Origin of the sequence: Streptomyces sp. T12, assembly GCF_028736035.1 — a bacterium.
GTDB lineage: Bacteria > Actinomycetota > Actinomycetes > Streptomycetales > Streptomycetaceae > Streptomyces.
The window spans coordinates 3,490,536-3,721,221 of record NZ_CP117866.1 but is presented as its reverse complement, the minus strand read 5'-3'; the positions used below and the strand labels follow the sequence as shown (position 1 = coordinate 3,721,221).

The 230,686-nt window shown below is 70.3% G+C and carries 199 protein-coding genes, 1 tRNA gene and 8 pseudogenes (2 of these 208 only partly in view); 96 read left to right on the top strand and 112 right to left on the bottom strand.

Annotated features, from left to right (window positions below):
• Positions 1 to 749 carry the 5' portion of an endonuclease I family protein gene (locus PBV52_RS16555; RefSeq protein WP_274239140.1) on the bottom strand. The gene continues 55 nt to the left of window position 1, outside the view, so 749 of the gene's 804 nt are visible here — the first part of the coding sequence; the start codon lies at positions 747 to 749; its stop codon lies off the left edge, out of view.
• A 196-nt stretch (positions 750 to 945) separates the two neighbouring features.
• Complete coding sequence (locus tag PBV52_RS16550; protein WP_274239139.1) at positions 946 to 3,285, bottom strand: glycosyltransferase family 39 protein; 2,340 nt, start codon at positions 3,283 to 3,285, stop codon at positions 946 to 948.
• A gap of 292 nt (positions 3,286 to 3,577) precedes the next feature.
• Here PBV52_RS16550 and PBV52_RS16545 point away from each other — a divergent pair, with 292 nt between their 5' ends.
• From PBV52_RS16545 to PBV52_RS16520, 6 genes are read left to right on the top strand one after another with little or no spacing between them, the layout of a single operon-like run.
• Positions 3,578 to 3,970 (top strand): hypothetical protein, encoded by a 393-nt coding sequence (locus PBV52_RS16545; protein ID WP_274239138.1) that lies wholly within the window; start codon positions 3,578 to 3,580, stop codon positions 3,968 to 3,970.
• A gap of 34 nt (positions 3,971 to 4,004) precedes the next feature.
• Complete coding sequence (locus tag PBV52_RS16540; protein ID WP_274239137.1) at positions 4,005 to 4,493, top strand: hypothetical protein; 489 nt, start codon at positions 4,005 to 4,007, stop codon at positions 4,491 to 4,493.
• Complete coding sequence (locus tag PBV52_RS16535; RefSeq protein WP_274239136.1) at positions 4,490 to 5,176, top strand: HlyD family secretion protein; 687 nt, start codon at positions 4,490 to 4,492, stop codon at positions 5,174 to 5,176. Before PBV52_RS16540 ends, PBV52_RS16535 begins: the two co-directional genes overlap by 4 nt.
• The gene (locus PBV52_RS16530) at positions 5,173 to 5,874 is read left to right on the top strand and encodes an ABC transporter ATP-binding protein (protein ID WP_274239135.1); all 702 of its coding nucleotides are present in this window, start codon (positions 5,173 to 5,175) and stop codon (positions 5,872 to 5,874) included. Before PBV52_RS16535 ends, PBV52_RS16530 begins: the two co-directional genes overlap by 4 nt.
• On the top strand, positions 5,871 to 7,064 hold the full coding sequence (locus tag PBV52_RS16525) for an ABC transporter permease (protein ID WP_274239134.1): 1,194 nt from the start codon (positions 5,871 to 5,873) through the stop codon (positions 7,062 to 7,064). Before PBV52_RS16530 ends, PBV52_RS16525 begins: the two co-directional genes overlap by 4 nt.
• A 36-nt stretch (positions 7,065 to 7,100) precedes the next feature.
• Complete coding sequence (locus PBV52_RS16520) at positions 7,101 to 7,505, top strand: hypothetical protein (protein ID WP_274239133.1); 405 nt, start codon at positions 7,101 to 7,103, stop codon at positions 7,503 to 7,505.
• Positions 7,506 to 7,770: 265 nt separating this feature from the next.
• On the opposite strand, the gene PBV52_RS16515 is transcribed toward PBV52_RS16520, so the two are convergent.
• Both PBV52_RS16515 and PBV52_RS16510 read right to left on the bottom strand, forming a co-directional pair.
• Positions 7,771 to 7,986: a DUF397 domain-containing protein gene (locus tag PBV52_RS16515; protein ID WP_274239132.1), complete on the bottom strand. Its 216-nt coding sequence runs from the start codon at positions 7,984 to 7,986 to the stop codon at positions 7,771 to 7,773.
• The gene (locus tag PBV52_RS16510) at positions 7,979 to 8,773 is read right to left on the bottom strand and encodes a helix-turn-helix transcriptional regulator (RefSeq protein WP_274239131.1); all 795 of its coding nucleotides are present in this window, start codon (positions 8,771 to 8,773) and stop codon (positions 7,979 to 7,981) included. Before PBV52_RS16510 ends, PBV52_RS16515 begins: the two co-directional genes overlap by 8 nt.
• A gap of 373 nt (positions 8,774 to 9,146) precedes the next feature.
• On the opposite strand from PBV52_RS16510, the gene PBV52_RS16505 reads away from it, so the two are divergent.
• A complete protein-coding gene (locus PBV52_RS16505) occupies positions 9,147 to 9,428 on the top strand; it encodes a hypothetical protein (protein WP_274249416.1) in 282 nt (93 codons plus the stop codon).
• A gap of 12 nt (positions 9,429 to 9,440) precedes the next feature.
• Here PBV52_RS16505 and PBV52_RS16500 read toward each other — a convergent pair whose 3' ends face one another.
• On the bottom strand, positions 9,441 to 9,932 hold the full coding sequence (locus PBV52_RS16500; protein WP_274239130.1) for a nucleotidyltransferase domain-containing protein: 492 nt from the start codon (positions 9,930 to 9,932) through the stop codon (positions 9,441 to 9,443).
• 60 nt (positions 9,933 to 9,992) lie between these two features.
• Between PBV52_RS16500 and PBV52_RS16495 the strand changes: the two genes are divergently transcribed.
• From PBV52_RS16495 to PBV52_RS16480, 4 genes are all read left to right on the top strand, one after another.
• Positions 9,993 to 10,874, top strand: coding sequence for a serine hydrolase (locus tag PBV52_RS16495; RefSeq protein WP_274239129.1), 882 nt, complete (start codon positions 9,993 to 9,995; stop codon positions 10,872 to 10,874).
• 53 nt (positions 10,875 to 10,927) lie between these two features.
• Positions 10,928 to 11,983 (top strand): esterase-like activity of phytase family protein, encoded by a 1,056-nt coding sequence (locus PBV52_RS16490; RefSeq protein WP_274239128.1) that lies wholly within the window; start codon positions 10,928 to 10,930, stop codon positions 11,981 to 11,983.
• 92 nt (positions 11,984 to 12,075) lie between these two features.
• Positions 12,076 to 15,795 carry an ABC transporter ATP-binding protein gene (locus tag PBV52_RS16485; RefSeq protein WP_274239127.1) on the top strand — a complete coding sequence of 1,240 codons (3,720 nt, stop codon included), beginning with the start codon at positions 12,076 to 12,078 and terminating at the stop codon, positions 15,793 to 15,795.
• 129 nt (positions 15,796 to 15,924) lie between these two features.
• On the top strand, positions 15,925 to 16,317 hold the full coding sequence (locus PBV52_RS16480) for a hypothetical protein (RefSeq protein WP_274239126.1): 393 nt from the start codon (positions 15,925 to 15,927) through the stop codon (positions 16,315 to 16,317).
• 48 nt (positions 16,318 to 16,365) lie between these two features.
• Here the strand turns inward: PBV52_RS16480 and PBV52_RS16475 are convergent, their stop codons facing one another.
• Positions 16,366 to 17,013 (bottom strand): hypothetical protein, encoded by a 648-nt coding sequence (locus PBV52_RS16475; RefSeq protein WP_274239125.1) that lies wholly within the window; start codon positions 17,011 to 17,013, stop codon positions 16,366 to 16,368.
• A gap of 140 nt (positions 17,014 to 17,153) precedes the next feature.
• On the bottom strand, positions 17,154 to 19,025 hold the full coding sequence (locus PBV52_RS16470) for a glycoside hydrolase family 3 protein (RefSeq protein WP_274239124.1): 1,872 nt from the start codon (positions 19,023 to 19,025) through the stop codon (positions 17,154 to 17,156).
• A 436-nt stretch (positions 19,026 to 19,461) separates the two neighbouring features.
• Here PBV52_RS16470 and aroA point away from each other — a divergent pair, with 436 nt between their 5' ends.
• The 3 genes from aroA to PBV52_RS16455 all read left to right on the top strand — a co-directional run bounded on the left by aroA (position 19,462) and on the right by PBV52_RS16455 (position 22,027).
• A complete protein-coding gene (aroA, locus tag PBV52_RS16465; RefSeq protein WP_274239123.1) occupies positions 19,462 to 20,691 on the top strand; it encodes a 3-phosphoshikimate 1-carboxyvinyltransferase in 1,230 nt (409 codons plus the stop codon).
• A 13-nt stretch (positions 20,692 to 20,704) separates the two neighbouring features.
• Positions 20,705 to 21,346, top strand: coding sequence for a GNAT family N-acetyltransferase (locus PBV52_RS16460; RefSeq protein WP_274239122.1), 642 nt, complete (start codon positions 20,705 to 20,707; stop codon positions 21,344 to 21,346).
• Between the two features lie 99 nt (positions 21,347 to 21,445).
• The gene (locus tag PBV52_RS16455; protein WP_274239121.1) at positions 21,446 to 22,027 is read left to right on the top strand and encodes an alpha/beta hydrolase; all 582 of its coding nucleotides are present in this window, start codon (positions 21,446 to 21,448) and stop codon (positions 22,025 to 22,027) included.
• On the opposite strand, the gene PBV52_RS16450 is transcribed toward PBV52_RS16455, so the two are convergent.
• Together PBV52_RS16450 and PBV52_RS16445 are read right to left on the bottom strand one after the other, a co-directional pair.
• The gene (locus PBV52_RS16450) at positions 22,008 to 23,246 is read right to left on the bottom strand and encodes an MFS transporter (protein WP_274239120.1); all 1,239 of its coding nucleotides are present in this window, start codon (positions 23,244 to 23,246) and stop codon (positions 22,008 to 22,010) included. The two genes, PBV52_RS16455 and PBV52_RS16450, sit on opposite strands and share 20 nt — an antisense overlap.
• 150 nt (positions 23,247 to 23,396) lie before the next feature.
• Complete coding sequence (locus tag PBV52_RS16445) at positions 23,397 to 24,197, bottom strand: sugar phosphate isomerase/epimerase (RefSeq protein WP_274239119.1); 801 nt, start codon at positions 24,195 to 24,197, stop codon at positions 23,397 to 23,399.
• 215 nt (positions 24,198 to 24,412) lie between these two features.
• Between PBV52_RS16445 and PBV52_RS16440 the strand changes: the two genes are divergently transcribed.
• A complete protein-coding gene (locus PBV52_RS16440; protein ID WP_274239118.1) occupies positions 24,413 to 24,808 on the top strand; it encodes a hypothetical protein in 396 nt (131 codons plus the stop codon).
• Entirely contained in the window at positions 24,805 to 26,949 is a 2,145-nt protein-coding gene (locus tag PBV52_RS16435; RefSeq protein WP_274239117.1) for an ABC transporter substrate-binding protein, read from the top strand. The genes PBV52_RS16440 and PBV52_RS16435 overlap by 4 nt, the downstream gene beginning before the upstream one ends.
• A gap of 9 nt (positions 26,950 to 26,958) precedes the next feature.
• Here PBV52_RS16435 and PBV52_RS16430 read toward each other — a convergent pair whose 3' ends face one another.
• The 3 genes from PBV52_RS16430 to PBV52_RS16420 all read right to left on the bottom strand — a co-directional run bounded on the left by PBV52_RS16430 (position 26,959) and on the right by PBV52_RS16420 (position 29,593).
• Positions 26,959 to 27,891, bottom strand: coding sequence for a bifunctional helix-turn-helix transcriptional regulator/GNAT family N-acetyltransferase (locus PBV52_RS16430; protein ID WP_274239116.1), 933 nt, complete (start codon positions 27,889 to 27,891; stop codon positions 26,959 to 26,961).
• A 74-nt stretch (positions 27,892 to 27,965) separates the two neighbouring features.
• Complete coding sequence (locus tag PBV52_RS16425; RefSeq protein WP_274239115.1) at positions 27,966 to 28,562, bottom strand: dihydrofolate reductase family protein; 597 nt, start codon at positions 28,560 to 28,562, stop codon at positions 27,966 to 27,968.
• Positions 28,563 to 28,729: 167 nt separating this feature from the next.
• Positions 28,730 to 29,593 (bottom strand): hypothetical protein, encoded by an 864-nt coding sequence (locus PBV52_RS16420; protein ID WP_274239114.1) that lies wholly within the window; start codon positions 29,591 to 29,593, stop codon positions 28,730 to 28,732.
• Positions 29,594 to 29,608: 15 nt separating this feature from the next.
• On the opposite strand from PBV52_RS16420, the gene PBV52_RS16415 reads away from it, so the two are divergent.
• A complete protein-coding gene (locus PBV52_RS16415; protein WP_274239113.1) occupies positions 29,609 to 30,211 on the top strand; it encodes a DinB family protein in 603 nt (200 codons plus the stop codon).
• Between the two features lie 48 nt (positions 30,212 to 30,259).
• Here the strand turns inward: PBV52_RS16415 and PBV52_RS16410 are convergent, their stop codons facing one another.
• The 3 genes from PBV52_RS16410 to PBV52_RS16400 are packed head-to-tail and all read right to left on the bottom strand — an operon-like array spanning position 30,260 to position 33,398.
• Positions 30,260 to 31,057: a sugar phosphate isomerase/epimerase gene (locus PBV52_RS16410; RefSeq protein ID WP_274249414.1), complete on the bottom strand. Its 798-nt coding sequence runs from the start codon at positions 31,055 to 31,057 to the stop codon at positions 30,260 to 30,262.
• A 32-nt stretch (positions 31,058 to 31,089) separates the two neighbouring features.
• Positions 31,090 to 32,244 (bottom strand): dihydrodipicolinate synthase family protein, encoded by a 1,155-nt coding sequence (locus tag PBV52_RS16405; protein WP_274239112.1) that lies wholly within the window; start codon positions 32,242 to 32,244, stop codon positions 31,090 to 31,092.
• On the bottom strand, positions 32,241 to 33,398 hold the full coding sequence (locus tag PBV52_RS16400; RefSeq protein ID WP_274239111.1) for a Gfo/Idh/MocA family protein: 1,158 nt from the start codon (positions 33,396 to 33,398) through the stop codon (positions 32,241 to 32,243). Before PBV52_RS16400 ends, PBV52_RS16405 begins: the two co-directional genes overlap by 4 nt.
• A 337-nt stretch (positions 33,399 to 33,735) precedes the next feature.
• Here PBV52_RS16400 and PBV52_RS16395 point away from each other — a divergent pair, with 337 nt between their 5' ends.
• A complete protein-coding gene (locus PBV52_RS16395) occupies positions 33,736 to 34,782 on the top strand; it encodes a LacI family DNA-binding transcriptional regulator (RefSeq protein ID WP_274239110.1) in 1,047 nt (348 codons plus the stop codon).
• Positions 34,783 to 34,862: 80 nt separating this feature from the next.
• Here PBV52_RS16395 and PBV52_RS16390 read toward each other — a convergent pair whose 3' ends face one another.
• From PBV52_RS16390 to PBV52_RS16340, 11 genes are all read right to left on the bottom strand, one after another.
• Complete coding sequence (locus tag PBV52_RS16390) at positions 34,863 to 35,726, bottom strand: maleylpyruvate isomerase family mycothiol-dependent enzyme (RefSeq protein ID WP_274239109.1); 864 nt, start codon at positions 35,724 to 35,726, stop codon at positions 34,863 to 34,865.
• 534 nt (positions 35,727 to 36,260) lie between these two features.
• Entirely contained in the window at positions 36,261 to 39,692 is a 3,432-nt protein-coding gene (locus tag PBV52_RS16385) for an SAV_2336 N-terminal domain-related protein (protein WP_274239108.1), read from the bottom strand.
• A gap of 3 nt (positions 39,693 to 39,695) precedes the next feature.
• Positions 39,696 to 40,646, bottom strand: coding sequence for a MoxR family ATPase (locus PBV52_RS16380; protein ID WP_274239107.1), 951 nt, complete (start codon positions 40,644 to 40,646; stop codon positions 39,696 to 39,698).
• Positions 40,643 to 42,823, bottom strand: a complete 2,181-nt coding sequence (locus PBV52_RS16375) for a trypsin-like peptidase domain-containing protein (protein WP_274239106.1) — start codon at positions 42,821 to 42,823, stop codon at positions 40,643 to 40,645. Before PBV52_RS16375 ends, PBV52_RS16380 begins: the two co-directional genes overlap by 4 nt.
• 3 nt (positions 42,824 to 42,826) lie before the next feature.
• On the bottom strand, positions 42,827 to 43,261 hold the full coding sequence (locus tag PBV52_RS16370) for a CU044_2847 family protein (protein ID WP_274239105.1): 435 nt from the start codon (positions 43,259 to 43,261) through the stop codon (positions 42,827 to 42,829).
• Between the two features lie 61 nt (positions 43,262 to 43,322).
• The gene (locus PBV52_RS16365) at positions 43,323 to 43,709 is read right to left on the bottom strand and encodes a DUF937 domain-containing protein (RefSeq protein ID WP_274239104.1); all 387 of its coding nucleotides are present in this window, start codon (positions 43,707 to 43,709) and stop codon (positions 43,323 to 43,325) included.
• Between the two features lie 261 nt (positions 43,710 to 43,970).
• Complete coding sequence (gene rbsD, locus PBV52_RS16360) at positions 43,971 to 44,360, bottom strand: D-ribose pyranase (protein ID WP_274239103.1); 390 nt, start codon at positions 44,358 to 44,360, stop codon at positions 43,971 to 43,973.
• The gene (locus PBV52_RS16355; protein ID WP_274239102.1) at positions 44,357 to 45,259 is read right to left on the bottom strand and encodes a ribokinase; all 903 of its coding nucleotides are present in this window, start codon (positions 45,257 to 45,259) and stop codon (positions 44,357 to 44,359) included. The genes rbsD and PBV52_RS16355 overlap by 4 nt, the downstream gene beginning before the upstream one ends.
• Positions 45,260 to 45,363: 104 nt before the next feature.
• Positions 45,364 to 47,313 carry a substrate-binding domain-containing protein gene (locus PBV52_RS16350; protein WP_274239101.1) on the bottom strand — a complete coding sequence of 650 codons (1,950 nt, stop codon included), beginning with the start codon at positions 47,311 to 47,313 and terminating at the stop codon, positions 45,364 to 45,366.
• The gene (locus tag PBV52_RS16345; protein ID WP_274239100.1) at positions 47,303 to 48,832 is read right to left on the bottom strand and encodes a sugar ABC transporter ATP-binding protein; all 1,530 of its coding nucleotides are present in this window, start codon (positions 48,830 to 48,832) and stop codon (positions 47,303 to 47,305) included. The genes PBV52_RS16350 and PBV52_RS16345 overlap by 11 nt, the downstream gene beginning before the upstream one ends.
• Positions 48,829 to 49,866: a LacI family DNA-binding transcriptional regulator gene (locus tag PBV52_RS16340; RefSeq protein WP_274239099.1), complete on the bottom strand. Its 1,038-nt coding sequence runs from the start codon at positions 49,864 to 49,866 to the stop codon at positions 48,829 to 48,831. Before PBV52_RS16340 ends, PBV52_RS16345 begins: the two co-directional genes overlap by 4 nt.
• A gap of 227 nt (positions 49,867 to 50,093) precedes the next feature.
• Here PBV52_RS16340 and PBV52_RS16335 point away from each other — a divergent pair, with 227 nt between their 5' ends.
• The 3 genes from PBV52_RS16335 (at position 50,094) to PBV52_RS16325 (ending at position 54,329) form a co-directional block, all read left to right on the top strand.
• A complete protein-coding gene (locus PBV52_RS16335; protein ID WP_274239098.1) occupies positions 50,094 to 50,459 on the top strand; it encodes a hypothetical protein in 366 nt (121 codons plus the stop codon).
• Positions 50,460 to 50,524: 65 nt separating this feature from the next.
• Positions 50,525 to 52,774, top strand: a complete 2,250-nt coding sequence (locus tag PBV52_RS16330) for an ATP-dependent RecD-like DNA helicase (RefSeq protein ID WP_274239097.1) — start codon at positions 50,525 to 50,527, stop codon at positions 52,772 to 52,774.
• A gap of 265 nt (positions 52,775 to 53,039) precedes the next feature.
• Positions 53,040 to 54,329: a citrate synthase gene (locus tag PBV52_RS16325; RefSeq protein ID WP_274239096.1), complete on the top strand. Its 1,290-nt coding sequence runs from the start codon at positions 53,040 to 53,042 to the stop codon at positions 54,327 to 54,329.
• Between the two features lie 791 nt (positions 54,330 to 55,120).
• On the opposite strand, the gene PBV52_RS16320 is transcribed toward PBV52_RS16325, so the two are convergent.
• From PBV52_RS16320 to PBV52_RS16310, 3 genes are all read right to left on the bottom strand, one after another.
• The gene (locus PBV52_RS16320) at positions 55,121 to 57,367 is read right to left on the bottom strand and encodes a cation-translocating P-type ATPase (protein ID WP_274239095.1); all 2,247 of its coding nucleotides are present in this window, start codon (positions 57,365 to 57,367) and stop codon (positions 55,121 to 55,123) included.
• A gap of 8 nt (positions 57,368 to 57,375) precedes the next feature.
• Positions 57,376 to 57,615: a heavy-metal-associated domain-containing protein gene (locus PBV52_RS16315; RefSeq protein ID WP_274239094.1), complete on the bottom strand. Its 240-nt coding sequence runs from the start codon at positions 57,613 to 57,615 to the stop codon at positions 57,376 to 57,378.
• 245 nt (positions 57,616 to 57,860) lie between these two features.
• Complete coding sequence (locus tag PBV52_RS16310; RefSeq protein WP_274239093.1) at positions 57,861 to 58,520, bottom strand: TetR/AcrR family transcriptional regulator; 660 nt, start codon at positions 58,518 to 58,520, stop codon at positions 57,861 to 57,863.
• A gap of 162 nt (positions 58,521 to 58,682) precedes the next feature.
• On the opposite strand from PBV52_RS16310, the gene PBV52_RS16305 reads away from it, so the two are divergent.
• Entirely contained in the window at positions 58,683 to 60,938 is a 2,256-nt protein-coding gene (locus PBV52_RS16305) for an MMPL family transporter (protein WP_274239092.1), read from the top strand.
• A 120-nt stretch (positions 60,939 to 61,058) separates the two neighbouring features.
• Positions 61,059 to 62,102: a zinc-dependent alcohol dehydrogenase family protein gene (locus tag PBV52_RS16300; RefSeq protein WP_274239091.1), complete on the top strand. Its 1,044-nt coding sequence runs from the start codon at positions 61,059 to 61,061 to the stop codon at positions 62,100 to 62,102.
• Between the two features lie 7 nt (positions 62,103 to 62,109).
• On the opposite strand, the gene PBV52_RS16295 is transcribed toward PBV52_RS16300, so the two are convergent.
• The 3 genes from PBV52_RS16295 to PBV52_RS16285 all read right to left on the bottom strand — a co-directional run bounded on the left by PBV52_RS16295 (position 62,110) and on the right by PBV52_RS16285 (position 64,273).
• A complete protein-coding gene (locus PBV52_RS16295) occupies positions 62,110 to 62,667 on the bottom strand; it encodes a GNAT family N-acetyltransferase (protein ID WP_274239090.1) in 558 nt (185 codons plus the stop codon).
• Between the two features lie 77 nt (positions 62,668 to 62,744).
• Complete coding sequence (locus PBV52_RS16290) at positions 62,745 to 62,945, bottom strand: AlpA family transcriptional regulator (RefSeq protein WP_274239089.1); 201 nt, start codon at positions 62,943 to 62,945, stop codon at positions 62,745 to 62,747.
• A 398-nt stretch (positions 62,946 to 63,343) separates the two neighbouring features.
• Positions 63,344 to 64,273 carry a sugar phosphate isomerase/epimerase gene (locus PBV52_RS16285; protein WP_274239088.1) on the bottom strand — a complete coding sequence of 310 codons (930 nt, stop codon included), beginning with the start codon at positions 64,271 to 64,273 and terminating at the stop codon, positions 63,344 to 63,346.
• A 124-nt stretch (positions 64,274 to 64,397) separates the two neighbouring features.
• Between PBV52_RS16285 and iolC the strand changes: the two genes are divergently transcribed.
• The 9 genes and pseudogenes from iolC (at position 64,398) to PBV52_RS16240 (ending at position 76,926) form a co-directional block, all read left to right on the top strand.
• Positions 64,398 to 65,348 (top strand): 5-dehydro-2-deoxygluconokinase, encoded by a 951-nt coding sequence (gene iolC, locus PBV52_RS16280; protein WP_274239086.1) that lies wholly within the window; start codon positions 64,398 to 64,400, stop codon positions 65,346 to 65,348.
• Positions 65,345 to 66,226, top strand: a complete 882-nt coding sequence (locus PBV52_RS16275; protein ID WP_274239085.1) for a deoxyribose-phosphate aldolase — start codon at positions 65,345 to 65,347, stop codon at positions 66,224 to 66,226. Before iolC ends, PBV52_RS16275 begins: the two co-directional genes overlap by 4 nt.
• Positions 66,227 to 66,245: 19 nt before the next feature.
• Positions 66,246 to 66,356, top strand: a pseudogene (locus PBV52_RS16270) (5-deoxy-glucuronate isomerase); the annotation flags it as partial.
• A gap of 107 nt (positions 66,357 to 66,463) precedes the next feature.
• Positions 66,464 to 68,347, top strand: a complete 1,884-nt coding sequence (gene iolD / locus PBV52_RS16265) for a 3D-(3,5/4)-trihydroxycyclohexane-1,2-dione acylhydrolase (decyclizing) (RefSeq protein ID WP_274239084.1) — start codon at positions 66,464 to 66,466, stop codon at positions 68,345 to 68,347.
• Between the two features lie 14 nt (positions 68,348 to 68,361).
• Positions 68,362 to 69,864 (top strand): CoA-acylating methylmalonate-semialdehyde dehydrogenase, encoded by a 1,503-nt coding sequence (gene mmsA, locus PBV52_RS16260; RefSeq protein WP_274239083.1) that lies wholly within the window; start codon positions 68,362 to 68,364, stop codon positions 69,862 to 69,864.
• A 206-nt stretch (positions 69,865 to 70,070) separates the two neighbouring features.
• The gene (locus tag PBV52_RS16255) at positions 70,071 to 71,459 is read left to right on the top strand and encodes an APC family permease (protein WP_274239082.1); all 1,389 of its coding nucleotides are present in this window, start codon (positions 70,071 to 70,073) and stop codon (positions 71,457 to 71,459) included.
• A gap of 224 nt (positions 71,460 to 71,683) precedes the next feature.
• Positions 71,684 to 74,335 (top strand): CocE/NonD family hydrolase, encoded by a 2,652-nt coding sequence (locus PBV52_RS16250; protein WP_274239081.1) that lies wholly within the window; start codon positions 71,684 to 71,686, stop codon positions 74,333 to 74,335.
• A complete protein-coding gene (locus PBV52_RS16245) occupies positions 74,332 to 75,207 on the top strand; it encodes an ABC transporter permease (RefSeq protein WP_274239080.1) in 876 nt (291 codons plus the stop codon). The genes PBV52_RS16250 and PBV52_RS16245 overlap by 4 nt, the downstream gene beginning before the upstream one ends.
• A 147-nt stretch (positions 75,208 to 75,354) precedes the next feature.
• Complete coding sequence (locus tag PBV52_RS16240; protein WP_274239079.1) at positions 75,355 to 76,926, top strand: VWA domain-containing protein; 1,572 nt, start codon at positions 75,355 to 75,357, stop codon at positions 76,924 to 76,926.
• 16 nt (positions 76,927 to 76,942) lie between these two features.
• Here the strand turns inward: PBV52_RS16240 and PBV52_RS16235 are convergent, their stop codons facing one another.
• The gene (locus PBV52_RS16235) at positions 76,943 to 77,548 is read right to left on the bottom strand and encodes a chorismate mutase (RefSeq protein ID WP_274249413.1); all 606 of its coding nucleotides are present in this window, start codon (positions 77,546 to 77,548) and stop codon (positions 76,943 to 76,945) included.
• A gap of 165 nt (positions 77,549 to 77,713) precedes the next feature.
• Here PBV52_RS16235 and PBV52_RS16230 point away from each other — a divergent pair, with 165 nt between their 5' ends.
• Together PBV52_RS16230 and PBV52_RS16225 are read left to right on the top strand one after the other, a co-directional pair.
• Complete coding sequence (locus PBV52_RS16230; RefSeq protein WP_274239078.1) at positions 77,714 to 79,633, top strand: long-chain fatty acid--CoA ligase; 1,920 nt, start codon at positions 77,714 to 77,716, stop codon at positions 79,631 to 79,633.
• Positions 79,634 to 79,775: 142 nt separating this feature from the next.
• The gene (locus tag PBV52_RS16225; RefSeq protein ID WP_274239077.1) at positions 79,776 to 81,056 is read left to right on the top strand and encodes a glycosyl hydrolase; all 1,281 of its coding nucleotides are present in this window, start codon (positions 79,776 to 79,778) and stop codon (positions 81,054 to 81,056) included.
• On the opposite strand, the gene PBV52_RS16220 is transcribed toward PBV52_RS16225, so the two are convergent.
• From PBV52_RS16220 to PBV52_RS16185, 8 genes are read right to left on the bottom strand one after another with little or no spacing between them, the layout of a single operon-like run.
• Positions 81,053 to 82,168, bottom strand: a complete 1,116-nt coding sequence (locus tag PBV52_RS16220) for a GNAT family N-acetyltransferase (protein ID WP_274239076.1) — start codon at positions 82,166 to 82,168, stop codon at positions 81,053 to 81,055. The two genes, PBV52_RS16225 and PBV52_RS16220, sit on opposite strands and share 4 nt — an antisense overlap.
• A complete protein-coding gene (locus PBV52_RS16215; protein WP_274239075.1) occupies positions 82,165 to 82,836 on the bottom strand; it encodes a lipopolysaccharide biosynthesis protein in 672 nt (223 codons plus the stop codon). Before PBV52_RS16215 ends, PBV52_RS16220 begins: the two co-directional genes overlap by 4 nt.
• Positions 82,836 to 83,975 carry a glycosyltransferase gene (locus PBV52_RS16210; RefSeq protein WP_274239074.1) on the bottom strand — a complete coding sequence of 380 codons (1,140 nt, stop codon included), beginning with the start codon at positions 83,973 to 83,975 and terminating at the stop codon, positions 82,836 to 82,838. Before PBV52_RS16210 ends, PBV52_RS16215 begins: the two co-directional genes overlap by 1 nt.
• Entirely contained in the window at positions 83,972 to 84,763 is a 792-nt protein-coding gene (locus tag PBV52_RS16205) for a polysaccharide deacetylase family protein (RefSeq protein ID WP_274239073.1), read from the bottom strand. Before PBV52_RS16205 ends, PBV52_RS16210 begins: the two co-directional genes overlap by 4 nt.
• Entirely contained in the window at positions 84,753 to 86,531 is a 1,779-nt protein-coding gene (murJ, locus tag PBV52_RS16200) for a murein biosynthesis integral membrane protein MurJ (protein ID WP_274239072.1), read from the bottom strand. Before murJ ends, PBV52_RS16205 begins: the two co-directional genes overlap by 11 nt.
• Positions 86,528 to 87,907, bottom strand: a complete 1,380-nt coding sequence (locus PBV52_RS16195; protein ID WP_373921874.1) for an O-antigen ligase family protein — start codon at positions 87,905 to 87,907, stop codon at positions 86,528 to 86,530. The genes murJ and PBV52_RS16195 overlap by 4 nt, the downstream gene beginning before the upstream one ends.
• A gap of 6 nt (positions 87,908 to 87,913) precedes the next feature.
• Entirely contained in the window at positions 87,914 to 89,383 is a 1,470-nt protein-coding gene (locus PBV52_RS16190; protein WP_274239071.1) for an exopolysaccharide biosynthesis polyprenyl glycosylphosphotransferase, read from the bottom strand.
• The gene (locus PBV52_RS16185; RefSeq protein ID WP_274239070.1) at positions 89,380 to 90,519 is read right to left on the bottom strand and encodes a glycosyltransferase; all 1,140 of its coding nucleotides are present in this window, start codon (positions 90,517 to 90,519) and stop codon (positions 89,380 to 89,382) included. The genes PBV52_RS16190 and PBV52_RS16185 overlap by 4 nt, the downstream gene beginning before the upstream one ends.
• Before the next feature lie 302 nt (positions 90,520 to 90,821).
• Between PBV52_RS16185 and PBV52_RS16180 the strand changes: the two genes are divergently transcribed.
• Entirely contained in the window at positions 90,822 to 91,124 is a 303-nt protein-coding gene (locus PBV52_RS16180; RefSeq protein WP_274249411.1) for a hypothetical protein, read from the top strand.
• A 370-nt stretch (positions 91,125 to 91,494) separates the two neighbouring features.
• Here PBV52_RS16180 and PBV52_RS16175 read toward each other — a convergent pair whose 3' ends face one another.
• The 4 genes from PBV52_RS16175 to PBV52_RS16160 form a co-directional block, all read right to left on the bottom strand.
• A complete protein-coding gene (locus PBV52_RS16175) occupies positions 91,495 to 91,815 on the bottom strand; it encodes a hypothetical protein (RefSeq protein ID WP_062714413.1) in 321 nt (106 codons plus the stop codon).
• Between the two features lie 60 nt (positions 91,816 to 91,875).
• A complete protein-coding gene (locus PBV52_RS16170) occupies positions 91,876 to 92,196 on the bottom strand; it encodes a hypothetical protein (protein WP_274239069.1) in 321 nt (106 codons plus the stop codon).
• Positions 92,197 to 92,258: 62 nt separating this feature from the next.
• Positions 92,259 to 92,594, bottom strand: a complete 336-nt coding sequence (locus PBV52_RS16165; protein WP_274239068.1) for a hypothetical protein — start codon at positions 92,592 to 92,594, stop codon at positions 92,259 to 92,261.
• A gap of 469 nt (positions 92,595 to 93,063) precedes the next feature.
• Positions 93,064 to 93,456, bottom strand: a complete 393-nt coding sequence (locus PBV52_RS16160; protein ID WP_274239067.1) for a hypothetical protein — start codon at positions 93,454 to 93,456, stop codon at positions 93,064 to 93,066.
• 233 nt (positions 93,457 to 93,689) lie between these two features.
• On the opposite strand from PBV52_RS16160, the gene PBV52_RS16155 reads away from it, so the two are divergent.
• From PBV52_RS16155 to PBV52_RS16135, 5 genes are all read left to right on the top strand, one after another.
• Entirely contained in the window at positions 93,690 to 94,427 is a 738-nt protein-coding gene (locus PBV52_RS16155; protein WP_274239066.1) for a beta-glucanase, read from the top strand.
• On the top strand, positions 94,421 to 95,026 hold the full coding sequence (locus PBV52_RS16150) for a vitamin K epoxide reductase family protein (protein ID WP_274239065.1): 606 nt from the start codon (positions 94,421 to 94,423) through the stop codon (positions 95,024 to 95,026). Before PBV52_RS16155 ends, PBV52_RS16150 begins: the two co-directional genes overlap by 7 nt.
• Before the next feature lie 101 nt (positions 95,027 to 95,127).
• The gene (locus PBV52_RS16145; RefSeq protein WP_274239064.1) at positions 95,128 to 95,625 is read left to right on the top strand and encodes a tyrosinase cofactor; all 498 of its coding nucleotides are present in this window, start codon (positions 95,128 to 95,130) and stop codon (positions 95,623 to 95,625) included.
• Complete coding sequence (locus PBV52_RS16140; RefSeq protein ID WP_274239063.1) at positions 95,609 to 96,469, top strand: tyrosinase family protein; 861 nt, start codon at positions 95,609 to 95,611, stop codon at positions 96,467 to 96,469. The genes PBV52_RS16145 and PBV52_RS16140 overlap by 17 nt, the downstream gene beginning before the upstream one ends.
• A 66-nt stretch (positions 96,470 to 96,535) precedes the next feature.
• Entirely contained in the window at positions 96,536 to 97,132 is a 597-nt protein-coding gene (locus PBV52_RS16135; protein WP_274239062.1) for a DUF2087 domain-containing protein, read from the top strand.
• A gap of 42 nt (positions 97,133 to 97,174) precedes the next feature.
• Here the strand turns inward: PBV52_RS16135 and PBV52_RS16130 are convergent, their stop codons facing one another.
• Entirely contained in the window at positions 97,175 to 98,134 is a 960-nt protein-coding gene (locus PBV52_RS16130; protein ID WP_274239061.1) for a D-2-hydroxyacid dehydrogenase family protein, read from the bottom strand.
• 105 nt (positions 98,135 to 98,239) lie between these two features.
• Between PBV52_RS16130 and PBV52_RS16125 the strand changes: the two genes are divergently transcribed.
• Complete coding sequence (locus tag PBV52_RS16125; protein ID WP_274239060.1) at positions 98,240 to 99,196, top strand: NAD(P)-dependent oxidoreductase; 957 nt, start codon at positions 98,240 to 98,242, stop codon at positions 99,194 to 99,196.
• A gap of 62 nt (positions 99,197 to 99,258) precedes the next feature.
• Positions 99,259 to 100,035 (top strand): SDR family oxidoreductase, encoded by a 777-nt coding sequence (locus PBV52_RS16120; protein WP_274239059.1) that lies wholly within the window; start codon positions 99,259 to 99,261, stop codon positions 100,033 to 100,035.
• A gap of 300 nt (positions 100,036 to 100,335) precedes the next feature.
• Here the strand turns inward: PBV52_RS16120 and PBV52_RS16115 are convergent, their stop codons facing one another.
• A complete protein-coding gene (locus tag PBV52_RS16115) occupies positions 100,336 to 101,595 on the bottom strand; it encodes an MFS transporter (RefSeq protein WP_274239057.1) in 1,260 nt (419 codons plus the stop codon).
• Positions 101,596 to 101,889: 294 nt separating this feature from the next.
• On the opposite strand from PBV52_RS16115, the gene PBV52_RS16110 reads away from it, so the two are divergent.
• Entirely contained in the window at positions 101,890 to 102,165 is a 276-nt protein-coding gene (locus tag PBV52_RS16110) for a hypothetical protein (protein WP_274239055.1), read from the top strand.
• Here PBV52_RS16110 and PBV52_RS16105 read toward each other — a convergent pair.
• Positions 102,130 to 103,077, bottom strand: a complete 948-nt coding sequence (locus PBV52_RS16105; RefSeq protein ID WP_274239053.1) for a hypothetical protein — start codon at positions 103,075 to 103,077, stop codon at positions 102,130 to 102,132. The two genes, PBV52_RS16110 and PBV52_RS16105, sit on opposite strands and share 36 nt — an antisense overlap.
• A 30-nt stretch (positions 103,078 to 103,107) precedes the next feature.
• On the bottom strand, positions 103,108 to 104,301 hold the full coding sequence (locus PBV52_RS16100) for an MFS transporter (protein ID WP_274249410.1): 1,194 nt from the start codon (positions 104,299 to 104,301) through the stop codon (positions 103,108 to 103,110).
• 379 nt (positions 104,302 to 104,680) lie between these two features.
• Between PBV52_RS16100 and PBV52_RS16095 the strand changes: the two are divergent.
• From PBV52_RS16095 to PBV52_RS51730, 9 genes and pseudogenes are all read left to right on the top strand, one after another.
• Positions 104,681 to 104,812: pseudogene (locus PBV52_RS16095) on the top strand (helix-turn-helix domain-containing protein); the annotation flags it as partial.
• 661 nt (positions 104,813 to 105,473) lie between these two features.
• Positions 105,474 to 108,533, top strand: coding sequence for an AMP-binding protein (locus PBV52_RS16090; RefSeq protein WP_274239052.1), 3,060 nt, complete (start codon positions 105,474 to 105,476; stop codon positions 108,531 to 108,533).
• Between the two features lie 206 nt (positions 108,534 to 108,739).
• Positions 108,740 to 108,988 (top strand): phosphopantetheine-binding protein, encoded by a 249-nt coding sequence (locus tag PBV52_RS16085; RefSeq protein ID WP_274239051.1) that lies wholly within the window; start codon positions 108,740 to 108,742, stop codon positions 108,986 to 108,988.
• A 135-nt stretch (positions 108,989 to 109,123) separates the two neighbouring features.
• Entirely contained in the window at positions 109,124 to 109,924 is an 801-nt protein-coding gene (locus PBV52_RS16080; RefSeq protein ID WP_274239050.1) for a hypothetical protein, read from the top strand.
• Positions 109,909 to 111,672, top strand: a complete 1,764-nt coding sequence (locus PBV52_RS16075; protein WP_274239049.1) for a non-ribosomal peptide synthetase — start codon at positions 109,909 to 109,911, stop codon at positions 111,670 to 111,672. Before PBV52_RS16080 ends, PBV52_RS16075 begins: the two co-directional genes overlap by 16 nt.
• A 440-nt stretch (positions 111,673 to 112,112) precedes the next feature.
• Positions 112,113 to 113,312 (top strand): hypothetical protein, encoded by a 1,200-nt coding sequence (locus PBV52_RS16070; protein ID WP_274239048.1) that lies wholly within the window; start codon positions 112,113 to 112,115, stop codon positions 113,310 to 113,312.
• A 199-nt stretch (positions 113,313 to 113,511) separates the two neighbouring features.
• Positions 113,512 to 114,735 carry a condensation domain-containing protein gene (locus PBV52_RS16065; RefSeq protein ID WP_274239047.1) on the top strand — a complete coding sequence of 408 codons (1,224 nt, stop codon included), beginning with the start codon at positions 113,512 to 113,514 and terminating at the stop codon, positions 114,733 to 114,735.
• 12 nt (positions 114,736 to 114,747) lie between these two features.
• Positions 114,748 to 114,978, top strand: a complete 231-nt coding sequence (locus PBV52_RS16060; RefSeq protein WP_373922010.1) for a Tn3 family transposase — start codon at positions 114,748 to 114,750, stop codon at positions 114,976 to 114,978.
• Positions 114,918 to 115,041 (top strand): annotated as a pseudogene (locus PBV52_RS51730) (Tn3 family transposase); the annotation flags it as partial. The gene PBV52_RS16060 and the pseudogene PBV52_RS51730, both read left to right, overlap by 61 nt.
• 272 nt (positions 115,042 to 115,313) lie before the next feature.
• Here the strand turns inward: PBV52_RS51730 and PBV52_RS16055 are convergent.
• The 5 genes from PBV52_RS16055 to PBV52_RS16035 all read right to left on the bottom strand — a co-directional run bounded on the left by PBV52_RS16055 (position 115,314) and on the right by PBV52_RS16035 (position 120,031).
• The gene (locus PBV52_RS16055) at positions 115,314 to 115,661 is read right to left on the bottom strand and encodes a tRNA-binding protein (RefSeq protein WP_274239046.1); all 348 of its coding nucleotides are present in this window, start codon (positions 115,659 to 115,661) and stop codon (positions 115,314 to 115,316) included.
• A gap of 70 nt (positions 115,662 to 115,731) precedes the next feature.
• Positions 115,732 to 115,929, bottom strand: coding sequence for an EamA family transporter (locus PBV52_RS16050; RefSeq protein ID WP_274239045.1), 198 nt, complete (start codon positions 115,927 to 115,929; stop codon positions 115,732 to 115,734).
• 334 nt (positions 115,930 to 116,263) lie between these two features.
• Complete coding sequence (locus tag PBV52_RS16045; protein ID WP_274239044.1) at positions 116,264 to 117,106, bottom strand: Rossmann-like domain-containing protein; 843 nt, start codon at positions 117,104 to 117,106, stop codon at positions 116,264 to 116,266.
• A gap of 28 nt (positions 117,107 to 117,134) precedes the next feature.
• On the bottom strand, positions 117,135 to 119,075 hold the full coding sequence (locus tag PBV52_RS16040; protein WP_274239043.1) for a radical SAM protein: 1,941 nt from the start codon (positions 119,073 to 119,075) through the stop codon (positions 117,135 to 117,137).
• Between the two features lie 629 nt (positions 119,076 to 119,704).
• Positions 119,705 to 120,031, bottom strand: a complete 327-nt coding sequence (locus tag PBV52_RS16035; protein WP_274250021.1) for a hypothetical protein — start codon at positions 120,029 to 120,031, stop codon at positions 119,705 to 119,707.
• A gap of 356 nt (positions 120,032 to 120,387) precedes the next feature.
• Between PBV52_RS16035 and PBV52_RS16030 the strand changes: the two genes are divergently transcribed.
• The 9 genes and pseudogenes from PBV52_RS16030 to PBV52_RS16000 form a co-directional block, all read left to right on the top strand.
• Positions 120,388 to 120,615 (top strand): acyl carrier protein, encoded by a 228-nt coding sequence (locus PBV52_RS16030; protein ID WP_274239042.1) that lies wholly within the window; start codon positions 120,388 to 120,390, stop codon positions 120,613 to 120,615.
• 114 nt (positions 120,616 to 120,729) lie between these two features.
• Entirely contained in the window at positions 120,730 to 121,830 is a 1,101-nt protein-coding gene (locus tag PBV52_RS16025; RefSeq protein ID WP_274249409.1) for a branched-chain amino acid aminotransferase, read from the top strand.
• A pseudogene (locus PBV52_RS51725) lies at positions 121,799 to 122,014 on the top strand (MbtH family protein); the annotation flags it as partial. The gene PBV52_RS16025 and the pseudogene PBV52_RS51725, both read left to right, overlap by 32 nt.
• Positions 122,015 to 122,086: 72 nt before the next feature.
• A complete protein-coding gene (locus PBV52_RS16020; protein ID WP_274239041.1) occupies positions 122,087 to 123,877 on the top strand; it encodes a non-ribosomal peptide synthetase in 1,791 nt (596 codons plus the stop codon).
• Between the two features lie 5 nt (positions 123,878 to 123,882).
• Entirely contained in the window at positions 123,883 to 125,142 is a 1,260-nt protein-coding gene (locus PBV52_RS16015) for a cytochrome P450 (RefSeq protein WP_274239040.1), read from the top strand.
• Positions 125,143 to 125,167: 25 nt separating this feature from the next.
• Positions 125,168 to 125,905 carry a thioesterase II family protein gene (locus PBV52_RS16010; RefSeq protein WP_274239039.1) on the top strand — a complete coding sequence of 246 codons (738 nt, stop codon included), beginning with the start codon at positions 125,168 to 125,170 and terminating at the stop codon, positions 125,903 to 125,905.
• Positions 125,902 to 126,651: a thioesterase II family protein gene (locus PBV52_RS16005; protein WP_274239038.1), complete on the top strand. Its 750-nt coding sequence runs from the start codon at positions 125,902 to 125,904 to the stop codon at positions 126,649 to 126,651. The genes PBV52_RS16010 and PBV52_RS16005 overlap by 4 nt, the downstream gene beginning before the upstream one ends.
• A 254-nt stretch (positions 126,652 to 126,905) precedes the next feature.
• Positions 126,906 to 127,019, top strand: a pseudogene (locus PBV52_RS51720) (hypothetical protein); the annotation flags it as partial.
• Between the two features lie 45 nt (positions 127,020 to 127,064).
• A pseudogene (locus PBV52_RS16000) lies at positions 127,065 to 127,329 on the top strand (IS5/IS1182 family transposase); the annotation flags it as partial.
• Here PBV52_RS16000 and PBV52_RS15995 read toward each other — a convergent pair.
• The 5 genes from PBV52_RS15995 to PBV52_RS15975 all read right to left on the bottom strand — a co-directional run bounded on the left by PBV52_RS15995 (position 127,268) and on the right by PBV52_RS15975 (position 131,100).
• On the bottom strand, positions 127,268 to 127,474 hold the full coding sequence (locus PBV52_RS15995) for an IS3 family transposase (RefSeq protein ID WP_274239037.1): 207 nt from the start codon (positions 127,472 to 127,474) through the stop codon (positions 127,268 to 127,270). The pseudogene PBV52_RS16000 and the gene PBV52_RS15995 overlap by 62 nt on opposite strands.
• A 448-nt stretch (positions 127,475 to 127,922) precedes the next feature.
• A complete protein-coding gene (locus PBV52_RS15990) occupies positions 127,923 to 128,747 on the bottom strand; it encodes a phenylalanine 4-monooxygenase (RefSeq protein ID WP_274239036.1) in 825 nt (274 codons plus the stop codon).
• 26 nt (positions 128,748 to 128,773) lie between these two features.
• The gene (locus PBV52_RS15985; protein ID WP_274239035.1) at positions 128,774 to 129,805 is read right to left on the bottom strand and encodes a class I SAM-dependent methyltransferase; all 1,032 of its coding nucleotides are present in this window, start codon (positions 129,803 to 129,805) and stop codon (positions 128,774 to 128,776) included.
• A 111-nt stretch (positions 129,806 to 129,916) separates the two neighbouring features.
• Entirely contained in the window at positions 129,917 to 130,306 is a 390-nt protein-coding gene (locus PBV52_RS15980; protein ID WP_274239034.1) for a hypothetical protein, read from the bottom strand.
• A gap of 11 nt (positions 130,307 to 130,317) precedes the next feature.
• Entirely contained in the window at positions 130,318 to 131,100 is a 783-nt protein-coding gene (locus PBV52_RS15975; protein ID WP_274239033.1) for a hypothetical protein, read from the bottom strand.
• Between the two features lie 803 nt (positions 131,101 to 131,903).
• Here PBV52_RS15975 and PBV52_RS15970 point away from each other — a divergent pair.
• Positions 131,904 to 132,287, top strand: a pseudogene (locus PBV52_RS15970) (IS5/IS1182 family transposase); the annotation flags it as partial.
• A 48-nt stretch (positions 132,288 to 132,335) separates the two neighbouring features.
• Here the strand turns inward: PBV52_RS15970 and PBV52_RS15965 are convergent.
• Both PBV52_RS15965 and PBV52_RS15960 read right to left on the bottom strand, forming a co-directional pair.
• Positions 132,336 to 133,196, bottom strand: coding sequence for an endonuclease/exonuclease/phosphatase family protein (locus PBV52_RS15965; RefSeq protein WP_274239032.1), 861 nt, complete (start codon positions 133,194 to 133,196; stop codon positions 132,336 to 132,338).
• A gap of 850 nt (positions 133,197 to 134,046) precedes the next feature.
• Positions 134,047 to 135,345: a hypothetical protein gene (locus PBV52_RS15960; protein ID WP_274239031.1), complete on the bottom strand. Its 1,299-nt coding sequence runs from the start codon at positions 135,343 to 135,345 to the stop codon at positions 134,047 to 134,049.
• A gap of 607 nt (positions 135,346 to 135,952) precedes the next feature.
• On the opposite strand from PBV52_RS15960, the gene PBV52_RS15955 reads away from it, so the two are divergent.
• Complete coding sequence (locus PBV52_RS15955) at positions 135,953 to 136,717, top strand: hypothetical protein (protein ID WP_274239030.1); 765 nt, start codon at positions 135,953 to 135,955, stop codon at positions 136,715 to 136,717.
• A gap of 255 nt (positions 136,718 to 136,972) precedes the next feature.
• Positions 136,973 to 137,230 (top strand): hypothetical protein, encoded by a 258-nt coding sequence (locus PBV52_RS15950; RefSeq protein WP_274239029.1) that lies wholly within the window; start codon positions 136,973 to 136,975, stop codon positions 137,228 to 137,230.
• Between the two features lie 126 nt (positions 137,231 to 137,356).
• Here the strand turns inward: PBV52_RS15950 and PBV52_RS15945 are convergent.
• Positions 137,357 to 137,432: transfer RNA gene (locus PBV52_RS15945), tRNA-Arg, on the bottom strand.
• A gap of 322 nt (positions 137,433 to 137,754) precedes the next feature.
• On the opposite strand from PBV52_RS15945, the gene PBV52_RS15940 reads away from it, so the two are divergent.
• The 4 genes from PBV52_RS15940 (at position 137,755) to PBV52_RS15925 (ending at position 144,278) form a co-directional block, all read left to right on the top strand.
• Positions 137,755 to 139,362, top strand: coding sequence for a dynamin family protein (locus PBV52_RS15940; protein WP_274239028.1), 1,608 nt, complete (start codon positions 137,755 to 137,757; stop codon positions 139,360 to 139,362).
• Positions 139,363 to 139,365: 3 nt separating this feature from the next.
• Complete coding sequence (locus PBV52_RS15935) at positions 139,366 to 141,804, top strand: YfjP family GTPase (protein ID WP_274239027.1); 2,439 nt, start codon at positions 139,366 to 139,368, stop codon at positions 141,802 to 141,804.
• 317 nt (positions 141,805 to 142,121) lie between these two features.
• On the top strand, positions 142,122 to 142,586 hold the full coding sequence (locus tag PBV52_RS15930) for a single-stranded DNA-binding protein (RefSeq protein WP_274239026.1): 465 nt from the start codon (positions 142,122 to 142,124) through the stop codon (positions 142,584 to 142,586).
• Positions 142,587 to 142,859: 273 nt separating this feature from the next.
• Positions 142,860 to 144,278: a Cys-Gln thioester bond-forming surface protein gene (locus PBV52_RS15925; RefSeq protein ID WP_274239024.1), complete on the top strand. Its 1,419-nt coding sequence runs from the start codon at positions 142,860 to 142,862 to the stop codon at positions 144,276 to 144,278.
• A gap of 165 nt (positions 144,279 to 144,443) precedes the next feature.
• Here the strand turns inward: PBV52_RS15925 and PBV52_RS15915 are convergent, their stop codons facing one another.
• Positions 144,444 to 144,956: an HAD domain-containing protein gene (locus tag PBV52_RS15915; RefSeq protein WP_274239023.1), complete on the bottom strand. Its 513-nt coding sequence runs from the start codon at positions 144,954 to 144,956 to the stop codon at positions 144,444 to 144,446.
• Between the two features lie 242 nt (positions 144,957 to 145,198).
• Here PBV52_RS15915 and ettA point away from each other — a divergent pair, with 242 nt between their 5' ends.
• The 3 genes from ettA to PBV52_RS15900 are packed head-to-tail and all read left to right on the top strand — an operon-like array spanning position 145,199 to position 147,954.
• Positions 145,199 to 146,863 carry an energy-dependent translational throttle protein EttA gene (gene ettA / locus PBV52_RS15910; RefSeq protein ID WP_274239022.1) on the top strand — a complete coding sequence of 555 codons (1,665 nt, stop codon included), beginning with the start codon at positions 145,199 to 145,201 and terminating at the stop codon, positions 146,861 to 146,863.
• Positions 146,864 to 146,869: 6 nt separating this feature from the next.
• Positions 146,870 to 147,289, top strand: a complete 420-nt coding sequence (locus PBV52_RS15905; protein ID WP_274239021.1) for a thioesterase family protein — start codon at positions 146,870 to 146,872, stop codon at positions 147,287 to 147,289.
• Positions 147,286 to 147,954 (top strand): hypothetical protein, encoded by a 669-nt coding sequence (locus PBV52_RS15900; RefSeq protein WP_274239020.1) that lies wholly within the window; start codon positions 147,286 to 147,288, stop codon positions 147,952 to 147,954. The genes PBV52_RS15905 and PBV52_RS15900 overlap by 4 nt, the downstream gene beginning before the upstream one ends.
• 6 nt (positions 147,955 to 147,960) lie before the next feature.
• On the opposite strand, the gene PBV52_RS15895 is transcribed toward PBV52_RS15900, so the two are convergent.
• The 6 genes from PBV52_RS15895 to PBV52_RS15870 form a co-directional block, all read right to left on the bottom strand.
• Positions 147,961 to 149,403, bottom strand: coding sequence for an SLC13 family permease (locus PBV52_RS15895; RefSeq protein WP_274239019.1), 1,443 nt, complete (start codon positions 149,401 to 149,403; stop codon positions 147,961 to 147,963).
• Positions 149,400 to 150,350, bottom strand: coding sequence for an NAD(P)-dependent oxidoreductase (locus PBV52_RS15890; RefSeq protein ID WP_274239018.1), 951 nt, complete (start codon positions 150,348 to 150,350; stop codon positions 149,400 to 149,402). The genes PBV52_RS15895 and PBV52_RS15890 overlap by 4 nt, the downstream gene beginning before the upstream one ends.
• Positions 150,351 to 150,434: 84 nt before the next feature.
• Positions 150,435 to 151,286 (bottom strand): class II fructose-bisphosphate aldolase, encoded by an 852-nt coding sequence (locus tag PBV52_RS15885; protein WP_274239017.1) that lies wholly within the window; start codon positions 151,284 to 151,286, stop codon positions 150,435 to 150,437.
• Positions 151,286 to 152,671: a four-carbon acid sugar kinase family protein gene (locus tag PBV52_RS15880; RefSeq protein ID WP_274239016.1), complete on the bottom strand. Its 1,386-nt coding sequence runs from the start codon at positions 152,669 to 152,671 to the stop codon at positions 151,286 to 151,288. The genes PBV52_RS15885 and PBV52_RS15880 overlap by 1 nt, the downstream gene beginning before the upstream one ends.
• A 242-nt stretch (positions 152,672 to 152,913) precedes the next feature.
• Complete coding sequence (locus PBV52_RS15875) at positions 152,914 to 153,609, bottom strand: FadR/GntR family transcriptional regulator (protein WP_274239014.1); 696 nt, start codon at positions 153,607 to 153,609, stop codon at positions 152,914 to 152,916.
• 207 nt (positions 153,610 to 153,816) lie between these two features.
• Positions 153,817 to 154,230, bottom strand: a complete 414-nt coding sequence (locus PBV52_RS15870) for a globin (RefSeq protein WP_274239013.1) — start codon at positions 154,228 to 154,230, stop codon at positions 153,817 to 153,819.
• 109 nt (positions 154,231 to 154,339) lie between these two features.
• Here PBV52_RS15870 and PBV52_RS15865 point away from each other — a divergent pair, with 109 nt between their 5' ends.
• On the top strand, positions 154,340 to 155,335 hold the full coding sequence (locus PBV52_RS15865; RefSeq protein ID WP_274239011.1) for a methyltransferase domain-containing protein: 996 nt from the start codon (positions 154,340 to 154,342) through the stop codon (positions 155,333 to 155,335).
• A gap of 169 nt (positions 155,336 to 155,504) precedes the next feature.
• On the opposite strand, the gene PBV52_RS15860 is transcribed toward PBV52_RS15865, so the two are convergent.
• The 13 genes from PBV52_RS15860 to PBV52_RS15800 all read right to left on the bottom strand — a co-directional run bounded on the left by PBV52_RS15860 (position 155,505) and on the right by PBV52_RS15800 (position 173,587).
• A complete protein-coding gene (locus PBV52_RS15860; RefSeq protein WP_274239010.1) occupies positions 155,505 to 157,067 on the bottom strand; it encodes an FHA domain-containing protein in 1,563 nt (520 codons plus the stop codon).
• 103 nt (positions 157,068 to 157,170) lie between these two features.
• Positions 157,171 to 158,517 carry a VWA domain-containing protein gene (locus PBV52_RS15855; protein ID WP_274239009.1) on the bottom strand — a complete coding sequence of 449 codons (1,347 nt, stop codon included), beginning with the start codon at positions 158,515 to 158,517 and terminating at the stop codon, positions 157,171 to 157,173.
• A gap of 97 nt (positions 158,518 to 158,614) precedes the next feature.
• A complete protein-coding gene (locus PBV52_RS15850; protein ID WP_274239008.1) occupies positions 158,615 to 160,120 on the bottom strand; it encodes a PP2C family serine/threonine-protein phosphatase in 1,506 nt (501 codons plus the stop codon).
• 3 nt (positions 160,121 to 160,123) lie between these two features.
• Positions 160,124 to 162,688, bottom strand: a complete 2,565-nt coding sequence (locus PBV52_RS15845) for a serine/threonine-protein kinase (protein WP_274239007.1) — start codon at positions 162,686 to 162,688, stop codon at positions 160,124 to 160,126.
• Positions 162,689 to 162,707: 19 nt separating this feature from the next.
• A complete protein-coding gene (locus PBV52_RS15840) occupies positions 162,708 to 164,039 on the bottom strand; it encodes a hypothetical protein (RefSeq protein WP_274239006.1) in 1,332 nt (443 codons plus the stop codon).
• A 90-nt stretch (positions 164,040 to 164,129) separates the two neighbouring features.
• Positions 164,130 to 165,206, bottom strand: a complete 1,077-nt coding sequence (locus PBV52_RS15835; RefSeq protein WP_274239005.1) for a glutamate ABC transporter substrate-binding protein — start codon at positions 165,204 to 165,206, stop codon at positions 164,130 to 164,132.
• A gap of 14 nt (positions 165,207 to 165,220) precedes the next feature.
• Positions 165,221 to 166,672, bottom strand: coding sequence for a hypothetical protein (locus PBV52_RS15830; RefSeq protein WP_274239004.1), 1,452 nt, complete (start codon positions 166,670 to 166,672; stop codon positions 165,221 to 165,223).
• 158 nt (positions 166,673 to 166,830) lie between these two features.
• Positions 166,831 to 167,829, bottom strand: a complete 999-nt coding sequence (locus PBV52_RS15825; protein ID WP_274239003.1) for an N-acetylglucosamine kinase — start codon at positions 167,827 to 167,829, stop codon at positions 166,831 to 166,833.
• Positions 167,820 to 169,085, bottom strand: a complete 1,266-nt coding sequence (locus PBV52_RS15820) for a 6-phospho-beta-glucosidase (protein WP_274239002.1) — start codon at positions 169,083 to 169,085, stop codon at positions 167,820 to 167,822. Before PBV52_RS15820 ends, PBV52_RS15825 begins: the two co-directional genes overlap by 10 nt.
• A 7-nt stretch (positions 169,086 to 169,092) precedes the next feature.
• A complete protein-coding gene (locus PBV52_RS15815) occupies positions 169,093 to 169,983 on the bottom strand; it encodes a carbohydrate ABC transporter permease (protein WP_274239001.1) in 891 nt (296 codons plus the stop codon).
• Positions 169,984 to 169,985: 2 nt separating this feature from the next.
• Positions 169,986 to 170,927, bottom strand: a complete 942-nt coding sequence (locus PBV52_RS15810; protein ID WP_274239000.1) for a carbohydrate ABC transporter permease — start codon at positions 170,925 to 170,927, stop codon at positions 169,986 to 169,988.
• 7 nt (positions 170,928 to 170,934) lie between these two features.
• Entirely contained in the window at positions 170,935 to 172,296 is a 1,362-nt protein-coding gene (locus tag PBV52_RS15805) for an ABC transporter substrate-binding protein (RefSeq protein ID WP_373921873.1), read from the bottom strand.
• A 79-nt stretch (positions 172,297 to 172,375) separates the two neighbouring features.
• The gene (locus PBV52_RS15800; protein WP_274238999.1) at positions 172,376 to 173,587 is read right to left on the bottom strand and encodes an ROK family transcriptional regulator; all 1,212 of its coding nucleotides are present in this window, start codon (positions 173,585 to 173,587) and stop codon (positions 172,376 to 172,378) included.
• A gap of 174 nt (positions 173,588 to 173,761) precedes the next feature.
• On the opposite strand from PBV52_RS15800, the gene PBV52_RS15795 reads away from it, so the two are divergent.
• The gene (locus PBV52_RS15795) at positions 173,762 to 173,929 is read left to right on the top strand and encodes a hypothetical protein (RefSeq protein WP_274238998.1); all 168 of its coding nucleotides are present in this window, start codon (positions 173,762 to 173,764) and stop codon (positions 173,927 to 173,929) included.
• An 11-nt stretch (positions 173,930 to 173,940) separates the two neighbouring features.
• Here the strand turns inward: PBV52_RS15795 and PBV52_RS15790 are convergent, their stop codons facing one another.
• Positions 173,941 to 175,035 (bottom strand): mechanosensitive ion channel family protein, encoded by a 1,095-nt coding sequence (locus tag PBV52_RS15790; RefSeq protein ID WP_274238997.1) that lies wholly within the window; start codon positions 175,033 to 175,035, stop codon positions 173,941 to 173,943.
• Positions 175,036 to 175,352: 317 nt separating this feature from the next.
• On the opposite strand from PBV52_RS15790, the gene PBV52_RS15785 reads away from it, so the two are divergent.
• Positions 175,353 to 175,889, top strand: a complete 537-nt coding sequence (locus PBV52_RS15785) for an HNH endonuclease (RefSeq protein WP_030049754.1) — start codon at positions 175,353 to 175,355, stop codon at positions 175,887 to 175,889.
• Between the two features lie 128 nt (positions 175,890 to 176,017).
• Here PBV52_RS15785 and PBV52_RS15780 read toward each other — a convergent pair whose 3' ends face one another.
• The 3 genes from PBV52_RS15780 to PBV52_RS15770 are packed head-to-tail and all read right to left on the bottom strand — an operon-like array spanning position 176,018 to position 178,601.
• Positions 176,018 to 177,376 carry an ABC transporter permease gene (locus PBV52_RS15780; RefSeq protein ID WP_274238996.1) on the bottom strand — a complete coding sequence of 453 codons (1,359 nt, stop codon included), beginning with the start codon at positions 177,374 to 177,376 and terminating at the stop codon, positions 176,018 to 176,020.
• The gene (locus PBV52_RS15775; protein ID WP_274238995.1) at positions 177,373 to 178,071 is read right to left on the bottom strand and encodes an ABC transporter ATP-binding protein; all 699 of its coding nucleotides are present in this window, start codon (positions 178,069 to 178,071) and stop codon (positions 177,373 to 177,375) included. Before PBV52_RS15775 ends, PBV52_RS15780 begins: the two co-directional genes overlap by 4 nt.
• Positions 178,068 to 178,601, bottom strand: a complete 534-nt coding sequence (locus PBV52_RS15770; RefSeq protein ID WP_274238994.1) for a PadR family transcriptional regulator — start codon at positions 178,599 to 178,601, stop codon at positions 178,068 to 178,070. The genes PBV52_RS15775 and PBV52_RS15770 overlap by 4 nt, the downstream gene beginning before the upstream one ends.
• Before the next feature lie 248 nt (positions 178,602 to 178,849).
• Here PBV52_RS15770 and PBV52_RS15765 point away from each other — a divergent pair, with 248 nt between their 5' ends.
• The 3 genes from PBV52_RS15765 (at position 178,850) to PBV52_RS15755 (ending at position 181,547) form a co-directional block, all read left to right on the top strand.
• Entirely contained in the window at positions 178,850 to 179,071 is a 222-nt protein-coding gene (locus PBV52_RS15765) for a hypothetical protein (RefSeq protein WP_274249406.1), read from the top strand.
• Positions 179,072 to 181,216, top strand: coding sequence for a 4-alpha-glucanotransferase (gene malQ / locus PBV52_RS15760; protein ID WP_274238993.1), 2,145 nt, complete (start codon positions 179,072 to 179,074; stop codon positions 181,214 to 181,216).
• A 73-nt stretch (positions 181,217 to 181,289) separates the two neighbouring features.
• A complete protein-coding gene (locus PBV52_RS15755) occupies positions 181,290 to 181,547 on the top strand; it encodes a hypothetical protein (protein WP_031476771.1) in 258 nt (85 codons plus the stop codon).
• Between the two features lie 204 nt (positions 181,548 to 181,751).
• Here PBV52_RS15755 and PBV52_RS15750 read toward each other — a convergent pair whose 3' ends face one another.
• Positions 181,752 to 182,333 (bottom strand): TetR family transcriptional regulator, encoded by a 582-nt coding sequence (locus PBV52_RS15750; protein ID WP_274238992.1) that lies wholly within the window; start codon positions 182,331 to 182,333, stop codon positions 181,752 to 181,754.
• Positions 182,334 to 182,498: 165 nt separating this feature from the next.
• Between PBV52_RS15750 and PBV52_RS15745 the strand changes: the two genes are divergently transcribed.
• Positions 182,499 to 183,950, top strand: a complete 1,452-nt coding sequence (locus PBV52_RS15745) for an FAD-dependent monooxygenase (RefSeq protein WP_274249404.1) — start codon at positions 182,499 to 182,501, stop codon at positions 183,948 to 183,950.
• Between the two features lie 53 nt (positions 183,951 to 184,003).
• Here PBV52_RS15745 and PBV52_RS15740 read toward each other — a convergent pair whose 3' ends face one another.
• Complete coding sequence (locus PBV52_RS15740) at positions 184,004 to 184,516, bottom strand: MarR family winged helix-turn-helix transcriptional regulator (RefSeq protein ID WP_274238991.1); 513 nt, start codon at positions 184,514 to 184,516, stop codon at positions 184,004 to 184,006.
• 121 nt (positions 184,517 to 184,637) lie between these two features.
• Here PBV52_RS15740 and PBV52_RS15735 point away from each other — a divergent pair, with 121 nt between their 5' ends.
• The 4 genes and pseudogenes from PBV52_RS15735 to PBV52_RS15720 all read left to right on the top strand — a co-directional run.
• Complete coding sequence (locus PBV52_RS15735; protein WP_274238990.1) at positions 184,638 to 185,624, top strand: EamA family transporter; 987 nt, start codon at positions 184,638 to 184,640, stop codon at positions 185,622 to 185,624.
• Positions 185,625 to 185,659: 35 nt separating this feature from the next.
• On the top strand, positions 185,660 to 186,586 hold the full coding sequence (locus PBV52_RS15730; RefSeq protein ID WP_373921872.1) for a DMT family transporter: 927 nt from the start codon (positions 185,660 to 185,662) through the stop codon (positions 186,584 to 186,586).
• 14 nt (positions 186,587 to 186,600) lie between these two features.
• Positions 186,601 to 187,521: a LysR family transcriptional regulator gene (locus PBV52_RS15725; protein WP_274238989.1), complete on the top strand. Its 921-nt coding sequence runs from the start codon at positions 186,601 to 186,603 to the stop codon at positions 187,519 to 187,521.
• 27 nt (positions 187,522 to 187,548) lie between these two features.
• Positions 187,549 to 188,196, top strand: a pseudogene (locus tag PBV52_RS15720) (maleylpyruvate isomerase N-terminal domain-containing protein); the annotation flags it as partial.
• A 15-nt stretch (positions 188,197 to 188,211) separates the two neighbouring features.
• On the opposite strand, the gene PBV52_RS15715 reads toward PBV52_RS15720, so the two are convergent.
• Complete coding sequence (locus tag PBV52_RS15715; protein WP_274238988.1) at positions 188,212 to 189,108, bottom strand: SDR family oxidoreductase; 897 nt, start codon at positions 189,106 to 189,108, stop codon at positions 188,212 to 188,214.
• A 165-nt stretch (positions 189,109 to 189,273) separates the two neighbouring features.
• Between PBV52_RS15715 and PBV52_RS15710 the strand changes: the two genes are divergently transcribed.
• Positions 189,274 to 190,182, top strand: a complete 909-nt coding sequence (locus PBV52_RS15710) for a LysR family transcriptional regulator (RefSeq protein ID WP_274238987.1) — start codon at positions 189,274 to 189,276, stop codon at positions 190,180 to 190,182.
• A 90-nt stretch (positions 190,183 to 190,272) separates the two neighbouring features.
• On the opposite strand, the gene pepN (PBV52_RS15705) is transcribed toward PBV52_RS15710, so the two are convergent.
• Positions 190,273 to 192,849: an aminopeptidase N gene (gene pepN, locus PBV52_RS15705; RefSeq protein ID WP_274238986.1), complete on the bottom strand. Its 2,577-nt coding sequence runs from the start codon at positions 192,847 to 192,849 to the stop codon at positions 190,273 to 190,275.
• Between the two features lie 112 nt (positions 192,850 to 192,961).
• Between pepN (PBV52_RS15705) and PBV52_RS15700 the strand changes: the two genes are divergently transcribed.
• Complete coding sequence (locus PBV52_RS15700) at positions 192,962 to 193,438, top strand: DUF1203 domain-containing protein (RefSeq protein ID WP_274238985.1); 477 nt, start codon at positions 192,962 to 192,964, stop codon at positions 193,436 to 193,438.
• On the opposite strand, the gene PBV52_RS15695 is transcribed toward PBV52_RS15700, so the two are convergent.
• Positions 193,435 to 194,451, bottom strand: a complete 1,017-nt coding sequence (locus PBV52_RS15695) for an aspartate-semialdehyde dehydrogenase (protein ID WP_274238984.1) — start codon at positions 194,449 to 194,451, stop codon at positions 193,435 to 193,437. The genes PBV52_RS15700 and PBV52_RS15695 overlap by 4 nt on opposite strands.
• A gap of 308 nt (positions 194,452 to 194,759) precedes the next feature.
• On the opposite strand from PBV52_RS15695, the gene PBV52_RS15690 reads away from it, so the two are divergent.
• Complete coding sequence (locus PBV52_RS15690) at positions 194,760 to 195,287, top strand: RNA polymerase sigma factor (protein ID WP_274238983.1); 528 nt, start codon at positions 194,760 to 194,762, stop codon at positions 195,285 to 195,287.
• 1 nt (position 195,288) lies between these two features.
• Positions 195,289 to 196,062, top strand: coding sequence for a hypothetical protein (locus tag PBV52_RS15685; RefSeq protein WP_274238982.1), 774 nt, complete (start codon positions 195,289 to 195,291; stop codon positions 196,060 to 196,062).
• A 102-nt stretch (positions 196,063 to 196,164) separates the two neighbouring features.
• Here PBV52_RS15685 and PBV52_RS15680 read toward each other — a convergent pair whose 3' ends face one another.
• The 3 genes from PBV52_RS15680 to PBV52_RS15670 form a co-directional block, all read right to left on the bottom strand.
• On the bottom strand, positions 196,165 to 196,440 hold the full coding sequence (locus tag PBV52_RS15680; protein WP_274238981.1) for a hypothetical protein: 276 nt from the start codon (positions 196,438 to 196,440) through the stop codon (positions 196,165 to 196,167).
• A 109-nt stretch (positions 196,441 to 196,549) separates the two neighbouring features.
• The gene (locus PBV52_RS15675; protein ID WP_274238980.1) at positions 196,550 to 196,723 is read right to left on the bottom strand and encodes a hypothetical protein; all 174 of its coding nucleotides are present in this window, start codon (positions 196,721 to 196,723) and stop codon (positions 196,550 to 196,552) included.
• Positions 196,724 to 196,974: 251 nt separating this feature from the next.
• Positions 196,975 to 197,955, bottom strand: a complete 981-nt coding sequence (locus PBV52_RS15670) for a helix-turn-helix transcriptional regulator (RefSeq protein ID WP_274238979.1) — start codon at positions 197,953 to 197,955, stop codon at positions 196,975 to 196,977.
• Positions 197,956 to 198,235: 280 nt separating this feature from the next.
• Here PBV52_RS15670 and PBV52_RS15665 point away from each other — a divergent pair, with 280 nt between their 5' ends.
• A complete protein-coding gene (locus PBV52_RS15665) occupies positions 198,236 to 199,039 on the top strand; it encodes a hypothetical protein (RefSeq protein ID WP_274238978.1) in 804 nt (267 codons plus the stop codon).
• Positions 199,040 to 199,051: 12 nt separating this feature from the next.
• On the top strand, positions 199,052 to 199,213 hold the full coding sequence (locus PBV52_RS15660) for a hypothetical protein (RefSeq protein WP_274238977.1): 162 nt from the start codon (positions 199,052 to 199,054) through the stop codon (positions 199,211 to 199,213).
• Between the two features lie 63 nt (positions 199,214 to 199,276).
• Here the strand turns inward: PBV52_RS15660 and PBV52_RS15655 are convergent, their stop codons facing one another.
• Positions 199,277 to 202,561 carry a S8 family serine peptidase gene (locus PBV52_RS15655; protein ID WP_274238976.1) on the bottom strand — a complete coding sequence of 1,095 codons (3,285 nt, stop codon included), beginning with the start codon at positions 202,559 to 202,561 and terminating at the stop codon, positions 199,277 to 199,279.
• 225 nt (positions 202,562 to 202,786) lie between these two features.
• On the opposite strand from PBV52_RS15655, the gene PBV52_RS15650 reads away from it, so the two are divergent.
• From PBV52_RS15650 to PBV52_RS15640, 3 genes are all read left to right on the top strand, one after another.
• Positions 202,787 to 203,248, top strand: a complete 462-nt coding sequence (locus tag PBV52_RS15650; protein ID WP_274238975.1) for an NUDIX hydrolase — start codon at positions 202,787 to 202,789, stop codon at positions 203,246 to 203,248.
• Between the two features lie 231 nt (positions 203,249 to 203,479).
• Positions 203,480 to 205,270 carry a TIGR03767 family metallophosphoesterase gene (locus PBV52_RS15645; protein ID WP_274238974.1) on the top strand — a complete coding sequence of 597 codons (1,791 nt, stop codon included), beginning with the start codon at positions 203,480 to 203,482 and terminating at the stop codon, positions 205,268 to 205,270.
• Positions 205,271 to 205,369: 99 nt separating this feature from the next.
• Positions 205,370 to 206,596, top strand: a complete 1,227-nt coding sequence (locus PBV52_RS15640; protein ID WP_274238973.1) for a serine hydrolase — start codon at positions 205,370 to 205,372, stop codon at positions 206,594 to 206,596.
• Positions 206,597 to 206,629: 33 nt separating this feature from the next.
• On the opposite strand, the gene PBV52_RS15635 is transcribed toward PBV52_RS15640, so the two are convergent.
• The 4 genes from PBV52_RS15635 to PBV52_RS15620 all read right to left on the bottom strand — a co-directional run bounded on the left by PBV52_RS15635 (position 206,630) and on the right by PBV52_RS15620 (position 209,835).
• Positions 206,630 to 207,427 (bottom strand): ABC transporter permease, encoded by a 798-nt coding sequence (locus tag PBV52_RS15635; protein ID WP_274238972.1) that lies wholly within the window; start codon positions 207,425 to 207,427, stop codon positions 206,630 to 206,632.
• 50 nt (positions 207,428 to 207,477) lie between these two features.
• Positions 207,478 to 208,206, bottom strand: a complete 729-nt coding sequence (locus tag PBV52_RS15630) for an ABC transporter permease (protein ID WP_274238971.1) — start codon at positions 208,204 to 208,206, stop codon at positions 207,478 to 207,480.
• A 76-nt stretch (positions 208,207 to 208,282) separates the two neighbouring features.
• Complete coding sequence (locus tag PBV52_RS15625; RefSeq protein WP_274238970.1) at positions 208,283 to 209,260, bottom strand: ABC transporter ATP-binding protein; 978 nt, start codon at positions 209,258 to 209,260, stop codon at positions 208,283 to 208,285.
• Positions 209,257 to 209,835 (bottom strand): GNAT family N-acetyltransferase, encoded by a 579-nt coding sequence (locus tag PBV52_RS15620; RefSeq protein ID WP_274238969.1) that lies wholly within the window; start codon positions 209,833 to 209,835, stop codon positions 209,257 to 209,259. Before PBV52_RS15620 ends, PBV52_RS15625 begins: the two co-directional genes overlap by 4 nt.
• Before the next feature lie 1,624 nt (positions 209,836 to 211,459).
• Between PBV52_RS15620 and PBV52_RS15615 the strand changes: the two genes are divergently transcribed.
• On the top strand, positions 211,460 to 213,394 hold the full coding sequence (locus PBV52_RS15615) for a DUF2599 domain-containing protein (RefSeq protein WP_274238967.1): 1,935 nt from the start codon (positions 211,460 to 211,462) through the stop codon (positions 213,392 to 213,394).
• 94 nt (positions 213,395 to 213,488) lie between these two features.
• Positions 213,489 to 213,794 carry a hypothetical protein gene (locus tag PBV52_RS15610; protein WP_274238966.1) on the top strand — a complete coding sequence of 102 codons (306 nt, stop codon included), beginning with the start codon at positions 213,489 to 213,491 and terminating at the stop codon, positions 213,792 to 213,794.
• A 22-nt stretch (positions 213,795 to 213,816) separates the two neighbouring features.
• Here PBV52_RS15610 and PBV52_RS15605 read toward each other — a convergent pair whose 3' ends face one another.
• Positions 213,817 to 215,229 (bottom strand): PLP-dependent aminotransferase family protein, encoded by a 1,413-nt coding sequence (locus PBV52_RS15605; protein ID WP_274238965.1) that lies wholly within the window; start codon positions 215,227 to 215,229, stop codon positions 213,817 to 213,819.
• 78 nt (positions 215,230 to 215,307) lie between these two features.
• Between PBV52_RS15605 and PBV52_RS15600 the strand changes: the two genes are divergently transcribed.
• Positions 215,308 to 215,535: a hypothetical protein gene (locus tag PBV52_RS15600; protein WP_274238964.1), complete on the top strand. Its 228-nt coding sequence runs from the start codon at positions 215,308 to 215,310 to the stop codon at positions 215,533 to 215,535.
• 80 nt (positions 215,536 to 215,615) lie between these two features.
• Here PBV52_RS15600 and PBV52_RS15595 read toward each other — a convergent pair whose 3' ends face one another.
• The gene (locus PBV52_RS15595) at positions 215,616 to 216,674 is read right to left on the bottom strand and encodes a hypothetical protein (RefSeq protein ID WP_274238963.1); all 1,059 of its coding nucleotides are present in this window, start codon (positions 216,672 to 216,674) and stop codon (positions 215,616 to 215,618) included.
• Between the two features lie 209 nt (positions 216,675 to 216,883).
• Positions 216,884 to 219,478, bottom strand: a complete 2,595-nt coding sequence (pepN, locus tag PBV52_RS15590) for an aminopeptidase N (RefSeq protein ID WP_274238962.1) — start codon at positions 219,476 to 219,478, stop codon at positions 216,884 to 216,886.
• A 137-nt stretch (positions 219,479 to 219,615) separates the two neighbouring features.
• On the opposite strand from pepN (PBV52_RS15590), the gene PBV52_RS15585 reads away from it, so the two are divergent.
• Positions 219,616 to 220,254 (top strand): DsbA family protein, encoded by a 639-nt coding sequence (locus PBV52_RS15585; RefSeq protein WP_274238961.1) that lies wholly within the window; start codon positions 219,616 to 219,618, stop codon positions 220,252 to 220,254.
• 3 nt (positions 220,255 to 220,257) lie between these two features.
• Here the strand turns inward: PBV52_RS15585 and PBV52_RS15580 are convergent, their stop codons facing one another.
• The 10 genes from PBV52_RS15580 to PBV52_RS15535 are packed head-to-tail and all read right to left on the bottom strand — an operon-like array spanning position 220,258 to position 230,208.
• Positions 220,258 to 220,482 (bottom strand): hypothetical protein, encoded by a 225-nt coding sequence (locus tag PBV52_RS15580; protein ID WP_274238960.1) that lies wholly within the window; start codon positions 220,480 to 220,482, stop codon positions 220,258 to 220,260.
• Entirely contained in the window at positions 220,482 to 221,561 is a 1,080-nt protein-coding gene (locus PBV52_RS15575) for a glycerophosphodiester phosphodiesterase family protein (RefSeq protein ID WP_274238959.1), read from the bottom strand. The genes PBV52_RS15580 and PBV52_RS15575 overlap by 1 nt, the downstream gene beginning before the upstream one ends.
• 50 nt (positions 221,562 to 221,611) lie before the next feature.
• Positions 221,612 to 223,036, bottom strand: a complete 1,425-nt coding sequence (locus PBV52_RS15570; RefSeq protein ID WP_274238958.1) for an FGGY-family carbohydrate kinase — start codon at positions 223,034 to 223,036, stop codon at positions 221,612 to 221,614.
• A gap of 13 nt (positions 223,037 to 223,049) precedes the next feature.
• Positions 223,050 to 224,078 (bottom strand): 2-hydroxyacid dehydrogenase, encoded by a 1,029-nt coding sequence (locus tag PBV52_RS15565; RefSeq protein ID WP_274238957.1) that lies wholly within the window; start codon positions 224,076 to 224,078, stop codon positions 223,050 to 223,052.
• A complete protein-coding gene (locus tag PBV52_RS15560) occupies positions 224,075 to 225,154 on the bottom strand; it encodes an ABC transporter ATP-binding protein (protein ID WP_274238956.1) in 1,080 nt (359 codons plus the stop codon). The genes PBV52_RS15565 and PBV52_RS15560 overlap by 4 nt, the downstream gene beginning before the upstream one ends.
• A complete protein-coding gene (locus PBV52_RS15555) occupies positions 225,132 to 225,986 on the bottom strand; it encodes a DeoR/GlpR family DNA-binding transcription regulator (RefSeq protein WP_274238955.1) in 855 nt (284 codons plus the stop codon). Before PBV52_RS15555 ends, PBV52_RS15560 begins: the two co-directional genes overlap by 23 nt.
• Positions 225,983 to 227,077 carry an ABC transporter ATP-binding protein gene (locus tag PBV52_RS15550; RefSeq protein ID WP_274238954.1) on the bottom strand — a complete coding sequence of 365 codons (1,095 nt, stop codon included), beginning with the start codon at positions 227,075 to 227,077 and terminating at the stop codon, positions 225,983 to 225,985. Before PBV52_RS15550 ends, PBV52_RS15555 begins: the two co-directional genes overlap by 4 nt.
• Positions 227,074 to 227,904 carry a carbohydrate ABC transporter permease gene (locus PBV52_RS15545; RefSeq protein WP_274238953.1) on the bottom strand — a complete coding sequence of 277 codons (831 nt, stop codon included), beginning with the start codon at positions 227,902 to 227,904 and terminating at the stop codon, positions 227,074 to 227,076. Before PBV52_RS15545 ends, PBV52_RS15550 begins: the two co-directional genes overlap by 4 nt.
• Complete coding sequence (locus PBV52_RS15540) at positions 227,901 to 228,782, bottom strand: carbohydrate ABC transporter permease (protein ID WP_274238952.1); 882 nt, start codon at positions 228,780 to 228,782, stop codon at positions 227,901 to 227,903. The genes PBV52_RS15545 and PBV52_RS15540 overlap by 4 nt, the downstream gene beginning before the upstream one ends.
• A gap of 4 nt (positions 228,783 to 228,786) precedes the next feature.
• Positions 228,787 to 230,208 carry a sugar ABC transporter substrate-binding protein gene (locus tag PBV52_RS15535; protein WP_274238951.1) on the bottom strand — a complete coding sequence of 474 codons (1,422 nt, stop codon included), beginning with the start codon at positions 230,206 to 230,208 and terminating at the stop codon, positions 228,787 to 228,789.
• Between the two features lie 276 nt (positions 230,209 to 230,484).
• Between PBV52_RS15535 and PBV52_RS15530 the strand changes: the two genes are divergently transcribed.
• Positions 230,485 to 230,686, top strand: partial view of an FGGY-family carbohydrate kinase gene (locus PBV52_RS15530; RefSeq protein ID WP_274238950.1) — the 5' end (the start) only. 1,259 nt of this gene lie beyond the right edge of the window; the window shows 202 of its 1,461 coding nt (coding positions 1-202); it begins with the start codon at positions 230,485 to 230,487; its stop codon lies off the right edge, out of view.

Below are 230,686 nucleotides of genomic sequence, written 5' to 3'. Positions count from 1 at the left end.
TGGTAGGTGTCGTAGATGACCTGGTTGCGGCGCTCCTCGAAGGCGCTCGGCGGGTCCGCCTCGTTCCACGCCTTGAGGACGGAGAGCTTGCCCATGTAGGGGGCGGAGCCGTTGCCGACCCTCTCGTTGGGCTCCAGGTCGGCGAAGCCGTCGTCGCCCTCGTAGCGCACGGCCATGTAGAGGATCATGCGGGCCACGTCGCCCCGGTCGGCGGCGCGCGGCGCGAAGGAGTCGGAGTCGACGGTGCTGCCGCCGCCGTTGGTGACGGCGCTGCCGCCGTTGTCGAAGTCCAGGTTGCCGCGGGTGCTGTTGATCGTCACGTCGCAGGCGCGCAGGTGGTGCAGGTCGGTGCCGGGGCCGGTCACCTCGCCGAAGTCGCCGTGGGACTTGGCCCAGGTGTGCTCGCGGTTCCAGTCGCCGACGTCGCCGCCGTTGAGGGACTTGCTGCGCGAGACACCGCTGTACAGCAGGAGCACGTTGCTGCTGTTGTTCGGGTCCTGGTCGGCGGTCTTCAGCGCGTTCCAGACGGCGGAGTACGAGATCTTCGTCTGGTCGCTGATGATCGTGTGCAGCGAGTCCTTCAGGGCCGTGCCGGACTTGCCGATCGCGTCGGCGTAGTACGTGTCGTCGTACGCCGTCGTTGTCGCCGCGGCCGGGGTCGCCGTCAGCGCCGGGGTGAGGCCGACCAGGACGGCGGCCGTCGTCAGCGCCACTGTCTTCCAGCGGGGGCGTATGCGTGTCGCCAGCATGTGGGGTGTCCCATCTACGCGGGTTGAATGGAGGCGGCAAACGGGAGAGTGGCATGGACATGCGGGCGTGTCGAGAGCTTGCACGTGTCTATTGGGTGACGGGAAACGGCAAAACGGGGCTTGTCTACGCGAGTTGACATGCCGAAACGGCCCCCGGCTGTGTGCCGGGGGCCGTTGAGCGTGGAGCGGGTCGGGGTCAGCTGACGTCCGACGGGTCGAGGCGGTAGACGGTCGACTGGTTGCTCTGGGACGAGGGGGAGGAGGACGAGGAGGAAGACGAGGAAGACGAGGAGGACGAGGAGGAAGACGAGGAGGACGAGGAGGACGAGGAGGAAGACGAGGAGGAGTTCGAGGAGGAATTCGAGTCGGAGGACTGCGAGGTGCTGCTGTACTCGCTCTCCTTCACCGCCGTCCCGTTCTTCTGCACCCACTCCGTGACCTCGGAGCTGACGCTGCTGCCGCCGCCGGGGCCGCCGCCCATGCCGCCGCCACCGATCTGGATGTAGTGCAGTTCGCCCTTCTTCACCAGCTCCTTGAGCTTGGCCAGTGTCATCGCCTTGTCGGATCCGGACCAGCCCCACATGGAGATGACGGGCTCGCCGCTGCTGAGGATCAGCTGCGCCGCGCTCTGCGAACTCGACACCGCCAGCAGCCACTTGGCGCCGTCCTGGTGCTTCTTGAGGTACGTGATGAGCTCGCTGCTCGCGCCGCCGCCCATACCGCCGCCTCCGCCGAAGCCTCCGCCGCCCATGCCGCCCGGCATCTGGCCGCCGTTGTCGGTGCCCGTCCCGCCGGGGGCGGTGCCGCCGGTGCCGTTGCCGGTGCCGTTCGGCGGCGTACCGCCCATCTCGCCGGTGCCGCCGGGAGGTTGGCCGTTCTGACCGCTCTGGCCGTTCTGCGCGCTCTGGCCGCCCGGCAGTTGGCCGTTCCCGCCGCCCGGCATCATCTGCCCGCCGCCGAAGCCACCCCGGCCGCCGCCACCGCCCCCACCGGGACCGCCGCCGAAGCCGCTCCCCGTCGAAGGCCCGGCCGTCGGGTTCGTACCGCCCATGCCGCCGCCCGAACCGGACGGCACCGACCAGGCGTACGCCGCCGGACCCGCCACCGCAGCGACGATCGCCGCCGTGATGGAAGCGGCCAGCAGCCGCAGCCGGTTCCCGGACGCGGAGCGGAAGACGAGCAGCCCCACGATCGCCAGCGCCATGACGACGGCGATCGCCGGCCACAGCCAGGTGTTCCAACCGGAGGCCCGCCGCAGCAGCACGACCGCCCAGACGGCCGTGACGGCCAGCCCCGCCGGCAGCACCCACGCCCACCGCTTGTCGGCGCGGAACGCGCGCAGCAGCATCACGCCGCCGCCTCCGCACAGCGCCGCGATGCCGGGGGCGAGCGCGGTCGTGTAGTACGGGTGCATCGTGCCCTCGGCCATGGCGAAGGTCAGGTAGTGCAGCGCGGTCCAGCCGCCCCACATCAGCAGCGCGGCACGGGTGAGGTCGGTGCGCGGGGCGCGCCCGCACAGCACCAGGCCGCCGACGCACGCGATCGCGGCGAAGGGGATCAGCCAGGAGATCTGGCCGCCGAGGATGTCGTTGAACAGGCGGCCGATCCCGGCGGTCCCGGAGAAGCCGCCGCCTCCGCCACCGCCGCCTCCGCCGTTGCCCTCGCCGCCGAGGACCCGGCCGAGGCCGTTGTAGCCCATGATCAGATCCCAGGCCGTACCGTCCGTCGAACCGCCGATGTATGGGCGGTCGTCGGCGGGCACGAGCGAGACCGCCGCGGCCCACCAGAAGCTGGAGACGGCGAGCGCGACACCGGCGATGAGCAGGTTGACGATCCGCTTCACGAGCTTCGGCTTCGCCGCGTAGAGGTAGACCGCGAAGACGGCGGGCAGCGCGATATAGCCCTGGAGCATCTTCGTGTTGAACGCGAGACCGAAGCACACCGCGGAACCGACCAGCGGCAGCAACTTGCCGTTGTGGACGGCCCGCAGGGCGAGCGCCGCGCCGCCGGCCATCAGGAACACCAGCAGTGTGTCGGGGTTGTTGTCACGGTTGATGGCGACCGTGATCGGAGTCAGGGCCAGCACCAGCGCGGCGACCGTCGCCGCGCCGTGGCCCCACACCCGCTTCACCGAGGCGTGCACGATCCAGATCGTCGCCAGCGCGACCAGGATCATCGGCAGCATCATCTGCCAGGTGCCGTAGCCGAAGACCCGGCACGACAGGCCCATCACCATCAGGGCGAAGGGAGGCTTGTCGACGGTGAGGAAGTTGCCCGCGTCCAACGAGCCGAAGAACCACGCCTTCCAGCTCTGCGTGCCGCTCAGTACGGCCGCGCTGTAGAAGCTGTTGAGGCTGGAGCCGGAGAGGTTCCAGGAGTACAGCACCGCCGCCAGGATCAGGATCGCGATCAGCGCGGGGAGGGACCAGCGGGGTGCCTTGTCCGGGGGTGCCGTGGGTGTGGCCGCCGGTGGGGCCTGCGGTGGCACGTCGGGGGTCGCGGGCGTGTGGGGGTGGGGATGGGTGGCTGATGTCACCAGCGCATCGTGTGCGGCGGGGGTGGGTGCGGGCTGTGCCATACCTGGCGACTGACTGTGAAATCTCAAAGGAGTCCGCAAAGGAAGTGCCCAGGCTGGACCTGCTGCTCCGCCTATTCCTCCTTGGCTGCGCCTCTCCAGGTGCAGCGTTCGCCATCGGAGTATGAGGCCGACTGCTGATGAAGAGGGCCGAGAAGATTGAGAGTTGAAGTAAAGATGCGGTCATGTCATGATCACGCCTGCATCAAGTGAGCCGACGTGACCAATCGGCTCCTTCACATCAGGGGGAATCATGCGCAAGCGCGCTACCTTCGCCATGGCCGCAGCCGGTGCGGCTTTCCTTGCCACGCTGACATTCGGCGCGGCCCCGGCCTCGGCCGTGATCGACGAGAAGATCTCGGGCACCGTGTACGACGACGGCTGGTCCCACTACAAGATCAAGCGGTGCGCACAGCGCGACGTCGTTCTCGATGTGCAGAGCTCGCCCGACGACGACGACATGTACCACTACGCGTCCAAGAGCCAGGGTGGTGGCGGGTCCTACGGCACCAAGCAGGTCGACGAGTTCACCGGGGCCAAGTACATGGGGCTCCGCTCCGGCTGCTTCTACTGGAACTCCCGCCAAGAGGAGGGCCTCATCGAAACGGACTGGGAGGACGTCTGGTACGGGGAGATCGACTACTGACGGCCCCGGCCCGAACGACCAGCGTGGAGCAAGAATGAAAACGCGCCAGTACGTACTCCTGTCCTGTCTCCTGGTGATGGGTCCCGCACTCTCCGCCTGCGGCGGCACGTCTGAGGCGTCCGACGGCTGGGAGAGCAAGCAGGAGGTGATCGCCGAGGTGAAGAAGCTTCGTGCGGACACCGAACTGCCTCCCGGCGGCAAGTGGAACGCGGAGGTGTCGGGCTCGGACGACGACCACTACCAGACGGGATCGGCCGATGCCCTCGTCCTGGACGAGGCACAGTGCGAGTGGTACGCGTACTGGCTCGATCGCACCGAAGCGTCCGACGACAAGGCCGCGGCGACGGCACTGAAGCACTTCGTCGTCCTGCATGACATGTCGGCCTACGAAGCCAACGACAAGTCGTACCGGGAAGTCGTGCGGTCCGTGGAGGACGCGGCGGAACTGGGTGACCCGAGCGGAATACAGGGATTCGTCCGGGACAACTGCGAGGGCATGCAGGAAGGCAGCGACTTCAAGTGAGGCTGCGGCGCATCGGCCTCGGCCCGGCCGCCGTGGCCACGCTCTTCGGTGTGATCGGAGGCGTGGCGTCCTGGGCCTTGTTGGGCACGGCCCAACAGGGCCGGGCGAGCGTACCGGTCCAGGAACAGAGCGAAAACCGAGTCGAGCCTGCCGTGGTGACGGCTCGTATGGCCGACGTCACCAGCGTGCTCACCATGGAGGGCCAGATCGCGAAGGAGTCCGGACGCCACGTCGCGCGGGCCACTGTCGCGCCGGCCCACCTGTACCGCTTCATCGACACCCCACGCACCGCCAAGGTGAAGATCGTAGATGGCCCCGAGGCATTCACCTGCGGTGACGTCACCGTCGGCGCCGACCCGTCGGACCCCTCCGGTGACGTCCTGCTCACCTGCACCGTGCCCACTTCCGTCAAGGTTTTCACTGGGCTCCCGCTCAAGGTGGCGGTGGCCACCGGGCATGCCGACGACGCGGTCACGGTTCCCGTCAGTGCGCTGTCCGGAACGGTGGGATCGGCCCACGTCACCGTCATTGACGACCAGGGCGGGCGCAAGCAGCGGCAGGTCGTCGTCGGTGTCGTCAACGGTGTCGTGGCTCAGGTGACCAAGGGACTCGAAGTCGGCGAGAAGGTGCAGGACCCAGTGGCGGACGCCTTGGTCGGCTCCGGTGTGGGGGAGACCGGGTGACGCTGTCTCTGCGGGGTGTCACCAAGACGATCCCCCTCGGCGACGGGCGGCACGTCGATCTCATCAGGGACCTGGACTTCGACCTGGCACCAGGTGACTCAGTGTCCGTCGTGGGCCGCTCCGGCAGTGGCAAGAGCAGCCTCCTGAACATCCTGGGACTGCTCGACCGGCCGACGAGTGGACGGGTGGAACTCGACGGCCAGAGCCTGCTCGGCCTGCCCGACCGCAAGCTCTCGACGATCCGAGGACGGCACATCTCGTTCATCTTCCAGCAGTTCCACCTGCTGCCCAGACGGACCGCGCTGGAGAACGTGTGGACGCCCCTCGCTCACATCCGGGACCGCGCACTGTGGCGGCAGCGCCGTGAACTGGCTGCCGAGGCGCTGGCCCGAGTCGGCCTGACAGGCAAGGAGGACGCGGTGCCGGAGACCCTCTCCGGTGGTGAGCAGCAGCGAGTGGCCATTGCTCGCGCGCTGGTCCACCGGCCGCGGTACGTCCTCGCCGACGAGCCCACCGGGGCGCTGGACGGTGAGACCGCCCGCAGCGTCATGGACCTGCTGCTCGACGTGACCCGTTCCCAGCGGACCGGGCTTGTCCTGGTGACCCACGATGCCCAGCACGCCACCGCAACCGAACGACAACTCAGGCTCACCGAAGGAACGTTGGCGCCCCTGGTGCCGGAGGGGAGGATGCGGTGAACAGTGCCCTTCCCCTGCTCTCCTCCGCCTGGCAGGAGTTGCGGGTGCACCGGGTGCGTTCGCTCCTCGCGGGGCTGAGCGTGGTGATCGGAGTGGCGGCCCTGGTGGCCGTCGTCGCCATGGGAGACCTCGGACGGGCTGCCGTCCAGGAGCAGGTGGAGCGCACGGTCGGCCGTCCCGCGACCCTCTCGGTCCATCTGACGGCGGACGGAGAGCAGACCGCGTCCCGGTCGTCGGTGGACGGCAACGCGGCGTGGATCAGGCAGCTGGGGGTGCGGGCGCTATCCCGTGTGGAGGCGCGCCAGGCGCAACTCGGTGCGGTGTCGTCCTCTCCGGTCCCACCGCTCGGCGTGACGGTCATGGGTGTCGACGCGGCCTACGGGGCCGTTAAGCGCATGGACCTCGTCGCCGGGCAGTGGCTCCCGGAAGGGAAGGCGGAGCCTTGGGCTCCGCCGCTCTACCTCAACGCCGAAGCGGCCGAACACTTCGGTGTCGACCACAAGGCTCTGGGCTCCCGCCTGTCGATCGAGGCGGACACCCAGACCCGGGGAATCGTCCTCGGCATTGTCGACGACTCCCGCAACGAGCCGGTCGCCTACACGGACATCCGGTCGCTGCGGAAGTGGTACTCGGAGTCCACGGCTCCCGAGACGGCTGAGATCCTCCTGACCATCGCGCCGTCGGAGGCCGAGTACGTGACCTCCGCTGTCCTGCACCACCTGGCATCGGCGGGCCTTACGGGCAGCGAACGCGTCCAGCGGGTGGACGATTTCTCCGCGTATGAGCGAATTCTCAAACTCCTGCAGGCTGTACTCGGAGCCATTGCGGGAATCTCGCTCGTCACGGGCGGAATCGGCCTGATGAACCTGACGCTGTCGCAAATACAGTCGCGCGTCCACGAGTTTGGAGTGCGCCGCGCGTTCGGTGCGTCCCAGTCCCACATCTTCGCCATCATCCTGTGGGAATCCGTCATCCTTACGGCGGTCTCGTCCCTGCTCGGCACGCTCCTGTCGGCAGGTGTATTCAACGCCGCCCTGTTCATGGTGCCGGACTTCTCCGGCGGAATTCAGTTCCCCGTCACGGCGGCCCTCATCGGAAGTACGGCCGCCATTTTCATCGGCGTCTTCTCGGCGTTGGTACCGGCCCTGCGTGCCGCACGGCTGGACATCATTCGCGCGATTCGCACGTGATGGCGAGTCGTGCCCGGAAGCGAGAGATTTGAATATATGCGAGCCAAGACAGTAACCGGCCGACTGGTCACAGGGGCCGTCTGCGCCCTCACTGCCGTTGTGCTGACCTCCTCCCCAGCGTCCGCGGCGCTGACCGTGGAGCGATTCTCCGGGCTGTTGTACGACGACGATTGGTCGCACTACAGCAACCGGCGGTGCGCTACGGATCCGGTGAGGTTCTACCTCGACAAGTGGCCTGACGGTGACGGCACGCGCCACATAGCCTCCGCCAACCAGGGCGGCGGCGGCGCCGAACGGGGTGAGAAGTACGTGGCCGGCAAGGACAGCGGCAAGAAGTCCATGGGCTTCTCCTCCGGCTGCTTCTACTGGAACACCCGTCAGTACGAGAGCACCTTCGAGGTGGACGGCGAAGACAACTTCATGGGGCAGATCGAGTACTGATTGCCGGCTGTTCGGGCGGTGGCGGGACTGGTGCGCTGGCGTGCGTCGACGCTGCTGGCGGGGACTGACCTCCTTGACACCTCGCCACCTCCCGACCCGTTCCGTGGATGTCCGACGCGATAAGCGACAGTCGGGCGATCACGAGGGCATGCTCGTGGTCGACATGCGCTACCGATCCAAACAGGCCGTAGCCGTTCGCATCCGCGAGGAGTTCGCGAAGGCCCTCGACATGCCCGCCGCAGCGGGGGTTGGCGATTTGCCGCGGTCAGGGCTGTGATTCCTTGACGGCAGCGACGAAAGCCGACCAGTTGGCGGCGGAGAAGATCAGTGCCGGGCCGTGGGGGACTTTGGAGTCGCGGACCGGGACGCCTGAGGGGTGGTTGTCGAGGACTTCGAGGCAGCTGCCAGCTTCGTTCCCGCTGTAAGACGACTTGCGCCAGCCGCTAAGCGTAGAAGCGTTCGAGATGGTTCGGTCAGTCATGGTGTCCGTAGTCCTTCGCTGTTGCCCTCAGCAGGGCCAGTGACTCCTTCAACGGCAGCGCGTCGCTGAGCGCAAGATCGTATCGGCTCTGCAACTCGCGGACCACGGACGGGGAGTCGTGCACCTTCCCCAACCGCTGTCCCTCCGTGTACGCCAGAGGTGGCTGGTCCTCGAACCACATCAGCGTGAGCATGCTCTGCATCATCGGATGCAGGCCCACACCGAACGGCATCACATGCGCGCGGATGCGTCCAGTCTCCGCGAGACGAACTACGTGCATGACCTGCTCCGCCATGACGTTCCAGCTGCCTACAGGGCGTCGCAACAGTGTCTCGTCCAGCAGCGCCCACACCACGGGCGTCACCGGGTCTTCGAGAATCTTCGCCCGCTCAAGGCGTGTGACAACGCGCCTGTCACACTCCTCCTGACTCACCGGAGGGAACGCCGAGCCCAGGACCGCAGTTGCGTACCCCTTCGTCTGGAGGATGCCCGGAAAGTACGTCAGGCCGAACTCCCGGATCGTCACTGCCTGCTGTTCGAGTACGAGCATCGCCTCGAAGTAGTCGGCGACCGCCTCGTCATCCTGCGGCAGAAAGCTGCTCAGCACATTCCCCGTACCCAGCGCCCTGTCCAGCCGCCGAGCATCCTCCTTCGACGGCACCCGCCGCCCCGCCTCGATGTGCGCGATGTGCGAACGCGTCATGATCGCCCGGTCGGCCAGTTGCTGCTGCGTCAGCCCCGCCGTCTCACGCTGCTGCCTGAGCCAGTCACCGTACGTGTTGCTCATGGCCAACTCCCTTGCGACGAATGCCTGGTCACACTGACCCCTCTGGCGAGCCTAGACCGCGACGTCTCACTCTGTGAGTGGATCGCTACACAACGCGATACATCGAGTGGATTGGACACGGAGTTCACGACATGCGCCAACGCATCGCCCGTCTCTTCATCGCCCGTCTCTTCGCATCACTGCTACGGCGTGATCGAGCGTGCAGGTGCCTCAATTCCGCATATGGCCAGACCCCGTACCCGGACGGGCCGACCGTCTTTCACGCCGGTTCTCGACCCCGGCAGGAGACACGTCCGGCCGTCGTACTCGGGATCGGCATCGGATCGTGCGGCATGCCGTCAGTGGTCGTGGGGGGCACCAAGTGACGGGAGAGATGAACGGCGTGGGCGGCGCGCGGCTGCTGCCCTGGACCGGGTCGGAGGGCAAGCCCTGTTACCTCGTCAGCGACGGTACCGGCCATGTCTCCCGCGTGGCCGACACCGTCGAGAGCGTGCAACTCGACATGGCCGACGACCTCCTCGATCACGTGGCCGACATGCTCACCGACCGCCGGGTGACGCCCGCGCAGCTCCGGTTCCTGCTCGCCCGGATGAGCGAGGCGCTGACCGATGTCCGCCGCATCGCGGAGAGCCGGGGCGCACGGCTTCCGGAGTAATGCAGCCAGGGATCAGAAGTGCGTGGCGATCCCGAAAGCGCGGCGCAGCTGTGCCATGTCGTGCCGGTCGCGGCCGGAAGGCTCGTACCCCTGATGGAAGTAGACCTGCTGCTCGGCGGACAGGCACGGGACCGGCCTCCCGCCGATCTCGCCCGTCACGAAGGCCGACGCGGGGTAGACGAACGGACGCGACGGCTCCAGTGACGCCTGCACCGCGGAGCCGTCCCCGGCGAAGGCCAGCGGGTGCAGGTCGATCTCCCGCCCGTCCGGCGCCGTGACCACGAAGCGGACGGGACGCCAATCCACGGTCTCCGCGAAACCCGCGTCCGCCAGGGCCCTCACCACCGCGGCCTCCTGATCCTGGCGGTGCATCAGGTCCAGGTCGCGATGGTCGCGGGTCCGCTCGCCGAGCAGGGCGTCGATGCCCCAGCCGCCGCCGATCCAGACGTCGGTCCTCGCCTCGCGCAGCAAGGCCAGGGCGGTCAACACGTCGTCGGCAGTCATCACTCTCACAACCTTTCAAGCGCGTACAACCTTTCGGTCGGCCTCGTGAGTCAAGAGGGCATGATTCACGGGACATCGAGCGAGAACTCACGAGGCGTTTCCAGGCGGGCGAGAGCGCTCGTCGCCGCAGGCGTCGGTGCCGGAGTGCTCATACCGGCCGTCGCCGCCGCAACGCCCGCCGCCGCGGCGACCACGCCCACCGTCAGCTGCACGTCCGCCAAGGCCGGCCTCGCCGACAAGCTGAAGAGGGACATCACCGCAGCCCTGGCCAACCGCAGGGGCACCATCGCGGTCGGCCTCTACGACCGTTCCACCAACACCACCTGCGCCCTGCGGGCCTCCAGTGCCTACGACTCCGCCAGCGTCGTCAAGGTCACCGTCCTCGCCGCGCTGCTGTGGGACGCGAAGAAGCACAACCGGTATCTGACCGACCGTGAGACGTCCCTCGCCAAGGCCATGATCACCAAGTCGGACAACGCGGCGACCAGCACGCTCTGGAGGCAGCTCGGCCTGACGAAGATCAAGGGGTTTCTCACCGCCGCCGGCATGACCCAGACCAAGCCCGGCGCGAACGGCTACTGGGGCCTGACCCAGATCACCGTCACCGACGAGCAGAAGCTGCTCAAGCTCATCACCGCCAAGAACACGGTGCTCAGCGACAACTCCCGTGCCTACATCCTGAAGCTGATGGGCCAGGTGGTCTCCTCGCAGCGCTGGGGGACGCCGTACGGAGTGCCGTCCGGTGTCTCGGTGGCGGTCAAGAACGGCTGGCTGCAGCGCGCCACCTACGGCTGGCGGGTGCACAGCGTCGGCGCGTTCAAGGGCGGCGGCCACGACTACATGATCACGGTGCTCACGCACGGCAACAGCACCATGAACTACGGCATCGCGACCATTCAGGGGGTCGCCAAGGTCATCCACAAGGACCTGGCGGCGAGCTGACCCTTAACGCGGCGGCCTACCTCGCGTCACCCACCCGCCCTACGGTGACCCCCATGCGCCTGAGAACCGTACTCGCCACCGCTACCGCGGGCCTGGCGGCGGCCACCTGCCTGACCGCCACGGCCACCGTCCCGGCGAACGCCCACGCCGACTCGCAGGACAGCCACGTCTGCTCGCCCTCCGTCTCCCTCGACCGCTTCTCCGACGCGCTCGACAAGACGACGTACGACGGCATCTTCGTCGGCAACTTCTCCGCGCTCGCGGTGGACCACCGCGACGGATCGCTCGCGGCCGTCTCCGACCGCTCCTCCCTGTTCGGCCTGGACTCGAAGACGCTCGCGCCGAAGGCCGTCGTCCCGCTCGCCGACGAGAGCGGCGCCGCCCTCGACTCCGAGGGCCTCGTCGTCGACCGGGACGGCACCCGGCTGATCTCCTCCGAGACCGAGCCCTCCGTGCGCCGCTACTCCCGCGACGGCAAGATCCTCGACCGCCTGCCCGTGCCGGACGCGCTGAGGGTCGCCCCGGCGGGCCGTGCCGTCGCCAACGGCACCTTCGAGGGGCTGACCCTGCTCCCCGGCGGCCGCACCCTGCTGGCGTCCATGGAGTACGCGCTGAACGGCGACAGCGCCGGCATCGTCCGCTTCCAGACCTGGCAGCGGACCCGGGCGGCGGGCAGCCACTTCGAGCTCGGCCGCCAATACGCCTACCGCACCGACACCGGCCTCGGCGTCCCCGAGGTCCAGGCGACCCCCGACGGCCGCCTCCTCGTCCTGGAGCGCGGCTTCACCTCCGGCGTCGGCAACACGGTCCGCCTCTACCTGGCCGACCCGCGCCGTGCGACGGACACGAGCGGCATCGAGAACCTCACGGACCCCACCGGCCAGGACGGCGTACGTCTGATCAAGAAGACGCTCCTCGCCGACCTCGTGAACTGCCCGTCACTGGGAGCGACCGCCAACCAGCCGCAGCCGAACCCGCTCCTCGACAACATCGAGGGCATGGAGGTCACGGGGTACTCGAAGGGGCGCTTGAAGGTGCTGCTGGTCAGCGACGACAACCAGAACGCCGTACAGACGACCCGGTTCTACTACCTGCGCGTACGCATCTGAGCCCACCGCCCCCGTTTGTTGCGGTGGGATGAAATCGGAGCTCGTCGGCGTTGGTGCCTTCCGGCAGGTCAGGACCGACGGAGGGCAGCGGCGTGGCAGCGCAACGGGGATGGGCACGACGACTGTGGGGCTACGCCTGGCGCTACCGCAGGGACGTGATCCTCGCCCTCGGCTCCTCGCTCGCCGGTATGGCCGTGATGGCGATCGTCCCGCTGATCACGAAGGTGATCATCGACGACGTCATCGGCGACCACACCCGCAGCATGGCCGTCTGGGCGGGCCTGCTCATCGCCGCCGCGCTCGCCGTCTACGTCCTCACCTACATCCGCCGCTACTACGGCGGCCGCCTCGCCCTCGACGTCCAGCACGATCTGCGCACGGAGATGTTCGGGACGATCACCCGGCTCGACGGACGGCGCCAGGACGAGCTGTCCACCGGGCAGGTCGTCGGGCGGGCCACCAGCGACCTCCAGCTGATCCAGGGCCTGCTCTTCATGCTCCCGATGACCATCGGGAACTTCGCGCTCTTCCTGATATCCCTGGTCGTCATGGCGTGGCTGTCGCTGCCGCTCACGCTCGTCGCCCTCGCGGTGGCGCCCGCCCTGTGGTGGATCGCGGGGCGCAGCCGCACCAAGCTGCACCCGGCCACCTGGTACGCCCAGGCCCAGGCCGCCGCCGTCGCGGGCGTGGTCGACGGGGCCGTCAGCGGCGTACGCGTGGTGAAGGGCTTCGGGCAGGAGGAGCAGGAGACCGGGAAGCTCAGGGAGGTCAGCCGGCGGCTCTTCGCGGGGCGGCTGCGCACCATCCGGTTCAACTCGAAGTACACCCCGGCGCTCCAGGCCGTCCCGGCGCTCGGGCAGGTCGCCATGCTCGCGGTCGGTGGCTGGCTGGCGGTGCGCGGGCACATCACGCTGGGTACGTTCGTCGCCTTCTCGACCTACCTCGCCCAGCTGGTCGGCCCGGTCCGGATGCTCGCCATGGTCCTCACGGTCGGGCAGCAGGCCCGCGCCGGCACCGAGCGCGTGCTGGAGCTGATCGACACCGAGCCGTCGATCAAGGACGGCGCCAAGACGCTGCCCGCCGACGCGCCCGCGACCGTCGAGTTCGACGACGTGTCCTTCGGCTACGACGACGAGCGCCCTGTCCTCGACGGGCTCAGCTTCGAGATCCGTCCCGGCGAGACCCTCGCCGTCGTCGGCTCCTCCGGCTCCGGCAAGTCCACGGTCTCCCTTCTCCTCCCGCGCTTCTACGACGTCACGCGCGGTGCCGTCCTCGTCGGCGGCCACGACGTCCGTGAGCTGACCTTCGACTCCCTGCGGGCCGCGATCGGGCTGGTCCCGGAGGACTCCTTCCTCTTCTCGGACACGGTCCGCAGCAACATCGCGTACGGCCGCCCGGACGCCTCCGACGAGGAGGTCGAGGCCGCCGCGCGCGCCGCCCAGGCGGACCGTTTCATCGCCGAGCTGCCCGAGGGCTACGACACCAAGGTCGGCGAACACGGCCTCACCCTCTCCGGCGGCCAGCGCCAGCGCATCGCGCTCGCCCGCGCGATCCTCACCGACCCCCGGCTGCTCGTCCTCGACGACGCGACCTCGGCGGTGGACGCCCGTGTCGAGCAGGAGATCCACGAGGCGCTCAAGCACGTCATGGAGGGCCGGACCACCCTCCTCATCGCCCACCGCCGCTCCACCCTGGGTCTCGCCGACCGCATCGCCGTCCTCGACGCCGGCCGCCTCGCCGACATCGGCACCCACGAGGAGCTCCAGGAGCGGTCCGCCCTCTACCGCCGCCTGCTCACCGACCCCGACGAACTCGGCGGCGTCTCACCCGGCCACGCCCAGCCCGCCTGCCCCCGGGAGGACACCTCCGTACGCGACGAGCTGGACGCCGAGTTCGACGCCGAGCGCGGGGTGACCCCGAGGCTGTGGACCGGGGACCGCGAGCGCAAGGACCTGGCGCTGTCGGAGTCCCCGGCCACCCCCGAGCTCCTCGCCCAGGTGGAGGCGCTGCCCCCGGCGGCCGACACCCCCGACATCGACGAGGCGCGTGCGGTGCGGCCGGAGGAGTCGTACGGCCTGAAAAGGCTGCTACGAGGCTTCGGGCGCCCCCTGCTGATCAGCCTCGGCCTCGTCGCCGTGGACGCCGGCATGGGACTGCTGCTCCCGGTCCTGATCCGGCACGGCATCGACTCGGGCGTCACGCAGGTCGCCCTCGGCGCCGTCTGGGCTGCCTCCCTCCTCGCCCTGCTCACCGTGATCGCCCAGTGGGCGGCGCAGATCGGCGAGACGCGGATGACCGGGCGCACCGGCGAACGCGTCCTGTACTCCCTGCGCCTGAAGATCTTCGCCCAGCTCCAGCGTCTCGGACTGGACTACTACGAACGCGAGTTGACCGGCCGGATCATGACGCGGATGACGACGGACGTCGACGCGCTGTCGACCTTCCTCCAGACGGGCCTGGTCACCGCCTTCGTCTCCGTCGTCACCTTCTTCGGCATCATGGTCGCCCTGCTGGTGCTCGACCTTCAGCTCGCGCTCGTCGTCTTCGCGACGCTGCCGCCGCTGGTCGTCGCGACGTTCTTCTTCCGCCGGGCGAGCGTGAAGGCGTACGAACTCGCCCGTGAGCGCGTGTCGTTGGTCAACGCAGACCTCCAGGAGTCGGTGTCCGGGCTGCGGATCGTGCAGGCCTTCCGGCGCGAGCGGGACAGCGGCGCGCGGTTCGCCGAGCGCAGCGACAGCTACCGCCAGGCCCGCATCCGGGGCCAGTGGCTGATCTCCATCTACTTCCCCTTCGTGCAGTTCCTGTCGTCGGCGGCCGCGGCGGCGGTGCTGATCGCGGGCGGGGCCCGGATCGACGACGCGACGCTGACGACCGGCGCGCTGGTGGCGTACCTGCTCTACATCGACCTGTTCTTCGCCCCGGTCCAGCAGCTCTCCCAGGTCTTCGACGGCTACCAGCAGGCCACGGTCTCGCTCGGCCGCATCCAGGAACTGCTCCAGGAACCGACGTCGACGAAGGCGGCGAAGGAGCCGCTGGAGGTGCTGTCGCTGCGGGGCGAGGTGGCTTTCGAGGACGTGCACTTCAAATACGGCGGTGCCGATGAGGCGGAGGAGGCTCTCGGCGGCATCGACCTCCGCATCCCCGCAGGGCAGACGGTCGCCTTCGTCGGCGAGACCGGCGCGGGCAAGTCGACCCTCGTCAAGCTGGTGGCCCGCTTCTACGACCCGACCGGTGGCCGGGTCACGGCCGACGGCACGGATCTGCGCTCCCTGGACATCACGTCGTACCGGCACCGTCTCGGCGTCGTCCCGCAGGAGGCCTACCTCTTCCAAGGCACCGTCCGCGACGCCATCGCCTACGGCCGCCCGGAGGCGACGGACGCCGAGGTCGAGGCCGCGGCCCGGGCGGTGGGCGCCCACGAGATGATCGCGACCCTCGACGGCGGCTACCTCCACGAGGTCGCCGAGCGCGGCCGCAACCTCTCCGCCGGGCAGCGCCAGCTGATCGCCCTAGCCCGCGCCGAGCTGGTCGACCCCGACATCCTGCTCCTCGACGAGGCGACGGCCGCGCTGGACCTGGCCACGGAGGCCCAGGTCAACCAGGCGACGGACCGGCTCGCGGGCCGCCGTACGACTCTGGTGGTCGCCCACCGCCTGACGACGGCCGCCCGCGCGGACCGGGTCGTGGTGATGGATCACGGCAGGGTCGCCGAGGACGGCACGCATGCGGAGTTGCTGGCGCGGGGCGGGCTGTATGCGGAGTTGTGGCGGACGTTCATCGGGGAGGCCGAGGCTGAGGCCGCTGTGGCGTGACTCCGGGGGAGCTGCTGGCGTGGGGCGGGCCGGTGACCGTGTTGGCGTGACGGTCGTGCAACCATCCGGCATACGCCGTGCGTCCGTACACCAGTACGCTCATTGCCGGTGTACGGGGAGGACAACACTGTGGACACAGGAGCGATACGCCGACGACTGGCGGTCGGCCTGGCGTTGCTGACCGCGTCCGGCCTGCTCGCGGTCGCGGCCCCGGCGGAGGCTCAGGCGGCCGCCCCCACGCGGTGCGAGGGGCGCAAGGTCAAGACGTACCCGTTCTCCACCGGCACGCTGTACGTCTACAAGCGGGCCGGCTACGTCTGCGCCATCACCAAGCCCAAGGATCCCGGCCGCAAGCAGTGGATGATGGTCAGCGTGCAGGCCCGCCGCGCCAACGCGGTCGTCGACGAGTGGTACTACAGCCACCGAGCGGGCCCGGTGACGGTGCACGCCGGGCAGCGGTGCGTGTGGGTGAAGGGGCGAGTGGGGCGGGGGTCGGTGAGCAAGGGGTGGATCCTGTGCTGACCGGCGCCGGCTGACCGGCACCGCCCCGGCCGGCCCCGAGGGCGGCGCTCACACCGGCCGCGCGCACCCCACCGGTTTCTCGCCGCCCAGTTGGACGTACAGGGCCGTCGACAGGGGGCAGTCGGCCCGTTTGCCGACGGACCTGGTCACCTTGTACTGCGGCTTCTGCCGGCCCTTGCCGTCGCACGACGTCTCGCGGACCTGGCCGTCGCCGGAGCCGTAGACGCAGTCGCCGACGATGGTGCGGGGGCCGCCTCCGCCGCCGGGGTCGCCCGGGTGGGGCGAAGTGAGGTTGCGCATGCAGGCGTAGCCCTGCGGGATCGCGCCGTCGCCGTCCTCGTCGGACGTGCGGCTCTGTTCGCTGATGTGGAGGACGAAGTCCGTGGTCCCGGGACACAGCGGTCCGTCGCCCACCTTGCCGTCGTGCCGCGCCACGACCCGCGCCGCCGCCCGCTCACTGGTGCAGGACACCTCGGTGAAGCTCGACGTACCGAAGGAACTGCACTCGTCGACGCCGAGGAACACCACGCCGTATCCCGCGGGCCAGGTCGGTGCCACCTGCTGCTCGCTCGCGGTCTTGTCGAGCCGCCCGTCCTCTTCCGCCGCCGCTCCCGACCCGGTCTGACACCCCGTCAATAGCGGGATGAGCAGCGCCAGAAACGCACAGACCACCCCAACGGCACATCTCCCACGCATTGCACTCCCCCCGGTACCCCCGTCCAGCGTGGCCCGCGACAACGGGCGCACGCCAGACGTGTGGGGTCCTTTGCGCCGGTTAGGGGTGAGTGGGATCGGTATATCGCGTACGGGTACTACGTACAAAGTGCTACGGGCCGCTAGCTGCTCCCGTACGTCAGCCCGTGGCCGACCGGATACAGCACCCGTGTCGGATCGTCCGCCCGCTGCACCGGCACCGGCAGCTTCCCGCGCGGTGCCACCCGCCCGGCGATCACCCGCGCGGCCGCCCGCAGCTCGACGTCGGTCCAGGAGTACGACGCCAAGCAGGCGGGGACGGCGGGCAGATGGGCCACGTCGTACGGGTTGCGGATCGCGACCGCCACCACCGGCCTCCCTGTCGCGAGGAGCTGCGCGACCAGGGTCTTCTGGGTGCTGCTCGCCGTGACGTTGTACGTCCCGACCACCACCGCGTCCGCCGTCCGGGCCGCCTCGACCGCCCCGGCGATGGTCGCGGCGGAGGGCGCCGTACCCGTCGACAGAGCGGTCGTCGTGAAGCCCAGTTCGGTGAGGGCGGCGGCCAGCACGCCGGTCGGCGGTCCCGTCGTGCCGGACGGGGAGGCCGGGTCGGCGCCGACGACGAGGACCTTGGGGTGGGCGCGGTGCGACAGGGGGAGCAGCGGCCCCTCGTTGACCAGCAAAGTCGTGGTCCGCTCGGCGATGTGGTCGGCGGTCCTGAGGTGGGATGGGGTGCCGACGTTCCGGTCGACCCCGCCCTGGCTGACGTACGGCTCCTCGAACAGCCGCAGCTTCGCCTTCAGCCGCAGGATCCGCAGGATCGACTCGTCGAGCCGCGCCTCGGTCAGCTCGCCGTTCTGGACGGCCTTGAGGACCGCGTTCCACGCGATGTCGAGGGACGGCGGATTGAGGAGCTGGTCCACGCCCGCCTTGAGCGCGAGGACGGGGACGCGGTCGTCGCCGTACTTGGTCCTTACGCCCTCCATGCCGAGGGAGTCCGTGACCACCACGCCGTCGTAGCCCAACTCCTCGCGCAGGATGCCGGTCAGGATCGGGCGGGAGAGAGTGGCCGGGTCGCCGGAGTCGTCGAGGGCCGGGACCATGATGTGCGCGGTCATGATGGAGTCGATGCCGGCGCGGACGGCGGCCCGGAAGGGCGGTGCGTCCAGGGAGTCCCACTGCTCGCGGGTGTGCGTGATGACCGGGAAGCCGTAGTGGCTGTCGACGGCCGTGTCGCCGTGGCCCGGGAAGTGCTTGGCGGTGGCCGCGATCTGCCGGGAGCGCTGGTATCCGGCCACCTCGGCGGCGACCATGCCGGCCACCGCGGCCGGTTCGGCGCCGAAGGAGCGGACGCCGATGACCGGGTTGGCCGGGTTGACGTTCACATCGGCCACGGGGGAGTAGTTCTGCCGGATGCCGAGCGCTCTGAGTTCCCGTCCGGCGATCCGGCCGAGGGTGCGGGCGTCGGCGTGTGAGCCGCCGGCCCCGATGGCCATGGCGCCCGGGAAGAGGGTGGCGGGCTCGCCGACGCGGCAGACGATGCCGTGCTCCTGGTCGGTGGAGACCAGGACGGGCAGGCCGCGGGGCTGGGTGAGGGACGCCTTCTGGACGCCGTTGGACAGGTCGGCGATCTGGTGCGGACTGCGGGTGTTGTGCGCCCAGGTGAAGTAGATGATGCCGCCCACCCGGTACGTGGCGATCAGCTCGGCGGCTGTCCGGACGCCGATCTCCTTGAGGTTGGCGTCGATGTCGGCCTGGTCGGGGGCGGTCGCGGAGTGGCCGTAGACCCGCATGACGAAGAGCTGGCCGACCTTCTCCGGCAGGGTCATCCGGGCGATGAGGGCGCACAGTTTCCGGTCGTCCGGGGCGCCGGCGTGGGCGGTGCCGCCGACGGCCAGGGCGGTGGTGACGCCGGCGGTGGCCGCGAGGACCGCACGTCTTGAAGGTGTGGCGGTGTTGCCGGTGCTTGCCGTGCTTCTCCCGTTTCGTCTGCTTCCCGTGCTGGTGTCGGGCACGTGCGCTCCTTCCGGAGGTGGTGCACTGAAGGAAACTTCCGAGAAGTCACCAATAACCGGGAAGTTTCTGCCAGTCAAGGGAGTGCACCGTAACCAAAGAGGGGCCGCCATCGGCGCAGTTGGAGGGGGGCGCGCCGATGACGGCGTGCTGCCGGCCGCGGTACGGCGGAGAGGGTGGTCAGCGATCGCAGCCAGCAGCGAGGGCCGACACCGGACCACGGTGACTCTCCGGCAGCGTGCGGGTTGGACGGGCGGGGGTGGGGCTGGGTTCCCGGGGATGGCCGGAATCCGCGAAGTCGGTGAGCCCGGGGCCGCCGGGTTCCCCGTGACGCGTGGGCAGCGGGCGAGAGGACGGGTGGGTGACGGGCGAGGGCCGTGCGGGTCCATCCCGTGGACGGCGCGGCGCCGGAGCCGACGCCCGGGCGATCATGACGGCATGCCCGCAGTCGACGTCCCCGGTTCCAAGTCCATCACCGCCCGCGCCCTCTTCCTGGCGGCCGCGGCCGACGGTGTCACCACCCTCCTGCGCCCGCTCCGCTCGGACGACACGGAGGGCTTCGCCGAGGGGCTGGTACGGCTCGGCTACCGGGTCGGCCGGACCCCGGGCACCTGGCAGGTCGACGGCCGTCCGCAGGGCCCTGCCGCCCCCGAGGCCGACGTCTACTGCCGGGACGGTGCGACGACGGCCCGCTTCCTGCCGACACTCGCCGCGACCGGCCACGGCACCTACCGCTTCGACGCCTCGCCCCAGATGCGCCGCCGCCCCCTGCTCCCGCTCACCCGCGCCCTGCGCGACCTGGGCGTGGACCTGCGGCACGCGGAGAAGGAGGGCCACCACCCGCTGACGGTGGCGGCGGCCGGCGTCGAGGGCGGGGAAGTGACGCTGGACGCGGGGCAGTCGTCGCAGTACCTGACGGCGCTGCTGCTGCTGGGGCCGATGACCCGCAAGGGCCTGCGCATCACCGTCACCGACCTCGTCTCGGTGCCGTACGTCGAGATCACGATCGCGATGATGCGGGCGTTCGGGGTGGAGGTACGGCGCGAGGGGGACGTCTTCGTCGTCCCGCCGGGCGGCTACCGCGCGACGACCTACGCGGTGGAGCCCGACGCGTCGACCGCGAGCTACTTCTTCGCGGCGGCGGCCGTCACGGGCGGCGAGGTGACGGTTCCGGGCCTGGGCGAGGGGGCGCTCCAGGGCGACCTGGGCTTCGTCGACGTACTGCGGCGGATGGGCGCGTGGGTGTCGGTGGGTGCGGAGTCGACGACGGTCCGGGGGACCGGCGAACTGCGGGGGGTCACCGTCAACATGCGGGACATCTCCGACACCATGCCGACCCTCGCGGCCATCGCGCCGTTCGCCTCCGGGCCGGTGCGGATCGAGGACGTGGCGAACACGCGGGTGAAGGAGTGCGACCGGCTGGAGGCGTGTGCGGAGAACCTGCGGCGGCTGGGGGTGGAGGTGACGACCGGTCCGGACTGGATCGAGATCCAGCCGGGTACGCCTGTGGGAACGCAGGTCAGGTCCTACGGCGACCATCGCATCGTGATGTCCTTCGCGGTGACCGGACTTCGGGTGCCCGGTATTTCGTTCGACGACCCCGGGTGCGTACGGAAGACTTTCCCGGATTTCCACGAGGAGTTCGGGGCGCTGCGCGCGCGGTGGTGACGGGAGTTGTCGGGTGGGCTTCAAGCTGGTCGGGCCGGTCCTGGAGGGCGCCCTGGTGCGCCTGGAGCCGCTGGAGCACCGGCACGCGGCGGATCTGGCCGTGGCGGCGGAGGAGGAGCGCGACACCTACGCGTTCACCTTGGTGCCGAGGGCCCACGAGGTCGGTGACTACATCGACGCGCAGCTCGCCCGCGCGGCGGCGGGGCGGCTGGCGCCGTACGCGCAGGTCTCCGTGGCCTCGGGCCGGGCGGTGGGCGCCACCTCCTACTGGGAGCCACGCTCCTGGCTCTCCGACGACCGACTCGACGCCATAGAGGTCGGCTTCACCTGGCTGGCCCGCACGGCCCAGGGCACGGGTGTGAACGCCGAGGCCAAGCTGCTGCTCTTCCGGCACGCCTTCGAGGAGTGGGGCGTGTCCCGGGTGGACCTGAAGACGGACGCCCGCAACGAGCGCTCCCGCGCGGCCATCGAGAGTGTGGGCGCCCGCTTCGAGGGCGTGCTGCGCAACTGGTCCCGTTCCTGGGCGGCGGGGGAGGAGGGGCGGTTGCGTGACTCCGCGTTCTTCTCGATCACGGCGGCGGAGTGGCCGCGGTGCCGGGGGCGGCTGGAGGAGCGGGTGGCCGGGTACTTGCCGCGGGTGCCGTCAACTCCCTAGCGGACAAGGGAAGTTGGCGGGACGGTTCTCGGCAACGGCCTGCATCTTCAGCCTGTCCGACGTTTGAGGACGAGGCCCGTTCAGGGAACCATCGAAGCCATGACCGCCTACCTCATCCTCCACGGCTGGCAGAACCACCGCCCCAAGGACCACTGGCAGCACTGGCTCGCCGACCGTCTCACCGAGCTCGGCCACCAGGTCGTCTACCCCCAGCTGCCCGACCCCGACGACCCCGAACTCGAGGTCTGGCTGGAGGAGTCGGCCCGGCATCTCGCCGACCTCGACGCGGCCTCGGAGCGGGTCGTGGTCGCGCACAGTCTGTCCGCCGTGCTGTGGCTGCACGCCGTCGCGCGCGGGCTGCCGGGGCTCGACGCCGTGGACCGGGTGCTGCTCGTCGCCCCGCCGTCCGGCGCCGTGCTCGCACGCCACCCGGAAGTGGCCCGATTCGCCCCGCCGTCCCTGGAGTTCACCCTCCCCGGCCCCACCCGCCTGGTCGCCGGCGACGACGACCCGTACTGCGAGGAGGGCGCCGACACCCTTTACGGCCGCCCCCTCGCCCTCCCGACCGACATCCTCCCCGGCGCCGCCCACCTCGACCTGGACGCCGGTTACGGCCCCTGGCCCGCCGTACTGGGGTGGTGCCTGGATCCCACCGCGGAGATCATCGCTCGTCCGGCATAGCCGCGCCGTCCCGCAGCTCCGGCGTGCTCGCACCGACGTAGGCCACCGCCAGCACGCACAGCAGCCCGCCCGTGACCAGGGCGGTCGCGCCGGACGACCAGCCCGCGACCAGGCCGCCGCGCAGATTGCCGAGGTGCGGACCCGCCTGGCCGACTATCTGCTCGGCGGCCGTCACCCGGCCGAGCAGGGCGTCCGGGGTGCGGGTCTGGACGATCGTGCTGCGCGAGACGACCGACAGGGCGTCCGCGGCACCCGCCACCACCAGCAGCCCGAGCCCCGCCCACGGACTGGTCGTCAGCCCGAACAACGCCAGCGCGGTGCCCCACGTCGCCGCCCCGCACAGCATCACCAGACCGGGGCGGCCCAGGCGGGTGAGCGAACCCGACAGGGCCGTCGCCGTGACACCGCCCACCGCGACGGCCGACATGAACAGACCGAGGGTGCGCGGGTTGCCGCCGAAGCGTTCGGCGTTGATCAGAGGGAAGAGGCTGACCGGCATGGAGAGGATCGTGGCGGCGAGGTCGGTGATCAGCGCGCCGCGCACCACCCGGTTGCCGGCCAGGAAGCGCAGGCCGTCCAGGACGCCGTGCAGCCCGGCCCGCGCCGGCTCGCCCTCGGGCGGCAGCGCGGGCAGGCCGAAGGCGCCGTAGAAGGCGAGGCCGAAGCTCAGGGCGTCGAGCAGATAGCAGACGCCGATGCCGAACCAGCCGAGGAGCAGCCCGCCCAGCGCCGGGCCGAGCAGCATCATCGCCTGGCCGGTGACCTGGTTGAGGGCCAGCCCGGCCGCCACCTGCTCCTTGGGCAGCAGCCGCGGCACGAACACGCCTGCCGCCGGTCCGCCGACCGCGCCGAAGCAGGAGCCGGCCGCCACCAGGGCGAGGATCCCGGCCACCGGCACCTGCCCCGTGAAGCCCTGCACCGCGAGGAGCAGCACACAGACCGCCTGCCCGACGGTGGCGACCAGGAAGATCCGCCGCCGGTCGCCCCGGTCCACCCACGACCCGGCGAGCAGGCCCACACCCACCATGGGCAGGGCCTGCGCGAGACCGACCGCACCGCTCCAGACCGCGCTGTGCGTCATGTCCCAGACCTGGTACATGACGGTCACCATGGTCATGAAGCTGCCGAGCACGGACACCGTCCGCCCGATCAGCAGCCGCCGGAACACGGGGGACGTGCGCAGCGGCCGTACGTCGATCAACGTACGGGCGAGGCTCATGAGGGCATGGCGGGGCACGGGGCGGATTCAGGCACGAGGGGGGACGCTATACGGCGGTCCTCGCGCCGGGCCACCGAATTACGGGCGCCGGGTGCGGGCGGACTCGGTCACGGACGGGGGCCCAGGCCGACGCGCTTACGGGCAGCGGGCCTAGGCCGACTCGTTCAGCAGCCGTGAAAGGTGCTCGCGGCCCGCGTCCAGCAGTCCGTCGAGCGGCGCGGCGGCCTCGTACCACCGCTTCTCGTACTCCCAGCACAGCCAGCCGTCCCAGCCGTGCCGGGAGAGCACCTCCACGCACTCGGCGAGCGGCAGCACCCCGGTGCCGAGCGGGAGCGGGGTCGTGTCGTCGGCGGAGGCGATGTCCTTGACCTGGACGTAGCCGAGGTACGGGGAGAGGGCCGCGTAGCTCTCCGAGGGCTGCTCGCCACCCAGCCAGGTGTGCATGACGTCCCACAGCGAGCCGACGTGGCGGTGACCGACCAGGCCGAGGACACGGATCGCGTCGGCGCCGGTGCGGTGCGAGTCGTGGGTCTCCAGCAGGATCCGTACGCCCAGGTCGGCGGCGTACTCCGCGGCCGTACCGAGCCGCCGCGCGGCGATCGCGTCCGCCGACTGCCGGCTCTGCTCGGGGTCGGCGCCGGGGAAGACGCGGACGAAGCCGGCGCCGAGGTCGTGGGCGAGGTCGAGGAGGGCGCGGATCTCCTCGATCACGGGCCCGTCGTCACCCGGCGCGGCCACGCGCGCGTACCCGGCGAGCCCCAGCAGCTCGACGCCGGCCGCCTTGAACTCGCCCGCCACGTCCGCCCGCTGGGCGGCATCCAGGCCGGTGTGCACCGGCTCTTCCGGGTGGGTGCGCAACTCGACGCCGTGATATCCGTGCGCGGTCGCGAGCCGCAGCACGTCGGGGAGGGGGAGACCGGGGACGCCGAGGGTGGAGAACGCCAGTTTCATGCATCCCACCTTGCCAGGGAAATGGGGGGAGGCACATCCGGCACGGGGTCCGGGGGAGCCCGGGGAGAGCCCGGGAAGGCCCGGGATGCTGCGTGCGGACTGTTCCGCACGAGGTTTTCCACAGTCGGCGCCGGGTGCTCGTGGCGTCGCTATGATGCCGAAAATCACCTGCATGATGCCGAAATCGGCGGCGTGCGAGCGTGCGAGGGGGAAGCATGCGGCTCGGTATCACCGTGCTCGACGACGACGGGGGACAGCTTCGCGCACTGCAGCGCTGGCTGCTGCGGGACCCCGACTCGGCAGGCGCGACTCTCACCCTGTGCGGCAGGAATGCGACACCGGGCGCCATGGGCCCCGGCCTGGATCTGATCGACGTCGTGCTCAGCAACGCGGTGGGCCTGGGTGGACTGCTCGTGGCCGTGGCGAGCTGGCGCCAGTCACGGGGGAACAGGCCGAGCGTCCAAGTGGAACGCGACGGCGTCACCGTCACCGTGAGCGGCACCGACGCCGAGCAGATCGAACGGCTGGTGAGGCAGCTGACCACGCGGACCGCCGAGCCGGACGACGGCACCCCGGCGACGACCGCCACGCTCGACCGCCCCGGGTCATGAGCGAACTCTCCGAACCGGCGCTCAGCAGAGCCTTGTTGATCGGCGCCCATTCCTTCGCCGACCCCGGCCTCGAACCGCTGCCCGCCGTGTCCCGCAACCTGACCCGGCTCGCGGAGCTCCTGCGCGACCCGAGCGTATGGGGCCTGGCCTCCGACCGGGTACGCGTGCTGCCGGAACCCGACCGCGACCAGGCGCTGGAAGAGGTCGCCCGCCTCGCCGACGAGGCCGAGGACACCCTCCTCGTCTACTACGCGGGGCACGGCTTCGTGCACGAGCTGTCCAACGAGCTCTATCTCGCCCTTCCGAGCACCAATCCCCGACGCCTCTACAGCGCCCTGCGCTACCAGGACATCCGCGAGCTCCTGCTGGCCCCGCAGACCCGGGCACGCCGCAAGGTGGTGATCCTGGACTGCTGCTGGAGCGGCCTCGCCCTGCACGGCGCGATGTCGTCCTCGGGACTCGGCGGGATGTCCGACATCAGCGGTACGTTCGTGCTGACCGCGACGTCGGAGACCAGGACGGCGCTGGCACCGCCGGGGGAGACGTACACCGCGTTCACCGGTGAGCTGATCGACGCCCTGGAACAGGGGATCCCGCAGGCGCCGCCACTGCTCACCATGATGACGCTGTACCAGCATCTGTACGGCTCCCTGGTGGCCAAGGGCAGGCCGACGCCCCAGCAGCGCAACGGCAACACAGCGGGTGCCATCGCCCTGGCCCGCAACCGCTACCGGTCGCCCGAGCCCATGCCGGTCCCGGAGGTGCCGCCCGAGGGCACGTCGACCAAGGACGAACCGACCGAGGACGAGCCGACCAGGGACGAACCCGCCGCCGACGCACCGGCTGACAGTGCCGCAGCGGCGGGAAGACGTCGGAGGCGGCTCAGTCGCCGGACGGTCGTGGTTGTGTCCACCGTGCTGGTCGCCGCGCTGGGGACACTTCCCCTGATGCTGGACTCCGTCTTCGAGGAGGGGGCGAAGGGCGGATCGTCGGACGGCGGCGGGTCCGGGAACTCCAGGAACGCTGCGGACACGAAGAACAACCTCACCGTCGGGATCGGTGTGAGCGTTCCCCTGAGCGGTGACCTCGCGGAGTTGGGCAAGGGCATCAAGAACTCCGCGGAGCTGGCCGTGGAAAAGGCGAACGAGGACGCCTTCGTCCCCGGTGTCACGTTCAAGATCCAGGCCTTGGACGACAAGGCCCAGCCCGCCACGGGGGGCGTGAACGCCACGAAGCTCGTCGGCGATCCCGACGTGGTCGGGGTCGTGGGGCCGCTCAACGCGTCCATCGCGAAGCCCATGCAGGAGGTCTTCGTCCAGGCACACCTGCCCCAGATCTCTCCTGCGAACTCCGCTCCCGAGCTCACTTTGGGTGCCGACTGGCTGGGCGGCACACGTTCCAGGCCGTACGACACGTATTTCCGCACGGTGGCCAACGACATGGCGCAGGCGCCCGCCGCGGCCGAATACCTGTACGGAAAGGACGGTCGTCGCAAGGCTTTCGTCATCGACAACAAGCTCGGCTACGGCCAGTCGATGGTGGAGATGTTCAAGGCGGCGTTCCGAAAGGAGGGCGGGACCATCGTGGGTCAGAGTCATGTGGACTACGAACAGCGTGACTTCACCGACGAGGCGGAGCGGGCTCGTGCCTCCGGTGCCGACGTCGTGTACTTCGGCGGCGAATACCCATCCGCAGCGCCGCTGAGCAAGCAGTTGCACGCCGCTGATCCCGACATCCGCGTCGCGGGCGGCGACGGTCTCCTCGACAACAGCTACGCCTCCCAGGCGGGCAGCGGCGCGGCAGGAGATATCTGCACCTTCGGCGGGGCCGTCACGGAGCGGCTCAAGTCCGCCAAGTCGTTCGTCGCGGACTACGAGAAGGCCGGCTACTCGGCCCCCTACGGCCCGTATGGCGGGTACGCCTACGACGCCACCTGGGCGCTGATCCGTGCCTTCAAGGAGGGCGTGCACATCAGCGGCGACGAGCTGCCGTCGACGGCCCGCGAGGACCTGCGGGACGCGGTGCAGGAAGTCGAATTCGGCGGAGTGATGGGGCGGGTCGGCTTCGACGGCTACGGCGACGCCGTCAGCCAGCGAGCCGAGGTCTACCAAGTGCGCGACGGTGCCTGGAAGCCCGTGTGACCGAGCGGCTCACTCCTGCGTGCCGTGCAGATCAAGCCGCCAGTCCTGACCGTTCAGGTCCTTCCCGAAGGAGCGGTGGGGCTTCTCGGTGGCGAGGACGAAGCCGTGGCGCTGGTAGATGCGGCGGGCGGCGGCCAGGACGTCGTTGGTCCACAGGACGAGGTCGCGGTAGCCGACGCCGCGGGCGAAGTCGACGACGGCCGCCACGAGCCGGTCGCCGATGCCCAGGCCGCGGGCGTCGGGCTCGACCAGCAGCAGCCGCAGCCGAGCCGTGGCGGGGGCCTCGTCCCGTACGACCATCACGCAGCCCACCGGCCGGCCGTCCAGCTCGGCGATCCACACCCGCTCCAGATGCGGATCGTGGTCCTCGGCGAAGTCCGCGACGATCCTCGCGACCAGCCCCTCGTAGTCGGCGTTGAAGCCGTACTCGGCGGCGTACAGCGCGGCGTTGCGCTGCACGATCCAGCCGAGGTCGCCGGGGCCGGGCTCGCGCAGCAGGACGTCCTCGCGGCGGGGCGGGCGGCCGCGGTCCAGGATCGTACGGACGGTCGTCATCGCCTCGGCGAGGCGCGGGCGTTCGTCGGCCGGCACCGTCGACAGAAGCGAGCCGACCGACTCGGTCGCCCGCTCCTCCAGCAGCTTGCCGGTCTCCCGGCCGCGCGCGGTGAGCGTGACGCGGCGGCGCCGGGGGTCCTCCAGGGAGGGCGTGCGCTCGATGAGCCCGTCCTGCTCGAACTTGTTCAGGATCCGGCTCAAGTACCCCGCGTCCAGGGAGAGTTCGGTCCGCAGATCGGCCGCGTCGGTACGCGGGGAGTGCGCGAGCTCGTACAGGACGCGGGACTCGGTGAGGGTGTACGGGGCGTAGAGGTGGCGGCTGTAGTCGAGGGCGCCGATGACGTTCGTGTAGAAGCGGTTGAAGGCGCGGATGTCATGGACGGTCATGATCGTCGACCCCCGGATGGTTGACTCAGTCAGAGATACCGTGGGTCGAGCGTAGGACGCCCGCGCCTTCGCTGCTAGTCCTCGGCGGCCGGCCGGTAGACGCACACCTGTACGCCCGTCTTCCCGGTGACCGTGGACACGAGCTCGAACGGCCGCTTCCCGCCGTCCTCGGGGAAGATCGACTTGCCGCCGCCCAGCAGCACCGGCATCACGACGAGCTGGAGCTCGTCGACCAGACCTTCCTGGATGAGGGTCCGCACGAGGGTGGGGCTGCCCATCATCGCCAGGTCGCCGCCCTCGCGCTCACGCAGCTCGCGGATCCGGGCGACGGCCTCGCCGCCCGGGATGCGGGTGCTGTTGTTCCAGGTCAGCTGGTCGTCGCCGAGGGTGTCGGTCACGACGTACTTCTTCAGGGAGTTCAGCCGGTCGGCGAAGGGGTCACCGGCCCGCTCGGGCCAGGCTGCGGCCATGGTCAGATACGTACGACGCCCGTACAGCAGCGCCTCGGCCTTCTCCAGCCCTTCGCTGAACGCGGAGCCGAGCACCTCCGGGTCGAAGTACGGGTGCGACCAGCCGCCGTGCGCGAAGCCACCGTCGGTGTCCTCCTCGGGGCCGCCGGGGGCCTGTACGACGCCGTCGAGGCTGATGAACTCGGTGATCACGATGCGCATGGAAGACACTCCTGGTTCTTGCGTTCGGGTGCTGCTCGGGTACTGCGGGGGTGTTGCTCGGGTGATTACGGCAATGGAGACCGGATCGGGGCCCGGAAATCATCGGTGGGGCCAGTGATAGACGCGGAACGGGGGATTCGGCAGGGGGTGCGGCCCTCAAGCGGCCCTCAAGCGGCCCTCGGGCAGGCGCTCAGTGGAACGCTGGTCACGTCGTCGCCGTATTCGCCGCCGAGGTCCCGGACGAACCGATAGCACTGCTTGGCCGGGGCGTCCGCCTTCGCCCCGTACATGTCCTGGATCAGGACGGTGACGGTGGCGGTACGCCCCCTGCGCTCGACGGTCCTGACGTCGAAGTGGCCGAGCTTGCCGGTGGGGTCGAGAGCGCGCTGCACTCCGGTGGGTGTCAGCTCCATGGTGCTCATCTCCGCGATGCGGCTCCGCGCGGTGCCGGCCCAGGTGCCGATCTGCGTGCCCGGCAGGCACTCCTCGTAGTCCCGCACGGCCACGGTGGACGTCCAGTCCGAATCCGAGCCCCGGGTGAAGGTGAAGCGCAGGCAGCGTGCGATCTGAACGGAGCCGCTCCCCAGAATCACCCCCTCGCTGTCGTAGAAGTCGGCCCTGCGCGCGGTGGCGGTGAACCGGTGATGTGCCGGGTCGTAGCTGATGAGCGGCGTTTCGCTGTGCCGCCAGATCACCCCGGTCAGCGTGTCGGCATCGGCGCCGGAACCGCTCGCGGTGAGCGCATGGCTGGTGTCGTCGGCCTGCTCATGGGCGCGCCGGAGAATGGAGTTCAGGGTGTCCTGCTGACGCTCGCTGTTCACCTGGTCGGCGTGCCAGACCGTGTACCAGAAGTACGCGACAAGGGCAGCCGGAATCATCAGCAGCACCAGACAGCAGTTGGCGGCACGCCGGGTTATGGGTCCGGCGCCCTGTGGTCTTCCCCCGTTGCTCATCCGGATGATGTACCAGCCGCCGGCGCCGGCGGGGAAGTCACCGGCCCCGAAAAGACGGTGACGGAAGATCACCTCCATGGCCAGACTGACCCGATGACGACCGGATCGGACCTCACGGCGGACCTCCGCCGCTGCCTCCAGGACGCGCGCGACGTCCTCCTCTGGAAGCTCGAAGGCCTGTCGGAGTACGACATCCGCCGCCCCATGACCCCCACCGGCACCAACCTGCTGGGCCTGGTCAAGCACGTGACCGGCGCGGAGGCGTTCTACTTCGGCGACACCTTCGGCCGCCCCTGCCCGGCACCCCCGCTATGGATCACCGGCGACGCCCCCGAGCCGAACGCCGACCTGTGGGCGACCGCCGACGAGACGCGCGAACAGATCGTCGACGACTACCGCCGGGTCTGCGCCCACGCCGACGAGACGATCGAGACCCTGCCTCTGGACGCGGTCGGCCGAATCCCCGGGGACCCGCCGATCGACCTCACGCTCCACCGCGCCCTCGTCCACATGATCGGCGAGACTCACCGGCACGCAGGTCACGCGGACATCGTGCGCGAACTCATCGACGGGGCAACGGGGTTGCGCACCGGGGACTCCAACATGGCGCCGGGGGACGTGGCGTGGTGGGAGAAGCACCGGGAGCGGGTGGAGGAGGCGGCTCTCGCGGCCGAGCGGGAGCGCATCGGTCGCTGAAGCACAGGGTGGTCCGCCCTCCCGGCGAGGGCGGACCACCCCGCCTCACTACGCGGCGTACTCCACGAAGCGCTGCGCGGTCTCGGCCAGCACTTCCCGTCCGTCCCGCGCCCACAGCCCGTCGTTGAACAGCTCGACCTCGATGGCCCCGCTGTAACCGGCCGCCTCGACGTACCCCTTCCACTCCCGCATGTCGATCGCCCCGTCCCCGATCTGGCCGCGCCCGGTGAGCACGCCCTCCGGCAGCGGTGTCGTCCAGTCGGCGAGCTGGAAGGTGTGGATACGGCCACCTGCCCCCGCCCGAGCGATCTGCTGCGGCGCCGTGTCGTCCCACCAGATGTGGTACGTGTCCACGGTGACGCCGACCTGGTGGGCCGGGAAGCGTTCCGCGAGGTCCAGGGCCTGGGCCAGGGTCGACACCACGCAGCGGTCGGAGGCGTACATCGGGTGCAGCGGCTCGATGGCCAGCTTCACGCCGCGCTCCTCGGCGTACGGGCCCAACTCGCCGAGCGCGTCTGCGATCCGCTCCCGCGCCCCGTGCAGGTCCTTGGAGCCGGCCGGCAGACCGCCGGACACCAGCACCAGGACGTCCGTGCCCAGCGTCGCCGCCTCGTCGACCGCCCGGCGGTTGTCGTCCAGCGCCTTCGCCCGCTCCTGCGGGTCGATCGCCGTGAAGAAGCCGCCGCGGCACAGGGTGGTGACCGTCAGGCCGGCGTCACGGACCAGCTTGGCCGTCGCCTCCAGGCCGTACGTCTGGACGGGTTCGCGCCACAGGCCGACGTTCGCCACGCCCAACTCGCCGCACGCCTCGACCAGTTCGGGCATGCTCAGCTGCTTCACCGTCATCTGGTTGATGGAGAAGCGTTCAAGTCCGGTGCTCACTGGGCCACTCCGTACAGGGCGAGCAGGTTCTTCATCCGCTCCTCGGCCAGCTTCGGGTCCGGGAAGAGGCCCAGTCCGTCGGCGAGTTCGTAGGCGCGGGCGAAGTGCGGGAGGGAACGGGCCGACTGCAGGCCGCCGACCATGGTGAAGTGCGACTGGTGGCCGGCCAGCCAGGCGAGGAAGACCACGCCCGTCTTGTAGAAGCGGGTCGGCGCCTGGAAGAGGTGGCGGGACAACTCGACCGTGGGGTCGAGCAGTTCACGGAAGCCGCCGACATTCCCCGTGTCCAGGACCCGGACCGCCTCGGCCGCCAGCGGGCCCAGCGGGTCGAAGATGCCGAGCAGGGCGTGGCTGAAGCCCTTCTCGTCGCCCGCGATCAGCTCGGGGTAGTTGAAGTCGTCGCCGGTGTAGCAGCGCACGCCCTGCGGGAGGCGGCGGCGGATGTCGATCTCCCGCTGGGCCTCCAGCAGCGACACCTTGATGCCGTCCACCTTGTCGGGGTGCGCGGCGATGACCTCCAGGAAGGTGTCGGTGGCCGCGTCGAGGTCGCTCGACCCCCAGTAGCCCTCCAGCGCCGGGTCGAACATCGGGCCCAGCCAGTGCAGGATCACCGGCTCGGCGGACTGGCGCAGGAGGTGGCCGTAGACCTGCAGGTAGTCCTCGGGGCCCTTCGCCGCGGCGGCCAGCGCCCGCGAGGCCATCAGGATGGCCTGCGCACCGGACTCCTCGACGAGGGCAAGCTGCTCCTCGTAGGCCGCCCGGACCTCGTCCAGGGACGCCGGGCCGGTGAGCTGGTCGGTGCCGACACCGCAGGCGATCAGCCCGCCGACCGCCTTCGCCTCGGCGGCGCTGCGGCGGATCAGCTCGGCCGCGCCCGCCCAGTCCAGGCCCATCCCGCGCTGGGCGGTGTCCATGGCCTCGGCGACGCCGAGCCCGTGGGACCACAGGTGCCGGCGGAAGGCGAGGGTGGCGTCCCAGTCGACGGCGGCGGCCGAGTCGGGCGACACATCGGCGTACGGGTCGGCGACGACGTGCGCCGCCGAGAAGACCGTACGGGAGGTGAGGGGCGCGCCCGGAGTGAGGGCGAGCGGCTCGCTGCGGGGCTCGTACGCCCTCAAGCCGCCCTTGAAGTCAGGGAGTCGGACGGTCACAGGGAGACCTCCGGGACGTCGATACGGCGGCCCTCGGCCGAGGACTTCAGGCCCAGCTCGGCGAGCTGGACGCCGCGGGCACCGGCGAGGAGGTCCCAGTGGTAGGGGGCGTCGGCGTAGACGTGCTTGAGGAACAGCTCCCACTGGGCCTTGAAGCCGTTGTCGAACTCGGCGTTGTCCGGGACCTCCTGCCACTGGTCGCGGAAGGAGTAGGTGGCCGGGATGTCCGGGTTCCAGACCGGCTTGGGGGTGAGGGAGCGGTGCTGGACGCGGCAGTTGCGCAGGCCCGCGACCGCGGAGCCCTCGGTGCCGTCCACCTGGAATTCCACCAGCTCGTCGCGGTTGACGCGCACGGCCCAGGAGGAGTTGATCTGGGCGATGGCGCCGCCGTCGAGCTCGAAGATGCCGTACGCGGCGTCGTCGGCCGTGGCGTCGTAGGGCTTGTCGTTCTCGTCCCAGCGCTGCGGGATGTGGGTGGTGGCGATGGCCTGGACGGACCTCACGCGGCCGAACAGCTCGTGCAGCACGTACTCCCAGTGCGGGAACATGTCGACAACGATGCCACCGCCGTCCTCGGCCCGGTAGTTCCACGACGGCCGCTGCGCGTCCTGCCAGTCGCCCTCGAAGACCCAGTAGCCGAACTCGCCGCGGATGGAGAGGATCCGCCCGAAGAAGCCCCCGTCGATGAGCCGCTTCAGCTTCAGCAGGCCCGGGAGGAAGAGCTTGTCCTGCACGACGCCGTGCTTGATGCCGGCGTCGGCGGCCAGCCGCGCGAGCTCCAGGGCGCCTTCCAGCCCCGTGGCGGTCGGCTTCTCGGTGTAGATGTGCTTGCCCGCGGCGATCGCCTTCCGGATCGCCTCCTCGCGGGCGGAGGTGACCTGGGCGTCGAAGTAGATGTCGACGGTCGGGTCGGCGAGGACCGCGTCGACGTCGGTCGAGACGTTCTCCAGGCCCAGGCCGTGCTGCTCGGCGAGCGCCTTCAGGGCGTGCTCGCGGCGGCCGACCAGGATCGGCTCCGGCCACAGCACGGTGCCGTCGCCGAGGTCGAGGCCGCCCTGCTCGCGGATGGCCAGGATGGAGCGGACCAGGTGCTGGCGGTAGCCCATGCGCCCGGTCACACCGTTCATGGCGATACGCACCGTCTTGCGTGTCACGTCGTTCCCTTCGTAGGTGTCTGCGCAGTGTTCGTGCGCGCTTCGTACGCGGTTGTGCGCGCCGCGTACGCCCCTACCCTGTTGAGCGTCACAGCAAGCGCTTTCTATCTGATGAGAAGCTAGCCTCTGAGCAGCGGTGTAGACAAGACCGTGACGGGGTTGAGTTGTTCGAGGGGACGAACGACGAGGGTTGTTGGCCGTAAGGTCTGCTCGACATACACGGAACCGTGGCCACGGGCGGCCTGTCTACGAGGAGGCAGGCCTCGTCCGTGAGCACGTGGTGAGCACGCACGAGGGGTTAGGGGTACGACGAGATGCGCGACCGGAGGACGACGAGATGACGGTGACCCTGGCGGACGTGGCGGCCCGCGCCCAGGTCTCCCCCGCGACGGTGTCGCGCGTGCTGAACGGGAACTACCCCGTCGCCGCCTCCACCCGCGAGCGGGTGCTGCGGGCGGTGGACGAGCTGGACTACGTACTGAACGGTCCCGCGAGCGCGCTGGCCGCGGCCACGTCCGACCTGGTCGGCATCCTGGTCAACGACATCGCCGACCCCTTCTTCGGGATCATGGCGAGCGCGATCCAGCTGGAGATCGGGGGTCCGGGCGGCCGGGCGGGCGGCGAGCGGCTGGCCGTGGTCTGCAACACCGGGGGCTCTCCGGAGCGCGAGCTGACGTATCTGACCCTGCTCCAGCGGCAGCGGGCGGCCGCGGTCGTGCTGACCGGCGGTGCCGTGGAGGACGCGCCGCACGCGGCGGCGGTCGCGGCGAAGCTGCGGAAGCTGGCGGACGCCGGGACACGGGTGGTGCTGTGCGGTCGGCCGCCGGCGCCGGACACGGGCGCGATCGCGCTGACCTTCGACAACCGCGGGGGCGGACGTGAGCTGACCGAGCACCTGATCGGGCTGGGGCATCGACGCCTCGGCTACATCGCGGGCCCGCAGGAGCGCACGACGACCCGGCATCGGCTGGAGGGCCACCGGGCCGCGCTCCAGGCGCACGGCATCGAGGAGGACCCGCGCTGGACGGTCTACGGCCGCTACGACCGGCAGTCGGGCTATGAGGCGACGCTGGAGCTGTTGCGCCGGGATCCGTCGCTGACGGCCGTGGTCGCGGCGAACGACTCCGTCGCGCTGGGGGCGTGTGCGGCGTTGCGGGATTCGGGGTTGCGGATTCCGGACGACGTGTCGGTGGCGGGCTTCGACGACCTTCCGTTCAGCATCGATGCGGTGCCTTCCCTTACGACGGTCAGGTTGCCGTTGTCGGACGCGGGGGCGCGGGCCGGGCGGATCGCGATGGGGCGGGAGGAGCCGCCGCCCGGGGGGATCGCGACGATTCGGGGGGAGCTGATGGTTCGGGGGTCTTCTGGGGGGCCTCGGGAGTAAGAGCTCCTGTGGGGTCCGACTTCGTGTGGGTCCGACCTCGTGTGGGTTCCGGCGGAGTGCGGTCCTGTGCGGCTGCCCTGTCATCGGACGATGGACACGATCTGGCAGGCGGCTTCCGCGAGTCGCAGGTCGCCGTCGGTGTGGGCACGGCTGAGCGCGTCGGCCGGTTCGATGCCGCGGACGCACAGGCGCCAGGCCGTCTCCGGGTCCAGGTGGACGAGGGCGGCGGGGCGGGCGAGGGGTGGCTCGGCCAGGGACCAGTTGCCCTCGGCAGTGGTGGCTGTCGCCGTCCAGGTTCCGCCGGCGGGGCCGTCCACGTGGACCTGGACCTGGGTGCCGACGGGCGCGGTGGTCTCGCGCAGGGTGTGCGGCAGGGCGCGCAGGAAGGTGTCCAGGACCACGGAGAGGGGCCTCGGGTCGGGGTCGGTGCCCTGGCCGGTGGCATGGCGGATCTGCTGGCGGTGGGTCCAGTACTCGGTGAACTCCCGTGCGGTGTCCAGCCACATCGGCGCCGGATCGACACCGGCCCAGGAGACCCCGATCGAGGGCGCCGCCGGGTCGGTGCCCTCGAAGAGGCGGGCCACCTGGGCGCCGACCAGCTCCAGGGTGTCGGTGAGCGCGGCGGGGCTGACCCTGGTGTGGGCGTCGACCCACTCCTGGTTGATGCGGTGGATGTACGCCGCCAAGTCCTCGCCGGGCGCGAAGCCGGGGCCCTCCCGGTGCCCGTCGCGGTGCCGGGCGAGGCGCCCGTAGCAGTCGCCCAGCACGTGCACGGCGACATCCCGCACGCCCCAGCCGGGCACCGCCTCCCGGGCCCAGTCGGCCGGGGCCAGTGCGCGCAGGGTGGCGATCAGGGCGGTGTGCTCGGGTGCGAAGAGGGGGCGGGCGTCGATCGGGGGGCCCAGCCAGGGGTGGTCGGGCGGTTCTGTGTGCTGCGGGTCCATGAACTCCAGGCTGGCGTCGCGGGGTTGGGTCGGCCACTGGATTTACCCGTCGACCGATTTATCCATCGCCGGAGTTGCCCGTCGTCGGGCCGGGTCGGAGTCAGCCGGAGTGGTGGGTGTGCTCATGCGGTCTGTGCCGGGCCGGTCATGGTGAGGGCCGCGAGTTCCGGGCGGGTGTCGGCGGTGCGGAGCTTGAGGGGGGTGAGGTCGATCGGGCGGGGTCGTGGTGTTGGGTCGGCCACCGGGTTTTGTGTGTTGCCGGGTTTGTTCGTGGTCGGAGTTGCCCGTCGTCGGGCCGGGTCGGAGTCAGCCGGAGTGGTGGGTGTGCTCATGCGGTCTGTGCCGGGCCGGTCATGGTGAGGGCCGCGAGTTCCGGGCGGGTGTCGGCGGTGCGGGGCTTGAGGGGGGTGAGGTCGATCGGGCGGGGTCGTGGTGTTGGGTCGGCCACCGGGTTTTGTGTGTTGCCGGGTTTGTTCGTGGTCGGAGTTGCCCGTCGTCGGGCCGGGTCGGAGTCAGCCGGAGTGGTGGGTGTGCTCATGCGGTCTGTGCCGGGCCGGTCATGGTGAGGGCCGCGAGTTCCAGGAAGGCGTTGGCGGTGCGGGGCTTGAGGCGGGTGAGGTCGATCGGGCGGGGGTCGGCCAGGTGGGGGTCGTAGGGGATGACGGTGGCGGCCGGAAAGTGGTCGAGGGCGCCGGAGCGGGCGATCTCGGCCGCGGACTGGTTGACCCCGGTGAGTGTCGCGGCGACGACGGCACGGTCGGCGAGGGTGCCCCAGCCGCGGTCGCGCAGGGTGTCGAGGATGTCCCCGGCGATGGCGAGCGTGTCCTCCCGGGCGGTGCAGCAGACGACGAGTTGGTCCGTGTGCTCCAGCACCACGTTCGCGGGGGCGTCGAGCCGGCTCGCCGCCCAGTCGGTGAGCACGACGGGGTAGTGCCGGGTCACCAGCGCCATGATGTGGCGGTACTCGTCGGCGTACGCCGGGCTCGGCGTGGCGCGCAGAGCGCGATGGGCGAGCACCTCCAGACCGGACGGCAGCAGGCTCGTGTGCCGGCGGATCTCCTCGTACGGGGCGTCCGCCGACAGCCGCGTCAGCTGGCGCGGGGTCGAGGACGCGTCCGGCGGCAGATGGACGTGCAGGTCACCGGCGGCCGGTGCGCCGTCCAGGGCCAGCACGGCCTGGTCGCGCAGCGCGACGAGGAGCGAACCCAGGACCACCGTCGTGGTCACCCGGCCGGAGTTGGACTGGGCGCCGACCAGGGCGACGCGCCTGCTGCGGGTGAGCGGACGCCGCACGGCCGCGAGTCTGGGGGCGCGCTCGCGGTTGCCGAAGCGGCCGAAGGACGGTTGCCGGGCGGCGGTCGCCCGTGACGGCACGCCGGGCCTTCGCGCGGGGAACCCGGCCTGCTCCGGCGGTGGTGCCGGGCTCGGCGTCAGCGGCGGCGCGCCCGCCGGTCCGCGTTCCGGCACCGGCGGTGCGGCCCCCGTCGCCGCCCCGCCTCGCATCGCCTGCGCGATCGCCACGTACTGCGCCAGCTTGTCGGCCACCTCGCTGGCCGCGGGGCGCGCCGTGGGATCGGGATCCAGGCACCTGAGCACGAGCTCTCGCAACGGCTGCCAGGTGTCGCCCGACCAGCGGTGCATGCCCTCGGGAGAGCCGGGGAACGGGGGCCGTGGACGGCTGCTGACCTGCCTCAGGAGCTCGCCGAGGTCCCTGATGTTGCCCTCTTTCGTGGGCGGGACGCCCGAGCCGTGGAACTCGCCGTCGACGGCACAGTCCGCCAGCCCCGTCAGCAGCACCGTCCGCTCCAGAACCACCACGGAGTCGGCCGAGAGGTCCGCGGGCACCAGTTCGTTGAGGTGGCAGACGCTCAGCGCGCTCGCCAGATGCCAGCCGAGCTGGAGGCTGGTGAGGATGTCGAAGGCGCCGGCCTGGTCGGGGCCGACGTACGCCAGAAGGTCGCTCAGGCGTGGCGGCTGGGCATGGGAGCCGCCCGCCGACGGGAACAGCCGCACGGCGATCCACCGGGTCCGGCCGTCCTGACCGGTGTCCAGCAGATCGGGCGCGTAGCGGCCGTCCAGCCGGGTCAGCGCCTTCGCCTCGGTGTCCAGCAACTGTGCGGTGGAGGCGGGCAGTTCGGGCCGTACGGTGCGCAGCGCCACCTCCGCGCCCCGCTGGTCCACGCCGAGGTAGACGACGGTACGGCGGCCCAGACGGCGCCCGCGCAGGTCGTAGTGGCCGAGACGGGTGGGGTCCTGCGGGGTGAGGGGGTTCCACACCGGGGGCCGTACCACCCGGGGTGGAGGTGCGGCCGCCGGGCCGGGGACGGTCACACCGAACCGGGCCATCAGCCGGCGTTCGACGGCGGTGAAGGACGGGAAGGCGGCCGGCAGCCGGTCCACGCCCTCGGGATGGGCGAGCCAGGCCGGGAAGTCCGGGGAGCGGCCCGCCAGTTGTTCCAGACGCCGCCCGATACGGCGTCCGGTGCGCAGCAGTTCGCCGCTCGGCACGGCGTCCAGCAGGGCCGTCTTGCTCTCCTCGGTGAAGTCGAAGACGCGGTGCTTGGCGGGCAGCGGCCCCGGTACGGGGGCGGGGTACGGGTGGATGAGACCGCCGAGGAAGACCTCCGCGAGATGCGTGGTGCGGGCCTCCCACGGCACCGCCGACTGCACCAGGCGCATCACCGGGACGGAGACCGGGGAGACCGCGGCCAGATGGGCGGCCAGCCGGTAGGCCTCGGGGGAGGCCGCGTCCCGGAAGTGCTGCAGGCTGCCCACCTCGCGGGGCGGCGCGACGGGACCGCGCTGCCAGGGGCGGGCCAGCAGCGGCAGCTCGACGGTCGTACCCGGTGACGTCAGGAGTTCGGCCCAGGTGCGCAGGGAGGCGGCCGTGGGCTGCAGGACCGGGATGGGGACGCCGGTGAACTCGGCGAGCTCCTTGGGCAGCACGCGGTCGGTGATGTGCCACGACGTGTTCGCGCCGCCCGGCCTTCGGGTGGTGGCCTGCCATCGGTCGGCCCGGATGCCGGAGCCGCCCCACAGGGCCGGCGGCAGGGTGTGCAGGACGGCCACCGGGCCACTGGCGGCCCACTCCAGCAGGATGTCGTGGACGGCACCGCCGCGCCATCCGGAGCCCATGCCGTCGCTCACCACGAGGACGAGGGTCTGGCCGGAGGGGTCGAGCAGCACCGAGGGGGACAGCACGGAGCTGTCCGGGTCGAAGGGGTGGCCGCGCAGCACGGGGGCGTCCACGGAGCGGGTGTCGATCCCGCGGACCTGGATCGACCGGAAGGCGCCGAGCCGTTGCAGGGTGGTCAGCAGCTCCGCCGTGAGCCGGTGCCACAGCAGCATCGACAGACCGTCGTCGACCACCACGACGAGGTTCAGCCAGCGCACCCGGGTGGGGCGCAGCACGACATCGGGCAACCGGGTCTCGGCCAGCTGGGCCGCCGTGGCCGCCTCGTCCAGTTCGCGCAGCCGGGGGCTCGGCCGCTTCCGTTTGAGGGGACGCAGCGCCCGCCCGATCACCAGCTCGTCGCGCAGGGCCTTCTCCTCCGGTACGAGCAGGGGGAGCGCCGGTTTGCCGCTGTCCGCAGCCGGGGGCAGCCGGGGCAGCTCGGGCAACTGCTGGGGCAGGGGTGCGGCGTGCAGCTCGGGCATCGTCAGGTCGGGCAGGTCCGAGCCGGGGGCCTCGCCGTCGGGCTCGGTGACGCGCTCGTCGGGGAGCGGCTGCTGCGGGGGCGGGGGCTGCGCGGGAATCCCGGCACCGCGCAGCAGGCGCCGCAGCGGCAGCTCACGGTCGTCCGGCGGCAGCCGACTGGCCAGCCACAGCACGTCCAGCACCTCATGGGCGTCGAGGTCGTACCCCGCACCCTTGAGCACGCCGAGCACCGCGCCCAGACGGTCGGCTCCGTCCGCCGGTGTCCGTCGACGTGGCCCCTCCCCGTCGGCCCCCCACCCCTCCCGCACCGGTCACACCGTCCCCGTCAGCTGGTGGAGCACCGCGTCGAGGAGGCCGTCGGCATCGAGGTCCACGCCGTTCGTGCGCAGGAAAACGGCGTTGAGGAGCTGGTCGGTGGCGAGTTCGCCGGGGGCGCGGCGGCGCAGGAAGGCCTGGAGGAGGTCGTCGACCTCGGGGAGGAGCTCGGGGCCGAGATGGGCGGCGACGATGGCCCGCAGGCGTTCCTCGTCCGGCATCGGCAGGTCCAGGCGGATGCAGCGGCGCAGGAACGCGGGCGGGAAGTCCCGCTCGCCGTTGCTGGTGATGACGACGATCGGGAACTCGGTGCACTGCACCCGGCCCTGATGGACCGTCACCCAGCCCTGGTGGTCGGCGGTGAGGACGTCCACGTCCGCCATCTCCTCGGGCAGCCGGGCCAGTTCGGGTATCTCGAAGACGCCCTCCTCGAACACCGTCAGCAGGTCGTTGGGCAGGTCCACGTCGCCCTTGTCCATCTCGTCGACCAGCAGCGCACGCGGCGTGGCCTGCGGCGCCAGCGCCGTGCCGAGCGGCCCGAGCCGGATGAAGCTGCCGATGCCGGGCTCCACGCCACCCCGGTCCCGGCTCAGCGTGGTCTCCCGCAGCCGCCCGATCGCGTCGTACTCGTACAGCGCCTCCTTCACGCCGGAGCGGCTGTTGACCGGCCAGCGCAGCAGCGCGCCGAGGCTCAGCTCATGCGCGACGGCTCGCGCCAGTGACGACTTGCCGGTGCCCGCGGGCCCCGTCACCAGCAGTGGCCGGCGCAGATGGAGCGCCGCGTTGACCACGTCCGCGTGCTCGCGGGCGATCAGATACGGCAGCGGCGCCCGATCCCCGTCCGACGCGCGGAAGCGGCGCCAGGGCGGGGCGGGCGGCATGGTGACCGAGCGCGGCACACCGTCCCCGCGGAAGATCCGCCAACTGCCGTTCGTCGAGGTGCTCATGGGTTCTCCTGAGGCTCTGCCAGATGCAGCCGGGGCACCGAACGGTCCGCGTCCGACCAGGCGACGACGGGACGACCGGAGAACTGCCGCGGACTGCCCAGGCTCATCGCCCGGTACGCCCGCGCCCCCTCCGGCAGGGTTCGTACGTGTACGGCGGACAGCCGGGCCACGGCATGCGAGCCCTGCCGCGTTCCGCGGTCCCAGATCACCACGGGCACCCCCATCATCAGACACGTCTGCACGATCTCGGCACGTGAGCGAGGGGGCACGTCGACGCAGACCCGGACGGCGTCCTTGTCCGCCAACAGGGCGCCGTACACCTCGTTCCGGCCTTGGGCGGGGTCGGCGAACGTCAGGGCGGCGTCCGAGTCGAGGCGTCTCCAGCGGTGGCGCCAGTCGGGATGGAAACGCTCGTGCCGGTGCAGGAGTTCCGGGCAGGTGACGACCACGGGGAACTCGGCGCCGAGCACGCCGGGCAGGTCGGCGGGTCCGAAGGCGCCGGGCCCGTCGTCGAAGCCGCCGCCCCACTCGTCGACGGGCAGGTCCAGCCCGTCCCGGTCGACGTGCACCTCCAGGACGGGCCGGCCGCGGTCGGGAGCGGCCCGGTACAGCGACTCCAGGGCCTTGAGCAGCTCGCGCGCCGCCTGCGCCCCGCTGCGCACCGTCTCGCCGTCCACGGAGGTCTGCCGCGGACCGGTGCCCTCGTCGCACCACACCCGCAGCCGGTACCGGTCCGCGCCGGCCCGCTCCACATGGGCCGACACCCACGCCGGAGCGGTCAGCTCGCGCTGCGCCCGGGCCCACTCCTCGGCGTCGGTGCGGCGCTCCGCGAGGGACGCGCGGGGAATGCTCAGCCGGTCGACGACGGCGTCCGTCCACAGGCGCAGGGACGCCTGCGGCCCGAGCGGACACAGCGCGGCGAGGTACTCGATCACCCGGAGCAGTCCAGGCACCCGCAGCCCGTCCGCATCGGTACGGCTGTCGCCCGACAGGCTCTCCAGGTGGTCGAGGAGGCCCTTGACCGTGTCGCCGCCGGGGAAGGTGGCGGCCAGGGGCAGGGCGGCCCGCACCACCTCGGGGAGCCGGGCCCGCAGCCCTGCGGACAGGCCGTCCAGCTGGTTCACCAGCCTGTGGTGCTCGCGCGGCGACAGCAGCTTCGGCACCCGGGACATCCGGCCGACGGCGATCAGGTCCGGTACGGCACCCGGTTCCTGCCGGTGCAGCACCTCGACGAGCGCGGCCAGCGCCCGGGGCTCGGTCAGCAGCAGGCTCGCGAACTCCTCCGGGGTGGGCGCGGTGAGGCCGCCACCGGGATGGTCGTAGCCGCAGCGCTCCGCCACGGCGCGGGCGTGGTCGCCGCGCAGTGTCGGCGACGGCATGAGGCGGTACAGGAGGTCGACCAGCACCGGCAGCGCCGGATCGTCCAGATCGGGCACTGGCGCCTCGAAGAGCTCGGCCGCGCCGGCGGCCCGTAACTCCGCCTCGACGCGCTGCCAGGGGATGCCCCAGCTGCGCCGGGCGATGTGCTGGGAGCTGAACGGCAGCGGCCGGCCGGTCGTCCGCTCGGCGGGCGGCATGACGTGGCCCGCCACGAGGCCCACCACGGCGTTGTCCCCGACCGACCACAGCGGACTGCCGCTGTAGGAGGGCCCGATGGCCATGCCGGTGGCGTCGCCGTCCAGGTAGCCGAAGGCCTCGTCGCAGGTCTTGACCCGCACGTCCGCGAAGGTGTGGCTCAACCCGGTGCCGTGCCAGGCGCGCAGGGACTGGCCGATCGTCATCGGCCGCCACTGCGGTGCCGGGACCTGCCGGCTCGGTACGGTCTCCAGCCGCAGGACGGCCAGGTCGCCGAGCCACTCGTGGTCCTCGGTCTCCGACACGCCCGGTGTGCCGTCGCGGCGGCGTGCGGGCACCCAGTAGGCGACGCGGGTGTCGTAGCGGACCGTCGTGGACGGACCGTGCAGCACGATCGGGACCTTGTCGTCGGCCGGGCGACGGGGATCGAACGGGGCCCGGCCCAGCGCGTCGTTGACGACGTGGGCGCAGGTCAGCAGCTGGTCCCGGGTGAGCAGGACGCCCGCCCCCACACTCCGTCCGCCGGCGGTCCCCAGTACGGAGACCACACAGTGCCGTGGATCGGCGGAGGCCGACCGGTCCGCCCTCACGAACCAGCCCATGCGTCAGTCCGTGGCCTGCGTGGCCTGCGTGGCCTGCGTGGCCTGCGTGGCCTGCGTGGCCTGCGTGGCCTGCGCGGGCTGCCAGGTGGCCGAGACGGTCAGATGGGCCTGCCCGCTGCCCCCGACGATGCCGAGCTTGAGATCGTGCCCCACCTGCACACCGAAGGTGACGCTCACCTCCTGCGGTGGACGTTCGGAGGCCACCACCGCCTCGTGCACCTCCTGCAGGAACGGTCCGAGCGGCCGCAGGGTGCTGCGCAGCGTGTCGACCGCGAGGGTGGCCGCCGTACGACCGCCACGGGACACGGGGACGGTGCTGCCCATGCCGTCCGGGAGGTCGTCGGCCGGTTCCTCGGGGGCGATCCATCCGTCCCCCGGAGCGAGCTGGAACCGCACGGATGTCCCGTCGGCGAGTTGGAGTTCGCTGAAGTCCGACACCCTTGCCATTGTGCCGATCACGGGTCGAAAGGAGACCCTGTTCGACGAGATCCGAGGGCCGCTACTTCTTCGCGGCCCTCTTCGTGAGCACCGCCAGCACCGCCGGAATCAACGTCTCCACGACCCGTGACACGGCGGCCGGCGGCAGCCCCGTCCGCCCGGCGACCGCGCGCGCGACCGACCCGGCCTCCTCCGCCAGCACCCCGGCCATCAGGCCGCCGGTGGCGAAGCCGCCCACGGTGGCCACGCCGGTGAGCGGGGCATCGTGCGGGGTGGCCACGGTCTCCGCCTCGCCGGACAGGGCCGACACCGTCGTACACACCATCTGCCGGGCACCGGGCTCGTCGGTGCCCAGGAGCACCGCGATGTCGCCGATCCGGTCGTCGCCGAGCTCGTCGAGCACGTCGTTCTGTAGGGATGTGAGGGGGTTTTCGTCTACCTCTGACATATCTGAAACGCTACGTCTGTCCAGATTTCCGGGCATTTCGAAGGCGTCGAGACGCGCCGGAAAAAAATCCGCGGAGACCGTACAACCCTTCCCCCACCTTGCGGGTCGTACTTGGCATCAGGACTTCTGGAGGGGGATCCGGGGGGATCGCGGGGGTTCTGATTGGGGAGGGAAACCCGAGGGGCTCGGTCGACGGACCGGGCCCCTCGAAACGTTCCTACGGTTTTCCTGACGCTCCTACGGCCTTCTGCGCTCGGCAGGTCAGAAGAAGACCCCGCAGCGCAGCAGCACATTCGCGTACGGCCGTGCCTCCCCGGTCCGTACGACCAGCCGCGCCCCGGCCGACAGCTCCTTGAGCCGCTCGTGCGTGACCAGCTCCAGCCCGGGAAACTCGCCCTCCAGCAGCGCGGCCGCCGCCGGATTGGCCTCGCGTATCTCCTGCGCCGCAGTCGCGCCCTCCACCGTCAGCTCGGCCAGCAGACCGTCCAGCACCTCGGCGAAGGACGGCACCCCGGCCCTAAAGGCCAGGTCGACGACCCGCGGGCCGTCGGGTATCGGCATGCCGGCGTCGCACACCAGCACACCGTCGCCGTGGCCCAGCTCGGCGAGGGCGCCGGAGAGGTGACGGTTCAGGATTCCGGCCTTCTTCACAGGACCCCGACCTCCGCCGCCGTCGGGAACGACTCCTGCGCGCCCTCCTTCGTGACCGCCGCCGCCCCGACCCGGGCCGCGTACGCCGCCGCGTCGGCCAGGGCCGAGCCCGTCCCGAGCTTCCAGGCCAGCGCGGCCGTGAACGCGTCGCCCGCGCCCGTCGTGTCCACCGCGTCCACCTTCACGGACGCAACCCGCGTCACCCCCTCCGCGGAGGCCACCAGGGCACCCTCGGCGCCCAGGGTCACGACCACCGAGCGGGGGCCCTTGGCGAGCAGGATCCGTGCCCAGTCCTCGGGGGTGTCGCCGACCGCGGAGTCGCCGAGGATCACCTTCGCCTCGTGCTCGTTCACGATCAGCGGGTCGCAGGCCGCCAGCACCTCGGCGGGCAGCGGGCGGGGCGGGGAGGGGTTGAGGACGAAGCGGCCGCCGTCCGCCAGGCTGCGCACGACCTCGACGACCGTCTCCAGCGGGATCTCCAGCTGGGCCGAGACCACCCGGGACGCCTGGAAGAGGCTCGCGGCGGCCCGTACGTCCTGCGGCGTGAGCCGTCCGTTGGCGCCGGGTGAGACCACGATGCTGTTGTCCCCGGACGGGTCCACCGTGATCAGCGCGACGCCGGTCGGTGCGTCGCCGACCAGGACGCCCACCGTGTCGACACCGGCCGCCCGCTGCGAGTCGAGCAGCAGCCGGCCGTGCGCGTCGTCGCCGACCCGGGCCAGCAGGGCCGTACGGGCCCCGAGCCGGGCGGCGGCGACCGCCTGGTTCGCGCCCTTGCCGCCCGGGTGGACGGCCAGATCGGAGCCGAGCACGGTCTCGCCGGCCCCCGGCCGACGCTCGACGCCGATCACCAGGTCGGCGTTGGCCGACCCTACGACCAGGAGGTCGTAGTCGTACATGAGTTGCTCCCCTGGTTGGTCCTCGTAATGAGTTGACCTGGTTGGTCCCCGTAGTGAAAGCCGAGGCGGGCGGATCCCGTCCAGGACCCGCCCGCCCGTCGTTCTCAGCCCGTGAAGCCGGCCGCGTTCTCCTTCGTGACCACCTTCACCGGCACCATCACCGCCTTCTCGACCTTGTCGCCCGCGGCGGCCTTCACCGCGTTCTGCACGGCGATCCTGCCGAGCTCCGTCGGCTGCTGCGCCACCGACGCGTACAGCGTGCCCGCTTCGACGGCCTTGAGACCGTCCGCGGTTCCGTCGAAGCCGATGACCTGGACGGACTTGCCGGCCTTGGCGCCCAGTGCCTTGATCGCGCCGAGGGCCATCTCGTCGTTCTCGGCGAAGACGCCGTCGATGTCGGGGTTGGCCTGGAGCAGGTTGGCCATGACGTCCAGGCCCTTGGTGCGGTCCCAGTCGGCGGGCTGCTTGGCGACGACCTCGATGCCCGGGTAGGCCTTCAGGCCCTCGGCGAAGCCCGAGCCGCGCTCACGGCTGGCGGAGGTGCCCGCCTGGCCCTGCAGGATCACGATCTTGCCCTTGCCGCCCAGCTTCTCGGCGAGTGCCTTGGCGGCGAGCTTGCCGCCGGTGACGTTGTCGGAGGCGACGAGCGCGGCGGTGGTGGCGTTGTTGACCGAGCGGTCGACGGCGACGAGCGGGATGTCCGCCTTGTTGACCGCTTTCGCCGCCGGGGTCACCGCGTCGGAGTCCACCGGGTTGACGATGATCGTGCCGAGGCCCTCACTGGTGAAGTTCTGCAGCTGGTTGGCCTGCTGCGAGGCGTCGTTCTGGGCGTCGGTGACGGTCAGGTCCACGCCCAGCTTCTTCGCCTCGGCCTGCGCACCGGAGCGGATCGACACGAAGAACGGGTTGTTGAGGGTCGACAGCGACAGACCGATCTTCTGCGTCTTCGACGCGTCCGCGGAGCCGCTGTGCAGGAAGGAGCCGGCCCCGACGATCGCCGCCGCGACCACGGCCGCGAGCACGTACGTCGTCGCCTGCTTGCCCTTGCTGCCACCGGTACCGGCCGCCACCGGGGTCTCCCCCGCCTTGCGCCGCACGGTGTCCAGGAGCACGGCGAGCGCGATCACGACACCGATGACGACCTGCTGCCAGAAGGCGGACACGGACAGCAGGTTGAGGCCGTTCCTGAGCACCGCCAGGATCAGCGCGCCGATCAGAGTGCCCGACGCCTTGCCCGTACCACCGGCCAGCGAGGCACCGCCGATGACGACCGCGGCGATCGCGTCCAGCTCGTAGCCCTGCGCGGCCTGCGGCTGCGCGGAGGACAACCGGGCGGCGAGCACGATGCCCGCGGCGGCCGCGAACAGACCGGAGAAGGCGTAGATCGCGAGCTTCTGCTTCTTCACCCGCAGACCGGAGAGGCGGGCCGCCTCCTCGTTGCCGCCGATCGCGTACATCGAGCGTCCGATGTACGTCCGGCCGAGCACGAACGCCGTGATCAGGCCCATGCCGACCATCACGAGCACCGGCACCGGCAGCCAGCCGCCGAGCGTGTCACCGAGGTGCGAGACCGAGTCGGGGAAGGCGATGGGGGAGCCCTGCGAGATCACCAGGGACAGGCCGCGGGCCACCGAGAGCATGGCGAGCGTCGCGATGAACGGCGGCAGTTTGCCGTACGAGATCAGGAAGCCGTTGACCAGGCCGCACGCTATGCCGGTCGCGATGGCGAGCAGGACCGCCAGGAAGACCGGCACGCCCTCCGAAGTCGCGCTCCAGGCGAGGACGGTGGCCGACAGGGCCGCCACCGAGCCGACCGACAGGTCGATGCCCGCCGAGACGATCACGAAGGTCACACCGAAGGCGAGGATGGCGGTCACGGCCGCCTGGACGCCGACGTTGAGGAGGTTGTCCGTCGTCATGAAGTCGCCGGACAGCGCCGACATCGCGATGACGAGGACGATCAGCGCGGTCAGCGCGCCGTTGTCGAGCAGGAGGCGGCGAAGCCCCGAGGCGCCACTCGCGCCCGGCTTGCTCTTGAGCGTGTCAGTGGCCACGGGAGGCCTCCGTTCCGGTCTTGTCGTTCGTGGGGTTGGAGACGGCGAGGGCCATCACGGCGTCCTGGGTGGCCTCGTCGGCGGGGAGTTCACCAGCGATCCGGCCCTGGGCCATGACCAGGACCCGGTCGCTCATGCCGAGCACCTCGGGCAGATCGCTGGAGATCATGAGTACGGCGGCACCGGCGGCCGTCAGTTCGTTGATGAGCTGGTAGATCTCGACCTTGGCGCCGACGTCGATCCCGCGCGTGGGCTCGTCGAGGATCAGCACCTTGGTGTCGGCGAGGAGCCACTTGCCGATGACGACCTTCTGCTGGTTGCCGCCGGACAAAGTCCTTACGTGCTGCTGGAGTCCGGCCATCCGTACGCCCAGCTGCTCGGCGATCCGGGCGGCGGCCTCCCGCTGGCCCTTGAGATCGACGAGCCCCGCGCGCGTGGCCGAGCGCAGCGTCACCAGACCGAGGTTCTCCTCGACGGACGCGTCCAGGACGAGACCCTGGCCCTTGCGGTCCTCGGGGATCAGCCCGATACCGGCCGACATGGCGGAGTTGACGTCGTGGCCCTTCAGGGGCGCCCCGGAGACCTTCACGCTGCCCTTGTCGTACGGGTCCGCGCCGAACACGGCCCGCACGACCTCGGTACGACCGGCGCCCACGAGCCCGGCGATCCCGACGACCTCACCGGCGTGCACCTCGAAGGAGACGTCGTGGAAGACGCCGTCGCGGGTGAGCCCCTCGACCGACAGCAACGCGGCGCCCTTCTCGGGCATTTCACGCGGGTACTGCTGTTCGATGGACCGCCCCACCATGAGGCGTACGAGCTCGTCCTCGGGCGTGGCGGCAGGCACCTGCCCGACGGACTTGCCGTCGCGGATGACGGTGACCCGGTCGCCGAGGGCGGCGATCTCTTCGAGGTGATGCGTGATGAAGACGACCCCGACGCCGTCCTCGCGCAGCTTGCGCACGATCGCGAAGAGCTTCTCCACCTCTTCCGAGGTGAGCACGGCCGTCGGCTCGTCCATGATCAGCACGCGCGCGTTCAGGCTGAGCGCCTTCGCGATCTCGACCATCTGCAGGCGGGCGATGCCGAGTTCACGGACACGCGCACGTGGCGACACGTTCACGCCCACGCGCGCGAGGAGGACCTCGGCGTCGGCCTCCATCCTCTTCCGGTCGATCATCCCGAAGCGGCGCGGCTGGCGTCCCAGGAAGATGTTCTCGGCGACCGTCAGATCGGGAACGAGGTTGAACTCCTGGTAGATGGTGGCGATCCCGAGGCGCTCGGAGTCCTGCGCACCGTGGATGCGCGTCTCCTCACCGCCGACCAGGATCCGCCCGGCGTCGGGCGTGTAGGCGCCGGAGAGCATCTTGATGAGGGTGCTCTTGCCCGCGCCATTCTCGCCGAGCAGCACATGCACCTCGCCCCGGCGCAGATCGAAGTCGACGCCGTCCAGCGCGACCACGCCCGGGAAGGCCTTCCGTATGCCCTCGATGCGCAGCAACTCGTCCGCGTTGCTCACGACTGGCTCCTGTTCGTTACGGGGGACGGCTCCGAGGGAGCCGGTGGTTCGCCGCACGAGCGGCGTACGACGAGACGGGCGGGGAGGGTGACGGACTCGCCGGGGCGGCCCTCGATGCGGTCGACCAGGGCCCGTACGGCGGCCCGGCCCAGCTCGCCCGTCGGCTGGGCGATCGCGGTGATCGGCGGATCGGTGTGCACGAACCACCGGATGTCGTCGAACGCCGCGAGCGCGAGGTCGTCCGGCACGCGCAGCCCACGCGCGCGTACGGCGTCCAGCGCGCCGAGCGCCATCAGGTTGTCGGCCGCGAACACGACCTCGGGCGGCTCGGGCAGGTCGAGGAAGCCCTCGGTGACCTGCCGCCCGCTCTCGGCCTGGAAGTCGCCCTGCCCTATGTAGGCGTCGGGGAGTTCGAGCCCGTACGCGCCGAGCGCCTCCCGGAAGGCCTCCACCCGCTCCCGCCCGGTCGTGGTCGCCGCCGGTCCCGCGATGATCGCGAGCCGCCGGTGCCCGAGCCCGTGCAGATGGGCCACGAGGTCCCGTACGGCGGCCCGCCCGTCCGATCGCACCACCGGCACGTCCACGCCCGGGATCCACCGGTCCACGAAGACCATCGGCGTCCCCGCGCGCGCGGCGTCCAGCATCAGCGGCGAGCCGCCGTCGGTGGGGGAGACCAGCAGTCCGTCGATACGGCGGTCCAGCAGGTTCCGCACGTGGTGGTCCTGGAGGTCGGGCCGCTCGTCGGCGTTGCCGATGATGACGCTGTAGCCGAGCGCGCGGGCTTCCTCCTCGACGGAGCGGGCCAGTTCGGTGAAGTAGGGGTTCAGCACGTCGCTGATGACCAGGCCGAGGGTGTGGGTCTGGTCGGTGCGCAGGGAGCGGGCGACGGCGTTCGGGCGGTAGCCCAGGGTCTCGACGGCGGCCAGCACGCGCGTGCGTGCCTCGGCGCTGACCGACGGATGGTCGTTCAGGACGCGCGAGACCGTGGCGACGGAGACGCCCGCCTCGGCAGCGACGTCCTTGATGCTCGCCATCGCCGCTCCACCTCCTCGTGGATCGTTCGTGGAGTCGATGGCCGGTCCTTGTGGAATCGATTACATCGACGTGTACGGAGGATTGGAATCGATTACACGGGGGTTAATCAAGCCCTCAACCACATCCCGAAACCGGATCGTGATGTCGCGGCGCACTCCGGGCCGGTCCAGGCTGGAGGTGCACGGGGCGTTTCCTCGAGGCCCGCGCGGGCCGGAGCGGAGGAGTCATGACGGCAGCGACTCGCGACGACGTACCCGTCGCCCTCGCGGGCGAGGGCGTGGAGGTGCGCACCAAGCCCATGGGCGGCGGCATGTCCGTCGGCTACATCCGTCTGCCCGAGGGCACGGACATGGGCCCCGCCCTCAAAGGCCTCGACGGCGACGCCTGCCAGTGCCCGCACTGGGGCTACCTGTTGAAGGGCCGGCTGCGGATGCTGACCCCCGAGGGCGAGGAGTACTACGAGGCGGGGCAGGCCTACTACTGGGCGCCCGGCCACGTACCCGTGGCCTTGGAGGACTGCGAGTTCGTGGAGTTCTCGCCGACCGAGGACTTCCAGCAGGTGATCGACCACGTGACGGCGCAGGCGGGGTGACCGGCGGGGCGCCGCCCTGTCCACAGGCCGTCCGCGTTGTCGGACCCGGGCGGTAGCGTCGGATCATGTCCAATCAGGCGGGGAGCGACGAGCGGCGAGCGGCGGTACTCGAAGGCGTCCTGGAGCGCATCACGTACGCCAACGAGGAGAACGGCTACACGGTCGCCCGGGTCGACACCGGCAGAGGGGCGGGCGACCTCCTCACGGTCGTCGGCGCGCTGCTCGGCGCCCAGGTCGGCGAGTCGCTGCGGATGGAGGGCCGTTGGGGCTCCCACCCCCAGTACGGCAAGCAGTTCACCGTCGAGAACTACACCACCGTCCTCCCGGCCACCGTCCAGGGCATCCGCCGCTATCTCGGCTCCGGCCTGGTCAAGGGCATCGGCCCGGTCTTCGCCGACCGCATCACCCAGCACTTCGGCCTGGACACCCTGAAGATCATCGAGGAGGAGCCCAAGCGGCTCATCGAGGTCCCCGGCCTCGGCCCCAAGCGGACCAAGAAGATCGCCGACGCCTGGGACGAGCAGAAGGCGATCAAGGAGGTCATGCTCTTCCTCCAGACGGTCGAGGTCTCGACGTCGATCGCCGTGCGCATCTACAAGAAGTACGGCGACGCCTCGATCTCCGTCGTGAAGAACCAGCCGTACCGGCTGGCGGCCGACGTCTGGGGCATCGGCTTCCTCACCGCCGACAAGATCGCCCAGTCCGTCGGCATCCCGCACGACAGCCCGGAGCGGGTGAAGGCAGGCCTGCAGTACGCGCTGTCGCAGGCCACCGACCAGGGCAACTGCTACCTCCCCGAGGAGCAGTTGATCGCGGACGCGGTGAAGCTGCTCCAGGTCGACACCGGGCTCGTCATCGAGTGCCTCGGGGAGCTGGCCCAGGTCCCCGAGGACGGCGGCGACCCCGGTGTCGTACGGGAGAAGGTGCCCGGTCCCGACGGCGACTCGGAGCCCGTGACCGCCGTCTACCTCGTCCCCTTCCATCGGGCCGAACTCTCCCTCTCCGCCCAGCTGTTGCGCCTGCTGCGCACCGACGAGGACCGGATGCCGGGCTTCCGTGACGTGACCTGGGACAAGGCCCTGGGCTGGCTGAAGAGCCGTACGGGCGCCGACCTCGCCCCCGAGCAGGAGCAGGCGGTGCGCCTCGCGCTCACCGAGAAGGTCGCCGTCCTCACCGGAGGCCCCGGCTGCGGAAAGTCCTTCACGGTCCGCTCGATCGTGGAGCTGGCCCGCGCCAAGAAGGCCAGGGTCGTGCTGGCCGCCCCCACGGGACGCGCCGCCAAGCGCCTCGCCGAGCTCACCGGCGCCGAGGCCTCCACCGTCCACCGCCTCCTGGAGCTCAAGCCGGGCGGCGACGCGGCGTACGACCGGGACCGCCCGCTCCAGGCCGACCTGGTGGTGGTCGACGAGGCGTCCATGCTGGACCTGCTGCTCGCCAACAAGCTGGTCAAAGCCGTACCGCCGGGCGCGCATCTGCTCTTCGTCGGGGACGTGGACCAGCTGCCCAGCGTCGGTGCGGGGGAGGTGCTCCGGGACCTCCTGGCGGACGGCGGCCCGATCCCCGCCGTACGCCTGACCCGCGTCTTCCGCCAGGCCCAGCAGTCCGGCGTGGTGACCAACGCGCACCGGATCAACGCCGGGCAGCACCCGGTCACGGACGGCATGAAGGACTTCTTCCTCTTCGTCGAGGACGACACGGAGGCGGCCGGACGGCTCACGGTGGACGTGGCGGCCCGCCGCATTCCGGCCAAGTTCGGTCTCGACCCGCGCCGGGACGTCCAGGTCCTGGCCCCCATGCACCGAGGGCCGGCCGGCGCGGGCAATCTGAACGGCCTGCTCCAGCAGGCCATCAGCCCCGGCCGCCCCGATCTGGCGGAGAAGCGGTTCGGCGGGCGGGTCTTCCGCGTCGGCGACAAGGTCACCCAGATTCGCAACAATTACGAGAAGGGGAAGAACGGCGTCTTCAACGGCACGGTGGGCGTGGTCACCTCGCTCGACCCGGTCGACCAGCGGCTCACGGTGCTGACGGACGAGGACGAGGAGGTTCCGTACGAATTCGATGAACTGGACGAACTGGCGCACGCGTACGCGGTGACGATCCACCGTTCACAGGGAAGTGAATATCCCGCTGTGGTGATCCCCGTCACCACCGGAGCATGGATGATGCTCCAGCGGAACCTGCTGTACACGGCGGTGACCCGCGCCAAGCGCCTGGTCGTCCTCGTGGGTTCACGCAAGGCGATCGGCCAGGCGGTGCGCACGGTGTCGGCGGGCCGGCGCTGCACGGCGCTCGACTTCCGGCTCGCGGGCTCCTGACCCTGTTTCCGCCCCTGTCGGCGTGCCCCCTCCTGACCTGGCGATTCGTGAGGCATCGAAAAAAATGATCGATCAAACGAGTCGTGAAGGTCACAGAGCACTTCCGGATGGGGAAAACAGGGGGCAGGATGGCAAGTTGGCGGCACTGAGTGCCGCCAATAGGCCCAATGGTCGACCCCGAGTGCACTCTCCTGAGCCGAATGGGGGAGGGTAGAGACAGTCAGGGCAACCTCGAAGATGAGGCACAACGTCGGTGAGGGAAGACGTGAGCGACAACTCTGTAGTACTGCGGTACGGCGACGGCGAGTACACCTACCCGGTGATTGACAGCACCGTCGGCGACAAGGGCTTCGACATCGGCAAGCTCCGCGCCCAGACCGGTCTGGTGACGCTGGACAGCGGCTACGGCAACACCGCCGCCTATAAATCCGCCGTCACGTACCTCGACGGCGAGGCGGGCATCCTCCGCTACCGCGGCTACCCGATCGAGCAGCTGGCCGAGCGCTCCACCTTCCTGGAGGTGGCCTACCTGCTGATCAACGGTGAGCTGCCGACCGTCGACGAGCTCTCGACCTTCAAGAACGAGATCACGCAGCACACCCTGCTGCACGAGGACGTCAAGAACTTCTACAAGGGCTTCCCGCGCGACGCCCACCCGATGGCCATGCTGTCGTCGGTCGTCTCCGCGCTGTCCACGTTCTACCAGGACAGCCACAACCCGTTCGACGAGACGCAGCGCAACCTCTCGACGATCCGTCTGCTCGCCAAGCTCCCGACGATCGCCGCGTACGCGTACAAGAAGTCGATCGGCCACCCGTTCGTCTACCCGCGCAACGACCTCGGTTACGTCGAGAACTTCCTGCGCATGACCTTCTCGGTGCCGGCGCAGGAGTACGAGCTCGACCCGGTCGTCGTCTCCGCCCTCGACAAGCTGCTGATCCTGCACGCGGACCACGAGCAGAACTGTTCGACGTCGACGGTCCGTCTGGTCGGTTCGTCGCAGGCGAACATGTTCGCGTCGATCTCGGCCGGCATCTCCGCCCTCTGGGGCCCGCTGCACGGCGGTGCCAACCAGTCCGTCCTGGAGATGCTCGAGGGCATCCAGGCCAACGGCGGCGATGTCGACTCCTTCATCCGCAAGGTGAAGAACAAGGAGGACGGCGTCCGCCTGATGGGCTTCGGCCACCGGGTGTACAAGTCCTTCGACCCGCGCGCCAAGATCATCAAGGCCGCCGCGCACGACGTCCTCTCCGCCCTCGGCAAGTCCGACGAGCTGCTGGACATCGCGCTCAAGCTGGAAGAGCACGCGCTCTCCGACGACTACTTCGTCTCGCGCAACCTCTACCCGAACGTCGACTTCTACACCGGCCTGATCTACCGGGCCATGGGCTTCCCGACCGAGATGTTCACGGTCCTGTTCGCCCTCGGCCGCCTCCCGGGCTGGATCGCCCAGTGGCACGAGATGATCAAGGAGCCGGGCTCCCGCATCGGCCGCCCGCGCCAGATCTACACGGGCGTCGTCGAGCGCGACTTCGTTCCGGTCGAGGAGCGCTGACACCTGCCGGTGAGGGGCGCCGGGTTGCCGGTGTCCCGTGGGTGGGGTCGGCCCCGCGTTTTCGGGAACCCCCGCCCCGCTTCTCGGTGTGGCGCGCGGTGGCTCGTGCATGCGGCCGGGGTCCGGCCGGCCTGTGGCGGAGCCGCCTTCGGGTGTCGCGCCCTCCGGGGGCGGCATGGGCACTCGGGTCTCGCGTACAGAGCCCTGCGCACGGCTTCGGCCGGGTGCGGGGCTCTTGTGTCTGTGCGGCCCGCGGATGTGCGCGGATAACAGAAGGCGCCCTGGCGGCGGTCCCCCCACGGGCCGACGTCCAGGGCGCCTTCCCATGTCCCGGTGCGGATTCCCCCCACGGGATCCGGCCGGGCGTCTGAGAAACCAGCGCCTGAATCGCTGTCTTTCGGTACTGCCGTTGAGCAGAACGAGCAAAACTCGCCGTACTCATGTGTGTGCGGTCTGCCGGGACAGCGCACACTCGGGAGGGCCGCTCAAAGCTTCCCGAAGTGCGTGCCCCGGCAACGCAACTCTGAGGAAGTCCCCCAAGACATCCCCAGATGCCAGTAAGCGCCCCCCAAGACGCTGCCTGACATCGTCAACTTAGACCTTCGAACCCCTTCGATGGTTACGTTCACATCACTGTGATCTGCGTCTCTTGCATATGTCCGTTAGATGCGCAAGAGCCCCGATATGGCGATCGGGACCCAAGCGTAAGGATGATGCGTGAGCCTTGTGAAGAGCTTATGTGAGCTGGGCGTCGGACTCCAGAGGGGCCCCGTGGGGTTCTTACTACGACTTCACCGGAACGTCCGCAGCCGCAGGCTGTTCGTCACCACGAACACCGAGGAGAAGGCCATCGCGGCCCCCGCGATCATCGGGTTCAACAACCCCGCCGCGGCCAGCGGCAACGCGGCGACGTTGTACCCGAAGGCCCACACGAGGTTGCCCTTGATCGTGGCGAGCGTCTTCCGGGACAGCCGGATGGCGTCCGCCGCCACCCGCAGATCCCCGCGCACCAGCGTCAGATCGCCGGCCTCGATCGCCGCGTCAGTTCCGGTGCCCATGGCGAGACCCAGATCGGCGGTGGCGAGCGCGGCCGCGTCGTTGACGCCGTCACCGACCATGGCGACGCACCGCCCCTCGTGCTGCAGTCGCCGTACGGCTTCGACCTTCTCCTCGGGCAGGACCTCCGCAATCACCTGATCGATACCGACCGCGTCCGCCACCGCTTCGGCGACCGTCCGGTTGTCCCCGGTCAGCAGCACCGGAGCGAGCCCCAGCGCGCGCAACTCGCGCACCGCCTCGGCGCTGGACTCCTTCACCGCGTCCGCGACGGCGACGACACCGCGTGCCACGCCGTCCCACCCGACCACGACGGCCGTACGACCGTCCCTCTCGGCCTCTTCCTTGGCACGGGCGAGCCCGCTGGGCAGCGCGTCGAAAAGGCGCCCCACGGCCACGTCACGGCCCTGCACGCGTGCGCGTACGCCCCGCCCGGGTACGTTCTCGAAGTCCGTGACCTCCGGCAGCCGCCCGACCCGCTCCTGCGCGCCCGCGGCCACCGCCCGGGCGACGGGATGCTCGGAGGCGTGCTCGACGGCGCCCGCGAGGCGCAGCACCTGTCCCTCGTCCTCGCCCTCGGCGGCGTACACCTTCTGGAGGGTCATACGGCCCGTGGTGACCGTGCCGGTCTTGTCCAGGACGACGGTGTCGACCCGGCGTGTGGACTCCAGCACCTCGGGACCCTTGATGAGGATGCCGAGCTGCGCCCCGCGTCCCGTGCCGACCATGAGGGCCGTGGGTGTGGCGAGTCCCAGGGCGCACGGGCAGGCGATGATCAGTACCGCTACGGCCGCGGTGAACGCGGCGACCGTGTCGTCGGTGATGCCGAGCCATGCCCCGAAGGTGGCGACCGCGAGGACGATGACCGTCGGTACGAAGACCGCGGAGATCCGGTCGGCGAGCCGCTGTACCTCGGCCTTGCCGTTCTGCGCCTCCTCCACCAGCTTCGCCATCCGCGCGAGCCGGGTGTCGGCGCCGATCCGGGTCGCCTCGACGACGAGCCGTCCGCCCGCGTTGACCGTCGCGCCGGTGACCGCGTCCCCGACCGTGACGTCCACCGGCACCGACTCGCCGGTCAGCATGGCGGCGTCCACCGCGGAGGTGCCTTCGACGACGGTGCCGTCGGTGGCGATCTTCTCGCCGGGCCGTACGACGAACCGGTCGCCGACGGCCAGCCGGTCCACGGGGACGCGCGTCTCGCGGCCGTCCCGCAGCACGGACACGTCCTTCGCGCCCAGTTCCATCAGCGCCCGCAGCGCGGCCCCCGCGCGGCGCTTGGCGCGAGCCTCCAGATAGCGGCCGAGGAGGATGAACGTGACGACCCCGGAAGCCACTTCGAGGTAGATCTGCGAGGAGCCGTCCACGCGCGCGACCGTGAACTCGAAGTCGTCGCGCATGCCGCTCATGCCCGCGTCGCCGAAGAACAGCGCCCACAGCGACCAGCCGAACGCGGCCAGCGTGCCCATCGAGATCAGCGTGTCCATGGTCGCCGCACCGTGCCGGGCGTTCGTGAACGCGGCCCGGTGGAAGGGCAGCCCGCCCCAGACCACGACCGGTGCCGCCAGGGTGAGCGCGAGCCACTGCCAGTCGGCGAACTGCAGGGACGGGATCATCGACAGCAGGATGACGGGCACGGCGAGCAGCGCGGAGACGGTGAAGCGCCGGCGGTAGCCGGTCAGCTCGGGGTCTTCCTCGGCGGCTTGCGGTGCGGGTTGCGCAGGGGCAGGCTCCGCGGCCGTGTAGCCCGTCCTCACCACGGTGGCGATCAGGTCGGCGACCTGGATGCCCGCGGGGTAGCTGACCTTCGCCTTCTCCGTCGCGTAGTTCACCGTGGCGCTCACGCCGTCCATGCGGTTGAGCTTCTTCTCGACACGGGCCGCGCAGGAGGCGCAGGTCATCCCGCCGATGAGCAGCTCCACTTCGGAGGTGCCGGGCGTGCGGGCCGTCTCGGCTATCGGCGGTTCGTCGGTGGTGCGCGTCATGGCCAGACTCAGACCTTGGCGACCAGTTCGAAGCCCGCCTCGTCGACGGCCGCGCGTACGGCTTCCTCGTCCAGCGGGGCCGCGGAGACGACGGTGACCTCGCCGGTCGCCGCGACGGCCTTCACCGAGCTGACACCGGGGAGCTCGGAGATCTCGCCGGAGACGGCGCCCTCGCAGTGCCCGCAGCTCATGCCGCTCACCTTGTAGACGGCGGTGACGGAACCCGGGGTGTCTGTCTGGGCGGTCATGGCGTTCTCCTCGTCGAGGCATGTGGGGCTGTCGGGACCCGCGGGGTCCCTCTATCACCACGCTATACCCCTACGGGGTATTTCTCCAAGAGGGGTGGGTACCTGCCAGGGCGCGGGTGAACCTCAGCGCGCCTCGGCTGCGCCGCCCCGGGATGCGGGGCCGTGGCGGGCGGTGGAGAGTGGATCACGGCGGGGTTTCCCCGAACCCGGGAGCTGATTTATGCGCACCTTGTATCAGATGTGCGTCATGGTGCGGTTCGCAGCGTGTCGCGGCGTCCGAGTCGGGTGCCCACCAGTGGGTCCAGGTAACGGATCAGGGCGTTCTTCAGCTCCTGGACGTAAGCCTCGCGCTCGGCCCCCTCGTGGGCGAGAACCAGCTCCAGGCCCGCCTTGTACAGGCCCAGGCACATGTGGGCGATCCGGGTGAGGTCGGCCGGGGTGACGTCGGGCAGGAGTGAGGCGAGCAGGCCGTCGATCCGGGACAGCAGGGTCGCGTGCAGGGCGTCGTGCTCCTCGGTGATGCGGCCGGGGATGTCGGGGCCGTGCATCAGCGCGAAGAACACCGGGTGCTCGCAGTTGAAGGCGATGAACCGGTCCACGGCCGCGCCGACGGCCTCCTCCAGGGGAGTCGTGGGGTCGACCGGGGCGAGCGCCTCGCCGTACGTCTCACGCATCTCCTGCATGAGCCGTTCGCCCAGCTCGATGGCGATCGCTTCCTTGTTCGGGAAGAACTGATACAGCGTGCCGGGCGAGACGCCCGCCTCGCGGGCGATGGCGTTGGTGCTGGCGGCCGTGTAGCCGGTGGTGGTGAAGACGGCGGCCGCCGCCTCGAGAAGCTGGGCGATACGACGCTCGCCGCGGGCCTGACGCCGGCGCGGCTGGTCCTTCTCCTGGTTGGCGGGCACGCGTTATCCCCAGTTCTCCGAACGCGATTGACAAACACGAGCGGTCGCTCGCATTCTGGAGAAACGCGAGCGATGTCTCGTGTTTGTCAGTCTATGGCAGTGACGGCTCCATGCTGCCCGGCTGCGCGCACACATGGATCAGGGTGAAGGGGACACCGCACAATGACCGAAGTCAACAAGCCGCCCCGAGCGGGAGGCTGGACCCGCTTCGTAACCGCCCGCCCCCGGTTGTCGCTGCTCACGGCCCTGGTGATCACCGCGCTCGCCGTGCTGGCCGGCAGCGGGGTCGCCGACCGCCTGGGCAGCGGCGGCTGGGAGGACCCGGACGCCGAGTCGACCTACGCGACCAAGGCGCTGGAGCGCGAGTTCCCCGCCTCCCAGCCCAACCTCCTGCTCCTCGTGGACGCGGGCAGTGCCTCTGTGGACGACCCCGCGGTCGCCGCCGAGGCCCGGCGGCTCGCGGAGCGCCTGGCCGGCGAGAAGGGGGTCACCGGGGTCGGTTCCTACTGGCAGGCGGGCGCCTCGGCGGCTCCCGCCCTGCGCGCCGAGGACGGCCATGAGGCGCTGATCGCGGCCCGCATCACCGGCGAAGAGAAGCAGATGGGGCGGACCCTGGACCGCATCGCCCCCGAGTTCCGGGGCGCGCACGGGCCGGTGGAGGTCAGCGTCGGCGGTCCGGTCGCCGTACGGCACGAGATGCAGACGACCATCCAGGAGGACCTGGTCCGCGCCGAGGTGATCGCCCTGCCGGTCACCCTGGTGCTGCTGGTGATGGTCTTCGGCAGCGCGGTCGCGGCCCTGCTGCCGCTCGGCATCGGCATCGTCGCGATCCTCGGCACGAACGCGGTGCTGCGCGGCCTGACCGAGGTCACCGACGTCTCCGTCTTCGCGATGAACCTCACCACGGCCCTGGGCCTCGGCCTCGCCGTCGACTACGCCCTGTTCATCGTCCGCCGCTTCCGCGAGGAACTCGCCACCGGCGCCGAACCATTGACGGCGGTCGGCACAACCCTGCGCACGGCCGGCCGTACAGTCCTGTTCTCGGCCCTCACGGTCGCGGTGTCCCTCGCGGCGATGCTGGTCTTCCCCCAGTACTTCCTGCGGTCCTTCGCCTACGCCGGAATCGCGGTCGTGCTGCTGGCCGCGGCGGCCGCGCTGATCCTGCTTCCGGCGGCACTGATCCTGCTCGGCCACCGGGTCAACTCCCTGGACCTGCGCCGCCTGTTCCGGCGCGGGCGGCCCGCGGGCGACCCGGAGGATCCGAAGACGCCCGCTCAGGCGTCCGGTACGACGGAGGGCAGGGCCTGGACCCGCACCGCGAACCTCGTGATGCGCCGCGCCCCCTTCTTCGCCCTGGGCACCACGGCCGTCCTGGTGCTGCTCGGACTGCCCTTCCTGGGCGTGAAGTTCGGCACCGCCGACGATCGCCAGCTGCCCTCGAGCGCCGAATCCCACGTCGTGCAGCAGCACATCCGCGACGGCTTCCCGGGCAGCCCCGGCGGCGGCCTGGAGGTGCTCGCCGAGGGCCGGGCCACGCCGGCGCAGTACGCCGCGTACAAGGAGCGGATCGCCGGGCTGCCGGATGTGCTGCGGGTCGACGGCCCGCTGGTGAAGGGCGAGTCGGCGTATTTCACGGTGCTGCCGAAGGGCGAGGCGGTGGACGGCCCGGCCCAGGGCTTGGTGGATGAACTGCGCGCCACACAGGCGCCGTTCGACACCAAGGTGACCGGCGCCGCGGCGGTCCTGGTCGACTCCAAGGACGCGATAGCCGAACGCCTGCCCCTGGCGGCCGCCTTCATAGCGATCGTCACCCTGCTGCTGGTGTTCCTGCTGACGGGCAGTGTGCTGATCCCGATCCAGGCGGTGGTGCTCAACGCGCTGAGCCTGACGGCGATGTTCGGTGCGGTGGTCTGGGTCTTCCAGGACGGCCATCTGTCCGGCCTGCTCGGCTTCACCAGCCCCGGCTCGATCGAGACGACCCTCCCGGTGCTGATGTTCTGCGTCGCCTTCGGCCTGTCGATGGACTACGGCGTGTTCCTGCTGTCCCGCATCAAGGAGGAGTACGACGCGACCGGCGACCACGACCAGGCGGTCCGGCACGGCCTTCAGCGCACCGGCGGCCTGATCACCGCGGCCGCCGTGATCCTCGCGGTGGTGATGGTCGCGATAGGCACCTCCCGGGTGACCAACACCAAGATGCTCGGCCTCGGTATCGCCCTGGCGGTGCTGATGGACGCGATGATCGTCCGCAGCCTTCTGGTCCCGGCGGTCATGCGTCTCACGGGCCGGGCGACCTGGTGGGCCCCGGGTCCGCTGCGCCGGTTCCACAGCCGCTTCGGGCTCAGTGAGGGGGAGGCGACGGCGGCCCCGGCAGCCGAGCCCGCACGGGAGCGGGACAAGGTGAGCGCGCACGGCTGACCTCGCTGGCGGAGGGCGGAGGGCGGGCCGCACAGGCGCAGGGCTGTTTCGACGTGCCGGCGGAGCGCCTAGCGTTCGCAATGATCTCCGTGCAAGGGGCGCGGCCGAAAGGAGACCGGGATGCGGGCTGTGGTGTTCGAGCGGTACGGGGAACAGGCCGAGGTACGTGAGGTGCCCGACCCCCGCCCCGCTCCCCACGGAGTGACCGTGCGCGTCGAGGCGACCGGGCTGTGCCGCAGCGACTGGCACGCCTGGCAGGGCCACGACCCGGACATCACGCTGCCGCATGTGCCGGGCCATGAACTCGCCGGTGTCGTCGAGGCGGTGGGCGACCGGGTGACGCGATGGAGCCCCGGCGACCGGGTCACCGTGCCCTTCGTGTGCGCCTGCGGCAGCTGCGGGGCGTGTGCGGCGGGCGACCAGCAGGTGTGCGAACGCCAGACCCAGCCCGGCTTCACCCACTGGGGCTCCTTCGCCCAGTACGTGGCGCTGGACCACGCCGATGTCAACCTCGTCGCGGTCCCTGAGGAGATGTCCTTCGCGACCGCCGCCTCCCTCGGCTGCCGGTTCGCCACCGCGTTCCGGGCGGTCGTGCAGCAGGGCCGGGTGGCGGCGGGGGAGTGGGTCGCGGTGCACGGCTGCGGCGGGGTGGGCCTGTCGGCGGTGATGATCGCGGCGGCGTCGGGTGCGCGGGTCGTCGCGGTGGACGTCTCACCGCAGGCCCTGGACCTGGCGCGGAAGTTCGGGGCGGCGGAGTGCGTGGACGCGTCCGGCACACCGGACACGGCGGCGGCGATCCACGCCCTGACCGGCGGCGGCGCCCAGCTCTCCCTGGACGCCCTCGGCTCACCCACCACCTGCGCCGCCTCCGTCAACGGCCTGCGCCGCCGGGGCCGGCACGTCCAGGTGGGCCTGGTGCCCTCGACGTCCGGCACGACCCCCGTCCCCATGGCCCGCGCGATCGCCCTCGAACTCGAACTCCTGGGCAGCCACGGCATGGCGGCCCACACCTACCCGCCGATGCTGGAGCTGGTCCGGGCGGGGGTGCTGCGGCCGGATCTGCTGGTGACGGCGACGATCCCGCTGGAGGCGGTGCCGCAGGCGCTGGGGGCGATCGGGACGGCGCCGGGGGCGGGGGTGACGGTGATCGAGCCGTGGAGCTGACGCGCCCTCACGGCCGGGACAGGGCCGCCCACTCGCGGTCGAGAATGGCCATGAACACCCAGTCGACCCACTCGCCGTCCCTCAGGTCGGCCTCCCGCCGAACCCCTTCCAACACGAAACCGACCTTCTCGTACACCCGCAGGGCACGGTGGTTGTGGCTGTACGCCTCCAACTGGATCCGATGCAGCCCGAGTTGCTCGAAGCCGTGGCCGACGATGAGACGGGTGGCCTCAGTGCCGAGTCCCCGGTCGCGTCCCTTGGGTCCGATGAGCGTGCGGAACGTACAACTGCGCGCCTGAGGATCCCACTCGTACAGGACGACCTCGCCGACGAGTTCGCCGGTGGCGCGGTCGGTGACGGCGAGGTCGAGGCGGTCGGGCTGGTCGGACCGGGAGCCGTACCAGGACCGCAGCTCATCCAGGGTGAGCTCACGGGAGGGCTCGCCGGTGAAGCGGATGACCTCGGGGTCCTCGGTGATCTCCCACATGACGCCGGCGTCGGCCTGCGTGAACGGCCGGAGGACGGTCTTGGCGCCGGTGAGCGTGGGTTTGGTGGAGAAGTCCATCGGGCGACTGTGCCCCACGCGGCTCGTGGGGCACAGCTCATTTTTCCGGGGGTCAGGGGGCAGTTGGGTCCGGGAAGTCAGTCCGACCTGCGCCCCCGGTTCCCCGGCCGGGACTCCACCCAGGCGCGCACAGTATCCGCGTACCAGAAGGGCTTGCCGCTCTCCACATGGTCCGGCGGCGGCAGCAACCCGTGCTTGCGGTACGAGCGCACGGTGTCCGGCTGCACATTGATGTGCGCAGCGATCTCCTTGTAGGACCAGAGCCTTCGGTCGGTCATCAGTTGCACCTCCCTGCGCGCGCCGCGGCGGCGACCAGGTGCGGTCGTCGGGGGGACCGTGCGCTGCGCTGGCGATCACAAAGCCTGTGCCCCGTGAACGACGTGGTTCGAGGTGGGGAAGGGCCTGTGCACCGGGTGTGACGCAAGGCCCGCGTACATGCGACATGCGTGACAGGAGAGGTGCGTTTGTGACACAGATGCCGCAAAGGCGTACGCGGCTGCACGGGCGCGGCGCGTTGACAGCCCGCACACGCACGGCACCAGTCATCCACCCATGCTGCAACGCCCTGAGGGGCGCGGGGAACTGCGCGACAAGCCCTCCACAACCCGCACTCGCCCAATGACCGGACTCGGCAGATCAGCAGGCGCCCCTCACGCCCCGAACGCCCCTCAGCTCCTCACGCCCCGCACGACCGCAAAAAGGCCCGAGTCCGCCGTGCAATCGGCAGCGGAGCGTCCGGCTCACACGGATACATGTCCTGCTCGACGATCGCGAACAGCTCCACATCCAGCTTCTGCGCGGCCTCCAGCACCGGCCCCAACGCAGGCACCCCACCCGGCGGCTCACACATCACACCCTGAGCCACGGCCGGCCCGAACGGTGTCCCCTTGGCGCGCACGTCGGCAAGGATCTCCGGATCCACCTGCTTCAGATGCAGGTACCCGATCCGCGAACCGTACGTCTCGATCAGCTTGACGCTGTCCCCGCCGCAGTACGCGTAGTGCCCCGTGTCCAGGCACAGCGACACCAGGTCGGAGTCCGTTCCGTCCAGGAAGCGGACGACGTTCTCCTCGCTGTCGATGTGCGTGTCGGCATGCGGATGGACGACGATCCGCAACCCGTACCGCTCACGCACCTCCCGCCCCAGCCGCTCGGTCAGCGAGGTCAGGTTCCGCCACTGCTCGGCCGTCAAAGAGCTCGGCTCCAGCACCTCACCGGTCTTGTCGTCCCGCCAGAAGGACGGGATGACGACCAGGTGCTTCGCCCCCATCGCCTGCGCGAGCACCGCGTTGTCCGCGACGTGCGCCCACGTCTTCTCCCACACGGCCTCACCGTGGTGCAGCCCCGTGAACACCGTCCCGGCCGACACCTTCAGGCCACGCTTCGCCGTCTCCTCGGTGAGGACGGCGGGATCGGTCGGCAGGTACCCGTAAGGGCCCAGCTCGATCCACTCGTAGCCGGACTGCGCGACCTCGTCGAGGAAGCGCTGCCAGGGGACCTGGGCCGGGTCGTCGGGGAACCAGACGCCCCACGAGTCGGGAGCCGACCCGATGCGGATGCGGGACAGTGAGGACTGAGGTGAGGACTGGGGTGACAACGACGTCATGGCGCTCAGCTTCGGCACGCATGGCAAGCGCTGTCAAGGTCTGGTCCGAATGTCTGGACAAAACATTGACAGGGCTGTGTGCCTCGGACTACAAAGCCGGGAGAGCCGATACGAAGGGAACGCGATGGCGTACGACCTGATCACCATGGGGCGCATCGGAGTGGACCTCTACCCGCTGCAGACCGGCGTCCCGCTGCCGCAGGTCACGTCCTTCGGCAAGTTCCTCGGCGGCTCGGCGACCAACGTCGCGGTCGCCGCGGCCCGCCTGGGACGCCGTACCGCGGTGATCACCCGCACCGGCGACGACCCCTTCGGCACCTACCTCCACGAGGCCCTCCAGGGCTTCGGCGTCGACGACCGCTGGGTGACCCCGGTCCCGGGCCTGCCCACCCCGGTCACCTTCTGCGAGGTCTTCCCGCCGGACGACTTCCCGCTGTACTTCTACCGCCGGCCCAAGGCCCCGGACCTGGAGATCGACGCCCACGAGCTCGACCTCGACGCCATCCGCGACGCCCGGATCTTCTGGATCACCGGCACCGGCCTGAGCGAGGAGCCCAGCCGTACGGCGACGCTGGCGGCCCTCGCCCACCGCGCCAAGGCCGGCACGACGGTCTTCGACCTCGACTGGCGTCCCATGTTCTGGCACGACCCGGACGCCGCCCGCCCCTTCTACGCGGAAGCGCTCAAGCACACCACCGTCGCCGTCGGAAACCTCGACGAGGTGGAGGTCGCCACCGGCGTGCGCGAGCCCCATGCCGCCGCCCGCGCGCTCCTCGACGCCGGCGTCGAGATCGCCGTCGTCAAGCAGGGCCCCAAGGGCGTCCTCGCCGTCAACAGCAAGGGCGACCAGGCCGAAGTCCCGCCCCTCCCGGTGAACGTCCTCAACGGGCTCGGCGCCGGTGACGCCTTCGGCGGCTCCCTCTGCCACGGTCTGCTCGAAGGCTGGGACCTGGAGAAGATCATGCGGCACGCCAACGCCGCCGGCGCCATCGTCGCCTCCCGCCTGGAGTGCTCCTCCGCGATGCCGACGCCGGACGAGATCGAGGCCGCGATCGCCGCGGGGGCCGTCAAGTGACCGTCGACGTCGCGGAACTCGTCCGCATCCGCACCCGGCATCCCGAGGCGATCGCGGAGGCCGCCGCCCGCCGCACCCGGCGGCCCCTCCTCGGCGACTCCGGCCGGCTGATGATCGTCGCCGCCGACCACCCGGCCCGCGGCGCCCTCGGCGTCGGCGACCGCAAGTTCGCCATGGCCAACCGCGCCGACCTGCTTCAGCGCCTCTGCCTGGCCCTCTCCCGCCCCGGCGTCGACGGCGTCCTCGCGACCGCCGACATCCTCGACGACCTGCTGCTGCTCGGCGCCCTCGACGGCAAGGTCGTCATGGGCTCCATGAACCGCGGCGGCCTCCAGGGCGCGAGCTTCGAACTCGACGACCGCTTCACCGGCCACCGCCCCGAGGACATCCAGCGCCTCGGCTTCGACGCCGGCAAGCTGCTCCTGCGCATCGACTACGACGACCCGGGCTCCCTCACCACCATGGAGTCCACCGCCCGCGCCATCGACGAGATGGCCGAACGCCGGCTCCCGGTCTTCGTCGAGCCGTTCATCAGCCGCCGCAGCGAAGAGGGCAGGCTGAAGAACGACCTCTCCGCCGAGGCCGTCACCAAGTCCATCGCCATCTCCTCGGGCCTGGGCGGCACGTCGGCCTACACCTGGCTCAAGCTGCCGGTCACCGACAACCCCGACGACATGGCCGAGGTCATGGCGACCTCGACACTGCCCGCCGTACTCCTGGGCGGCGAGGTCGGCGACGATCAGGACGGCGCGTACGAGAAGTGGCGCGGCGCCCTCCAACTGCCCACCGTGCGGGGCCTGGTGGTCGGCCGTTCGCTGCTCTACCCGGCGGACGGGGACGTTGCCGCCGCGGTGGACACTGCCGTAGGACTGCTGTGAGGTCCCCATGACCACGAGCCGTACCTTCCGCCCACAGATCGCCTCCGGCGCGGGTAGCCGCTTTGCTTTGGCAGGAGCGAAGTGCGAGCGAAGACTCCCCGCCCGCTACGGCCCCGCGCCGGAGGTCCCCGACATGGTCCGTCGAGTCGTACCGGGCGGCCGTCGAGTCGTACCGGGCGGCGGAGCCGTACGGGAGTGGCGGATCTGCTTCCGCCCGAACCACACGGAGGGTTCCCGATGACCTCAACGACGAGGCTCACGGTCGCACAGGCGCTCGTCCGCTTCCTGTCCGCCCAGTACACGGAGCGGGACGGTGTACGGCACCGTCTGATCGGCGCCACCTGGGGCATCTTCGGCCATGGAAACGTGGCCGGGATCGGCCAGGCGCTCGTCGAGTACGGCGATGTCATGCCGTACCACCAGGGCCGTAACGAACAGGCGATGGTGCACGCGGCGGTCGGCTACGCCCGGCAGTCCAACCGCCTCTCCACCCACGCGGTGACCACCTCGATCGGCCCCGGCGCGACCAACCTCGTCACCGGCGCCGCCCTCGCGACCATCAACCATCTCCCGGTCCTGCTCCTGCCCGGCGACATCTTCGCCACCCGCCCCGCCGACCCGGTCCTCCAGCAACTCGAAGTCCCGTACGCGGGCGATGTGTCGGTCAACGACTGTCTGCGCCCGGTGTCGAAGTACTTCGACCGGATCACCCGGCCGGAAGCCCTGATCCCCTCCGCGCTGAACGCCATGCGGGTGCTGACGGACCCCGTCGAGACCGGCGCCGTGACGCTGGCGCTCCCGCAGGACGTACAGGCCGAGGCGTACGACTGGCCCGACGACTTCTTCGCCGAGCGCACCTGGGTGGTCCGCCGGCCGGGGGCCGACCCGACCGAACTCGCCGAGGCCGTACGGGTGATCCGCGCGGCGCGGCGGCCCCTGGTCATCGCGGGCGGGGGAGTCCACCACAGCCGCGCCGAGGTGGCGCTCGCCGAGTTCGCGGAGGTCACCCGCATCCCGGTCGCCTCCACCCAGGCCGGCAAGGGCTCCCTGCGCTTCGACCACCCCCAGGACGTCGGCGGAGTCGGCCACACCGGCACCGCCACCGCGGACGAACTCGCCCGCACCGCCGACCTGGTGATCGGCGTCGGCACCCGCTACACCGACTTCACCACCGCCTCCGGCACCCTCTTCACCGGCGAGGGCGTCCGCTTCCTCAACCTCAACATCGCGCCCTTCGACGGCCACAAGCTCGCCGGAATGCCGCTGATCGCGGACGCCCGCACCGGCCTGGAGGAGCTGACCGAGCGGCTGGAGATGCACGACCACCGGGTCGCCGACTCCTACGTCACCGAGTACACCGAGGACAAGGACCGCTGGGAGCACCGCGTCGACGCCTGCTACGAGGCCGACGAGCCGGACGTACGGCCGACGCAGCCGCAGGTGCTGGGCGCGCTGGACGCGATCGTCGACGAGTCGGACGTGATCATCAACGCGGCCGGCTCCCTCCCCGGCGACCTGCACAAGCTGTGGCGGGCGCGCTCGCGCGACCAGTACCACCTGGAGTACGGCTACTCCTGCATGGGCTACGAGATCCCGGCCGCGATCGGCGTGAAGCTGGCCGCCCCGGACCGGCCCGTGTGGGCGCTGGTCGGCGACGGCACCTATCTGATGATGCCGACGGAGATCGTGACGGCCGTGCAGGAGGGCGTGGCGATCAAGGTGTTGCTCGTGCAGAACCACGGGTACGCGTCCATCGGCGGCCTGTCGCAGGAGACGGGTGCCGAGCGCTTCGGCACCGCGTACCGCTTCCGCGCGGCCGACGGCACCTTCACCGGCGCCCCGCTCCCCGTCGACCTGGCCGCCAACGCCGCGAGCCTGGGCATGCGGGTGCTGCGCGCGAAGACCGTAGGGGACCTGCGCGAGGCACTCGCCGAGGCCCGCGCGGCCGACACACCCACATGTGTCTACGTCGAGACCGAAACGGCAGACACTGTGTCGGGCCCGCCGCCCGCGCACGCCTGGTGGGATGTTCCTGTGGCCGAGACCGCGACCCGACCGTCGGCGGTCAAGGCACGCGAGCTGTACGAACGGCACGTCTCGACCCGACGCCGCCATCTGTGAAGGAGTATCTGGGCATGACGAAGATCGTCAACCACTGGATCGGCGGCAAGACCGCCGAAGGCGCGTCGGGCACGTTCGGGCCGGTCACCGACCCGGCTACCGGCGCGGTCACCACGAAGGTCGCGTTCGCCTCGGTCGACGAGGTGGACGCCGCGGTCGCCGCCGCCAAGGAGGCCTACCTGACCTGGGGCCAGTCGTCGCTGGCCCAGCGCACCTCGATCCTGTTCAAGTTCCGTGCGCTGCTGGACGCCAACCGGGACGCGATCGCCGAGCTGATCACCGCCGAGCACGGCAAGGTGCACTCCGACGCCCTCGGCGAGGTGGCGCGCGGCCTGGAGATCGTCGACCTCGCCTGCGGCATCAGCGTGCAGCTGAAAGGCGAGCTGTCGACGCAGGTCGCGAGCCGCGTGGACGTCTCGTCGATCCGGCAGCCGCTGGGTGTCGTCGCGGGCATCACGCCGTTCAACTTCCCGGCGATGGTCCCGATGTGGATGTTCCCGATGGCCATCGCGTGCGGCAACACCTTCGTGCTGAAGCCGAGCGAGAAGGACCCGTCGGCCTCGATCAAGATCGCCGAGCTGCTGGCGGAGGCCGGTCTGCCGGACGGCGTCTTCAACGTCGTCCACGGCGACAAGGTGGCCGTCGACCGCCTCCTGGAGCACCCGGACGTCAAGGCGGTGTCGTTCGTCGGCTCGACCCCGATCGCCCGCTACATCCACACCACCGCCTCCGCCAACCACAAGCGCGTCCAGGCGCTCGGCGGCGCCAAGAACCACATGCTGGTCCTGCCGGACGCCGACCTGGACGCGGCCGCCGACGCCGCCGTATCGGCCGCCTACGGCTCCGCGGGCGAGCGCTGCATGGCCATCTCCGCCGTCGTCGCGGTCGGCGCGATCGGCGACGAGCTGGTGGAGAAGATCCGCGAGCGCGCCGAGAAGATCAAGATCGGCCCCGGCAACGACCCGACCTCCGAGATGGGCCCGCTGATCACCGCCGCGCACCGCGACAAGGTGGCCTCCTACGTCGCGGGCGCGGCGGCCGAGGGCGCCGAGGTCGTCCTCGACGGCACCGGCTACACGGTCGACGGCTTCGAGGACGGCCACTGGATCGGCATCTCGCTCCTCGACAAGGTGCCGACCAGCGCGAAGGCGTACCAGGACGAGATCTTCGGCCCGGTGCTGTGCGTGCTGCGCGCCGAGACCTACGAGGACGGCGTGGCGCTGATCAACGCCTCGCCGTTCGGCAACGGCACCGCGATCTTCACCCGGGACGGCGGCGCCGCCCGCCGCTTCCAGCTGGAGATCGAGGCCGGCATGGTCGGCGTGAACGTCCCGATCCCGGTCCCCGTCGGCTACCACTCCTTCGGTGGCTGGAAGGACTCGCTCTTCGGCGACCACCACATCTACGGCAACGACGGCACGCACTTCTACACCCGCGGCAAGGTCGTCACCACCCGCTGGCCGGACCCGGCGGACGCCCCGTCCGGCGTCGACCTCGGGTTCCCGCGCAACCACTGACGCACCGACTTGAGCGTGTGGGGCCGTCCGGATCGCGGACGGCCCCACTTTTTTGCGGGCCCGGGCTGCGGTTCCCGCATGCTCGAAAGTCGTGCTGTACACGGCTTTGACGCAACGCTCACACGCGTCAAGATGCCTTTCGGCAACGAATTCCGTAGGTAATGAGCCATTGACGTGACGGTTTCCGTCAATGTTGCATCCCCCTCGTGACCGACACCCTCACCCCAGCCGAGGGCGCCGTCGTCGAGGCGTCGGACAGCCCTCGGAAGCTCAAGCGCTCGATCGGCGTCATCGGCGGCACCCTGCTCACGCTCTCCTGCGTGACCCCCGCCTCCACCCTCTTCGTGGTCGTCCCCGACCTGTTCGGCTCGCTCGGCACCGCCACCGCCCTCACGATCGCCATCGGCTCCCTCCTGTGCATCGCCGTGGCGTTCTGCTACTCGGAGCTGGGCACCCTCGTCCCCAGCGCGGGCGGCGAGTACGCGATGGTGTCCACGCTGGCCGGACGGCTGGCGGGCTGGCTGGTCTTCGTGCTCTCCCTGCTGGTCGTCATGATCGTCCCGCCGGTGATCGCGATGGGCACGGCCGACTACCTCGCCCCGATCGTCCATCTCGACCCGTCCATGGCCGGCGCCGGCGTCATGCTGCTCGCCACCCTCGCCGGCCTGCTCGACCTGCGCGCCAACGCCTGGATCACCGGCGTCTTCCTGGTCCTGGAGGTCATCGCCGCGGCCGTGGTGGCGGTGCTCGGGTTCGCGCACGCCGAGCGCGGCCCCGGCAGCCTGGTCTCGATGGAGGTGGCCGGCGCGGACGGCGGCACTGACACCGTGACGGCTCTGCTGATCGTCTCCGGACTCGCGATCGCCCTCTTCGTCACCCAGGGCTTCTCGACCGCCGTCTACCTCTCCGAGGAACTGGAGAACCCGCGCCGCAACGTCGCCCGCACGGTGCTCGCCACCCTCGCCATCTCCGCCGTGATCATCCTGGTCCCGGTCGCCGCCATCACCCTGGGCGCCTCGAACATCGACGAACTCACCGGCGGCGACATCAGCACCATGGTCACCGCCTGGTCCAACTCCGCGGTCGGCACCTTCGTCAGCCTCTGCGTGGCCCTCGCGATCATCAACGCGGGCATCGTCATGGTCATCCAGAACTCCCGCGTCCTGTTCGCCTCGGCCCGCGACAAGGCCTGGCCCCAGCCGGTCAACAACGTCCTCACCAAACTCGGCCGCTTCGGCTCCCCCTGGGTCGCCACCCTCGCGGTCGGCATCCCCGGCGCCGCCCTGTGCTTCGTCAACCTCGACACCCTGTACGGCATCACGGGCGTCTCGGTGACCGGCATGTACCTGCTCGTCGCGGTAGCCGCGCTACTGTCCCGCCGAGGCACCCACAAGCACGGCCCGGCATGGCGCATGCCGCTGTGGCCCGCGATGCCGGTCCTGCTGATCGCGGTCCTCCTGTACATCCTGAGCCAACAGGAGACGAGCTACCTGCTGTGGACGGGCGGCATAACGGCGGTCGCAACCTTGTACTGGGCCCTGTACCTCCGCCCCCGGAGAGAAACCCGCTGGCTGGTATCGATCCCGGAGGCGTGAACGCGCCCCAAAGGGGCGCGGGGCTGAATCGATATGCGGCTCCGCCGCGTGGGCGCGATCAACCCCCACGAACCCGCACCAGGCAGACCACAGGACGGATCGAGCTCCCACCCGCCCTACCACGAACGCGGTAGACAAATCCCCCTCCGTACCCCCACGGAAGGGGCCGGGATTCAGCCCTCGGTCGATAACTGACCGACAGGTTCACCCCGTACCGTTGAAACATGGATCTTCGACTGCCCGGCCTGCGAGGGCGCGTACGGAGGCCGCGACGGTGGCTCGCCGCCGCGGCCTCCGTCGTCGTCCTCGCCGGTGCCGGTACATGGACGGCCGTCGCCGACGACGACGCGCCGCCGGTGCGCAGCACCGACCGGGTCATGGACATGGGGGACGGGGTGCGCATCGACACCTCGTACTTCACCTCGGGCAGCTCGGGACGCCGCCCGGCCGTCCTGCTGGGACACGGCTTCGGCGGCAGCAAGGACGACGTACGGCAGCAGGCCGAGGACCTCGCCCGGGACGGGTACGCCGTCCTGACCTGGTCGGCCCGCGGTTTCGGCAAGTCGACCGGCAAGATCGGGCTGAACGACCCGAAGGGCGAGGTCGCCGACGTCTCCAAGCTGCTCGACTGGCTGGCGAAGCAGCCCCAGGTCGAGCTCGACAAGGCCGGCGACCCGCGGGTCGGCATGGCGGGCGGTTCCTACGGCGGCGCGATCGCGCTGCTGGCCGCCGGGCACGACGACCGGGTGGACGCCATCGCCCCGGCGATCACGTACTGGAACCTCGCGGACGCCCTGTTCCCGAACGGCGTCTTCAAGAAGCTCTGGGCCGGCATATTCGTCAACTCCGGCGGCGGCTGCGACAAGTTCGAGACGCAGATCTGCGAGATGTACGACCGGGTCGCCGAGTCCGGCACCCCGGACGCCGACGCCCGCACGATGTTGGAGGAGCGGTCGCCGTCCGCCGTGGGCGACCGCATCGACGTACCCACCCTGCTCATGCAGGGCCAGTCCGACTCCCTCTTCCCCCTGGGCCAGGCCGACGCCGCCGCGAAGGCGATCCGTGCCAACGGCGCCCCCGTCGACGTCGACTGGATCGCCGGCGGCCACGACGGCGGCGACATGGAGACGGGCCGGATCCAGGAGCGCGTGCGGTCCTGGTTCGACCGCTACCTCAAGGACGACAAGAGCGTCGACACCGGCCCGGCCTTCCGCGTCACCCGCACCGGAGGCGTCGACTCCACCGACGGCCAGGCCACGCTGAGGGGCGCGAGCGCCGACTCCTACCCCGGCCTGGAGAGCGGCCGCCGGTCCGTCTCCCTCACCGGCGGCGAGCAGAGCTTCGCCAACCCGGCCGGCGCCAACCCGCCCGCCGTCTCGGCCCTGCCCGGCCTCGGCGGCTCCGGCGGCCTCGCCCAGCTGTCCTCGCTCGGGGTCGGGGTGTCACTGGACTTCCCGGGCCAGTTCGCCCGGTTCGAGTCGGCGCCGGTCCGCGACGACCTGCGCATCACCGGCTCCCCGACGGCGACCGTCCACGTGAAGTCCACCAGCGAGGACGCCGTGCTCTTCGCCAAGGTCTACGACGTCGGCCCCGGCGGCACCCAGCAGGTGCTGCCGTCCCAGCTCGTCACGCCCCTGCGCGTCGCGGACGCCAAGGCGGGCAAGGACGTGACGATCACGCTCCCCGCCATCGACCACGACATCGACAGCGGCCACCGCCTGCGCCTGGTCCTGTCCTCCACGGACCTCGGCTACGCCTCCCCCCTCGCCCCGGCGACGTACACGGTCTCCCTCAAGGGCGACCTGTCGGTCCCGACGGCCCCCGGCGTGAGCACCGCCGCCGCCCCGCTGCCGTCCTGGGTGTGGTGGCTGCCGCTCACGGGCGCGGTGATCGCGCTGGCCCTGCTGCTGACGGCCCGCCGTCGCACCGCCACCCCCGCGCCCGACCCCGAGCTGGCCGAAGTACCGCTCCAGATCACCGATCTGAGCAAGCGGTACGCGGGTTCGCAGGACCGTTACGCGGTACGGGATCTGTCCTTCCGCGTCGAGAAGGGCCAGGTCCTCGGCCTGCTCGGCCCGAACGGCGCCGGCAAGACGACGACCCTGCGCATGCTGATGGGCCTGATCAAGCCGGACGCCGGTGAGACCCGCGTCTTCGGCCACGCGATCCGCCCGGGCGCGCCCGTCCTGTCCAGGGTCGGCGCCTTCGTGGAGGGTGCGGGCTTCCTGCCGCACCTGTCCGGCCGGGAGAACCTGGAGCTGTACTGGCAGGCCACCGGCCGCCCGCCGCAGGACGCGCACCTCGACGAGGCCCTGGAGATCGCGGGCCTCGGCGACGCGCTCGCCCGCGCGGTGCGCACCTACTCCCAGGGCATGCGCCAGCGCCTGGCCATCGCCCAGGCCATGCTTGGCCTGCCGGACCTGCTCATCCTCGACGAACCGACCAACGGCCTCGACCCGCCCCAGATCCGCGAGATGCGCCAGGTGATGATCCGCTACGCGGCCGCCGGCCGCACGGTGATCGTCTCCAGCCACCTGCTGGCGGAGGTCGAGCAGACCTGCACCCACCTCGTGGTGATGGACCGCGGCCGCCTCGTGCAGGCGGGCCCGGTCGGCGAGATCGTCGGCTCCGGCGACACGCTGCTCGTCGGCACCCCCACCGCCGTGGAGGAGCCGGTCGTCGACAAGGTCGCCGCCCTGCCCGGCGTGGCTTCGGCCGTGCGCACCGACGACGGACTCCTGGTCCGGCTCGACGCCGACGGCGACGCGACGCGCCTGGTCGCCGAACTCGTACGGCTGGAGGTGCCCGTCCAGTCGGTCGGCCCGCACCGCCGCCTGGAAGACGCCTTCCTCACCCTGATCGGAGGTTCCGCATGAGCACACTCGCCGAGAGCACTGCGCGCACCGAGGTCGCCTCCGGTTACCGGGCCGGCCGCACGCTGCCCCTCCGGGTCGAACTGGTCCGTCAGCTCAAGCGCCGCCGGACGCTGGTCATGGGCGGGATCCTGGCTCTGCTGCCGTTCGTGCTGGTCGTCGCCTTCGCGATCGGTGGCGACGCGGACGGCGGCTCCGGCAACCGCATCAACCTGATGGACACGGCCACGGCGTCCGGCGCGAACTTCGCCGCCGTCAACCTCTTCGTCTCCGCGGGCTTCCTGCTGGTCATTCCCGTCGCGCTGTTCTGCGGGGACACGGTGGCGTCGGAGGCCGGCTGGTCCTCCCTGCGCTACCTCCTCGCGGCGCCCGTGCCCCGGGCCCGCCTCCTGTGGTCCAAGCTCGTGGTCGGGCTGGGTCTCAGCCTGGCCGCGATGGTGCTGCTGCCGGTGGTGGCGTTGGCGGTCGGTACGGCCGCGTACGGCTGGGGTCCGTTGCAGATCCCCACCGGCGGTGCGCTCGACACGGGCACGGCGGCGCAGCGCCTGGTGGTGGTCGTGGCGTACATCTTCGTGTCCCAGCTGGTCACCGCGGGCCTGGCGTTCTGGCTCTCGACCAAGACGGACGCCCCGCTCGGCGCGGTCGGCGGCGCGGTCGGCCTGACCATCGTCGGCAACGTCCTCGACGCCGTGACCGCCCTCGGTGACTGGCGCCACTTCCTGCCCGCGCACTGGCAGTTCGCCTGGGCGGACGCCGTGCAGGCACGCCTCGAGTGGTCCGGCATGATCCAGGGCACAGCGATTTCCGTAACGTACGCCCTCGTGCTGTTCGCCCTGGCCTTCCGCGGTTTCGCCCGCAAGGACATCGTGTCGTAGGTCAACGGAAGATCACCTACCGGTCTCGACGGGCCGCTCCCGTGCCCTCTTCGATACTCATCCGCAACGCTCCGTAGCGCACGTTCCGGCCCCCTGGCCCGTCACAGTCACAGAAGTCGACGTCAACGGACCAAGGGGGCACGGAAGATGGAGCGGTACCGCGTACGAAGGCTGCGCGCCGCCCTGCTCGCACTCACCGCGGCAGGCGGCCTGCTGCTCACCGGCTGCGGCGCCGGAGACGGCAGCAACAGCGGGGGCTACAAGGCGGACGACGCAAGCAACGGCAACGCCTTGCCCGCCCCCGACTACCACAACAGCAGCGGCGGAACGGGCGAGCAGAAGGGCACCGACGACTCCGACGGCTCCGACGACCCGGATTCCCGCGAGTTCGCGCCCGCCCCCGACTACCTCTCCACCTTCGCCCTGGACGTCGACACCGCCTCCTACGGCTACGCCCGTCGCACCCTCGCCGAGGGCCGCCTGCCCGACCCGTCGACGGTCCGCCCCGAGGAGTTCGTCAACAGTTTCCGCCAGGACTACGACCGCCCCGACGGCAACGGCTTCACGGTCAGCGTCGACGGCGCCCGCACCGACCGCGAGGACTGGTCCCTGGTCCGCGTGGGCCTGGCCACCCGCCCTGCCGAGGACCCCGGCGAACGCCCGCCCGCCGCCCTCACCTTCGTCATCGACATCTCCGGCTCCATGGGCGAACCGGGCCGCCTCGACCTCGCCAAGGACTCCCTCGGCGTGATGACGAACCGGCTGCGCGACGACGACTCGGTCGCCCTCGTCACCTTCAGCGACGAGGCCGAGACGGTCCTGCCGATGACCCGCCTGGACGGAAACCGCGACGAGATCCACGACGCCATCGACAGCCTGGAGCCCACCGACTCCACCAACCTCGGCGCGGGCATGGAAACCGGCTACGAGACGGCCGAGGAGGGCCTGAGGGAAGGCGCCACGAACCGCGTGGTCCTCATCTCCGACGCCCTGGCCAACACCGGCGACACCGACGCGGACACCATCCTCGAACGCATCGCCTCCGAGCGCCGCGAACACGGCATCACCCTCTTCGGCGTGGGCGTCGGCAGCGACTACGGCGACGCCCTGATGGAACGCCTGGCCGACAAGGGCGACGGCCACACCGTCTACGTCTCCGACGAAGCCGACGCCCGCAAGGTCTTCTGCGACGACCTCCCCCGCAACATCGACCTGACCGCCCGCGACGCCAAGGCCCAGATCGCCTTCGACCAGGCAACCGTCTCCGACTTCCGTCTCATCGGCTACGACAACCGCCAGGTCGCCGACGAGGACTTCCGCGACGACAGCGTCGACGGCGGCGAGATCGGCCCCGGCCACACGGTCACCGCCCTCTACGCCGTCCACACCAGGCCCGGCACTTCGGGCCACCTCGCCACGGCGAGCGTGCGCTGGCTCGACCCGAAGACCCGCGCCCCGCACGAGGAGTCGGGCCGCCTGGAGACCGGCTCCCTGCACGACTCCCTGGGCGACGCCTCCCCGAGGTTCCAGGTGACCGCCACCGCCGCCTACTTCGCCGACGTCCTGCGCGACGGCGACGACACCCGAAGCTCCCTGCCCGGTACCCCGTCCCTGCGCGAGCTGGAGGAGACCGCCGAGGACCTGGCGAAGGAGACGGAGGACCGGGCGGTGCGGCAGCTCGCCGAGGCCATCGGCCAGGCGGGCTCGGCGATGGACTGAGGTACGGGCCGGTGGCTCAGTCCGCGCAGACCGAGGGCAGCGCCCGCACGAGCCCCTGCGCGTGCAGCGCGTCCAGCTCATGGCCGTACGCGGACCGGACGGCGGCGACGCCCAGCCGTGGCTCGCACGACGGCGACGTCCGCAGCCGCTGGGTGTCCTTCAGGGCGTCCAGCAGCTGGGTGGTGATGCGGTCGAGCACCGGCCGCACCTCCTTGACCAGGTCCGGACGCTCGGTGGGCCGCTCCTCGGGATGCGCGTCCCAGCGCGCGTACAGCCCGCGCTGCACCAGCTTGTTCGCCTCGATCTGGTCCCGGAAGACGGCCTGCACGGCCGCCGGGTCCAGTCCGAGCCCGGTCGCCCGCGCGGCGACGTCGTCCAGGATCTGCTGCTCGCGCACCGGGTCGTCGATCGGCTTGTCGGTGCCGTACTTGGCGGCGGCCACCTTGTCGGCGACCAGCAGCCGCTCGGCGAACAGGTCGGTCAGCGGGGTGAGCCCGGGGGCGACGGCGGCCGCGTGAACCGGAGGCGAGGTGTGCGCGGCGGCCGGTGCGGCGCCGGCGAGGGACACGGCCGCCAGGGCGCAGACGGCGACCAGGGCGGACCGGAGGCGGCGGGAGTGCATGGGGTAGTGCATCGGGGAGTGCACAGGGGGTTCCTTCCGTGGGGGGTGGTCAGACAGCAACCTACAGACCAGGCGCGCACGCCTTCACTGCGCGTGAACCATTGACCTTCTGTTACGCATGAGTAAGTTGACTCTCGGGTAAGTCCACTGGCACCGGGAGCCGACATGGGCGTACGCAAGGACCTGAAGCGGGCGAAGCAGCGCACCGACCTGATGGACCGCACCAGGGTCGAGGTCGTCAAGGACGCCGAGGGCGTGGTCCGCGAGGCCCGCACCCCCTCCCTCGCACCGCAGGTCACCACCGGCACCACCGCCGACCTCCCCTACGCCAACGCGTCCGAGGCCCCTCACGCCGTCGTCCTCCGCCGCAGACAGGGCACCGCCTGGCACCCCGTCACCGCCACCGCGTTCGCGCACGAAGTCACCGCCGTGGCCAAGGGGTTGATCGCGGCCGGCCTCGAACCGGGCGGCCGCGTCGCCGTGATGTCCCGCACCCGCTACGAGTGGACGGTCCTCGACTTCGCCATCTGGGCCGCCGGCGGCCAGAGTGTCCCCATCTATGCCACCTCGTCGGCCGAGCAGGTGGAGTGGATCGTCCGGGACTCGGGGGCCCGCCACGTCATCACGGAGACGGCGGAGAACACCGCGACGGTGACGACAGGCACGGCCTCCCACGAACAGCCCCCAGACATACGGGAGTTGGACTCAGGCGCCCTCGCCGCCCTCACCACCCTCGGCCAGAACCTCTCCGACGACGAGGTCACCAAGCGCCGCGCCGCCCTCACCCCCGACACCATCGCCACCGTCTGCTACACCTCCGGCACCACCGGCCGGCCGAAGGGCTGCGTCCTCACCCACGCCAACCTGCACGCCGAGGCGGCCAACACGGTCGAGCTGCTGCACCCCATCTTCAAAGAGGTCACGAACCAGGACGCCTCCACCCTCCTCTTCCTCCCCCTCGCCCACATCCTCGGCCGCACCCTCCAGATCGCCTGCCTGATGGCCCGCATAGAGATCGGCCACTGCCCGAGCATCAAGCCCGACGAACTCCGCCCGGCCCTCAAGGAGTTCCGCCCCACGTTCCTCGTCGGCGTCCCCTACCTGTTCGAGAAGATCCATGACACCGGCCGCGCGACGGCCGAGAAGATGGGCCGCGGCTCCTCCTTCGACCGCGCCGGCCGCATCGCCGTCCGCTTCGGAGAGGCGTACCTGAACAAGTTCCTCGGCACGGGCAAGGGCCCCGGCGCCGGCCTCTACGCCGCGTGGGCCCTGTACGACCTGCTGGTCTACCGCCGCGTCCGCAAGGAGCTGGGCGGCCGCATGCGCTACGCCATCAGCGGCGGCTCGCCGCTCGACCGCAACCTCAACCTGTTCTTCTACGCCGCCGGAATCATCGTCTACGAGGGCTACGGACTGACGGAGACGACGGCCGCCGCCACCATCGTCCCGCCCCTGAAACCCCGCCCGGGCACGGTCGGCCAACCCGTCCCCGGTACCGCCGTCCGCATCGCCGACGACGGCGAGGTGCTCATCAAGGGCGGCATCGTCTTCGGCTCGTACTGGAACAACCCGGCCGCCACCGACGCCGTCCTGAACGACGACTGGTTCGCCACCGGCGACCTCGGCTCCCTCGACGAGGACGGCTACCTCACCATCACCGGCCGCAAGAAGGACATCCTCGTCACCTCCGGCGGCAAGAACGTCTCCCCGGCCGTCCTGGAGGACCGCCTGCGCAGCCGCCCGCCCGTCGGCCAGTGCGTCGTCGTCGGCGACAACCGTCCCTTCGTCGCAGCCCTGATCACCCTCGACCCGGACGCGGTGGCCCACTGGCTCGCCGTACGCAAACTGCCCGCCGACACCCCGATGGCGGACGTGATCCAGGACCCCCGGATGCGCGCCGACGTCCAGAAGGCCGTCGACCACGCCAACGCGGCCGTCTCCCGGGCCGAGTCCATCCGTGCGTTCACCCTGGTCGAGGGCGAGTTCAACGAGGAGAACGGCATGCTCACCCCGTCCCTGAAGGTCAAGCGGCACGCGGTGACGGCGGCGTATGCCGATGAGATCGAGACGCTGTACGGCAACTGAGGACTTTTCAGCGGCACGCTCGCGGTCGCCGGGTCACTCACTCTTGCGGGCGATCCCTGCCGTGACGCCGCACTCAATCGGTGCAATAAGCGTATATATGCCCATGCCTGACTGTGAGGGAGGAGCCACCGAGGGAGGACGCATGGCCCCTGAACACCGCCGGTCCGCCGTCAGGCGGCTGGCGTTCATCACCGCCGGAGTGGTCGTGTCAGCGGCTCTCGCGCCGGGCCCCAGCTCCCCGGCCCAGGCCGCATCCCACCCCGACCCGCCGCGCCCCGCGCCCGTGACGCACTCCGCGCCGCCGGCCGAGCCCCCTGAAGGAAGGATCGCGCGCCTGCCCGCGTTCGGCGCCTACCTCCACTACGGGCCCGCCGGGCTGGAGCGCATGAAGGAGCTCGGCCGCTGGCTGGGCGGCCACGAACCGCGCGTGGGGCACACGTATCTGCCGGGGGACCTGTGGCGCAACATCGAGGGCGGGCGCGGCTTCCTCGACAGCTGGGCCGAGTGGCGGCAGGACAAGGCCGACCGGATGCTCGTGCTCAACGTTCCGATGATGGAACGCAACGAGGAGAACGTCCCCGACGCCGAGGTCAGGCAGTTGCTGCGGCGCGCCGCGGACGGCGAGTTCGACGACCACTTCGAGGCGCTGGCGGAGCGGCTGGTCGAGCTGGGGGCGGAGGACACGGTCATCGTGCTCGGCTGGGAGATGAACGGCGTCACCTACACCCACCGCTGCGCCCCCGACCCGGAGCGCTGGAAGCGGTACTGGAGGCGCATCGTCACCGTCATGCGCTCGGTTCCCGGGCAGGACTTCAGGTTCGACTTCGCCCCGAGCCGCGGCAGGGACGCGATTCCCTGGACGCAGTGCTACCCCGGCGACGACTACGTCGACATCGTCGGCATGGACGCGTACGACCAGCCGCGCGGACTCACCTTCGACCAGCAGGTGTCCGAGCCCTACGGGCTCCAGCACCACGTGGAGTTCGCGCGGGCCCACGACAAGCCGATCTCGTATCCCGAATGGGGCCTGTTCCGCAACGGCGACAACATCACGTGGATGCTGCGCATGCTCGCGTGGATGGACGAGCACAAGCCGCTGTACAACACCATCACCGACTACTGCCCGCACGGCGTGTGGCTGTGTTCCGACAATCCCCGCGCCTCCGCCCTGTACCGCCTGCTGCTGTCCAGCCCCTCAGTCCCGCAGCCGCACCCGCAGCCGGAACCGGGGCCGTCCGCCACCGTCCCGACCGCGCCCACGACTCCCGCCGAGCCGGACCCGAAACCGGCGCCGGACGGGCCGGCGACGCCCACGCCCATGCCCTCCAAGCTGCCGTACTGCGCGCCGCTGGACCTCGCGAAGTGGTTCGAGCAGCAGGTCGGCGGAAAGCTCACCGTCTGCCTGCAGTGGGCGGAGCACTAACGGGGATCCGGCGGACCGGCGTGCGGGCGCAGGACCTGCTTGGCCCGGTGTCGCGCGGCCGCCTCCCCGGCCGCGGCCGCCAGCAGCGGGACGGTACGGCGCCGGGCCAGCAGGAAACGCTGGTTGGGGACGGTCTCGGGGTGCCAGCGGTACTTGTACGGTTCGGCGCCGCGCAGCAGGCTCAGCACCCGGGGCCCGCCGTAGGACGCGAGGTGCTCGGTGGACGCGTGCAGCAGCATCGCCGTCACGTCCACCTTCCGCTCTTCGCGCAACCGCGGGTGAAAGCCGTACAGGTACGTGCCCGCCAGCCCTCCTGACATTACGTTCAGATTGACCGCCACCACCTCCCCGTCGAGCACGAACCGCGTCACCGCCGCCTCGCCGGACCGGGCCATGGGGACCACCGAGCGGACCAGGTGCTCCAGGAACCGCGGTCGCGCGTGCTCCGGCGACATCCCCCTGCCCTGCCACTGCAGCCGGTGCAGTTCGAGGAGCCGGCGCAGCGCGTCCCCGGCCTCGTCGGGGCGCACGTCGTGCCACTCGACGCCGAGCCGGGTGAGCCGGTTCACCTTGTTGCGGACCCGCTGGGCGTGCCTCGACGACAGCCGCTCGACCAACTCGCCCATGGGTACGGCCGGCAACTCCAGGCACACCGAGTCGCGAACCCGGTGACGCGGGCCGCGCCAGCAGAGGTAGACCCGCTCCATCGCGCCGCCCGGCCGCACCTCACGGAAGTCGATCAGGGCGGTGCGGGCCAGGTCGGCCAGGGCGTCCGCCAGCGCACCGGCGCCCTGCGGGCCCGCCGCCCGGTCGAGGAGCACATCGCAGAAGTCGGTGATGGCACCGCCGACCGGCACCAGCGCGGGCAGCGGGTGATGCACCCTCATCAGCGGTGCCGCCGCCACCAGTTCACCGCCCCTGCGCACCAGGACGAGCCGCAGCCGGCCGGGGCTGCCGTACGACAGCCACCACGAGTGCAGCCAGGCATGGCTCTGGAACGGCGTCGCCGACGGGCACGCCCGGTACAGGCGTTCCCACTGACCGGCCAGCTCCGCGAAGGCGCGCTCCTCGGTGCACACCTCCACCGACAGCGCGCGGCCGGACGCGGTCATCCAAGCGTCCCGCGGGCGTCGGCGGCGCCTGCCGGGCCGGGTACCGACGCCACGCTCCGGTCGTCGTCCTCGGCGGACCGCCGCGGCCGGGCCAGCAGCGCGAGACCGCCCAGCAGACCTCCGGCGCTCGCGCCGACGAGCGCGGTCAGCGCCGGTGACGCGGACGACGGCTCGGTGGGTTTCAGGGCACGGGCGAGGCGCTCCAGCTTGATGCCGGTGTCGCCCTTGGTGTGGTCCGCCTGCGTCACCAGCGCGCGGGACACGGCGTCGGCCATGTCGACGGCCTGACGGGGGCTCGACGAGGTCGCCGAGACCGCGACCATCGGCGCGTCCGGCGACGTCGCGACCTGCACGCTCTCGCGCAGCGTCGTCACCGGCACGCCCGCCCACATCTGGGCGTCCCCGAGCACCGCGAGCTGGGGGGCCACCCGGCCGTACGCCTGCGCGAAGCCGAGCGCATCGGTGCAGTCGGCGTCGGTCTCGCCGGTCGACACGGCGACGACGGAGCTCGTCGCCGTGTACTGCGGAGGCCTCAGCTGGCCGTACGCGCCGCCGGCCACGGCACCGAGCAGCGCGCCGGCGGGCAGCAGCCACCACGAGGGCAGTCGCTTCGCACGTGCCCCCGCACGGTCGGACAGCGGGCCACGCCGATCGGGGTTGTCGGTCATCAGGAGCTCACTTCCAGGGTCGAGCCGGACAGAGCGGCCGTGTACAGATCCATCAGCTGCCGGGCGGTGCAGGCGATGTCGTAGCGGCGTACGACGTCCGGGGCGGCCCGCTCGCCCGGTCCTGCCGCCCGCAGCCGCAGCACTTCCCGTGCGAACGCCCCCGCGCCGCCCCGGACGTGCCGGGCGCCGGGTACCGCCTCGGGCGGCAGGTCCTCCACGGCGGGGCAGCTCGCGTACAGCACGGGCAGCCCGGCCGCCAGCGCCTCCACCACGGCCAGGCCGAAGGACTCCTCCGGCGACGGCGAGGCGAGCACGTCCATCGCGGACAGCAGGGCGACCAGGTCGGGTGCGTGGTCGCCGGGGTCGGGCAGATACGGCCGCTCGCCCGTCATCACCACCCGGTTCGCGACGCCCAGATCCCGGGCGGTGCGCCGCAGCACCTCCGCCTCGGGGCCGCCGCCGACCAACAGCAGCCATACGTTGCCGGGCAGCAGGGCCAGTGCCTGCAGGAGCAGGACGAAGCGCTTGCCCGGGGCGAGACGCCCCACGCCCCCGACGACGAACGCGTTGTCGGGCAGCCCGTGGAACGCCCGTGCCTCCTTGCGGCGCACCTCGTCGTAGCGGAACCGGGGCGCCTCGATGCCGTTCGGGATGACCCGGATGCGCGGCCCGGGCACGCCCCAGTGCCGCAGCCGTTCGGCCACCGTCGGCGAGACGGCGACCGTGGTGTGGCCGAGGCGCTCGCCGGCCAGGTAGAGCGCACGGACGCCCCGGGTCATCGGCCGGCCCTCCAGCCGGGTGTCGCCGATCGAGTGCTCGGTGGCCACGACGGTCCGCACTCCCGCGAGCCGCGCCGCGATACGGCCGTAGAAGCAGGCCCGGTACAGGTGGGTGTGGACGAGGTCGTAGCCGCCGTCGCGGATCAGCCGGGACAGACGTGGCAGCGCGCGCAGGTCGCGGTTGCCGTCCATCCCGAGGTGGGTGACCTGGACGCCGTCGGCGGTCAGGCCCGCGGCGACCGGGCCGGGATTGGTCAGCGCCACCACGTCGCACTGCGCCGGGAGATGACGCAGCAGCAGCCGCAGCTGCTGTTCCGCCCCGCCCACGCCGAGGCCCGTGATGATGTGCAGGGCCTTCACACGGCCTCCAGGGCACGGCCGTAGAACCGGGCCAGGCGCCGCTTCAGCTCCAGCCGCACCGAGGTGTCCGCCTGCCCCACGTGGATGCGGGGCAGCGCGAACTCGCCGGAGCCGGCCGGGCCGGGGTCGATCGCGCAGGCGTAGCGGTAACCGGCCCGGCGTACGGCGTCGGCGGCACGCTCGTCGAGACGGCCGTACGGGTAGCAGAAGCCCTCGATGTCGCCGCCGGTGATCCCGGCGAGCCGGTGACGGCTGTCGTGGACCTCGGCGTGCAGCACCTGGTCCGTGGCCGTGGTCAGATCGAGGTGGGTCAGACCGTGCGAGGCGACCTCCATGCCCGCGGCCACGGCACGGCGGATGCCGTCCACGTCGAGCAGCGGCTTGCGCGGGCCGGTCGGCTCCCACGCGTTGTCGCCGCCGAGCCGCCCGGGCAGCACGAACACGGTCGCCGTGAAACCCCGGCGGCGCAGCACGGGCAGCGCGGTGGTGACGAAGTCGGTGTACCCGTCGTCGAAGGTGAGCCCCACCAGCCCGCCCTCGGCGCCACGGGCGCGCGCCGCGAGCAGCTCACGCACGCTCACCCCGCGCAGGCCGCGGCCGGCCATCCAGGCGAGCTGCCGATCGAGGCGCGCGGGCGTGACGGTGACGTTGTACGGGTCGTCCCGGCAGTCCGAGACGGAGTGGTACATGGCCACCCAGGCGAGGGGGCGCCGCTTCGGGCGCCTCCCCGCGATCGGTGGGGGATCGGGCGCGTCCGCGCGGGGCGCGGCGGAGATGTCAGCGACCATGGCGAGGCTTTCGTGTGACGGAGCGACGGAATGTATGCGCGACGGAACGTGCGACGGACAGGAGCAGGGACCGGGCGTCCGCCGCGTCGAGGACCCAGGTCAGCAGCAGGAAGACGGCGGTCACACAGGTGCAGCAGGCGGCGACGGCCGCCACGGGCGAGGCGAACAGCCCCGCGCAGACCAGCCCGGCCGCGGTGGCGCACACGGCCGCGTACACCGGTCCGGCCAGTCCGGCGACGACCCGGCGGACGCGCACGGGCACGGTGCGCGGACCCAGGCCGTGCAACAGGAGCAGCGCGGTGAGGGTGATGCCGGCCGCGTTGGCCCCGGCGATGCCGCGCGCCCCCCAGGGACCCACGGCCCAGACGCTGATGACGACGGTGGCGAACGTGCCCACGCCCATCGCGCCCAGCGGGTACCAGGTGGTACGGCCGGCCGAGAAGTACGACTGCACGAGCGCCCCCACCAGCGTGTGCCCGAGCAGTCCGACCGCGTACACCCGCATGACGGCGGCGGTCGCGGCGGTGTCCTCGGCCGTGAACGCGCCGCGCTGGAACAGGAGCTGGACGATCTGCGGCGCGCAGGCCACGACCACGGCGGCGCCGAGCAGGACCAGGCAGGCCGTCAGCACCAGGTCCCGCTCGACCCGGTCCCTGGCCCGCCGCGTGTCGCCCTCGGCGATGGCCCGCGCCACCACCGGGAAGGTGACGACGCACACCATCAGCGACAGCGACATCGGCAACTGGGCGACCTTCTGGGCGTAGTTGAGGTGCGAGATGGCACCGGAGGGCAGCCCGGACGCGAAGTAGCGCTCGATGAGGACCTGCGACTGCCGGCACAGGGCGAAGAGCAGGACCGCGCAGACGAGGCCGACCGCGAGCGGCCGGCCACCGCCCTCGACGTACGGCGCCCCGGACTCGGACGCGGACTCGGACGCCGACCGGCCGGGCCGCCCGGCGATCCGCCGCCACAGGGACGGTGCCTGTACGGCGGCCATGAGGCACCCGCCGAGCGCGACGCCGAGAGCGGCGGACCGCACGCCCCAGCGTGCGGCGAGAACGAACATCGCGGCGATGATCGCCGCGTTGTACGCGATGTAGATCGAGCCCGGGGCGAAATAGCTGCGGTGGGCGCGCAGTGCGGCGCTGCAGTACCCGGCCAGCCCGAAACTCAGCACGCAGGTCGCGGTCAGCCGGGTGCAGGACACGGCCAGGGACGGGTCGGGCAGCCCGGGCGCGAGCACGGAGACCAGCAGCGGAGCCCCGGCCGCGAGCAGGGCGGCCGCGCCGGCGAGCGCGAGGCACAGCCGCGGCAGCGTGGCGGCGACCAGGGCGTGCACGGGGTCGGGGATGCCGGTCCCGCTCGCCCGCCGCGCCAGCGCCACGCTGAACGCGGGCACGAGCACGAACGCCATACCGTCCTCGATCAACAGCGTCGACGCCATCTCGGGCAACGTCCAGGCCACCAGGAACGCGTCGGTCTCCACACCGGCACCGAAGAGATGCGCCAGCGCCTGGTCCCGCCCCAGCCCTAGCAGCGCCCCCGCCATGGACAGCGCGGCGGAGAGCAACGTGGCCCTGGCGAGAAACCGGCCCGAGGGACCGACGGTCCGCCGGGCGGCGGGCGGCGGGCCGGGGCGGTGGTCGGTGGGGAGCGGGGTCGTCACGGCGGTCGGGTGGTCGGGGCGGATACCCTCGGCGAGGGGCGGGCCGGCCGTGCCGGGGCCGTGTTCGAAAGCGTCCCCGGGGGGCGCCGGGCGGAGCCTCATCGCGGGCCTGCTTCCGCGGCCGGGGCCGTCGCTCCGTCGCGTGCCAGCGCCCACCAGGCGGCGAGGCCGAAGCAGACCGCCGTCAGGACGGTGGAGGGGCCGCCGATGTCGGCGTACAGGAAGTTGACGAGCTGCCACAGCAGCAGCCCGCAGGCCGGGAGCGCGCAGTCCCGGGCGTGCCCGCTCCGCCGCAGCCGCCGCAGTGCGCACACCAGCAGGGCCAGCCAGCTGCCCGCCACCGTGAGCAGCCCCAGCAGGCCCTGCTCGCTGAGCAGCAGCAGGTACATGTTGTGCGGGGACAGCAGGGGCTGGCGCCGGAAGGCCTGGCCCGCTCCCTGGGTGTCGCTGCCCGACGACAGCGCCAGCGAGGCATGGCCGTCCCGGTGTGCGGGAAAGGCCTTCAGCCCCACGCCCGTCACCGGGTGCCCGTGCCACATGTCGGTCGCCGCCGCCCACATGGTGTACCGGTCGACGACCGACTGGTCCGGCGCCTCGGCGACCTGGGTGATGCTGGTCAGCCGCTCCTGCAACGCCGCGGCGCCCACGCCCAGCCCGCCCACCAGCACCACCGAGGCCGCAGCCGCCGCCGCGAACACCTTCACCGCCCGCCGCATCCCGGCCAGCAACAGCTGCACCCCGCAGGCGACCGCCGTGGCGATCCAGGCACCCCGGCTGAAGGACAGCGCGAGCGGCACGAGCAGCACCAGCGCACATCCGACCGCCAGGACCTTCCCCCACCCTTCGGGCGGGGGTACCCCCAGCCGCCGCGCCCGCGTCCCGAGGGCGAGACCGGTCGCGGCCACCACGCCGTACGCGACGACGCTCGCCATCCCCATCACGTCGGATGGCCCGAAGGTGCCCACCGCCCGGATGCCGGCACCTTGGTACAGGGCCCCGGTCCCGGTGAGGTACTGGTGCACTCCGACCGAGCCCTGCCACAGCGCGAGGCCGACCAGGGACCACAGCACCAGCCGCGCGCCCCGCCGGTCACGCACCAACAGCACCACCGCGACCGGGACGAGCACGAACACCTGCAGGTAGCGGGCCAGTCCCGTGACCGCGTCGCCGGCCGACACCGCCCCCGCCGCGGCGACCGCGATGCCCACCACGGGCAGCCCCAGCACGAGGGCCGCCGTCCGCGTCAGCGGGCGCCGCGCCCGCCGTACGGTGTCCACGGCGGCCCACAGCACGACCAGCCCCGAGGCCGCGTCGGCGGGAGTGGCGGTGCTGTCGGGTGCGACCGGCAGCCCCAGCAGGACGACGACCGCCACGACCGGCAGGACGGGCAGGACGGAGCGGGCCCGGCGCAGCGGCGACGGCGGCGGCGCCGGCAGCGGCGGTGCCAGCGGGGGAGAGGCCGCCGAGGAAGTGCTCACCGGCGCTCAGCTCCCCGTCGGCCGTACGAACTGTGCCGCCGTGCGCAGCAGGATGCAGACGTCCTGCCACAGCGACCAGTTGTCGATGTAGGCGTTGTCGTAGCGGCACCGGTCCTCGATCGAGGTGTCACCGCGCAGCCCGTGGATCTGGGCGAGCCCGGTCATCCCGGTCCGCATCCGGTGGCGGGCCGGATAGCCCGGATGGGCCTGGCTGAACTTGGCGACGAAGTACGGCCGTTCGGGCCTCGGGCCGACCAGGCTCATGTCACCGCGGAAGACGTTCCACAGCTGCAGCAGCTCGTCCAGCGAGGTGCGGCGCAGGAAGTGGCAGAAGCGGCTCATGTCCTGCTCGTTCGCTACGCTCCAGCGCGTCGCCGCCTCGTGTGCGCTGGCGGGCCGGTGAGTGCGCAGCTTCAGCATCGTGAACGGCCGCCCGTCCTTGCCGATCCGCTCCTGCCGGAACACCACGCCCGGCCCGTCCATGACCCGCAGTACGACCGCGCACACCAGCAGCACCGGGCCGGCCAGCACCAGCAGCGAGCCCGAGAGCACCACGTCGAGCGCCCGCTTGCCCGCGCTGCCGCGCCGCCGCCCGCCCCTCGGCCAAAGCAACCTGCGCGAGAAACCGGCCAGCTGTCCCGCCCCCTCGCGGTACCCGCCGGGCCCGTACCAGGGGGAGTCGGCGTCCAGCTCCCACAGCACGCATCCGTACGCGGCCAGCCCCCGCAGCACCACCGCCTTCTCCACCCGGGTCGCGGCACCTACGACGAGCACCGTCTCCACACCGTTCTGAACGAGCGCCCGAAGCGCGTCCTGCGCCGTGGTGAGTACCGGCAGACCGGACTCGTCGTCGATGCCACCGCGGACTTCCCGTTCGTCGGCGACGACACCCACCGGCCGTACTCCGCAGCCCGGTTGGCGCAGCAACGCGGCCGCGACCCGCCGGGCCGCCGCGACCGGCCCGACCACCAGGGCGGGACAGGGCCGGCGCCGCAGCGCCCGGCGCCGACCGCCGTGCACCGCCGCACGGCCCGCACAGGCCGCCCCGCAGTGCACGGCGACGGCGACGATCAGCACGGTCAGCGACAGCGACCGCAGCGGGGAAAGCGCCACGACGGCCGCCCAGCCGACGGCGATCCGGCCACAGACGGCCGGGAGTTCGTCGAACACGCCGGGGACGAGGGAGGTGTCGTACAACGAGGCCCGCCGGTTCAGACCGATCACACCGAGGGCCAGCAGCGCGAGGACCAGCGGATACCTGTGCGGCGCGGGTACGGCCAGGGCGCCCAGCAGGGCGGCGCCGACGTCGGCGAGCCCCAGGAACGCCCCGGAGATCCGCCGCGGACGGCGCCGGGCACCCCGGCCGGCGGGCGCCCGGCGACCGGCAGCGAGGCCGCGCGGGCTGAGAACGGAGCCGGCGCCCTCGGGCGCCGACTGCTGCCCCGCGGGCGAGGCGACGGTGCTGTCCGCGGTCATGTGGTGATGCACTTCCTGCCCTCGTTGGGTACGACCGGCGCGGTGGCGACGCCGAGCAACTCGCGGTACACGTCGGTCACCGCGTCCGTGGCGTGCCGCAGGTCGTGGGCGACGAGCACATGTGCCCGGCCCTGTGCGCCCAGCGCCGTGCGCAGCGGCTCGTCCTGCAGCAGCTCCGTGAGCGCCCGGGCCAGCGCGCCGGGGTCCTCCGGCGGTACCAGGCAGGACGGCGGGCGGCCGGCCGGAAGACTCTCGCGCGCCCCGTCCACGTCCGTGACGACGACCGGCCGACCGCACGCCATGGCCTCCAGCGGGGCGAGCGCCATGCCCTCCCAGCGGGACGGCAGGACCACGACGTCGGCGGCCCGGTACCAGGGGGCGGGGTCGGACGTCGCGCCGGCGAACTCCACCGACGCGGGCGCACCCGAGCGCAGCCGGTCCGCGTCCGGGCCGTCGCCGACCAGCACCAGCCGCGCGCCGGGCACCCGCCGCACCACTTCGGGCCAGGCCGTCAGGAGCACGTCCTGCCCCTTCTGGCGGCACAGCCGGCCCACGCACACGACCAGCGGCCCCGCCCCGGACCGCGCGCTGTCACCCTGCGGCCGGAACCTGCGGGTGTCCACACCGTTGGGGACCACCCGCCACGCGGCGGCGATCCCGCACCGCTCCCCGGTATGCCGCTCGGCCTCGCTCACGCACAGAACGCGCGTCGCCCACCGCGCCCCGAACCGTTCCCAGCCCCGCGCCAGGTGCGCCACGACGCCGTCCGCGGCCTCGAACGACCAGGCGTGCGGCTGGAAGACGGTAGGAAGGCGGCCGCGCACCGCGAGCCGGGCCGCGAGCCCAGCCTTCGCGCTGTGCGCGTGCACCAGGTCCGGCCGCACCTCGCGCACCAGCCGCGCCAACCGCCGTACCTCACCCGGGAGTCGACGCCCCGGCGATCGGGTCGCGTCCCAGCGCAGCACCGTGCAGGCGGGCCCGCGCAGGGCGTCCGCCGACGCGCCGCCCTCCGGACAGGCCACCGTCACCCGCAGCCCGGCGGCGAGCTGTGCCGCCACCAGGTCCGCGACGACCCGCGCGACTCCGCCCTCGACGGGCTGTGCGACATGCAGAATGTGCGGCACGGAACTGCGCATGACCGAGGCCGCCCTTCCGAAGAAAAGAGTCCGAACCAGCAACACGATGTGTGGCTCGCGTTCGGCTTCCTGGAGTCATGGGACGAGCAGCACCAGCCACTTATCCATATTTATCTCCCAACCGGTCAACGGTGTTGTAATGGTCACGTTTTCTGAGTGGTTTCTCGCGCGGGATCACCCAGTCGGGGTACAGCGGGTCTTTTCGTATGAGTTCCTGGAACTTGTCGGCAGCAGAGTTTCCACAGGGATCCCCTCTCGTTAGCCCGGGAGAACCGAAGTCGAGTCCCCACGAAAGGAACATGATGAAGAACCTGAAGGCTGCTGCCGTCGTCGCCGGCTCCCTCGCTGTCGCCGGAGTCGCCGGCCCCGCCGCCGCGGTGGACATGCCGGCGCAGGGCCTCGTCGACAACGGCAAGACGGTTGCCCGCAGCCTCCCCAACGCCGCCAAGCTGCCGACGGGCTACGTGGGCAACAACGTGAAGCGCACTGCGGACGGCGTGAAGCAGGGCGTGAAGAAGTCGTCCGTGGTGAAGACCCCCGTCTTCGGCGGCACGCTGCCGAACCCCGTCGACGGCCAGCTGCTCGGCGGGCTCCCGATCAGGTAGGCGATCAGGTAGGCGATTCGTTCCTCGACTTCGTCGCCCATCGGCTCGACGTTCCGGGCCGGCTCCGTATCTCGCGGAGTCGGCCCTTCGTCATGTTCGAGGGGAGTGCGACCGGCATGGCGGGGAGTGCAATTGCCTTTGCTCTTTGCCGCGTTGGGCCAAACGAAGGAATCAGGGTGACCACGGACGGCCCAGCTCCGTTGTTCCCATCGAATGGGCGCTCATTCCTCCTTGTTGGCGCTCCCTCATTTGGGCCCTGTCTGCGCACCGATGCAGACAGGGCCCACGAGTTTGGTACCGAAATCTCCGTGCGCAAAAGCCGATGGCGGCCTGCCGGAAACCGGCAGGCCGCCATCGGGTGAAGCACTGCTCAGAACAGAAGGCCACCCACGTACGGGGCGTTCTGCGCCTGGTCGACCTTGGCCGTGTTGCAGGCAGCGTAGTGCGAGTTCGGAGCAGCGACGCCGCCGAGAACGGCTCCGTTGGACCACGGGGCGAGGCAGCGAGCGTCGAGGAGGGCGCCGTTGACGACGGCGATCCCCTGCTGGGGTTCGTTCACGACGACCGGGGACGTCGAGAAGCCGCTACCGCCCTTGACCGTGGTGGTGTCACCGTCGGCCGCGGCGGTGCCGCCAGTCGCGAGGACGATGCCCGCGGCGATGGCCGAGATGGCCGTAACCTTCTTACGCATAAGTTGAGCCTTTCCGGGCTGCGTTCGGGATTTACCTGCTCCGAATGCTCGGAGCAGGAGTCAGAACAGCAGGCCGCCCTTGTACAGGGCGTTCTGCGACTGGTCGATCTTGGCCGTGTTGCACGAGGCGTAGTGCGAGTTCGGGGCGACGACGCCGCCGAGGACGGCTCCGTTGGACCACGGCACGGCACAGCGGAGGTCGACGGCCGTGCCGTTCACGATGATGGCGCCCTGCTGGGGCTCGTTCACGACGACCGGGGACGTCGAGAAGCCGCTACCGCCCTTGACGGTGGTGGTGTCAGCGTCGGCCGCGGCGGTGCCGCCGGTCGCGAGGGCGATGCCTGCCGCGAGCGCGGAGATGGCCGTAACCTTCTTACGCATGAGTTGCGCCTTTCGGGCTGCGTTGGGGTGATTCACGTCCTGCGAATGGTTCGGAGCAGAGGTCAGAACAGCAGGCCGCCCGCGTACGGGGCGTTCTGCGACTGGTTGACCGCGGCCGTGTTGCAGGCGGCGTAGTGCGAGTTCGGTGGGACGACGCCGCCGAGAACGGCTCCGTTGGACCACGGGGCGAGGCAGCGACCGTCGACGACGGTGCCGTTGACGACGAGAATGCCCTGCTGGGGGGCGTTCACGACGACGGGGGCCGACGAGAAGCCGTCACCGCCCTTGACCGTGGTGGTCTTGCCGTTGCCGTCGTATTCGCCAGCAGAGGCAAGGCCGGCAGTTCCGACGACGGTGCTGAGGGCGAGGGCCGTGATGACCGCGAACTTCTTGGACAACTCGGTTCCTTCCTGAATTCACGGTTGCGCACGCTTACGAAAAGGAAACCCGTATATGCACGCCTAAGTCACGGCGGGAACATTCAAACGTGGCCAGATTCCTTCGGATGGCGCAACGCGGCGTGCCCGCCGTGACAACCCGCATTGCGTTCATTCCCGGGGAACGTCCCGGACGGGAACCGAGGGGGAATCCGCGTGGTGTTCCTGGGAAATCAGGGTGCGTTGCGCCGAATGGAGTCGGCCGGAACGGCGGCCGCATGCGTCCGGCCCACCGGCAGGGGGAGGGCCGGTGGGCCGGACAGTTGGTTCGCGGGTGCCGTGGGCTTCGGGCCCGCCGTGTGCGGAGGGGGAGCTGCGGGTCCGGATCCAGCGCCTGGGCCTGCTGTCGGTCTCCGGCTCCCGGGAACCGGATCAGAGTCTCAGAATTCCGGGCCCAGCTCTGTCCCGCGAAAAGACGGAACCAAGGTCTTCACTTGTTGCGGAGCAAGGTGCCGAGCCCCGCGGCGGTCGGCGCGTGCAGCGGGTGCACCTGAACCTCGCCGCTTCCGGCCGGGTTCTTCACCGGAATCGTGGGCTTCTTGGCGGCCTGCGGGTCCATTCCGTCCAGGTAAATGCCGGACATTCCCCCCGACTTGTTCTTGTCGAACGCGCTGCCCTTCGCAACACCGCCTTCGCGGGCCAGCCGCGTCACGGCATCGGCCGCAGGCAGGACCGCCGGGCTCACCTTGGTCGGGGACATGAGCCCCGCGAGCGGGCTGGTGGAGATTCCCGATCCCCCGGCGGCCGACGCCGCAGCGGCGGAGCCACCCACAAGACCCGCACCGATGGCCAACGCAGCAGTGGTGAAAACTGCCTTCTTCATGATTCACCTCGCTTGAAAGTACCTCTGATCCGACGGTTGGAGAACATAGCAGTCCAAGGCCCCTGCAAAAGCGACGCGTTGCTCCATACGCGTGAAATTCGCAGGGGTGAAGAATGGAATGCACAGAGGCATTCGGAGGGATGGGCAGCTGGTCGGCGAATCGATTGATCGTATGGTGCGTCCAGCTCGGCCGACTGCCTGCGCGATACGGATGAGGAATTACCCTCGCCGCCATGACCACCGACAGCGTCACGCCCACATCGACCGCGACCGCCGACAGGTCGCTCATCTGGTCGGAGGAGTTCAGCACGCCGATCGACTGGGGCGCCAAATGGGTCGGCGACAGAACGAGCGCCTACCGCTACTGCGATCACAACCCCGACGACAACAAGCTCGACTGGCTCACCCCCGGCTGCGTGACCGTCTCGGGCGGCATGGCCACCTTCACCGCCACACCGTCCGACCGCACCCTGGAGAACGGCCGACAGGCCTGGCACACCGGCCTGCTCACCACCGAGTACTCCGACGAGGGCTTCCGGGTGAGGACCGGCGACTACGTCGAGACCCGCGTCGAACTGCCCTCCCGGACCGGGGCCTGGCCGGCGCTGTGGACCTGGAAGGACGGCGCGAACGAGGTCGACTCCTTCGAGTACCACCCGGACAACCCGCACCTGCTGGAGCTGTCCAACCACGTCAACTGCGGTTCGGCGTACTACACCGACGCGGACGCGATCGCCCCGGACAGGTGGGTGACCCTCGGCACCTGCTACGGCGCGTGTTCGGTCGAGTGGTACGTCAACGGCGCGTGCGTCCACTCCGACGGCACCGGCGTCGGCGCCGACTGGTCGGCGTATCTGATCCTGAACCTGTCGGTGTGCGCCGGCGAGTACCATCCAGCGCCCTGCGGCCCCGCTCCGATCACCTTCGGCGTCGACTACCTCCGCGTCCACCGCGAGGCAGCGCGGTGGTGACCCCGGACCCGGGCGCGCGGCGGACCGTGGGCGGCGGCCGGGCGTTCGCCCTGCTGCTGGTGCTGACCGGGGCGGCCGGACTGCTGGCCTCCTGGGTCATCACCCTCGACAAGTTCAAGCTGCTGGAGGACCCGGACTTCACCCCGGGCTGCAGCCTGAACCCGGTGGTGTCCTGCGGCAGCGTGCTGGAGAGCGACCAGGCCGAGGCCTTCGGGTTCCCCAACCCGATGCTGGGCCTGGTGGCCTACGGCATCGTGATCTGCGTCGGCATGAGCCTGCTGGCCGGGGCCGCCTTCCCGCGCTGGTACTGGCTGACCTTCGAGGCCGGATGCCTCTTCGGGATCGGGTTCGTCTCCTGGCTGCAGTTCGAGTCCCTGTACCGGATCAACGCGCTGTGCCTGTGGTGCTGCCTGGCCTGGCTCGCCACGATCCTGCTGTTCTGGTACGTCACTTCCCTCCTCGTGCGCAACGCCTTCCTGCCCGCGCCGGGTTTCGTGAAGGCCTTCTTCGCGGAGTTCACCTGGGTGCTTCCACTGCTGCACACCGGGATCGTCGGGATGCTGATCCTGACCCGTTGGTGGGACTTCTGGACGAGTTGACGCCGACCGGGTGACACCGCCGTATGGGCGTTCCGGCGGTGACCGTGGGGCGTCCTGGACGGTTACTCGTACGAACAGCCGAACCGTACGAGGAGTGAGCGATGGCCGTCAGTGCAGACGGAGTGTCGGTGGGTGCGGTACAGGGGGCGGACACCCCGCTCAGCAGCGAGCCGGAGCGGCGGACACGGCGGGAGGCGACGCGGATGCTGCTCGCCTCCGCCGCCGTGGCGCTCACACCGGTGCTCGCCGCATCCCGGCCCTCGCAGTCCGCGGATGGGCAGCAGGAGACCGACATCCCCTTCGACGAGACCTACCGCGGCCGCCGTATCCAGGGCACCCCGCTTCCCTTCGAGGGCCTCAGCGTCCTCGGCGCCGAATGGCGCGTCACCGTGGACGGCCGCCCGCTGCACCTGATGCGCCGCGCCGACGGCACCTGGCTGAGCATGCTCGACCACTACAGCTGGTACCGGACCCCGCTGGAGGCGACCCGCGCGGCCGTCGACGAACTCGGGCCCCGCAGGCGGCTGCTCGACCTGGCTCCCGGGCCGTTCCACGGCGGGCACCTGCACATGGAGGCGGAGCATGGTGTACGTGCGTAAGAACGTCAGCAAGCTGACGCGCACCGAGAGGCGGCGGTTCGTCGAGGCGCTGCTCGAAATCAAACGCAGTGGTGAGTACGACGAGTTCGTACGGCTGCACATCGAGCACTTCGTCGGCGACGGCGACCGAGGCCTGCGCGCCGCGCACATGACGCCCTCCTTCCTGCCCTGGCACCGCCAGTTCGTGCTGGACCTGGAGGGTGCCCTGCAGCGTGTCGACTCCTCGGTGACGGTGCCGTACTGGGACTGGACCCGGGACCGTTCGACCACCTCGGTGCCGTGGACCGACGATCTGCTCGGCGGCACCGGGCGGCCCGTGGACCGGCAGGTGATGACCGGGCCGTTCGCCTACCGGACGGGCAACTGGACCATCAGGGAGAGCATCACCAACGTCGAGTTCCTCACCCGGAACCTGGGCCGCCCCCGCGATCCGATCGACCTGCCCACCAGGGACGACCTGAGCTGGGCGCTGAAGGACCCTGTCTACGACGTCGCCCCGTGGGACTCGACGGTCACCAAGGGCTTCCGCAACAAGATGGAGGGGTGGGGCAACGGCAGGGTCGTCTGGCGCAACCACAACCGGGTGCATCGCTGGGTCGGGGGTGTCATGCTCGGCGGCGCGTCCGTCAACGACCCCGTCTTCTGGCTGGTCCACGCCTTCGTGGACATGCAGTGGCAACGCTGGCAGCGGCGCCACCGCAAACACCGCTACCTGCCGGCGAAGCCGCCCGGACGCGGCAGCGCGCAGTACGGCCGGATCGTCGCCCGGCACGAGCGGCTGCCGCCGTGGGACATGACTCCGGACGAGCTGGAGGACATGTCCACGATCTACCGGTACGCCTGAGGCCTGCCTGCCCCGCCCGACGGAAAATCGCTTATCTCCGCGGCCGACGTCCACTAGCCTCCGGGCATGGCTACCGATCCGACGGAACAACTGGTCCGGCTGTTCGCCGAGGAGAGCCGGGTGCGTGCCTTCGCCGCCGTGGCGCTGGGCGCGGGGAGCAGCGAGCAGGTCGCCCGGGCGGCGGGGCTGTCCCCGAAGGAGACGGCCGTGGCGTTGCTCCGGCTGCGGGAGCAGGGCGTGGTGGTGGCGGGCGGCGACGGGGAGCTGGGCGTCGCGTACGGCCTGTTCAAGGAGTACGCGCGGGAGGCGGCCCAGCGGGAGAACGACTCCGCGGCCGCCGGGAACCCCGCCTCCGGGGACGAGCCGACCGACCTGGTCCTGCGGACCTTCGTCCAGGACGGGCGGCTGGTCCGGCTGCCCGCGCGGTGGACCCGCAAGAAGCTGGTGCTGCGCCACATCGCCGAGCAGACCTTCGAGCCGGGCGTCGAGTACCCGGAGCGGACCGTCAACGAGAAGCTGCGCGCCTGGTGCGAGGACAGCGACGACATCGACCATGTGGCGCTCCGGCGCTATCTGGTGGACCTGCACCATCTGCACCGGAGCGAGGGGATCTACCGGCGGCCGGCCGAGGCCGCGCACACCGGGGACGCCGAGATCGCCTGACCGCTGCCTGACCGCCGCCTGGCGGCCGCCGGATCGCCGGTTTCAGGGCAGCTGTCGTACCGGTGAACCCGCCAGGTACGCCTGGATGTCCTCGACCGCCTGGCCGTAGTACGTCGCGTAGTTGGCCTGCGAGACATAGCCCAGGTGGGGTGTGGCGAGCAGGCGGGGGGCCGTGCGCATCGGGTGGTCGGCGGGGAGGGGCTCGATGTCGAAGACGTCGACGCCGGCGCCGGCGATGCGGCCCTCGTGCAGGGCGGTGAGCAGGGCGTCCTGGTCGACGATCGCCGCGCGTGAGGTGTTGATCAGGTACGCCGTCGGCTTGAGCAGGGCGAGTTCCGGCGCCCCGAGCAGGCCTCGGGTGCGGTCGCTCAGGGCCAGGTGGACGGAGACGAAGTCGCTGTCGGCGAGCAACTCCTCCTTGGACGCGGCCAGATGGACGCCCACCTCGTCGGCGTACTCCTTGGTGAGGTTCTGGCTCCAGGCGCTGACGTGCATGCCGAAGGCGAGGCCGACCTGGGCCACCCGGCTGCCGATCTTGCCCAGGCCGAGCAGCCCGAGGCGGCGACCGTGCAGGTCGGCGCCGACCGTCTGCTGCCAGGGGCCGCCGGAGCGCAGGGCATTGCTCTCCTCGACGATGCCGCGGGCGAGGCCGAGCAGCAGGGCCCAGGTGAGTTCGACGGGCGGGGTCGAGGAGCTTGCCGTACCGCAGACGGTGACGCCGTGCGCCTCGGCGGCGGCGTAATCGATGACCGAGTTGCGCATGCCGGAGGCGATCAGCAGCTTCAGCCGGGGCAGACGGCCGATCAGGGAGGCGGGGAAGGGGACGCGTTCCCGCAGCGTGACGACGATGTCGAAGTCGGCGAGGGCCGCGGCGAGGGCGTCCTCGTCGGGGAAGTGGGTCGTGAAGGGGACGACCTCCACGTCGTCCGCGAGGGGCGAGAAGTCGGCGACCTCGGTCGCCACGTTCTGGAAGTCGTCGAGCACAGCACAGCGCAGCCGCACGGTGGTTCCTTTCCATGGCCAGGTGGAATGACTGTACGGAACGCGCAGTACCGTGAAGGACCTGGCCGCCGAGACGGTCCGTCGGCCGGCAGGGAGGAACTCACCTTGTCACCACGCTTACTCGTCACCGGTGCCGGCGGCTTCATCGGAGGTCATGTCGTCGCGGCCCTCCGGGAGTCGCAGGCCGTGACGCCGTCCCGGATCCGCCTCCTGCTGCGCGACCCCAGGAGCCTGCCACCGGCCGGCGGCCCCGTCGCAGGCGCCCCGGCGGCGGATGTCGTACGCGCGGACCTCGCCGACCCGGCGTCTTTGCGCGGTGTCTGCGACGGCATCGACGTCGTACTGCACTGCGCCTCCCACATCGGCGACGACGAACGTCTGACCCGGACCGTCAACGACCACGGCACCCACGCCCTCGTCGAGGAGGCGATGCGCGCCGGCGCGACCCGTGTCGTCTACGTGAGTACGGCCGCCGTATACGGCCGGGGGCCCTTCACCGGAGCGCTCCCCGGCGAGTTGCCGCTCGCGCCGGTCTCGCCGACCAGCCGTTCCCGCGCCGCCGCCGAGCGGCATGTGCTGGACGCCGGCGGGGTCGTGCTGCGCCCGCACCTCGTGCTCGGGGCCGGCGACCGATGGGTGGTGCCCGGGCTGGCCGGCCTGCTGGGGCTGCTGTCGGCCGGCCTGAAGGGCTGCACCGCACGGCACTCCGTCGTCGACGTACGGGCGTTGGGGCGTGCGGTGGTCGCAGCCGGGCTGTCGGACCGGGATCTGGCGGGCGCGCATCACGTCAACCACCCGGAACCGGTGGACTGTTCGGAACTGCTGGACACGCTGGCCGACCGGCTCGGCCTGCGCCTGCCGGGCGCGCGCCTGGACATCGACGAGGCCCGGACCCGGCTCGCCGGGAAGCCGCGCGCGCTGCACCACCTCGGCATACTCGCCGTGGACCACTGGTTCGCGGACGACGGGTTCTGGAGCGGTGCCGGGGCCGATCCCGGAGCGGGGTTCGCACGGAGCCTTGCCGAACACGCCTCTTGGTACCGGGAGTTCGTGGCCGGCTGACGGGGCACGTTCTCCTTTCCGCTGGTTCTTCCTTCTCTACACATGGTCTTCGTGAGGTCTTCGTGGATACCCAACGCGCACTGACGGGCAAGATCGCACTGGTCACCGGGGCCGGCCGGGGCATCGGCAGAGCCATCGCCGGGCGGCTCGCCCACGACGGGGCGCTCGTCGGCGTCCATTACGGGCACAGCGCGGCCGCCGCCCAGGAGGTCGTGGCGGAGATACGCAAGAACGGCGGGCGAGCCTTCCCGGTCGAGGCGGAGCTCGGGGTGCCGGGCGATGCCGACGCCGTCTTCGCGGCCTTCGACGCCGGGCTGCGCGCGGAGAGCGGCGTCGGGGGCGCGCTCGACATCCTGGTGAACAACGCGGGGGTGAGCGGTTCGGGGCCGGTGGGGCAGGCGGTACCCGAGGTCTTCGACCGCATGATCGCCGTCAACGCCAAGGCGCCGTTCTTCCTCGTGCAGGGCGCGTTGCCGCGGATGCGTGACGGTGGGCGCATCATCAACATCTCCTCGCTCGCCACCCGGCGGGCCTTCCCCGAGTCCGTCGCGTACGCCATGTCCAAGGGTGCGCTGGACACCATGACCCTGTGCCTGGCGAAGGAGCTCGGCGGTCGCGGCATCACCGTCAACACGGTCGGTCCGGGGTTCATCGAGACGGACATGAACGCCCGGCGCAGAGCGACGCCCGAGGCACGGGCCGCCCTGGCCGCGCGGTCCGTCTTCGACCGCATCGGCAGGCCCTCCGACGTGGCGGACGTGGTGGCGTTCCTCGCCTCGGACGACTCCCGCTGGATCACCGGTCAGTACCTCGACGTCAGCGGGGGCACCGACCTGTGACGGTGACCCGGACCTGCGGCCAAGCGCTTAGAAGGACGACATGTCCCTCCAGCCTCGCCCCGGAGCCGGGATCCCGCCGCTGACCATGCGGGTCGCCCGGGCCAGCAACCCCGACGGAACCACCGCGATGTGGATCCGTGACCGCCCCGCCGCCTGCACGAACTCCAGGCCAAGAACCGCGCCGACCAGCAGGATCCGGACTGGCGCAGGCTCTACGGGCTGGCCATTGCGCCGCCGGTGTCCTGCGCACGCGGCCTGCCTCGACCTCTGTGGTGGCGACAGGGAAAATGACTCTGGATCTCAAGATTCCCGACAGAGTCGATCATTGCTGGATGCGGTTCCGGCAACCGCCGTGCCAAGCGAGCGTTCGGCGGCGTGGGCCACGGACGGGGTGAGGACGGCTGCAAGGGCGACGATGGCAGCGATGGTCAGCCAGCCCGTCATGTGCCAGTTCATGGCCAGATAGGTGTAAGCGGCCGGCGCCCACACGTTACCGATCGTGTGGCCGACCTGCTGTACGCCCTGGTATTCGCCGCGCCGAGCGGGATCGGACAAGAGCGCCGTGAATCCCCAGCCCGCCGCTGCCTGGAAGAGTTCGGCACCGGTCAATACGATGTGCGCCAACCAAACCAGAGCGATGGTCAGCCACTCGACGCTGCCGTCAGTGAACGCGGTGATCACGCAGGAGGCGACAAAGCAGGCGGCGCTCCGGTATGTCGCCCGAATCGCGCCTGACAGTGTGTCGGTGCCGCGGGCAGTCATGGTCTGCAGAGCTACCGTCATTAGGGTGTTGGTCGCGAGCAGTCCTGCTAGGAGCGCCCGAGGCGCGTTGGTGTCCTCCACCAGCCAGAGTGGAATGACCACGAAGAGGATTACCTGGTTCGTAGACACCACACCGCTCAGGACGGAGATGGCGAGAAACGGACGATTGCTCAGCGCGCCACCCCACTTCCGACGCTCGCGCCGTTCCGACTGGGTGGGATCCTGGACGGGGCTGACCGCCTTGGGCAGTCGGTAGATCACCGCTGAGTTGATCAGCATCACCACTCCGACGAACAAGGGGAGCATCCGGATGGCCGTCTCGCTTCCAGTTGCCAGGGCCAGGCCGCCAAGTCCCGCGCCGATGGTGAACCCGGCGTTCACTGCACTTCGGTTGTAGGCGACAGCCGCGATCCGCTCCTTGTCGGGGTAGAGGTTGAGCACATACGCGCCATAACCTGCAGTCCCAGCGGCGTTGGTCACCCCGAGGGCTATGACGATCACCAGGTAGGCGGAGAACCCGCGAACCGCCGGGTAGGCCAGGTAGCAGGCCGCCTCCGCGAGAGACGCTGCAGCCCACGCAGCCTTCGGGCCGACCCGGTCAGCGGCCCGGCCCAACGGCACAGCGGCGAAGAACGCGCCGATTCCGGCAATCGTCAGGCCCAGGCCGACCTCGGCAGCGGAGAGGCCTACAACTTTGGTGAAAAAGACTGCGTTGGTGGTGAAGTAGCTGCCGGTGCCCAGCCCGTAGAGCAGCGCCTGAGCACTGACTCGCCCCGCAGTCCGCGACGGCGGGGCCATTCGCCGGAGCAGGCCAGGGAACGGGCTGCGAGGGGTAGGCGGCGGTACATCTAGGGTGGATCTAGGCATGCGCGGACGGTAACGGAGGGGTTGGCGCGCGTCTCCTGACATGGGACAGGTCTCCGGCGCTGCGAGTGGGCGTTAAGTCCCGTTTCCTAGGGTTCGGTATCGGGCGTGTGTGATTGCCCATACTTCCGTGGGGGGTGCTGTCCCCTACTGGGCATCCACCGCGATCCTGGTCCGCCGGCTCACCGCACCCACCCCGCGCTGGCGCGATGACGTCCGGGCGATGGCATGAACGTCACCGAGCTCCTGGCCGCGCTACAGGTCCAACACGACGCCGCCACCGAGACCGTTACCGACCTGCGCAAACAGATGGCCCGCTTGGCCGAGGAGCTGACCGAGGCCGACTCGCCCACCGCCTACCAGCACATCCTGTCAACGTCACCCGCGCCCGCCTCGGACGTCTTCTACGCCAAGGTCACCTCACCCGGCCAGGACGCGGCCTCTACCAGAAACGGACTTGACGCCCTCTCAGCGCACCGCCGCCTTGTCGGCTGCCGCCAGTGACAATGACTCAACATCGGAGCCAAACGCACTCAACTGGAATGGCGTGTTCGTGTTGGGGTGTACAACGGCCCGAAGCCGGACGTCCAACAGGTCGGCTTGCTCCGGCGGCCAGGTCGGATACGCGAAGAACACCACCGGTGGAGCCAGCCCCTCGTCATGCACCACACGTGTGAGCACGTCTTCGGAACCGTCGGCTCGCAGCGCAGCTCGAGGTACTGGACGGAACCCCAACGACCGCTTGTATGCCGCCAGGCCGGCCTTGGCGATGTGCCCATACAGGTTGGGCTCCCACCCCGCGCTGACCACTGGCATCCCGTGGGCCCGGGTGACATTTATCAAGGCGAGATAGAGCACCCGGGAGAGGTTGTGGCTTCGCAGGCCGCTCCGTTCGCCGTACAGCCCGGCCGTGTAGACACCGCGGCGGTGATCGTTGAGCGCAACCATGCCGGCACACATGTTTCCGTGGGCGTCTCGGATCACCAGCATTTCCACGTCCGGCCCGATGCCCACCACCTCTTCCGGCGAGTTCACAACGGGGGTTGCGAAGGCCATGCCGTCCAGGGACTCTCGGTAGAGTGGCAGCCATTCCACGGCCAGCGCATGCGTGATTTTCTCGACATGCTCAAGCGTCATCGTGGAGGCCTGGAAATCCCTGAGTGCCTTTCGCACGGCGTACCGCGGGTTATGCCCCAGCCCCTCGATGTATTCCTCTTCGGATCCCTTCGGATCCGCGAGCCAGAGGACGTTGGTAGGTCGGAAGCGGAATCCCTCGGTCAGCCACTCGCCGCCGGATGCCGGCGGCGGCGCCACGTTGACGACGTGCAGGTCTTTGCGGCACTCGAGTGCCTTCCACGCCAAGTGGTCGTTCGCTGCAAGGGTGGCCGTGACCAGTCCCTCATCATGCTGCAGCATCCGTAGCCCTCCAGTATCTCATCGCATACATCAGGCCGCCTTTACCGTCGCCCGTTCGCCGCCGAGTGCACGCGCGATCGTCAGAGCCGCGCCGACCATCAGTACACCCGCGATGACCAGGGTTGCGCGAGGAGTCAGTTCAGCACTGACAGGACCCACCAACACCTGCCCCAGCGGTACGCCGATGAAGGACCCGAGGGCGTCATACGAATACACTCGCCCCAGCTTGTCCGGCTCGATCCGGTCCTGGAGGGTCGTCTCCCAGACGGTGCCGAAGACCTCCATCGACAGGCCTCCGACGAACGCGGCCAGTAGCAACAGCGCGAATGTCGGATAAACGCCCAGGGCGAGCGGCAGCGCGGCGCCGAGGGGAAGCGCCAGGAGTCCGGCGCGCAGCGAGATTCGCCGGCCGCTTCTCATGATCAGAACGGCCGCTACTGTCAAGCCGCCGACTTGGGCGCCGAGTACGAGGCCCCAGAGGTTACTGCCGAAGGTTTCCTCGGCCAAGATCGGCCCCAGCACTGGAATGGTGCCGGAGAAGCACAAGTTCATCAACGTTGAGCCGACGATGGCCTGCCACAACCACTTTTGCTCCGAGAAGGCCGCCCAGCCCCCCCGGACCTGACTCATCAGCGATTCCTTCTTTGACGCAGTGCCGCCTGCGACCCGGACCCGTGAAAACAGGACTCCGGCGACGGCAAAGCAGAGCGCGTCGAAGGCGATTAGCCAGCCAGGGGCGGCTACGAGCAGGAATAGCGCCGCGAGTGCTCCGGAGGCCACGGAGCATAGATTCAGGGTCAGCCGCATGGCCGCGTTGGCCTGGGGTCGCATGTTGGACGGGACGGTCTGCGGCAGTAGCGCCGACGAGGCCGGGGACGCGAACGCCGCACAGATCCCGTTTATCAGGGCCAGTAGAGTCAGCGGGGCCAAGGAGCTGCCACCGGACAAGACGTACCACGCCACGACGCCTTGTGTGACCGCGCTGGCTGCACTCGACCCCTCGAGGACCACGGACCGTGGGAACCGGTCGGCGAAGATTCCTCCAGCCAGAACAAACAGCAGGTTGCCGGCGGACCTCGCGCCGACAACGATGCCTATCGTGGCGGCGCTCCCGCCGGCATCGATGATGGCGAGTGCGAGTCCGATGGGTGCAACGGTGTTGCCCAAGATCGACAGCGTACGGCCCGCGAGGAGCCACCGGAAGGCGGGGGGGAGCCCGGTCAAGGTACGGAACGTCAAGCGCCTTCTCCGTCTCGGTGCCCATCAATGACCAACAACACCGCTCCTATGCCGATCATCGAATGGCACTCCGATGCATATAAGGCTCGCTCAGAGTGCACACTCATGCGGCGCCATTTTTCTGCCGGCCCCGAGGTTTTACCTGCGCCAAATGCCCCGTTTGGTAAAAGGGTCATGAACTGGAGGGTAGTTTGGCGCGACGAAATGAGTTCACCACTGAAAGCCCTCCGAAGGGTGTGCCCCGATTTTCCGTGACCCGGTCACGATCTTGAAGTCGTCTGGGATGCTAATCACAGCCTCCCTTAGCCGTCAATCGCCGGCCAGGCGCTGGTGATGCGGTCGAAGACCGTGCTGGCGCGCCCGGTTCGCCGCCGACCGGCTTGAGGGGCTGGTGGACAAGTCGCGCTCGGGCGCCCCGCGGAAGATCACCGATGAGCAGGCCGAGGGCCTGATCGCCAAAAAGCTGGGGCAGAAGCCGCCGTCGGGCGATTCGTGACCAAGGTCCGCGATGTGGTGGGCATCTGAAACCCTCACTGCATACTGCATACGAATCAACGACTCAGGGCAGTAGGCGACTTCGGCACGCTCCCCGAAGTCACACAGACCCCCCATCAGGGAAGCTCCAGACCGGCACCCTCCACCTTGTAGTTGCCGTGTCGCGCGGAGGCTGACCAGGCTCGCCCCGAGGGCGAGCGGATCGTGTCCGGCCGGCGCAGCGGGAGTCGGAGGCTGTGGTCGGTCACTGCCATATGTCAGGGGCGACGCAGGACGGCCCAGCATTAGACTCAGGGGGCCCGTCGATGAATTAGTGGTGCATGTCGCACCATATCGCTGCATGCCGGAGCAGCACGCCATTAGTTTCTCGACGAGCCCAGGATCCCGGCCTCCTAACGAATTGTCTGCTTTGCATCGGGCGCCTGCAGCCCACTCCGTCGTGCTCGCAGCAACGACCGGACGAGCTTGGCTACCGCAGGATGACGAAAAAGCGGGCAAACGAAAGGACGCCGCGGCCCTGGTGGCTTACTTAGGCTGCGTCTGGATTCGTCACTCAGTGGCGTAAGGGAAGCATCCTTGCTCCAGCCATGTGGCCAACCGTTCACATTTGCTGCTTCAGTGCACGAACTGTCTTCACTTTGACGAAGGAAGCTGGCTGAGTCATGAGCGCCGTGTCCATCCATATGGTTCTGCATGACCTTGCTCAGGCGGATCCTGCGCGTCCCGCACTGATCCACGGCGATGAGGTCGTCAGTCGGGGTCAGCTCGATGCCTGGTCCGACGCCGTCGCCGAGTGGCTGGCAGCGGAGGGGGTCCGAGCCGGCAGCATCGTCCCCCTTCAGCTGGAGACATCATCTGAACTGATCGCCGCAGCCCTCGGTGTGCTGAAGCTCGGCGCCGCTTACACGGTCATGGATCTGGCGTGGAACGAACGGCGCCTGCGGCGGATCGACGAGATTCTCGGCGGCGCCCTCGCGGTCGCCGCGCCGGGCGGGTCCAGCGGCTGCTTCCGGCGTGAGATCGAGTTGCCCGGCTTCGACACGCCCTCCGAGGACTCTGCGGACCGCGCCTGGAAATCGATCCCCGTTGCAGGCACCGATATCGCGACGGTCTTCTTCACCTCGGGCAGCACCGGCGAGCCGAAGGCAGTGCTCTCGACGCACGAAGCGACCCTGCGCATGTTCACCGGGGAAGGCATCGCCTCCATCGACGAGGAGACCGTGCTGGCGCACCTGGGCTCCTCGAACTGGGACGCGTTTCCGTTCGAGGTGTGGGGCCCGCTCCTGCGCGGCGGCGCCTCCCTCCTCCGGAAGCATCGGGCACTCACGCCCGACGAGCTACGTCACGAGATCGTGGACCACGGCCTCAACACCCTCTTCGTCACCTCTTCGCTGTTCAACGTTCTGGTCGACGAGGACGTGTCCGCGTTCGAAGGCCTGCGCGTCGCCATGGCCGGCGGCGAAGCGCTCTCCCCCGCGCATGTTGCGCGCTTCCTGGCCGCGCATCCGGACATCCCCTTCATCAACGGCTACGGCCCCGCCGAGTCGACGTGCATCGCTTTGATGCACCGAGTGACACTCGACGACACCCGCGGCGCCATCCCGCTGGGCCGACCAATACCCCGCACCGGCGTGCATGTGTTGGACGGCGAGCGGGAGTGCGGCCCGGACGAGATCGGGGAGCTGTGCATCTCAGGCGACGGAGTGTCTCCCGGATATCTCGGTGACGAGGCGTTGACCGCGGCCAAGTTCACCGAGGTGCTCGTCGGAGGCCGACGTCTGCGGGTGTACCGCACCGGGGACTACGGCAGCAGAACCGCCAGTGGCGTGTTCACGTACGCGGGGCGTCGCGACCGCGAGCTGAAGATCCGTGGACACCGGATCGACGCGGGCCAGATCGAGCGGACGGCAGCCGCTTTCGACGGAGTCGCGCGGTGCGCCGTGGTCCCGCTGCTCGGCCTCTCCGGCCGGCCGGAGTCACTCGCCCTCGCCGTGGTCTCGGCCAGTGACCACTTCGACGAGGAGAGCCTGAGGACTGCGCTGGCGGCCGACCTGCCTCCGGGGTGGGCTCCGGATGCGGTCGTCCGGTTGGCGGCGCTGCCGCTGACCAGCAACGCGAAGCTCGACACGGTCGCGCTGCACTCCGCCATCGTGGAGCTGACCGCAGCTCGCGCAGCGGCCAACCCCAGCGATCCGATCGAGGCTGCGTTCAGCCGGGCTCTCGGTGGCACATCGGTGGATCCCGACGCCTCGCTGTTCGACCTGGGCGGCACGTCGCTGGGCGCGGTTCGTCTGTGCACGGCCCTGAGCCAGGTGACCGGTCTCAGCATTCCGGTATCGGTTGTGCGCAGCCACCCGTCGGTCAACGAGATGCGGGTCTGGATCGCCAAGCAGTCCGCAGCGACGCCGGACGGTGCAAACGGGACAGACGCAGCGGACAGCGCGGACCGGGCGGACGCAGCCGCGCCGGCACCGCTGACCGGGATGCAGTCCGGATTCCTCTTGCAGCACCTCGACGGCAACGACACAGACAATCACCTCTACTTGGCCTGGCGCATCGCGGGCGCGCTCGACATCGACCGTTTCGTCGAGGCGCTGCAAGACGTCCACCGCCGCCACCTGTTCCTCCAGGGCCGTTACGCCTTCGAGGACCTGGCTACGTGGAATCGCTCCGACCGCCCGGTCACGGTCGAGCACATCGACGCCCCGGACGAGGAGACGGCCCTCCCGCAGTTGAGGGCCGTACTCGACAGGAGCTTTTCCCTGTTCGAGGGAGAAGTCTGGCGCGCGGTGCTCTGCAAGCTCGGGGAGCCCGAGCGATGGATCTTCGGCATGTCCGTTCACCACATCGCGTTCGACGGATGGTCCAAGCGGATCTTCGTGGAGGATCTGGCCGAGGCGTACCGCGCGCGGTGCGATGGGCGCGAACCACGGTTCGCGCATCCGGTCGCCGCACCGTCGGAGATCTACGCGGAGACGGAGCGGATCCGTGGCTTGGCGGATCTCGAGGCGCAACGGGACTACTGGGCGAAGGAACTGGCTGAGCTTCCGGTCGACCCTGCACCGTGGGTCACGCCCGCGCTGTGCACGGAAGCCGGCGTGACGAAGATCGACGTGCCCCTGATGCCGGAGCAGGCGGACTCCCTGGGTCGGCGCTCCATCGGCGGCGGCCTCCTCCCGCTGTTCATCGCCGCGCTTGGCGGAACGCTGTCCGAGGTCACCGGCGCCGAGGATGTCACGATCGGCATTCCGATATCCCAGCGTTCCACTCCGGTTCTGCAGGACACCATCGCATGCCTGATCAACATGATGGGCGTCAGACTGCGGACGACCACGGCTCACGATGCCGCCGCCCGGGCCGAGAGCGCAGTTCTCACCGCCCTGCGCAACAACGATCTGTCCATCGCCGAGGCGGCCCGGATCGCCGGGCAGGCAGGGCAGCAGCTGTATCACGTCATCGGCGCGGTGCAGGACTCGCCCAGCGCTGAGCTCCAGCTCGACGGCTGCGCGGTGCACGGGATCGAGCTGCCGTACATCCGCCTCCAGGCTCCACTGCTCGTCGAACTGCTCGCGGACGACGGCATCGCGTCGACGGTGCGGGTCACCTACGAAACCGCGCTGGTGACCGAGAGTACGGCCCGGAACATCAGCGCGCGTCTGGTCGCCCGGCTCACGGAAGAGAGCGGCAGCCGAAGCGGAAGCGGAGGGCCGGGTGGCGCATGAGCAGGGGCAGCTGACGGAGCGCTTCGCCGAGACGGTGCGAGCCTCGCAGTAAACGAGGAGTTGGGCAACGCGAATGCCCAAGGTCTGCACCCGCCCGGACGCCGTCGCACTCACATCAGGATCCGCGACGCCGGCCTACGCCGAACTCTCCGCGCAAGCATGTGCCCAGACCTCTTCGGTAATGACGATCAAAGGAGCTGCCAAGTATGAAGACCGAATACCAGAACGTCTCGGACCGCACAGCCGCACTCACGGAGATCTGGCGCGAAGTCCTTGGGAAGGAGGAACTCGACGAGACCTCGGACCTCCTCGACAGCGGCGGCACGTCCCTGCACCTCCTTCAGATCGTCGGCAAGGTCTACGACGTCCTCGGTGTGGACGTCCGGCTGCGCGACCTCTTCGCGCACGCCTCGCCGCAGAGTCTGTCGGCATTCATCGACAGCTCCCAGGCTTAGCAAGGTGTATGAGTCTCCCAGTCACTGGGTCCGCCGGCAGGGCGGTTTCAAAGTCTTGATGATCAAGTGAGTGTGCTGGTCACGGCCGCATGACGATGCGCTGGCGAATTCACCAGCAGAGAAAGGAACTCGCCCATGGACCAGAGCGAACGCCCTGTGGTTCTCGCACTCGACTATCCCGGATACCGGAAGGAGGCCCGGATCGACGAACTGTCCCTGGAGCGGCACGGGGTGCGAGTCCAGGACCTGCTGAGCGCCCACCTGCCGAGGGCGGTGAGCGGCGCGGCCTACGCGGCCCGCCTGTTGGCGAACGTGCCGGCCGGGACGGGCCCGGTCGCGGCGGTCGCCGCATACTGCGCCTCGGCGCCGCTTGCCTTCGAGGTGGCCGCCGCCCTGGGTGGGGAGCCACCGGTGATCATGCTGTTCGACCCCGAGGGCACGTCGCTGGAATCGATCACGGCGGAATACCGCGCGCGGCTCGCCGGACTCGGCGTCCAGCTGGACGAACAGGAGTTGAGCGAGCTCGTCGACGCCGACACACTGGCCGAGGCCCCGGAGCGCTTCGTCGCCGACCTCACCGGCGAACTGGCCCGCCAGGCCCATGCGGCGCTACGTGCGGCAGGCGCCAACGAGACGGAGATCGCGGCAAGCGCCACGCAGATGGTCAGTGCGTACACGGACTGGCTGAGCCATCTGGTGGCGGCCCACCACTCCCGTACTCCGACCTGGGAGGGGCATGTGCTGCGCGTCGACTCCGCGGACGCCGACCCGGCCGGTTACGCCTGCACTGCCGGGCACCAGCGCGCACTGCGCTTGAGCTGCGACCGGTTTGAACTGCTCAGGGCCGAGGAGACGCGTGCCGCGGTCCTCGAGGCGCTGGGCCTTCCGCTTGCGTCGGACACGAAGGAGAGGACAGAGCGTTGCCCAGCCGAGTAGTTGAGTTGATCGCCTCCCAGGCACAGCGCCACCCTCTGGCAGCCGCGCTGGTCGCACCCGACGGCAGGCTCAACTATGCCGAACTCGACCGCAGGTCCGCCGACTTGGCCGGTCGCCTGACGCGACACGGGGTGCGCCCCGGCGACGTCGTGCTTGTCCAGGCTTCCCGCGGAATTGCACTCGGCGTAGCTGTCCTTGCCGTGCTCCGGGCGGGCGGGGCCTTCTGCGTGGTGGATCCGCATTATCCGGCGGAGCGCATCCAGCACATGTGGGAGCGTTGCGGTGCCCGGTTCGCGTTGGTCGAGCCGGGTCTGCGGCTCCCGGACGTGCCGGACGGGCCTGTCGTGCTCCCTCTCCAGGAGGACCCCGCTGCCGGCTCCGCGCACGATGCCCCGGCACCTGGCCGGACGGAGCCGGGCGGCGAGGATCCCGCTTACGTGGTGTTCACGTCCGGGTCCACCGGAGGGCCCAAGGCGGTTTCCTTGCCGCACCGGTGCCTGAACAATCTGATCGAGTGGACGCTGGCAAGTACGTCCCCCGAACCACTGCGCACGCTGATGTTCGCCCCGCTCGGCTTCGACATATTCGTCCAGGAGGTGTTCACAGCCTGGTGCAGTGGGGGCTGCCTGTACATACCGTCAGACGCCGAACGCGTCGACTTGCAGCGTGTGTGGGAGCTGTGCCGTGCATGGGAGATCCAGCGGATCTTCCTGCCGCCCGTGGCGCTGCGTCGACTGGCGGAACTGACCGTCGAGTTCGGCATAGTGCCCGGCGCGTTGCGCGAAGTGGCAGTGGCGGGAGAGGCGCTGCAGATCACGCCTGCCGTCCGGGAACTGTTCCGACGGCTGCCCGCGGCGCGTCTGCACAACCACTACGGGCCGGTGGAGACCCATGTCGCCCTCGCCCATACCCTCACCGGTCCTTCGCACTCCTGGCCCGACCTTCCCCCCATCGGGCGGCCGCTGCCTGGCATGACGGCCCATGTCATCCCGCAGGAGGAGGGCGGCGAGCTGTGGGTGACAGGGGTCGGTCTCGCCCGCGGGTATGTGGGTGATCCACAGCAGACGGAGGCGCGGTTCCGTACCGTACAGATCGAGGGACGGACCGTACGCGCGTACCGCACCGGTGACCTCGTGCGCGAGCGGCCCGACGGAGCCCTGGAGTATCTGGGCCGGGCCGACGGCCAGCTCAAGATCCGCGGATTCCGGGTCGAGCCCGGTGACGTCGAGGCAGCGCTGCTCCGCCACCCCGCCGTCCGGGAGTGTGCCGTGGTGGCCTGGACGCCGCCCGACAGCGAGGAACGCAGGCTGGTCGCTCATGTAGTGCCTGAGCCGGGCAGCAGCCCACTGGAGACCAGCGAACTACGCGCACATGCAGCACAGTTGCTGCCCGACTACATGGTTCCTCACCACGTGGTTCACGCGTCCGAACTGCCGCTCTCCCCACACGGGAAGATCGATCGCCGCCGCCTGCCGGCCCCCGGCGATGCTCGTGACGGCGCCGGGCCGCTCCCGGAAGCCGCCGATATGCAGTCGGCCGTCGCCGGTATCTTGTCGACGGTGCTTGGCGTTGCCGACATACCACCCGACCGGCACTTCATGGACCTGGGCGGCACCTCGCTCTCCGCCGCGCTGGCTGTCACCCGCATCCATCAGCGCTTCCAAGTCCAGGTGTCCGTGCAGGAGTTCCTGTCCGAGCCTACGGTGGAATCGGTCATCGCGCTGATCAGGGGACGAACTGCCGCATGACCCTTCCCACCGCACATGACGGAGCGCGCGAACGCGCCGCCTGGCAAGCGAGGAGGCCGCCCTCCTGGAGGCACTGCTGAGCCTCGGCGGAACGGACCCGGCGGCGCGCGCCTGGGCCCAGCACACCACCGCGTCGTTCCAAACCCGGGATTTCGCTGGGGGCCACTTATGTACCGCGGTCGCTCGCCTGACCGGCTCGATCGCCAACACAAAGTCCTCATCGGCACCGACGTGTTCGTCATCGCGGGCATGCTGCCCCAGATCGGCGATTCGCTGCACGTTCCTGCGGATGCTCAAGTACCTCGCCGCGGAGCCACCGCCTCCCGGCCGCATCCCTCCTCCTGTTAGCTGTTAGGACTTCAGAGGCTCCTGCGTCAGTAATCTGAACCAGATTCTTCATGCGGTCGGCAGGGCCGTTGTCGTGGCCGAAAGGGGCACACATGGCGGACAGGCTCCCGTTGCTGAGCACGCAACTTGGCTTCGCGCTAACGACGGAACGCACCGGTCAGCGAATCTCTATACACAGGCTCTTTCGTATGCCGCCCTCTGTCCTGTCAGCCGTCGATCTGAATCGGGTCCTGCACTCGATCATGCTCCGGAATCCTACGCTGTCCTATCGCATGGGGTTTTCCCGTGGCGAGGCGTACCAGGAACGGTATTCGGCTACGTATGACTTCGCCGAAGTGCAGGCGGAGGACGAAGAGGCCGTCATCAGACTTTCCGTGACGGTGGTCGATGAATTCGAAGCCTCTCTGGACGGTGCCGCGATGGCGGCACATCTCGTACGCTCCCACGACGCCGACTATCTGCTGCTGGTCTTCGACCACGCACTGGTCGACGGCACGTCGCAGGACATCATGATCCAGCAGTTGGCTGCCCCGGGGCCTGCCGATGACGGGCAATGGGAGCGCTTCGAGGCCGCTGTCCGGGACAGAGCCGAGTCCGAGAGCGCCGCGGCAGGCGGGCGCGGAGTCGCCTTCTGGGCGGACCGCCTGAAGAACTTCCACGGAGAGCTTCCCGAGAGGGCGGCGAAGGTGCCCTCTGAGGTCGTCCCCATCATCGACCTCCCGGCCGTCGCCAGCCCGAGCACCATCCGTGGCTCCTACTTCCCGTACGCCCTCTTCTCGCTCCACCGCGCTCTGCGCGACGTCACGGGGGCCGAGGCAACCGCCGTCGCTTACCCGTGGGGACGGCGGAACGAAGCGTTCTCCGATGTCACCGGGTGTTTCCTGAACACCGCCATCTCGCTCGACCTGACCGGACCACGCAGCCTGCTCGAGGCGATGGACGACTTCCTCGACGACTGGTATCTGGAGATCGACCATGCGGATGTGCCGTTCGTCTCGCTCGCAGGGCTCGGATCTGCCTTCTCCGGCTCGGTCGCGGGGATGTTCGTCTACACGATCGCGACCGAGGGCAGCGTGAACATCGCGGGGATCGAGGCTGTCGAGGTCTCGCTGCGGTGTGGCCACAACCTGCCGATGTCGGCGTTCACCGCTGGTGCGGCGGTCCGTGAGCACGAGATCGGGCTCGATCTCATGGTGGACGAGGGGACCGGCTACGGGGCCCAGGACCTCGGTACCCGCTGGCACCATCGGCTCACGGAAGCGTTCTCGTGCTTTCCCGCACGGCAATCCTGACAACCTGATCCATGGAGGGTGGAGACATGACCCGATCAGCTTCTCCGGGTGTGCTCTGGCAGCCGTGGGGGCCGATCACCCAGCCGACCCCCGCGCTGCGTATTTCGGTACCGTTGTCGCCCTTCTCGGCTCATACGGAGGTAAAGAAATGACTGTGGGCCGGACTGAGGTCACGCGGGGTCCGACATCACTCGCCGAGATGGCCCGGCTGTCGGGGGAGTTCGCGGACAGGCACAATCTTGTCTATTGCGTGCTGTGGCTCACCGGGGAGCTGGACATCGCCGCCGTTCGTGAGGCGTGGCGGGGCGTCTGTCTGAGTCATGACGTGCTGCGCCGGGCCTACGTCTCGCCGGACGAAGCATGCACGTACGAAGACGTGTTGGGGGAGGTGGAGTTCTACACCGCCGATACGGACACGGAGGCGCTCAAGACGGTACGCCGGATCACGACCCCCTTCGACCTCGCCGGCGTGGGGTTGTCGCGCATCGCGATCGTGCAGCGCGACGAGCGCAGGCACCTCCTCGCGATAGTGCTGGACCACATCATCGTCGATGAGAAGACGTGGAAGCGTCTCATGGCAGATTTCGGCGAGTTCTATGAGCGCGCCACTCAAGGGGCGAGCGTCCCCGAGAAGGTCGAGAAGAACGCGTATCACGACTTTACGTTGCTTGAGCGCCGCGAGCTGTCCAGTGCATGGGGTGAGGAGCGTAGAGCGTTCTGGCGCTCCCAGACCGAGCGCTTCGGAACGTTTCCGCCCGCCTTTCCGATCGCATGTGAAGCGAAAGGCAAATCCAGGCTCACGGCGGTGCATCACGCGTTGCCGGCGGACGCGAAGGCGAGAGTACTCGACATCGCGAAACGTGCCCGGGCGACATCGTTCGTAACGGTGGCCTCCGCTGTGCTGGCAGGTTTGCAAGAGGTGAGCGGCGCGCCGACCGTGGGGGCCACGACCCCTTTTCACGGGCGCGTGCTGCCGGGTACAGCCGATATCGCCGGCCTGTTCGTCCAGATGGTTCCCCTGCAGCTGGCCGCGGGGTCGCGCAGTCCGCTGGAAACGGTTCGCGAAGTCTTTTCTCATACCCTCGACGTGTTCGAGTACATGCTCCCGCTCCGGCCCGCCGGAAGGCTCTGGAATGAGGAACTGGCGTCCGTGGACCGGCAAGCCGGGGTGAACGTGGTCCTCGACAAGCGGACGGTGACCTTCGGGGAGTCAGAGTCACTTCTTGTCGGAACGAAGGCGGAAATCGTGCCGCTTTATGTGCCGGGCGAGGTGACTTGGCCGCAAACCGTTCAATTCAGGTGGGAACTGGATGGAGCGGACCCGCAGATCGTTGTTTATTACAACGAGAACTATTTTCCGGAAGAGGTCGTCGAGTCGCTGATTCAGGCAGCTGAGAGCTTCGTGCTTTCGGCGGACAGCTGACCTGATTGGTTCATCCCTGTTTGTCCCGGTGGGTGCCGGGCGGGATCTTCGCGTGTCGCTGCGGCTGCGCCGGGGCACGCCCGCCTGGACATCTCGCAGGCGTGGGGCGACGGTTCCACGACCGCCGCGGACGGCACTCACATGGATACGTACCTCAACAACCTGCTGTCCGAGACCAGCGTGATACCCAGGGCCAGAGCTTCCCCGTGTTCGCCCTGGCCCATCTGCTGGGCTTCGATCTGATGCCCAGGATCCGGAAACTGGCGGGACCTCACCTTCTACCGGCCCACGGCGCAGGCGCAGTACGTGCACAACGACCCCGTCGTGCAGGAGAAGACCGCGCTGGTGACTTCAGCCGGCTGTGCGGCGAGAGCGCCGGCGGCGACGGCTACGACCAGGCGGCCTGACCTGCCGCCGTACAGTCCGTCGATACATCGACGACGAACTTGGGTAAGGGGGCGCAGCGGAACGGCCGCGCCCGCCTGACGGCCTGCGCGGCCCCGAAGCCGCCCGTCCGGTGCGACTGCTGGAGCTGTCCGACCCGCCCACGTGCAGGACATCGTCAAGCCGATGCCGTCTCAACCCACAATGTCGCCGAGCATCGCCCCATCTGCCGGAACGAGGAGCTGAGCCCGACCCTCGGCATCGTACGACCCGAGCAGCAGGAACTCGCTCCGGAAACCCGCGATCCGTTTGGGCTTGAGGTTGACCACGCCAACGACCAGTCGGTCCTTGAGGGCCTCCCGGTCGTAGTGGGTGACCTGGGCGCTCGTGTGCAAGACGCCCGCGGGACCGAAATCGACGGCCACCTTGTACGCCGGCTTCCTGGCCTCGGGGAAGTCCTCGACCTCGACCACCCGCCCCACCCGCAGCTCACAGGCGAAGAATTGTTCGGCGTCGATCTTCTCCGACTCGGTGGCCGTCATCGCGCTCCTCGTCCTTGTCTCATGTTGGTCCAGGGGACTGCCTGTTGGGATCGATCAGGCATGGCCGACGTTACTTACGGTCGTCGAGGATGAGTAATCCGATACCGACCAAGACGATCCCGCCCCAGCCGATCGGAGTGAGACCCTCGTCCGCCACCACCACGCTCATTACCGCGGCCGTCACCGGCTCGACCAGGATCAGCGTGGCCGCCGTGCTAGCCGCCACAAGGAGCAAGCCCCGGCCGAAGAGGCAGTACGCCGGTGTCATCGGCGCCAAAGAGTAGCACCGGGACGAGCATCAACCCGCCCAGACCGAACACCGCTCCCATCACGGAACGCGACAGGGTCCCACGGCGGATGAGGCGTCCGGCGCTGTAGGAGTAAATGGCGTACGCCGCACCGGCGATGAGCCCGCGACGACGAGCGCGACGCCGACTGTGCACACTGCGCTGGCCCCCACCCGACGGGCATGGGGCAGCGCCCGTTCGCCGATCCCCTCGCACAGCACGGTGCGCCACACACGGGCCCCGCCACGCAGCACCGGGAGCACCGACCGGCCCGCGACGGCAAGGAGCACGACGCCGCCAATGCCCATGCGAGGTTCAGAGCCGGCCGTGGGGGGTGCGCCCGAGGGCGTCCTTCCGATAGATCTCCAGGGTCGAGGGGCCCTGGAAGAGGTACTGGGGCTGAGGTTCGGCCATGACCGTGTCGATGCCGAACGTCCCGCAGTACTCCTGCGCGAAGTGGCATCCGGTCACGGCGAAGACCACCAGGCGGGTGTTGTGCTCCGCGGCGGTCTCCACCAGTTCCTCCAGGGTGTGGCTGGCCAACGTCTCGCCACACACCAGCGCCACGTCGCTCTCCGCGACCAGCCGTGCGCTCTCGTCACCCGAGTACACCGGGACGCCGAGGATGCCGTTCTCGATGAGGTGGGGGTCGAAGTCGCTGGCAGTGAGGTCGACGTCCTCACGCTGGAGGTGGTGGATCAGATTTCCCATGACCCCGATCTGGGCGACCTTACGGCCTGGCGAGCGGTTCAGCAGCCGCATCGTCTCACCGACCACGGTCCGCGCCCTGGCCAGCGCCTTCTCCTCCGGCGGCCCGTCAACGGTGAGGACCTCGGCCGGGGTGCGGGGCAGCGCGCCGAACGCGGCGTCCAGGATGGCGATGTCCTCTTCTCGGGTGCTGCCACGCACCAGGCGCGCGTCCTTTCCTATGAGCCCGTCACTGCCCTCGCCGATCCTCACAGAGCCGAAGTCGGCGTAACAACAGCCCTGCCGGACGGTCTGCGCCAGTACGAAGCTGTAGACCATGAACCGTTCGTAGTCGGAGGGTTGAGACCGGTAGTCCACGCTCCACAGGCTGCGCAGCCGGAAGTCGTCGTCGGGTAGATCGCGGCTGCGCTCGGCGAGGACGGCGCGCAAGGTCCCCAGGATGTCGTCCATGTCTGTGGTGACTCTTTCGGTCGGCGGGTTACGGGAGTGCGAGCTCGGCGGAGTTGCGGGTGGTGCCCCAGCGTTTGTCGGTCGCGTCATGGATGAACCAGATGTCGTCCTCGGACAGACGGCGTGAGACGACGCCGGGGAAGGCTTCCTCGAAGTAGATGTACGGCGGCCGGTTGTCGACGTCCGGGGAGTGGTAGTCGAGCTGGTCCTGCATGCCGTGGTCTCGCGTGATCCGGGTGGCCGGGTGGTAGGTGAGGATATTGGGACTGGCCAGCATGACGAGGCCGTCGTCGACGAGCTGCCCCACCTCCTCGACGGTCTCCTCGATCGTCCGGCGGTTCTCGCCCTCCAGACCGAACAGCACGGAGGTACCGACGGGTATGCCGGCCTCCCGTATCCGCTCCAGGGCAGTGCGGACCTTCTTCTTCCACGGCAGGTCGATGGTGCGGCGGAGGTTCTTGTGGACGTGCTCCATGACTTCGCTCGACATGCTCTCGATGCCCATGTAGAGGTAAGTGCAGCCCGCCTCGCGCAGGGTGGACAGCAGCGCGCGCACCTCGCTCTCGCCGTGCAGCGTGGTGAGCAGATCGGCGGTCACCTGGCAGCCGAACTGCAGGTCACGCAGACGCTGCCAGTCGTCGTCCCCGGTGATCCACCGGCGGCAGCGCTCGGGTAGCTGCTCAGGCGACGGCGCGGTACGGGCCGCGCGCAGCACCTCGCAGAACTCGTGGATGGCCCGGAACGTGCCGGCCCAGAAGATGGAGTCGTCGAAGAAGACCGCCGCGGCGCCGTAGCTGACGTACTCGCACACCCGCTCAAGGGCGGCCTCGGCCGGTGAGGCACCGAAGCGCTTGAGTCCGCCGACCACGAGGGCCGACTCGGAGCAGAAGTCGCAGTGGTAGGGGCAGGCGTTGGTCACGGTCATGTGAGCCGTGCGGGCGGGGCTGCCGTCGGGCAGCGGGAAGACGGGGAAACGGGCGCGGACGGCGAAACCCTGGTACGGGGACGGAAGTTGGGCCAGATCGTACTTCTCACCTCTGACAGGGAAGGCGTGCAGAGCGTCCTCGTCCCGCGCGCACAGCAGCGAGCTGCCCGGCAGGCGCAGCCCCGCGGCACCGAGCAGGGACAGCATCTCGACAACGTCGCGGACGCGAGCCCGGGTACGGTCAAGGTCCATCGCCAGGGCGACCGCCTTCATCAACAGGTCGAGCGCGAAGTAACCCTCGCCCCCGACGCAGAAGTCCACGACCGGCTCGGCACGGCCCTCGTCGATAGCGCGCAGCGTGCTGCTGTACTCCAGGCTGAGGGACCGGTCCGCAGGGGCATAGCGCATGGTCTCGTCCATGTGCCGTCCCCCGAACACTACGAGACAGTCGGGCGCCTCCTCCTTGACCAGACGGGCCATCTCCAAGGCGTAGCGGTGTCCCGGAGAGACCGTGCTGACAAGGAAGACCTTCGGGCGTAACCGCCGAGTAACCGCCCGCAGGTCGTTGCGGGCCTGCTCGTCCCACACCCGGGGGTCGAAGACGGCACTGTCGGGGGTGCTCTCCATATCCCGCTCGGCGCGTAGCCCGTGCCGCGCGGACAGCCGCCGCTCTTTACTCGGGCGACATTGCCAGTCAGGACACAAGTCCGTGAACGGCAAGTCCTCGTTGCCGTCTGCCGCGTTCCGGGCCGACTTCAGGGCGCTGTCGACGACGACGCTGAGCGCCGCGTACAGGCACATCGGGTCGCCGGGGTACGTGATCTCACCCACGGGCGACGTCATCACCGGCGCGAGCGCGGCGAGCACCGGGAAGGCACGAGTGCTCCACGGCACCTGGCCCAGGTGCTCGCACCGAGCCCGTTCGAGCAGAGCGTCGCGTCGGGACCGGCGCAACGCGGCGAGCGCGTCGGCTGAGGCCTCATCCACGTGCATGGGGCGGTGGAAGACGTCATGGACGACGGTCTTAAGTGCTGCTGTGGGCAAGGCGGTACCTCTCGTTGCTGTTGGTTGCGATGAGCGGCATGGGCGGGACGGAACAAGAGCGGCACCGATCGGTATCGCTGGTGGTTGTGGAGGCGGGGAAGCGTGGGTGTCCGTGGCATTCGTTTCCGCACCGCAGCCGATCGCCAGTTGAGTGGCGGGTCGACCGTGGGTGTTCTCATATGCGGCAGCGGCCGAATGCGTGGCGGCTCCGGAGTCGAGGGCAGAGCTTGTGCGAGGTCGGAGCACGGCAACCAGATACCGTTCACAGCGCGGCCATACGATGCGAGTCCCCCCGGATGCTCAGCACTTGGGGCTACCCACATGCAGATAGCCCCAAGTGCTGGGCATCGGGGGGGACTTCAGCACGGCCATCCTGAATAGCTGGCGGATACACTGTCAAGATCGCCCTTCGGTTTCGATCTCCGCCTACGTGGCTCTTGGTGACGGGCACGCTCTGTCGGCGGATCTCGAATAGAGCGAACGGGCCGCGAACCGAGAGGGGCTGGAGACCGCGGCTGCTCCTGGCATGCCTGTCGTCAATCGATCGAATGAAGAAAGATGCGGCAAAGATCCAATCGACCGTGGATTTTCGGGGCTCGCGCCACCGCCGATCCAATCGGATCCGATGGTCATTGGTGACAGGGTTTGACGACGGGTAGGTTCTGGTCCGTGAGCCGCATGCCGTCCGCGTCGGTGAGCCTCAACTGGGCTCCTGGGTGCGGTCGTTCCTTCCGGACGATGAGCCGCATCCCCGGCGGCCGGCCGTCCAGGATCACCATGCCGACCGAATAGGACGAATCGGTGCGGATCAGCGTCCGCCGTCCGCGCCGGTGACGGCCGTAGGTCCGCTTCCAGGTCGGGGCGGCGTCCTGCTTGTGCGAGTGTGCGATCACCAGCACCCCATCCAGATCGACGGTCACCGTCCCGCCTGCATCGGGCGCATCGCGGCCGGCCAACTGCCAGACCCAGGAGTGGAGGGTTCCCCTGGTCGGCTCAAGAGTCTTAGGTCCGTCTCGCCCGGAGTAAACCGGCCGGGGAACTCCGTCCGGGATCCGGTGCGGCCCGTTGCCAGGAGTTCAGCACTCGGAGGAGACCCTGACTGGTGCCAGTACGTACGCGTCCGGTCGGTGCCATAGCCTCAACCTTCAGTCCTGGTGACTGACTGCTAAAGCGTCGTTCCAGACTGCTCCACCATCCCCTCCGACCACCTTTCGAAATGCCTGATCGGCATCGTTCGCATTACCTGGGGGACCTCTTGTTCACACCTGGCACGCCACAGCCTGACAGTGGAGAATCTTCCGACTCGGCCTGGTTGCAAGCATTTCGTGAGGTTCTTGAGTCCGCCGACATCGACGAGGACACCAACTTCTTCCAGGCGGGTGGCCATTCGCTGCTGATCCCGAAGCTGTTGCGGCGCTACGAGGCGCTTTCGGGTTGGCGGCCGCCAGCGAGTCTCGTGTTCAAGTTCTCGTCCCCGCGCGAGCTCGAGGCGGAGTCGGCCGTGCTCTACGAGCGGACCGCAGAGCAGGGCAGCCGGTAGCGCGATTCCGGCGCATCGGCGGTCAGGGCTGTGCCAGGGCGCGGGCCTGCGCGACTGTCGAGTCGGAAGAAGCGTTTCACACGAACCACTGGAAGAGGGAAGAGGGCAGTAGCCATAGTCGACTTCGAGATCAGGCCGAACCGGAAGCCGGCGCCCGAGGCGGAGCGCCGCGCGGCTCTCGACACTGCTGCGTTCGGCCAGGTGTTCACCGATCACATGATCACTCTGCGCTGGGATGAGGAGCGCGGGTGGCACGACGGACGGGTCGAGGCCTTTCAGCCCATCTCCCTGCCGCCGTCGGCGTCGGTCTTCCACTATGGGCAGGAGATCTTCGAGGGGATGAAGGCGTACCGTCAGGAAGGTGGGTCCATCGCCCTCTTCCGGCCGGAGCGCAACGCCGCCCGTTTCAACGCCTCCGCCCGTCGGCTCGCGATGCCGGAGATCCCGGTGGAGACGTTCGTCCACGCCGTTGAACTGCTCGTCCGGCAGGATCGCCAATGGGTGCCGGACGGCGAGGGCAACAGCCTGTATCTGCGGCCGATGATGATCGCGACCCAGCCGACGCTGGGATTCACCCTTCCGTCGAACAGCTATCTGTTCTGTGTGATCGCCAGCCCGGCGCCCGGGTACTTTCGCGGGCGCACCGGGCCGTCGGCGCTGTCCGTCTGGCTGTCCGAGGAATACAGCCGCGCCGCGCCCGGTGGGACCGGATTCGCGAAGGCCGGCGGCAATTACGCCGCGGCGTTCCTGGCCCAGCGGAACGCCGTGGACAACGGTTGCGACCAGGTCGTCTGGCTGGACGCGGTCGAGCGCACGTGGGTCGAGGAGATGGGCGGGATGAACCTTTGCTTCGTCCAACGCTCCGGTGACTCTCAGACGCTGATGACACCTGCGTTGACTGGAACGCTGCTGCCGGGGGTGACGCGGAGCTCGCTGCTCCAGCTCGCCGGAAGGCTCGGCCTCGACTGCGAGGAGGGACGCATCTCGGTGGATCAGTGGCGCAAGCAGTGTGAAACGGGCCAGATCACCGAGGTCTTCGCCTGCGGGACCGCGGCGGTCATCGCACCGGTCGGACAGGTGCGCGGTGCCGACGGCGGATGGACGATCGGCGACGGCCGCCCCGGCCCGGTCACCATGCGGCTTCGCGAGGAGTTGCTCGGTATCCAATACGGCCGCATCCCAGATGAGTTCGGTTGGACGCACCCCGTGTGCTGACCATGTTTGGCCGTATCGGACTGACAGAGAAAGATCTCCCGACTTGAATGAGTTTGATAACCCCAACGGCACGTTTGTGGTCCTGGTCAACGATGAGGAACAGTACTCACTGTGGCCGTCGAAGCTAGAGCGCCCATCCGGCTGGCGGGTGGCGCGGGAGGACGGCTCTCGCGACGAGTGCCATGCGTTCATCGAATCGACGTGGTCCGACATCCGGCCGGCGAGTTCCCGGGGCGCCGCACCTGAGCACGACCCGGTGCCGCTTATCCACAACCTGGTTGCCGAGCAGGCCAGGCGTACGCCCCACGACGTGGCGGTCAGCCACGCAGGCACCGCACTGACCTACGAGGAACTGGACGCGCAGGCCGAGTTGCTGGCCGCTCGACTGCGTTCGGCGGGCGTCGGTGGCGGATCCGTCGTCGCCGTCGTCCTCGGCCGGTCGCTACCGCTCATCACGACGCTGCTGGCCGTCCTCAAGGCCGGTGGGGCGTACCTGTATCTCGACCCGACCGAGTCGGCCGACCTGCGGCGCCGGATCGTGGCGGACTCCGCCGCCCGGTTCGCGGTCGTCACCCGCGAGACGGCGGACGCGGTCCCGGAGATCGGCCAGATCCTGTGCGTCGACGACGAGACCGCCGACCGGTTCTCGCCGGAGCCGGCCGACGAGACGCCGATCACGGCGGACACTCCTATGTACGTCTGCTACACCTCGGGGTCCACCGGCGAGCCCAAGGGCGTCGTGGTGCCGCACCGCGCGGTCTTCCGGCTGATCGACAAGCCCGATTGGATCGATGTCCAGCCTGAGGACGTCTTCCTGCAGCTCACCCGTGTCGGGTTCGACGTCTCCACCTTCGAGATCTGGACCCCGCTGGTGCGCGGCAACCGGCTCGCGCTGGCCAGCACCGGCCACGCCGATTTCAGCGAGCTCATCGCCACGGTACAGAACGAGGGCATCACCGTCCTGTGGCTCACCACAGGACTCTTCCACAAGATCGTCGACCACCATCTCGACGGCCTCGGTGGGGTCCGTCACCTCCTGGCCGGCGGAGACGTCCTGTCGCCGACGCACGTCCGGCAGCTCCTGGAAGCACACCCGCACCTGATCTTCACCAACGGGTACGGCCCGACCGAGAACACGACGTACACGACCTGCTGGACGTCGCGCACGGCGCCCAGCGGTTCCCGGGTGCCGATCGGACGGGCCATCGAAGGCACTACGACCATGATCCTCGACGACACGCTCCGGCCGGTGAAGCCGGGCGAGGTCGGCGAGCTCTGGGTCGGCGGGCCCGGAGTCGCCACCGGCTACCTGCGCAGGCCGGTGGCCACCGCGGAGAAGTTCGTCGCCGACATCGATCCCTCCAGGCCCGGCGCCCGGATGTACCGTACCGGCGATCTCGTGGTCGCCACCGACTCCGGCGACCTCGACTTCCTGGGCCGTGCCGACCGGCAGCTCAAGATCCGCGGCTACCGCGTCGAGCCGAGCACGGTGGAGATGGAACTGATGTCCCATCCGAAGGTGCAGCGGGCCGTGGTGCTCGCCCACACCGACGGCGCAGGCGACGCCCGGCTCATCGCCACCGTCGCCGTCGGCGAGCTCCTGGCGGACGAAGCGACCACCCTGGGCAACGAGTTGCGCGACTACCTGCACAAGACATTGCCCGCGCACCTCGTCCCGTGGGGGATCTTCCCGGTCGAGGACATCCCGCTGAACCCGAATGGCAAGGTCGATCGCTCGGCCCTGCCCGCGGCCAAGATGCCGCGCAACGTCTGGAATGAATACGTCGAGCCCTCCACCGATCTCCAGCGGCAGCTGGCGGAGGTCTGGAGCGACGCCCTGGAGATCGAGCCGATCGGCATCACCGACGACTTCTTCGAGCTGGGCGGGCATTCGCTGCTCGCGGCCGAGCTGTTGGCCGCGCTGGAGAGTCGGTTCAAGGTGGCCATGTCCGCCCGTACTTTGTTCCTGAATCCCACGATCGAGGCTTTGGCCGAAGAGGTCTCGCGGCGGCTGGACAGTGCTGCGGTCGAGGCCGGACAAGGGTGATGAAGATGACCGATGTCGACGAGACGCCCGTCCGCCTGGTGGGCAAGTGCCCGGTGAGCCACACGGCGGCGTACGGCGTCGCCGACCCCATGCTGTTCAGCGACGGCGACTACCGCGCCACCTGGGCCCACTTGCGCGAGCTGGATCGGCTCACCTGGCAGCAGGTGGACGACCGGCGCGGCTTCTGGTCCGTGGTCAAGTACGAGGACGCCGACCGGGTCCTGCGCGACCACGAGACGTTCACGTCCGAGCGCGGAACGATGCTCGACACCCTGGGCACCCAGGACCCCGCGGGCGGCCGTCAGATTCCGGTGACCGACCCTCCGCGGCACACCGGGATGCGCGCGCGGTTGCAGAAGGCGCTGACGCCCAAGTCGCTGGAGGCGCAGCACGCGGCGATCCGGGGTCTGGTGCGCGAGCTGTTCGCGCCGCTGGGTGACGGCGGTACCTTCGACTTCGCCCAGGCCATGCTCATGCTCCCCGTAGCGGTGGCCGGGGTCCAGATGGACCTGCCCCGGGAGGACTGGCCGCGGCTGTGCCACCTGCTCAACGCCTCGATCGCGGGCCACGATCCCGACTATCTGGACACCGCCTCCGGCGATGCCGTGGCGACGGTGGACGGCGCGCACCGGGAGCTGTTCGCGTACTTCCAGGAGATCTACCGCGAGCGGAAGCGCAAGCTCGGCGACGACCTCATCAGTGTTCTGATGACCACCCAGGTGGACGGTCGGCCGATGGCGCCCGGCGAGGTCATGTCCAACTGCTACAGCGTGCTGCTCGGCGCGTCGGTGACGACTCCGCACTCGCCCAACTACGTGATGGCTGAGCAGATCGGGACCGGACTGCTCGACGAGTGGGCCGCCGACATCAGCGTCACCGCGTCGGCGGTCGAGGAGGCCTTGCGGCTCGCGGCGCCCGTGAACTACTTCATGCGCCATGCCACCAGGGACGTCGAGGTGCGGGGCACCACCGTCAAGGAGGGCGACCCGCTCGTCGTCTGGTTCGGATCGGCGAACCGAGACGGGGATGCGTTCCCCGATCCCGACGAGTTCCAACTGCGTCGCAAGCCGAACCGGCACCTCTCGTTCGGCATGGGCCCGCACTACTGCGTCGGTCACACACTCGCCCGCGCCACCCTGAAGATCCTCTTCGAAGAGCTGCTGACCTCGTATCACCGGTTCGAGTCCGCTGGCACTCCGGTACGGATGCGCTCGACGTTCGTGTCCGGTTACAAGCACCTGCCGATCACGGCACGCCCCATCTGACGAACACCGGAAGGTAAGAAGCTCCATGTCCGACGGACATCGCTGGTTCAAGCGTTTTCGAAGCCCGGCAGCCGGGGCGACCACGCTGCTGTGCCTGCACCACGCGGGCGGCAACGCGGCGATGTTCCGCGAGTGGCCGCGGCTGCTGCCGCCGTCGATCGATCCGATCGCGGTGCAGCTGCCCGGCCGTGCCGACCGGATGGACGAACCGCCGTTCCTCGCCATGGATGACTTGGTCGACGACCTCGTCAATGCCGTCGAGCCACTGCTGGACCGGCCCGTCGCCTTGTTCGGAGCGAGCATGGGTGCGCGGGTCGGGTGGTCGCTCGCACATGCCCTGCGCGAGAGGGGGATGCCGATGCTGCGCGCGCTGTACGTCTCGGCGAGCTCGGCGCCGAGCCTTGATCGCGAGGTGCGCGGCTGGAACGGCCCGGACGAGGGCTTGGTGCAGTATATGAAGACGCTGGGAGGCACCCCGGCCCAGTTCCTCGACGACCCTGAGCTGTTGGAGGGAATCGTGGCCACCTTGCGCGCTGACCTGACCGTGCTCAGTACGCACACGTATCAGCCCGACGTGCTGCTCGACATCCCGATCACAGCCTTCGCCGGTGCGGCCGACGAAGAATCCTCACCGCAGCAGCAGGAGCCGTGGGGCAAGGAGACCACCGGTCCGTTCGTCATGAACGTCATCGACGGCGGGCACTTCCTCGACGCGAATGCGACGCGGTTCGTGATCGACGCTATCTCGGAGGACCTGCGATGAGCGATGTCACCGCAGGCCTGGCTCCGAACAAGTGGTTTCCGCGTGCGCCGTTGGCCGAGGCGTCGGCGCGCCTGTTCTGCATCCCCTACTCCGGCTGCGGGGCGATGATGTACCGGCAGTGGCCGGATTCCTATCGGGGGATCGACTTCTGCCGCCTGCAACCGCCGGGCCGGGAGAACCGGTTCAACGAGCCGATCTTCGCCACCTACCAGGAGATGGCGGCGGCGCTGGCGGACGCCGTCGAGCCCTACCTCGACGTCCCCTACGGCTTTTTCGGCCACTGCGGTTCCGCGCTCGCGGCGTATGAGGTATCTGCGGAGATCGAGCGGCGCGGATGGCCGACGCCGAGCGGCCTGTTCATCTCGTCGCAGGTCGCACCGCAGGACGGACCGACCGGGCGATGGCTCGTGATGAACCGGTCCGAGCTGAACGACGAGCTGGACAAGATGACCATCGCGATGGGCGGCACGCCCATCCCCGACCTCAGCGACGTCTATCTGGACATCCTCGAAGAGGACATCGCCGCCAACAAGCGGTACGTCATGCCGAACCCGCAGCGGCTGGCGACGCCGATCACCACGATCGGATGGAGCGAGGACATCGAGGTCGACCATCGGCACATGGGCGGATGGACGGCCTGCGGGGACACGCAGTTCGTGCTCCTCAACGGCCCGCACCAGCGCTTCCTCAGTGCGCCGCCGGAACTCTTCGAGACCTTCGCCGCGGGTCTGACGACCCTTGCATGAGAGAGCTTGCAGGGCTGGGTGCAGCAGGCGAAGACCGACCGGGGCGAGGGGCCGGCGGGTGCGTTGACCACCCGTCGAGCGTGAAGAACTCCGGCAGCTGCGCAAGCGGGGCCGTGAACAGCAGCAGACCATAGAGATCCTGAAAAGAGGTCTCGCCTACTTCGCGAAGGAGATGAAGTGGGCGAGACCTGCCGCTTCATCGACGTGGAGAAGGCCACCGAACACAACCCCGGCGGCTTCACTGTCGCTGCCCTGTGTCGCGTCCTGGACGTCGCCGGGCGAGGACGAGCTCGCCGAGGCGATACGGGATACGGAAGGTCCACGCCGAGCCCCGGGGTGCCCACGGCGCCCCGCGCGTGCCCGCCACGCTGCGGCGGAAGGGCTGGCGGATCAACCGCAAGAAGGTCGAGCGGATCATGGTTCTGCGCGAGACCGATGCGGACTTCGTCCTGCGGGACGGCACCCCCGCCGAGTGCGACCGGGCCGGAGACGGACGAGCCCGAGCGCCAGGGCGTCCCCATCCCGGCCGGCCTCGCCTGCCAGGACGGCGGCCCCTGGGTGACCACAGGCATCAAATGCAGGCCCCTGCAGGAACCCACCCGCACCCAGAAGACCGTCAACCGGGCCCCGGCCACGGCACGGACACCGGTCGAACGCGGCCTCGCACACCTGAAGTCCTAGGCGGGGCGAGACGGTCCGCGATGGTGGTCCGCTTCTTCTTGCGCAGATACCGGCCGACGATGTCGTTCTTGCCCATCAGCCGGGGGACCCGCTTGCGAGTGACGGTGTGGCCGAAGCCCCGCAGATCGGCGTGGACGCTCAACGCGCCGTAGTTCCCACGGTGTTCGGCATGGATCTCGGCGACCAGGGCGTCCTCCCTGGCCTGCCGCTCGGCGCGCGCGTCCGCGCCGGCGATCCACCGCCGAAGGACTCGGTTTTCTCGGAGGTGAAGTGAAGTCGCAGCGGCGGGCCTTCACTTCATCTCCTACGCGAAATATTGCGCCGCCCGGCGCAGGATCTCGCATTCCAGCTGCCATTCCTTCTCGGCCTTCACGAGCCGGGCGTTCTCCGCCCGCAACCGGGCGACCTCGCTCTGCACGCCTTCTTCGTCCTGGCCGCCGCTGCCGGCCGGGCGGCTATCGGCGACGCGCGCCCAGCTACGGAGCGTTTCGGGGTTGACGTTCAGATCAGCCGCAACGACCCTGAAGGGCGATGAAAGCAGCCGGGATAGGCCTGCTGCGCTACCGCAACCCAGCCCTACCAGTTCAATCTCAACAGACGGATTCGGCTAGCAGAGCCTCAATAGTATTGTCGTCGCAGGTCTCCCAGAAGCTACCCACAATGTCTTCGAGCTGGTTCATCGAGTCCGCTTCGAACAGAATTTTCTGGTACGTCGATATGTCGTATGCGACGTCGGCCAGGCTCTTCAGCTCTAGCGGGCGGATGTCAGCGTTACGGAAATGGTTCAGCTCTCCGTACGAGGAAACGATCGTCGCGCCGTATGCCTTTAGCTCTCCCCGCTCCCGGATCAGGCCGCACTCGAGCGTGAACCAGAACACCTTGGCAATGAACTGCAACGCCGCCTCACTTTCGGCTCGCGCGGCAGCCTCACCAGCCAGGCGGTACAAACGGGCGAACCGCTTGCTCGCCAGAGCGTTCCCGTGCCCGATAACATCGTGCAACATGTCCGGATCTGCGGTGTAGAAGGGGGTGTTCGGGTGCCTCAAATACTGTGTGGAGTGGAAGGCTGAATCTGCCAGACCGCTGCAGAACTGCCGGAAGGGAACGAGCGCAGGCGCTGACTTGAAACGAAAGCCGGAAAGCGATTCAATACGCCCGCTGACATCCCGGAGCTGCGGAACCCGTTCCTGGGGGATTGCGAGGCATTCCGCCGCGTCAAGGTACTCGATCGCGGCGTCCGAGCGGTGGTGTACGGCAAGCTTTCCGCACACCAGCCGCCAGACCTCGTGTTCCTGTTCCGTGTACTCGACCGTTGGGATCGGATCGTCCGGACCACAGCGATCCGCCAAGGCCGCTATTTCGGCACGTCGCGCCTCGTAGTACGGGTCGGAGGCCTCTGCTGATTGTTCCTGCACGTGCTTCTCAGCTCCTTGTCCAGGTGTTATTCGAGTTCGAATATGAATCCGTTTGTCAACCCGTCCACCTGGTGAGTCCGCAGAAGTCGCCAGCCCGTCTCGGGAAAGACGTCTTCCCAATCCTCCATGGTCGGCAGATAAACGCCCATGAGGTCGTGTCCGACTTCGTAACCCAGGTTGAACATCGGGAATCGGTGGTCGGGCAGATCGGTCAGTCGAGCGGTGTCCGCCAGCAGGAGTCGGCGCGCGTTCGGAAACACCTCGCGAAGCTTCCGGAAAGAGGCGATGCACTCCTCTCGGGGCCAGAAGTCGTGCGCCATCATGAAGCTAGTGACGAGGTCGACGTCAGCGAGTTCGGGACGTGGTTCGAGCGCGCGGGCGTCCGCGACACCGAACGATATGCGGTCTCCGAGCCCAGCCTCCGCTGTGGCGGCCTTGGCGGCCTCCAGCGCATCGGGCGCGATATCGAGCCCGACCCCCTGGACTCCGGGATGACGCCGGGCGATCTGCCGCAGTCGTTCACCGCTGCCGCATCCGAGGTCGGCAACCTTGGTGAAGGGGAGATCCAGGCTGTCCATCGCCGCCCAGAAGGCAGGGTCAAAGACCTCCGCATTGATCTCCCGGCAGGCGTAACTGATCGCCGGCGCGTCCCGGGTGTAGAACTTGCCGACTCGGTTGGCGTTCTGCATCACCGTGGGCATCGCCGTGAACAAGGGCGCACTGCCGCGGGAGAGCCAATGGAAGAAGGACTTGGTCCGGAACACGTCGTCGAACAACGGGCCGGGGAGGATGGTGTCGCCTTCACGCTCGACGACGCCGACGCTGGCCAGCGCGGTGAACATGCCCCTTGTCGACTGGATGTGCAGGTCGTGCTCCTCGGCGAAGTCGCGCGCCTCGAGCTTGCCTTTCCCGCTCAGCTCGTCAAGTGCGCCGATCTCCCATCCTGCAGCGATCGCCCAAGCCGCGACTGCCGAGTTGAAGAGATCAGCCGCTGACTGCGAGGCGGCCAGGTGTGGTAGATCGGCTACGTGACCTGTTTCCCGTTCAGGAGCATTCATTGTACGGCCTTTCCGTCATGCGGATAGGGGGAGCTTTCAAAATTACGGTTCCCCCAAGGATCTTCTCTGCCACTGCCTGAGTTCAGCTTTATCCAGGCCGGGCGGCGGCCTTCAGGGGCGGGGAGTGTTCGGAATCTGGTTCTTTTCCAGAATCCTAATGTGGCGTTCGTTCGCTTCGTCCCACGCTGGAGAGACAGTGAGCAGCAGCTCCATGGTTCCGAAATAGTAAATACGTGTCTCCGGTGGAACGACAATTAGATCCGTGGCGTTCACCTCCACGGCTTCGTCGTTGAGGTAGAAGGTGCCATGGCCACCGATGACGTAAATCGTATAGGTGCTCTTAAGGTTGCAGAACTCCTGAAAGTGACCTTCCGCGACACTGATGTGGACGGTGGTCACAGACGGATCCGCTTGCCCGTACACGGTCAGGTCGACACCGTGCTTGTTGAAGCGTGCCGCAGCCTCAGCCGTGTATTTGTATTGAGTCACGATTCTGTGCACCGGGCCCGGGGTCACAACCAGCCGTGGAGCTGAATCAGCTCCGCGCGCAGTTGGTCGATGGAAGGCCGTTCGACATAGATCTCCCTGCCTCCGCCCTTCTCGATCTGCCTGCCTCCGCCCTTCTCGATCTTCCTATCTCCGCCCTCCTCGCTGACCGGGGTCGTGCGATAGACATTCGTCGAATTCCGCACGGTGGGCCCTTGCAGGACGAGCGTGGCCGTAGGCCCGTCGTGGGAACGCGCGATGCTGTGGAGGACGCGGTGGTCAAGGTGGTAGACCGTGCCGGCCTGAAGGTTGGATTCGAATACTTGGGCTAGCTGATTGGTCCCCATGGCCTCCAGCGAGAAGAACTGGTCCGCCCGAACTGGGGTGTACTTGTAGTGGTGGTACTCGTTGCCGGGGGCGATCATGTACTCGCGGGCGTTGTACTCGCCGAGCAGCAGGGCGGTTGTGAAGTCCCAGCGATGCGAGTGGATGTCCTCCCTCGGCGGGCGATCCTCCTCCGACTGCGGATGCCATACATGGAGGCGAAGCTTCCAGGCGTTCTCGCTGCCGACCGCCAAAACGAGTTTGAGAAAGCTGTTCGCGTGGTAATACGACCGCGCAGCGATCTCGGCGAGTTGAACGTCGTCCGACAGTACGTGATCTATCAGGGACCGCATCTCGTCGCGCCTGGCCAGGCTGCGGACCACCGCCCCGGCTCGTTCGGAGAGTGTGCCGTCACCAAGGTGGCCCGTCATTTCCAGGTGGTCGCGCACTTCAGGCAGTAGCGTCTTTGCGAAAAGTTGTGCCATGAATCGGATCCTTTGTGCGAGCGTTGGTTCCCCATACACCGGGTGTGTCTAGTGACTGCCGCTCCCTACCTGGCGGCCCCCCGCGGGAGACCGCGAAACGGAGCGCATTTGGGATGAGCCGAGCGGCGCGTCGGCCTCGCCCCGGCCAGGGACGCTATGTAGCCAGACGGCCATCTTGGTAAGCAATTCTGAGTTTCACTCACGGGCTGCTTTGGCCACGTGAGAAGAAGCTGCAAGACTGGATTTGCTCCGACGGGGGCCAGGTCGGATTGAACGTCTCCATACGTGGCATCCAATCTCTATTGCGGCTCGGTCATCTCCTGCGAGGTGGTGCAAATTCCTGAGCCGGGGCAGCTCATTGACCATACGAAACCGGATACTAGCGATCCGCTGGCGGCACGCGTACTGACATCAGCCAGGGCCGCCTAACGAGCTTGTGCATGATTGGCGGTGGCACGGCAGGTGCGCTCATCCGGCCCCGGGTCCCGGCCAGCGGGGACGTCGCCTCGGACGTCGCCGCACGTACTGTTGTTGGGCGTCTTTGGTTCTGGGGACGTATCGGGTGGACGCGTCGTTCATCGTGGGGATCTGCGCTCGGATGTCTCGGGTCGGCAACCGGCCCGTGTGCGACGGCAGGATGAACATGAACGACGGACTGCCAGCTCAGGGGCCGGACGTTGCTCGTTATTGAGCTTCTTCGAGTTGGTCACCGATCAGGTGAGGGTTCCGGAGCGCAAGGAGCGAGGCCTCCGAGCTATTGATCGAGATGTCTATCGTCTCAACCACGCTGCTCGGGGGCCTCGTTGGTCATCCATCCTGCCGCACCCGACCTGCCGCATGCGCTCGTGGAGCGGGTGACGATGCCCGTCCTCACCCGCGAGGGCGACCGGCGCTGCAAGCTCCGCCCCGATGCGGACTTCGTCACACACACCGCCGGCACGGAGTGAACGTGGAGGTGGCCACCGATCCGAACAGCCCGGCCGCTGCGGCTGTCCCCCGCCCTGCCGGGCCGGGCTCACGACCCGACCGCGTCCCGCACCCACCAGATCATCCGCATCTACGAGCGCCAGGGCGTCCCCATCCCGGTCGGCCTCGCCTGCCAGGACGGCGGCCCCTGGGTGACCACAGGCATCAAACGCAGGCCCCCGCAGGAACCCACCCGCACCGAGAACGCCGCCAACCGGGCCCCGGAGCAGCAACGCCAAAGAAGCTCAATTATGGATTTGGGAGGTAGATCATTCGACGAAAAGGCTCACCTGACGGTACGCGTGATCGGATTCGGTGGCCGTCACAGTAGCCGACAGTAGGCGCATCCCCTGCTCGTAGAGGATATGGTCCCGCTTGGCGCCCTTGACGGCCGTGACGGTATTCGCGAACGCGTTGATGTACCTGTCTTGCCTGAGGACCTCATTCAGCACGTCCTCGATCGGGTCATGGTTCAGGTCGACGGCGACCACGGCCGGACCGGACTCCTTGAGGGTCAGCATGTCCCGTGTGAGCATGTCCCATACTTCAGTAAATGCTGGGTCTGTGGCACGTGCGCCGAAGTACCGCAGCGGAAAGCAGTGGCCGTTAATCAGCCCGACCTGACGGCCACCCAGGTCGACCTTTGTGATCATGTATCCCTTGTCTGCCAGCGACCATGCCTCTCCGTCTGGGCCGGTGCCAGTCAGGCCGGGGTTTGGGAATTGTCTGTACACCGCGTTCCCGAGCGGGAACCGGGACAGGACCGCCAGCGTGAGGTTGGCGTCTCCTGCTAGGTGCGAGGCGCTGGTGGGGAACGACACCACGTGCGGATACCCCGCTCGGCGCGCCAGGTAGTGCGGCTGGCTCTCGCAACGCCCGAGGTAGTCGTGAGCCTCCTGGAGGCAGACCACATCGGGCGCATGCTGCCGCAGCACCGAAGCATAGTAGTCCGGCGAGGGGATTCCGCCGCGCTGATGGGATGCGCCGAGAATCCCGCCTCCTATGTTCCAGGTTGCGAGCTTGATGAGGGATGTGGGTTCCACAGTGTCGCCCATTCGTAGGGAGGAAGTGAGACCTGTTCCGTATACCAATCTCGAATCGTCGGCGATCCGTGTGTCGAACTCTTCCACGCTAGGTGCGGACAGTGTGATTGCGGCCTGCATGCTGGTCGTGTCGGTCGCGCCCGCAGTCCGGGTTGTCCCAATCGGCCATTCCATTGCCGGTCGCCCATCGACCAACACCCGGGGCACCTCAGCCTGCCCACCACCGTGATTCATTTTCGGATGAGGACATCACGCTCCATCCCCCAGCTCCCTGTTGCCCTTCTTCAACGCCGCGTTCTCCGCCATCAGACGTGCGATCACCGCATCCTTGTCCTCCGGCGTGCTCTTCGCGTCCCTCTTCGCACCGCCCCCCTTCTAAGAAGCTCACTCGTTGACCGCCGCGAAGCTCTTCGCCCCGCAGACCACGGCGGAACAGGCAGTCAGCAGTACCGCCGCGAAGGGGCGACGTTTGCCGCGCCGACACCGCGGATCAGCCAGCGTGGCCGGCCGCTCGGCCATCGAGCCCACCGCGCGGTGCTGACGGGTGGGCGACTCGACCAGGCAGACGGTGGCAGACGGGCGGCACAGCGAAGCTCCGTTGCGCGAAGGGGACTTGGGAAGGTCACCTCCGCAACGGAGCTTCGTTGTATCTGGTCGAGCGCTCACCCAGCATGGTCACACTGTCGTGACCTGCGCACTCGCAAGGTCACCGGGACCTTGCAACCGCCCTGCCTGGCCACCGCGTTGACCGGCGGCCGGTGGATGCCACCAGCTCGACCGCGTCCCGCCTGAACTCCTCCGCATACCGCCATGCAGCCACCCGGACACCTCCTCCTCGGACCCCACGATCCGATCCTCAAGGAATGTCCATAAACGGGGGCAATCCCCCAAGGTCACATGATCTGAGGCTGTAGTACGTGGTTCCGGGCGCCGACGCCTACTCCGTGTCAGCGAAGAAGTAGGGACTCTCGAACGACTGCCGCGCCTGTGAGCGGTTCTTGGCAGCACGGTCGACTGCACCATCCCGAGCCGCCGCGAATGCCTCGGCAATTAGGGCCATGGACGTCTCGGTAGCACCTTCGAACGTCACCTCGTTGGTGCCCAGTCGGAACACAGCACCTGAGACGTTCGGCATTTCATTCTCAGTCTGGACGTTGGCCCGGATCCCAGCCTCGGCCAGGGCCCCAGCGAGCTTGTTGGTTGCGGCGGGGTCCCCGACATTGACCCAGAGCATGTGGTTATCGGTGAACCCGTCCGTGCAGCGGTGAACATCAAAGCCCCGCTCCGTCAACTCGGCACCCAACCGCTTGGCATTGGCAACGACCTGTCGCGCGTAAGCTGGGCCGAAGTGCTGGAACTCGCGTGCGGCCAGACCCAGCGCAAGGGTCGAGGCGAAGTGGTGACTGCTTACCAAGATACGCTGCGCGTCCTTGATGAGCCGACTCACATGCGGCAGCCGGGTGAACAGGACGCCCTTGTGCGGCCCGGGAAAGGTCTTGTGCGTAGAGCCACCGAAGCTGGTTGCGCCGAGATCAAGTGGGTTGGGCGCCTGGCCGCCGAGAATGAGCCCGAGGGTGTGACTGGCGTCGATGTGCAGCAAGGTGTGCGGGCTGTGCTCAGCGAGGCATGCGGCGACTGCGGCAACGTCCAGCAGATGCAGGCTGTTCGCCAGGTCAAGGTAAAGCAGGGATACGTTCTGCGAAGAAAGGATCTTCCGCAGGCCGTCGATGTCCACGGCGCCTGCCTCAACAGAGACGGTGGCAGGAACAAAGCCAAAGCGCTCGATCACTCCCGCGGAGGCGTGGTGGCCTCCGCTCGCGGGGTCGATGCAGACGACCGTGCTGCCCGGGTCGCCACCCAGGCCCGAGATCGCGACGATCATCGCGCTGAGCCCGGAAACCGGGCGGAGGTTGACGAACGGCGCATCGGACAGCGCGCTCAAGCTGCTATGCGCCACATCCGTTTCGATGTCTGCGACGCTTTCCCCGCCCCTGAATTGCCAAAAATCCGGGTCGTGGTCTTCATTAAAGAAGTAACGGTTGTGAAAATCAAGCTGCAGAGGCAACTGCGCCAAAGGGGAAAGGCGGTTTTCGCTCGGGACCAGACTCAGTGCATCTCGACTTCGGTTATGGCCATCGCGAAGTCGCCGTGCGAATTCATGGAGTTGACGCCCATGCTGTTCTCGTAAAACCGCGCTGGATATAGCGCTTTCGTCTGTTGACACCTTACCCCGCATATCAGAGTGTACTAGGACGGATGGCAGGACAGGCATTTTCATGCCTGCTCAACCTGTACTGCATTGCATAAGCGCCAGAGAATGAACAGATCGTTCAGTTCGCGCCGATTGCCGGAGTGGCCACCGAGTGGCCGACCCGTCAAATCAACAGGGGCAGAAACAGTATCCAAAGGCCAGTCGAGCGTCAAGAGCCAAGATCAACACGCCCCTTGCACGCAGAACACATCAGACCATTGCAAAACGGATCCACTAGTGGCAACGACGCAAGCGAGCTCTTGAAGCTCCCCTGCAGTACCGGCCTGACAGCAACCGAGATCACTCCATGAGCCCCAACTTTTTACTTTGCTAGGGTAGTTGTGCGCGTTGTACGGTCTCATGATCAAGCAAGTCAGATATGAGGCGCGGGAGTCTCGGCCGGCTCTGTGGCCACCGAACCTCATGCTGGCGGGCTCCGATGCCAACATCCCTCTTGTCATGTCAATGAAACTTGCCGATGCGATACTCGTGTCACCTTAAGATGCGGTGATAGTCGAGGCGACGGAAAGGTGTTCAATCCGACAAGGTGTGACAATGGCGAGAGGTCAACAAAAACGGGGAAGTGCTGTTCATGCCTACCAAAATCGAATCCGACGTAGAAGTGATCGTGACCTGGCGCGGAAATGCTCGCGACCTTAGCGGGGTGAATTCAGAGGGGGGACGTAGTAATCTAAAAGTCGGCGATCGGCTAGAATTCAAAATATCGAGCCGCACCGGAGTATTTCAACCCAAAGCCGTGCCAGGAATTGGCGCGTTTGAGGTTTCCAGCAATCACCTCCTCCTCTCGAATTTCACCACGTCCTCCACTTTTGTCATCGAGAACCTAGAGGGGGGTACGGAGCTGATCAAGGCGCGCCCTCGTCGATTGGGTATGGTAATTCCTTTTGAAATGTCTCGCATTCTGATTCCGTCCGGTTTGGACATAGTCGAACTCACTGTTTTCAGTCCGCCGCCGGTCATGCTCGGACCTGAGCGGGCCGCTAGCGTGGCCGAGTCGGATATGTTCAAATTGGATACGGCGAGCAAGTACTTTGCTGTTCTCGTTACGCTCTGTGAGCCGCGATTGCGCGGTTCATCTATGGCGGCAGTGCCCTCCGTTCAAGAGGTGGTTGAGAGGTTGAGGGTTACCGATCAGTTCAAAGGTGCAAACCGCAGCAGTATCAATTACCACATCGACTACCTGGCCGATCAGAAGCTACCGGTCAGCCATTGGGCCAAGTATGTGGACGGAGGCCGTATGCACTCAAAGCGTGAGGCCTTAGTCGCATTCGCCCTCAGGTTCGACCTGGTCCGCGAGGAACACCTTGCCCTGCTTCCTGACCTCGATCTTTCGTGATGATCCGCCGACGGATTCGGCGGATGATTTCGCGTTCTGCGGCTGAGGGTGGGCAGTCCTGTGGCCCGAGAGTCGGCTCGGGTGGTCGCCGGATTCCAATTGACTATATGGAACCGCATATTAGCGATCCACTGGCGGCACGCGTACTGACATCAGCCAGGGCCGCCTAGGCGGGCCAGCGGCTCGGCAGGTGCGCTCATCCGGCTGAAGTGACCCCTTGAGGTCCGACACTTCCGTTTCATGCCGTGAGGTGAATTGATCGGGCATGTGGGGGCGGTGCTGCTGCGCCGCTGCGCGGACCGTACGGGGCTGACGTCCGCACTGGGCGGGGTGTTACCGCGCGGGCCGGGCGCCTGGCGGGAACGGGCCGAGGTGCTCATCTCGCTGGCGGTGGCGATCGTGATGGGCGCGAAGAACCTGTCGGACGCGGAGGGGCTACTGGCCCGGCTGACGGCCACCGGGCACCTTCGAGGCGGGGAGGCTGGGGGACGCATGGGGGGCAGGCGCCCGTAGGGGCCCGGTTTAAGCCGGTTCCAGCCGGACGCCTGCGCCGCTCTCCGAATCGGCGCACGCTGGGTGCAAGCGCAGGCTGGGCATGGTCTGACCTGCGAAAACGTCGCCAACCTGACAGGGCGTCAGTGGCGCCCCCGGCAGGACTCGAACCTGCGGCCAAGCGCTTAGAAGGCGCCTGCTCTATCCACTGAGCTACGGGGGCCGGTTGTGGTGGCCTCGGTCGTGGTGCCCGGGGTGTGGGCTGGTCCGTGACGATGCCGGGGACAAGGATAGGGCTCCCGCGTCCATGTCCCAGTTGCTTCGCCTCCGTGGCTCGATGTGGAGGTTCGGTGAAGCGGTCCTGATAATCGCAGGCAGGTGCGAATCGTGCACCGCTTTTGGGCTCTTGCGCCCCGGGTGTTGTGCACTCGTTATGCCTGGACTGTGCCTGTGTCCCAGTCGCCCCTTCCATCCCTTGTGTCCCGTCGGCGCGCAGACATGCTCATATGCTTCAGAATTCCCCTAAAATTGGGCATTCTTCGCATGTGGTGACCTTGGACGTACGGCCTCAGCTGCTCGACGCACTCTCCGCCCTGCGCGACCGTGTCGCTGCCGCACGCTTCCCGCTGCCCCTGGAGGGGGCCCCACGCGCGCGTGCCAACCGCGACGAACTGCTCGCGCAGCTCGACGACTATTTGGTGCCCCGCCTGAGAGAGCCCGAAGCGCCCTTGCTGGCCGTGGTGGGAGGATCCACCGGGGCCGGGAAGTCGACGCTCGTCAACTCCATCGTGGGAAGACGCGTGACCGAGGCGGGCGTGCTGCGGCCGACGACGCGAAACCCGGTGCTGGTCTGCCATCCGGAGGATCATCATTGGTTCAGCGGGATGCGCGTACTGCCCGATCTCACACGTGTGTGGGTGCCCGAGCACGATCCGGCGGACGAACTGATGCTGCCGGGCGAGGACGGCGCGCGCGTGCTGCGCGTCGAGACCGCCGACACCATGCCCGCCGGGCTCGCCCTCCTCGACGCGCCCGACATCGACTCCCTGCTCGCCGACAACCGTGCCCTCGCCGCCGAACTGATCTGCGCCGCCGACATCTGGGTCATGGTCACCACGGCCGCGCGGTACGCCGACGCCGTCCCCTGGCACCTGCTGCGCACCGCCAAGGAGTACGACGCCACCCTGGTGACCGTTCTCGACAGGGTTCCCCATCAGGTCGTGTCCGAGGTGTCGCGGCAGTACGGGGCGCTCCTCACCAAGGCCGGCCTCGGCGAAGTACCCCGCTTCACCGTGCCCGAGCTGCCCGAGTCGGCCTGGGGTGGCGGACTGCTGCCGGCCAGCGCCGTTGCGGCGCTGCGCACCTGGCTCGTCCAGCAGGCCCAGGACCCGGCGGCACGGGAGCACGTCGTGGCCCGTACGGCACACGGGCTTCTCGACTCCCTCAAGGCCCGCATGCCCGAGCTCGCCAGTGCCGCCGCCGCCCAGTACGCGGCCGCGCTGCGGCTCACGGCCGCCGTGGACAGCGCGTACGACAGCGAGTACGCGCGCGTGCGGAGCCGGCTGCAGGCCGGCGCCGTACTCGCCGGCGACGCCCTGAAGCGCTGGCGCGCCTTCCCGCTCGACTGCTCCGCCGGGGAGCTCCTCGACTCGCTGGTGGACAGTCTGAGCACCCTCCTGCTGTGCGCTGTCACCGCCGCCGACGAGCGCGTCGATGACGCCTGGCGGCGCGAACCGGCCGCCGCGGCTCCCGAGCTGACGGACCGTGACCCGAGGCCGGCGAGTGTCGAGCACCGCATCGGGCTGGCCGTACGGCGATGGCGGCGGGAGCTCGAGGAGTACGCCGAGGACGAGGTGAGCGTCCACGACCGCAGCGTCGTCCCCGATTCCGAGGTCGTCACCGCCCTTGTCGCCACCGCGCTGCTGGGCGCCCGCCGGGCGCGGTCCGCGGGGGAGGGGCTCGCCGAGCGGATCGGGGCGCACGGGGCGCTGCGGCTGCGTGACCGGGCCGGGCGGCTGCTTGCCGAGCACCTGGACCGGGTCATGCACAACGAACGCGAGCGCCGGCTCGCCCCACTCGACGCCCTGGAGATCCATCCGGACCCCCAGGCCGAACTCATCGCCGCGCTGTCCGTACTGCTGAAGGAGAGGTGACCGGTGACTGCCGTCACTGACCAGGACCACACGGAGCACGCCGATCAGCGGGAGGACGTCGTCACGATGGACGACGAACGCGAAGCCGGTATCCCTGCGGACGTCCACGGGGACGTCCCCGTGAACGTCCCTGTGAGCGTCTCTGGGGATGGCGCTCCCGATACCGCGGGCGCACGCGGCGCGGCGGACGCCCGCGGTGCGCAGAAGCCTTCCGAAAGCTCCCTCCCCGCAGAGGGCCGCGCGGAGGGAGGCCCCGGCGACGGCGAGAGCCCCGCTGTGGCCGAGGAGCCGGACAAGCGGGCTCTCTGGAGGACGCCGACGAAGCGGGAGGGGCGGCCCAACGACGACCACGCGCGCGTGGGGGACGCCGACACCGACGCGCGCGGGGGCCGCTCCGAGGCCGGCGGCAAGGAGGGCGGCGGCCACGAGAGCGGCGACACCTCACGTCGTACGCAGTCCTCGCCTCGTACGCAGTCGGCGTCTCGTACGGAGCCGTCCTCGTCCCGTACGGAGTCCTCCTCGCGTCCGCAGCCGCCCTCGTCCCGTACCGAATCCTCCTCGCGTCCGCAGCCACCCTCGTCCCGTACGGAATCCTCCTCACGTCCGGAGCCCTCTTCGCGCAAGGAGCCCTCCTCACGTCCGGAGTCCTCGTCCCGCGCGGAGCCCGCCTCCCGCAAGGAGTCCCCTTCGCGCACGGAACCCCCCTCACGCGCGGACTCCCCCTCCGGTACGGAATCCGCGCCCCCCTGGGACGACGGGCTCATCGCACGGCGGGTGAATGAGACCGCCGCCTCCGAGCAGCCCGCCGTCGTGGAGCCCAGGGCCGTCGGCTCGCCGGTCGTGACGCCGCTCGCGTACGACGGGGCGCTACGGTCCCGGCTCGACGCGCTGCGTGAACTGGTCGGGCTCTCCCGCACCCGGCTCGACAGCAAGACGCTCGCCGAGGCGGGCAAGGTGCTCGACGAGGCGGCGTCGCGGCGCAGGCTCTCCGGGCAGCACACCGTCGTCGCGATCGCCGGCGCCACCGGCAGCGGCAAGTCGCAGCTCTTCAACGCGCTCGCCGGAGTGACCATCTCGGAGACGGGCGTACGGCGTCCGACGACCGCCGCGCCCCTCGCGTGCAGTTGGAGCGACGGCGCGGCCGGCCTCATCGACCGGCTCGGCATCCCGCCACGCCTGCGGCGGCGCCCGGCGCAGAACGCGACCGCGGACGGGCAGCTGCGCGGGCTCGTCCTGGTCGATCTGCCCGACCACGACTCGGCGGCCGTACAGCACCGCGAGCAGGTCGACCGCGTCCTGGCGCTCGTCGACGCGGTCATCTGGGTGGTCGACCCCGAGAAGTACGCCGACGCCATGCTGCACGAGCGCTATCTGCGGCCCATGGCGGGGCACGCCGAGATCATGTTCGTCGTCCTCAACCAGATCGACCGGCTGCCCGGGGAGGCCACCGACCAGGTCCTCGACGACCTGCGGCGGCTGCTCGACGAGGACGGCATCGCGCTGGGCGAGCACGGCGAACCGGGCGCGACCGTGCTCGCGCTGTCCGCGCTCACCGGGGACGGCGTCGGTGACCTGCGCGAGGCGCTCGGCCAGTTCGTGGCGGAGCGCGGCGCCGCGGCGCGCCGGATCTCGGCCGACGTGGACGCCGCCGGGTGGCGGCTGCGGCCCGTATACGCCGCGCGCCGGCGGACCGGGCTCACTGAGGAGGCGCGGGACGAGTTCTCCGCCCGGCTCGCGGACGCGATCGGCGCCACGGCCGCGGGCGAGGCCGCCGAGCGGGCCTGGCTGCGCAACGCCAACCGCGCGTGCGGGACGCCCTGGCTGCGGCTGTGGCGCTGGTACCAGGACCGCGGCGAACCCCCGACGGGACGCCTGACTCTGCGCGGCCAGACGGACGAGGAGGCCACCGCGCGCCAGCGCGTCGAACAGGCGGTGCGGACGGTCGCCGACCATGCGTCGGCCGGGCTGCCCACGGCCTGGGCGCAGGCGGTGCGCGAGGCGGCCGTACGGGGGGCCCAGGGGCTGCCCGAGGCGCTGGACGACCTGGCCGCGCGGGCCGGACTGCCGCCGGGGCGACCGCCGCGGCCGGGCTGGTGGCCGGCGGCGGTCCTGGTGCAGGCCGCCATGACGATCCTTCAGGTCATCGGCGGGCTCTGGCTGGTGGGGCAGATCATCGGGGTCATGGCACCCAACCTGGGCGTGCCGGTGCTGTTGATGGTGGCCGGCATCGTCGGCGGTCCGTTCGTCGAGTGGGGATGCCGGATCGCAGCACGGGGGCCGGCACGGCGGTACGGCCTGGAGGCGGAACGGCGGTTGCGGGAGGCGGCGGCCGGGTGCGGGCGGGCCCGGGTGCTGGATCCGGTGGCGGCGGAGCTGCTGCGCTATCGGGAGGTTCGGGAGCAGTACGGGCGGGTGATGGGGGCGGGGGTCGCGGCGAGGTGAACTGAGGGCCCGGGGGGGGCGACCTTGGGCAGAGGGCCGGTGGCTCACTCGTTCGGGTGGCGGAGATATCCACAGATCGGCGGTGATCCACAGGGCTCAGCGGGCTCGGCCCGGCGGAGGCAGTCTGGCTTCGCGGCGATCGCGACGGACGCGGTCGATCGCGGTGACGGCGGCGGCAAAGGGACGTACCGGGGACGTACGAGAGACGTACCGGGACGTGCCAACGCGCGCCGCCGTCATGTCGGACGCAGCCGTACGGGACGGGCCCGTAGGCGTATCCGCCCGGCTGGAGCGGCCGGGTGAGGGAGGGGTTCGAGATGAACGAGACGACCATCTGCGCGGTGGGCAACGTGGCGACGCAGCCCGTGTACCGGGAACTGGCGACGGGACCGTCCGCGCGCTTCCGGCTGGCGGTGACCGCGCGCTACCTGGACCGCGGGAAGAACGAGTGGACCGACGGGCACACCAACTTCTTCACCGTGTGGGCCAATCGGCAGCTCGCCACGAACGCCGCCGGGTCGCTGAACGTGGGCGATCCCGTCGTGGTGCAGGGTCGGCTGAAGGTGCGTTCGGACGTGCGCGAGGGCCAGAGCTGGACCTCGGCCGACATCGACGCGGTGGCTATCGGCCACGACCTCGCCCGCGGCACGTCGGCCTTCCGGCGCACCCCGAGGCCGGAGGCGGGAGCCACCGCCGCACCGGACCGCCCCGAGCCCAACTGGGAGACGCAACCCGCGGAGAGCGAAGCCCAACAGGCCCCGGAACCAGCGGCGGTGACGTGACGTCAGTCACTCGCCGCCGCCGACACCGGAGCTGACCGAACTGCGGCTTATCGACGAATGCGTTCCGAACCACCCCGGTGGATTTGTCGATAAGCCCTGCTCGCAACGGATCTTGGCGATAACGATTCCGAGTCGGATCGGCCCTCCGACGGGATCACAGGGAAGCGTGGTGCGGCGCGTCCCTAGGATGCCGGACATAGCTCTCGGGGCTTCTGATTCTGCTGGTGGGACCTCATCCCCCACGTCAACGGGTCCTGCTCGAAGGGGAATTCTGTGTTTTCTGCGTTCTCCGCGCTGTCGGTGCGCGGACGAGGGGCAGCCCGCCTCGCCGCGGCGACCCTGGTGTCCGGGCTCGTCGCCGCCTCGGTGATGGCCGGCGCGGGCACGGCCGCGGCCGACGGGACGGAGCGGAGCCAGGGCGGGGCGACCGCCACCATAGGCGGCCTGAAGACATACGGCGCGGCGGTCGTCCACGCCGACTCCGGCGACCAGGAGATCTCGGCCGGCCTGTTCGAGATGTCCGTCGACGGCGGCGGCACCCTGCAGACGTACTGCGTCGACATCCACAACCCCACGCAGCGCGACGCCAAGTACCACGAGACGCCCTGGAACGGCACCTCGCTGGGCGCCAACAAGGACGCGGGCAAGATCCGCTGGATCCTGCAGAACTCCTACCCGCAGGTGAACGACCTCGCGGCACTCGCCGGCAAGGCGGGCGTCGAGGGCGGCCTCACCGAGCAGGACGCGGCGGCCGGCACCCAGGTGGCCATCTGGCGCTACTCGGACGGCGTGGCCGTCGACGCCGTCGACCCGCAGGCCGAGAAGCTCGCGGACTACCTGGAGCACAGCGCACGCTCGGTGGCCGAACCCCAGGCGTCGCTGACGCTCGACCCGCCCGCGGTCTCCGGCCACCCCGGTGAGCGGCTCGGTCCGGTGACGGTGCACACCAACGCCGGCAGCGTGACGGTGACGCCGCCCGCGGACGCCGCCACCAGCGGGGTGCGGATCGTGGACAAGGACGGCAAGGCCGTCACCTCCGCGGCCGACGGCGCTCAGGTGTTCTTCGAGGTGCCCGAGAAGGCCGCGGCCGGCCAGGCCGAGCTGTCCGTGCAGGCCTCGACGACCGTGCCGGTGGGGCGGGCCTTCGCCGCCGAGAGCCGCAGCCAGACGCAGATCCTGGCCGGCTCCAGCGAGTCGACCGTCTCGGCGACGGCGAGCGCGACCTGGGCGGGGACCGGTGCCATACCCGCACTGTCGGCGGCGGAGAACTGCGACAAGGGCGGTGTCGACATCACCGCGGCCAACAAGGGCGACGCGGCCTTCACCTTCGAGCTGCTCGGGATCGAGTACAGCATCCCGGCGGGCGAGTCGCGGACGGTGACGATCCCGCTCCAGGAGGACCAGGCCTACGACTTCACCATCCAGGGCCCGGCCCGCTTCGAGCAGCGCTTCACCGGCGTGCTGGACTGCATGACGCAGGCGACCGAGGCCGACCAGGCAGGCGCCGTCACCCAGACCGTCAGCGAGCCGAGCCCCGCCACGGTCGGCACCACATCCGACGACACCAACCTCGCCGCGACCGGCGGCTCCGCCATGACCCCCCTGATCACGGGCCTCGCCATCGGCCTGGTCCTGATCGGCGGCGCGGCCCTGGTCTTCGTACGGAAGAAGGAAGCGCGGACGCAGGACTGAGCGCCCGACGCAAGCGCGAGCGCCTGCCGACATTCGCTTCGTGCCGAGCGGCAGGCGCCCGCGGACACCGCGACGCGGCTCGGGATCACCGAGGGCGAGCTGTGCGCGCGGACGACGTGCGAGTTCCTGGCGGATGGCAGGGCGGTGAATGCTCGCGTCTCGGTCCTACGGAACTGTGCAGAGCCAAGTGGCGAGCGTTGTGAAGTCGGCTTCGGTGAGGCCCTTGACCGGGTCGACGCGGTGGAGAAGTGACGGCCCTGGGTGGCTGCCGGCGACCCACTGACGATCCGTGCCGCTGATCTCGTCGTCGACCCAGATGAATGGCCGGCCGTTGGCCCACTCGACCAGGGAGCGGGTCTTCCAGTGCAGGCCCCGCGGGCCTTCCGCGGCACCGGTGTCCAGCCACTCCACCACGGGCAGTGGCGGTAGGCCGATGCGTGGGGCCACGGCCTCGTTCGCCTCGTCCATCCAGGTGGTCGCCCATACGAGAGGGCAGCCCAAGGCCATGAGGCGCGCCCCGATCCCTGGGTCAAGCCGGGTCAGCAGTGGGTTCCCTTGATCGGCAGGCGCCGCCGCGGCGGCAGTGGCGACCTGCGGGTGACCGGACGGTGACCCGAACGGGATCAGTGGGCCATCGACGTCGAGGAAGAGGAGAGGGCGCTCCGGTGCGCTGGTCACGGCGGCACGATAGCCCGGCGCGGTGGGGGAGCGGCACCCTCGGGCTGGGCCGTCCGTGGGCGGTGCGAGGGTGCCCGTGCCCGACCGGCGGCGACCGGCAGTGACAGGCGAGTCTCCGGCGCCATCCGCGAAACGCCAGGTCAGAGCCCCTGCGGTATACGCGTTTCCCCCCAGGGGTGGCGGTCGGGCAAGATGGGGTGTATCTGCCCACTGCCTGATTTCAAGCTGCCGGACGGTTTCTCTTGGCTGAGTACATCTACACCATGCGCAAGACGCGCAAGGCAATCGGCGACAAGGTCATCCTTGACGACGTCTCGCTGAACTTCCTGCCCGGCGCAAAGATCGGTGTGGTCGGCCCGAACGGTGCCGGTAAGTCGACCATCCTGAAGATCATGGCGGGGCTGGAGCAGCCGTCGAACGGCGATGCCTTCCTGTCGCCGGGGTACACCGTCGGCATCCTCCTGCAGGAGCCGCCGCTGAGCGAGGACAAGACCGTCCTGGAGAACGTCCAGGAGGGTGTTGCCGAGGTCAAGGGCAAGCTCGACCGGTTCAACGAGATCGCCGAGCTGATGGCGACCGACTACTCCGACGCGCTGCTCGACGAGATGGGCAAGCTGCAGGAGGAGCTCGACCACGCCAACGCGTGGGACCTGGACGCCCAGCTGGAGCAGGCCATGGACGCGCTCGGGTGCCCGCCCGGCGACTGGGCCGTCACCAACCTCTCCGGTGGTGAGAAGCGGCGTGTGGCGCTGTGCAAGCTGCTGCTCGAAGCCCCCGACCTGCTGCTCCTCGACGAGCCCACCAACCACCTCGACGCCGAGTCGGTGAACTGGCTGGAGCAGCACCTCGCCAAGTACGAGGGCACCATCGTGGCCGTGACCCACGACCGGTACTTCCTCGACAACGTCGCCGGCTGGATCTGCGAGGTCGACCGCGGCCGTCTGCACGGCTACGAGGGCAACTACTCCAAGTACCTCGAGACCAAGCAGACCCGTCTCAAGGTCGAGGGGCAGAAGGACGCCAAGCGCGCCAAGCGGCTCAAGGAAGAGCTGGAGTGGGTGCGGTCCAACGCCAAGGGGCGTCAGGCCAAGTCCAAGGCCCGTCTCGCCCGCTACGAGGAGATGGCCGCCGAGGCCGACAAGATGCGGAAGCTGGACTTCGAGGAGATCCAGATCCCGCCGGGCCCGCGGCTCGGCAGCATCGTCGTCGAGGTCTCCAACCTCACCAAGGGCTTCGGCGACAAGGTCCTCATCGACGACCTCAGCTTCACGCTGCCGCGCAACGGCATCGTGGGCGTCATCGGCCCCAACGGCGCCGGCAAGACCACCCTCTTCAAGATGATCCAGGGTCTGGAGACCCCGGACTCCGGCAACATCAAGGTCGGCGAGACCGTCAAGATCTCGTACGTCGACCAGAGCCGCGCGAACATCGACCCGAAGAAGACCCTCTGGGCCGTGGTCAGCGACGAGCTCGACTACATCAACGTGGGACAGGTGGAGATGCCCTCGCGGGCCTATGTCTCCGCCTTCGGGTTCAAGGGCCCGGACCAGCAGAAGCCGGCCGGTGTCCTCTCCGGCGGTGAGCGCAACCGTCTCAACCTGGCGCTCACCCTCAAGCAGGGCGGCAACCTGCTGCTCCTCGACGAACCGACGAACGACCTCGACGTCGAGACGCTGGGCTCCCTGGAGAACGCGCTGCTGGAGTTCCCGGGCGCGGCTGTGGTCGTCTCCCACGACCGGTGGTTCCTCGACCGTGTCGCCACCCACATCCTCGCCTACGAGGGCGAGTCCAAGTGGTTCTGGTTCGAGGGCAACTTCGAGTCGTACGAGAAGAACAAGGTCGAGCGGCTCGGACCGGACGCCGCGCGTCCGCACCGTGCCACCTACAAGAAGCTGACCCGGGGCTGATCGATCTTGCGCCACATCTACCGCTGCCCCCTGCGCTGGTCCGACATGGACGCGTACGGACACGTCAACAACGCGGTCTTCGTCCGCTACCTGGAGGAAGCCCGTATCGACTTCCTGTTCCGTCCGGAGAAGGACTTCAAGCAGGGGTCGGTGGTGGCGCGCCACGAGATCGACTACAAGCGGCAGCTCGTGCACCGGCACCACCCGGTGGACATAGAGCTGTGGATCACCGAGATCAGGGCGGCGTCCTTCACCATCACCTGCGAGGTGAAGGACGACGACGTGGTCTACGTCCGGGCCTCGACGGTGGTCGTGCCGTTCGACTTCGAGGCGGAACGGCCGCGCCGGATCACCGCGGAGGAGAAGGAGTTCCTCCGGGAGTACATGGATGACGCGGCCGACGAGGCGGAGGCCGTCGCCGCATGACGGTGCTCCACCTCGCCGACGAGGGGGAGGCGGCGGACCTCGCGGCCTTCCTCTCCCGGCTGCTCCACTACGACCGTTCAGCCGCGGTGCGCCTGCAGGCGGCCGGCACCGCGCTCGCCGTCTTCGGGCGGCCGCCGTCCTTCGAGGTACTGGCGATCCGTGCGGTACGGCTGGCGAAGCCGTACGAGAACGGGCTCGACGTCACGCTGGACGTGACCGTGTCCGCGGGCGAGCTGCTGGAGTCCGTCGACGAGGCGGCTGCCACGGCTGTCGTTCCGGCGGCCGTCACCGGTCCGCCCTGGGCCGGGGTGCTTCCGCCGCGCGGAGGCTGGCTGCCGGTGCCGGGGCTGCCCGCGCCGGACGAGCTGCTGGCGATGGTCGGCGCAGGCATCACCGAATTCCGGTCCCGTACCCAGGAGTTGGAGTCCGAGCGGCGTACGCGCGGCGAACTCGACCGGATCGGGCGGGAGATCTGGTCCCGGACCGTCGGAGACACGCAGCTGCCGGTGCGGGCGGTGCACGCCGCCCAGTCGCTGGGGTTCCTGCGGGGCACCGGGGATCTGGCGTTGCTCTCGTCCGGTGCGTGGCTACGGCTGCGCACGCCGTACGGGTCGATTGCCGTACGGCGTGCGGGACTTGGGGCGTTGGACGTCAGCGTGCGCTGACGCCGGTCACACCAGGGGCCACAGCGCGGCCGTCAGGCCGAAGCCGATGACACCCATCGTGGTCGTCAGGACCGTCCAGGTGCGCAGGCCGCTCGCCACGTCGAGGCCGGCCAGCTTGGTGAACATCCAGTAGCCCGCGTCGTTGATGTGCGACACGGCCAGCCCGCCCGCGCCCATCGCCAGCGCGACCAGGGAGAGCTGGGCGGTCGACAGGTCCGCGCGCTGGAGCAGCGGCGTGAGGATGCCCGCCGTCGTGATCAGGGCCACCGTCGTCGAGCCCTGGGCGGCGCGCAGGGCCAGCGCCGTCAGAAAGGCCAGGAGGAGCGCCGGGAGACCGGTCCTGTCCAGTACGTCGGCGATCGCGTCGCCGATGCCGCTCGCCACCAGCACCTTGCCGAAGACGCCGCCCGCGCCCGCCACGAGGATCACCATCGCGACGGAGGGGAGGGCCGAGCCCATCACGTTCGCGATGTGCGTGCGGTCCCAGCCGCGGCGGGCACCGAGGAGCCAGGCGCACAGCGCCACGTCGATGAGCAGGGCGACCATCGGGGCGCCGAGAACGGTGAGGACGGCGCGGAAGGTCGAGCCTTCGGTGAGGAGGTTCTGACTGAGGGTGCCGGCCAGGATCAGCAGGATCGGGGTGACGATCAGGGCGAGGACCATGCCGAAGGAGGGCGGGCGCAGCGCCGGGTCCGTGGTCGTCGTCCGCGCGGGCTTGGTGAGTACGGCGGTGCCGTGGCCGTCGTCTGCCGCAGGAACGGAGGGAGCCGAGGACGCCTCGGGGGCGGCGGGCTCCTCGCCGTAGACCTCCGCGCACACGGCCGGGTCCATCGGGTACTCGCGGCGGGTCATACGGCGGGAGATCAGGTAGCCGAGCAGGACCACGAGCGCGGTGACCGGGATGCCCAGGAGGAGGACCAGGCCCTGGTCGGCGCCGATGGCCTGGGTGACGGCGACCGCGCCGGGGTGCGGCGGCAGGAAGGCGTGCACGGTGAGCATGGCCGCGCCCATCGGGAGGGCGTAGACGAGGAGCGGCTTGCGGGAGGCGCGCGCGACGCCGTACGCGATCGGCATCAGGATGATCAGGCCGACCTCGAAGAAGACCGGGATGCCGAGGACGAAGCCGGCGACGGTGAGCGCGAGCGGGGTGCGCTTGGAGCCGAAGCGGTCGATGAGGGAGTGCGCGAACGACGCGGCGCCGCCGGAGAGTTCGATGATCCGGCCGATCATGGCGCCCAGGGCGATGATCGTGGCGATGTGGCCGAGGGTGGAGCCCATGCCCTCCTCGATGGTCTTCACCAGGTCGGCGGCCGGGACGCCGGCGGCGAGGGCGACGCCGATGGACACGACGACCAGGGCGACGAACGGCTGGACCTTGGCGCGCAGGATGAGGAGCAGGAGGGTGGCGACGCCTGCCGCGGCTATGAGGAGCAGGGTGGAGTGGCTCATCGGGGGCCTCCCGCCGAGGAGTTGACGGTGGTGGACTTCGGGGACAGGGCAGTGGTGGGCTTCGGGGACAGGACGGTCACGACCGAGGAGTCGTCCTGGGCGGCCAGTCCGGCGGCCTCGCCGAGGAGGTAGAGCTGCTGGGCGGCGGAGGCGAGGGGGACGGGGACGTGGGCGTCCTTCGCGATGGCGGTGACGATGCCCATGTCCTTCACGAAGATGTCCAGGCGGGACTTCACCTCGGGGGCGACGTCACTCTCGTACGTCTCGACCATGCGCGGGCCGCGGTCGCCGAACATGAAGGACCCCGCGGCCCCGTGGCGCAGGCTGTCCACGACCGTTCGCGGGTCGAGGCCGAGGCCCCGGGCCAGCGCTACGGCCTCCGCCGCGGCGGCGATGTGGACGCCGGCGAGGAGCTGGTTGATCGCCTTGAGGGACTGGCCGTCGCCGGGGTTCTCCCCTACGACCGTGAGGGTGGAGGCCAGCAGGTCCAGGACCGGGCGGGCCAGGTCGAGCGCCTTGTCGTCCGCGCCCACGACGATCAGCAGGTCGCCGTTGCCGGCCCGGACGGGGCCGCCGCTGACGGGGGCGTCGACGGTGAGGACACCCTGCTCCGCGAGGCGGGCGGCCGTGGCGCGGGCTGCGTCCGGGCCGACGGTGCTGGTGAGGATGACCGTGCTGCCGGGGCGGAGGGTTTCGGCGGCGCCGCCCTTGCTGAAGAGGGCGGCGTCCACCTGTGCCTGGTCGCGTACGGCGAGCAGGACGACGTCGGCGTCGCGGGCGGCGTCGGCCGGGGTGGGGGCCGTGGCGCCGCCGACGGCGGTGAGCCGGGCGAGGCGGTCCTCGGCCACGTCGAAGGCGGTGACGGGGAGGTGGGTGGCCAGGCGGGTGGCCATGGGGAGGCCCATGGCGCCCAGACCGATCACTGCGGTGCGGGGACGGGGGTGCATGGGGTGGAGGCCTTTCTGGGGAGCGGTGGAGTGTGTCCGGTGTCCGGTGGGGAGGCCGGAGTCGGGAGGGGGGCTCTTCGGGGGCTAGGTGAGTTGCCCGATGATTCGGGAGGCCGCGGCTGCGACCGCGTTCCGGCCTGCCGACCAGAGGCTCACCACGTCCGAACCGGGGAGTGCCGTGGGGAGTTCGGCGCTCACCGCCTGCAGATAGGCGCGGCGCAGTTCGGCGTTGACGTTGATCTTGGCGACGCCTCGGGTCAGGGCACCGAGGAGCTGGTGTTCGGGGAGGCCGCTGGCGCCGTGGAGGACCAGAGGGACGGGGACGGCGAGGTGGATGGCCGACAGGCGGTCCAGGTCGAGGCGTACTGGCGTGGCCGTGAAGCCATGGACGTTGCCCACCGCCACTGCCAGTGCGTCCACGCCCGTTTCCGTCACGAACTCGGCGGCCTGAGCCGGGTCCGTCATCGCCGCCGTGGCCGCGTCGGCGTCGGTCGACACGTCCTCGTCTCCCGCGAGGGCGCCCAGCTCGGCCTCCACCCAGGCGCCATGGTCGCGAGCTCGACGGACCGCCTCCCTGGTCAGGGCGATGTTCTCGGCGAAGGGGAGGTGGGAGCCGTCGACCATGACGGACGTATAGCCGGCCTTCAGACAGGCCGTGATCTCGTCCAGGTCGCGGCTGTGGTCCAGGTGGACGCCCAGGGCGGCGTGGGAGTCGGCCGCCGCGTCCAGGGCCAGGCGCATGAGCGGTTCGCGGCCCGCGTGTTTGAAGGGGCTTGAGCCTGCCTGGAGCACTACGGGGTGGGCGGGGTTCGCCTCCGCCGCCGCGACTATGCCCTGGACGGTCTCCAGGTTGTACGCCACGAATCCGGGAAGGGCGCGGCCGGTTTCGTAGGCCGTGGTCAGGGCCTTCAGGCCCTCGGGTCCGGTGAGCAGCATCAGGCGGCGCTCCTCAGCAGGGCCAGGGCGTCGGCGAGGGCCGCCTCGCCGCCGACGTTGCCGGCGAACACGATGTAGGGGACGCCGGCTGCGGGACCGTCGACGGGCTGCCAGAGGGAGACGATGCCGGGGAGGAGGGTGCCGCGGGCCCAGGCTCGGCGGATCTCCAGGCCGTGGGTCGCGGTGTCGCTGGAGGTGATGCCGCCCTTCGCGACGACGAACGCGGGGCGACGGGCCGACGTGATCAGGCGGACCGTCTCGACGAGGGCCGCGGAGACGCTGCGGGAGATGGCCAGGCTCTCGTCCGGGTCGGTGGCCGTGACGACCGTGCGGGTGGTGCGGATGACGGTGTCGGCCGTCGCGAGGGAGGCCGCCGCCTTGTCGGCGATCTCGTGGATGTGCCTGCCCCGGGCCGCGGGGTCGAGGAGCTGGGCGACGTCGAGTTCGTGTTCGGCCAGGTCGCCGGTGGAGTCGCGGAGGTGGTTCAGCTGGCGGGTGGTGAGCGAGACGTGGGAGCCGACGACGATCAGGCCGTGCGGGGCGTCGGGGGCGCGCAGGGGGTGGAGTTCGGCGGCGGTGAGCGGGGGATGGGCGGGCTGTCCCGCACGGGCGCGGACGAAGGAAGGGCCCACTCGGTACAGGAGACGGGTGCCGTTCTCCTCGGCCTCGGCCAGGGCGAGGGTCAGGACGCGTAGGTCGTCGTCGCAGACCGCGTCCACGACGGCCGTGGCCCCGTCGCGGAGGGTGGCCAGGCGGGCGGCGACGTGGGCGGGGCCGCCGGTGCGCAGGTCGGTGAGCGTGATGCGCAGGACCTTGTCGGCGGGCGTGCGGCCCTTGGTCTTCTCCTCGACCCAGTCGGGGAGGGCGGAGGAGGTGTAGCCGAAGGTGGCGTCCCTCGCGAACTCGCTCTCGCCGACGGGGAGCAGGCCTTGCGGCGTGCGCATCCAGTGGGTCGAGTCGACCGTCAGGCGTCCGGCCTCGATGTAGGCGGGGACCAGGACGACGCCGTCGGGGGCGGCGCCTGCTGCCGTCAACTCCTCGGTGAGGACGTCGGTTTCGAGGGGGAAGTGACCGCGCAGGGTGGAGTCGCCGCGGGAGGCGATGACGTACGGGATCTCCTCGGCCCGGGAGGCCTCGTTCAGGGCGCGGGCCACTTCGCGGTTGCGGGTGGCGGCGTCCTGGGGGGAGAGGCTGCGGGTGTTGGTGAGGACGAAGAAGGCGGGGCTGTTCTGGCGGAGGGCCCAGCGGAGGTCCTCGACGGTCCAGGTGGTGAGGACCGGGATGTCCTTGACGGTCTGGGTGCCGGTGGGGTCGTCGTCGAGGACGGCCAGGCGGGGGGCCGTTCGCAGACGGGCGGCCACCTCGGCGGGGCTGACATTCCTCACGGGTGGGGCATTGTGGAGCACTTCGGGCTCCGGGAGGGCATGGCGGGGTAGGGACATGGCGGTTCCTGGGATGAGGGTGCGTGAGGGTAGGGGTGGGTGGTGAAGGGAACGAGGGAGCGAAGGGTGCGCCGGGTGGGCGCGGCTACACCGACTACCGGGCTGCCGCTGCCCGATGTGCCTTGTTGCTCGGCAGACTTCGCTGCTGCTCGGTCGGCTCCGCTGCTGCTCGGCCGGCTTCGCCGCTACTCGGCCGGCTTCGCCACGTGCGTCCGATAGTCGTCGGCAGTCTGGTTCATATGGGCGTTCATCGCCTCGCGGGCCTTGTCGGGGTCGCCGGATTCCAGGGCCGCAAGGACCGCCTCGTGGTGGGCGATGGCGTTGACGCGGATCTGGGGGACCGCGGAGGTCTCGCGGCGGCCCTTGGCCAGGAGGGGACCGAAGGGTTCGAAGAGGAGGGGGACGAAGAGGTTGCCCGTCGCCCGCATCACCGTGGCGTGGAAGTCGATGTCGGCCTGCACGAACTTCTCCGTGTCGGCCTCGTCCGCGGCCTCCCGCATCGTGGCGAGGTGTTCCCGCAGCTCCGCGAGGTCGGTTTCGTCGCGGCGCAGCGCGGCCAGTTCCGTCGCACCGTTCTCGATGAGGCGCCGGGCCTCGATGAGCCGCTCGGAGAGCGAGGCCTGGGAGGAGCGGGACGCGGCACGCACCACCGGCTCCAGTGCCGTCCAGCGGTCCGGCGGGTTCACATAGGTACCGCGCCCGCGGACCACCCGGACGACGTTCTGTGCCCGTAGCTGCTTGACCGCCTCGCGCACCGTCAGGCGGCTCACGGCGGACTGCTCGGCGAGCTCGCCCTCCGGGGGGAGGGCGGCGTCCGGCAGGTAGACGCCGTCGATGATCTCGCTGAGCAGGCGTTCGGCGAGTTCTTCGGAGAGCGACATCTTCGGGCCTCCGGCGGGCGGATGAGGATACGGCGGGTGCCGGAGCCACCGTACGGGGTGTGTGCGGCGGCCTCGACAGGAACCTCAGATATCTGACGTCAGACATCTGATGTCTCGATGTGCGTAACCATGGCACCAGGGCGAAGGCGCGTCAATACCCGTACGGCATTTCCGTTCGGTTACACCAGGGAGGCGGGGGCCGCAGGCTCAGCCCGCCGTGTTCACCATCGACGCCGCCGCATACGTCAGGTAGTTCCACAGCGTCCGCTCGTGCTCCTCGGAGAGGCCGAGCTCGTCGACGGCGACCCGCATGTGCTTCAGCCAGGCGTCGTGGGCCGCGCGGTCGACGGTGAAGGGGGCGTGGCGCATCCGCAGCCGGGGGTGGCCGCGGTTCTCGCTGTACGTCGTCGGGCCGCCCCAGTACTGGATCAGGAAGAAGGTCAGGCGCTCCGCTGCCGGACCCAGGTCCTCCTCGGGGTACATGGGCCGCAGGAGCGGGTCCTCGGCGACACCCTCGTAGAAACGGTGGACGAGCCGGCGGAAGGTCTCCTCCCCGCCGACCTGCTCGTAGAAGGTCTGCTCCTGAAGCGTGCCGCGCCGAATCTCATTCACATCACCCATGGTCTCAGACGGGGCGGCCCAGGACTCAAGGCCTAGGACCACCCGCATCGAGCCACTGATTCCGGCCGCGGCACTCGCCTCGTGCCGCCCGCCGCAGCACAGTGGACGTATGAGCGCGCAGGATCTCGGCAGGGACGCCGAGGAGCTCGCCGACGTCGCCGCCGCGGCGCGGGCCGCACTGGTCAGCGAGATCGACGCGAGCGGGGCATGGGCCGACGACCCGGTGTGGCGGGAGGCCTTCGCCGCCGTTCCGCGGCATCTGTTCGTGCCGTACTACTACGTCGGCGTCGTCGGCGGCTACGAGCGCCGCTGGGGTCAGAGTCCCGACCCGGCCGCACGCGAGCGCTGGGTGCGCGGTGCGTACGCGGACATCCCGCTGGCCACCCGGCTGCGCGACGGCGAGCTGCTCTCCTCCAGCAGCCAGCCGTCCCTGATGGCGATGATGCTGGTCGCGCTGGAGGTGGAGGACGGCAACAGGGTCCTGGAGATCGGCGCGGGCACGGGCTACAACGCCGCCCTCCTCGCCCACCGGCTCGGCGACGACGACCTCGTCACCACCGTCGACCTGGAGCCGGACATCACCGAGTCGGCCCGCCAGCACCTGGCCGCCGCCGGATACCACCCCGTCGTCGTCACCGGCGACGGCGCACGCGGCGTGCCCGAACGCGCCCCCTTCGACCGGATCATCGCGACCTGCACCCTGCGGTCGATCCCCCGCGCCTGGCTCGCCCAGTGCCGCCCCGGCGCCCGCATCCTGGCACCGCTCGCCACCGGCCTGATCGCCCTCGCCGTACGCGACGCCGAGCACGCCGAGGGGCGCTTCCTGCACACGCCCGCCTACTTCGTGCCGCTGCGCGGCGCGACCCGCTCCGAGCCGGAGCGCGCGCAACTGGGCGGACTGCCGCGCCGGGCCCGTGACGACGAGCTGTTCCGCTTCCTGCTGGCCCTGACCCGCGGCAGCCTCGATCCGCAGGAGGCGTACGTGCTGTGGGAGCGCGAGGGACAGCCACAGCGGGAGCGGTACGGGATCACCGTGAGCGGCGAGCACGAGTGGGCGTGGCTGGACGATCCCGAGGGGGCGTACGCCTGGGCGCTGCCCGGCTGAAACGCCGGGAGGGGGCGGTCGTACGGCGAGAAAGTGCCGTACGACCGTCCCCTCCCGGTATCGAGAGACCTAGGGCCTGCCGTTTGGATCATGCCGGCGTCGCGGGGCCTGGCACGGGTCGGTTGAGAGGCGCAGTCTCTCTCAGCCGGCCTGATCCAAACGACAGGCCCTAGCCGCGCCGGATCGTGATCGTCGTCCACGCGCCCACGTGCACCCGGTCGCCGTCCTGCAGCGGTACCGGCACGAAGGGCTGGATCGGGTCCTCGGAGCCGTTCACCGTCGTGCCGTTCGTCGAGTTCTGGTCGACGACCGCCCAGGTGCCGTCCGGCTGCTGGACCAGGACCGCGTGCTGGTGCGAGACGCCCGGGTCCTCCGGCGGCACCGACAGGTCGATGTCGGGGGTGTCGCCGGTGGAGTGGCGGCGGCGGCCGATGGTGACCTGGTTGCCGGTGAGGGCGCGCTGCTGCTCGGGCGAGTACGCGGGCAGGTTCAGGCCCGCGGCCTCGGGGCCGGAGCGCTGCATCATCGCCATGAAGTACTCGCGGTCCGGCCCGATGGTCGCAGACCAGGTCGTCGGCTGCTGCGGGTAGCCGGGACCGGGGGGCGGCGGGGCCTGGTTCGAGCCGGGCTGCGGGTAGCCGTACCCGCCCTGAGCGGGGCCGGGGCCACCGGGAGCGCCGGGACCCGACGACGGCGGCGAGATCACCCAGTCGTCACCGCCGCCGAAGGACGGGCCGCCCTGCTGCGGAGGACGGTGAGTCTCCTGCGGGAACCCGGGCGGGGCCGGCGGGCTGCCGGGGCCGGCCTGCTGGAACGCCTGCGGAGCACCACTGGTCGCGCCCGGACCGCCGGGCGGAGTGGGGCCGGGCGGCGGCGGAACCGACCGCGACGGGTCGCCGCCGAAGCCGGAGGGGCCGTTGCCTCCCGGACCACCGGGACCGCCGGGGCCCGGGCCGAAGCCGCCGGGGCCGCCAGGGGCACCGGGGCCACCGGGGTTGGGGTTGCCAGGACCGCCAGGGCCTGCGCCGAAGCCGCCCGGGCCGCCGGGTCCACCATGGCTACCGGGACCACCGGGGTTCGGGTTGCCAGGACCGCCGGGACCCGCGCCGAAACCGCCCGGGCCGGGACCGGGTCCACCGGGACCGCCGGGTCCACCAGGACCCATGCCGCCGGGACCGCCGGACCCACCGGGACCAGGACCGCCAGCGCCACCGGGCCCCGGCGGCTCCGCGCCGAACGGCGGGATCGGCTCCGCCGGGCGGTTCACCTGGGACGGGCGCGAGCCCTGGTACTCGTACGAGTCACCGCCGCCGAACGACGGCGGTGGGGCCGACTGCTGCTGGAAGTGGGAGGGCAGGCCCGGGCCGCCGGGCGCCTGGGTGCGCGGGGCGGCAGGGGTGTACGACGTCGCCGTGTTGGTCAGGAAGTTCCACCGGCACTCCTCGCAGAACGGCGCACCGCCCTCACGCGGCGTACGGCACTGCGGGCAGAGCTCCGGCTCCGGAACGGCGGACATGGGCGGCGGGCCACCCGGCTGACCGGTGTTCGGGCCACCGAACGGACCGCCGGGGCCACCAGGGCCACCGGGACCGCCGGGGGGCGGGAAGCCGTAGCCACCGCCGGGCGGGGGCGGCGGCGGAGGGGGTGGAGGTACGGCACCGGCCATGCGGTGACCGCAGACCTCGCACCAGTCGTCGGAACCCGACTGGTGTCCGTTCGGGCAGGTCGGCATGTCGGCGCTTCCCCCTCTCCTTTCCGGCCGGTTCGACCGGATTTCTCCAACCCCAAGGGGTCAGGCTCGCTGCTTTCCAGGGTCCTGCTCAGTCAGTTCTCAGTCACTTCTTTACACGAACAGTCTTTGTCGACCGTGTTTCGAGAGTCATCTCATCGGCCTCCGCGACCTTCGCCTTCAGTCGCACAGTACCTGCCGCGGCATCGACCACGTCCACCACCTTCGCAAGGAGTTTCGCCGTATCCGCGTTTCCGGAGGCGCTGGCGAGCTGAACGGCCCGGCCCAGTTTGGCCGTTGCTCCATCCATATCCCCCGCTTTGCGCAGATCCAGACCTTGCTGGATGGCTTGTGCCAGTTCGGCTTGGCCCGTGTAGTGGGCAACCTGGGGGTTGATCGACGTCGAGGCGACCATGTCGTCCGTCCACACGGCCCGTACGAGGCCCTGGGCGCCCAGGTTCTGCGCGGTGCCGTCAGGCTGCGGGACGACCAGGGAGACCCGGGCGGCGAGCATCTCCCGGCCGAGGTCGGCGGCGGGGACCTCCACGCAGACGTGGTAGTCACGGGACTCGTCTCCCCAGGAGCCGGTGGGGTAGTCCCCGGCGCGCGGGCCGGCTTCGGTGCGACGCTCGGTCAACTCCTCGACCGTCGGCGCGACCTGCTTGACGAACTTGATGGTCGTGCCGACCGGCGTCCACACGCGCAGGGCGACGTCCGCGACCTCCTTGCCCATCGCCGTCTCCATCATCTGCGTGAAGTCGGCGGCCAGGCCGGCCGGGTCGGCGACGATGTCGGCGCTGCCGAGCAGGGCCGAGGCGATTGCTGTGACTTCTTTCACTTCCCAGTCCGTACCCACGCCGCGGGCGTCACAGGTGAAGCGTCCGGCACAGGCGTCGAGCGCGGCTTTGAGGTCTTGCGGCGACTCGTGTTCGTTGCGGCCGTCGGTGAGCAGGATGCCGTGCCGGATGGCGACGTCGGCCGAGGACAGCAGGTGGTCGGCGAGGCGCAGCCAGGTGCCGATGGCCGTGCCGCCGCCCGCGCTGAGCCTGCGCAGAGCCTGCTTGGCCTGGTCGCGGGTGGTGGCGTCGGCCACGGCCAGGCGGCCGCCCCCCGGATAGACCTCCTTGGCCACGTGCGTGCCGCCGACCACCGCGAAGTGCACGCCGTCGCGCAGGGTGTCGATCGCGGCGGCCGTGGCGTCGCGGGCGTTGCGCATCTTGGTCGGCGGGTAGTCCATCGAGCCCGAGCAGTCGACCATGATCGCCACGGCCGCGGACGGGCCCTGCCCCGGCGAGTAGAGGTGAGGCGCCGCGACCGCGCTTCCGACCGTGCCACCACCGGTCGCGGTCACCGTGACGATCGCGTTGACCTCGCGACCGCCCTCCGGCAGGTACTCGTTCTGGTACACGTCCACCGAGAACTGCGGCACGTTCGACTTCGAGAAATTGGCCATGTGTTCTCAAATCCCCCTAAAGAACCCCGTGGTGGGGCCATGGCTGTAGGCGGACCGGTCCCCTCCGGTCCGATGAGGCCGTCCCCGCGGTGCGGCCTCAGGCCGATCCTGCCCCCATCGGCGGCGCCGGGAACGGCAGGACGGCCACTGTTACGTTGTCGTGGCCCCCGCCGTCGAGGGCGTGACCGACGAGCACCTGGGCGCTGTGCAGAGGGCGCGAGGCGGCGTCGAGGGGTACGGCCTCGGCCATTTCGTCGGCCGCCTCCGCGTAGTTCCACAGCCCGTCCGTGCACACCACCACTACACCCGGACGGTCCGGCTTGAAGGAAGCGGTGTGCGGCTCCAACTCGTAGGCGTCCGCGCCGAGCCAGCCCGTGATCGCGTGGGCGCGCTCGTCGGCGTACGCCTCGGCCTCGTTCATCAGGCCGGCGGCGACCATCTGCGCGGCCCAGGAGTCGTCCTCGGTGAGCCGGGCCGGGGGAGTGCTGCGGTCCACCGGGACCCAGTAGACGCGGCTGTCGCCGACCCAGCCGACGATCAGCAGCTCGGGCGTCACCACGGAGCCGACGATCGTGCAGGCGGGGGCGTTCTGGTGGGGGCCCTGCTCGCGGGCGGTGGCCGGCTCGGCGGCCAGCGCGTTGACCGCGTTCGCGGCGGCGACGATCGCGTCGTGCATGGCCTGCTGCGGGTGTGTGCCGCGCGGCAGGGCGGCCAGCAGCGACTCGCTCGCCGCCCGGGACGCGGCCATCGAGGCGTCGTCGGGGCGGGTCGCCGAGGACACACCGTCGCAGACGATCGCCAGGACCGCGGGCCGGCCGTCGGGCAGCGCGGTGCAGGCGACGGCGAACGCGTCCTCGTTGCGGTGGTGGCGCAGACCGCGGTCGCTGACGGCGGCGACGAGGCCGGCGTCCAGCTCCATGTGGTCGCGCTCACGCGGCTGGGCGTGCCCGCAGTTCTCGCAGTACCCGTCGTGGTCGACGCGGCCCGCACGGCAGGCCACGCACACCTTGGTGCCCTCGGGCGGGGTGGGCAGGTCGGTGACGACGCGCGGATCGGGCGCCTGCAAGGGGTACTCCTCGGGCTCGGGAGGATGGTCGAAACGGACTCCGGAGGCCGGGGAGACGGGGGAGCCGGTCGGGGCGGGGGGACCCGCGGTGGCGGGCGGCGTCTGCGGTCCGGCCGGCGCGCCGGGGCCGCCCGGGGCCGGGACGGTGGGGAAAACGGGCGGGGCGGGGTGGCCGGGGGCCGGGACGCCACCCGGGAGGCCGGGGGCGGCGGAGGCCGGGGAGCCCGGCGACACGTCGGGACCGCTCGCGGTCGGTGACACCGGTGCGGCGGGCGGCGGTGACGGGGGGAGCGGGGGCGTGCCCGGGGGCAGTTCGTGGCCGCCGGGGCCGTCCGGTGCGGCGGCGCCGGGCCAGTCCATGCCGGGCGCACCCGTGGCAGGGGGTGGCGCCGAGCCGTTCATGACGATGGTCGGGTTGTCGTCCGGCCGTACGGGCACGGCGGACAGGTCGTATCCGCACGCACCGCAGAAACGGTCACCCGACTCGAGCGGCCATTCGCAGCTCGGGCAGGCGGACAGCTGGGGCATCTGCGACATCAACTACACCCACGTCCGGGGGCGGTAACGGTTGGCACGTTCCACCAGGTCGATCCTCTCCTCGCCGCCCCGCGCGAGCCTGGCCAGCATCCGGTACGAACGCTCCAGGCCGAAACGCAGTCCCCGCTCGTCCAGGCCGCTGCCGAGCAGCGTCCGTCCTCCGGTGGCGGCGGGAGGGGCGGAACCCTGGCCACCGGAGAGTATCCAGTCCAGCGCGCAGCCGAGGACTTCCGTCGACAACTGCTCCCGGCGCGCCGGGTCCAGACCGTACGCGTCCAGCGCCTCGACCTGGCCCGCGGCCGCGGTCAGGTCGTCCAGGAACGGTACGTCAGCGGCGACCGCCGTGCGCCCACGCAACCGGGCGCGGACGGCCGCCACGCGTGCGGCCGTGTAGTGAATGGAGCTTTCCGGAACCGACTCCAGGGTCCCCACGGCGCTGCGGCGGTCGCCGGCCGCGAGCTGGACGCGGGCGAGACCGAAGGCGGCGCTCACATAGCTCGGGTCGGTCGACCACACCAGACGGTAGTACTCGGCGGCGTTGTCCAGCTGGCCCAGCACCTCCGCGCACAGGCCGAGGGCCAGCTTGGGGGCGGGCTCGCCGGGGAAGGCGTCGTAGATCGCGTCGAAGGCGAGCGCGGCGCCCTCGCGGTCGCCGGTGCCGAGCGCCGCCACGCCCCGGTACCAGACGACCCGCCAGTCGTCGGGCCGCTCGTCCTCCAGCTTCAGCAGGGCCTCGTGCGCGGTGCCGGCGTCGCCGTTCTCCAGCCAGGCCCGCACCTGTCGCAGCCGCGTCTCGGTCGACGGCGCGGAAGCGGCGGCGAGGGCACCGAGCAACTCGGCCGGCGCGGTGGTCATCAGGCCCGCGAGGAAACCGGCGTTGGGGTCGGAGGGGTCGACCCGGGGGACCGGAAGCGCGAGGGCGGCGACGGCGGCGTCGACGACCTTGACGATGCCGCCGGAGACGGCAGGCAGGTTGGCGGCGGAGACGGCAGGCAGGTTGGCGGCGGAGACGGCAGGCAGGTGGGCGGCGGGGAGGGAGAGCTGCTGCTTCCGGGTGCGCACGACCCGCGCCCCCAACCGCGACACCTCGCCGGCCTGCTTCGGGAACAGCTCCGTGTCCGTGACCCGTACCTCGGGGCCGAACAGGGTCGACAGCGCCGGCCTGGCCCGGCCCGTCTGCAGGGACACCACCTCGCGCAGGACGCCGGTCAGTTGCTCCGTCATCTCCTGCGCGGAGGCGAAGCGGCGGGCCGGGTCGGGGTCGGTGGCGCGGACCAGGAGGCGGTAGAAGGACTCGTACTGGCGGAAGACCTCGATGTGGTCGGGGTCGGGCAGGGAGTCGACGTAGACGTTCGTGTAGCCCTGGAAGTCGAAGGTCAGCACGGCCAGGGTGCGCGCCACGGTGTAGAGGTCGGACGACACCGACGGGCCGACCTCCGCGACCTCCGGCGCCTGGTAGCCCACCGTGCCGTAGATGGCCGACTCGTCGTCGTCCATCCTGCGCACCGCGCCCATGTCGATCAGCTTGAGCTGGTCCTCGGTCTGGATGGCGTTGTCGACCTTGAAGTCGCAGTAGAGGAGGTTCCGGCTGTGCAGGTGGCCGAGGGCCTCCAGCGCCTCGATGCCGTACGCGCACGCCTGCTCGACGGGGAGCGGGTCACGCTTTCCGGTCTGCGTACGGCGCGAATTCGCGAGTTCCTTCAGGGACTTGCCGCCCACGTACTCCATGACGATGTAGCCGTCGAGCGAGCCCGTGCGCTGGTCGAGGTGCTCGACGAAGTTGTAGATCCGCACGATGTTGGCGTGCTCGATCTCCGCGAGGAAGCGCCGCTCGGAGATCGCCGCCGCCATCGCGTCCTGGTCGCCGGTGTCGAGCAGGCCCTTGAGCACCACCCAGCGGTCGGAGACCGCGCGGTCCACGGCGAGGTAGATCCAGCCGAGGCCGCCGTGCGCCAGACAGCCCACGACCTCGTACTGGCCGTGCACGATGTCGCCGGCCCTCAGCTTCGGGACGAAGGAGTACGGGTGGCCGCACTTCGTGCAGAAGCCCTCGGTGCGGCCCGGGCGGTCGCCGCGGGCCCGGCCGACGGGCGCGCCGCAGTCCGAGCGGGAGCAGAACCGCTTGCGCTCGGGCACCTCCGGGTTCTCCAGCACCATCGCGCGCGGGTCGGGCCGCGGCACGTCCGGGACCTGGACCAGGCCGACGCCGAGCCGGCCGCGGCCGCTGGAGCCGGCGGTCGAGCCGGAGCTGCGCACCGACACCGAGCGGCCCGTGGAACGGCCCGACAGCGCGCGTGACAGCCGTCCCGACACCGAGCGCCGGGACTTCGACGACTGCGACGACGTACGCGAACTGCCGCGGCTGGTGGAGCGGGAGCTGCCGCTGCCCGCCGAGCCGCGTGAGTCCTTGCCGCCGGCCGTCACCCCGGTGGGCGGCGAGCCGACCGTGCCGGTCGCCGAGACGACCGGGGCGAGGCCGCAGGTGTCGCAGTACAGCTCGCCGCCGCCCACGTCCTCGTACGCCCCGCCGCAGTCCGGTCGCTGGCAGGTCTGCTGTGGCTGACTCACGACGACTCCCCCCTGTCCCTCATGACCCCGGCCCCCTCCGGTCCTCGGGCCCGCGGGGACCCGGCACGCGCGGGCCGCCGAGCAGTTCGGCGGCCGCATGCTGGTAGCGCAGGACCGCCTGTTCGGCGACGCGCAGGTCGCAGGGGGCGCTCCACAGCATGCGGCGGGCCGCGTCGTACCGCTCGATGAGGAACGGGTCCTCCGCCAGGCCGTGCCGGGCCACCTTCGCCTTGTACGCGTCGAGGCGGCCGCGCAGCTCGGCACGGACCGCCAGGGGCGCGGTGACCGCGGTCAACGACTCGCGGGCGCGCAGCAGTTCGTCCTCCGCCCTCTGCTCCAGGGACTCCAGGAGCGGGGACAGGCGGTGCCACTGGGCGTGTCTGCGGTACTCGGCGGCCGTCGCCAGCTGCTCCTGCAGCGCGGTCGGCGGGCCGCTGACGACGGGCACCTCCGTGGCGGCGATCTTCGCCAGCACCTCGCCGCGCGCGGTGCGGGCCTCGGCGAGCGTACGGTCCGCGCGGGACAGCACGTCACGCAGCCTGACCAGACGCTGCTCTGCGTCCTGACGGACCGTCAGCACAGCGTCGATCTCCCGGCGTACGTCCTCCAGGGCGCGCGCCTCCCGGTCGTAGACCGTGGTGTCCGGCTTGCCGCCGCCGGGTGCCGAACTCCCTTGTGTGGGAACCCAGTACGCGAGCGGGTCGGACACCACCTGGGCGCGCAGGTTGGTGAGCGTGCGCGTGATGCGCTCCAGGTCGTCACCCGCCGGGTGCTCGCCGGGGCGTACGCCGACGGAGTGTGCGAGCCGGCGGGTGCGCTGGAGTTCCGCGGCCAGTAAATCGATGCGGGCGGGCAGCGCCGACCAGACCGCGTCGGCGGCGACGACCATGTCCAGCGACGTCGCGTACAGCTCGTTCATCCGGTCGACCAGGGTGACGAGCGTGAACTGCTCGCTGAGCTTGCCCGAACCGCCGTGCAGCGTCGGGGCGTTGGCCGCGGCGGCCGCCGATCCCGCCACGGTGACGGACTCGCCGCGCAGCAGTTCCGTGAGCTCCACCAGGTCGTCGCGGCTGGACCAGCGGCGGCGGGAGCGGATCTCGCGGGCGGAGCGCAACGTGTCCGTGTACGCGTCGAAGTACGCCCACAGCAGCGTGATCGACGCCTCCGCGGCCGTCCAGCGCTCCTTGGTGACGCCCGTGAGCTCGGCGCCTTCGAGAAGTCTGCGGCCCGCGTGGTCCTGCAGGGCGAGGAGCGAGGTCTCGATCGCCTCGTGCTCCGCGCCGAGCCGCGCCAGCGCACGGTCCACCTCGTCCCGGTCCATCACCGGCCCGGCGGGGTCCGTGACGCCCATCGATCACCTCTCGCTGCGTTGTGTTCCGTCAGTGGTCTTCGTCAGTGTTCGTCAGTCTTCGTCGGCGGTCGATCGTCAGTCGATGGTCGGTCACTTGTACTGGGCTTCGGGCGGGGTCGCCGAGGCCGACTTCTTGTCGCCCTGGTCCATGGTCGGATGCAGCCACTTCTCGTACGACGTCTCCCAGCCGCCGTCCTTGACGTAGTTCTCCAGGGTCCGGTTGACCTGGCGTACCAGATCGTCGGAGCCCAGTTTCATCGCCACGCCGTAGTACTCGTCCGTGAACAGGCCGCCCTTGAGTTCCACCGCGGGGTCCTGCGCGGCCTGACTCGCGGCGAGCGCGCCGTCGGTCACGACCGCGTCGACCTCGCCGAGCTGCAACTTCACCAGGCAGTCGAGCTGGTTGGGGACGATTATCCTGATGTCGGTGGAGCCGGGGAGCTCGCCGCTCTTCCTGCCCGCCTTCAGGTTGTCGTACGCGGTGGAGCCCTTCGCCGAGCACACCTTCTTGTCGGCCAGGGTCTTGTCGTATCCGGTGATCGTCGAGGTCTTGGGCGCCAGGACCTGCTGACCGGTCACGAAGTAGGGGGCGGAGAAGGCGACTTGCCCGATGCGGTCGCAGTTGATCGTCATGGTGCGGACCACCATGTCGACCTCGCCCTTCTGGATCGCCTCGATACGCCGGCTGGTCGGGATGGCCTTGAACTGCACCGCGTCGCGGTCGCCGAGGATGTCCTGGGCGATCCGGTGGACCAGGTCGATGTCGAATCCCTCCAGCTCACCGGAGGGGTTGTTCGGGTCGAGGTAGCCCCAGCGGTAGCTGTTGGTGTCGACGCCGACGATCAGGCGCCGGTCCTTGCGGGCCTTGATGGCGTCGACGGCCGGGGTCTTCCCGTCGCCGCCGGACGGCGACAGGCTCTGGTCCTGCGGGTTCTCGCAGTCCTCGGCCCGCACCTGGCTGCCGTGGGCGACGCCTTGGCCGCCGATGACCGCACCGTCGTCCCCGCCGTACGGCTGGGACAGGGGCAGCAGCAGCGCGAAGGCCACCGCCAGGGCGCAGACGAGCGCCATCGCGCCCACCCCGCCCCAGCCGCGCAGGCCGGTCCGCAGACGCCGCCACCGGCGGCCCGCGCCCCGGAGGCGAACCGAGTCGTCGCGTGCGTGCATCGTCCTGCCCCCTTTCACCGGTACTCCGACAGCCTGCGACCGATGCCGAGCACCGCGCCGGCCGCGCCCAGGACCGCGAGGACCGCGGCCCCGGTCGGGAGGCCGGCCAGCGAGTCACGGCCGTCGCTCGCGGCCTGCTTGAACTCGTTCTGCTCGTGCTTGAGCGCCGCCGCCAGGGCCTTGTCGATGTTGTCGAAGCACACGCTCGTCGGCTCCTTCGCGGCGCCGATGACGCGGTCGCGGGCGGCCTGGTAGTTGCCCGAGTCGTTGTCGGCGCGGGCGAGGCCGTGGCGGTCCTTCCAGACCTTCATGAAGCCGTTCGCGTCCTGCACGGGCTTCTTTCCCGCCGTGTCGTCGGCGAGGCCCTCGGCCCGGACCAGTGCCTTGCCGAGCTGTTCGATCTCCTGGTCGTAGCCCCACTCGTACGCGTCCACCACGGTGTCGTCGTCGAGCGTCCTGGTGTCCGCGCCGCGGCGGACCAGGTTCAGGTTCTCGTCGCTGCGGGCGGTCAGGGAGGCGATGCGGGCCTCGTGCAGCACGTTCAGCGAGCGGACGCCGTGGTCGTAGGAGTCGGTCAGGCCCGCGCGCGCGACGGTGTGGCCCACGGCCAGCCACAGCAGGACCACGGTGGATGCGGCCGTGGCGGTGACGAGGCCGTGGTTCAGGACCCGGTTCGTGCGCTGGTAGTTGCGGTGCTGGGCCCAGGCGAGGGCGGCCAGGGCGAGGATGCCGAGGCCGGCCGCGGCCCAGGGGAACGACTTCGCGTCCGCGTAGTCGTCGCGCAGGCGCTGGTTCTCCGTCTGGTGGAGCTTCTCGGCGGCCGGCAGCATCTTCTGCTGCATCATCTCGTTCGCCGCGCGCAGATAGGCGCCGCCCACGGGGTAGCCCTGGCGGTTGTTGGCCCTCGCCGTCTCGACCAGGCCCTTGTACTGCGGCAGCAGCCTGCTGAGTTCGGCGATGGTGTTCGCCGAGGTGGAGCCCGGTTCGGAGTTGGCGGCGGCGGTGACGAGTTTCGAGGCCGCCGTGCGGATGTCTCGCTCGTAGCCCTCGCGCATGGCGTGCTTTTCCTGCAGTCCTGCGAGATAGCCGCTGGTCGCCGCGGTGTTGGCGTCCGCCAGGGAGCCGTAGATGTCGGCCGCGGCCGAGGGCAGGGGCTGGCTGCGGTGGAGGACGTCGTCGGCGGCCGTCGCCCGCTCGGTCATCTGCCAGGCGGCCACGGCACCGAAGGCCACGACGAAGAGGGCGAGGAGGGCGCCGATGATCCGCAGGCGGCCGGGCTCGGTGGTGGCGGCCGCGCGGAGCTGGTCGAAGCCCTCGGCGAAGGCGGTGCGGCGGGGGCCCGCGGCAGGCGGGGTGGGCGTGGCGGGCCGGACGGGCTGGGGCGGTACGGACGGCATGGTGGGTGCGCCGGGTGCCGGGTCGTGTCCCGGTGGTGGTGCCGTGCTGCTCTTCGGCGTCTGTGTCACTGCTGACCTCCCCCGTGGTCATCCGTCGCCGCAAGTATCGCTGCCGGGACTGACATCCGCACCGGGCTTCGCTGGATCTTGATCGGATCGCAGCGGAATGCCTGTCAGCGGCTGGGCAGGACCCCGCACCACCCCTGCCCATGAACACGCGGCGGGAATCAGTTCGGTTCCCCCTGGGGGCCTGCGGCCGATTCGAAATGGGTGCGTACCCGCTCATGCACCTCCGCTCCCGCCCCCACCCGGTCCAGCCCCAGCAGCGCCGCCCCCAGCACCGGACTCGCCGTGACCACGCCCGGTACCGCCTTGGGGGCGCGGGATGTGAGCAAGTCGCGGATACCGTCGATGAGTTGGGGGTGGCGCGCCGCCAGGACGCCCCCGCCCAACAGCACCGGCGTCTCCTCCTCCAGCAGCTCCAGTCGGGTCAGGGCGACCGTCACCATCGTCACCACCTCGTCGGCCAGGCGGTCGACGATCTCGCGGGCGATCGGGTCGCCGGTCATGGCCGTCGCGAAGAGGACCGGGGTCAGTTCGTGGCGGCGGACAGGGGCGATGCGTTCGAGGTGCAGGGCCTCGATCAGGGCGTACATGGTCGGCAGGCCGAAGTGGGCGGGGAGGGTGTGCGCCAACGCCGTAGGCACTCCGCGGCCGTCCTCGGCCCGGGCCGCGTGCCACAGGGCCTCCTCCGACAGACCCCAGCCGCCACCCCAGTCGCCGGAGATACGGCCCAGCGCGGGGAAGCGGGCCGTACGGCCGTCGGGGCGCATGCCCACGCAGTTGATGCCGGCGCCGCAGACGACGGCCACACCGCGGGGCTCCGTCACGCCCGCCCGGAGGATGGCGAAGGTGTCGTTGCGGACGTCGACGGTCGTGCCCCACGCGCGTGCGTGCAGCGCCGTCGCCAGTTGCTCCTCCTCCACCGGGAAGTCGGCGTTGGCCAGGCAGGCCGAGACGTGGTCGGCGCGGGTGACGCCTGCCGAGGTGAAGGCCTCCTTCACCGCTTCGGCAAGGGTGTCCATCGCCGGCTCCACGCCTACCGCCGGCGGGCGGAATCCGCCTCCGCGGGCCGTGGCCAGGACGGTTCCGTCGGCGGCCACGACCGCCACGTCGGTTTTGCTGTTGCCCGCGTCTACGGCGAGGACACGTGCGGTCATGCCCACGCGAGGTGCTCCCGGTTGTGTGCGATCAGCTGGTCGGTGAGTTGCTCCGCGTACGCGTACTGGCCGATCAGGGGGTGGGAGAGCAGAGCCTTGAAGACCCGGGTGCGGCCGCCGTGCAGGGCCGCGTCCAGGGCCAGGTCCTCGTAGGCCGTCACCTGGGCCATCAGGCCCGCGTACAGGGGGTCCGGGGGCGCCATCGGGAGAGGGGTCGCGCCCTTCGTTCCCACCCCGGCCTGTACCTCGATCACCGCGTCGTCGGGGAGGAAGGGAAGCGTGCCCTTGTTGGAGGTGTTGACCACTTGGTACGGGCTGCCGGCGCCGTTCAGCAGCGCGGCCGCCAGGTCCACCGCGGCCTCCGAGTAGTACGCGCCGCCTCTCTTGGAGAGCAGTTCCGGCTTCTCGTCGAGGGAAGGGTCGGCGTAGAGGGTGAGCAACCTCCTTTCCATTTTCGCCACTTCCGCGGCGCGCGACGGTTTGGTGCGCAGTTCTCGCACCACCTCGTCGTGGGCGTAGTAGTAGCGCAGGTAGTACGACGGCACCACGCCCAGACGGTCCAGGAGGGGGCGGGGGAGGTGCAGGTCGGCGGCGAGGGTGTCGCCGTGGTCGGCCAGCAGTGTCGGCAGGACGTCCTCGCCCTCGGGGCCGCCCAGGCGTACCCCGGTCTCCCAGGTGAGGTGGTTGAGGCCCACGTGGTCGAGGTGGACGTCGGCGGGGGTCACGCCGAGCATGGCCGCGAACTTGCGCTGGAAGCCGATCGCCACGTTGCACAGGCCGACCGCCTTGTGGCCCGCCTGGAGCAGGGCCCGGGTCACGATGCCGACCGGGTTGGTGAAGTCGATGATCCAGGCGGTGGGGTTGGTACGGCGGACGCGGTCCGCGATGTCCAGGACCACGGGGACCGTGCGGAGTGCCTTTGCCAGGCCGCCGGCGCCCGTCGTCTCCTGGCCCACGCAGCCGCATTCCAGGGGCCAGGTCTCGTCCTGCTCGCGGGCCGCCTGACCGCCCACGCGGAGCTGGAGGAGGACCGCGTCCGCACCTTCCACCGCCGCGTCCAGGTCTGTCGTCGTGGTGATCGTGCCGTGGTGACCCTGGCGCTCGAAGATGCGGCGGGCCAGGCCACCCACCAGTTCCAGACGGTCCGTCGCCGGGTCCATCAGGACCAGTTCCGCTATCGGCAGGGTGTCCCGGAGGCGGGCGAAGCCGTCGATGAGTTCGGGGGTGTAGGTCGAGCCTCCGCCGACCACGGTGAGTTTCACAGGTGGTTCAACCCTTCACTCCGGTGAGCGTGACGCCCTCGACGAACGCCTTCTGCGCGAAGAAGAACACGAGGATCACAGGGGCCATGACCAGTACGGTCGCGGCCATGGTCAGGTTCCAGTCGGTGTGGTGTGCGCCCTTGAACGACTCCAGGCCGTAGGAGAGCGTCCAGGCGCCCGGGTTCTCGGACGCGTAGATCTGGGGGCCGAAGTAGTCGTTCCACGCGTAGAAGAACTGGAAGAGGGCCACAGCGGCTATCCCCGGCTTCGCCATGGGGAGGACGACCCGCAGGAGTGTGCGGAATTCGCCGCAGCCGTCCACCCTCGCCGCGTCCAGGTACTCGTTCGGGATCGTCATCAGGAACTGGCGCAGGAGAAAGATCGAGAACGCGTCTCCGAACGCCATCGGGATGATCAGGGGCCACAGGGTGCCCGAGAGGTCCAGCTGCTTCGCCCAGAACAGGTACATCGGGATGATGACCACCTGGGGCGGCAGCATCATCATCGAGATGACCAGCATCAGAGACAAATTCCGGCCACGGAAGCGGAACTTGGCGAGCGCGTACGCCACCGGGACGGACGACACGACGGTGAGGACGGTGCCCAGACCCGCGTAGATCAGGGTGTTCTTCCACCAGGTCAGAAAGCCGGGCGTGTCGAAGACCTTGGTGTAGTTGCCCCACTCCCAGGTGTCCGGGACCAGGTCGCGGGTGAGCGCCTGCTGGTCGCTCATCAGCGAGGTCAGGACGACGAACACGAAGGGCAGGGTGAAGAAGAGCGCGGCCGCGACGCCGAGCGAGTGGACGGCGATCCACTCCAGCAGCGCCCTGCGCCGGGCCGTGCGCTCGGCGATGCTCGGAGCGCTCAACTCCACCGGCTTGTCCAGCACTTGGGTCATGGTCAGTCACCTGCCTGCATCAGTCCGCCCCGACGCCGCATCAGCAGCGCGGTGAACGCCATGGCCAGCGCGAACAGCACCAGCGCGACCACGCACGCCGAGCCGTAGTCGAAGCGCTGGAAGCCGAGGTTGTAGACGAGCTGGGGGAGGGTCAGCGTCGACTTGTCCGGATAGCCCGGCTCGAACTGCTGGCCGGAGCCGCCGATGATGCCGGAGGCGACCTTCCCGGCCACCAGTGGCTGCGTGTAGTACTGCATGGTCTGGATCACGCCCGTGACGACGGCGAACATCACGATCGGCGAGATGTTCGGCAGGGTCACGAACCGGAACCGCTGCCAGGCCGACGTCCCGTCCAGCTCCGCGGCCTCGTACTGCTCCTTCGGTACGTCGAGCAGCGCGGCCATGAAGATGACCATGAGGTCGCCCACGCCCCACAGCGCCAGCGCGGTGAGGGCCGGCTTGGACCAGGCGGGGTCCGTGAACCAGCCGGGCGTCGGCAGCCCCAGGCCGTCGAGGACCGAGTTGACCGGGCCGGTGCCGGGGTTGAGGAGGAAGACGAAGGCCAGCGTCGCGGCGACCGGCGGGGCGAGGTACGGCAGGTAGAAGAGGGTGCGGAAGACACCCGTGCCGGTCTTGATCTTCGTGATCAGCAGACCGATGCCGAGCCCGAACACCACCCGGCAGGTCACCATCACCAGCACCAGCCAGAGCGTGTTGCGCAGTGCCGGCCAGAACAGCGGGTAGTCGTTGAAGACGTAGGCCCAGTTGCCCAGGCCGCGGAAGACCGGTGTGCCGAAGCCGTCGTACTTCATCAGTGAGAAGTACACGGTGGACACCAGCGGATAGGCGAAGAAGACGCCGAAACCGATGAGCCACGGTGACAGGAAGGCCACCGTTCGAAGCGCCGACCTGCGGCGCTTCGCGCGGAGAGTGTGCGTCGGCATCGGGACGCTACTTCGCCTGCTCGATGTCGGTGTCGATCTGCCGGGCGGTCTTCTCCAGACCGGCCTTCAGGTCCTTCACCTTGCCCGACTCGTACTGGTAGCCGAAGTCCTGCAGCGTCGTCTGGTACGTCGAGCCGTTGACGGAGGCCGGCGGCGTGTTCGACTCCGGGTTCCGGGCGATGTCCAGGAACGTCTTGAAGCCGGGGTCCACCTTCAGGTCGGGCGACTTCAGCGCGGCGAACGTGGAGGGCACGTTGTGGATGGCGTTGGCGAAGGACACGACGGCCTCCGTGTCGGTCGTCAGGTACTTCACCAGCTCCCAGGCCGCGTTCTGCTTCTCGCTCTGCGGGGCGATGCCGATGATCGTGCCGGAGAGGAAGCCCTTGCCGTACTGGTCGACCTCGTCGTCCGCGACGGGCATCGGGGCGGTGCCGACCTCGAAGTCGACGCCGGAGTCCTTCGCCATGCCGAGGCGCCACTCGCCGTCGAGCTGCATGGCCACCTGGCCGGTCTGGAACGGGTGCTTGGCGCCCCACTCGTCACCGAAGGTGTTTCGGTACTTCTCCAGCTTCGCGAAGCCGCCGAGGTCGTCGACGAGCTTCTTCTGGTACGTGAACATGTCGGCGAAGGCCGGGTCCTTGGCGATGTTGGACTTGCCGTCCTTGTCGAAGTAGGCGTGGTCCCACTGGGACATGTAGTGGTCCACGACCGTCTCGTAGCCGTGGTACGTCGGCATGAAGCCGAGCTGCTCGTAGCTGTCGCCCTTGGTCCTCGTCAGCTTCTTCGCGACCTTCGCGAACTGCGACCAGGTCTTCGGCGGGGACGTGATGCCCGCCTTCTCGAAGGCGTCCTTGTTGTAGTAGAGGCCGTAGGCGTCGCCCAGCAGCGGCAGGGCGCAGCGGGTGCCCTCGAACTGGGTGTAGTCCAGCATCGGCTTCGGGATGATCTTGTCGAGGTCGAGCTTCGACTTCTCGATGAACGGCTTCAGGTCGAGGAAGGCGCCGGAGGAACAGAACTTGCCGATGTTGGAGGTCGTGAACGACGACACCACGTCCGGACCGCTCGAACCGCCCGCTCGCAGCGCCTGGTTGAGCTTGTCGTCGTTGATGTTGCCGACGACCTTCACCGTGATGTTCGGGTGGGCCTTCTCGAAGCGGTCCACGTTCGCCTGGATCGCCTTGGCCTCGGCGGGCGCGCTCCAGCCGTGCCAGAAGGTGATCGTCGTCTTGGCGTTGGGGTCGTCGGTGGCACCGGACTCCGACTGGCCGGTGCAGGCCGTGGCGAAGAGGGCCAGGGAGGCGGTGGCGGCGAGGGCGGCGGCCGCCTTGCGGGACGGTGAGGGTATGACGTTCCAGGACTTTCCGGGCATGGCAGGGTCTCCCAAGGGCGGGACGGGGTGAGTGAGGGAAGGCGGGGGGTGGGTTAAAGGGCTGAGCTCAGGGGGGGGCTCAGCGTGCGGTGTCGAAGACCTCGTCGCGCGTGGTCGCGAGGGCGCTCTCCAACGCGCCCCGCAACACGGGGTGTTCACGCACGTCCCCGACGACGAGCCGGGGCCGGGCCGCGGCCAGTTCCTCCAGCTCGGCCTGGACGAGGGCGCGCAGCGCCTCGCCGCCGGAGGTGAGGGAGGCGCCGCTGAGGACGACCAGTTCGGGGTCGAGGACCGAGACGAGGGAGGCGAGACCGGTCGCGAGCCGGGTCGCGTAGGTCTCCAGGAGGAGCCGGTTGAGGACGGTGTCCTCCGCGGCGGCCCGTTCGACGAGGGCGGCGGCCGCCTCGGGGTACGGCCCCGACGGGATGTTCGCGATACCGAGTTCGCTCGCGAGATGGGGGATCGCCTGCGAACCGGCCAGCTCCTGGTAGCCACCACTGTTGGCTTTGGTTACCTGGCGGACCAGGGGGGCGCCCGGAACCGGCAGGAAACCTACCTCTCCCGCGCCGCCGGTCCAGCCGCGATGCAGCCGGCCGCCGAGGACCAGGGCGGCGCCCAGGCCCCCTTCGTTCCACAGCAGCACGAAGTCCTCGTGACCGCGGGCCGCGCCGAGCCGCTGCTCGGCCACCGCCACGAGGTTGACGTCGTTCTCGTACTCGACCGGCATCGGCAGGGCCGCGGCGAGTTCGTCGAGCAGCGCCGGGGTGTGCCAGCCGGGGAGGTGGGAGGCGTAGCGCAGCCGGCCCGTGTTGGGGTCGAAGGCGCCGGGGGTGCCGATGACGAGCCGGTGGATGTCGTCGTGGGCGAGGCCTGCCGCCTTCACCGCGCCGTCGAGGGCGTCGGTGACCTGCCGGACGACGGGTCGGGCCGGCCGCCTGCCGGGGGTGGGCAGTTCGTACGACCCCACCGTGCGGCCCGTGATGTCGGCGACGGCGGCGAGGATGCGTTCGGGGGTGACATCGAGCCCCGCGGCGTACGCGGCGGCCGGATTGACCTCGTACAGCTGGGCGCCCGGGCCGGGGCGGCCCTCCGTCGTGCCGGTGGCCAGGACGAGGCCGGCGGCTTCGAGGCGGGCGAGCAACTGGGAGGCGGTCGGCTTGGAGAGGCCGGTCAGCTTGCCGATCCGCGTGCGGGACAGCGGCCCGTGCTCCAGGAGGAGGTCCAGGGCGGCACGGTCGTTCATGGCGCGCAGGACGCGCGGGGTGCCCGGCGTACCGGCGGTTCCTGCCATGGGGATCGACACCTGCCTCTCGGCTGACCAGCTTCTCAGCGATCTACGACGGAAGTCCATCCAGGATCACTGTTAGGAAAGTTTCCTATCGGGTTGCCAGGAAGGTAGACCCGAGGGGGAGGTGTCGTCAAGAGAGGTCTATACCAGGCAACCGTGCGGTGACCGGTTCCGGCGATGCCGCACGGCGAGTGCCTGATCGCCTTCTCGCGGGTCAGGACCATCGGCAGCAAGCCGCTGACCGGGCGTGAGCTGGACGAACTCGCCCAGCGGGAGTACGAGAAGGTGATCGCCGAGGGACGGTGCGAGGCGCCGTGGCCGCGGTGGCGGGGGTGGGTCGGCTGAGGGAGGCGCGGCTACTTCGTCACGCTGGGCGGCGTCAGCGGGGTGGCCGCCTGGGCCTGCGGAGAGGACGTGTTGGAGTACGCCGACGGAGCCGCCATCCCCGCCGTCGGGTCGGTGGCGGCCGCCTCCTCCGTCGTGAGGGGAGCGCGGCCGACGATCCGGATGTCGGCGGCGTCGAAGGCGCGCTTGATGCGCCAGCGCAGCTCGCGTTCCACCGTCAGGGACTTGCCGGGCATGGTCTTCGCGGACACCCGTACGACCATCGAGTCCAGCAGCACGCTGTCCAGGCCGAGGACCTCGATCGGGCCCCAGAGGAGCTCGTTCCAGGGCTCCTCCTTGCTCATCTTCTCGGCGACCTCGTCGATGGTGCGCTTGACCTTGTCCAGGTCCTCCGAGGAGCGGACGGTGACGTCCACGCCGGACGTCGACCAGCCCTGCGAGAGGTTGCCGATGCGCTTGACCTCGCCGTTGCGGACGTACCAGATCTCGCCGTTGTCGCCGCGCAGCTTGGTCACGCGCAGGCCGACCTCGATGACCTCGCCGGAGGCGACGCCGGCGTCGATGGAGTCGCCGACGCCGTACTGGTCCTCCAGGATCATGAAGACGCCGGAGAGGAAGTCGGTGACCAGGTTGCGGGCGCCGAAGCCGATCGCCACGCCCGCCACGCCGGCGGAGGCCAGCAGCGGGGCCAGGTTGATGTCGAAGGTGGCGAGGATCATCAGGGCCGCGGTGCCCATGATCAGGAAGCTCGCCACCGAGCGCAGGACCGAGCCGATCGCCTGCGAGCGCTGACGGCGCCGCTCGACATTGACCAGCAGGCCGCCGAGGGCCGTGCCGTCCACCGCCTGGGCGGTGCGGTTCATCCGGTCTATGAGCTTGGTGATCGCCCGCCGGATCGCCACTCTCAGCACTGCCCCGATGACCAGGATCAGCAGGACCTTCAGGCCTATCGCGAGCCAGGTCGACCAGTTCTGCTCGACCCAGCTCGCGGCCTGGGTCGCGCTCTCGTGGGCGTCCTGGATCGAGGGCACCGCCGGGGTCGTCGTCTCCGACGGGGACGGTGACGGGGTCGAACCGGCGGCCAGTAGGTCGGCGGGCAAGGACACGGCTGGTACCTCCAGTGCAGCGGCCCGCCCCACCGGCAGATGGTCAAGGTCACGAAAAGGTCACCGGCAGGGCAGGTCCACCACACTATCGGGGCATCGTGTGTGGATCGTCGCCGTGTTCGAGGGAGGAACCGTGCCCACCCGGGGATGAACTGGTGGGATGAACAGTTCGTCATCCTGGGGATGAATCAGATGTGGTCGAAAACACTCCCAGCCCGTTACCGGGACATGGTGGCGCTTTCACCAGGCAAGAGGGGAGACTGAGTCCAGATCGTCCCGGCGCGAGCCACGCGCCGCCGACGCCCAAGGAGGCATCCGTGCCGCATGTCCTGGTCCTCAACGCGTCGTACGAGCCACTCGGCGTCGTACCGCTCCGCCGCGCGCTCGTCCTCGTCCTCGAGAACAAGGCCGTATGCCTCGAGGAGTCCGGCGCCTTTATGCACAGCGCAACCGTCACAGTCCCCGCACCCAGCGTGGTCCGGCTCAAGCGATTCGTCCGGGTTCCCTATCGGGGGCCCGTTCCTCTTACCCGCAGGGCGCTCTTCGCGCGCGACGGGGGCCGGTGCATGTACTGCGGTGGCGTCGCAACCAGCGTCGACCACGTCATCCCGCGCAGCCGCGGGGGCAAGCACGTCTGGGACAACGTGGTGGCCTCGTGCCGCCGCTGCAACCACGTGAAGGCCGACCGACACCTGTTCGAGATCGGCTGGCGGCTGCGCCACAAACCTGCTCCACCCACCGGCCTCGCCTGGCGCATCATCGGCACCGGGCATAGGGACCCGCGCTGGCTGCCGTACTTGCAGCCGTTCGGCGCGGAGGACGCCATGGCCCGGATCGACGGCATTTCCGCCTGACGATCCGGGCCTTCGCATACCCGGCGTGCCGTGCGTGTGACCGTCCGGCCCCGAGGGTCCCCCGTGCCCCCGGGGCCGGACGGTCACGTGGCCGCCGGGCCGTCCTCACCCGCAGCGCGGCTCCGCTCTCACACGTACCGCAGCTCCGCCGGCCGCACCGAGCGGTGCAGCAGGGGCAGTGAGGTGGCCGCCGCCAGCAGGCAGCAGGCGTACACCGCGAGGGGGACCAGCAGCGAGACGTACGGCACGTCCGGCAACACGTACTCCGTGGTGATCGACGCGTACCAGACGCCGATCGCCATGCCGCCGGCGCCCGCCGCCACGACCGCCGGGATCAGCGGGAGCGCGGTCTCCAGGAACAGCGCCCGGGCCAGCACCCCGCGCGGCACCCCGGCAGCGTTCTGCACCGCCAGGCCCCGGCGCCGGGTGGCCAGGGACTCGGCGGTACCGACAGCGAGAGCCGACAGGACGATCCCGAGGGCGACGAGGATCGCGGCCGCCGTCAGATCGAGGCCCGTCGTATAGAACTCCATGCGCATGCCGAGGTGGCCCTCGCGCCTCATGGCGTGCAGATCGGCGAGCATTACCTGCCGCACTCCCACGAAGCCGGTGCCGACCACGGTCACCAGCAGCACGGCCCCGTGGGTTCGGGCCGCCGCCCACGGGTCGTCGCGCAGCCGTTCCGCAGCGATCAGCAGGGCCGGGCGCTGAGCCCGGACCGCGAGGGTGCGGCCCAGCAGGCCGGAGGACCAGCCCGTCAGCCACACCGCCGCGGCACCGACCAGCAGGGTCAGGGCCAGGATGATCACCGGAAGGGGGGAGACCACGTGGGGCCTGTCGAACACCGAGGTGCGCAAGGTCAGTACCGCCGACACCGCGAGCAGCCCGGTCCCCACCAGGAACACCCGGCCCGGACGCTGGGCGGTCCGCACCCGGCGCACCCAGCCGAGCGGTGACGCCACCACCCGGCGCAACGCCAGCGCGGCCACCGCCGCTCCCAGCGCCGGTACCGCCAGGGTGACCAGGGTCATCCCCGCCCAGGCGAGGGCGGTCGGACTGGTCCACAGGGACAGCAGCACCGGAACCGCGACCGCGGTGGCGAGCGCCGAGCCCAGCAGACAGGCGATCCCCGTCTCCAGCGCGGCGATCCGGCGCACCTGCCAGGGAGCGGCCCCGGCCAGTCGCAGCCCGGCGAGCCGCCGGTCGCGGTGGACGGCACCGATCCGCGCGGTCTGGCCGAGGAAGCCGAGCACCGGGATGAGAAGGAGCGCCAGGCTGAAGATCACCCCGGAGCGCTGTCCCGGGTCGTTCAGCAGGCCGTGCGCGAGCGGCACGCTGTTGTAGCCGTCGAGCGAGGCCAGCGCGACGCCCGCCTGCACGAACCCGGTCGCGAGCGCCGCCCCGACCGCCGTGAGGGCGACCCGCCACCACTCGCGCCGGTCGGATCCCTGGGTGAGCAGCCAGGCCAGCCGGAGGTCGGCCCTCATGCCGCCACCTCCAGCGGCGTCACGGTCCCGTCGGCCAGCCGCACCTCGCGGTCCGCGTACGCCGCCACCTGGGCGTCGTGCGTGATCAGCAGCACCGCCGTGCCCGACTCGCGGGCCGTGTGCGTCAGGGCCGTCATCACCTGCTCGCTCGCCAGCGAGTCCAGCGCCCCGGTCGGCTCGTCCGCGAAGACCACCTTCGGGCCGGTGACCAGGGCCCGGGCCAGGGCCGCCCGCTGGGCCTGGCCGCCGCTCATCTCGCCGGGCCGCAGCTCCTCCTGCCCGCGCACCCCGAACCGCTCCAGCCATTCACCGGCCTTCGCCTGTGCCTCCTGCCTGCGCGCACCGGCGAGCAGCAGCGGCAGCGCCACATTGTCCAGGGCCGTCAGCTCCGGGATCAGCTGCCCGAACTGGAAGACCACGCCGAACTCCGTACGCCGCAGCTCGCTCAGCCGCCGCTCGGGCAGCCGGTCCAGCCGCTCCCCGGCATACGTCACCGAGCCGCTGTCCGGGCGGACGATGCCGGACAGGCAGTGCAGCAGCGTGGACTTTCCGCTGCCGCTGGCGCCGGTGACGGCGAGGATCTCGCCGGCCCGCAGCTCGACGGAGGCGCCGCGCAGGGCCTCGGTCCTGCCGTGTGCCTTGACGAGGTCACGGGCCGCCAGCAGCGGCACCGCGCCTCCCCCTGTGTTGCTCATGCTGCGTCGACCTCCGCGGTCAGGGTGGTGAGCCGGGCCGCCGTGGTCGTCATCCAGCGGAGGTCGGCATCGAGGTGGTTGAGGGCGTAGTCCGCCGAGAGCACGGTCGCGAGATCGGTGCCCGACGCGGTCTTGACCGCCGTGAGCTCCCGCATCCGTGCCATGTGGGCGGTGCGCTGGGCGCGCAGATAGGCCTCGGGGTCGCCGCCCGACAGGATCGACACGACGACCTTGGCGAAGATCTCGTTCGTCACGAACGGCGCGGGTGGCGCGATCTCGCCGGCCCACCTGGCCAGTTCGCGCGCTCCGGCGTCCGTCGAGCGGTACGTGGTGCGCTCCGGGCCGCCGTCCGCATCGGTGCCCTCGACCTCGGCGAGCCCGTCGCGGACCAGTCGCTGCAGGGTCGTGTAGACCTGCCCGTAGGCCAGTGGGCGGGCCTGCGGGAAGCGTTCGTCATGGCGTCGCTTGAGGTCGTAGCCATGGCTCGGCCCCGTGGCGAGCAGCCCCAGCAGGATGTGGCGGGTGCTCATGCCGATCATTATGTACTGCGTACATGTACTGAGTGAATAGTGATCAGAAAAATAGTTCGAGAAGGGCGGCCTGTGGAGCAGAATGTGCGGAACAGAATGTGACACGAGGCACGTTGTTCGTTTCTGGACGTCTGTCCCCGCGCCCGGTGGGTAGGGCTGCGGTAACCCGCACGCCGTACTAGCAGAGGAGGGCACCCGTGCCCACAGCATCGGCCCTGTCCAAACCCGAGGCGCCCAGCGAGCCCGTGATGTACGAAGGCGTCTTCACCGAACCGGAGATGCACGCCTGCGTCTTCAGCGCCGAGGGCGCCTCCGCCGAAACCCCCCTCACCAGCGAACCTCCCCTCCCCGACGTCGAGCCCCTCACCAGCGAGCCGCCGCTCGCCGACGCCGCGCCGCTGACGAGTGAGGCAGCCGTCTGGGATGCGGGTATGGACACCGGTATGGACATGGATTTCCCGAGGCCGTAGATGACAGCAGAGCGGTCGGCCGAAGCCCTTGCCGAGGGTTCTGAGGGCCCTGAGGGTCCCGAGAGCCCCGAGGATCTCCCCTCCGACGACCTGGCCCGGCTCGCCGAGTTGCACGGCGTCGCCACCTCCTACCAGCCGTCCGCCGACCGTACGGTCACGGCCTCCGCCGCCGCGCTCACCCTCGCCCTGGCCGCCCTCGACGTCGACACGAGCACACCCGGGGCCGTCGGTGCCGCGCTCGGCGCGCGGGAGCGGGAGCTGCGCGAGCGGCTGCTGCCGCCGACGGTCGTGTGCTGGAGCGGGGCCGAGCCCGAGGCGCTGGCCGGGCTGCCGTCCGGCACCCGGCTGCACATCGAGACCGAACAGGGCGAGGCCCGCGCCGCCGCCGACCACCTCCCGCCCGGCGTCCACCGCTTGACGGCGACCGCCCCCGACGGCCGTACGGCGACCAGCCACCTGGTCGTCGCCCCGCCCCGCCTGCCCACGCCCCCCGGACGCTCGTACGGCCTCCTCGTCCAGCTCTACTCCCTCCTCTCCCGCCGCTCCTGGGGCATGGGCGACCTCGGCGACCTCGCCGAACTCGCCGCCTGGGCCGGCCGGGCGCTGGGCGCCGGATTCGTGCAGGTCAACCCGCTGCACGCGGCCGTACCCGGATCCCCGACCGACCCTTCCCCCTACCGCCCGTCCTCCCGCCGTTTCCCCGACCCGGTGCACCTGCGGGTCGAGGACGTGCCCGAGTTCGCACACGTCGAGGACCGTGAGCGCGTGCGGGTCTTGCTGGAGCGGGCCGGGCGGCTGCGTGAAGCGGTACTGGAGAAGGGGGAGTTGATCGACCGGGACGCGGTGTGGGAGGCCAAGCGCGAGGCGCTGGAGCTGGTGCGCGAGGTACCGCTCGGGCCGGGGCGGCGGGCCGCGTACGTCGACTTCCTCGCGCAGGAGGGGGACGCGCTGGAGGACCACGCCACCTGGTGCGCGCTGGCCGAGCTGCACGGCTCGGACTGGCAGCGGTGGCCGGAGGGGCTGCGGGACCCGCGATCACCCGAAACCATCCGCGCGCGGGGCGAGTTGATGGACCGGGTCGACTTCCACTGCCGTCTCGCATGGCTCACCGACGGCCAGCTGACCACCGCGCAGCGGCTCGCGCGGGAGGCGGGGATGCCGGTCGGGATCGTGCACGACCTCGCGGTCGGTGTGCATCCCGGGGGCGCGGACGCCTGGGCGCAGCAGGAGTACTTCGCGGCCGGGATGTCGGTGGGCGCCCCGCCGGACGCCTTCAACGCCCGCGGCCAGGACTGGGGGCTGCCGCCCTGGCGGCCGGACCGGCTGGCCGAGTCGGGGTACGAGCCGTACCGCCGACTGCTCAGGGCGCTCTTCCGCTCCGCGGGCGCGCTGCGGATCGACCACGTCATGGGGCTGTTCCGGCTGTGGTGGGTGCCGCAGGGGCATGCGCCGACGGAGGGGACGTACGTCCGTTACGACGCCGAGGCCATGCTCGCGATCCTGGTGCTGGAGGCCTCCCGGGCAGGGGCGGTGGTGATCGGGGAGGATCTCGGCACGGTGGAGCCGGGCGTGCGGGAGACGCTGCGCTCGCGGGGCGTGCTCGGCACCTCGGTGCTGTGGTTCGAGCGGGACTGGGACGGGGGCGGCCGCCCGCTGCCGCCGGAGTCCTGGCGCGCCGACTGCCTCGCCACCGCCACCACCCACGACCTGCCGCCCACCGCGGCCCGCCTCACCGGCGAACACGTCCAACTCCGCGACAGCCTGGGCCTGTTGACCCGCCCACTGGAGCAGGAACGGGCGGAGGCGTCGGCGGACACGGGCGAGTGGCTGGAGCTGCTCTCCCGGCTCGGCCTGCTGCGGGGCTCGCACGGCGGGCACTGCACCTCGCAGGAGGAGGCCGAGATCCAGGCCGTCCACCGCTTCCTGCTGCGCACCCCGGCCCGCATGGTCGGCATCTGGCTCCCGGACGGCGTGGGCGACCGCCGCCCGCAGAACCTGCCGGGGACGTGGGACCAGTACCCGAACTGGCGGCTGCCGATCGCGGACGCGCAGGGGCGAGCGGTGACGCTGGAGGAACTGGCGGAGTCGGCCCGGGTGCGGGCGTTGGTGGAGGTGCTGCGGGGCGAGGCGGTCCGGCGGGGGTGACGCCCCAGCGGACCGCGCCTCATACGGCACCCCGGGCGCGCGGCCCTTCCCGTCGTTCGATACTTTTGGCCCCGTGGACAAGAAGAACGCCCTGCGCGCCGGCGCCCTGGCTGCCGGTACGACGCTGATGATGCTGCTCATGTCGTCCCCCGCGCTCGCGCTCACGCGCGACGACGGCGACGACCCCGGTCAGGGCCTGAGCGTCATGGAGACGCTGGGCCAGTTCGTCTTGGCCCCGATCGTGCTGTTCGCGGTCATCGCGGGCCTCGTGATGGTCCTGGACCGCTCCACGGACCGCCAGCCGAAGGCGAAGGCCAAGGCGAAGGCCTGATTGGCCGGCTGGGCCGGCTCGGCCTGATCACGCTGATCAGGAATCTTCCGCCCGGTCACTGCTTCCCCGAGGGCGCCGACCCTGTCGCACGTACGCGCATCCGCCGTACGTGGGCGAGGCCGGCGCCCTCGGTGTGTTCTCTGCAGGAATGTCTGGGTTCGCTGGTTTCGCCAGGTCCGTCAGGTGTTCTCGGGCAGGCGGCGCTCACGCCGGGTGCGGCGCGGTCAGATACCGCTGCACCGTGGGCGCCAGCCATGCCACGACCTCCTCGGGGGCCAGCGCCACGGCGGGCGGGAACCGTAGGACATAGCGCGTGAGCGCCAGCCCGAGCAGTTGCGACGACGCCAGTGCGGCCCGCGCCGAGGCCTGCTCGGGGTCGGGGCACACCCGGCGGGCGAGGGGCAGCAACTGCTCCCCGAAGATGCCCCGCATGCGCTCGGCCCCGGCCTGATTGGTCGCGCCGACCCGGAGCAGGGCCGTGAGGACCTCGTTCTCCTCCCACATGGCCAGGAAGTGCGTCACGAGCGCCCGGCCGACCTCGTCCCGGGGGAGCGACGCCGGGTCCGGCAGCTTCAGATCTATGGCGACGGCCGCCGCGAACAGACCCTCCTTGTTGCCGAAGTAGCGCATCACCATCGACGGATCGATGTTCGCGTCCTTGGCGATGGCGCGAATGGTGGCGCGCTCGTAACCGTCGGCCGCGAAGCGCTCGCGGGCCGCGTCGAGGATCGCCGTGCGGGTGGCCTCGGAACGGCGTGCTGGGGTGGGGGGCTTGCTCTGGGGCATGTCAACAAGCGTAGGCCAACATTCGTGGGCCAACAAGCGTTGACGTCCTCGCCGGGGCGGTTCTATGGTTGCCAACAAGCGTTGACCAACAGGCGTTGACCTACGAGCGTTGGCCAGCAACTGTTGGCCCACAGGCGTTGGCACCAGGAGGCCACCATGACCACCATGAACGGCACCAGCACCAGCACCACCCACCCCGTGCTCGTCGTCGGCTCCGGCCCGACCGGGCTCCTCCTGGCCGGTGACCTCGCCGCCGCCGGCGTCCCCGTCGCCCTCGTCGAGAAGCGCCCTCACAAGATCAGCAACCTCTCCCGCGCCTTCGGCGTGCACGCCCGCACCCTGGAACAGCTCGACGCCCGCGGCCTCGCCGACCAGTTGCTCGCCACCGGCAGCACCATCACCGAGTTGCGCCTGTTCCGCCGCCTCTCCCTCGATCTCGGCACGCTGCCGTCCCGCTTCCCGTTCCTGCTCATCACCCCGCAGTACGAGGTCGAGCGGCTGCTGGAGCGGCGGGCGCGTGAGCTCGGTGTCGAGTTCCTCTTCGAGAGCGAGGTCGTGGGGCTGCGGCAGGACGACAGCGGGGTCGACCTCGACGTGCGCGGCCCGGACGGGGCGGTCGTCACGCGCCGCGCCGCCTACGTCGTCGGCGCGGACGGCCACCGCAGCGCCGTACGCCAGGCCGTGGGCCTGCCCTTCCCCGGCGTCTCCGTCATCAAGTCCCTGTTCCTCGCGGACGTGCGGCTCGCCGAGCGGCCCGAGAGCGTGCTCACCGTCAACGGCGCCGGTGACGCCTTCGCGATGATCGCCTCCTTCGGCGACGGCTGGTACCGCGTCATGGGCTGGAACCGCCACCACGAGGTCCCCGACGACGCCCCGCTCGACCTCGACGAGGTCAAGGAGGTCACCCGCCGCGCCCTGGGCACCGACTACGGCATGCATGACGCGCGCTGGCTCTCCCGCTTCCACAGCGACGAGCGACAGGCGCCGCAGTACCGGGTCGGACGGGTCTTCCTCGCCGGCGACGCCGCGCACGTCCACTCGCCGGCCGGCGGCCAGGGCATGAACACCGGCCTCCAGGACGCGGCCAACCTCGGCTGGAAGCTCGCCGCGGTCGTCAAGGGGCGGTTGCCCGAGGGGCTCCTGGAGACCTACCAGGCCGAGCGCCACCCGGTCGGCAAGGCCGTGCTCCGCAGCAGCGGTGGGCTGGTCCGGCTGGCGAGGGCGCAGAACCCGGCGTTGCGCGCCGTACGCGCCCTCGTCTCCGTCGTCGTCAACGCGGCCCGGCCCGCCCGGGCGAAGGCGCTGGCCCAGATCTCGGGCATCGGCTACCGGTACCCCGCCCCGCGCGCCTCCCACCGTCTGGTCGGCACCCGCGTCCCGGACGTGGCTCTGGAGAGCGGCCGCCTTTACGAGGCCCTGCGTGGCGGTCGGTTCGTCCTGATCGTCCCGGAGGCCTACGGGAGTCAGGGCGCCCGTAAGGGCCGGCTGGCGGTGGAACGCTGGGCGGGCGACCGCCGTACGGCCGTGCTGGTGCGGCCCGACGGATACGTGGCGTGGGCGGCGGATTCCGCGGACACGCGGGCGATCGAGGAGGCGCTCGCCGTCCACGTGGGGTGAGGGAAGCCCCTCCTGACCGGGGTCGGCCCCTTCCTGTCGGAGGCCGGATCCCCCTACCGCGGTTCGGGCGCCCCTGCGAGCAACTCCCGCAACAGGTCGGCCAGCTGGTCGGCCTGTTCGTCGTCGAGGGTGGACAGGGCCTCCGTCTGGACGGCCAAGCCGGCGCCGACCGCCTGGTCGATGATGTCCAACCCCTTCTCGGTGAGCGTGACTTGCAGGCCGCGGCGGTCGTGCGGGTCGGGGGAGCGGCGCAGCAGGCCGGCCCGTTCCAGCTTGTCGAGCCGGCCGGTCATGCCTCCGGTGGTGAGCATCAGCGTCGCCGAGAGCTGGCGGGGCGAGAGGGTGTAGGGCTCACCGGAGCGGCGCAGGGTCGCCAGGACGTCGAACTCGCCGCGCGAGATGCCGTAAGGCGCGTACGCCTTCTCCATGCGGTCGCCCAGTGTGCGCGAGAGGCGGTAGATCCGCCCGAAGACCTCCATCGCCTTGGTGTCGAGGTCGGGCCGCACGGCCGCCCACTGGTCGATGATCGCGTCGACGGGGTCCCTGCGCTGGGGGCGTTCGCTCATATGTCGAGTATCGGCGGTCTGATGCTGGCCTGCAAGAAAGTAGCTTGACGGAAAGTGGCTTGACGCTAAGCTGCTTCCTGCTGACCTACTTTGCGCTGACCTACTTCGAAGGGTGCGTTCCATGGCCGCCAACCGCGTCGGCGGTGTCTCTCCCGCCCTGATACTCCTCACCGCCCTCGCGCCCATCTCCTGGGGCACGACCTACGCGGTCACCACCGAGCTCCTGCCGGCCGACCGCCCCCTGTTCACCGGCCTGATGCGCGCCCTCCCCGCCGGCCTGCTGCTGGTCGCCCTGGCTCGCGTGCTGCCGCGCGGCGCCTGGTGGTGGAAGTCGGCGGTGCTGGGGGCGCTGAACATCGGTGCCTTCTTCCCTCTCCTCTTCCTCTCCGCGTACCGGCTGCCCGGCGGTATGGCGGCGGTTGTCGGTTCGGTCGGCCCGCTGTTCGTCGTGGGTCTCTCGGCGCTGCTCCTCGGGCAGCGGCCGACGGTGCGGAACGTGCTCACCGGGGTCGTGGCGGCGTTCGGCGTCAGCCTGGTGGTGCTGAAGGCGGCCGGGGCGCTCGATCTCGTCGGCCTGCTGGCGGCCCTGGCCTCCACGGCGTCCATGTCCACCGGCACCGTCCTGACCAAGCGGTGGGGGCGCCCCGAGGGTGTCGGCCCGCTCGCCCTCACCGGCTGGCAGTTGACGGCCGGCGGCCTGCTCATCGCGCCCCTCGCCCTCCTGGTCGAGGGTGCCCCGCCCGCGCTCGACGGCCGGGCGGTCGGCGGCTACCTCTATCTGGCGCTGGCGAACACGGCGGTCGCGTACTGGCTGTGGTTCCGCGGCATCGGCCGCCTCAGCGCCACGCAGGTCACCTTCCTCGGCCCGCTGTCCCCGTTGACCGCCGCCGTGGTCGGCTGGGCGGCGCTGGGGCAGGCGCTGGCCCCGCTCCAACTGGCGGGCATGGTGCTCGCGTTCGGGGCGACGGTCGTGGGGCAGATCGGGGTGGGCGGAACGGTCGCGGGATCGTTCAGTGGCAGATCGTTCAGTGGCGGATCATTCAGTTCTGCTGAAAAGAAGCGTCAAAAAGATTCGATGGACGTGACAAATCCGACGCTGCAACGGTAGATCGAGCCCGATCACCGACCAGCGAAAGGATCTCCGTGACCGTCGTCCTCCCCAGGACCGCCACCTCCACCCCCACCACCGCCTCCCTTCTCAGCGCACCCGTCCTCGGCATCGCCCTCGCCGCCCTCGCCACGGTCGTCTGGTCGGGCAGCTTCGTCACCTCCCGTGCGTTGCACGACAGCGTGCCGCCGGTGCAGCAGGCGTTCTGGAGGTGGCTGGTGGCGCTGGCCGCGGTGGCTCCCTTCGGTGCCCGGCAGGCCTGGCGGCAGCGGAAGGTGATCCGTCGTCACCTCGGGTTCGTGCTCCTCGCCTCTCTCCTCGGCGTCACCACCTACAACACCCTCGTCAACCAGGCCGGGTTGACCACGACCGCCGCCAACATGGGCATGATCATGGCCGCTTCGCCGGTCCTGATGGCCGTGTTCGAAGGGGTCGCGGGGGTCCGGCTGGGCGCGCGCCGGGTGGCGGGGCTGCTGACGGCCTGTGCGGGCGTCGTGCTGCTGATCGGGGGTGGCGCGGGCGGGGCCGGGTTCGCGGCAGGGGACCTGTGGATGGTGGCCGCGGCCTGCTGCTTCGCGTCGTACAGCGGTCTGTTGCGGCGCAAGCCGGCCGAACTGGGCGGGGTGGCCTTCCTGTTCACCACGTTCCTGCTGGGCGCGGTCCTGCTGGCGCCCGCACAGGGGGTCAGCCTGGCGCTGCAGGGCGGCTTCGAGCCGACGCCCGGGACCGTCCTGCCGATCCTTTACGTGGGAGTCGTCTCCTCCGCCGTCGCGTTCTTCGCCTGGAACAGGGCGATCGCACTGGTCGGCCCGAGCCGCGCCGGGGTCGTCTACTACCTCCAGCCGGTGTGCGTGTCCCTGCTGTCCTGGGCGGTGCTCGGCGAGGCGACAGGCTGGACGCAGGTGCTGTGCATGGCGCTGATCCTCGGCGGGGTCGTCCTGGGGGCCGGGTCGAGTCGGTGACGTAGGTTGCCGCCATGGTCGAGTGGGACATCCGGAAGCTGCAGATCCTGCGGACGCTCAGGGAGCGGGGGACCGTGACGGCAACGGCCGAAGCGCTGCGGATGACGCCGTCGGCCGTGTCGCAGCAGCTGACGAATCTCGCCAAGCAGCTCGGGGTGCCGCTGCTGGAGGCACAGGGGCGGCGGGTGCGGCTGACGGACGCGGCGCGGCTGGTGCTGCGGCACGCCGAGGCCGTGTTCGAGCAACTGGAGCGGGCGGACGCCGAGTTGGCGGCCTACGTGCACGGCGAGGTGGGGGAGGTGCGGGTGGGGGCCTTCTCGACGGCGGTGCCCGCGTTGGTCGTACCGGCCGTGCGGGCCCTGCGGGAGGCGCATCCCGGGGTGGTCGTACGGGTACGGGAGGCGGAGGCCGGGGAGGCGTACGAGCTGCTGGCCGCCGGGGACGTCGACCTCGCGCTGTCCCTCGCCGCGCAGGCCCCGACGGCCGCCGACCCCCGTTTCACCCGCGTCCCGCTGCTCGCCGACCCCCTCGACATCGCGCTGCCCCGCGACCACCCGCTCGCCGACGCGGACGGGCTGCGGCTCGCCGATCTCGCGGGGGAGCCGTGGATCTTCGGCGGGAGCGGGCCCTGGTCGGACATCACCCGCGGGGCCTGCGAGGCGGCCGGGTTCAGCCCTGTCCAGGGGCACTCGGCGGCCGGCTGGACGGCGATCCTGGCGATGGTGGAGGCCGGGATGGGGGTCGCGCTGGTGCCGCGCACGGCGGCGGTGCGCAGGGAGGGCGGCGTGGTGATGCGGGAGCTGACCGCGGACCGGCCTCGGCGGCACGTGGTGGCGGCGGTGCGGAAGGGGGCCGAGGAAGGGGCGGCGGTGGGCAGGGTGCTGGATGCCCTGCGGGCGGTCGCGTCCGGACTCGCCGACGGGCCGTCGCGCTGACGCGCACGGCGGCGGGCCCGGACGCCGTTGCCCTCGAGGACACGCGGCCCGTACCGCGCCGCGGTCGCCTCCGCCCCCAGCCTCGACGTGCAGGTGCCGACCTGCCCCGAGTGGACGCTGTTCGATCTGGTGCAGCATCTGGGCGAGGGGCGCCGCTCCTGGGCCGCCACCGTCGCCGCGGGGCCTACCGCCTCGGCCAAGTCCGCGCCGGAGGGCCCGGCTGTGCCTCGGGAGCGCGAGGCCCTGCTGGAGTGGTTGGCCGCATCGACTCAGCAGCTGTTGGACGCGCTGCGGAAGGCCGGCCCGGATCGAGGTTGCTGGACGTGGTGGGGTGCGTCGCAGTCGCCGCAGACCTGCGGTGCCGCCGCCCGACACCAGCTGCAGGAGATCGCGACGCACACCTACGACGCCCAGCTCACCGTGGGTGCCGCGCAGCCGCTGCCGGACGAGGTGCCACTCGACGGTGTCGAAGAGTTCCTGTTCACCTGCTGCGCGACGACGAGCGCCTGGCCGCACCAGCCCGCTGCCGTCGACTTCCACGCCACCGAGGGCCGCTCCTGGCGCCTCTCACTCTCCGCCGACGGCGCACGGGCCACCCGTCTCCCCACGCCCGACACTCTGCCCGGCACTGCTGCCGACGGGGGCCCGGACGCGGCCGCCGCCTCCGCCCGGGGAGAACCCACCCCCCGCCTACGAGTTGAAGTAGTGCCCCTCCTCCAGGTCCTCGATCAGCCCCGGCCCCGTCGGCTCCCAGCTCAGCCACTTCCGGGTCAGGGCGTTCGACGCCGGTACGTCGAGGGCGGTGACGTGGCCGAGCCAGCCGAAGTGGGTGGACGCCTCGCCGGGGGAGATGCCGGTGACCGGCAGGTCCAGGTGGCGGCCGATGACGGCGGCGATGTCGCGGAACGGTATGCCCTCGTCGCCGACGGCGTGCAGCCGCGAGCCTGCCGGTGCCGCCTCCACAGCGAGCCGTACCAGGCGGGCCGCGTCCGAACGGTGCACGGCGGGCCAGCGGTTGGAGCCGTCACCGACGTGGGCCGAGAACCCCTTGGCGCGGGCGATGGAGATCAGCTGCGGGACGAAGCCGTGGTCGCCCCGGCCGTGCACGGACGGCGCGAACCGGACGGACGACGAGCGGACCCCGCGCTCGGCCAGCGCCATGGCCGTGTGCTCCGACCACGCCCGGAGCGCTCCGAACGACTCCGGGGGAACCGTGTCCTCCTCTGTCCCGACCCTCCCCTGCTCAAGTCCCGCCGTCCCCATGGACAGCACGAAGGGCTTGCCCGACCCCTCCAGCGCCGCCCCGATCGCCTCGACGGCGCGCAGGTCGGCCGCGCACGAGGCGGCGAAGTCCGAGAAGTCGTGGATGAAAGCCAGATGGGCGACCCCGTCGGCCGCGGCCGCCCCCTCGGCCAGGCTGTCGGGGTCGTCCAGGTCCCCGCGGTGCACCTCGGCCCCGGCGGCCGTCAGCGCCGCGGCACCGGTGTCCGAGCGGGCCAGGCCCACGACTTGGTGCCCGGCGTCCAGGAGTTCGCGGACGACGGCGGAACCGATGAAACCGGTGGCGCCCGTGACGAATACGCGCATGGTGCAGCCCTTCGAATGAGGACGAGTGGGTGTGCCTCCATCGTCCGAAGGGGGCGCCGCCCGCGTCCAAAGCCTGTTTCGGATGAGGCAATGCACTTCAGGCATCAGCCCAGGTAGTCGAAGGAATTTGCGGGCAGCCGAAGGTAGGTGACGTACGCTCACCCCATGGCCGCCGCCTCAGCCCCAGCCCCCGACCCGGACCTCGACCTCCGCCTGGTCCGGTACTTCGTCGCCGTCGCCGAGCACCGCCACTTCGGCCGTGCCGCCGAGGCCGTGCACATCACCCAGCCGTCGCTGAGCCGGCAGATCGCCCGCCTCGAACGCCAAGTGGGCGCCCGCCTGTTGGACCGCACCCCGCAGGGTGCCCGGCTCAGCGAGGCGGGCGAGGTGTTCCTGCCCCGCGCGAAGGCGCTGCTGCGTTCCGCCGCCCAGGCCGTGGCGCAGGCGCGGGCCGCTGCCGAGCCCAGCCGGATCACCGTCGGCTTCACCACGGGAATCATCGTCACCCCGGCGGTGCGCGAGCTGCGCCGCCTGCACCCGGAGGCCGACGTACGATCCGTGCACCTGGGCTGGGACGAGGCGCACGAGGCACTGCACGCCCATCGGGTGGACGCGCTGGTGGCCCGACTGCCCTTCCCCACCGACCAGTTGGACGTGATCGTCCTCTACGACGAGCCCCGGGTCCTGGTCGTCCCCCTCGACCACCGCCTCGCCGGCAAGGAGTCCGTCACCGTCGACGACATCGCCGGCGAACCCCTGCCGCGGGTGGCCGGCGCCGATCCGGCCTGGGACGCCTTTTGGCGGATCGACCCCCGGCCGGACGGCAGCCCGGCGCCCGACGGTCCCCTCATCGCGGCCCTGGAGGACAAGTTCGAGGTCGTCGCCGACGGACAGGCCCTGGTCATCGCGGCCGGCGCCCGCGGCCACACCCTCCGCCCCGACCTCACCACCGTCCCGCTGCACGGCGTCGAGCCCAGCCATGTCGCCCTGGCCACCCGCGCCGGTGACCGCAACCGTCTCGTGGCGGCCTTCCGCAAATGCGCCCGGACCCACCTGATCCGCCCGGCGGGCTGACCGCACGCGAAGGGGCGCCCGGTGCAGCACCGGGCGCCCCGATCGGCGTATGTACGACTGCTACTCGACTGCTACTCGACTGCTACTCGGCTACTGCTCGGCCGCCGCGTCCGCCGCCTGCGCCTTCAGCGCCCGCTCGACACCCGCCCGGGACTCCGAGACCAGGCGTCGCAGGGCCGCGTTCGGCTCGGCCGACTCCAGCCAGGTGTCCGTCTTGCTCAGGGTCTCCTCGGAGACCTGCAGCGACGGGTACAGGCCGACCGCGATCTGCTGGGCGATCTCGTGCGAGCGGGCGTCCCAGATGTCCTTGACCACCTCGAAGAACTTGTCCGCGTAGGAGGCCAGGAGTTCGCGCTGGTCGGTCTGGACGAAGCCGGCGATGACCGCTTCCTGGAGGGCGTTCGGGAGCTTGTCGGAGTCGATGACCGACGACCAGGCCTCGGCCTTGGCCTCGGGGGTCGGGCGGGCGGCGCGGGCCGTGGCGGCGTGGCGCTCACCGGCCGCCGTCTTGTCCCGCTCGTACTCGCCCGCGATCTCCGTCTCGTCGAAGCGGCCCACCGCCGCCAGGCGCTCCACGAACGCCCAGCGCAGCTCCGTGTCGACGGCCAGGCCCTCGATCGACTGGGAGCCGTCCAGCAGGGCCTCCAGCAGGTCCAGCTGCTCCGGCGTGCGGGCCGTCGCCGCGAACGCCCGCGCCCAGGCCAGCTGGTGGTCGCCGCCCGGCTCCGCCGCGCGCAGATGGGCCAGCGTGGCGTCCGTCCAGCGGGTCAGCAGGGCCTCGCGGGCCGCCGGGTCGGCGTACAGCTCGATCGCCAGCTTCACCTGGCGCTGCAGCGACTGCACGACACCGATGTCGGACTCCTTGCCGATGCCCGACAGGACCAGGGAGAGGTAGTCGCGGGTGGCGAGCTCCGCGTCGCGCGTCATGTCCCAGGACGACGCCCAGCACAGCGCCCGGGGCAGCGAGGCCTCGAAGTCGCCGAGGTGCTCGGTGACGAAGGCCAGCGACTCCTCGTCCAGGCGGACCTTGGCGTACGACAGGTCGTCGTCGTTGAGGAGGACCACGTCCGGGCGGCGGGTGCCCGCCAGCTGCGGTACGGCGGTCACTTCGCCGTCCACGTCCAGCTCGATGCGCTCGTCGCGCAGCAGCTTGCCCGTCGCCTCGTCGAGGTTGTACAGGCCGACCGCGATGCGGTGCGGGCGCAGGGTGGGCTCGCCCTTCGCGCCCGTCGGCAGCGCGGGGGCCTCCTGGCGGATCGCGAAGGAGGTGATCACGCCATCGGCGTCCGTCTCGATCCGGGGGCGCAGGATGTTGATGCCCGCCGTCTCCAGCCACTGCTTCGACCAGGTCTTCAGGTCGCGGCCGGAGGTCTCCTCCAGGGCGCCCAGCAGGTCGGACAGGCGCGTGTTGCCGAAGGCGTGACGCTTGAAGTACGCCTGGACACCCTGGAAGAACTCGTCCATGCCGACGTAGGCGACGAGTTGCTTGAGGACGGAGGCGCCCTTGGCGTAGGTGATGCCGTCGAAGTTGACGAGCACATCGTCCAGATCGCGGATCTCGGCCATGATCGGGTGCGTCGACGGCAGCTGGTCCTGGCGGTACGCCCACGTCTTCATCTGGTTGGCGAACGTGGTCCACGAGTGCGGCCAGCGCGACTCGGGCGCGTACGCCAGGCAGGCGATGGACGTGTACGTGGCGAACGACTCGTTCAGCCACAGGTCGTTCCACCACTCCATGGTGACCAGGTCGCCGAACCACATGTGGGCCAGCTCGTGCAGGATGGTCTCCGCGCGCGTCTCGTACGCCGCGTTCGTCACCTTGGACCGGAAGACGTACTGGTCGCGGATGGTCACCGCGCCCGCGTTCTCCATCGCGCCCGCGTTGAACTCCGGTACGAACAGCTGGTCGTACTTCTTGAACGGGTACGCGTAGTCGAACTTCTCCTGGAACCAGTCGAAGCCCTGCCGGGTCACCTCGAAGATCGCGTCCGAGTCGAGGTACTCGGCGAGCGAGGGACGGCAGTAGATGCCGAGCGGGACGGACTGGCCGTCCTTCTCGTAGACGCTGTGCACGGAGTGGTACGGGCCGACGATGAGCGCCGTGATGTACGTCGAGATGCGCGGCGTCGGCTCGAAGGACCAGACGCTGTCCTTGGGCTCCGGGGTGGGCGAGCTGGAGATCACCGTCCAGCCCTCCGGGGCCTTCACGGTGAACTGGAAGGTGGCCTTCAGGTCGGGCTGCTCGAAGGACGCGAAGACGCGGCGGGCGTCCGGGACCTCGAACTGGGTGTAGAGGTAGGCCTGCTGGTCGACGGGGTCGACGAAGCGGTGCAGGCCCTCGCCCGTGTTGGTGTACGCGCAGTCGGCGACGACCCGAAGGACGTTGCGGCCCTGAAGCAGGCCCGGCAGCGCGATCCGGGAGTCCTTGAAGACCTCGGCCGCGTCCAGCGGGTCGCCGTTGAGGGTCACCTCGTGGACGGTCGGGGCCACGAGGTCGATGAAGGAGTCGGCGCCGTTTTCGGCGACGTCGAAGCGCACCGTGGTCACGGACCGGTAGGTGCCGCCCTCCTGCGCGCCGGAGAGGTCGAGATCGATCTCGTACGAGTCAACGGTGAGCAGCTTCGCCCGCTGCTGTGCCTCTTCGCGAGTCAGGTTTGTGCCAGGCACGCGGTCATCTCCTCGATATGTGTGGGTTGCGCCATCCTTCCACGGGACCTGCACGGAGCGCGATGTCCGTTTACCGCCGGTGGGCGGGGCGGACGCGCGTGAGGCTGGGGACATGACGACCTACTTCGCATGCCCTCTCTCCCCGACGGCCCTGAAGGGGTTGCGCTCTGCTGACGATGCGGGGCGCCGAATGGTTCCCGTGACCGACGAGGAGGGCGGGTCGCCCCTGCGCTGCTGTCTGCGCCACAGCGCGCCCGGCGAGCGGACCGCCCTCGTCTCGTACGCTCCCCTGCGCCGCTGGGCGGCCGAGAACGGCGCCGATCCCGGGGCGTACGACGAGCAGGGGCCCGTCTTCATCCACGCGGAGGAGTGCGCGGGACCGGACGGGGACGCCCTGCCCTTCACGAACGCCCACCGCACGGTGCGCCGCTACTCGGCCGAGGGGCACATCCTCGGCGGACAGCTGGTCGCGGACGCGAACGGGGTCGCCGGGGCCCTCCAGAACGCGTTCGACGACCCGGCCGTGGCGCTCGTCCACGTCCGGGCCGTCGAGTACGGCTGCTTCCTCTACGAGGTGCGCAGGGCTTAGCCCTTCAGCTCCGCCGCCACCAGCTCCGCGATCTGCACCGCGTTCAGCGCGGCGCCCTTGCGGAGGTTGTCGTTGGAGAGGAAGAGGGCGAGGCCGTGCTCGACCGTCTCGTCGGTGCGGATGCGGCCGACGTACGACGGGTCCTGGCCGGCCGCCTGGAGCGGGGTCGGGACGTCGGTGAGGGCCACGCCGGGGGCGCCGGCGAGCAGCTCCTTGGCGCGCTCGACGCTGATCGGGCGGGCGAAGCGGGCGTTGACCTGGAGGGAGTGGCCGGAGAAGACCGGGACGCGCACGCAGGTGCCGGAGACCTTCAGCCCGGGGATCTCCAGGATCTTGCGGGACTCGTGGCGGAGCTTCTGCTCCTCGTCGGTCTCGTTCAGGCCGTCGTCGACGATCGAGCCGGCCATCGGCAGGACGTTGTACGCGATCGGGGCCACGTACTTGTGCGGCTCGGGGAACTCCGCCGCCGAGCCGTCGTGGGTCAGCTTGGGCGCGTCGTCGCCGACCTTCTTGACCTGCTCGAACAGCTCGTCCACGCCGGCCAGACCGGAGCCGGAGACGGCCTGGTAGGTGGCGACGACGAGGGCTTCCAGGCCCGCCTCGGCGTGCAGCGGCTTCAGTACCGGCATCGCGGCCATCGTCGTGCAGTTCGGGTTGGCGATGATGCCCTTGGGGCGGTCGGCGATCGCGTGCGGGTTCACCTCGGAGACGACCAGCGGGACCTCGGGGTCGCGGCGCCAGGCGGAGGAGTTGTCGATCACCACGGCGCCCTGGGCGGCGACCTTCGGCGCCAGGGCCTTCGAGGTCGAGCCGCCCGCCGAGAACAGGACGATGTCCAGGCCGGAGTAGTCGGCCGTGGTCGCGTCCTCCACCGTCACGCCGTCCAGGACCGTCCCCGCCGAGCGGGCCGAGGCGAACAGGCGCAGCTCGGTGACCGGGAAGTCGCGCTCCTTGAGGATCCTGCGCATGACCGTGCCGACCTGACCGGTGGCTCCGACGATTCCGACCCTCACGGCGTCTCCCTTACGTGTTCTTGAATGTCTGCGGCCTTTCCATCATGCGGCCGACCCGGGTCCGCCTGTCCAATTCTTTGCGTTCCATGCCCGAGGACCGGGACACCCCGACCCGTCCGGCGGTACTGGAACTCCCGTGCACACCCACACTGAGCTGCAGAAATTCGCCCAACGAGGCCTTCGTTCCGCAAGCTGTGCTGCGCCCGCGCGGCGGTGTGACGTACGCCTCGCAGAAACTCCCGGCGACCCGGGCGAACGTTTCCGTGCGCTGCGGCGTCGTAGGAGAAACGCGGTGAGGGGGGTGGCTTGTGCTGCGCAGAAAGACCCGCCGTGCCCAGGAGGACGATCACACAGATCCTCTGGACGCGGCCCAGGAGCGTCGGGTGCGGGCGGTGCTCGCGCTGGGCGGGGTGCCGCAGGCGGACCTGCTGGACGGGGTACAGCAGGTCCGCCTGCGACTGCTGGAGCGGGCCGCGAGCGGTCGGGAGGCGCCGCGGGACGTCTCGGCGTGGGCGGCGGTCGTCGCCTCCAACCTCGCCATGGACTGGCACCGGGCCAAGAAGCGCCAGGAGCGGCTCGGGGAGCGGCTCGCCTCCCTGCGCCAGCTCGAACACCCCTCCGGCGAGGACACCAGCCTGCTCTCCCTCGCCGTCGCCCGGGGCCTGGACGACCTGCCCGACGCCCAGCGTCAGGTCCTCGTCCTGCGCTTCTACGGCGACCTGCCGGTGCGCGACATCGCCGAGGAGCTCGGCATCCCGGAGGGCACGGTCAAGAGCAGGCTGCACACGGCGGTACGGGCCCTGCGCGCCCGCCTGCACGAGGACGAGGTGGTGTGACGTGACCGCCGAGAACGAAAGCCGTAACGGTCGCGACGGCAACGACGGCTACGAGGGCCGTGCCCGCGCCGACGCGCTGATGGCCGCGATCACCGGCGAACCGCTGCCGGACGAGGTGCGCGAGGACGCCGCCTTCATGGCCGAGCACCGGTCGGCCGCCGCCGATGTGGCGCTGCTGCGGGAGCAACTGGGACTCATCGGTCAGGCCCTCGCCGAACCGCCCCAGGCCCAGGCCCAGGCCCAGGCCCAGGCCCAGGCCCCCGAGCCCGTTCCCTCACGACGCCCTTCCCGCGCCCGGCGGCGTGCGTTCACCCTGGCCTTCGGCACCCTCGCGGTGGCCGCCGTCGCCTCCGTGGTGGCCGGCCTGGGCTGGCTGGTGTCGCAGAACGGGGACGCCGGCCTTGCCTCGGGCGGCAGCGCCGACCAGTCGAGCTCCAAGGAGGCCGCCACCGACGTCATGAGCCCTCTCTACCTCGCCTGCGCCCGCCTGGTCGCCGAAGGAGACGTCACCGCCGTGGAGCCGCTGCCCGGAACGGCGCAGGAGCGGATCACGCTGCGGGTGACCCGCTTCTACCACCCGAAGGAGAGCAAGGACGACGAGGTGACCTTCCTGATGGAGGAGGACATCGCCCACAAGGGCGAACACATCCTGGTCGGCATCCCGCGGCATGCCGCGGCAGCGGACGTCTGGGCCGTCGGTGAGAAGGACATCGCCCTCGAACGGGCCTGGATCACCGACGCGCTGTCCGAGGCGGGCGAGGTCACCTGCGAATGACGAAGGGCGGGCGCCCGTACGGACGCCCGCCCCAACTGCCCTGTCACACCTACGGAGTGACCTTCTCACTCTTCACGTCATCCACGCCCGCGACCGTGCCGCTCAGTCCCACACCCAGCCGTCCGGCCCATTGCTCTGGGGAGTGGGCACGTGATCGCTTCCGTGGGACGGACCTTTCTCATCGTCTGTCTGCAGGGCCACCATCGAATAACCGGTTTCCGGTGTGCCGCTGACAAAAAGGGAAATGAACGGAATGGTCACTGCCGTCATGATGCCGACAATTCTGACGGACACCGCCGCGTGATTTCTCATTTCCCCACCCGTTTTCTGTGCCGATTTGGTCTGTGCGGAGCCGGTGCGTACGGGGTCGGTATCCATCGCGCTTTCCCGCTCCGGAAGAAATCATCGACCCCTTCGGGTGCCTCTGTCAGTACTTCGCTCTGGCCCACGGAGGACATGACACTCACATGCCAGTCATCCCCGCAGCTCACCAGCCGGGCGGGTATCCGTACTCCTCGGTGGCCCCCACGGTGAGGAAGAGATCCCCCTCGCAGCGCACCAGGGACCATCCACGTAGCCGCTCCTCGTCCAGCCACGAGAGACACGCGGCATGGGCCAGGGACTCCGCCTCGCGGAGATCCCGGGCCTCCGTGAAGATCATGGCGGTGAGGCCCGGGCCGCTTTGTCGGAGGGTGACGTGTGCGACGGCCGGTGGTGAGGCCCTCAGTAAGTGCCCTGCGAAGGAGGGATCGGGTGGATCGGTGGCGGTGGCTACGGCGCGGGGCGCCAGAACGGCCTTGACGGCGAACACAGTTCGATCCTGACGCTCGTCGAGCGCATCCGCGCTCCTCCGGCAATGGCAGGAGGCTGCCATTGCCGGGTCCGGCCACTGCGTCCGATCCCGCAGGGCGGCTACAGCCAGCCTCGCCGGGCGGCCTCGGCCCCCGCTTGGAACCGGCTCTGGGCGTCGAGACGTTCTAGCAGGGCCGCCATGTGCCGGCGCACGGTTCGCAGCGACACGCCCATCTTGCGGGCGATGCCCTCGTCGGTCAGCCCGGCGCCGAGCATCTTGAGCAGTGCGCGCTCGCGGTCGCTGGGCGCGTCGTCCTGGTCGCCTTCCGAGCGTGCGCCGAGCGGTGCGGCATGCTCCCAGACCATCTCGAAGAGCTCTCCCAGGGCCTTGACCAGGCTGGGGTAGCGAACGAGGTAGGCGCCCTGTCTGCTGTCGTCGACATCGATCGGGATGATGCCTGCGGTGTCGTCGCAAAGGATCATGCGCATCGGCAGCACCGGCACCGTGCGTGTCGCGCCGCCCAGGGAAGTCAGCCAGGTCGCGTAGTCGACGGTCGCCGGATCGTTGCGGACGCTTTCCAGGAAGACGGTGCGGATGCGTACGCCCCGTGCCAGGTTCTGCTCGTCCAGCGGGCGGCCCGCGGCCAGCGCGGCGGGACTCAGTGCGCCGCCCGGAACGAAGGTGCGCACCTCGGACTCGGCCCGCTGGGACAGCTCCATCAGCCGCACCCGCACGGAGTCCACGCCGACCAGTCGCTCCGTGTCCCCGCTGCCGCGGCCGGTCGTCAGCGCCGTGTACTCCGCGGCCAGATCGGCGATGGCCGCCCGCTCCCGGGAGAGATGGGCACGCCGGGCGTCCAGTTCCGCCTCCAGGCGCCGCAGCGCGGGTGTCAGTGCGACCTCCGGGTTGACCGGGATGAACCCGCCACCGCTGTCGGCGCGCTCATGAAGCAGGGAGCGGTCCGTCAACTGGTCAAGGGCGCAGCGGACCTCGTCCTCGGACAGCCGGGTGTTCTGTGCGATGTCCGCCAGCCCCCACTCGGGATGCTGAAGCAGCGCTCGGTAAACGGCTTGGACTTCGGCGCTCAGACTTGCCGTCACGGACACCTGTCCCCCTGATGTAACTCTAAGTAATGCTGTGGTCAGGTCGAAGTGTAAGGCGAAAGCTGTGCAAGGAAAAGCGCTTTCGTGCGGCAGACATCCTTCGATGCAGTGAATTGGGCGATTCGCCCCGCCGGTTGGCCGCCGCGTGCCAAGGCCGCTGGCTGCCACCCGGAAACTCTCGGGAACGCCGCGACGGCGTTCTAGATTCGTTGCAGTCGAACGGCGGCCGGGAAATTCCGGAGCGCATTACCCACCACATTTCAGGAGTGGCTTCACCATGCTCGTTTCACGCACTCTTCGCAGCAGCTTCGTCAAGTCGGCGATGGTCCTGAGCGCCGTGGCCGCGCTTTCCGCCACGGTTCCGGCAGCCCATGCCGCCGAAACTCCGGACCCGGCCGTGGTGGCCGCGCTTCAGCGTATTCAGAACGGAACGTGGACCAACGCGGACGCCGAACTGATCGCCGGCATTCCGGAGTTGGCCGCCACGACGCCGGACCCGCGCGTCGAGCCCAAGACGACGGTGGAGGAGATCGAGTACGTCATCCTTCCCGACGGCACCATGGAATCCACCGCCACCACAGGGCTCTCCGACTCGGACGCGGCCGCGGCGGAGACCAGCGACGGACTCAAGAGACTGCTGAGCGCCGACCGGGGGGACTCTTCCGTGGGTGACGTCGTGGAGGTGCCCGAGGAGACCGCGGCGTCCGGCGCTTCGGCCGCCTCGGTGCGAGCGGCCGCGGGCCGGTGGAAGTGGACCCACGTCACCGTCACGAACTACAGCTACATGGGAGACGTGATCTACAAGTACCACCACAAGGCGCGCTTCAAGTACGACGGATCCAAGGTCACGGCCTGGGGCGAGCGGTCCGACTACACCTCGAACGAGCAGGACGTCGTGCAGGTGGGCGGGCGGGAGCGCAACGAGAAGAGCAGGGTTCCGGCCGCGTCGGCCTCCTCGCTCATGAAGCGGCGCATCGATCTGTGTGCGCCCGTCTATGGTTGCTACGCCACCAACTACCCCTGGTCGAGGATCAAGGTGAAGGGGACTGGCGGCACGTCCTTCACCAGCTCGAACAAGTAAGGAAGACGCCTGGTGGTCAAGCTTCTTCTGAAGGTTCTCGCGACTGTCGCGGTGTTCGCCGGCCTGTTGGTCCTGCTCGGCAGCAGGTTCGGGACCATTGAGATCACCGCGTGGACACTTCTGCTGGTCGTCGCGGTCGCCGTCGTGGTCAAACGACACAGGTCCGCGGGATGACGGAAGCGGGGCCGGTGCTCTGGCGAGCACCGGCCCCGCTCGTCCCCATGTCGGGACCGACCGCTACGGAACGGCCTTCTCGATGGTGACCGTGCTCGTACCCGCGACCGTGCCGCGGCTGTTCACCAGCCGGAGTTCGCCGAAGAACTTGCGGCCTTCGGGAGCCGCGCCCTTCACCAGGACCTCGGCAGACACCTTCGCCGACTCGCCGCTCGCCAGCTTCACGGCCTTCGAGGCATCGGTGGTCACCGCGCCGAGAGAGGGCGCGAAGTACACGTCCTTGTAGCCGTACGACGTCGATCCGCTGGGAACGGAGTAGCCGTCGACGACGATCGTGTACGTACCGGCGGCCGGCGCGGTCAGGCTGACCGACTCCTCGGAGTCACCGTCGGCGGACTGCCCGACGACCTGGCCGTCCTTGAGCACCGCGAGGTCGAGGTCCGCCTTCAGGTCGGAGACACCCCCGATCGCCACCTCGAGACGTTCCACACCTTCGGGGAGGGTGAGGGAGGTCTCCTGCGACTCGCCGTCCGCGATGGTCTTCTCGCTGACCAGCCCCGAACCCAGGGAGCTACCCTTCAGGCTGCCGTCGATCGCGGCGAACTCGTTGGTGACGGTCCACTCCGCCGTGACCGGAGTGCCGATCTTCGCCTCGGCGATGGTCTTCTCCGCCGGGTCGAAGGTCGCGCCCAGCACCTGCGCGTCGAGCTGGTACGGGTTGTCGAGCAGCGGCGACGTACGCCGAGACTCGACCTCGATCTCCCAGACGCCGGCCCGCGGGTTGGCGTACGACCGCACGTCGGGCTTGCAGCCGTTGCCGCCAAGGTAGTTGTTGTAGCAGTTCGGGGTGCCCGTGGTGTCGGACGGGACGCCGGTCGGGTCGATGGCGATGAACCGGGTCTGGCTCTTGTCCTTCAGCCCGCCGATCGCGACCTCCAGCGACTTCGCGCCCTCGGGGACGGTCACGAAGTACGACTTGTTGCTGTTGCGCTGCACCGAACCGGCCGCGGAGTACGTGTACTTCAGCGGCGCGGAGACCACGACCGTGTTGAGGACCTGCTTGTCGATGCCCTCGGTGCGCGGGTCGTCGACCTCCAGGATCGCGCTCTTGATGCCGGCCGACGACGGCTTGGCGGCGACCTGGACGGTGACCGGCTTGTTCAGGCCGAGGCTGATCTCGTCGTCGCCGACGATCCGGAAGGTGTCCCCGGCGTTGTTCTCCAGGTGGAGCTCGTGCCGGATCGCCTTGTCCGCGCCGGACGTACGGGTGATCGTGACGTCGTACGTCTTCTTCTGCCCGGTCTTGAGGCCGCCCTCGCGGTCGTAGACGCCCGTGCCGAAGCCCGGGGTCTTCAGGAACTGGTCGATCGCGGTGTCGACCGGCGCCTTGACCGTGTACTCGTGGGCGGTGGCGCCGTCACGGATCGAGTCCCAGGCGTCCTCGATGTTGATGAGGCCGGCACCCTCCTCGTACGCCTGAACGCCCTTGATGTGGTCGGCAGTCGAGGTGAGAGCCGTGCGCAGCTTCGCCGGCGTCAGGGCGATGCCCTTCTGCTTGGCGGCGCTCAGCAGCAGCGCGGACGCGCCCGCAGCCTGCGGGGACGCCATCGAGGTGCCCTGCAGCATGCCGTAACCGGCCGGGAGCGAGTAGCCGGACTCGGCGACCGGGGCGCCCGGCAGCCAGGTCTGGATGGTGTTGATCGCGGCACCCGGCGCGGAGAGCGTCGGGGTGAAGCCGCCGTCCTCACGCGGGCCGCGCGAGGAGAACGGCATCATCGCGTACGGCTTGGACACGACCGAGCCGTAGTTGGCGGCCCACGTCTCCCTGGAGATGGTCGCGCCGACCGAGATGACCTTGGCGGCCAGGGCCGGGTCGCCGATGGTGTTGGCGCCGGGGCCTGAGTTGCCCGCCGAGATCACCAGCTGCACGCCGTACGTGTCGATGAGCCGCGTGTACAGCTCGGCGCGGGCGTTGTTGCCGTCGTTCAGCGCCGGGAGGCCGCCGATGGACATGTTGACGATGTCGACGCCGCGGTTGACGACGAGGTCGATCATGCCCTCGGTGAGCGCGACGTTGGTGCAGCCGCCGGTCCAGGTGCAGGCACGGGACGCGACGAGCTTCGCGCCCGGGGCCGCGCCGTTCATCTTGCCGCCGAACAGGCCGTTCGCGGCGGTGATGCCGGCGACGTGGGTGCCGTGCTCGGACTCGATGACGCCGATGTTGACGAAGTCGCGCTTCTGGCCGACCCAGTCGCCGCCCAGCGGGTCCATCGGCACGTCCTTGCGGATCTGCACGACGAACGGCTGCCGCTCGGCGACGTCGGTGGCCGGGTTGTCGGTGCCGAAGTAGCCGATCTGGAAGCCGTCCTTGTACGGCTTCATCGGGGTGTCGTCACCGAAGTCGTTGTTGTTGTTGAGGTCGACACGGACCGTGCCGGCCGCGGCGTCGTACAGCACGCCCCACGAGTCGGTCTTGTCGCCGTCGCGGTTGGCGTCGCCCGCCGCGTCGCCGCCGGTGGTGTACGACTCCAGGAAGGTGCTGACCTGGTACGAACCGGCAGGCGCGGTCCAGGACTTGCCGCCGTAGGTGAAGGTGGGCCCGGAGACCGAGGTCACCATCGGGCGCCAGGTGCGGTCGCTGTCGAGGAGCGGGTCGGTGGCGGTGACCCAGTCGACGATCTTCCGCTCACCGGTCGTGGTCTTCTGCAGCGCCGGGTGGCCGAGGTCGATGCCCGAGTCGAGGATGCCGATGGTGATGCCGCGGCCGTCCGCCTTCGGGTTGTCCTCCACGAAGTCGACGGCGCCCGTCTCGAAGGACGGGTTGTACGGGTTCTCGGCCGGGGTGTTCTTGTTCGGCGCGGAGTACGAGGTCGCAGCGGCCGTCGACGCCTTCGTGTCGACGGCGGGGTCCTCCAGGGGTATCTCCTCGCGCAGGTCGATGCCGTGCACCGAGGAGAGCTTCGCCGCCGCGGCGATGGCCGAGTCGGCCTTGCCGGTGGGGACGGTGGCCCGGACGTAGCCGAGCTTGTCGTAGGTACGGCCCACAGAGCCGACCGCGTCCAGCTGCTCGGCGACCTCCTCGGTCTGGCCGGGCGCGGTCGCGATCATCATCGTGACGTTCTTGTCGCCGTCGGCCTTGGCCTCGGCGAGCAGATCGGCGTCGTCCGAACCGAGCTTGTCGTGCGCGGACTTGACGCTCGGGTCCGCCGCGGCGGGCGCGGGGTCCCCGGCCATGGCCATGGGTATCGGCCCGGCTGCGGAGAGCGCGGCGACGAGACCTGCGGCCACGGCTATGCGGGCCGCGCGTCTCGCGCCCGGCTTGGGTTCGCGCTGGGGGGTGAGGGTCATCGGCATCCCTTGTTGGTAAAGGAGCATCGGCTGTCCGGTATGCGATACCGGACGACCGCACAGCCTTACGCAAGGGAAGGATGTTTGGGAAGAGTTGACCGAATCGAAATGGAGGGATGGGGGAAACCCCCTATGCAATTGGGGCGCAGGGAGCGAAAAGGGCAAGTCGCCCGCAAGCTGAATAATCGCCTGCCCGATGCGGCCTCGGCCGTTTAACGTCCGTACGTGCAGAAGAAGTTGAGGGTGGCGGCCTACGCCATTTGCGTACGTGACGGACAGCTCCTCCTCGCCCGGTCCCCGGCGCCCGGCGGCGGCTTCGAGTGGGTCCTGCCGGGCGGCGGCATGGAGCACGGTGAGGATCCCTACGACACGGTCGTGCGGGAGGTCGAGGAGGAGACCGGCTACCTCGTCGAGCCCACCGGCCTGCTCGGCATCGACTCCTCCCATCGCGTGTTCCCGATCCGCCGCTTCGGCCGGGCCGTCGACCACCACGGCGTACGGCTCGTCTACGAGGCCCGGATCACCGGCGGCGACCTGCGCTACGAGGCCAACGGCTCCACCGACATGGCGGCCTGGCACCCCCTGGACGATGTGACGGGTCTGACGCGCGTCTCCATGGTCGACAAGGGGCTGGCGCTGTGGCGCGAACGGCCGGCCGCGGGGCGGATCCAAACCGCCGGGAAATAGCTTCAGTACCCCGGAAGATGAACACGGAGTGACCGCGTTCCGGCCGTTGAAGGAGCGGCCGTGGACGCGGAGGGTGGGCCAAGATCCACGTACGGTGATCGGCGCTGCCCGTTGCCGCCATGTTCATGCACAGGTCATCCCCGGTGCCAACGATCCACAGTGAGCGGGAGGTTCGCCTCGGCGACCACCCGCGACCACTGCCGACGCGTTCGCACTCGGGGAGACCGCGCCATGTCGCGCATACGCTCTGTCGCCAGCTCCGCGCTGGGGGTCCACCGCCGTACCCTGCTCGCCGCCACCGGAGCGGTGACCCTCTCCGCGGGCGTCGGCTACGCCCTGCGGCCCACCGAAAGCCAGGCCGCCACCACCACGACCCCCGCGAGCGCACCGGGCGCCGCCGCGGGCGCCGCCGCCGCCGAGGCGCCCGTCGGTGCCTCCCGCAGACTGCCGGTCGCGCTCGCGCCGTACACCCGCGGCACCACCCTCACCTCGGTCGCCGCCCCGCGCGGCACCTCCGGCTACCGCCGGCTCGGCCACGGTCCCGGCTGGAAGCGGGTCGTCCGCGAGAACCTGGCGGCGGCCAAGTCGGGGCGCGAGAGCCGGCGTACGGCGCTCGCCGCCTTCGTACAGCTCACCGACCTGCATCTGATCGACGCCCAGCACCCGCTGCGGCTGGAGTACCTGCGCTCCACCGACGTGCACGCCTGGCGGCCGCAGGAGGCGCTGACCGTGCCCGGCGCCGTCGCGCTCGTCGAGCGGATCAACGCGCTGCGGGGCGCCCCCGTCACCGGCGCCCCGTTCCACTTCGCCATGACCACCGGCGACAACACGGACAACAACTGCAAGTCCGAGCTGGAGTGGTTCCTGACGGTGATGAGCGGCGGCCGCGTCACCCCGAACACCGGTGACCCGCGGCAGTACGAGGGCGTCCAGAACAGCGGCCTGAAGCTGTACTGGCAGGCCGACGACAGTGTCCGCGACGCCGACAAGCAGCTCGGCTTCCCGCACATCGACGGCTTTCTGGCCGCCGCGATCCGTGAACTGCGCAGCCCCGGCCTGAACATCCCCTGGTACTCGACGGTCGGCAACCACGACGCGATGCCGCTCGGCACCTACGCCTCGCACAGCGACTCCTACCTCACCGACCTCGCCGTCGGCGGCAAGAAGCTGATGAACGTCTCGGCCGCGGACGCCAAGAAGCTCCAGGACTCCCTCAAGCAGGACAAGGACCCGCGGGGCACCGTCTTCAAGGACTTCCTCAAGGCGCACGCCCGCTCGATGCGCTCGGTCACGCCGGACGAGAGCCGGGCCCCGTTCACGCCCCGGGACTATCTGCAGGCCCACCTGAACCCGGCCCACCGCGGCCTCGGTCCGGTCGGCCACGGCTACTCGACGGCCAACCTGGACGCGAACACCCAGTACTACAGCTTCCGCATCGCCGACGACGTCATCGGCATCAGCCTCGACACCACCGACCCGGGCGGCCACTACGAAGGGTCCATCGGGGCGGCCCAGTTCAACTGGCTGGACCGGACGCTGCGGGAGAACAAGGACTCGTACGCGATCGTCTTCAGCCATCACACCAGCGAGACGATGGGCAACCTCCGCCGCGACCCGGCCCGCCCGAACGAGCGGCGCGTGGGCGGCGCCGAGGTGGTCGAGCTGCTCGCCGGTCACCGCAACGTCCTCGCCTGGGTGAACGGCCACATCCACAAGAACGTCATCACCCCGCGCTCCGGCGCCGACGGCGGCTCCTTCTGGGAGATCTCCACCGCCTCCCACGTCGACTTCCCCCAACTCGCCCGGATCATCGAGGTGGTGGACAACAAGGACGGCACGATCTCGCTCTTCACCACCCTGATCGAGTCCTCGGCCCCGCACGCCACGGACTTCACGGACCTCTCCCAGACGGGCCTGGCCGCCCTCTACCGCGAGCTGTCCTTCAACGCACCGGGCGCCCGGTCGACGCTGGCGGGGGAGCGCAGGGACCGGAACACGGAGCTGGTCCTCAAGAAGGGCTGAAACGCGCTCAACTGGCGTCTCCCGCTTCAACTTTCGCAGCATGCGCCCGGTCTCTCCCTCCGACCACGCTCGACGTGAGCGTGCAGAAGGGGGAGAGGCATGAGCGTACGTACGACCCGCACGGCCCTCGGGGCGACGACGGCGGTGGCACTGTCCGTGGCCCTCGCGGCCCCAGCGGTGGCGGCGCCCGACAGAGCCGGCCACGACGCGACCAGCAAGGCCATCCAGGCGGCGGTAGACGCAGGCGTCCCCGGAGTGACGGCGACGGCGAGGGACGGCCACGACGCCTGGTCGGCGACTGCGGGCGTCGGCAACCTCAAGACGGGGAAGCCGCGTTCGGCGGACGACCGCTTCCGGGTGGGCAGCATCACCAAGACCTTCGTGGCCACCGTGCTGCTCCAGCTGGAGGCGGAGGGCAGGCTGTCGCTGGACGACACGGTGGAGAAGTGGCTGCCGGGCCGGGTGCGGGGCAACGGCCACGACGGCAACCGGATCACCCTGCGCCAGCTCCTCAACCACACCAGCGGCATCTACAACTACACGGCGGACGAGGAGTTCGGGCGCACGTACTTCCTCAAGGACGGCTTCTTCGAGCACCGTTACGACACGAAGAAGCCCGGGGAACTGGTCGCGCTCGCCATGACGCACAAGCCGGACTTCGAGCCGGGGACGTCCTGGAACTACTCCAACACCAACTTCGTGCTCGCCGGAATGGTGATCGAGAAGGCCACGGGCCGCCCGTACGGCGACGCGATCCGTGAGCGCATCGTCAAGCCCCTGCACCTGACCGCCACGTCCGTCCCCGGCACGCGGGTGACGGTGCCGCAGCCCAGCAGCCGGGCCTACTCCAAGCTGGCGGAGACGGCGACGGGGCCGTCGTACGACGTCACGAAGCTCAACCCGTCCCTCGCCTACGCGGCCGGCGAGATGATCTCCAACTCGACCGACCTCAACCGCTTCTACTCGGCCCTCCTGCGCGGCAAGCTCCTGCCGCGCGAGCAGCTGGCCGAGATGACCACGACCGTCCCCCTCGATGAGGGCAGCGGCTACGGTCTCGGCCTGATGAAGGCCGAGCTGTCCTGCGGTGTCACCGTCTGGGGCCATGGTGGCGGCATCCACGGCTCCATATCGGAGGCGATCACGACCAAGGACGGCCGCCATTCCCTGGCCTTCAACCTCAACGGGGACTGGGCGGGGGATACGGAGGCGGTGATCGAGGCGGAGTTCTGCGGGAAGGAGCCGGTGAAGGCCGGTAGCCGGGCGGGCTCGCACACGGAGCACCGTGTTCTTTCGGAGGTCATGTCTGTACCGCCGCATATCGGCTGACCCGGACCGGAGGCCGGGTCGGCGGTTCCCTGTTCAGGAGAACAGGGAACCGCCGCGACGGGCGTGGCGGAAGAGCAGCCGGTAGCACACCAGGCCCAGCGCGAGCCAGCACACCCCGGCGAGTGCGGCGCGTCCGGCCGCGTACGCTGCCGGGCCGAAACCTGCGTCCGCTTCCAGCAGGAGCAGCGCGGACAGCCCGTGGGTCGCCGGGATCGTCTGCGCGACGGCCTGTACCGGGCCGGGCCAGAAGTGCACCGGGGTGATCGCGCCGCAGAGCACCGTGGTGGCCATCGTGCCGAGCGCACTCAGCAGGTTGTTGGCCATGGGCACGACGAGGGCGACGGCGCCCAGCACCAGCGCCACGCAGTACGTGGCGAGCGTCGTCAGCAGTACCAGCAGCACGAGCAGCGGCACTTGAGTGAGTGTCCACGACGCCCCGAAGAGCGGCGACAGCGTGAGCAGCGCGATCGAGCTGCTCACCACTCCGGACAGCGGCCAGCACAGGCTCCGGCCCAGGAAGAAGCAGCCGGGCTCGACCGGGGACGCGGCGAGCAGCGGCAGCGTTCCCAGCAGGATGTCGCGCACCATTGTGGAGGCGCCCTGCATCGCCTGGAGTACGCCGACCAGCAGTGACGCGCCGACCACCACGTGCACCACGTATCCGGGGTCGCCCACGAGCGTGGCCAGTTGGCTGAAGAACAGCACCTGGCACAGCAGCCGCACCAGCCAGCCGCCCAGCCATGTGCGCCAGGTGTAGAAGGCGCGGAAGTCCTCGGTGGCCACCACGGCGCCCTGACGGACCGCGCCCGAGGCCTCGACGAGACGCCCCATCACTGTCCTTCCTCTCCTCTCCCTCTCCTCCCTCTTCGGCCGGGTCCCGTTCATGCGTCGCCGGCCAGCACGCCCAGCTCCCGCGCCCGGCGCAGGAACCGGGACATGGCCGCCACACCAACGCCCAGCAGCAGCACACCGAGCAGCAGCACGACACCCAGCCGGAGCAGGGCGTACGCCACCGGCGACGGGTCGGTGGCATCGCGCAGCAGCTCGGCCGCCCACGCCAGGTAACTCAGCCGGCTGACCGCCTCCAGTGGGCCGGGCAACTGCGCGGCGGGGACCATCACCCCGCTCAGCAGCAGGACCGGGTAGACCATCGCGTTGCCCAGGGCGTAGGAGCTCGGCCGGATCACGAACAGCGCCGAGACGGCGGTGGCGGCCGCCGCGGTGCCCACCGCCGCCAGCAGCAGGGCGGCCGCGAACACCAGCGGATGCGGTACCGGCATCCAGTAGCCGAAGACCCCGCCGGCCACCAGCATCGTCAGCCCGAAGGCCGGCAGTGTCAGCAGCATGCAGCCGCAGAGCCGGCCGAAGACCAGCAGTGGGAAGGAGGCGGGGGTGGCGATCATCGTCTCCATCCGGCCGTCCTCCTTGTCCTCGAAGACGAGGTCGGTGGTGAAGATCAGCGCGCAGGTCCACATCGTCATCAGCGTGGGCGCGACGACGGCGTACGCGTTGAGGTCGTCCCGGCCGCTGAACTCCGTCACCGACATCAGGACCAGGGTCTGGAACGGCGCGATGTTCAGCGCGTCGTAGGTGCTGGTGTCCCGCCGCATGGCCACCACTGGAAGCGCAGACCGGTCACGAAGCCGGATACGGCCGGGCCCCGGCGGGCTGTATCCGGAGTCACCGTCACTGGCCGACCGCCATGCCGCGGCGGCGGCCGACGAGGTGGAGATAGGCCTCCTCCAGCGAGGGCCGGGTACGCGCGATGTCGGTGACCCCCTCCTCGACGAGCAGCAGCATCACGGCGCGTGTCGCCTCGGGGGTCTCGGTCTCGATCCGGATGATGTCCTGCTCGACCGCCGTCACCGCAGTCACCGCCGTCACGGCCACCACCCCCGGCAGCGCCGCGACCTGCTCCCGCAGCGCGGCGGGCAGGCCGCGGGCGTCCAGCCGCTCGTGGGTGGAGACGAGCTCGCCGACCGCCTCCGGGCTCGCGGTCAGGGTCAGCTTTCCGTTGTCGAGGAACGAGACGCGGTCGCTGAGGGCCGCGGCCTCGGCCATGTCGTGCGTGGTCATCAGGACGGTGTGCCCGCCCGCCCGCAACTGCCGTACCAGCTTGCGGAAATCGTGGGCGGCGACCGGGTCCATGCCCACGGTCGGCTCGTCCAGGATCAGGACCCCTGGGGCGCAGACCAGACCGCGCGCCAAGTGCAGACGCTGCTTCATGCCGCGCGAGTAGGTCTGGACCTTCTCCTCGGCACGGTCGGACAGACCAACCCGCTCCAGCAGAGCCCCGACCCGATCGCGGCGGGCTGTGCGGCGCAGCCCGTAGAGCGAGGCCCACAGTTCCAGGTTCTGCCGTCCGGTGAGCCGGGGATACAGGCCGCGGTCCCCGCCGAAGACGATCCCGATCAGCCGCTTGACCTCTCCCGCCTGACGTACGACGTCCCGCCCCAGGACGGTGACGCTGCCGGACGACGGCAACAGCACCGTGGACAGGATGCGGCACAAGGTCGTCTTTCCGGCGCCGTTCGGGCCGAGCAGCCCGTGCACCTCGCCCTGCGGGACGGCCAGGCTCACCTGATCCAGCGCACACAGGTCGGGCTTGCCCTTGCGCGTATACCGCCGGGTCAGCTCCCGGACCTCGATCGCGTTGCCGGTCACCGGAGGACCTCGCGCGCGGCGGTCGGCAGGTTCAGCAGCATGATGTGGGACACGGGCCCGTCCTCGGCCGGCGTCCACCGGCCGACCTGGCGGTAGCCCCAAGCGGCGTAGGTGGCGTGCGCGGGTGCCGCTTCCGGATCGGGCCGCATCGCCAGCGTGACGCGCTCGACGCCCAGACCCTCTTGGAGACGGTCGTGCATCCGGGCCGCCACCCCCTGCCGCCGCCAGTCGGCGCGTACCGCGAGTTCGACGATGCCCAGGGTGCGCCTACCGGTCTCGGCCACGAACTCTGACGTCGTCTCCTCGTCCATCGCCTTCCACCAGCCGGTGTCCTGCGGCAGGGGGTAGCCGAAGGCGTAGCCGACGGGCAGGTCACCGCAGCGGGCCACGACGAGGCGGGCGCGGGGAAGAAAGACCTCCTGCGCGAACCGGTCCAGAAACTCGGCGATCTCCTTCGGCCCTTCGCAGTACGGCGGTTCGGTCCAGATCTCCTTGTACATCGGCAGCACGACGTCGAGCTGCGCGGCGCACTCCAGCCCTTCCCACCGCTCCACCGTGATCTGTGGGCGCCCCATCAGTTCCCTCCCGTCTGCCGCCACCAGCCGGAGCTGGCGTCGCCTAGATCCCGCTCGGACCAACAGGGATGGACCTGCGAGACCGCTCGCCAATGCTGACGCCGCCCCTGATGCTGATGCCGCCCTGCGGTGCGGTGGGGTAGCGGACAGACCTACGGGTACCGGCACTCGGGCCGCCGCCCCTCGCGGTGGCGGGGAGGTGCACGGGCCTGCGGCTCCCCGTGGTCGGTCCGCCGCCCTTCGCGGTGGCGCGGAGGTGCACGGGCCTGCGGGTGCCGACGCCCGGCCCGGCCTTCGCGGTGGCGGGGCGCTGCACGGTCCTGCGGGTACCGACGCCGATGCCCCCCTTCGCGGTGGCAGGACGGTGCACCGGCCTGCGGGTTCCGGCGCCAGGGGTGATCTTCGCTGTGGCAGGACGGCCCACCAGCCTGCGGGTCCCGGTGGTAGGGCCGCTCTTCGCGGTGGCGGGGTGGGGGACGGGCCTGCGGGTACCCATGCCAGGGCCGCCCTTCGCGGTGGCGGGGTGGCGGACGGGCCTGCGGGTTCCGACGCCAGGGGTGTGCTTCGCGGTGGCAGGTGGCGCGGTCCTGCGGGTTCCGACGCTCGGGCCGCCGCTCTTCGCGGTGGCGGGGTGGCGGACGGGCCTGCGGCCACCGACGCCCGAACCGACCTTGAAGGTGACGGCGCGGCTAACGGACTTGCATCCAGAAACGCCCGGGTTGCCCTTGCGGCGGCTGTCGATGCCAGAGCCGCCCTTCGCGGTGGCAGGGCGGTGCACCGGCCTGCGGTTACCGGCGCCAGGGGTGCCCTTCAACGTGACAGTGTGGCCGACAGACACACGGTTACCCGCGCCCGGACCGCCTTTGCCGCGGGTGCCGACGCCAGGGTGGCCCTTCGAAGTGGCGGTGCGGCTCACAGACCTGCGGGTGCCGACGCTAGGGCCGTTCTTCGACGTGGCGGGGTGGCGGACAGGGGTGCGGGTTCCGGCGGTAGGGCCGCCGCCCTTCAACCTGGCAGGGCGGCAGACGGGCCTGCGGCTGCCGATGCCCCCACCGCTGCCTTTCAACGTGACGGGGCGGAGAGCCGGTGTGTCCAGGGCGCGGGCAGGTGCCTCGGCACCCACCTCAGGGTCCATAAGCGCGATCATGCGTGCGGTCCTTTCGACGTCGAAGCAGGTTCCGGCACTGCTGCGAACGTAGGCAGCGTCAGGTCAGCCGGGCTGCTCCCTCCCCCCGGGGGGAGGCAGCCGGGACGACGACCAGGACGGACGGAACGACGAGACGTCTCGGCGACCCATTGCCCCGTTCCTCGCGTCACCTCTCGCGGTGACGGCTCACTCATCGTCGGCCGATGGCACGCTGCCCGAAACCTCAAAAGTTATAGGGCGCCCGGCGCCGAATCCGGTCGCGTGGTCTCCTCCTCATAGCCGCCCTCTGCACCGCGACCGGGAAACCCAGGGAGGCAGCGCGAACCGCTCCGCGGTGACGGACACGGCGATGACGCGCCCTCGTGAGGTTCTGGTGAAGGCCGGTGAAGACAACTCCCCTCCCCGCGCGCCGAGTTGGCTCGCCTTCTGTCGCAAGCGCTTCCATGACGCCGCACCACACAACCTGAGGGGGACACCATGCGAAGACGAATACTGCGGCTCCTGGTCGCGTTCTGCGCGACCATCGGGCTACTGGCCCTGCCCGCCGCCGGCCTGACTTCCACGGCGTACGCGGCGACGTCCGCCGACACCATCCGTGACGAAGACGCAAACCTGCTCGCGAACGCCAGATTCAACTCGGGACTGCACTACTTCCACAAGGAATGGCGCCCCGGTCCCGGCGTCAACTCGTTCCAGGTCATCGACCGTTGCGAGGACGGGCTCACGCCGTACGTGACCTACGCGGTCGCCGGAAGGGTCGTCGTCGCGAAACTCTCCGACGAGTGCAACGCGGTCTTCGGTTCATTGGGTTACCACACCCTGAACATCAGGAACGACACCTCCGAGCTGAAGGAGATGAGCTGGTACGTCTCCCTGCGGGACGAGAACGGCGACATCAAGTACGCCGGGAGCGCGTACCTGGACGACTGGCTGGGGACCTACTCGTACGACCCGGACTCCGCGCTGTTCCCGCACTCCAGCGTCTACGTCGAGGACATCGAGGGCACGAGCCAGAAGACGGTCACGGCCAGCCTCGTATGGACCAAGGAGGCTGCCACCGACGGCAGCACGGAGATGGCGGACAGGATCTGGGACGAGCTCCTGGAACGCACTCCGCTGCCCGCCGACCTCACTGACGACCAGCGCGATTCGATGTACAAGCAGCTGTGGTGCCACGTGCGGTACGCGATCGGCGGCGAGATCCGCGGCGAGGGCGGGCCGACCTGGGACCTCGAAGCCGAACGGCCGAACATCCCCTGGGACGAGATCACCGACATCTCCGAGGCGATGGAGCACAAGTGCAACTGGGGTCCGGGACAGGGCCACGGCTACATCCCGCCGACCGACAACGGCGATACCCCTGAGGACCTCGCCCCCATCGTCGACGCGGGCCCCGACGTCAGCGGTGACGAAGGGTCGAAGATCAAGCTCGCCGGGGAGGCCTGGGACGACGCCGGGCAGCCGGGGACCACATGGTCGTACGAGCCCGTCGAAGGTGTCGACGATGGCGCGACCTGCGCGTTCGACGACGCGTCGAGCCCGCGGACCACCGTCACATGCACGGACGACGGGACGTACCGGGTGACGCTGACCGCTGACGACGGGGTGAACCGGCCCGTGAGCGACAGCGCGGTGGTGACGGTGAAGAACGTGGCGCCCGTCCTGAAGCTGGAGGGGCCGCGGGACTGGGACGTGTACCGAGTCGAGGACACCGTGCGGATCAACGCGTCGTTCACCGACCCGGGCGCCAACGACACCCACACCTGCGAGGTCGTCTGGGACGACGGAACGACGTCCACGTTCGCGGCCGAGGACAACACGTGCACCGTCACGCACGCTTTCGGACACGCGGGCATGAACACCCTCAAGGTCACGGTCACCGACGACGACAGGGCCTCGGACGACGCCCGGACGATGGTCGTCGTCTACGACCCGCGGGCCGGCGCCCTCACGGGCCTCGGCACCGTGGAGGGCAGCGCCTTCACCGTGGTGGGCAAGTACCCGGCAGCGGACTCCACCGTCCCGGCCGGGACGGCCGTCCTCGAAGTCCCCGCCGCGCAGGGCCGGTTGACGGTCGCCTCCACGAAGCTGGAGTGGCTGGTCATCACCCCGGACGGGAAGGCGGCGGTGAAGGGCGAGTCGGCCGGACACGGGTTCCTCGGGTACGCCGAGTCCGGGAAGTTCCGCTCGGTGGTCTGGCCCCTCACATCCGGCGACATCCCGCCCGACGAACCGCTGTACGACACCAGCCCGGGCGCGAGCTGGGACCTCGACGAGGCCGAGCCGAAGACCATGTCCACCGGGGCGACGGTCATCGACTCGGGCTGGATCCCGGGCCTCCCGCAACTCCCCGGATCCGGCTCGATCCTGGACGGTCTCCTGCCCGGAATCGGTGTCGACCTGGACATCTGATCCCGCGATCCCAGGTGCGGTTCTTCGGCAACGGATCGACCTCCGGCGCCGAAGGACCTCACCCGGCGAGCTGTGCGCGCTGCGCCTCTCGGAGGTGGGTCAGGAAGGACATCTGCGCCGGGAGGCGGCAGCGGCAGGTGCGCCCAGCGCCGCCATGCTGGTCATCGGGCGCATACTGCAGGGCGAGCAGGTCCCCGACGACGAGGTCTACGACGCCCTCGCCGAACAGGACTCGCTCATCGTCGGCAGCCCCGAGACCGTCCGTAAGAAGCTGCGCGCCTACGCCGACCTGGGCATCGACCGGCTGATGTGCTTCCAGCAGGTGGGCGCGCTGCCCCACGAGAGCGTGCTGCGGAGCATGCGGCTGGTGGGTGAGCTGATTCCCGAGTTCGACCAGTGACGCTCGGCTCCCCTGGGGCCGCCTAGCGGCTGCCGGCCTCGATGGCCGCGCGCAGGTGGCCGACCGCCTCGTCCACCATGCCGTCGGCGAGGTTGCCGTACCCGAGGACCAGGCCGTGATCGGCGTGGTCCTCGGTGGCGTGATAAGCCGCGAGGTCGGCGATGCGCAACGACCGGGCACCCGCCGCCCGGACCACGGCGGCGGTGTCCACCTCGGCAGGCAGCCGGAGAATGAGATGGAGCCCGGCGGCGATGCCGGAGACCGGCGCGCCGGGCAACTCCTCGACGAGGGCCCGCACGAGCGCGTCGCGCCGGTCGCGGTACCGCTTCCGGCAGGCGCGCAGGTGACGGTCGTACGCGCCCGACTCCAGCAGCGTGGCGAAGGCCAGCTGGTCGAGAGTCGGCGGCTGGGTCGCCGTCTGGTCGGACCGGTGCAGGTGCCTGGTCCAGCGGGGCGGTGCCACGATCCACCCGATGCCGAGCGCCGGGGACAGTATCTTGCTGAGCGACTTGAACAGGACGACGCGAGACGGGTCCATGCCCTGCAGGGCCGCGACCGGACGACGGTCGTAGCGGAACTCCGCGTCGTAGTCGTCCTCCAGGACGACGCCGTCCACCTGGCGAGCCCACTGCAGCAGGGCGGCGCGCCGCTCGGGGGCGAGCACGCTGCCCAGCGGGAACTGGTGCGCAGGGCTGGTCAGTACGGCCCGAAGGCCGCCGTGTCCGGCGAGGTCGGCGACGCGCAGGCCCCCGCCGTCCGTGCGCACGGGTACCGGGTCCAGACCCGCGGCGCGGATCACGTCGCGCAGCCGGGTCCAGCCCGGCTCCTCACAGCCGACCGCGGTGATGCCCTCGGCGCGCAGGGCGTGGCACAGGCGCCGTACCCCGTCGGTCACGCTCGTGCACACCGTCACGTCCTCCGGGGTCGCCAAGGCGCCGCGGGAGCGGCCCAGATACTCGGCGAGCAGCCGCCTGAGCCGGGGGTGACCGCCGGCCGGCGGGTATCCGAACTCCGTGAACGCCGTGGTGGTCACCTCCGCCCGCACCGCCTCGGCCCACCGGCGGCGCGGAAACGCGCGCAGGTCCGGCAGACCCGGTCCGAGGTCGAAGCGCGCCTCGGGGGCCCGGCGCGGTGCGCGGCGCCCGGAGGCGGCGTCCGCGTCGTTCGTCCAGCGCACCCGGGTGGCGGAGCCGGTCTGCGCCTGGAGATATCCCTCGGCGACCAGCTGGCTGTACGCCTCCGTGACCGCCCAGCGCGAACAGCCCAGATCGGTGGCGAGCTGCCGGCTCGGCGGCAGAGCGGTGCCGACCTCGATCCGCCCGTCCCTGATCGCCGTACGCAGCGCCCGCTTCACCCGCTCGTGCAGCGGTCCGTCGCCGGGCCGTCCCAGGTGCAGCAGCAGATCGCCCGCCAGATTGGTCTGTGATTCCCGCATGCCATTGGACGGTATCAGCGAGCCATTCCTCGTTACCTTCGATCCATCGACGAGTGCGTGGATGTGAAGGAGGCCGTCGTGGCTGCAGTGAGGCGCTCGGTGCCGCTCCAGGAGCAACACCAGGTGTTCCGCGGCGTGTTCGAGGACTGGCAGACCAGGGCCGGTGCCCTGTCGGCCCTGCCGGACGCACCGGTCGTGCCGGACGACACCCGGCGGGGCCGGACCGCGTGGCGTCGGCTGCGCACCCGCTTCGTCCGGACCACGGGAGCCCGCCGAGCCGTCGCCATCGACTGGCCGGCCGCCTGACAGTGCCGACGCGAGGAGGGGCCGCCGATGATCCGGCGGCCCCTCCTCTCCCCTCCTGGTGCTGCCTTCCCGGTCCGTCACTACCGGGGCAGCACCACGACATACGCGGCCGGGTCGCGGTCGGCCGCCGCCATCAGGGCCGTACGGACCACCGCCGCCTGCTGCTCCATCGAGTCCCGCAGCTTCTTCGGGGTGATGTGGACGACCGTGATGCCGAGGCGCTCCAGGTGTTCGCGCTTGCGGGCGTACTCGGACCACAGGGCGTCGTCGTCCTGCCGATGCCCTTGGCGGGGGGCGCGGGTGTCCAGCTCGACCGCCACCGCCTGGTCCGGCCAGTAGGCGTCCAGGCCGCCGAGGTGGGGACCGCCGGGCAGGCGCAGGTCGACGTTCCAGACGGGGTCGGGCAGGCCGTGGACGTGGACCATCTCGTACAGGCGGTCCTCCGCGATCGCGCGGCCCTCGGCGAGCAGGGAGTCCACCGCGTCCACCACGTGCGGGCGGGACAGGAGCTTCGCCTGGTTCAACTCCCGCACCACCGACGCCGGTTCGCAGTGGCCGCCGCGGACGGCTTCGGTCAGCAGCCGGCGTACGGCGCTCGCGTCCGTCAGTTCGGCCACCGCGTCGGCCAGGGCGCGCGGGACCGGGGCCACCGGCAGGCCCGTCACCTGCTGGGGGGTGGGCAGCGCGGCGGTGCGCAGGATGCGGGCGCAGCCCGTGGAGCGCAGCCGGCGCATACGGGGGACCAGGACGTCGATCTGGTCCAGCGCGGTGAGCGGCGGCGTGGCGGAGAAGCCGTGCAGGGTCAGCGCCGCGAGGCCCGTGATCACCGCGTCCGGGTAGGCGGGGGCGTGCGCCTCGCCGGCGTTCGGCTGGGACGGCACCCCGGGCGACCGTTCCCGCGCCGCGTACATCAGCACCGCGTGCAGGCGCTCCTCGCTGGTCGGCGGGCCGGGGTGGAGCAGGAAGACGCCGGGGAGGACCTGCTGCCAGGGGCCGCCGGGGCGGCACTGCTCGTTCATCTCGGCGGGCGAGATGCCGTGCGACTTCAGCTGTGCGGTCGTCATGACGCGGCGGTGCACGTCGGAGAGGTGGCGCAGGGGGCGGGGGGAGGCCGGGGGGAGCGGGGTGTTGTGGTTCATGACCGGGAGGTTCCCGCGTCCTGTCCGCCCTTTAACCGCTGTTACACGCCCGTCGACAAAAGCGGACAACCTGGCACTAAAGGACGGGTGTTCGGATGCCGAGTAGGCACGGAAAACCCCTGGTCCGTTCGGGTTGGACCAGGGGTTACGGCTGCTATTGCCTGAATTCCGTAACGGTCACGGAGGGCCGTGATCGTTGGCCAAAGGTCTTATGAGGTTGACGCGGCCGCCGCCGCATCACACGCCTGCCCCCGCAGCCCCCGCGCCAGGTCGTCGCGCGCCTCCAGCACCAACCGCCGCAGCGCCGGCGCCGCGTCCTCGTGGGCCGCCAGCCACGCGTCCGTCGCGTCCAGCGTGGCCTGCGACTGCTGCAGCCCCGGGAACAGGCCCCGGACCACGTCCATGCCGATCTGGATCGACCGCTCGGCCCACACCCGCTCGATCGCCGCGAAGTACTTGTCGGTGTACGGCGCGAGCAGCTCCCGCTGCGAGGGCTGCGTGAAGCCCGCGATGGTCGCCTCGACGAGCGCGTTGGACAGCGCGTCGGACTCGACGACCTGCGCCCACGCCTGCGCCTTCACCGCCGCCGACGGCCGGGCGGCGAGGCAGCGGACCTGGTGGCGCTTGCCGGAGGCGGTGTCGTCGCGGGCCAGTTCGGCGGCCAGCACCGACTCGTCCGCCACGCCGTGCTCGGCCAGCGGCCCCAGAAACGCCCAGCGCAGCTCCTGGTCGACGTCCAGGCCCTCGATCTTCTCGGTGCCCTCCAGCAGGCCCCGCAGCAGCCCCAGATCCTGCGACCCCGACGCCACCGACGCGAAGAACCGCGCCCACGCCAGCTGCTGCTCGCTGCTCGGCGCGGCGGCCCGCAGCTCCCGCAGCGCACCCTCGGCGAGCAGCTGTTCGCCGGTCGGCCGCCACTCGGGCGTCACATAGTTGACCAGCGACGAGTTCGCCCACGCGTGCAGCATCTGCAGCACGCCGATGTCGGACTCGCGCCCCGCGAACCGCAGCACCAGGCCCACGAAGTCCCGCGCCGGCAGCAGCGCGTCCCGCGTCATGTTCCACAGCGCCGACCAGCACAGGGCGCGGGCGAGCGGGTCGGTCAGCGCGCCCAGGTGCTCCCGCAGCGTCGCCAGGGACGTCTCGTCGAAGCGGGTCTTGCAGTACGTCAGGTCGTCGTCGTTGACCAGAACCAGCTCCGGGGCCTCGGCCCCCGCCAGCTCCGCCACGACCGTGCGCGGACCGTCGACGTCCACCTGGGCCTGCGCGAACCGCTCCAGCGCCCCCTGCGCGCCCCGCCGGTACAGCCCCACGGCGACCCGGTGCGGGCGCAGTTCGGGGTGCGACTCGGCCGCCTCCTGGAGCACGGCCAGCTCGTCGACGCGCCCCTCGGCGTCCAGCAGCACCTGCGGGGTCAGCGCGTTCACGCCCGCCGTCTGCAGCCAGGAACGCGCCCACGCGCCCATGTCCCGCCCGCTGGTCTCCTCCAGGACCGACAGCAGGTCACCGAGGCGCGTGTTGCCGTACGCGTGCCGCTTGAAGTAGCGCCGCGCACCCTCCAGGAACGCGTCCTGGCCGACGTACGCGACGAGCTGCTTCAGTACGGAAGCGCCCTTGGCGTACGTGATGCCGTCGAAGTTGAGCTTCGCGTCCTGCAGATCACGGATGTCGGCGGTGATCGGGTGCGTGGAGGGCAGCTGGTCGGCGCGGTACGCCCAGGCCTTGCGACGGTTGGCGAAGGTGATCCAGGCGTCCTTGAAGCGGGTCGCGCCCACGTTCGCGAAGGTGCCCATGAAGTCCGCGAAGGACTCCTTCAGCCACAGGTCGTCCCACCACACCATGGTGACCAGGTCGCCGAACCACATGTGCGCCATCTCGTGCAGGAGGACGTTGGCCCGGCCCTCGTACGACGACCGCGTCACCTTGCCGCGGAAGATGTACTCCTCCCGGAAGGTCACCATCCCCGGGTTCTCCATCGCGCCGAGGTTGTACTCGGGCACGAACGCCTGGTCGTACTTCCCGAAGGGGTACGGGTAGTCGAAGTGGTCGTGGAAGAAGTCCAGGCCCTGCTTCGTCACCAGGAAGACGTCGTCGGCGTCGAAGTACGGCGCGAGACCCTTGCGGCACATCGCGCCGAGCGGGATCTCCAGCGTCGTGCCGTCCGCGAACGTACGCGAGTAGGAGTCCGTGACGTAGTGGTACGGGCCCGCCACGACACAGGTGACGTACGTCGAGATCGGCTTCGTCTCCGCGAACCGCCACACCCCGTCGGTGAGTTGACCGGCCCCGTTGCTCCACACCGTCCACTCCTCGGGCGCCCGCACCTCGAAGCGGAACGGGGCCTTGAGGTCCGGCTGCTCGAAGTTCGCGAAGACGCGGCGGGAGTCGGCCGGCTCGTACTGGGTGTAGAGGTAGACCTCGCCGTCCTCGGGGTCGACGAAGCGGTGCAGGCCCTCGCCGGTGCGGGAGTAGGCGCACTGGGCGTCGACGATCAGCTCGTTGTCTGCGGCGAGGTCCTCCAGGGTGATCCGGGAGCCGTCGAAGACCTCGCTCGGGTCCAGGTCCTTGCCGTTGAGGGAGACGGCCGTCACACTCGGCGCGATCAGGTCCGCGAAGCTGGTGGCGCCGGGTTCGGCACAGCGGAAGCGGATCGTGGTGACCGAGCGGAAGGTGCGCGGCGCCTGGCTTGCGGAGCCCTCGTCGCCCACGGCGGAACGGACGTCGAGGGACACGTCGTACCCGTCGACGGACAGCAGGGCAGCCCGCTCCCGGGCCTCGTCGCGGGACAGATTCTCACCGGGCACGGGCGGTACTCCCTTGAGTTGGTGTTCAGTATGCGGACAGCCCCGATCCTGCCATGTGCACCTGACGCACAGCAGGCGGGAATGGGCGGACCGACCAGGAACGTTCCCCGGGGAAACGCTTCCCCTTGAGGAGAGACATGTCGGACAAGACCCCCGTCGACTTCTGGTTCGACCCCCTGTGCCCCTGGGCCTGGATGACCTCGCGCTGGGTACTGGAGGTCGAGAAGGTCCGCGACATAGAGGTCCGCTGGCATCTGATGAGCCTGGCCGTCCTCAACGAGGACAAGCTCGACGAACTGCCGGAGCAGTACCGCGAGCTGCTGGAGACCAAGGCGTGGGGTCCCGTCCGGGTCGTCATCGCGGCACAGGAGGAGCACGGCGCCGAGGTGCTCGGCGACCTCTACACCGCGCTCGGCACCCGCATCCACAACAAGGAAGAGGGCCCCGGCAAGGAGACCGTCGCCGCCGCCCTGAAGGACGTCGGCCTGCCGGACTCCCTCCTGGAGCACTGGGACGGCACCCCCTACGAGCCGCAGCTGCGCGCCTCCCACAAGGAGGGCATCGAGAAGGTCGGCCAGGAGGTCGGCACCCCGGTCATCGCCGTCCCCGGCGCCGACGGCGAGCAGATCGCGTTCTTCGGCCCGGTCGTCACCCCCGCCCCCAAGGGCGAGGACGCCGCAAGGCTCTGGGACGGCACCCTCGCCGTGGCCTCCGTGCCGGGCTTCTACGAGATCAAGCGCACCCGTACCAAGGGGCCGGACTTCAGCAACCTGTAGGGCTCACGCCGGTTCTGTGGCGGCGGCCTGGATCTTCAACTCCTCCGGGAGCAGGCCGCCGTCGCGCTGCTTGTGCCACGGCTGGTACCACCGGCAGCCCTCGCCGGTGCAGCGCCACAGGTCGCCACGGTCCGCCTTGATCGCCTCCAGTTCCTTGGGGGTGAGCGGCCTGAACTCCTGCGTGCCGCTGCCGGCACACCTCGGGCAGTGCTTGTCCCGGAAAAACATCAGCCCCTCCTCGCCATCACCGCCAGATCGGGGAAGTCGGTCACCACCGCGTCGACCCCCAGCCCGTAGTACAGCGCGTACTCCGCGAACGCGTCCCCGAAATCGTTCGCTCCGCTGCCGCGCCGCAAGTCCGCCGGCAGGAACTGGTTCTCCGCCCGGAAGGTGTACGGCCCCACCCGCAGCCCCGCCGCATGGGCGTCCGCGAGGACGGACGTACCGACGAGCGACGACTTGTCCGGCCCGATCCAGTGCGCGTACGCGGCGATCCGCGCCAGCCCCGCCGGCGTCATCATGTCCTTGTACGTCGTCGGATCACCCGCCAGGACGAGGTCGTACGGCCCACCCGTCGTCCCCAGCGCCTGCCACAGCGGCACCCCCAGCCGCTCGGCCGCGATCCGCTTCAGGCTCGTCGGCTCGAAGGACTGCACGACACACTCGCGCCGGCCGAGGCGGCACCGGCGGATCGCCTCCGCCAGCTTCGGCTCCAGGGGCAGGCCCAGTCCGCGGAAGTACGTCGGGTGCTTGGTCTCCGGGAAGACGGCGATCGTGCGGCCGTACGCCTTCGACAGCCTGCGCGCCAGGCCGACCACCTCCTGGAAGGTGAGCACCTCCTCGCGGCCGTCGAACACGGTGTTGCGGTTGCGGACCAGCGGCAGGCGCTCCACCGCCCGCAGCGTCTTCAGCTCCGCCAGCGTGAAGTCCTCGGTGAACCAGCCGGTCACCGCCCGCCCGTCCACCGTCTTCGTCGTGCGGCGGTCCGCGAACTCCGGGTGGGACGCCACGTCCGTCGTCTGCGAGATCTCGTTCTCGTGCCGGACGACGAGCACATGGTCCTTGGTCGGCACCAGGTCCGGCTCGATCCAGTCGGCGCCGGTCTGCACGGCGTACGTGTACGAGGCCGCCGTGTGCTCCGGGCGCCAGCCGGCGGCGCCGCGATGGCCGATGACGAGCGGCCGCCCCGGTGTCCCGGAGCCGGCCGTCGCCGCAGCCGCCTCGGCGGCCGCCGCCGTCGCGGGTACGGCCGCGGCCGCCGTGGTGCCGGCGGCCGCGAGCAGCAGGGATCTACGTCTCGGGTGCATACAACTCCCTTTCCTCGTACGGCTCTTCACGAGCGCGTCGTCGTACGGCCTCAGGTACGTGCCCGGCCGCGTGCCTCCGCCAGCCGGGTCAGGTGCTCCTCATAGCCCTGCGTGTAATACGCCGCCCGGCCCCCGTCCGGCTCGACGACCGCCGCCGGCCGCGTCCACGCCTGCGCGTCCAGCGCCACCCCGTACCGCTCGGCCGCCGCCAGCACCGCGCCCCGCGCGCCCACCTCGCCCTCGACGACCCTGAGCGGCCGCCCGAGGACATCGGCGAGCAGCCGCATCCAGGCAGGGCTGCGCGTACCGCCCCCGCACACGGCCAGCGTCCCGGTCAGCCCCGCCGCCTGAAGGCAGTGCCGGGCCGCGTAGCCGATGCCCTCGCAGGTCGCCCGGACCAGATCGGCGCGGGTCGACTCCAGGCAGACGCCGGTCAGTTCGGCGCGCAGACGCGGCTCGACGAACGGCGCGCGCTCGCCCGAGGGCGCGAAGTACGGCAGCACCCGCACCCCGTGCGCCCCCGGTGGGGTCTCGGCCAGCAGCCCGTCGACCTCCTCGTGCCGGACGCCCGTCGTCGACAGCACCCAGTCCAGCGCCGCCGTCCCGACCATCGCGGGCATCGCGCGCAGCCAGTGCCCGGGGCGGTCGGTGTTGATGTACAGGCCGGCCGGTTCACCCGTTAGATCGAGGTCGGTGGTCGCGACCAGGCTGGCCAGGCAGGTGCCGACGATGAGGAGACCGTCGCCCGCGGACGTCACCCCCGCGCCGAGCGCGCAGGCCGGCAGGTCGTACGGCCCGTTCGCGATCCGCGTCCCGGCCGGCAGCCCCTCGCCGCGCGTCCGCGCCGTCGCGACCGGATCGCTGACGGGGGCGAGGAGGCCGCGCCGGTGGGTCAGACCCAGCAGCTCCACGACCCGGTTGTCGTACGTCCGCGTCCGCGGGTCCAGGAACGGCATCGACGCGTCCGACACATCCGTGGTCGGCCCTGTCCCCGTCAGCCGCTGGAACACCATGTCCTTGCAGTACAGGGCGGCCCTCGCGGCATCCAGCGCCTTCGGCTCGTGACTGTCCAGCCACGCCAGCAGCGGCCCCGGACACCCGGGGAACATCGCGCTTCCCGTCCGCCGGAACACCGTCTCGAACGTGCCGTCCGCCAGCCAGCGGTCGACGAGTTCGTGCGCCCGCCCGTCCATCCAGGAGGCGGCGGGGCGCACCGGCCGCCCCTCCGCGTCCACCAGCCACACCCCGTCGCCCTGTCCGGTCAGCCCGGCGAGCTCGATCGGTTCCGGGGCGCGGGAGGTCAACTCCTCCAGTACGGCGACGACCGCCCCGTACAGCTCGTCCATGTCCTGCTCGACCACCCCGCCGTGCAGGGCGAGCCCCACCGGGCGGGAAGCGACGGCCAGTTCGCGGCCCTCGGTGTCGAACGCGGCGGCTTTCACCGTGGACGTGCCTACATCGATACCGACGTACATAACGCCTCCCGGCTCAGGTCAGACAGTGCGCCAGCTGCTCCCCGCGCACCCAGCGGCCCACTTCCGCGGCGGCGATCCGCGCCGCCTTCTCCGCCACCGCGCGGGACGCACCGCCCAGGTGTGGGGTCAGGACGAGCCGGTCGGCGAGGGCGTGCAGCCGTGAGTCCGGCGGGAGCGGCTCCCGTACGTACGTGTCGAGCGCCGCAGCCGACAGACGCCCGCTCGCCAGCGCGTCGCACAGCGCCTCCTCGTCCAGCAGCGGCCCCCGTGCCGCGTTCACGACCACCGAGCCCTCCGGCAGCAGGGCGAGTTCACGGGCGCCGATCAGGCCGCGGGTCTCGGCGGTGAGACGGGCATGCAGGGTGATCACCCGCGAGGCGCGCAGGAGGTCGTCGAGGGAGGCGACCCGCAGGCCGTGGATCTCGCCGTGCACGTACGGGTCGTACACCATGACCCGCGCACCGAACGCGCACAGCACCCGCGCGACCCTGCTGCCCACCGCCCCGTAGCCGACGAGCCCGACCGGCAGGTCCTCCAGCTCCAGCCCACTGTGCTCGTACGTGTAGTACGTCGCCCCCTCCCAACTGCCCTGCCGAGCCAGGAGGTCATGGGCCTGCGGGATCCGGCGCAGGGCCGCCAGCATCAGGCCGACGGTGAATTCGGCGGTGGCGGCGGCGTTGCGGCCGGGGGCGTAACACACCCGGACGTCGTGCCGCTTGGCCGCGTCCAGGTTGACGTTCACCGGGCCGCCCCGGCACACGACCACCAGCCGCAGGTCCGGACAGGCGTCGAGGACGCGCTCGGTCACCGGACCCATCTGGGTGACCAGCACCTGCGCACCCGCAAGCGCGTCGATCAGCTCGTCCTCGGCGTCACTCGCCTCCGTCACCTCGGCCACCGGGCCGAAGGGGTCAAGGGGCCAGCCGAGGGTCAATTCGTCCACGTCGCAGGCGAGTTGGTGACCGAGCGCCTCGGTGATGAGCGACGGCAGGATGAAGTGATCGCCTGCGGCCACCACGCGCACGCTGTTCCCGTTGGTCATCGCAGCGAGTCTCCTGTCACGGCGTCGAAGACATGGGTGAGGTGAGGGTCGGCGGTGACGTGGACGCGGTCGTCGTGGGCGAGGCGCACCTCGGGGGCGGTGAGGACGACGAGGGGGCGTTCGACGCCGTCGAGGGCGAGGGTCGCGATGCCCGACTCCAGCAGGGGTTCGTGGGCCACCACGCGGGTGGGCAGGCCGTCCTCGCCGGTCAGCTCCAGGTCCTCCGGGCGGATGCCGACCACGACCTCCCGGCCCGCCGCCACCGGCACCGGCAGCGCGATCCGCGCCGCCTCGGACAGCCGGGCGTGACCGTCGCCGTCGGCGACAGCGGGCAGGAGGTTGATCGCGGGCTCGCCGACGAAGTCCGCGACGAAGAGGTTGGCGGGGCTGTCGTAGATCTCGTACGGGGTGCCGAGCTGCTGGATGACGCCGTCCTTCATCACGGCGATCCGGTCGGCGAGGGAGAGGGCCTCCTCCTGGTCGTGGGTGACCAGGATGGTCGTATGGCCCAAGTCCTTCTGGATGCGCTTGAGTTCGCGGCGGGTGGTGTCGCGCTGGGCCGCGTCCAAGTGGGACAGGGGCTCGTCGAGGAGCAGCACGTCCGGTTCGCGGATCAGGGCGCGGGCCAGGGACACGCGCTGTTTCTGGCCGCTGGAGAGGCCGGCGGGGCGGGCGTCGAGGATGCCGGTGAGGTCGACGCGCTCGGCGATCTCCTTGACCTTGCGGTCGACGTCGCCCCGGTCGGCCCGTCTGCGTGCCTTCAGGCCGAAGGCCAGGTTCTCGGCCACCGTCAGCGGCGGGTAGAGGGCGTAGTTCTCGAAGGCGACCCCGATGTTGCGCTGCTGGGCCGGGCGCGCGGTCATGGACGTCCCGCCGACCAGGATGTCCCCGCCGGTCACCGTCTCCAGGCCGGCGATCATCCGCAGGGTGGTCGACTTTCCGCAGCCCGACGGGCCGAGGAGGCCGAGCAGCTCGCCGGAGCGCAGGGTCAGGTCGATGCCGCGTACGGCGTCCACCGACGGGCGACCCCGCGCCGAATAGGTCTTGCGCAGATCACGTAGCTCCAGCTCGGTCATCGCTGCCCTTCGTCACGGTCGGTGCCCCAGGACCTGTCCGGGCGCAGACTTCGTAGGTGACCTTGTGCTCGTCCAGGTCCCGCAGCGCCTGAGCCGACGCCCCGTCGTCCACGAGGAGCAGGTCGAAGCGGGAGAGCGGGACCACCCGGTGCAGGGCGACCCTGGCGAGCTTGGTGTGGTCGATCAGCAAGATGTTGCGGGCGGCCGCGTCGAGCATGGCCCGCTTCACCGACACGATGTGCTGCTCCTGGTGGTAGGCGTAGCCCCCGCGCACGGCCGACGTCGACGCGAAGCAGACGTCCACGCGCAGCTGCTCTATCGCCTCGACACAGGACACGCCGAGGAAGGAGGAGTGCAGCGGGTCGTAGTCGCCGCCGAGGGCCATGAGGTGGATGCCGCGCTGGTCGGAGAGCAGGTTGATCGCTTCCAGGAAGTTGGTGACGACCGTCAGCGGGGTCACCTCGCCGTGCCGCAGCCTGCGGGCTATCTCCAGGGTGGAGGTGGAGTCGTCCAGCATGATCGCCATGCCGGGCTCGATCAGCTTCAGCGCGCGGTCGGCGACGGCGGCCTTCTCGGCGCGCATGGTCTTCAGGCGGTACTGCACGTTCGACTCGAAGACTCCGGAGGGCTGGGCCGTCACTCCGCCCCTGGACTTCCTTACGATGCCCTGCCGTTCCAGCTCGTCGAGGTCCCGGTGGATGGTCATCACGCTCACCCCGAAGTGCTCGGCCAGCTCGGCGGCCGTCGCGGAGCCGTCGGCGAGGACCCGCTCGGCCATGGCGGCCTGGCGGGCGGCGGGACCCTGTTGCGGGGTGCTGCTGCTGGTGTTCATGGTGTCTCGATCCGTCGTCCTGGGCGCTTGGGCCGGTCGGCCTCGAACAGCAGCAGGTTCTCAGGCCGGACCGACAGCCGGACCGGATCGTCGGGCCGCAGCCCCGTCGTGTCGGAGCGCGGGGCGACCAGCGACACCTGGTGCTCGCCCAGCCGGACGGTGACCTCGACGGACCGCCCGAGCACCTCGGTGACATAGACGGTGCCGGTGAGCTCGTGCCCGGGGCCGTGCAGGGTGATGTCGCGGGGACGCAGCCCGATCAGTACGTCGGTGCCGGGAGCCGCCTGCGCACCGACCGGCAGCTCGATCGTCCCGTCCGCCGAACGGAACCCCCCGTCCCGCGTCACCACCCCCGGCAGCAGGTTGATCCGCGGCCGTCCGAAGGCCCGCGCGACCTCCGTGTCGCAGGGCCGGTACCAGATCTCCTCCCGCGTCCCCGTCTGCACGATCCGCCCGTCCCGGATGACCCCGATCCGGTCGCCGAGCGCCAGCGCCTCGACGGAGTCGTGCGTGACGTACAGCGTGGTCGTGCGCTGTACGGCCCCGATCGCCTTCAGCTCGGCCCGCATCTGCTGGCGCAGCTTGGCGTCGAGGTGGGAGAGGGGCTCGTCGAGGAGGAAGGCGCGGGCGGGGCGGACCAGGACCCGGCCGAGGGCGACACGCTGCCGCTGGCCGTTGGACAACTGGCCGACCGGGCGGTCCAACAGGGCGGAGATGCCGAGGAGTTCAGCGATCTCACCGATCCGCTCCCGCGCCTGTGCGGCGGGGAGGCGGTGGCGCGGGGAGCGGAGCGGCGAGGCCAGGTTGTCGTAGGCCGACTTGTGCGGGTAGAGGGCGTAGCTCTCGAAGCACATCGCGACGCCACGGTCGTACGGCTCGACGTCCCGCATGTCCTTGCCGTCGAGTTCGACGGTGCCGGATTCGGGGAGTTCGAGGCCGGCGACGGTCTTCAGCGTCGTCGTCTTCCCGGCCCCCGACGGGCCGAGCAGACAGAAGAACTCGCCCTCCCGGACCTCCAGGTCGAGCCCGTCCAGGGCCGTGGTCCTGCCGTACGTCTTCCGGATCTCCCGCAGTGCGATGGCCGTGCTCATGATTTCACCGCCCCGAACGACAGCCCCCGCACCAGATACCGCTGGATGGTGAGGGCCAGCAGCAGCGGCGGTACGACCGAGACGAGCGCCGCCGCGGCCGTGAGGTTGTACTTGGGCCGGTCGCCGCCCAGGAAGGACAGGGCGCCCACGGTCACGGTCTGGGCCTCGTTGGAGGTGAGGATGAGGGGGAAGACGAAGTTGTTCCAGGCGAAGATGAAGGCCAGCAGCGACACGGCCGCGATGCCCGGCTTGACCAGCGGGATCGCCACCTTGAAGAACGCCTGCTTGCGGCTGTAGCCGTCCAGCAGCGCCGCCTGCTCCAGCTCCGGGGTGAGGTCGGCGAAGTACGACCGCATGATCCACACGATCAGCGGCAGCGTGACCAGCTGGAGCACCCACACCATGCCGACGTAGGTGTCGAACAGTCCGAGCTTCTGGTACAGCACGAACAGCGGGATGATCACGGTGAGTTCGGGCGCGAACCGGAACGACAGCAGCGTGAACATCAGGTTCTCGGAGCCCTTGAACCGCCAGCGCGCCGAGGCGTACGCCGCGGGAAGGCCGACGAGGAGCGACAGGGCCACCGCGCCCAGCGACACGACCAGGCTGTTGACGAAGAACCGCACGAACGGGATGCCCTCGCTGTCACCGAGGACCGTGCGGTAGCCGTCGAGGGTGGGGGAGAAGGAGAAGTACGTGGAGAAGAGCTCGTTCGTCGGCTTCAGCGACAGGATCACCATCCAGGCGATGGGGAACAGCGCGAAGACGAAGTAGAGGATGAGGGCGGCATCTGCCAGCCACCCCAACAGGCGCTTTTTGATGGTCATTTCACCTCGGCCGCCTTCCGCTGGATCTTCCCCAGGTGCTTCACCAGCACCATCGCGGCGAGATACACCACGGCCCACAGCACGATCGTGTAGCTGATCCCGAACGAGTACCGCTGGAAGCGGATCGCCTCCAGGTACGCCCGGATCTGCAGGACGACGGTCGAGTCGCCCGGCCCGCCCTCCGTCAGGGCGTAGATGATGTCGAACACCTTCAGCGAGTCCATGAACCGGAAGATCACCGCGACCAGCACATACGGCCACAGCATCGGCAGCGTCAGCCGCCGGAAGGTGTACCACCAGCCCGCCCCGTCGACGGCCGCCGCCTCGAAGGGAGACGTGGGCAGCGAGCGCAGGCCGGCCAGGGCGAGGATCGCCACGAACGGGGTGTAGACCCAGACGTCCACGGCGATCGACGACAGCAGCGCGCCGGTCGGGGTGTCCGTCCACTGGACTCCGCCCAGCCCGAAGGGTTTCAGGAGGTAGTTGATCACCCCTACCGACGGCTGGAGCATCAGCTTCCAGATGATGGCCGCGATCACCGGCGCGATCATCAGCGGCAGGATGAGGATCTTCTCCAGCACCCGCCCGACGATCGTCGACCGGTGCAGCAGCAGGGCGACGGCCACGCCCAGCACGGTCTCCACCGCGGCCGCCCCGACCGCGTACAGCACCGTCACCCACGCCGAGTTCCAGAAGGCCTCCTGCGTGAAGACCGTCTCGTAGTTCTCGAACCGCACCATGTCCGGCTGCGGTTTGCTCGCCGAGAAGTCGAACAGCGTGTAGTAGAGGCCGAGTCCGAAGGGATAGAGGATCCCGCAGGTCAGCAGCAGCGCGGGGACGATCAGGACGTACGGGCGCAGGGCGAGCCGCCATCCCATCGCGCTAGCCCACCTTGTCGGCGAGGTCGCCCGCCAGCCCGTCGAGCACCGACTTGGCGCCCTGCCCGCCGTAGATCTCCTGGAGGGCGGCGGCCCAGCTGGTGGTCGCGTCGAAGAACTGCGCCTGCGGGGTGAACTGGATCTTCGTCTGGTCGACGACCGTCTCGAAGGTCTCGATGAAGCCGGGCAGGTGCTTCATCTTGTCCTTGTAGGCGCCGTCGTCGGCGATCGACTTGCGCACCGGGTCGATGTGGTTGTGCGTGATCGCGCTCTTGAGCAGGTGCTCCTTGCCGGTCGCCCACTGCAGGAACAGCCAACTGGCGCTCTTCTTCTTGCTCTTGGCGTTCATGCCGAGCGACCAGATCCACATGTTGGTGGCCAGCGAACCGTCCGGTCCCTTCGGACCGGGGTGGAAGGCGATCTTCCCGGAGGCGGGGCTGGCGCCCTCGACCGCCTGGAAGTACGCGGCGGTGTCCGCATCGAACAGCATCCCGGCCTTCTTCGCACCGAGGTCGCTGGAGCACTGGTACCAGGTGTACGACGTCCAGGACGGCGGCCCGCCCTGCTTGACCATGCCGGCCCAGTCCTCGGTGAAGGCGACGGCCTGCGGGGTGTTCATGGCGGGTGTGAGCTTCCCGTCCTGGACTGTGAAGTCGCGCAGGCCGTTGCGGGCGTACATCGTCATGAAGCCCGGGTGGATGGTGGCCCAGCTGCGCGAGCCCCGTACGGCGATCCCGTACATGCCGTCGAAGCCCGCACCCGGCGCCTTCCGCTTGATGGTCCCGGCGAGTTCGCGCAGCTCGTCGAAGGTCTCGGCGGGCTTGAGGCCGAGTTTCTTGAAGACGTCCGTGTTGTAGGCGACGACGTTCGTCTCCCAGCCCCACGGCAACGCGTACTGCCCGCCCTGCCCGAGCGGCGCGCCCGCCTTCAGGGACCACTGGTCGGCCTGGAGGAGGTTCGGGAAGAAGTCGGCCTGGTCCCATTCGGAGCCGGTGGCCGAGGAGTTGCGCATCCAGGGGCCGAGGTCTTCGAGCCAGCCGGGCGGCCCGTACTGCCAGACCATGTAGGCGCCCAGCATGAAGACGTCGTACGAGGCGCGTCCGCTGGACAGGTCGACGGTGAGCTTGTCGAAGTAGTTGTCCTCGGGGAAGACGTCGTACTCGACCTTGATGCCGGTCTTCTCGGTGAAGGACTTCAGGTCGGCGATCAGCGCGTCCGTGTAGGGGTGCTTGTTGAGCAGCGCCTTGACGGTCGTGCCCTTCTCCCGCTTCCAGTCGAAGGAGCCGGTGACGTCGTCCGCGGCCGAGCCGTCGCTTTTGTTGTCGTCACCGCCGAACCCGGCCCCGCAGGCCGCGAGCAGCGGGGTCGCGGCGGCCGCGGCGGTCAGGGCGAGGAAGCGGCGGCGATCGTGCACGTGCATGTCCATCCGTGACCTCCACGTGGGGTTCGGCCATCCGGGTGCTGGGGTGCTGCGTCTTCCCGGGGGATAACCCCCGGACCCCCAGCAGAAAAGCGGGTTGGCCGGGAGGGCCGGCACGAAGATCGCGCGGCAAACCGGGTTAACACGGCGAGTCGACTCGTTAACAGAGGGTGGAACGGCGGAAGTTGGGCGTCAATCCCTCGCGCAAGGGAAAATCTCAGTGCAGAGTGAGAAGTTCACGGATCGGGATGTGCGAACGGCCCAAAAGGGCGGGAGGTCCGGATGGCGGACGAGCAGGAGGCGTGGCTCGGGATCGACCTGGGGACCCAGAGTGTCCGGGTCCTGCTGGTCACCGGGGACGGCACCGTCCTCGGCAGCGGTTCGGCCCCACTCGCCGGGCGGCGGGACGGGGTGCGGCACGAGCAGGATCCGGGGGAGTGGTGGGAGGGGCTGTGCGCGGCGTCCCGGGCCGCGCTGCGGGGAC

Coding starts and splice junctions, on each gene's coding strand:
- PBV52_RS15605 (WP_274238965.1), bottom strand. CDS start 215,229: ATGCGGGAATCACAGACCAATCTGGCGGGCGATCTGCTGCTGCACCTG.
- PBV52_RS15780 (WP_274238996.1), bottom strand. CDS start 177,376: ATGAGGGCCGACCTCCGGCTGGCCTGGCTGCTCACCCAGGGATCCGAC.
- PBV52_RS16115 (WP_274239057.1), bottom strand. CDS start 101,595: ATGGCCCCGCCGTCGCGGACTGCGGGGCGAGTCAGTGCTCAGGCGCTG.
- PBV52_RS16290 (WP_274239089.1), bottom strand. CDS start 62,945: ATGACCGACCGAAGGCTCTGGTCCTACAAGGAGATCGCTGCGCACATC.
- PBV52_RS16010 (WP_274239039.1), top strand. CDS start 125,168: ATGTCCGACGGACATCGCTGGTTCAAGCGTTTTCGAAGCCCGGCAGCC.
- PBV52_RS16180 (WP_274249411.1), top strand. CDS start 90,822: ATGAAGAACCTGAAGGCTGCTGCCGTCGTCGCCGGCTCCCTCGCTGTC.
- murJ (WP_274239072.1), bottom strand. CDS start 86,531: ATGAGGCTCCGCCCGGCGCCCCCCGGGGACGCTTTCGAACACGGCCCC.
- PBV52_RS15975 (WP_274239033.1), bottom strand. CDS start 131,100: ATGGCACAACTTTTCGCAAAGACGCTACTGCCTGAAGTGCGCGACCAC.
- PBV52_RS16515 (WP_274239132.1), bottom strand. CDS start 7,986: ATGACTGACCGAACCATCTCGAACGCTTCTACGCTTAGCGGCTGGCGC.
- PBV52_RS15840 (WP_274239006.1), bottom strand. CDS start 164,039: ATGGGCGTCACGGACCCCGCCGGGCCGGTGATGGACCGGGACGAGGTG.
- PBV52_RS16380 (WP_274239107.1), bottom strand. CDS start 40,646: ATGAGCACCTCGACGAACGGCAGTTGGCGGATCTTCCGCGGGGACGGT.
- PBV52_RS15810 (WP_274239000.1), bottom strand. CDS start 170,927: ATGCCGACGCACACTCTCCGCGCGAAGCGCCGCAGGTCGGCGCTTCGA.
- PBV52_RS16170 (WP_274239069.1), bottom strand. CDS start 92,196: ATGCGTAAGAAGGTTACGGCCATCTCCGCGCTCGCGGCAGGCATCGCC.
- PBV52_RS16545 (WP_274239138.1), top strand. CDS start 3,578: ATGCGCAAGCGCGCTACCTTCGCCATGGCCGCAGCCGGTGCGGCTTTC.
- PBV52_RS16225 (WP_274239077.1), top strand. CDS start 79,776: ATGGCCCCTGAACACCGCCGGTCCGCCGTCAGGCGGCTGGCGTTCATC.
- PBV52_RS15800 (WP_274238999.1), bottom strand. CDS start 173,587: ATGGCAGGAACCGCCGGTACGCCGGGCACCCCGCGCGTCCTGCGCGCC.
- PBV52_RS15960 (WP_274239031.1), bottom strand. CDS start 135,345: ATGCGGGGTAAGGTGTCAACAGACGAAAGCGCTATATCCAGCGCGGTT.
- PBV52_RS16105 (WP_274239053.1), bottom strand. CDS start 103,077: ATGCTGCAGCATGATGAGGGACTGGTCACGGCCACCCTTGCAGCGAAC.
- PBV52_RS15570 (WP_274238958.1), bottom strand. CDS start 223,036: ATGTACGTCGGTATCGATGTAGGCACGTCCACGGTGAAAGCCGCCGCG.
- PBV52_RS16415 (WP_274239113.1), top strand. CDS start 29,609: ATGACGACCGGATCGGACCTCACGGCGGACCTCCGCCGCTGCCTCCAG.
- PBV52_RS15770 (WP_274238994.1), bottom strand. CDS start 178,601: ATGAGCACCCGCCACATCCTGCTGGGGCTGCTCGCCACGGGGCCGAGC.
- PBV52_RS16090 (WP_274239052.1), top strand. CDS start 105,474: ATGAGCGCCGTGTCCATCCATATGGTTCTGCATGACCTTGCTCAGGCG.
- PBV52_RS15655 (WP_274238976.1), bottom strand. CDS start 202,561: ATGACCCTCACCCCCCAGCGCGAACCCAAGCCGGGCGCGAGACGCGCG.
- PBV52_RS15725 (WP_274238989.1), top strand. CDS start 186,601: ATGGTCGAGTGGGACATCCGGAAGCTGCAGATCCTGCGGACGCTCAGG.
- PBV52_RS15900 (WP_274239020.1), top strand. CDS start 147,286: ATGACGGTGCTCCACCTCGCCGACGAGGGGGAGGCGGCGGACCTCGCG.
- PBV52_RS16540 (WP_274239137.1), top strand. CDS start 4,005: ATGAAAACGCGCCAGTACGTACTCCTGTCCTGTCTCCTGGTGATGGGT.
- PBV52_RS16435 (WP_274239117.1), top strand. CDS start 24,805: ATGAGCGAACTCTCCGAACCGGCGCTCAGCAGAGCCTTGTTGATCGGC.
- PBV52_RS16220 (WP_274239076.1), bottom strand. CDS start 82,168: ATGACCGCGTCCGGCCGCGCGCTGTCGGTGGAGGTGTGCACCGAGGAG.
- PBV52_RS16375 (WP_274239106.1), bottom strand. CDS start 42,823: ATGGGCTGGTTCGTGAGGGCGGACCGGTCGGCCTCCGCCGATCCACGG.
- PBV52_RS16330 (WP_274239097.1), top strand. CDS start 50,525: ATGTCCAATCAGGCGGGGAGCGACGAGCGGCGAGCGGCGGTACTCGAA.
- PBV52_RS15635 (WP_274238972.1), bottom strand. CDS start 207,427: ATGGGGCGTCTCGTCGAGGCCTCGGGCGCGGTCCGTCAGGGCGCCGTG.
- PBV52_RS15860 (WP_274239010.1), bottom strand. CDS start 157,067: ATGCCGACCTGCCCGAACGGACACCAGTCGGGTTCCGACGACTGGTGC.
- PBV52_RS16145 (WP_274239064.1), top strand. CDS start 95,128: ATGGCCGTCAGTGCAGACGGAGTGTCGGTGGGTGCGGTACAGGGGGCG.
- PBV52_RS16045 (WP_274239044.1), bottom strand. CDS start 117,106: ATGGACGACATCCTGGGGACCTTGCGCGCCGTCCTCGCCGAGCGCAGC.
- PBV52_RS16080 (WP_274239050.1), top strand. CDS start 109,124: ATGGACCAGAGCGAACGCCCTGTGGTTCTCGCACTCGACTATCCCGGA.
- PBV52_RS15850 (WP_274239008.1), bottom strand. CDS start 160,120: ATGTCGCAGATGCCCCAGCTGTCCGCCTGCCCGAGCTGCGAATGGCCG.
- PBV52_RS16490 (WP_274239128.1), top strand. CDS start 10,928: ATGCGCCTGAGAACCGTACTCGCCACCGCTACCGCGGGCCTGGCGGCG.
- PBV52_RS16340 (WP_274239099.1), bottom strand. CDS start 49,866: ATGGCGAGCATCAAGGACGTCGCTGCCGAGGCGGGCGTCTCCGTCGCC.
- PBV52_RS15640 (WP_274238973.1), top strand. CDS start 205,370: ATGAGCGTACGTACGACCCGCACGGCCCTCGGGGCGACGACGGCGGTG.
- PBV52_RS16070 (WP_274239048.1), top strand. CDS start 112,113: ATGGCGGACAGGCTCCCGTTGCTGAGCACGCAACTTGGCTTCGCGCTA.
- PBV52_RS15615 (WP_274238967.1), top strand. CDS start 211,460: ATGCGAAGACGAATACTGCGGCTCCTGGTCGCGTTCTGCGCGACCATC.
- iolD (WP_274239084.1), top strand. CDS start 66,464: ATGACCTCAACGACGAGGCTCACGGTCGCACAGGCGCTCGTCCGCTTC.
- PBV52_RS15555 (WP_274238955.1), bottom strand. CDS start 225,986: ATGAACACCAGCAGCAGCACCCCGCAACAGGGTCCCGCCGCCCGCCAG.
- PBV52_RS16300 (WP_274239091.1), top strand. CDS start 61,059: ATGCGGGCTGTGGTGTTCGAGCGGTACGGGGAACAGGCCGAGGTACGT.
- PBV52_RS16320 (WP_274239095.1), bottom strand. CDS start 57,367: ATGACGCGCACCACCGACGAACCGCCGATAGCCGAGACGGCCCGCACG.
- PBV52_RS15875 (WP_274239014.1), bottom strand. CDS start 153,609: ATGTCGCTCTCCGAAGAACTCGCCGAACGCCTGCTCAGCGAGATCATC.
- PBV52_RS16155 (WP_274239066.1), top strand. CDS start 93,690: ATGACCACCGACAGCGTCACGCCCACATCGACCGCGACCGCCGACAGG.
- malQ (WP_274238993.1), top strand. CDS start 179,072: ATGACAGCAGAGCGGTCGGCCGAAGCCCTTGCCGAGGGTTCTGAGGGC.
- PBV52_RS16005 (WP_274239038.1), top strand. CDS start 125,902: ATGAGCGATGTCACCGCAGGCCTGGCTCCGAACAAGTGGTTTCCGCGT.
- PBV52_RS15805 (WP_373921873.1), bottom strand. CDS start 172,296: ATGCCCGGAAAGTCCTGGAACGTCATACCCTCACCGTCCCGCAAGGCG.
- PBV52_RS16250 (WP_274239081.1), top strand. CDS start 71,684: ATGGATCTTCGACTGCCCGGCCTGCGAGGGCGCGTACGGAGGCCGCGA.
- PBV52_RS15885 (WP_274239017.1), bottom strand. CDS start 151,286: ATGCTGCTCACCGGACCCGAGGGCCTGAAGGCCCTGACCACGGCCTAC.
- PBV52_RS16455 (WP_274239121.1), top strand. CDS start 21,446: ATGACCGCCTACCTCATCCTCCACGGCTGGCAGAACCACCGCCCCAAG.
- PBV52_RS15795 (WP_274238998.1), top strand. CDS start 173,762: ATGCCGCACGGCGAGTGCCTGATCGCCTTCTCGCGGGTCAGGACCATC.
- PBV52_RS16285 (WP_274239088.1), bottom strand. CDS start 64,273: ATGACGTCGTTGTCACCCCAGTCCTCACCTCAGTCCTCACTGTCCCGC.
- PBV52_RS15835 (WP_274239005.1), bottom strand. CDS start 165,206: ATGCACGCACGCGACGACTCGGTTCGCCTCCGGGGCGCGGGCCGCCGG.
- PBV52_RS15675 (WP_274238980.1), bottom strand. CDS start 196,723: ATGATCTTCACGGAGGCCCGGGATCTCCGCGAGGCGGAGTCCCTGGCC.
- PBV52_RS15580 (WP_274238960.1), bottom strand. CDS start 220,482: ATGTTTTTCCGGGACAAGCACTGCCCGAGGTGTGCCGGCAGCGGCACG.
- PBV52_RS15955 (WP_274239030.1), top strand. CDS start 135,953: ATGCCTACCAAAATCGAATCCGACGTAGAAGTGATCGTGACCTGGCGC.
- PBV52_RS15540 (WP_274238952.1), bottom strand. CDS start 228,782: ATGGGATGGCGGCTCGCCCTGCGCCCGTACGTCCTGATCGTCCCCGCG.
- PBV52_RS15585 (WP_274238961.1), top strand. CDS start 219,616: ATGTCGGACAAGACCCCCGTCGACTTCTGGTTCGACCCCCTGTGCCCC.
- PBV52_RS15815 (WP_274239001.1), bottom strand. CDS start 169,983: ATGACCCAAGTGCTGGACAAGCCGGTGGAGTTGAGCGCTCCGAGCATC.
- PBV52_RS16205 (WP_274239073.1), bottom strand. CDS start 84,763: ATGGTCGCTGACATCTCCGCCGCGCCCCGCGCGGACGCGCCCGATCCC.
- PBV52_RS15775 (WP_274238995.1), bottom strand. CDS start 178,071: ATGAGCAACACAGGGGGAGGCGCGGTGCCGCTGCTGGCGGCCCGTGAC.
- PBV52_RS15890 (WP_274239018.1), bottom strand. CDS start 150,350: ATGCACCCCCGTCCCCGCACCGCAGTGATCGGTCTGGGCGCCATGGGC.
- PBV52_RS16055 (WP_274239046.1), bottom strand. CDS start 115,661: ATGACGGCCACCGAGTCGGAGAAGATCGACGCCGAACAATTCTTCGCC.
- PBV52_RS16215 (WP_274239075.1), bottom strand. CDS start 82,836: ATGACCGACAACCCCGATCGGCGTGGCCCGCTGTCCGACCGTGCGGGG.
- PBV52_RS16240 (WP_274239079.1), top strand. CDS start 75,355: ATGGAGCGGTACCGCGTACGAAGGCTGCGCGCCGCCCTGCTCGCACTC.
- PBV52_RS16410 (WP_274249414.1), bottom strand. CDS start 31,057: ATGACGGTGAAGCAGCTGAGCATGCCCGAACTGGTCGAGGCGTGCGGC.
- PBV52_RS16495 (WP_274239129.1), top strand. CDS start 9,993: ATGATTCACGGGACATCGAGCGAGAACTCACGAGGCGTTTCCAGGCGG.
- PBV52_RS16050 (WP_274239045.1), bottom strand. CDS start 115,929: ATGACACCGGCGTACTGCCTCTTCGGCCGGGGCTTGCTCCTTGTGGCG.
- PBV52_RS15745 (WP_274249404.1), top strand. CDS start 182,499: ATGAACGGCACCAGCACCAGCACCACCCACCCCGTGCTCGTCGTCGGC.
- PBV52_RS16160 (WP_274239067.1), bottom strand. CDS start 93,456: ATGAAGAAGGCAGTTTTCACCACTGCTGCGTTGGCCATCGGTGCGGGT.
- PBV52_RS15735 (WP_274238990.1), top strand. CDS start 184,638: ATGGCCGCCAACCGCGTCGGCGGTGTCTCTCCCGCCCTGATACTCCTC.
- PBV52_RS15575 (WP_274238959.1), bottom strand. CDS start 221,561: ATGCACCCGAGACGTAGATCCCTGCTGCTCGCGGCCGCCGGCACCACG.
- PBV52_RS16450 (WP_274239120.1), bottom strand. CDS start 23,246: ATGAGCCTCGCCCGTACGTTGATCGACGTACGGCCGCTGCGCACGTCC.
- PBV52_RS16230 (WP_274239078.1), top strand. CDS start 77,714: ATGGGCGTACGCAAGGACCTGAAGCGGGCGAAGCAGCGCACCGACCTG.
- PBV52_RS16110 (WP_274239055.1), top strand. CDS start 101,890: ATGAACGTCACCGAGCTCCTGGCCGCGCTACAGGTCCAACACGACGCC.
- PBV52_RS16190 (WP_274239071.1), bottom strand. CDS start 89,383: ATGACCGCGGACAGCACCGTCGCCTCGCCCGCGGGGCAGCAGTCGGCG.
- PBV52_RS15855 (WP_274239009.1), bottom strand. CDS start 158,517: ATGGCCAATTTCTCGAAGTCGAACGTGCCGCAGTTCTCGGTGGACGTG.
- PBV52_RS16425 (WP_274239115.1), bottom strand. CDS start 28,562: ATGCGCATCGTGATCACCGAGTTCATCAGCCTCGACGGCGTCGTACAG.
- PBV52_RS15930 (WP_274239026.1), top strand. CDS start 142,122: ATGAACGAGACGACCATCTGCGCGGTGGGCAACGTGGCGACGCAGCCC.
- PBV52_RS16315 (WP_274239094.1), bottom strand. CDS start 57,615: ATGACCGCCCAGACAGACACCCCGGGTTCCGTCACCGCCGTCTACAAG.
- iolC (WP_274239086.1), top strand. CDS start 64,398: ATGGCGTACGACCTGATCACCATGGGGCGCATCGGAGTGGACCTCTAC.
- PBV52_RS16235 (WP_274249413.1), bottom strand. CDS start 77,548: ATGCACTCCCGCCGCCTCCGGTCCGCCCTGGTCGCCGTCTGCGCCCTG.
- PBV52_RS15665 (WP_274238978.1), top strand. CDS start 198,236: ATGCTCGTTTCACGCACTCTTCGCAGCAGCTTCGTCAAGTCGGCGATG.
- PBV52_RS15550 (WP_274238954.1), bottom strand. CDS start 227,077: ATGAGCACGGCCATCGCACTGCGGGAGATCCGGAAGACGTACGGCAGG.
- PBV52_RS15700 (WP_274238985.1), top strand. CDS start 192,962: ATGACGACCTACTTCGCATGCCCTCTCTCCCCGACGGCCCTGAAGGGG.
- PBV52_RS16510 (WP_274239131.1), bottom strand. CDS start 8,773: ATGAGCAACACGTACGGTGACTGGCTCAGGCAGCAGCGTGAGACGGCG.
- PBV52_RS16505 (WP_274249416.1), top strand. CDS start 9,147: ATGAACGGCGTGGGCGGCGCGCGGCTGCTGCCCTGGACCGGGTCGGAG.
- PBV52_RS16475 (WP_274239125.1), bottom strand. CDS start 17,013: ATGCGTGGGAGATGTGCCGTTGGGGTGGTCTGTGCGTTTCTGGCGCTG.
- PBV52_RS15680 (WP_274238981.1), bottom strand. CDS start 196,440: ATGGATACCGACCCCGTACGCACCGGCTCCGCACAGACCAAATCGGCA.
- PBV52_RS16430 (WP_274239116.1), bottom strand. CDS start 27,891: ATGACCGTCCATGACATCCGCGCCTTCAACCGCTTCTACACGAACGTC.
- PBV52_RS16065 (WP_274239047.1), top strand. CDS start 113,512: ATGGCCCGGCTGTCGGGGGAGTTCGCGGACAGGCACAATCTTGTCTAT.
- PBV52_RS16390 (WP_274239109.1), bottom strand. CDS start 35,726: ATGGACCCGCAGCACACAGAACCGCCCGACCACCCCTGGCTGGGCCCC.
- PBV52_RS16175 (WP_062714413.1), bottom strand. CDS start 91,815: ATGCGTAAGAAGGTTACGGCCATCTCGGCCATCGCCGCGGGCATCGTC.
- PBV52_RS15870 (WP_274239013.1), bottom strand. CDS start 154,230: ATGGGTGATGTGAATGAGATTCGGCGCGGCACGCTTCAGGAGCAGACC.
- PBV52_RS16295 (WP_274239090.1), bottom strand. CDS start 62,667: ATGGACTTCTCCACCAAACCCACGCTCACCGGCGCCAAGACCGTCCTC.
- PBV52_RS15620 (WP_274238969.1), bottom strand. CDS start 209,835: ATGGGGCGCCCACAGATCACGGTGGAGCGGTGGGAAGGGCTGGAGTGC.
- PBV52_RS15560 (WP_274238956.1), bottom strand. CDS start 225,154: ATGACCGAGCTGGAGCTACGTGATCTGCGCAAGACCTATTCGGCGCGG.
- PBV52_RS16445 (WP_274239119.1), bottom strand. CDS start 24,197: ATGAAACTGGCGTTCTCCACCCTCGGCGTCCCCGGTCTCCCCCTCCCC.
- PBV52_RS15595 (WP_274238963.1), bottom strand. CDS start 216,674: ATGAACCACAACACCCCGCTCCCCCCGGCCTCCCCCCGCCCCCTGCGC.
- PBV52_RS16245 (WP_274239080.1), top strand. CDS start 74,332: ATGAGCACACTCGCCGAGAGCACTGCGCGCACCGAGGTCGCCTCCGGT.
- PBV52_RS16015 (WP_274239040.1), top strand. CDS start 123,883: ATGACCGATGTCGACGAGACGCCCGTCCGCCTGGTGGGCAAGTGCCCG.
- PBV52_RS15895 (WP_274239019.1), bottom strand. CDS start 149,403: ATGAGCCACTCCACCCTGCTCCTCATAGCCGCGGCAGGCGTCGCCACC.
- PBV52_RS15740 (WP_274238991.1), bottom strand. CDS start 184,516: ATGAGCGAACGCCCCCAGCGCAGGGACCCCGTCGACGCGATCATCGAC.
- PBV52_RS16420 (WP_274239114.1), bottom strand. CDS start 29,593: ATGGAGGTGATCTTCCGTCACCGTCTTTTCGGGGCCGGTGACTTCCCC.
- PBV52_RS16440 (WP_274239118.1), top strand. CDS start 24,413: ATGCGGCTCGGTATCACCGTGCTCGACGACGACGGGGGACAGCTTCGC.
- PBV52_RS16365 (WP_274239104.1), bottom strand. CDS start 43,709: ATGTCAGAGGTAGACGAAAACCCCCTCACATCCCTACAGAACGACGTG.
- PBV52_RS16135 (WP_274239062.1), top strand. CDS start 96,536: ATGGCTACCGATCCGACGGAACAACTGGTCCGGCTGTTCGCCGAGGAG.
- PBV52_RS15645 (WP_274238974.1), top strand. CDS start 203,480: ATGTCGCGCATACGCTCTGTCGCCAGCTCCGCGCTGGGGGTCCACCGC.
- PBV52_RS16500 (WP_274239130.1), bottom strand. CDS start 9,932: ATGACTGCCGACGACGTGTTGACCGCCCTGGCCTTGCTGCGCGAGGCG.
- PBV52_RS15985 (WP_274239035.1), bottom strand. CDS start 129,805: ATGAATGCTCCTGAACGGGAAACAGGTCACGTAGCCGATCTACCACAC.
- PBV52_RS15565 (WP_274238957.1), bottom strand. CDS start 224,078: ATGACCAACGGGAACAGCGTGCGCGTGGTGGCCGCAGGCGATCACTTC.
- PBV52_RS15545 (WP_274238953.1), bottom strand. CDS start 227,904: ATGACCATCAAAAAGCGCCTGTTGGGGTGGCTGGCAGATGCCGCCCTC.
- PBV52_RS16335 (WP_274239098.1), top strand. CDS start 50,094: ATGACGGCAGCGACTCGCGACGACGTACCCGTCGCCCTCGCGGGCGAG.
- PBV52_RS16085 (WP_274239051.1), top strand. CDS start 108,740: ATGAAGACCGAATACCAGAACGTCTCGGACCGCACAGCCGCACTCACG.
- PBV52_RS15710 (WP_274238987.1), top strand. CDS start 189,274: ATGGCCGCCGCCTCAGCCCCAGCCCCCGACCCGGACCTCGACCTCCGC.
- PBV52_RS15715 (WP_274238988.1), bottom strand. CDS start 189,108: ATGCGCGTATTCGTCACGGGCGCCACCGGTTTCATCGGTTCCGCCGTC.
- PBV52_RS16395 (WP_274239110.1), top strand. CDS start 33,736: ATGACGGTGACCCTGGCGGACGTGGCGGCCCGCGCCCAGGTCTCCCCC.
- PBV52_RS15865 (WP_274239011.1), top strand. CDS start 154,340: ATGAGCGCGCAGGATCTCGGCAGGGACGCCGAGGAGCTCGCCGACGTC.
- PBV52_RS16305 (WP_274239092.1), top strand. CDS start 58,683: ATGACCGAAGTCAACAAGCCGCCCCGAGCGGGAGGCTGGACCCGCTTC.
- PBV52_RS15765 (WP_274249406.1), top strand. CDS start 178,850: ATGTACGAAGGCGTCTTCACCGAACCGGAGATGCACGCCTGCGTCTTC.
- PBV52_RS16140 (WP_274239063.1), top strand. CDS start 95,609: ATGGTGTACGTGCGTAAGAACGTCAGCAAGCTGACGCGCACCGAGAGG.
- PBV52_RS15630 (WP_274238971.1), bottom strand. CDS start 208,206: ATGCGGCGGGACACCAGCACCTACGACGCGCTGAACATCGCGCCGTTC.
- PBV52_RS16355 (WP_274239102.1), bottom strand. CDS start 45,259: ATGTACGACTACGACCTCCTGGTCGTAGGGTCGGCCAACGCCGACCTG.
- PBV52_RS15535 (WP_274238951.1), bottom strand. CDS start 230,208: ATGGACATGCACGTGCACGATCGCCGCCGCTTCCTCGCCCTGACCGCC.
- PBV52_RS16185 (WP_274239070.1), bottom strand. CDS start 90,519: ATGCGCAGTTCCGTGCCGCACATTCTGCATGTCGCACAGCCCGTCGAG.
- aroA (WP_274239123.1), top strand. CDS start 19,462: ATGCCCGCAGTCGACGTCCCCGGTTCCAAGTCCATCACCGCCCGCGCC.
- PBV52_RS15750 (WP_274238992.1), bottom strand. CDS start 182,333: ATGCCCCAGAGCAAGCCCCCCACCCCAGCACGCCGTTCCGAGGCCACC.
- mmsA (WP_274239083.1), top strand. CDS start 68,362: ATGACGAAGATCGTCAACCACTGGATCGGCGGCAAGACCGCCGAAGGC.
- PBV52_RS16520 (WP_274239133.1), top strand. CDS start 7,101: ATGCGAGCCAAGACAGTAACCGGCCGACTGGTCACAGGGGCCGTCTGC.